General features: G+C 58.2%; 222 protein-coding genes, 2 tRNA genes and 2 pseudogenes (2 of these 226 running past the window's edge). 162 read left to right on the top strand and 64 right to left on the bottom strand.

The window, feature by feature from the left end; genetic code table 11:
- From JQR87_RS14185 to JQR87_RS14120, 14 genes are all read left to right on the top strand, one after another.
- A protein-coding gene (locus tag JQR87_RS14185; protein ID WP_407295987.1) for a glucose/quinate/shikimate family membrane-bound PQQ-dependent dehydrogenase crosses the window boundary here: on the top strand, positions 1-1942 show its 3' portion. 401 nt of this gene lie to the left of the window's left edge; 1942 of the gene's 2343 nt are visible here — the last part of the coding sequence; its start codon lies beyond the left edge, outside the window; it ends in the stop codon at positions 1940-1942.
- A gap of 92 nt (positions 1943-2034) precedes the next feature.
- Positions 2035-2871: a CvfB family protein gene (locus tag JQR87_RS14180; protein ID WP_407295989.1), complete on the top strand. Its 837-nt coding sequence runs from the start codon at positions 2035-2037 to the stop codon at positions 2869-2871.
- Between the two features lie 715 nt (positions 2872-3586).
- Positions 3587-4744 (top strand): outer membrane beta-barrel protein, encoded by a 1158-nt coding sequence (locus JQR87_RS14175; protein ID WP_407295991.1) that lies wholly within the window; start codon positions 3587-3589, stop codon positions 4742-4744.
- A gap of 42 nt (positions 4745-4786) precedes the next feature.
- Entirely contained in the window at positions 4787-5320 is a 534-nt protein-coding gene (locus tag JQR87_RS14170; RefSeq protein ID WP_407295994.1) for a polysaccharide biosynthesis/export family protein, read from the top strand.
- A complete protein-coding gene (locus JQR87_RS14165; protein ID WP_407295997.1) occupies positions 5320-7524 on the top strand; it encodes a GumC family protein in 2205 nt (734 codons plus the stop codon). Before JQR87_RS14170 ends, JQR87_RS14165 begins: the two co-directional genes overlap by 1 nt.
- A 154-nt stretch (positions 7525-7678) precedes the next feature.
- Positions 7679-9025, top strand: coding sequence for a UDP-glucose dehydrogenase family protein (locus JQR87_RS14160; RefSeq protein ID WP_407295999.1), 1347 nt, complete (start codon positions 7679-7681; stop codon positions 9023-9025).
- A 14-nt stretch (positions 9026-9039) separates the two neighbouring features.
- Positions 9040-10428 carry a lipopolysaccharide biosynthesis protein gene (locus tag JQR87_RS14155; RefSeq protein ID WP_407296001.1) on the top strand — a complete coding sequence of 463 codons (1389 nt, stop codon included), beginning with the start codon at positions 9040-9042 and terminating at the stop codon, positions 10426-10428.
- Positions 10428-11657: a glycosyltransferase family 4 protein gene (locus JQR87_RS14150; protein ID WP_407296004.1), complete on the top strand. Its 1230-nt coding sequence runs from the start codon at positions 10428-10430 to the stop codon at positions 11655-11657. The genes JQR87_RS14155 and JQR87_RS14150 overlap by 1 nt, the downstream gene beginning before the upstream one ends.
- Positions 11654-11827, top strand: a complete 174-nt coding sequence (locus JQR87_RS14145; RefSeq protein WP_407296007.1) for a hypothetical protein — start codon at positions 11654-11656, stop codon at positions 11825-11827. Before JQR87_RS14150 ends, JQR87_RS14145 begins: the two co-directional genes overlap by 4 nt.
- Position 11828: 1 nt before the next feature.
- Positions 11829-12953, top strand: coding sequence for a GDP-mannose 4,6-dehydratase (gene gmd, locus JQR87_RS14140; RefSeq protein WP_407296010.1), 1125 nt, complete (start codon positions 11829-11831; stop codon positions 12951-12953).
- 1 nt (position 12954) lies between these two features.
- Entirely contained in the window at positions 12955-13923 is a 969-nt protein-coding gene (gene fcl / locus JQR87_RS14135) for a GDP-L-fucose synthase (protein ID WP_407296013.1), read from the top strand.
- 186 nt (positions 13924-14109) lie between these two features.
- Positions 14110-15393 carry a hypothetical protein gene (locus JQR87_RS14130; RefSeq protein WP_407296015.1) on the top strand — a complete coding sequence of 428 codons (1284 nt, stop codon included), beginning with the start codon at positions 14110-14112 and terminating at the stop codon, positions 15391-15393.
- Positions 15356-16120: a glycosyltransferase gene (locus JQR87_RS14125; RefSeq protein ID WP_407296018.1), complete on the top strand. Its 765-nt coding sequence runs from the start codon at positions 15356-15358 to the stop codon at positions 16118-16120. The genes JQR87_RS14130 and JQR87_RS14125 overlap by 38 nt, the downstream gene beginning before the upstream one ends.
- A 61-nt stretch (positions 16121-16181) precedes the next feature.
- A complete protein-coding gene (locus tag JQR87_RS14120; RefSeq protein ID WP_407296020.1) occupies positions 16182-17162 on the top strand; it encodes a phosphoribosyltransferase family protein in 981 nt (326 codons plus the stop codon).
- Between the two features lie 53 nt (positions 17163-17215).
- On the opposite strand, the gene JQR87_RS14115 is transcribed toward JQR87_RS14120, so the two are convergent.
- Entirely contained in the window at positions 17216-18265 is a 1050-nt protein-coding gene (locus JQR87_RS14115; protein WP_407296023.1) for a glycoside hydrolase family 5 protein, read from the bottom strand.
- Positions 18266-18338: 73 nt separating this feature from the next.
- On the opposite strand from JQR87_RS14115, the gene JQR87_RS14110 reads away from it, so the two are divergent.
- Positions 18339-19238, top strand: a complete 900-nt coding sequence (locus JQR87_RS14110; RefSeq protein WP_407296026.1) for a WecB/TagA/CpsF family glycosyltransferase — start codon at positions 18339-18341, stop codon at positions 19236-19238.
- A 48-nt stretch (positions 19239-19286) separates the two neighbouring features.
- On the opposite strand, the gene JQR87_RS14105 is transcribed toward JQR87_RS14110, so the two are convergent.
- The 3 genes from JQR87_RS14105 to JQR87_RS14095 all read right to left on the bottom strand — a co-directional run bounded on the left by JQR87_RS14105 (position 19287) and on the right by JQR87_RS14095 (position 21551).
- Positions 19287-20591, bottom strand: coding sequence for an oligosaccharide flippase family protein (locus tag JQR87_RS14105; RefSeq protein ID WP_407296029.1), 1305 nt, complete (start codon positions 20589-20591; stop codon positions 19287-19289).
- A 175-nt stretch (positions 20592-20766) separates the two neighbouring features.
- Positions 20767-21339, bottom strand: coding sequence for a DUF488 domain-containing protein (locus JQR87_RS14100; protein ID WP_407296031.1), 573 nt, complete (start codon positions 21337-21339; stop codon positions 20767-20769).
- Complete coding sequence (locus tag JQR87_RS14095) at positions 21336-21551, bottom strand: DUF2945 domain-containing protein (RefSeq protein WP_407296034.1); 216 nt, start codon at positions 21549-21551, stop codon at positions 21336-21338. Before JQR87_RS14095 ends, JQR87_RS14100 begins: the two co-directional genes overlap by 4 nt.
- A 512-nt stretch (positions 21552-22063) precedes the next feature.
- Between JQR87_RS14095 and JQR87_RS14090 the strand changes: the two genes are divergently transcribed.
- The 6 genes from JQR87_RS14090 to JQR87_RS14065 all read left to right on the top strand — a co-directional run bounded on the left by JQR87_RS14090 (position 22064) and on the right by JQR87_RS14065 (position 29067).
- Positions 22064-23887 (top strand): glycoside hydrolase family 5 protein, encoded by a 1824-nt coding sequence (locus tag JQR87_RS14090; protein ID WP_407296036.1) that lies wholly within the window; start codon positions 22064-22066, stop codon positions 23885-23887.
- Positions 23888-24565: 678 nt separating this feature from the next.
- Entirely contained in the window at positions 24566-25240 is a 675-nt protein-coding gene (locus JQR87_RS14085; RefSeq protein ID WP_407296039.1) for a hypothetical protein, read from the top strand.
- Positions 25237-25689 carry a phage holin family protein gene (locus JQR87_RS14080; protein ID WP_407296041.1) on the top strand — a complete coding sequence of 151 codons (453 nt, stop codon included), beginning with the start codon at positions 25237-25239 and terminating at the stop codon, positions 25687-25689. The genes JQR87_RS14085 and JQR87_RS14080 overlap by 4 nt, the downstream gene beginning before the upstream one ends.
- Positions 25686-26504, top strand: a complete 819-nt coding sequence (locus tag JQR87_RS14075) for a DUF3618 domain-containing protein (RefSeq protein WP_407296043.1) — start codon at positions 25686-25688, stop codon at positions 26502-26504. The genes JQR87_RS14080 and JQR87_RS14075 overlap by 4 nt, the downstream gene beginning before the upstream one ends.
- Positions 26505-26603: 99 nt before the next feature.
- A tRNA-Thr gene (locus JQR87_RS14070) sits at positions 26604-26679 on the top strand.
- A 183-nt stretch (positions 26680-26862) separates the two neighbouring features.
- Positions 26863-29067 (top strand): OsmC domain/YcaO domain-containing protein, encoded by a 2205-nt coding sequence (locus JQR87_RS14065; RefSeq protein WP_407296046.1) that lies wholly within the window; start codon positions 26863-26865, stop codon positions 29065-29067.
- A gap of 75 nt (positions 29068-29142) precedes the next feature.
- Here JQR87_RS14065 and JQR87_RS14060 read toward each other — a convergent pair whose 3' ends face one another.
- On the bottom strand, positions 29143-30384 hold the full coding sequence (locus JQR87_RS14060; protein ID WP_407296049.1) for a polysaccharide pyruvyl transferase family protein: 1242 nt from the start codon (positions 30382-30384) through the stop codon (positions 29143-29145).
- On the bottom strand, positions 30381-31652 hold the full coding sequence (locus tag JQR87_RS14055; RefSeq protein ID WP_407296051.1) for an oligosaccharide flippase family protein: 1272 nt from the start codon (positions 31650-31652) through the stop codon (positions 30381-30383). Before JQR87_RS14055 ends, JQR87_RS14060 begins: the two co-directional genes overlap by 4 nt.
- Positions 31653-31981: 329 nt before the next feature.
- On the opposite strand from JQR87_RS14055, the gene JQR87_RS14050 reads away from it, so the two are divergent.
- From JQR87_RS14050 to JQR87_RS14030, 5 genes are all read left to right on the top strand, one after another.
- The gene (locus JQR87_RS14050) at positions 31982-32857 is read left to right on the top strand and encodes a YihY/virulence factor BrkB family protein (protein WP_407296054.1); all 876 of its coding nucleotides are present in this window, start codon (positions 31982-31984) and stop codon (positions 32855-32857) included.
- A 177-nt stretch (positions 32858-33034) separates the two neighbouring features.
- A complete protein-coding gene (locus JQR87_RS14045; protein WP_407296057.1) occupies positions 33035-34150 on the top strand; it encodes a glycosyltransferase family 4 protein in 1116 nt (371 codons plus the stop codon).
- Positions 34143-34907, top strand: coding sequence for a DUF2334 domain-containing protein (locus JQR87_RS14040; protein WP_407296059.1), 765 nt, complete (start codon positions 34143-34145; stop codon positions 34905-34907). The genes JQR87_RS14045 and JQR87_RS14040 overlap by 8 nt, the downstream gene beginning before the upstream one ends.
- On the top strand, positions 34904-35896 hold the full coding sequence (locus JQR87_RS14035) for a lysylphosphatidylglycerol synthase transmembrane domain-containing protein (protein ID WP_407296060.1): 993 nt from the start codon (positions 34904-34906) through the stop codon (positions 35894-35896). The genes JQR87_RS14040 and JQR87_RS14035 overlap by 4 nt, the downstream gene beginning before the upstream one ends.
- A gap of 94 nt (positions 35897-35990) precedes the next feature.
- Entirely contained in the window at positions 35991-36182 is a 192-nt protein-coding gene (locus tag JQR87_RS14030) for a CsbD family protein (protein WP_046162061.1), read from the top strand.
- Between the two features lie 59 nt (positions 36183-36241).
- On the opposite strand, the gene JQR87_RS14025 is transcribed toward JQR87_RS14030, so the two are convergent.
- The 3 genes from JQR87_RS14025 to mutS all read right to left on the bottom strand — a co-directional run bounded on the left by JQR87_RS14025 (position 36242) and on the right by mutS (position 40589).
- Positions 36242-37461, bottom strand: a protein-coding gene (locus tag JQR87_RS14025; RefSeq protein ID WP_407296061.1) for an IS3 family transposase whose coding sequence is annotated in 2 segments (ribosomal slippage) — positions 36242-37113 and positions 37113-37461 — 1221 coding nt in all. Because the reading frame shifts where the segments join, the coding sequence is not laid out codon by codon here.
- 101 nt (positions 37462-37562) lie between these two features.
- Positions 37563-37886, bottom strand: a complete 324-nt coding sequence (gene fdxA, locus JQR87_RS14020) for a ferredoxin FdxA (RefSeq protein WP_407296063.1) — start codon at positions 37884-37886, stop codon at positions 37563-37565.
- Positions 37887-38018: 132 nt separating this feature from the next.
- Positions 38019-40589 (bottom strand): DNA mismatch repair protein MutS, encoded by a 2571-nt coding sequence (gene mutS, locus JQR87_RS14015; RefSeq protein ID WP_407296066.1) that lies wholly within the window; start codon positions 40587-40589, stop codon positions 38019-38021.
- Positions 40590-40824: 235 nt separating this feature from the next.
- Here mutS and JQR87_RS14010 point away from each other — a divergent pair, with 235 nt between their 5' ends.
- From JQR87_RS14010 to recX, 4 genes are all read left to right on the top strand, one after another.
- Positions 40825-41250: a potassium channel family protein gene (locus JQR87_RS14010; protein WP_407297686.1), complete on the top strand. Its 426-nt coding sequence runs from the start codon at positions 40825-40827 to the stop codon at positions 41248-41250.
- 90 nt (positions 41251-41340) lie between these two features.
- Positions 41341-41841 (top strand): CinA family protein, encoded by a 501-nt coding sequence (locus tag JQR87_RS14005; RefSeq protein ID WP_407296069.1) that lies wholly within the window; start codon positions 41341-41343, stop codon positions 41839-41841.
- Between the two features lie 84 nt (positions 41842-41925).
- On the top strand, positions 41926-42969 hold the full coding sequence (gene recA / locus JQR87_RS14000; protein ID WP_407296072.1) for a recombinase RecA: 1044 nt from the start codon (positions 41926-41928) through the stop codon (positions 42967-42969).
- A gap of 5 nt (positions 42970-42974) precedes the next feature.
- Positions 42975-43436 carry a recombination regulator RecX gene (gene recX, locus JQR87_RS13995; RefSeq protein ID WP_407296074.1) on the top strand — a complete coding sequence of 154 codons (462 nt, stop codon included), beginning with the start codon at positions 42975-42977 and terminating at the stop codon, positions 43434-43436.
- A 50-nt stretch (positions 43437-43486) separates the two neighbouring features.
- Here recX and JQR87_RS13990 read toward each other — a convergent pair whose 3' ends face one another.
- Entirely contained in the window at positions 43487-44578 is a 1092-nt protein-coding gene (locus JQR87_RS13990; RefSeq protein WP_407296077.1) for a TIGR00730 family Rossman fold protein, read from the bottom strand.
- A 365-nt stretch (positions 44579-44943) separates the two neighbouring features.
- Positions 44944-45336, bottom strand: a complete 393-nt coding sequence (locus JQR87_RS13985) for a PA3611 family quorum-sensing-regulated virulence factor (protein WP_407296080.1) — start codon at positions 45334-45336, stop codon at positions 44944-44946.
- Between the two features lie 117 nt (positions 45337-45453).
- Between JQR87_RS13985 and JQR87_RS13980 the strand changes: the two genes are divergently transcribed.
- On the top strand, positions 45454-46170 hold the full coding sequence (locus JQR87_RS13980) for a tRNA-uridine aminocarboxypropyltransferase (RefSeq protein WP_407296083.1): 717 nt from the start codon (positions 45454-45456) through the stop codon (positions 46168-46170).
- 8 nt (positions 46171-46178) lie between these two features.
- On the opposite strand, the gene JQR87_RS13975 is transcribed toward JQR87_RS13980, so the two are convergent.
- Positions 46179-47102 carry a DMT family transporter gene (locus JQR87_RS13975; RefSeq protein ID WP_407296085.1) on the bottom strand — a complete coding sequence of 308 codons (924 nt, stop codon included), beginning with the start codon at positions 47100-47102 and terminating at the stop codon, positions 46179-46181.
- A gap of 234 nt (positions 47103-47336) precedes the next feature.
- Here JQR87_RS13975 and erdR point away from each other — a divergent pair, with 234 nt between their 5' ends.
- A complete protein-coding gene (gene erdR / locus JQR87_RS13970; protein ID WP_407296088.1) occupies positions 47337-47987 on the top strand; it encodes a response regulator transcription factor ErdR in 651 nt (216 codons plus the stop codon).
- A 47-nt stretch (positions 47988-48034) separates the two neighbouring features.
- Here erdR and JQR87_RS13965 read toward each other — a convergent pair whose 3' ends face one another.
- Positions 48035-48961 carry a LysR family transcriptional regulator gene (locus tag JQR87_RS13965; protein ID WP_407296090.1) on the bottom strand — a complete coding sequence of 309 codons (927 nt, stop codon included), beginning with the start codon at positions 48959-48961 and terminating at the stop codon, positions 48035-48037.
- A gap of 114 nt (positions 48962-49075) precedes the next feature.
- Here JQR87_RS13965 and fpr point away from each other — a divergent pair, with 114 nt between their 5' ends.
- The gene (gene fpr / locus JQR87_RS13960) at positions 49076-49852 is read left to right on the top strand and encodes a ferredoxin-NADP reductase (RefSeq protein ID WP_407296092.1); all 777 of its coding nucleotides are present in this window, start codon (positions 49076-49078) and stop codon (positions 49850-49852) included.
- A 64-nt stretch (positions 49853-49916) separates the two neighbouring features.
- On the opposite strand, the gene JQR87_RS13955 is transcribed toward fpr, so the two are convergent.
- Together JQR87_RS13955 and JQR87_RS13950 are read right to left on the bottom strand one after the other, a co-directional pair.
- Complete coding sequence (locus JQR87_RS13955) at positions 49917-50402, bottom strand: YchJ family protein (protein ID WP_407296095.1); 486 nt, start codon at positions 50400-50402, stop codon at positions 49917-49919.
- Positions 50403-50409: 7 nt separating this feature from the next.
- Positions 50410-50907, bottom strand: a complete 498-nt coding sequence (locus tag JQR87_RS13950; RefSeq protein WP_407296098.1) for a DUF6231 family protein — start codon at positions 50905-50907, stop codon at positions 50410-50412.
- A 210-nt stretch (positions 50908-51117) separates the two neighbouring features.
- On the opposite strand from JQR87_RS13950, the gene JQR87_RS13945 reads away from it, so the two are divergent.
- On the top strand, positions 51118-51726 hold the full coding sequence (locus JQR87_RS13945) for an OmpA family protein (protein ID WP_407297688.1): 609 nt from the start codon (positions 51118-51120) through the stop codon (positions 51724-51726).
- A gap of 52 nt (positions 51727-51778) precedes the next feature.
- Here the strand turns inward: JQR87_RS13945 and JQR87_RS13940 are convergent, their stop codons facing one another.
- Positions 51779-52243 carry a CopD family protein gene (locus tag JQR87_RS13940; protein WP_407296101.1) on the bottom strand — a complete coding sequence of 155 codons (465 nt, stop codon included), beginning with the start codon at positions 52241-52243 and terminating at the stop codon, positions 51779-51781.
- Positions 52244-52330: 87 nt separating this feature from the next.
- Between JQR87_RS13940 and dinG the strand changes: the two genes are divergently transcribed.
- The 4 genes from dinG (at position 52331) to pdxH (ending at position 57261) form a co-directional block, all read left to right on the top strand.
- A complete protein-coding gene (gene dinG, locus JQR87_RS13935; protein WP_407296103.1) occupies positions 52331-54475 on the top strand; it encodes an ATP-dependent DNA helicase DinG in 2145 nt (714 codons plus the stop codon).
- Between the two features lie 128 nt (positions 54476-54603).
- Positions 54604-55752, top strand: a complete 1149-nt coding sequence (locus JQR87_RS13930) for a serine hydrolase domain-containing protein (RefSeq protein ID WP_407297690.1) — start codon at positions 54604-54606, stop codon at positions 55750-55752.
- A gap of 140 nt (positions 55753-55892) precedes the next feature.
- Positions 55893-56522 (top strand): OmpA family protein, encoded by a 630-nt coding sequence (locus JQR87_RS13925; RefSeq protein ID WP_407296106.1) that lies wholly within the window; start codon positions 55893-55895, stop codon positions 56520-56522.
- Between the two features lie 91 nt (positions 56523-56613).
- Positions 56614-57261, top strand: coding sequence for a pyridoxamine 5'-phosphate oxidase (gene pdxH, locus JQR87_RS13920; RefSeq protein ID WP_407296108.1), 648 nt, complete (start codon positions 56614-56616; stop codon positions 57259-57261).
- Between the two features lie 53 nt (positions 57262-57314).
- Here the strand turns inward: pdxH and JQR87_RS13915 are convergent, their stop codons facing one another.
- Positions 57315-57554: a hypothetical protein gene (locus tag JQR87_RS13915; RefSeq protein ID WP_407296112.1), complete on the bottom strand. Its 240-nt coding sequence runs from the start codon at positions 57552-57554 to the stop codon at positions 57315-57317.
- A gap of 179 nt (positions 57555-57733) precedes the next feature.
- On the opposite strand from JQR87_RS13915, the gene JQR87_RS13910 reads away from it, so the two are divergent.
- From JQR87_RS13910 to JQR87_RS13880, 7 genes are all read left to right on the top strand, one after another.
- Positions 57734-58195, top strand: a complete 462-nt coding sequence (locus JQR87_RS13910; protein ID WP_407296114.1) for a glycine zipper 2TM domain-containing protein — start codon at positions 57734-57736, stop codon at positions 58193-58195.
- Positions 58196-58505: 310 nt separating this feature from the next.
- Positions 58506-61298 carry a monovalent cation/H+ antiporter subunit A gene (locus JQR87_RS13905; protein WP_407296117.1) on the top strand — a complete coding sequence of 931 codons (2793 nt, stop codon included), beginning with the start codon at positions 58506-58508 and terminating at the stop codon, positions 61296-61298.
- Positions 61298-61627: a Na+/H+ antiporter subunit C gene (locus tag JQR87_RS13900; protein WP_407296120.1), complete on the top strand. Its 330-nt coding sequence runs from the start codon at positions 61298-61300 to the stop codon at positions 61625-61627. Before JQR87_RS13905 ends, JQR87_RS13900 begins: the two co-directional genes overlap by 1 nt.
- Complete coding sequence (locus JQR87_RS13895) at positions 61624-63126, top strand: monovalent cation/H+ antiporter subunit D (protein ID WP_407296121.1); 1503 nt, start codon at positions 61624-61626, stop codon at positions 63124-63126. The genes JQR87_RS13900 and JQR87_RS13895 overlap by 4 nt, the downstream gene beginning before the upstream one ends.
- A complete protein-coding gene (locus JQR87_RS13890; RefSeq protein ID WP_407296123.1) occupies positions 63123-63623 on the top strand; it encodes a Na+/H+ antiporter subunit E in 501 nt (166 codons plus the stop codon). Before JQR87_RS13895 ends, JQR87_RS13890 begins: the two co-directional genes overlap by 4 nt.
- On the top strand, positions 63608-63877 hold the full coding sequence (locus JQR87_RS13885) for a K+/H+ antiporter subunit F (protein ID WP_407296126.1): 270 nt from the start codon (positions 63608-63610) through the stop codon (positions 63875-63877). Before JQR87_RS13890 ends, JQR87_RS13885 begins: the two co-directional genes overlap by 16 nt.
- Before the next feature lie 9 nt (positions 63878-63886).
- Entirely contained in the window at positions 63887-64216 is a 330-nt protein-coding gene (locus tag JQR87_RS13880; RefSeq protein ID WP_407296127.1) for a Na+/H+ antiporter subunit G, read from the top strand.
- 37 nt (positions 64217-64253) lie between these two features.
- Here the strand turns inward: JQR87_RS13880 and JQR87_RS13875 are convergent, their stop codons facing one another.
- Both JQR87_RS13875 and map read right to left on the bottom strand, forming a co-directional pair.
- Positions 64254-66956, bottom strand: coding sequence for a [protein-PII] uridylyltransferase (locus tag JQR87_RS13875; RefSeq protein WP_407296128.1), 2703 nt, complete (start codon positions 66954-66956; stop codon positions 64254-64256).
- 29 nt (positions 66957-66985) lie between these two features.
- Positions 66986-67768, bottom strand: coding sequence for a type I methionyl aminopeptidase (map, locus tag JQR87_RS13870; RefSeq protein ID WP_407296129.1), 783 nt, complete (start codon positions 67766-67768; stop codon positions 66986-66988).
- 303 nt (positions 67769-68071) lie between these two features.
- Between map and rpsB the strand changes: the two genes are divergently transcribed.
- The 23 genes from rpsB (at position 68072) to ispD (ending at position 94144) form a co-directional block, all read left to right on the top strand.
- Entirely contained in the window at positions 68072-68812 is a 741-nt protein-coding gene (rpsB, locus tag JQR87_RS13865; protein WP_407296132.1) for a 30S ribosomal protein S2, read from the top strand.
- A 127-nt stretch (positions 68813-68939) separates the two neighbouring features.
- On the top strand, positions 68940-69809 hold the full coding sequence (gene tsf / locus JQR87_RS13860; protein WP_407296135.1) for a translation elongation factor Ts: 870 nt from the start codon (positions 68940-68942) through the stop codon (positions 69807-69809).
- 191 nt (positions 69810-70000) lie between these two features.
- Complete coding sequence (gene pyrH / locus JQR87_RS13855; RefSeq protein WP_045429014.1) at positions 70001-70744, top strand: UMP kinase; 744 nt, start codon at positions 70001-70003, stop codon at positions 70742-70744.
- The gene (frr, locus tag JQR87_RS13850; protein WP_407296139.1) at positions 70741-71298 is read left to right on the top strand and encodes a ribosome recycling factor; all 558 of its coding nucleotides are present in this window, start codon (positions 70741-70743) and stop codon (positions 71296-71298) included. Before pyrH ends, frr begins: the two co-directional genes overlap by 4 nt.
- A gap of 159 nt (positions 71299-71457) precedes the next feature.
- Positions 71458-72219: a polyprenyl diphosphate synthase gene (uppS, locus tag JQR87_RS13845; protein WP_407296140.1), complete on the top strand. Its 762-nt coding sequence runs from the start codon at positions 71458-71460 to the stop codon at positions 72217-72219.
- Positions 72213-73028, top strand: a complete 816-nt coding sequence (locus JQR87_RS13840) for a phosphatidate cytidylyltransferase (RefSeq protein ID WP_407296141.1) — start codon at positions 72213-72215, stop codon at positions 73026-73028. Before uppS ends, JQR87_RS13840 begins: the two co-directional genes overlap by 7 nt.
- Complete coding sequence (gene ispC / locus JQR87_RS13835; protein ID WP_407296143.1) at positions 73022-74215, top strand: 1-deoxy-D-xylulose-5-phosphate reductoisomerase; 1194 nt, start codon at positions 73022-73024, stop codon at positions 74213-74215. Before JQR87_RS13840 ends, ispC begins: the two co-directional genes overlap by 7 nt.
- 88 nt (positions 74216-74303) lie before the next feature.
- On the top strand, positions 74304-75656 hold the full coding sequence (gene rseP / locus JQR87_RS13830; protein WP_407296146.1) for an RIP metalloprotease RseP: 1353 nt from the start codon (positions 74304-74306) through the stop codon (positions 75654-75656).
- A 69-nt stretch (positions 75657-75725) separates the two neighbouring features.
- Positions 75726-78077 carry an outer membrane protein assembly factor BamA gene (gene bamA, locus JQR87_RS13825; RefSeq protein WP_407296149.1) on the top strand — a complete coding sequence of 784 codons (2352 nt, stop codon included), beginning with the start codon at positions 75726-75728 and terminating at the stop codon, positions 78075-78077.
- A gap of 49 nt (positions 78078-78126) precedes the next feature.
- Positions 78127-78630 carry an OmpH family outer membrane protein gene (locus JQR87_RS13820; protein ID WP_407296150.1) on the top strand — a complete coding sequence of 168 codons (504 nt, stop codon included), beginning with the start codon at positions 78127-78129 and terminating at the stop codon, positions 78628-78630.
- Positions 78630-79688, top strand: a complete 1059-nt coding sequence (lpxD, locus tag JQR87_RS13815; RefSeq protein WP_407296152.1) for a UDP-3-O-(3-hydroxymyristoyl)glucosamine N-acyltransferase — start codon at positions 78630-78632, stop codon at positions 79686-79688. Before JQR87_RS13820 ends, lpxD begins: the two co-directional genes overlap by 1 nt.
- Before the next feature lie 97 nt (positions 79689-79785).
- A complete protein-coding gene (gene fabZ / locus JQR87_RS13810; RefSeq protein ID WP_407296155.1) occupies positions 79786-80226 on the top strand; it encodes a 3-hydroxyacyl-ACP dehydratase FabZ in 441 nt (146 codons plus the stop codon).
- Positions 80223-80999, top strand: a complete 777-nt coding sequence (gene lpxA / locus JQR87_RS13805) for an acyl-ACP--UDP-N-acetylglucosamine O-acyltransferase (protein WP_407296156.1) — start codon at positions 80223-80225, stop codon at positions 80997-80999. Before fabZ ends, lpxA begins: the two co-directional genes overlap by 4 nt.
- Position 81000: 1 nt before the next feature.
- Positions 81001-82134, top strand: coding sequence for a lipid-A-disaccharide synthase (lpxB, locus tag JQR87_RS13800; protein ID WP_407296159.1), 1134 nt, complete (start codon positions 81001-81003; stop codon positions 82132-82134).
- Positions 82134-82769: a ribonuclease HII gene (gene rnhB, locus JQR87_RS13795; RefSeq protein WP_407296162.1), complete on the top strand. Its 636-nt coding sequence runs from the start codon at positions 82134-82136 to the stop codon at positions 82767-82769. The genes lpxB and rnhB overlap by 1 nt, the downstream gene beginning before the upstream one ends.
- Positions 82770-82879: 110 nt before the next feature.
- Positions 82880-86401, top strand: coding sequence for a DNA polymerase III subunit alpha (dnaE, locus tag JQR87_RS13790; RefSeq protein ID WP_407296164.1), 3522 nt, complete (start codon positions 82880-82882; stop codon positions 86399-86401).
- A gap of 192 nt (positions 86402-86593) precedes the next feature.
- On the top strand, positions 86594-87544 hold the full coding sequence (locus JQR87_RS13785) for an acetyl-CoA carboxylase carboxyltransferase subunit alpha (RefSeq protein WP_407296167.1): 951 nt from the start codon (positions 86594-86596) through the stop codon (positions 87542-87544).
- 169 nt (positions 87545-87713) lie between these two features.
- The gene (tilS, locus tag JQR87_RS13780; RefSeq protein WP_407296170.1) at positions 87714-89033 is read left to right on the top strand and encodes a tRNA lysidine(34) synthetase TilS; all 1320 of its coding nucleotides are present in this window, start codon (positions 87714-87716) and stop codon (positions 89031-89033) included.
- A 140-nt stretch (positions 89034-89173) separates the two neighbouring features.
- A complete protein-coding gene (locus tag JQR87_RS13775; protein ID WP_407296172.1) occupies positions 89174-90805 on the top strand; it encodes a CTP synthase in 1632 nt (543 codons plus the stop codon).
- Positions 90802-91647 carry a 3-deoxy-8-phosphooctulonate synthase gene (gene kdsA / locus JQR87_RS13770; protein WP_407296175.1) on the top strand — a complete coding sequence of 282 codons (846 nt, stop codon included), beginning with the start codon at positions 90802-90804 and terminating at the stop codon, positions 91645-91647. The genes JQR87_RS13775 and kdsA overlap by 4 nt, the downstream gene beginning before the upstream one ends.
- 33 nt (positions 91648-91680) lie before the next feature.
- Entirely contained in the window at positions 91681-92970 is a 1290-nt protein-coding gene (gene eno / locus JQR87_RS13765) for a phosphopyruvate hydratase (protein WP_407296177.1), read from the top strand.
- A gap of 194 nt (positions 92971-93164) precedes the next feature.
- Entirely contained in the window at positions 93165-93443 is a 279-nt protein-coding gene (gene ftsB / locus JQR87_RS13760; RefSeq protein ID WP_407297692.1) for a cell division protein FtsB, read from the top strand.
- Positions 93440-94144: a 2-C-methyl-D-erythritol 4-phosphate cytidylyltransferase gene (ispD, locus tag JQR87_RS13755; RefSeq protein WP_407296179.1), complete on the top strand. Its 705-nt coding sequence runs from the start codon at positions 93440-93442 to the stop codon at positions 94142-94144. The genes ftsB and ispD overlap by 4 nt, the downstream gene beginning before the upstream one ends.
- A 68-nt stretch (positions 94145-94212) precedes the next feature.
- Here ispD and JQR87_RS13750 read toward each other — a convergent pair whose 3' ends face one another.
- From JQR87_RS13750 to JQR87_RS13740, 3 genes and pseudogenes are all read right to left on the bottom strand, one after another.
- Entirely contained in the window at positions 94213-95379 is a 1167-nt protein-coding gene (locus tag JQR87_RS13750; RefSeq protein WP_407296182.1) for a hypothetical protein, read from the bottom strand.
- Positions 95380-95479: 100 nt separating this feature from the next.
- Positions 95480-95779 (bottom strand): annotated as a pseudogene (hpf, locus tag JQR87_RS13745) (ribosome hibernation-promoting factor, HPF/YfiA family); the annotation flags it as partial.
- 132 nt (positions 95780-95911) lie between these two features.
- Positions 95912-96811: a LysR substrate-binding domain-containing protein gene (locus JQR87_RS13740; protein ID WP_407296184.1), complete on the bottom strand. Its 900-nt coding sequence runs from the start codon at positions 96809-96811 to the stop codon at positions 95912-95914.
- A 139-nt stretch (positions 96812-96950) separates the two neighbouring features.
- On the opposite strand from JQR87_RS13740, the gene JQR87_RS13735 reads away from it, so the two are divergent.
- Positions 96951-98066, top strand: coding sequence for an S-(hydroxymethyl)glutathione dehydrogenase/class III alcohol dehydrogenase (locus JQR87_RS13735; RefSeq protein WP_407296186.1), 1116 nt, complete (start codon positions 96951-96953; stop codon positions 98064-98066).
- 70 nt (positions 98067-98136) lie between these two features.
- Complete coding sequence (gene fghA, locus JQR87_RS13730; protein WP_407296189.1) at positions 98137-98982, top strand: S-formylglutathione hydrolase; 846 nt, start codon at positions 98137-98139, stop codon at positions 98980-98982.
- Positions 98983-99169: 187 nt separating this feature from the next.
- Here fghA and JQR87_RS13725 read toward each other — a convergent pair whose 3' ends face one another.
- Both JQR87_RS13725 and JQR87_RS13720 read right to left on the bottom strand, forming a co-directional pair.
- Positions 99170-100219 carry an alkene reductase gene (locus tag JQR87_RS13725; protein WP_407296191.1) on the bottom strand — a complete coding sequence of 350 codons (1050 nt, stop codon included), beginning with the start codon at positions 100217-100219 and terminating at the stop codon, positions 99170-99172.
- 39 nt (positions 100220-100258) lie between these two features.
- The gene (locus JQR87_RS13720) at positions 100259-100561 is read right to left on the bottom strand and encodes an ArsR/SmtB family transcription factor (protein ID WP_407296192.1); all 303 of its coding nucleotides are present in this window, start codon (positions 100559-100561) and stop codon (positions 100259-100261) included.
- A 182-nt stretch (positions 100562-100743) separates the two neighbouring features.
- Here JQR87_RS13720 and ispF point away from each other — a divergent pair, with 182 nt between their 5' ends.
- The 8 genes from ispF to JQR87_RS13680 all read left to right on the top strand — a co-directional run bounded on the left by ispF (position 100744) and on the right by JQR87_RS13680 (position 107290).
- On the top strand, positions 100744-101217 hold the full coding sequence (gene ispF, locus JQR87_RS13715) for a 2-C-methyl-D-erythritol 2,4-cyclodiphosphate synthase (protein WP_407297694.1): 474 nt from the start codon (positions 100744-100746) through the stop codon (positions 101215-101217).
- Positions 101214-102254 (top strand): tRNA pseudouridine(13) synthase TruD, encoded by a 1041-nt coding sequence (gene truD / locus JQR87_RS13710; RefSeq protein ID WP_407296194.1) that lies wholly within the window; start codon positions 101214-101216, stop codon positions 102252-102254. Before ispF ends, truD begins: the two co-directional genes overlap by 4 nt.
- Positions 102254-103003: a 5'/3'-nucleotidase SurE gene (gene surE, locus JQR87_RS13705; RefSeq protein ID WP_407296196.1), complete on the top strand. Its 750-nt coding sequence runs from the start codon at positions 102254-102256 to the stop codon at positions 103001-103003. Before truD ends, surE begins: the two co-directional genes overlap by 1 nt.
- Before the next feature lie 38 nt (positions 103004-103041).
- On the top strand, positions 103042-103677 hold the full coding sequence (locus JQR87_RS13700) for a protein-L-isoaspartate(D-aspartate) O-methyltransferase (protein ID WP_029404859.1): 636 nt from the start codon (positions 103042-103044) through the stop codon (positions 103675-103677).
- 16 nt (positions 103678-103693) lie between these two features.
- Positions 103694-104629, top strand: a complete 936-nt coding sequence (locus tag JQR87_RS13695) for a DUF368 domain-containing protein (RefSeq protein WP_407296198.1) — start codon at positions 103694-103696, stop codon at positions 104627-104629.
- 29 nt (positions 104630-104658) lie between these two features.
- Positions 104659-105501 carry a peptidoglycan DD-metalloendopeptidase family protein gene (locus JQR87_RS13690; RefSeq protein WP_407296201.1) on the top strand — a complete coding sequence of 281 codons (843 nt, stop codon included), beginning with the start codon at positions 104659-104661 and terminating at the stop codon, positions 105499-105501.
- Between the two features lie 98 nt (positions 105502-105599).
- Positions 105600-106598: an RNA polymerase sigma factor RpoS gene (rpoS, locus tag JQR87_RS13685; RefSeq protein WP_407296203.1), complete on the top strand. Its 999-nt coding sequence runs from the start codon at positions 105600-105602 to the stop codon at positions 106596-106598.
- Positions 106599-107146: 548 nt separating this feature from the next.
- Positions 107147-107290, top strand: a complete 144-nt coding sequence (locus JQR87_RS13680) for a hypothetical protein (protein ID WP_407296205.1) — start codon at positions 107147-107149, stop codon at positions 107288-107290.
- A 25-nt stretch (positions 107291-107315) separates the two neighbouring features.
- On the opposite strand, the gene JQR87_RS13675 is transcribed toward JQR87_RS13680, so the two are convergent.
- Entirely contained in the window at positions 107316-107720 is a 405-nt protein-coding gene (locus JQR87_RS13675) for an NUDIX hydrolase (RefSeq protein WP_407296207.1), read from the bottom strand.
- Positions 107705-108058: a GNAT family N-acetyltransferase gene (locus JQR87_RS13670; protein ID WP_434157911.1), complete on the bottom strand. Its 354-nt coding sequence runs from the start codon at positions 108056-108058 to the stop codon at positions 107705-107707. Before JQR87_RS13670 ends, JQR87_RS13675 begins: the two co-directional genes overlap by 16 nt.
- Positions 108059-108299: 241 nt before the next feature.
- Here JQR87_RS13670 and JQR87_RS13665 point away from each other — a divergent pair, with 241 nt between their 5' ends.
- Together JQR87_RS13665 and JQR87_RS13660 are read left to right on the top strand one after the other, a co-directional pair.
- Entirely contained in the window at positions 108300-110243 is a 1944-nt protein-coding gene (locus JQR87_RS13665) for a sodium:solute symporter family protein (RefSeq protein WP_407296209.1), read from the top strand.
- 267 nt (positions 110244-110510) lie between these two features.
- Positions 110511-111026: a hypothetical protein gene (locus tag JQR87_RS13660; protein WP_407296211.1), complete on the top strand. Its 516-nt coding sequence runs from the start codon at positions 110511-110513 to the stop codon at positions 111024-111026.
- A gap of 277 nt (positions 111027-111303) precedes the next feature.
- Here the strand turns inward: JQR87_RS13660 and JQR87_RS13655 are convergent, their stop codons facing one another.
- The gene (locus JQR87_RS13655; RefSeq protein WP_407296213.1) at positions 111304-111747 is read right to left on the bottom strand and encodes a group II truncated hemoglobin; all 444 of its coding nucleotides are present in this window, start codon (positions 111745-111747) and stop codon (positions 111304-111306) included.
- Positions 111748-111865: 118 nt separating this feature from the next.
- Here JQR87_RS13655 and JQR87_RS13650 point away from each other — a divergent pair, with 118 nt between their 5' ends.
- Complete coding sequence (locus tag JQR87_RS13650) at positions 111866-112297, top strand: universal stress protein (protein ID WP_407296215.1); 432 nt, start codon at positions 111866-111868, stop codon at positions 112295-112297.
- A gap of 18 nt (positions 112298-112315) precedes the next feature.
- Here the strand turns inward: JQR87_RS13650 and JQR87_RS13645 are convergent, their stop codons facing one another.
- Together JQR87_RS13645 and JQR87_RS13640 are read right to left on the bottom strand one after the other, a co-directional pair.
- Positions 112316-112660, bottom strand: a complete 345-nt coding sequence (locus JQR87_RS13645; RefSeq protein ID WP_407296217.1) for a YajD family HNH nuclease — start codon at positions 112658-112660, stop codon at positions 112316-112318.
- A 35-nt stretch (positions 112661-112695) separates the two neighbouring features.
- Positions 112696-113400 (bottom strand): YebC/PmpR family DNA-binding transcriptional regulator, encoded by a 705-nt coding sequence (locus JQR87_RS13640; protein WP_407296219.1) that lies wholly within the window; start codon positions 113398-113400, stop codon positions 112696-112698.
- Positions 113401-113613: 213 nt separating this feature from the next.
- Here JQR87_RS13640 and JQR87_RS13635 point away from each other — a divergent pair, with 213 nt between their 5' ends.
- The gene (locus JQR87_RS13635) at positions 113614-114510 is read left to right on the top strand and encodes an EamA family transporter (RefSeq protein ID WP_407296221.1); all 897 of its coding nucleotides are present in this window, start codon (positions 113614-113616) and stop codon (positions 114508-114510) included.
- Between the two features lie 205 nt (positions 114511-114715).
- Here JQR87_RS13635 and JQR87_RS13630 read toward each other — a convergent pair whose 3' ends face one another.
- A complete protein-coding gene (locus tag JQR87_RS13630) occupies positions 114716-115393 on the bottom strand; it encodes an MOSC domain-containing protein (RefSeq protein WP_407296224.1) in 678 nt (225 codons plus the stop codon).
- A gap of 39 nt (positions 115394-115432) precedes the next feature.
- Positions 115433-115620: pseudogene (locus JQR87_RS13625) on the bottom strand (hypothetical protein).
- Positions 115621-115739: 119 nt separating this feature from the next.
- On the opposite strand from JQR87_RS13625, the gene dgt reads away from it, so the two are divergent.
- Together dgt and JQR87_RS13615 are read left to right on the top strand one after the other, a co-directional pair.
- On the top strand, positions 115740-117236 hold the full coding sequence (gene dgt / locus JQR87_RS13620; protein WP_407296227.1) for a dGTPase: 1497 nt from the start codon (positions 115740-115742) through the stop codon (positions 117234-117236).
- A 341-nt stretch (positions 117237-117577) separates the two neighbouring features.
- A complete protein-coding gene (locus JQR87_RS13615) occupies positions 117578-118786 on the top strand; it encodes an ammonium transporter (protein WP_407296229.1) in 1209 nt (402 codons plus the stop codon).
- A 72-nt stretch (positions 118787-118858) separates the two neighbouring features.
- On the opposite strand, the gene JQR87_RS13610 is transcribed toward JQR87_RS13615, so the two are convergent.
- On the bottom strand, positions 118859-119494 hold the full coding sequence (locus JQR87_RS13610; RefSeq protein ID WP_407296231.1) for a TetR/AcrR family transcriptional regulator: 636 nt from the start codon (positions 119492-119494) through the stop codon (positions 118859-118861).
- 95 nt (positions 119495-119589) lie between these two features.
- Between JQR87_RS13610 and JQR87_RS13605 the strand changes: the two genes are divergently transcribed.
- From JQR87_RS13605 to wrbA (JQR87_RS13565), 9 genes are all read left to right on the top strand, one after another.
- The gene (locus JQR87_RS13605) at positions 119590-120687 is read left to right on the top strand and encodes an efflux RND transporter periplasmic adaptor subunit (protein WP_407296233.1); all 1098 of its coding nucleotides are present in this window, start codon (positions 119590-119592) and stop codon (positions 120685-120687) included.
- A gap of 5 nt (positions 120688-120692) precedes the next feature.
- Positions 120693-123767 carry an efflux RND transporter permease subunit gene (locus JQR87_RS13600; protein ID WP_407296235.1) on the top strand — a complete coding sequence of 1025 codons (3075 nt, stop codon included), beginning with the start codon at positions 120693-120695 and terminating at the stop codon, positions 123765-123767.
- A gap of 471 nt (positions 123768-124238) precedes the next feature.
- Positions 124239-127364 carry a transglycosylase domain-containing protein gene (locus JQR87_RS13595; RefSeq protein WP_407296237.1) on the top strand — a complete coding sequence of 1042 codons (3126 nt, stop codon included), beginning with the start codon at positions 124239-124241 and terminating at the stop codon, positions 127362-127364.
- 150 nt (positions 127365-127514) lie between these two features.
- Positions 127515-128294 (top strand): PhzF family phenazine biosynthesis protein, encoded by a 780-nt coding sequence (locus JQR87_RS13590; RefSeq protein WP_407297698.1) that lies wholly within the window; start codon positions 127515-127517, stop codon positions 128292-128294.
- Positions 128295-128483: 189 nt separating this feature from the next.
- Positions 128484-128849: a CidA/LrgA family protein gene (locus JQR87_RS13585; RefSeq protein ID WP_407296239.1), complete on the top strand. Its 366-nt coding sequence runs from the start codon at positions 128484-128486 to the stop codon at positions 128847-128849.
- Positions 128846-129556 carry an LrgB family protein gene (locus tag JQR87_RS13580; RefSeq protein WP_407296242.1) on the top strand — a complete coding sequence of 237 codons (711 nt, stop codon included), beginning with the start codon at positions 128846-128848 and terminating at the stop codon, positions 129554-129556. The genes JQR87_RS13585 and JQR87_RS13580 overlap by 4 nt, the downstream gene beginning before the upstream one ends.
- A gap of 78 nt (positions 129557-129634) precedes the next feature.
- Positions 129635-130510 carry an alpha/beta fold hydrolase gene (locus JQR87_RS13575; RefSeq protein WP_407296244.1) on the top strand — a complete coding sequence of 292 codons (876 nt, stop codon included), beginning with the start codon at positions 129635-129637 and terminating at the stop codon, positions 130508-130510.
- Positions 130511-130649: 139 nt separating this feature from the next.
- Positions 130650-131348 (top strand): pirin family protein, encoded by a 699-nt coding sequence (locus tag JQR87_RS13570; RefSeq protein WP_407296247.1) that lies wholly within the window; start codon positions 130650-130652, stop codon positions 131346-131348.
- 54 nt (positions 131349-131402) lie between these two features.
- Positions 131403-132002 (top strand): NAD(P)H:quinone oxidoreductase, encoded by a 600-nt coding sequence (gene wrbA, locus JQR87_RS13565; RefSeq protein ID WP_407296250.1) that lies wholly within the window; start codon positions 131403-131405, stop codon positions 132000-132002.
- A gap of 58 nt (positions 132003-132060) precedes the next feature.
- Here wrbA (JQR87_RS13565) and JQR87_RS13560 read toward each other — a convergent pair whose 3' ends face one another.
- Genes JQR87_RS13560 through mfd form a run of 3 tightly spaced genes read right to left on the bottom strand, consistent with a single transcriptional unit; the run spans position 132061 to position 139314 of the window.
- On the bottom strand, positions 132061-132546 hold the full coding sequence (locus JQR87_RS13560; RefSeq protein WP_407296253.1) for a GNAT family N-acetyltransferase: 486 nt from the start codon (positions 132544-132546) through the stop codon (positions 132061-132063).
- A 9-nt stretch (positions 132547-132555) separates the two neighbouring features.
- A complete protein-coding gene (locus JQR87_RS13555; RefSeq protein WP_407297700.1) occupies positions 132556-135828 on the bottom strand; it encodes an SNF2-related protein in 3273 nt (1090 codons plus the stop codon).
- A gap of 39 nt (positions 135829-135867) precedes the next feature.
- On the bottom strand, positions 135868-139314 hold the full coding sequence (mfd, locus tag JQR87_RS13550; protein WP_407296256.1) for a transcription-repair coupling factor: 3447 nt from the start codon (positions 139312-139314) through the stop codon (positions 135868-135870).
- A 160-nt stretch (positions 139315-139474) separates the two neighbouring features.
- Between mfd and JQR87_RS13545 the strand changes: the two genes are divergently transcribed.
- The 10 genes from JQR87_RS13545 to sthA all read left to right on the top strand — a co-directional run bounded on the left by JQR87_RS13545 (position 139475) and on the right by sthA (position 149917).
- The gene (locus tag JQR87_RS13545) at positions 139475-140926 is read left to right on the top strand and encodes a glyceraldehyde-3-phosphate dehydrogenase (RefSeq protein WP_407296258.1); all 1452 of its coding nucleotides are present in this window, start codon (positions 139475-139477) and stop codon (positions 140924-140926) included.
- A gap of 323 nt (positions 140927-141249) precedes the next feature.
- A complete protein-coding gene (locus JQR87_RS13540; protein ID WP_407296261.1) occupies positions 141250-142587 on the top strand; it encodes a Na(+)-translocating NADH-quinone reductase subunit A in 1338 nt (445 codons plus the stop codon).
- A gap of 3 nt (positions 142588-142590) precedes the next feature.
- The gene (locus tag JQR87_RS13535) at positions 142591-143802 is read left to right on the top strand and encodes an NADH:ubiquinone reductase (Na(+)-transporting) subunit B (RefSeq protein ID WP_407296263.1); all 1212 of its coding nucleotides are present in this window, start codon (positions 142591-142593) and stop codon (positions 143800-143802) included.
- Positions 143795-144583, top strand: coding sequence for a Na(+)-translocating NADH-quinone reductase subunit C (locus tag JQR87_RS13530; RefSeq protein ID WP_407296265.1), 789 nt, complete (start codon positions 143795-143797; stop codon positions 144581-144583). Before JQR87_RS13535 ends, JQR87_RS13530 begins: the two co-directional genes overlap by 8 nt.
- Entirely contained in the window at positions 144580-145254 is a 675-nt protein-coding gene (locus tag JQR87_RS13525; RefSeq protein ID WP_407296267.1) for an NADH:ubiquinone reductase (Na(+)-transporting) subunit D, read from the top strand. The genes JQR87_RS13530 and JQR87_RS13525 overlap by 4 nt, the downstream gene beginning before the upstream one ends.
- Positions 145254-145862, top strand: coding sequence for an NADH:ubiquinone reductase (Na(+)-transporting) subunit E (gene nqrE / locus JQR87_RS13520; RefSeq protein WP_407296269.1), 609 nt, complete (start codon positions 145254-145256; stop codon positions 145860-145862). Before JQR87_RS13525 ends, nqrE begins: the two co-directional genes overlap by 1 nt.
- Before the next feature lie 12 nt (positions 145863-145874).
- Complete coding sequence (gene nqrF / locus JQR87_RS13515) at positions 145875-147101, top strand: NADH:ubiquinone reductase (Na(+)-transporting) subunit F (RefSeq protein WP_407297702.1); 1227 nt, start codon at positions 145875-145877, stop codon at positions 147099-147101.
- A gap of 1 nt (position 147102) precedes the next feature.
- Positions 147103-148125 (top strand): FAD:protein FMN transferase, encoded by a 1023-nt coding sequence (locus JQR87_RS13510; RefSeq protein WP_407296272.1) that lies wholly within the window; start codon positions 147103-147105, stop codon positions 148123-148125.
- Entirely contained in the window at positions 148122-148352 is a 231-nt protein-coding gene (gene nqrM / locus JQR87_RS13505) for a (Na+)-NQR maturation NqrM (protein WP_407296274.1), read from the top strand. The genes JQR87_RS13510 and nqrM overlap by 4 nt, the downstream gene beginning before the upstream one ends.
- Before the next feature lie 170 nt (positions 148353-148522).
- Complete coding sequence (gene sthA, locus JQR87_RS13500) at positions 148523-149917, top strand: Si-specific NAD(P)(+) transhydrogenase (RefSeq protein ID WP_407296277.1); 1395 nt, start codon at positions 148523-148525, stop codon at positions 149915-149917.
- A 109-nt stretch (positions 149918-150026) separates the two neighbouring features.
- Here sthA and JQR87_RS13495 read toward each other — a convergent pair whose 3' ends face one another.
- Genes JQR87_RS13495 through JQR87_RS13485 form a run of 3 tightly spaced genes read right to left on the bottom strand, consistent with a single transcriptional unit; the run spans position 150027 to position 151612 of the window.
- Positions 150027-150752, bottom strand: coding sequence for a glycerophosphodiester phosphodiesterase (locus tag JQR87_RS13495; RefSeq protein WP_407296279.1), 726 nt, complete (start codon positions 150750-150752; stop codon positions 150027-150029).
- On the bottom strand, positions 150749-151036 hold the full coding sequence (locus tag JQR87_RS13490) for a phosphodiesterase (protein WP_407296281.1): 288 nt from the start codon (positions 151034-151036) through the stop codon (positions 150749-150751). The genes JQR87_RS13495 and JQR87_RS13490 overlap by 4 nt, the downstream gene beginning before the upstream one ends.
- 3 nt (positions 151037-151039) lie before the next feature.
- Positions 151040-151612 (bottom strand): PilZ domain-containing protein, encoded by a 573-nt coding sequence (locus JQR87_RS13485; RefSeq protein WP_407296283.1) that lies wholly within the window; start codon positions 151610-151612, stop codon positions 151040-151042.
- A 97-nt stretch (positions 151613-151709) separates the two neighbouring features.
- Between JQR87_RS13485 and JQR87_RS13480 the strand changes: the two genes are divergently transcribed.
- Genes JQR87_RS13480 through JQR87_RS13470 form a run of 3 tightly spaced genes read left to right on the top strand, consistent with a single transcriptional unit; the run spans position 151710 to position 154910 of the window.
- Positions 151710-152957: a lipoprotein-releasing ABC transporter permease subunit gene (locus JQR87_RS13480; RefSeq protein ID WP_407296286.1), complete on the top strand. Its 1248-nt coding sequence runs from the start codon at positions 151710-151712 to the stop codon at positions 152955-152957.
- 7 nt (positions 152958-152964) lie between these two features.
- Positions 152965-153663 carry a lipoprotein-releasing ABC transporter ATP-binding protein LolD gene (lolD, locus tag JQR87_RS13475; protein WP_407297704.1) on the top strand — a complete coding sequence of 233 codons (699 nt, stop codon included), beginning with the start codon at positions 152965-152967 and terminating at the stop codon, positions 153661-153663.
- A complete protein-coding gene (locus JQR87_RS13470; protein WP_407296288.1) occupies positions 153663-154910 on the top strand; it encodes a lipoprotein-releasing ABC transporter permease subunit in 1248 nt (415 codons plus the stop codon). The genes lolD and JQR87_RS13470 overlap by 1 nt, the downstream gene beginning before the upstream one ends.
- 8 nt (positions 154911-154918) lie before the next feature.
- Here the strand turns inward: JQR87_RS13470 and JQR87_RS13465 are convergent, their stop codons facing one another.
- Positions 154919-155434 (bottom strand): DUF2062 domain-containing protein, encoded by a 516-nt coding sequence (locus JQR87_RS13465; RefSeq protein WP_407296290.1) that lies wholly within the window; start codon positions 155432-155434, stop codon positions 154919-154921.
- Positions 155435-155615: 181 nt separating this feature from the next.
- Here JQR87_RS13465 and JQR87_RS13460 point away from each other — a divergent pair, with 181 nt between their 5' ends.
- From JQR87_RS13460 to murB, 8 genes are all read left to right on the top strand, one after another.
- Complete coding sequence (locus tag JQR87_RS13460) at positions 155616-157841, top strand: DNA internalization-related competence protein ComEC/Rec2 (protein WP_407296292.1); 2226 nt, start codon at positions 155616-155618, stop codon at positions 157839-157841.
- Positions 157842-157912: 71 nt separating this feature from the next.
- On the top strand, positions 157913-158545 hold the full coding sequence (locus tag JQR87_RS13455) for a MotA/TolQ/ExbB proton channel family protein (RefSeq protein WP_407296293.1): 633 nt from the start codon (positions 157913-157915) through the stop codon (positions 158543-158545).
- Complete coding sequence (locus JQR87_RS13450) at positions 158542-158970, top strand: ExbD/TolR family protein (RefSeq protein WP_407296296.1); 429 nt, start codon at positions 158542-158544, stop codon at positions 158968-158970. Before JQR87_RS13455 ends, JQR87_RS13450 begins: the two co-directional genes overlap by 4 nt.
- On the top strand, positions 158970-159965 hold the full coding sequence (gene lpxK, locus JQR87_RS13445; RefSeq protein WP_407296298.1) for a tetraacyldisaccharide 4'-kinase: 996 nt from the start codon (positions 158970-158972) through the stop codon (positions 159963-159965). Before JQR87_RS13450 ends, lpxK begins: the two co-directional genes overlap by 1 nt.
- A gap of 49 nt (positions 159966-160014) precedes the next feature.
- The gene (locus JQR87_RS13440) at positions 160015-160200 is read left to right on the top strand and encodes a Trm112 family protein (protein WP_407296300.1); all 186 of its coding nucleotides are present in this window, start codon (positions 160015-160017) and stop codon (positions 160198-160200) included.
- Complete coding sequence (kdsB, locus tag JQR87_RS13435; RefSeq protein WP_407296302.1) at positions 160197-160961, top strand: 3-deoxy-manno-octulosonate cytidylyltransferase; 765 nt, start codon at positions 160197-160199, stop codon at positions 160959-160961. Before JQR87_RS13440 ends, kdsB begins: the two co-directional genes overlap by 4 nt.
- A gap of 2 nt (positions 160962-160963) precedes the next feature.
- The gene (locus JQR87_RS13430) at positions 160964-161428 is read left to right on the top strand and encodes a low molecular weight protein-tyrosine-phosphatase (RefSeq protein ID WP_407296304.1); all 465 of its coding nucleotides are present in this window, start codon (positions 160964-160966) and stop codon (positions 161426-161428) included.
- The gene (murB, locus tag JQR87_RS13425; protein WP_407296306.1) at positions 161425-162444 is read left to right on the top strand and encodes a UDP-N-acetylmuramate dehydrogenase; all 1020 of its coding nucleotides are present in this window, start codon (positions 161425-161427) and stop codon (positions 162442-162444) included. The genes JQR87_RS13430 and murB overlap by 4 nt, the downstream gene beginning before the upstream one ends.
- A gap of 190 nt (positions 162445-162634) precedes the next feature.
- Here murB and rne read toward each other — a convergent pair whose 3' ends face one another.
- Positions 162635-165745: a ribonuclease E gene (rne, locus tag JQR87_RS13420; RefSeq protein WP_407296309.1), complete on the bottom strand. Its 3111-nt coding sequence runs from the start codon at positions 165743-165745 to the stop codon at positions 162635-162637.
- 550 nt (positions 165746-166295) lie between these two features.
- On the opposite strand from rne, the gene rluC reads away from it, so the two are divergent.
- From rluC to JQR87_RS13405, 3 genes are read left to right on the top strand one after another with little or no spacing between them, the layout of a single operon-like run.
- On the top strand, positions 166296-167249 hold the full coding sequence (gene rluC / locus JQR87_RS13415; RefSeq protein WP_407296312.1) for a 23S rRNA pseudouridine(955/2504/2580) synthase RluC: 954 nt from the start codon (positions 166296-166298) through the stop codon (positions 167247-167249).
- Positions 167242-167931, top strand: a complete 690-nt coding sequence (locus JQR87_RS13410; RefSeq protein ID WP_407296315.1) for an HAD-IA family hydrolase — start codon at positions 167242-167244, stop codon at positions 167929-167931. The genes rluC and JQR87_RS13410 overlap by 8 nt, the downstream gene beginning before the upstream one ends.
- A complete protein-coding gene (locus JQR87_RS13405; protein WP_407296318.1) occupies positions 167921-168904 on the top strand; it encodes a S49 family peptidase in 984 nt (327 codons plus the stop codon). The genes JQR87_RS13410 and JQR87_RS13405 overlap by 11 nt, the downstream gene beginning before the upstream one ends.
- A 7-nt stretch (positions 168905-168911) precedes the next feature.
- Here JQR87_RS13405 and JQR87_RS13400 read toward each other — a convergent pair whose 3' ends face one another.
- The gene (locus tag JQR87_RS13400; protein ID WP_407296320.1) at positions 168912-169490 is read right to left on the bottom strand and encodes a Maf family protein; all 579 of its coding nucleotides are present in this window, start codon (positions 169488-169490) and stop codon (positions 168912-168914) included.
- Between the two features lie 104 nt (positions 169491-169594).
- On the opposite strand from JQR87_RS13400, the gene JQR87_RS13395 reads away from it, so the two are divergent.
- The 14 genes from JQR87_RS13395 (at position 169595) to JQR87_RS13330 (ending at position 181373) form a co-directional block, all read left to right on the top strand.
- The gene (locus JQR87_RS13395; RefSeq protein WP_407296322.1) at positions 169595-170122 is read left to right on the top strand and encodes a YceD family protein; all 528 of its coding nucleotides are present in this window, start codon (positions 169595-169597) and stop codon (positions 170120-170122) included.
- 12 nt (positions 170123-170134) lie between these two features.
- A complete protein-coding gene (rpmF, locus tag JQR87_RS13390) occupies positions 170135-170317 on the top strand; it encodes a 50S ribosomal protein L32 (protein ID WP_407296324.1) in 183 nt (60 codons plus the stop codon).
- A 3-nt stretch (positions 170318-170320) separates the two neighbouring features.
- Positions 170321-171328: a phosphate acyltransferase PlsX gene (plsX, locus tag JQR87_RS13385; RefSeq protein WP_407296327.1), complete on the top strand. Its 1008-nt coding sequence runs from the start codon at positions 170321-170323 to the stop codon at positions 171326-171328.
- Positions 171329-171449: 121 nt separating this feature from the next.
- Positions 171450-172388: an ACP S-malonyltransferase gene (gene fabD / locus JQR87_RS13380; protein WP_407296329.1), complete on the top strand. Its 939-nt coding sequence runs from the start codon at positions 171450-171452 to the stop codon at positions 172386-172388.
- Between the two features lie 14 nt (positions 172389-172402).
- The gene (fabG, locus tag JQR87_RS13375) at positions 172403-173146 is read left to right on the top strand and encodes a 3-oxoacyl-ACP reductase FabG (protein ID WP_407296332.1); all 744 of its coding nucleotides are present in this window, start codon (positions 172403-172405) and stop codon (positions 173144-173146) included.
- A gap of 191 nt (positions 173147-173337) precedes the next feature.
- Positions 173338-173574: an acyl carrier protein gene (acpP, locus tag JQR87_RS13370; protein WP_003283670.1), complete on the top strand. Its 237-nt coding sequence runs from the start codon at positions 173338-173340 to the stop codon at positions 173572-173574.
- 176 nt (positions 173575-173750) lie between these two features.
- Entirely contained in the window at positions 173751-174995 is a 1245-nt protein-coding gene (fabF, locus tag JQR87_RS13365; protein WP_407296341.1) for a beta-ketoacyl-ACP synthase II, read from the top strand.
- A gap of 2 nt (positions 174996-174997) precedes the next feature.
- Entirely contained in the window at positions 174998-175813 is an 816-nt protein-coding gene (pabC, locus tag JQR87_RS13360) for an aminodeoxychorismate lyase (RefSeq protein WP_407296343.1), read from the top strand.
- Positions 175810-176889: an endolytic transglycosylase MltG gene (gene mltG / locus JQR87_RS13355; RefSeq protein WP_407296346.1), complete on the top strand. Its 1080-nt coding sequence runs from the start codon at positions 175810-175812 to the stop codon at positions 176887-176889. The genes pabC and mltG overlap by 4 nt, the downstream gene beginning before the upstream one ends.
- Positions 176886-177518, top strand: a complete 633-nt coding sequence (gene tmk, locus JQR87_RS13350; RefSeq protein WP_407296349.1) for a dTMP kinase — start codon at positions 176886-176888, stop codon at positions 177516-177518. Before mltG ends, tmk begins: the two co-directional genes overlap by 4 nt.
- The gene (locus JQR87_RS13345; protein WP_407296352.1) at positions 177511-178503 is read left to right on the top strand and encodes a DNA polymerase III subunit delta'; all 993 of its coding nucleotides are present in this window, start codon (positions 177511-177513) and stop codon (positions 178501-178503) included. Before tmk ends, JQR87_RS13345 begins: the two co-directional genes overlap by 8 nt.
- A 31-nt stretch (positions 178504-178534) precedes the next feature.
- On the top strand, positions 178535-178891 hold the full coding sequence (locus tag JQR87_RS13340) for a PilZ domain-containing protein (RefSeq protein ID WP_019342489.1): 357 nt from the start codon (positions 178535-178537) through the stop codon (positions 178889-178891).
- Between the two features lie 118 nt (positions 178892-179009).
- Positions 179010-179795 carry a TatD family hydrolase gene (locus tag JQR87_RS13335; protein ID WP_407296357.1) on the top strand — a complete coding sequence of 262 codons (786 nt, stop codon included), beginning with the start codon at positions 179010-179012 and terminating at the stop codon, positions 179793-179795.
- A 174-nt stretch (positions 179796-179969) separates the two neighbouring features.
- The gene (locus JQR87_RS13330) at positions 179970-181373 is read left to right on the top strand and encodes an amino acid permease (protein ID WP_407296359.1); all 1404 of its coding nucleotides are present in this window, start codon (positions 179970-179972) and stop codon (positions 181371-181373) included.
- Positions 181374-181589: 216 nt separating this feature from the next.
- Here JQR87_RS13330 and JQR87_RS13325 read toward each other — a convergent pair whose 3' ends face one another.
- Positions 181590-182723 (bottom strand): aminotransferase class V-fold PLP-dependent enzyme, encoded by a 1134-nt coding sequence (locus JQR87_RS13325; protein WP_407296362.1) that lies wholly within the window; start codon positions 182721-182723, stop codon positions 181590-181592.
- Between the two features lie 72 nt (positions 182724-182795).
- On the opposite strand from JQR87_RS13325, the gene JQR87_RS13320 reads away from it, so the two are divergent.
- From JQR87_RS13320 to JQR87_RS13310, 3 genes are all read left to right on the top strand, one after another.
- A complete protein-coding gene (locus JQR87_RS13320) occupies positions 182796-183416 on the top strand; it encodes a TetR/AcrR family transcriptional regulator (RefSeq protein WP_045428807.1) in 621 nt (206 codons plus the stop codon).
- Positions 183417-183592: 176 nt separating this feature from the next.
- The gene (locus JQR87_RS13315) at positions 183593-184195 is read left to right on the top strand and encodes a DUF4823 domain-containing protein (protein ID WP_407296365.1); all 603 of its coding nucleotides are present in this window, start codon (positions 183593-183595) and stop codon (positions 184193-184195) included.
- A gap of 9 nt (positions 184196-184204) precedes the next feature.
- On the top strand, positions 184205-184771 hold the full coding sequence (locus tag JQR87_RS13310) for a DUF1285 domain-containing protein (protein WP_407296369.1): 567 nt from the start codon (positions 184205-184207) through the stop codon (positions 184769-184771).
- Positions 184772-184881: 110 nt separating this feature from the next.
- On the opposite strand, the gene JQR87_RS13305 is transcribed toward JQR87_RS13310, so the two are convergent.
- From JQR87_RS13305 to dapE, 3 genes are all read right to left on the bottom strand, one after another.
- On the bottom strand, positions 184882-185253 hold the full coding sequence (locus JQR87_RS13305; protein ID WP_407296372.1) for a hypothetical protein: 372 nt from the start codon (positions 185251-185253) through the stop codon (positions 184882-184884).
- Positions 185254-185375: 122 nt separating this feature from the next.
- Positions 185376-186179 (bottom strand): putative RNA methyltransferase, encoded by an 804-nt coding sequence (locus tag JQR87_RS13300; RefSeq protein ID WP_407296375.1) that lies wholly within the window; start codon positions 186177-186179, stop codon positions 185376-185378.
- A complete protein-coding gene (dapE, locus tag JQR87_RS13295) occupies positions 186173-187321 on the bottom strand; it encodes a succinyl-diaminopimelate desuccinylase (RefSeq protein WP_407296378.1) in 1149 nt (382 codons plus the stop codon). Before dapE ends, JQR87_RS13300 begins: the two co-directional genes overlap by 7 nt.
- 160 nt (positions 187322-187481) lie before the next feature.
- Here dapE and tcdA point away from each other — a divergent pair, with 160 nt between their 5' ends.
- Complete coding sequence (gene tcdA, locus JQR87_RS13290; protein ID WP_407296381.1) at positions 187482-188288, top strand: tRNA cyclic N6-threonylcarbamoyladenosine(37) synthase TcdA; 807 nt, start codon at positions 187482-187484, stop codon at positions 188286-188288.
- A 35-nt stretch (positions 188289-188323) separates the two neighbouring features.
- On the opposite strand, the gene JQR87_RS13285 is transcribed toward tcdA, so the two are convergent.
- The 4 genes from JQR87_RS13285 to JQR87_RS13270 all read right to left on the bottom strand — a co-directional run bounded on the left by JQR87_RS13285 (position 188324) and on the right by JQR87_RS13270 (position 191486).
- The gene (locus tag JQR87_RS13285; protein ID WP_407296384.1) at positions 188324-188737 is read right to left on the bottom strand and encodes a SufE family protein; all 414 of its coding nucleotides are present in this window, start codon (positions 188735-188737) and stop codon (positions 188324-188326) included.
- Complete coding sequence (locus tag JQR87_RS13280) at positions 188734-189939, bottom strand: aminotransferase class V-fold PLP-dependent enzyme (RefSeq protein ID WP_407296386.1); 1206 nt, start codon at positions 189937-189939, stop codon at positions 188734-188736. The genes JQR87_RS13285 and JQR87_RS13280 overlap by 4 nt, the downstream gene beginning before the upstream one ends.
- 91 nt (positions 189940-190030) lie before the next feature.
- On the bottom strand, positions 190031-191065 hold the full coding sequence (gene dapD / locus JQR87_RS13275; RefSeq protein ID WP_407296389.1) for a 2,3,4,5-tetrahydropyridine-2,6-dicarboxylate N-succinyltransferase: 1035 nt from the start codon (positions 191063-191065) through the stop codon (positions 190031-190033).
- Positions 191066-191108: 43 nt separating this feature from the next.
- On the bottom strand, positions 191109-191486 hold the full coding sequence (locus JQR87_RS13270; RefSeq protein ID WP_407296391.1) for an ArsC family reductase: 378 nt from the start codon (positions 191484-191486) through the stop codon (positions 191109-191111).
- Between the two features lie 193 nt (positions 191487-191679).
- Here JQR87_RS13270 and JQR87_RS13265 point away from each other — a divergent pair, with 193 nt between their 5' ends.
- Together JQR87_RS13265 and JQR87_RS13260 are read left to right on the top strand one after the other, a co-directional pair.
- Entirely contained in the window at positions 191680-191925 is a 246-nt protein-coding gene (locus JQR87_RS13265; RefSeq protein ID WP_407296392.1) for a hypothetical protein, read from the top strand.
- Positions 191926-191936: 11 nt separating this feature from the next.
- The gene (locus tag JQR87_RS13260; RefSeq protein ID WP_407296395.1) at positions 191937-192083 is read left to right on the top strand and encodes a hypothetical protein; all 147 of its coding nucleotides are present in this window, start codon (positions 191937-191939) and stop codon (positions 192081-192083) included.
- 36 nt (positions 192084-192119) lie between these two features.
- Here JQR87_RS13260 and dapC read toward each other — a convergent pair whose 3' ends face one another.
- From dapC to purM, 5 genes are read right to left on the bottom strand one after another with little or no spacing between them, the layout of a single operon-like run.
- Positions 192120-193316 carry a succinyldiaminopimelate transaminase gene (dapC, locus tag JQR87_RS13255; protein ID WP_407296397.1) on the bottom strand — a complete coding sequence of 399 codons (1197 nt, stop codon included), beginning with the start codon at positions 193314-193316 and terminating at the stop codon, positions 192120-192122.
- 49 nt (positions 193317-193365) lie between these two features.
- Positions 193366-194031 carry a COG3650 family protein gene (locus JQR87_RS13250; protein WP_407296399.1) on the bottom strand — a complete coding sequence of 222 codons (666 nt, stop codon included), beginning with the start codon at positions 194029-194031 and terminating at the stop codon, positions 193366-193368.
- A gap of 56 nt (positions 194032-194087) precedes the next feature.
- Positions 194088-194798 (bottom strand): DUF3108 domain-containing protein, encoded by a 711-nt coding sequence (locus JQR87_RS13245; protein ID WP_407296403.1) that lies wholly within the window; start codon positions 194796-194798, stop codon positions 194088-194090.
- A gap of 8 nt (positions 194799-194806) precedes the next feature.
- Entirely contained in the window at positions 194807-195454 is a 648-nt protein-coding gene (purN, locus tag JQR87_RS13240) for a phosphoribosylglycinamide formyltransferase (protein ID WP_407296404.1), read from the bottom strand.
- Positions 195454-196512: a phosphoribosylformylglycinamidine cyclo-ligase gene (purM, locus tag JQR87_RS13235; RefSeq protein ID WP_407296406.1), complete on the bottom strand. Its 1059-nt coding sequence runs from the start codon at positions 196510-196512 to the stop codon at positions 195454-195456. The genes purN and purM overlap by 1 nt, the downstream gene beginning before the upstream one ends.
- 329 nt (positions 196513-196841) lie before the next feature.
- On the opposite strand from purM, the gene JQR87_RS13230 reads away from it, so the two are divergent.
- The 3 genes from JQR87_RS13230 to hda all read left to right on the top strand — a co-directional run bounded on the left by JQR87_RS13230 (position 196842) and on the right by hda (position 199889).
- Positions 196842-197975 carry a DUF2066 domain-containing protein gene (locus JQR87_RS13230; RefSeq protein WP_407296410.1) on the top strand — a complete coding sequence of 378 codons (1134 nt, stop codon included), beginning with the start codon at positions 196842-196844 and terminating at the stop codon, positions 197973-197975.
- A gap of 124 nt (positions 197976-198099) precedes the next feature.
- Complete coding sequence (locus tag JQR87_RS13225) at positions 198100-199188, top strand: AI-2E family transporter (protein ID WP_407296411.1); 1089 nt, start codon at positions 198100-198102, stop codon at positions 199186-199188.
- The gene (hda, locus tag JQR87_RS13220) at positions 199185-199889 is read left to right on the top strand and encodes a DnaA regulatory inactivator Hda (RefSeq protein ID WP_407296414.1); all 705 of its coding nucleotides are present in this window, start codon (positions 199185-199187) and stop codon (positions 199887-199889) included. Before JQR87_RS13225 ends, hda begins: the two co-directional genes overlap by 4 nt.
- A 27-nt stretch (positions 199890-199916) precedes the next feature.
- Here hda and JQR87_RS13215 read toward each other — a convergent pair whose 3' ends face one another.
- The 3 genes from JQR87_RS13215 to arsC are packed head-to-tail and all read right to left on the bottom strand — an operon-like array spanning position 199917 to position 201275.
- Entirely contained in the window at positions 199917-200327 is a 411-nt protein-coding gene (locus JQR87_RS13215) for a DUF2069 domain-containing protein (RefSeq protein WP_407296416.1), read from the bottom strand.
- Complete coding sequence (gene wrbA, locus JQR87_RS13210) at positions 200320-200925, bottom strand: NAD(P)H:quinone oxidoreductase (protein WP_407296418.1); 606 nt, start codon at positions 200923-200925, stop codon at positions 200320-200322. Before wrbA (JQR87_RS13210) ends, JQR87_RS13215 begins: the two co-directional genes overlap by 8 nt.
- Positions 200922-201275: an arsenate reductase (glutaredoxin) gene (gene arsC / locus JQR87_RS13205; RefSeq protein WP_407296420.1), complete on the bottom strand. Its 354-nt coding sequence runs from the start codon at positions 201273-201275 to the stop codon at positions 200922-200924. Before arsC ends, wrbA (JQR87_RS13210) begins: the two co-directional genes overlap by 4 nt.
- 162 nt (positions 201276-201437) lie before the next feature.
- Here arsC and JQR87_RS13200 point away from each other — a divergent pair, with 162 nt between their 5' ends.
- Together JQR87_RS13200 and JQR87_RS13195 are read left to right on the top strand one after the other, a co-directional pair.
- On the top strand, positions 201438-202658 hold the full coding sequence (locus JQR87_RS13200; RefSeq protein ID WP_407296422.1) for a virulence factor BrkB family protein: 1221 nt from the start codon (positions 201438-201440) through the stop codon (positions 202656-202658).
- A gap of 35 nt (positions 202659-202693) precedes the next feature.
- Positions 202694-203155 carry a TlpA family protein disulfide reductase gene (locus JQR87_RS13195; RefSeq protein ID WP_407296425.1) on the top strand — a complete coding sequence of 154 codons (462 nt, stop codon included), beginning with the start codon at positions 202694-202696 and terminating at the stop codon, positions 203153-203155.
- Between the two features lie 22 nt (positions 203156-203177).
- Here the strand turns inward: JQR87_RS13195 and JQR87_RS13190 are convergent, their stop codons facing one another.
- The 4 genes from JQR87_RS13190 to JQR87_RS13175 form a co-directional block, all read right to left on the bottom strand.
- Entirely contained in the window at positions 203178-203750 is a 573-nt protein-coding gene (locus JQR87_RS13190) for a transglycosylase SLT domain-containing protein (RefSeq protein ID WP_407296426.1), read from the bottom strand.
- Between the two features lie 8 nt (positions 203751-203758).
- Positions 203759-204706 (bottom strand): hypothetical protein, encoded by a 948-nt coding sequence (locus JQR87_RS13185; protein WP_407296428.1) that lies wholly within the window; start codon positions 204704-204706, stop codon positions 203759-203761.
- 8 nt (positions 204707-204714) lie between these two features.
- Complete coding sequence (locus JQR87_RS13180) at positions 204715-206430, bottom strand: proline--tRNA ligase (RefSeq protein WP_407296429.1); 1716 nt, start codon at positions 206428-206430, stop codon at positions 204715-204717.
- A gap of 164 nt (positions 206431-206594) precedes the next feature.
- Positions 206595-207884 carry an OprD family porin gene (locus JQR87_RS13175; RefSeq protein WP_407296432.1) on the bottom strand — a complete coding sequence of 430 codons (1290 nt, stop codon included), beginning with the start codon at positions 207882-207884 and terminating at the stop codon, positions 206595-206597.
- A 454-nt stretch (positions 207885-208338) separates the two neighbouring features.
- Here JQR87_RS13175 and JQR87_RS13170 point away from each other — a divergent pair, with 454 nt between their 5' ends.
- Positions 208339-208767, top strand: coding sequence for an HIT family protein (locus JQR87_RS13170; protein WP_407296435.1), 429 nt, complete (start codon positions 208339-208341; stop codon positions 208765-208767).
- A complete protein-coding gene (locus JQR87_RS13165; protein ID WP_407296437.1) occupies positions 208767-208973 on the top strand; it encodes a SlyX family protein in 207 nt (68 codons plus the stop codon). Before JQR87_RS13170 ends, JQR87_RS13165 begins: the two co-directional genes overlap by 1 nt.
- A 57-nt stretch (positions 208974-209030) precedes the next feature.
- On the opposite strand, the gene JQR87_RS13160 is transcribed toward JQR87_RS13165, so the two are convergent.
- Both JQR87_RS13160 and JQR87_RS13155 read right to left on the bottom strand, forming a co-directional pair.
- Complete coding sequence (locus JQR87_RS13160) at positions 209031-209663, bottom strand: cold shock domain-containing protein membrane protein (RefSeq protein WP_407296441.1); 633 nt, start codon at positions 209661-209663, stop codon at positions 209031-209033.
- Positions 209664-209950: 287 nt separating this feature from the next.
- Positions 209951-210421 (bottom strand): Dps family protein, encoded by a 471-nt coding sequence (locus JQR87_RS13155; RefSeq protein WP_407296442.1) that lies wholly within the window; start codon positions 210419-210421, stop codon positions 209951-209953.
- Positions 210422-210789: 368 nt separating this feature from the next.
- Here JQR87_RS13155 and aspS point away from each other — a divergent pair, with 368 nt between their 5' ends.
- From aspS to nadA, 16 genes are all read left to right on the top strand, one after another.
- Positions 210790-212565 carry an aspartate--tRNA ligase gene (gene aspS, locus JQR87_RS13150; RefSeq protein ID WP_407297705.1) on the top strand — a complete coding sequence of 592 codons (1776 nt, stop codon included), beginning with the start codon at positions 210790-210792 and terminating at the stop codon, positions 212563-212565.
- A gap of 77 nt (positions 212566-212642) precedes the next feature.
- A complete protein-coding gene (locus JQR87_RS13145) occupies positions 212643-213389 on the top strand; it encodes a YebC/PmpR family DNA-binding transcriptional regulator (RefSeq protein WP_407296444.1) in 747 nt (248 codons plus the stop codon).
- A 147-nt stretch (positions 213390-213536) separates the two neighbouring features.
- Positions 213537-214061, top strand: a complete 525-nt coding sequence (ruvC, locus tag JQR87_RS13140) for a crossover junction endodeoxyribonuclease RuvC (protein ID WP_407296447.1) — start codon at positions 213537-213539, stop codon at positions 214059-214061.
- Between the two features lie 81 nt (positions 214062-214142).
- The gene (ruvA, locus tag JQR87_RS13135) at positions 214143-214748 is read left to right on the top strand and encodes a Holliday junction branch migration protein RuvA (protein WP_407296449.1); all 606 of its coding nucleotides are present in this window, start codon (positions 214143-214145) and stop codon (positions 214746-214748) included.
- Positions 214749-214901: 153 nt separating this feature from the next.
- Complete coding sequence (gene ruvB, locus JQR87_RS13130) at positions 214902-215954, top strand: Holliday junction branch migration DNA helicase RuvB (RefSeq protein ID WP_407296452.1); 1053 nt, start codon at positions 214902-214904, stop codon at positions 215952-215954.
- 51 nt (positions 215955-216005) lie between these two features.
- Entirely contained in the window at positions 216006-216449 is a 444-nt protein-coding gene (gene ybgC / locus JQR87_RS13125) for a tol-pal system-associated acyl-CoA thioesterase (RefSeq protein WP_407296454.1), read from the top strand.
- 2 nt (positions 216450-216451) lie between these two features.
- On the top strand, positions 216452-217144 hold the full coding sequence (gene tolQ / locus JQR87_RS13120; protein WP_407296457.1) for a protein TolQ: 693 nt from the start codon (positions 216452-216454) through the stop codon (positions 217142-217144).
- Between the two features lie 12 nt (positions 217145-217156).
- Positions 217157-217609: a protein TolR gene (gene tolR, locus JQR87_RS13115; protein WP_407296458.1), complete on the top strand. Its 453-nt coding sequence runs from the start codon at positions 217157-217159 to the stop codon at positions 217607-217609.
- The gene (gene tolA, locus JQR87_RS13110) at positions 217609-218613 is read left to right on the top strand and encodes a cell envelope integrity protein TolA (RefSeq protein WP_407296461.1); all 1005 of its coding nucleotides are present in this window, start codon (positions 217609-217611) and stop codon (positions 218611-218613) included. Before tolR ends, tolA begins: the two co-directional genes overlap by 1 nt.
- Positions 218610-219911, top strand: coding sequence for a Tol-Pal system beta propeller repeat protein TolB (gene tolB, locus JQR87_RS13105; protein ID WP_407296464.1), 1302 nt, complete (start codon positions 218610-218612; stop codon positions 219909-219911). Before tolA ends, tolB begins: the two co-directional genes overlap by 4 nt.
- 51 nt (positions 219912-219962) lie before the next feature.
- The gene (gene pal, locus JQR87_RS13100; RefSeq protein WP_407296467.1) at positions 219963-220466 is read left to right on the top strand and encodes a peptidoglycan-associated lipoprotein Pal; all 504 of its coding nucleotides are present in this window, start codon (positions 219963-219965) and stop codon (positions 220464-220466) included.
- Positions 220467-220472: 6 nt separating this feature from the next.
- Positions 220473-221294, top strand: coding sequence for a tol-pal system protein YbgF (gene ybgF, locus JQR87_RS13095; protein ID WP_407296468.1), 822 nt, complete (start codon positions 220473-220475; stop codon positions 221292-221294).
- Between the two features lie 341 nt (positions 221295-221635).
- Positions 221636-222310, top strand: a complete 675-nt coding sequence (gene queC, locus JQR87_RS13090; protein WP_407296471.1) for a 7-cyano-7-deazaguanine synthase QueC — start codon at positions 221636-221638, stop codon at positions 222308-222310.
- 49 nt (positions 222311-222359) lie between these two features.
- Positions 222360-222435 (top strand) — tRNA-Lys (locus tag JQR87_RS13085).
- A 194-nt stretch (positions 222436-222629) separates the two neighbouring features.
- Entirely contained in the window at positions 222630-224126 is a 1497-nt protein-coding gene (locus tag JQR87_RS13080; protein WP_407296473.1) for an acetyl-CoA hydrolase/transferase family protein, read from the top strand.
- Between the two features lie 239 nt (positions 224127-224365).
- Positions 224366-225424 (top strand): quinolinate synthase NadA, encoded by a 1059-nt coding sequence (gene nadA, locus JQR87_RS13075; RefSeq protein WP_407296475.1) that lies wholly within the window; start codon positions 224366-224368, stop codon positions 225422-225424.
- A 57-nt stretch (positions 225425-225481) separates the two neighbouring features.
- Here the strand turns inward: nadA and JQR87_RS13070 are convergent, their stop codons facing one another.
- Positions 225482-226912, bottom strand: coding sequence for a M48 family metalloprotease (locus tag JQR87_RS13070; RefSeq protein WP_407296477.1), 1431 nt, complete (start codon positions 226910-226912; stop codon positions 225482-225484).
- A gap of 106 nt (positions 226913-227018) precedes the next feature.
- Between JQR87_RS13070 and JQR87_RS13065 the strand changes: the two genes are divergently transcribed.
- Complete coding sequence (locus JQR87_RS13065) at positions 227019-227270, top strand: sulfurtransferase TusA family protein (protein ID WP_407296478.1); 252 nt, start codon at positions 227019-227021, stop codon at positions 227268-227270.
- 19 nt (positions 227271-227289) lie between these two features.
- Positions 227290-227640: the beginning of an AI-2E family transporter gene (locus JQR87_RS13060; RefSeq protein ID WP_407296480.1), read on the top strand. 729 nt of this gene lie beyond the right edge of the window; only the first 351 of its 1080 coding nucleotides appear in the window; its start codon is at positions 227290-227292; its stop codon lies off the right edge, out of view.

Below are 227640 nucleotides of genomic sequence, written 5' to 3'. Positions count from 1 at the left end.
GCTTAGCACGGACAGCACTGATATCAAAGGTATGCTGCCGCAACCCCTGGCTGCAGCACCGGCGGCCGAGGTGAACACGGCCGACAACGTGCCGGAAAGCGATTGGCATGCGTATGGGCGGACTCAACATGGCACACGCTATTCACCGCTCGCGCAGATTACGCCAAACAATGTCGACCGGCTGGAGAAGGTCTGGCACTACCACACCGGTGATGTGCGGCGTCCAGGCGATCCCAACGAAACCACCTACGAAGTCACTCCGCTCAAGATCGACGACAGCCTTTACATCTGCACGCCGCACAATTTCGTGATCGCCTTGGATGCGGAGACGGGGGAAGAGCGCTGGCGCTTCGACCCTGAGGTTCCGGACTCGACCAACCGGCAGCATCTGACGTGTCGCGGCTTGTCCTATCACACCAGCGAGACCCCGGTGGAGGGTCAGGCCTGTCAGCAGCGCCTGTTCATGCCTACCGCGGATGCACGGCTGATCGCGCTGAACCCGAAAACCGGAAAGGTGTGCGAATCCTTCGGCGAAGACGGCGCGGTGAATTTGTGGAAGAACATGCCGAACGTTACTGACGGCTTCTACTACTCCACTTCGCCGCCGGTCGTCGCCAATGATCTGGTGATCGTGGGGGGCGCCGTCAACGACAACGTCTCGACCACCGAGCCATCCGGTGTGATCCGCGCGTATGACGCCATTACTGGCGAGCTCGAGTGGAACTGGGATCCGGGCAATCCGGAACAGACCGCGCCCATCGCGCCGGGCGAAACCTACAGCGAGAGCACGCCGAACAGCTGGAGCATTTCCAGCGCTGATGAAGAGCTTGGACTGGTGTTCGTGCCGCTGGGCAATCAGGTTCCGGATCAGTGGGGCGGCAACCGCAGCGAGAACAGCGAGCGTTTCTCGTCGTCGGTCGTCGCGCTGGACCTGGAAACGGGGCAGCTGCGCTGGGTGTTTCAGACCGTGCACCACGATCTGTGGGACATGGATGTGCCGGCACAGCCAAGTCTTGTCGACATTCAGACCGAGTCGGGCATGGTCCCGGCGCTCGTACAGCCCACCAAGCAAGGCGACATCTATGTGCTGGATCGCCGTACCGGCGAGCCGGTGCTCCCGGTGCGGGAGGTCCCGGCGCCGCAGGGCGCAGCGAAGGGTGATTATGCAGCCGAGACTCAGCCTGTTTCGGCGCTGTCGTACGAGCCGCCAAAACTGCAGGATTCCGACCTCTGGGGTGCGACGTTCATCGACCAGATGATGTGCCACATCCAGTTCAATTCGTTACGTTACGAGGGGCGCTACACGCCGCCGTCAACGCAGGGCTCGCTGATCTATCCCGGTAACTTCGGGGTGTTCAACTGGGGTGGTGTAGCGGTCGATCCGGTTCGGCAGATGGTCTTCAGCGCACCGTCGTACCTGGCATTCACCTCTAAGCTGATTCCGCGTGAAAACGACGAAAAGTTCTACGTTTCAGACAGCGAACCGCACCTGAACGAAAACTTCGGTGCGCCGTTTGCGGTGGAGCTGAAGCCCTTCGTGTCGCCGATTGGCCTGCCTTGCACCGCACCGCCATGGGGCTACGTGGCGGGCGCCGACCTGCGCACGGGCAAAACCCATTGGCTGCGCAAGAACGGTACGGTCCGTGATCGGGCCCCGGTGCCGTTGCCATTCGAAATGGGGGTGCCGAGCCTGGGCGGCCCGGTGATCACTGCCGGTGGTGTGGCGTTCCTCTCCAGCACGCTTGATTACTACGTGCGTGCCTATGACGTGACCACCGGCAAGCAGCTCTGGCGCGCACGGTTGCCGGCCGGTGGCCAGGCGACGCCGATGACCTATCAGAGCCGTTCGGGCCGGCAGATGGTTGTGGTCGTTGCCGGTGGTCACGGGTCGCTCGGCACCAAGGCGGGAGACTCGGTGATCGCCTACGCACTGCCGCGATAATGCCGTTGTCGCGTGCGCGCTTCAGCAGCGCGCACGCGGCAAAGCGGGTGGCCTGCTAGAATCCCCGACCTTCGACCCAGAGGAATCGTTACATGGCCGCAATCGGGCGCTTCAACAGCCTGCAAATCGTCAAGCACACCGGTTTCGGGCTTTATCTGGATGGCGGTCCGGATGGTGAGATTCTTCTGCCCAATCGGTACATTCCAAAAAACACACCAACCGACATCGACGATTGGTTGAACGTGTTCATCTATCTGGACAGCGAAGACAAGCTCATCGCAACCACCGAAAAGCCCAAGGTGCAGGTCGGTGAGTTCGCCAGTTTGAAAGTCGTCGAGATCAACCGGATCGGACTGTTTCTTGACTGGGGGTTGCCCAAGGATCTGCTGCTTCCTCACTCAGAAGAGAAGCGGCCGCTCAACGAAGGCGACTATTGCGTCGTTCATGTCTATCTCGACAAGCACACCCGCCGCATCACAGCCACCGCGCGGCTGGACCGATACCTGGACAAGACCCCTGCGCGCTACAAGGTGGGTGAAGCCGTGGATCTGCTGATTGTCGAGGCGACCGACCTCGGCCATAAGGCAATCATCAACGGTAAGCACTGGGGCCTGATTCACAAGAACGAAGCGTTCAAATTTCTTCGCGGCGGCCTGCGTGAGAAAGGCTATATCAAGGAAATGCGGGCCGATGGCAAGATCAGCCTGAGTCTGCAGCAGGTGGGTAGCGAGGCGGCTGACGCGTTGCAGGCGCTGATCCTGCAGAAGCTTGAAGAAAGCCAGGGCACCCTTCCGGTCAGCGACAAGACCGCAGCGGACGAGATTGCGCGACTATTCGGTGTCAGCAAGGGTAACTTCAAAAAGGCTATCGGCGGTCTCTACAAGCAAGGCCAGATCGTCATCCACCCAGACCGAATCGAACGCGTCTGACCTGCCTGGCGTTTTCGTACAGGCTTCGGCTGAACTTCAATGCAGCTGCACGGCAACCTGCCGTGCGCCTGCAGCACGCTACCGTCATCGTACTGAAACCTTGACGCCTCGTTGTAAGCGCGTTCCCGCAAGGCGTGTCCGCTTTCTGCATTTTCCTCACCGCTCGTCTTTGGCTTCGCGTCAGATGTCAATGACGCGGAACTCGTCGCCACCTCCTTAGGTCGAGTAGATGCACGCGATGTACGCCGCAACGCGCTGTCGTTCCGGTGTAGATGCGTGTCTATTTTGGGATGGTTAAGCCCGTGCTGTCGCTGCTTGATGGGGCGAGTCCAGGCACCCGTGTTTGAGAAAGCGGTAAGCACATTGCACCGATGCGGTTCACGAACCGCCCCCTTCTAACAATAAGACCTAACCCGAAGTCTCGTTCGCCAGCGCTCGGCCCATGGCCGCTGCTCCGGTGGTCGTCTGTGGGTGGCTGATGGATTGGAAAACAGGCGCAGAGCACCGGTCGCAGGGGCGGTAGCTTGGCTGGAATCACCGTTGGACGGCGGGATAGGGGATTAGTCATTGACGCTCAGAATCAGTGCCGCTCAGAGAAAGTGCAACTGTCGGGGATATTTGCGGTCTGTTGCGTGTCTATGCCTCCTCACTACAACCAGGCGTCGCGGCCAGAGGTAGGCATGTACAACAATTTATCTCCGAGAAGGGATTCCAAATGAGGAAGATCACGCTTCCGTGCTTATCGATACTGTGTGTTGCAGCTACCGAAAGCTGGGCAGACAGCGATCCCCGATATATTCAGATTGGTGGGTTCGAGTTCACTCCGACGCTGGTCGTTCGAGAGAGCTATGACGACAACTACCGAGGTCTGTCCGAGAATGAACAGGCCTCCTGGGTGACCGGTATTAACCCAACGTTCGTACTGGGAACGGGTAACCGCAACAGCGAATACGAACTCGAATACTCCCTGAATAACGACACCTTTCATTCGGATTCCGAAGCCAGCAACACTGACCACCACTTGCGGCTCAGAAGCGCCATGGAGTTCACCTCCCGCCACCGTCTGACCTGGGGGCTTGCCTACCATCGGGTCGAGGAAACGGCCGATACGGAAACCAATACCGAAAACGACAAGTACAGCACCGCCATCGCTCAGGCCAATTATCGTTTCGGTGCACGGACAGCTCGTAACCAGCTCGAATTTGGTACGCACTACGAGCGGCGCCGTTACCACAACAGCGGCAATATCAATGCTGCCGAAGAGCGCGACAGCCTGATGTTCAACTCGATCTGGTTTCATCGGCTGGGCTCCAAGACCCGTTCCCTGATCGAAGTTCGCCATACCGATCACGACTACAAGCTCTCCAGCGCGCTGCGTGACAGCACCAACGTGGCGTTGCTGGGTGGCGCGACCTGGGACGCCACCGCCAAGACCTCCGGCAGCTTCAAGCTGGGCGCCGAGCGCAAGGACTTCGATAGTAATCAGCGGGAAGACTTCACAAGCCCCATGTGGGAGGTCGGAGTCACCTACAAGCCGCGTAGCTATTCGGTTTTCAAAATTAATTCTCGCCGCGCCTTCGACGAAGGTGATGACGGTGCCAGCACCATCAATGACTGGACCACGATCGCGACCTGGAATCACGAATGGACGTCGCGGATATCGAGCGAATTGCTCTACCGATTCTCGGATCGCGAGTACGAGGGCATCAACCGGGACGATGAGCGCACCGGTTATGGCGCTGGTGTGACCTGGTCGCCGGATCGCTGGATCGACGTGACCCTTTCCTATCTCAGAACCGAAAACGACTCCAGTCTGAGCTGGGAAACCTACGATCGTAACGTTTACCTGCTGAGTTTCGACCTGAGCCTTTGAGGCCGGGTAGGACGTAAACCAGTGCCTAAGGAGGAGCCACTCATGCGCATCCCGAACATCATGAAATTCTTTTCAGTGCTGCTGTTGCTGGCGTTGAGCGCCGGTGCCACCGCTGCTCAATACCAGTTGGGGTCGGGCGACGTCATTCGCATCAATGTGCATGGCGAACCGGACCTGACCTTCGAGGAGATTCGCCTGACAGACGCCGGCACCTTTACCTTTCCCTTCATCGGGGAGGTGGATGCCAATGGCAAGACACCGGGTGAAGTGCGCAACATCCTGGTCGAGAAGCTGAAGGATGGCTATCTGATCGATCCGAGGGTGTCGGTATCGGTTGCGAACTATCGCGAGTTTTACATTTCAGGCGAAGTGAAGTTGCCAGGCGGTTATCCGTTCCAGCCCGGCCTGACGCTCGATCGCGCCATTGCGCTGGCGGGCGGCCTGACCGAGCGTGCCTCGACCAAGCGCATGACCATTGTGCGCGGCTCGCAAGGAAGCCGTGAGGAAGAAAAAGCCACCATGAATACCTTGGTTCGCCCTGGCGACACGATCAACATCGATGAAGGATTCTTTTGATGAATAGCCCAGTTCGCCCGGATCGGCCATGGCAGCGCCCCGTTGGGGGGCCGGCGCCTGATAGCGACTTCATTGATCTGAAAAAGATCTGGCATGCCATCTGGTCGCGCAAGTGGGGAATCATCCTGCTGGTGGCGATCGTCGCCGTGCTCACGCTGTTCCTGTTGTCGCGCATGACGCCCATCTATAAAGCGGTTGCCTCGGTACTGATCGAGACCAAGGGCACGCCTGTTCTGTCGTTTCAACCGGCTGCCGATACGCCTGTCGAACTTAGCGAGTATCTGCAGACACAGCTCAGCCTGATGCAGAGCCGTGGCGTTGCAGAGCGTGTTGTTCGTGACCTGAATCTGACGGAACACCCGGAGTTCGACCTGCGGCAGCAGCCGGGCCCGCTGGTCGATATCAGCGGGTTGATCGATACGCTGGCCGGTGAAGAGCCGGAGCCGCTCACCGAAGCCGAGGTGATGGATTACGCCACCCAGAAATTCATGGAGCGCACCTCGGTTTGGGTCGAGGGCAAGAGCCAACTGGTTTATCTGGCGGTATCCATGGCGGATAACATCACCGCTGCACAAGCCACCAACCGACTGGCGCAGGCCTATATCGAAGCGCAGCTGGAAGCCAAGGTCGATATGTCGATGACGGCCGCAAGCTGGATGAATGATCGACTGGTTTCCCTGCGTGAGAATCTGCAGGCCTCGGAAGATCGTCTCCAGGCTTATCTCGATGCGGAAGGTCTGGTCGACCTCAACGGTGTGGGCACGATCAGTGCCAACGAGCTTTCGCTTACGGGTGATCGCATGATCGACGCCCGCCGTCAGCGTGCCGAGGCCGAAAGCCAGTATCGCCAGGTCGAGTCCATGCGCAACCAGGGCTGGGAACGTCTGGCTAGCGTGCCGGCGGTGTTGGGTCATCCCTTGATTCAGCAGTTCAAGGCAGACCAGGCACATGCCCGGTCGCGCGTCGAAGACCTCTCACGTCGCTATGGCAACCGTCACCCTGCGATGGTTTCCGCACGATCCGACCTGAATGCCGCCACCGCCAGTCTGAAACAGCAGGTCGAGCAGGTCGTGGCCAGCATCGAGCGCAACTACCAGCTGGCCGTGGCCAACGAGAACTCGCTCAAGGCGTCGTTCGACGATAACAAGGATCGCATCCAGGACATCTCCCGTAAGGAGTTCAAGGTACGCGACCTGCAGCGTCAGGTTGAAAGCGACCGAGCGCTGTACGACACCTTCATGACCCGCTTGCAGGAAACCACTGCTACGTCGGATCTGAGCTCTACCAATGCTCGGGTAGTCGATGCCGCCATCCCGCCGACCGAGCCAAGCGCGCCGAACAAGAAGCTCATTCTTGTGGTGGCGTTGTTCCTGGCGCTGGTGCTGGGTATCGCCCAGGCGATCATCCGCGAAATCCTCGACAACACTTTCAAGAGTTCCGAAGAGGTCGAGAACAAGCTGGGTCTGCCAGTCATGGGCATCGTGCCGCAGGTGCCACGCAAGTTGCGCAAGGAAGTCAGCCATCTGTTCGAGCGCAGCGGGGACAAGCGTTTCTGCGAAGCTGTACGGACCATCCGTACCAACCTGCTGTTGACCGAGGCCAGCCAGCCTCGTCAGGTCCTGGTCATCACCTCGACCGCACCGGGTGAAGGCAAGAGTTCGGTCTCTGCCAATCTCGCGTTTGCCATGGGCCAGTTGCATCGTGTTCTGCTGATCGATGCCGACCTGCGACGGGCGACGCTGGACAAGGCGTTCGACTTCAAGCCGGGCACACCCGGCCTGGTGAATTTGATTGGTGGTAACGCCAAGCTCGAAGACTGCATCCATACCGTCGGCAACGTGGACATGATCGCTGCCGGTGCAGTGCCTTCCAATCCGCTGGAGCTGCTGTCGTCGCCGCGCTTCGCCAAACTGCTCGAAGTGGTCAAAGGCCGTTACGACCGCGTCATCATCGATTCGCCGCCGAGCCAGGCGGTCAGCGATGCCGCAGTTCTTTCAACGCTGGCCGACGCGGTGATCTACGTCGTCAAATCCGACAGCACGCTGATCCCCCACGTACAGAAAGGCGTGAGCCAGCTGCAGAACAGCAATGCGCCGGTAACGGGTGTGGTGCTCAATAACGTCGATATCGAAAAAGCCAAGAAGAACGGTCAGTTCCGTGGCTACTACGACCATTACGGGTACAGCGAGCCACAAACGGTCTGAACCGGCTCGTTCGATCCTTTACCGAGGCGTGTCCAGCCATGCAACGGGCCCGCCTCGGATTGACCTGCCCAAGCAAGAGAATTGCGCCAACGGCCGCCAGAATTGGGTCGCGCCGAGGCACGCCTGTATCAATGTATGAATCGAGGATCCTGCTATGAATATCACCGTCGTTGGAAGCGGCTACGTCGGGCTGGTTACCGGTGCCTGTATCGCGGAGATGGGTAATACGGTCTATTGCGTCGATGTCGACAAGGCCAAGATCGATAACCTGAAGCAGGGCATTCTGCCTATCTATGAGCCGGGCCTCGAAGAGATCGTCACTGAGAACCATCAGTCCGGTCGCTTGCACTTCACCACCTCCTTGTCCGAGGCGGCCGAGCAGTCTGAGGTGTTCTTCATCGCGGTCGGCACGCCGCCGGGAGAAGATGGCTCCGCCGACCTGCGCTACGTGTTGGAGGTCGCCAGGCAGATCGGCGACATGTTGACCGCCCCGGCAATCGTCGTGAACAAGTCGACTGTACCGGTGGGTACTGCGGACCTCGTGCGCGCAGCGGTTACCGAGCGCTTGCAGGCGCGCGGCGTGGACATTGAATTTTCGGTCGTCTCCAATCCCGAGTTTCTGAAGGAAGGTGCAGCGGTCAATGACTTCATGCATCCGGACCGGATCGTCATCGGCGCTGACAACGAGCACGCCCGCCAGGTGATGAGCGCACTCTACGCACCCTTCATTCGTAATCGCCCGCGCACCATGTTCATGGGGATCCGCGACGCGGAAATGACCAAGTACGCCGCCAACGCGATGTTGGCGACCAAGATTTCCTTCATGAACGAGATCGCCAGCCTTTGCGAGCGCCTCGACGTGGATGTCGAGAATGTGCGTCTGGGCATTGGCTCGGACGAGCGAATTGGCTATCACTTTATTTACGCCGGCTGTGGCTATGGCGGCTCTTGCTTCCCCAAAGACGTCAAGGCGTTGATCAACATCGCTCATCAGAACGATTTCGAGCCCAAGCTGCTGCAGGCTGTTGAGTCACGCAACGATCAGCAGAAGCATTCGCTGTTCAACAAGCTGTCCGCTCACTTCAATGGTGACCTCAGCGGTCGTACCTTCGCGGTATGGGGATTGGCGTTCAAGCCGGGCACCGATGACATGCGTGAAGCGCCAAGCGTGGTGCTGATCAAGAGCCTGATCGAGGCAGGTGCCAAGGTTCAAGCCTTTGATCCGGTTGCGCGCGAGACGGCCCGTCGTGAGTTCCCCGAAAGCTGGTTCAACGAGGGCCGCCTGCAGATCGTCGAGGGCCAGTACGAAGCCGCTATCGACGCCGATGCGCTGTGCCTGGTTACCGAATGGAAGCCGTTCCGCCGTCCTGACTTCCGCGCACTCAAGAAACTGCTGAAGACACCGCTGATCGTCGACGGACGCAACCAGTACGACCGTGAGCAGGTCAAGCGTGAAGGCTTCAGCTACTACGGCATCGGTCGCCAGCCGGTTCAGGCCTGAGCGAGGGGCAGCGAGTGAGCGCCATCGATCAGTCCGGCATGCAGCGTGGTGCTTCCCCGGTGAGAGAAAAGCTGGCCGCATTGCTGCATGGAAGCATGCGCAGCAAACTGCTGCGCAACATCCTTACAGTGGTGAGCGGGACCGCCGGAGCGCAGGCGATCACGCTGGCGTTCATGCCAGTGATCACGCGTATCTACGGTCCGGAAGCCTACGGCGTCCTGGGCACGTTCCTCAGTGTGACCATGATGCTGATCCCGGTCGCTGCGCTGACTTATCCCATCGCTATCGTACTGCCCAAGCGCGATAACGATGCGCGTGGGTTGGTGCGCCTGGCGTTGGTAACAGCGCTGGCGCTGGCGACGGTCGTCGGGCTGACGCTGCTGTTCTTCGGCGATCGGCTGGCGGCGGCGCTGGAGATCGAGATCATCCAGCCGTACCTGATGCTCATTCCGTTCGTGATGTTCTGTGGCGCGGCGCTGGAGATCAGTCAGCAATGGCTGTTCCGTACTCAGCGTTTCCGTATTACGGCGAGCGTGGCGGTGGGGCATTCGTTGCTCTTCAATTCGATGAGAACGGTGGCCGGTCTCGTCCAGTCCTCGGCCTTGGTACTGGTCTGCACGACCGCACTGCAACAAGCCCTGCATGCGGCAATGCTAGGGGTGGCGATGCTGCGAGCCAAGCCTCATGCGGACAATCGTGGGGAAGAAACCGAGCAGGGCAGCCCCGGCATGCTCGAATTGGCTCGCAGGCACAGCGATTTCCCCAAGTTTCGCGCGCCGGTGATGCTCATCAACGCGGTGTCGCAGCATCTGCCGACGCTGGTGCTTGCCGCTTATTTCGGCCCGGCTGCTGCTGGCTTCTTCGCCCTCTGCAAGCAGGCGCTGACCATGCCGACCAACCTGATCGGCAAGTCGGTAGCCGATGTCTATTACCCGCGCATCAGCCGCGCCATCCATGACCGCGAGCCGGTTGCGACGATGCTGCTCAAGGCGACGGCCGCGCTGGGGCTGGTCGGTCTGGTGCCGTTTTCCATCGTGGTGGTGTTCGGCCCCTGGCTGTTCGCGCTGGTGTTCGGCGAGCAGTGGCAGGTCGCCGGGGAATATGCCCGTTGGTTGGCGCTGGCCGAGTACGTGATTTTCGTCTCGCGCCCTTGCGTGGTCGCGGTCCCGGCGTTGTCGCTGCAGGCCCGCTTCCTGCTGTTCGAGATATTCAGCACCAGCCTGCGCGTGCTTTCACTGTTTGGCGGTGCGTTGTTGATCGGCAATGCGTTGGCCACCGTTCAAGCATTCGCCGTTGCCAGCATCGTTATCTATTCATCGTTGATCGTGATTGTGCTGATCGCATCGCGTCGGTGGTACGCAGCTCAGCGAAACGCCAAGCATTCAGAAGAGAGTGTCGATTGATGAAGGTTTTACATTTGGTCGCTGGCGAACTGACCGGGGGCGCGGCACGAGGCGCGTACTGGTTGCACCAGGGGCTGCGCTCGCTGGGCGTCGATTCCCTCGTCTATACCAACAGCCAGGTCACCCATGGCGACACCTCGGTGGTGTCTGTCAGCCGTAGTAAGAAAGACAAGATCATCAGCATCGCCAGAAGTCAGGCCGACCAGGCGTTCGCCAGCGTGTACCGTAAGCGCAAGTCGGGCATGTTCAGCGCTGGTGTGATGGGCGCCGATTTCACGGATAGCGCAGAGTGTCGCGAGGCGGACGTGGTGCACCTGCACTGGGTCAATGGCGGCTTCGTCGACATGAAACACCTCGCCAAGCTGCGCAAGCCGATTGTCTGGACCATGCGTGACATGTGGCCGATGACTGGCGGCTGCCATTACGCCATGGGCTGCGAAAAGTTCACCACTGGCTGTGGCAGTTGCGATCAGCTTGGCAGCGGCTCGGACAAAGACCTGTCGCGCTTCGTGCTCAACCGCAAGCGCAAATATCTGCCTGAGTCGATGAAGATGATCGGCATCAGCGACTGGGTGTCCGAACAGGCGAGGCAGAGCCTTCTGTTCCGGGACTTCGATGTGCGCACCATCCACAACAACGTGGATGCCAGTGAATTTTTTCCGCTGGACAAATCCCTGGCGCGGCAACTGCTGGGTCTGAATACAGAGAAGAAGATCATCCTGACCGGATGCACCAGCGCGAAAGATACCTACAAGGGCTTCGGCAAATATCTTGAGATGCTCACGCACCTCGACCCGGCCAAGTACCACCTGTGCTTTTTCGGCAAGTTGGACCAGTCCGTCGCTGATGCCTTGGGTTTTGATTACACCTCGTTTGGCTACCTGCACGACAGCATCTCGCTGCGCCTGCTCTATTCGGCTGCGGATGTGTTCATTGCACCGAGCCTGATGGAAGCGTTCGGCAAGACCTTGGCCGAAGCCATGGGCTGCGGAACTCCAGTGGTGTGCTTCGATGCAACCGGGCCGAAAGACATCGTGACGCATAAGCACGACGGCTATAAGGCTGCGCCATTCGAGGCTCGGGAGTTGGCCGAAGGCGTCGAGTGGGTCACTGGCGAAGCCGACTACTCGCAACTCGCGCTCAACGCCCGGGAAAAGATCGTGACCCGTTTCGATAGCCCCGTCATTGCTCGCCAGTACCAGGCGCTGTACGAGGAGATGCTCGCATGAGCGGACCGTTTGTCCGCACCGGGCAGGGCGGTAACGCCCCGTTAACGTCGTCGGCCAACTATCGACTCAATCATCTGCAAGGCGGGGCAGGCCGCATGGGCGGTTCTTCGCTGTCTGTTCAGCATCAACTCAACACCCCTCTCGTCATCTGGAACCTACAGGTACTCTGAAATGGAAAAGAAACGCGCGCTGATAACTGGAATTACTGGCCAGGACGGTTCCTACCTCGCTGAGTTTCTGCTGGAAAAAGGCTACGAGGTGCATGGCATCAAACGCCGTGCCTCGTTGTTCAACACGCAGCGGGTCGACCACATCTATCAGGACCGCCACGTTGAAGATCAGAACTTCGTTCTGCACTACGGCGACCTGACGGATTCTTCGAACCTGACTCGTATCATCCAGGAAGTACAGCCTGACGAGGTCTACAACCTCGGCGCGCAATCCCACGTCGCGGTCAGCTTCGAGTCGCCGGAGTACACGGCCGACGTCGATGGTATGGGTGCCCTGCGCATCCTCGAGGCCATTCGCCTGCTGGGCCTGGAGAAGAAGACACGCTTCTACCAGGCATCGACGTCCGAACTTTATGGTCTGGTACAGGAGATCCCGCAGAAGGAAACCACGCCGTTCTACCCGCGCTCGCCTTATGCGGTGGCCAAGCTCTACGCCTACTGGATTACCGTGAATTACCGCGAAGCCTACGGCATGTACGCCTGCAATGGGATTCTCTTCAACCACGAGTCGCCACGCCGTGGCGAAACCTTCGTGACCCGCAAGATCACACGTGGTTTGGCCAACATTGCCCAGGGGCTGGAAAAGTGCCTGCACATGGGCAACCTCGATGCGCTGCGCGACTGGGGTCATGCCAAAGACTATGTGCGCATGCAATGGATGATGCTGCAGCAGGAGCAGGCCGAAGACTTCGTCATCGCCACGGGTGTGCAGTACTCGGTACGGGAGTTCATCAAGTGGTCGGCAGCCGAGCTGGGCATCGAGCTGCGCTTCGAAGGTAGCGGGGTGGATGAACGCGCCATCGTTGCGGGCGTCGAAGGGGACAAGGCGCCGGCGCTCAAGGTCGGCGACGTCGTGGTTCGCATCGACCCGCGCTACTTCCGTCCGGCGGAAGTGGAAACACTGCTCGGCGACCCGAGCAATGCAAAGAACAAGCTGGGCTGGACGCCTGAGATCAGCGTGCAGGAAATGTGCGCCGAAATGGTTCGCGAGGACCTGAAGGTCGCCCAGCGCCACGCCCTGCTCAAAGAGCACGGTTTCGAAATTCCGGTGAGTGTGGAGAATTGATATGAATCGTGACGCACGTGTTTTCGTTGCGGGACATCGCGGCATGGTGGGTTCTGCGATCGTCCGCCGCTTGCAAGCGTTGGGATACACCAACCTCATCACGCGCGGCCGTGAAGAGCTGGACCTGGTTGACCAGGCGGCGGTGAATGCCTTCTTTGCGGAAAACAAGATCGATCAGGTGTACATGGCGTCCGCCAAGGTCGGCGGCATCCATGCCAACAATACCTACCCGGCCGAGTTCATCTACCAGAACCTGATGGTGGAAGCGAACATCATTCACGCGGCTCACTGCAACGACGTCAACAAGCTGCTGTTCCTGGGGTCGTCTTGCATCTATCCGAAGTTCGCCGAACAGCCGATGAAGGAAGAGGCGCTGGTGACCGGCGTGCTCGAGCCAACCAATGAGCCGTACGCGGTTGCGAAAATCGCTGGCATCAAACTCTGTGAAAGCTATAACCGCCAGTACGGCCGTGACTACCGCAGCGTGATGCCGACCAACCTCTACGGTCCGAACGATAACTTCCATCCGGAAAACAGCCACGTCGTACCGGCGCTGCTCAAGCGCTTTCATGAAGCGACCCAACGCGGCGACGACGAAGTCGTGATCTGGGGAAGCGGCAAGCCCCAGCGCGAATTCCTGCACGTTGACGACATGGCGGCGGCGAGCGTGCATGTGATGGAACTGGATGACGAAGTCTATCAAGCGCATACCCAACCGATGCTTTCCCACATCAACGTCGGTACCGGCGTCGACTGCAGCATCCGTGAGCTGGCGGAAACCATCGCACGGGTCACCGAATACCAGGGTGAGCTGAAGTTCGACAGCAGCAAGCCGGATGGAACGCCGCGCAAGCTGATGGATGTGTCACGTCTCAAGGCGCTGGGCTGGCAGTCGAGCATCAGCCTTGAAGATGGCTTGCGCGATGCCTATCGCTGGTTCGTCGAGAATCAGCATCAGGCGCGGCACTGACTGGCGCGTAGCTGCGACTCGACCAGGAAACGCCCTTTCATGGATTTACAGCAGGGACCTTTTGACCCCTGCTGTTGTCCATCCATGGCACATGTTTCCGGGTCGCGATGAGTCACCCTATTGAGGACTCAGGCAGACCGTGCGGTTCTCTGTTTCGCCGCTTCAACTGGATATTGGGGATAGCGCTTGTTAAGGAAAGTTCTGGCGTACAAGAATCTGCTGTTCATCCTGCTGCTACTGAATTCCACATGCTTCTTCCTTACGGATGACAAGCGCGCTGGGATTCCGTATTTCCAGGAGTTGTTTCTGCTGCTCGTAGTGGCGGCTACTGCTTGCCTGTTCGTAACCTGGAAATGGGTCTATCAGTCAAAAACCAGCCTGTGGATCATCTTCATGGGCTGCTTGTTGCCAGTCGTCTCGGCGGTGCTGGCTAATCTCAACTTCGGTCAGCCACTGCCGTATGGCTTGTTGGAAGAGCGTCGCTTCTTCCAGTATCTCGTGTTCTTCCCGACACTCTTTCTGCTGATCAAAGCGTCCCCGACCCAGGAAGAGTTGGCTAAGTATTTCCTCTACATCGCTCTGTTCTGTGCGACGCTGGGCTTTGCCTATTACCTGGGCATCATCCCTCAGAACAAAATTGCGTCGTTCACGGTGGATGACTGGACCCAGTATGAAGACCTGCTGCGCCCCAATCGCTTCCGGATAGGCTCACCATTCGTGACTATCGCGGTGTTCATGGTGATGTACAGCATGAAAGATCGCGTGACCCTCGGCAGGCTTGCGATCCTTCTTTATTTCGTCGCCTATCTATGGCTGGTCATGCAGACACGTCAAACGATGCTGGTCTGGGCGCTGGCGGGCGCTTGGATCTTCCGTAAGCGTTTCGACTCGCTGATGAAGTTAGCCGTGCTCGGTATAACGGTTCTGGTGGTGTCATATCTTCTGGTTCCGGAATTTTATCAAGAGCAGTACGCGCGATTCGATGCGTTGCTGTTCGATGCCACCTCGGGACCTGGAGTCCGTGACACAACCGTCTCGGTCATCCTGAATGCCATCAGTGCTAACAATTATTTCGGTATGGGTGCGCTGTCCTTGCAATGGAACGGCGGCTTCTCGACCGTCTATAACTCGCACTTCTACCTGGCTGACGTCGGAATATTTGGTGTCTATCACCGCTACGGTTTCCTGACGCCGATAGTCGTCCTGATTTTCTACGGCGGCTTTATCTGGGTCATGCGTCAGTGTCCGAATAAAGGGAATCTACTCGCCGCGCTACAACTGGCATTCGTTGTGAGTATGTTGAATATAACGCTCTCCAATGCGCTTACATTCTCGGGTGACGTCTATGGAATGGCCGCCGCGTTCTTCCTGTATTACGCCAGGTTGCAGACGGCCAACACTCCTCTTAACGCAAATCTAGAACAGGTGAATTATGGTCAGTTTCAGTATCGTAACTATAAACTGGAATAATTTCGAAGGCCTGAAGGAAACCTATCGGAGCCTGGCTAGCCAGTCTTACCGGAACTTTCGCTGGATCGTCATTGATGGCGCCTCTAAAGACGGCAGCGGTGAGTGGCTGAAAGATTTGCAGGAAAGCAAAGCTGAAATAACCATAGAGCCGGACAAAGGCATCTATGACGCGATGGAAAAGGGACGCCAACGAGCTGTTGAAACGCCGGGCTATACGTTGTTTCTTAACAGTGGCGATTCGTTTGCAGACCCGACGGTACTTGAGCGGATCAATGAAGCGCTAACGAATGCCACCGTCAAACCGAAGTTCGTATATGGCGACTTCTATCGCAAAGAAGCCAGTGGGGAACTGAAACGCACTTCCGCCCGGCCCATCGAGCGCGCACCGCTTGGTTTGCCGGCCAGTCATCAAACGATGTATTTCGAAAACGAGCGCCTGAAGCAGTACAAGTTCCGGTTGGATTACAAGCTGTCCGCCGATTACTGCCTCTTGCTCGAATTTCTCCAGGGACTGGATTTGCAAGCCGAAGTTTTGCAGCTGTCGTTTCCGCTATGCATTTTCGACACCACGGGTGTATCGCATAAGCGCCGTTTCGAGGCGATTCGCGAAGACATGGATATCAGAAAGCGCTTTCTGAAGTTTTCCAAACCCAATGCGTTCGCGCTTTATATGTTGCATTACGTGCACACGCATACCAAGCAATTGCGTTCTTCGTTAGGGCGTTAAAAAGGTAACCGACCAGCAAGTAAATGGACTGTCACGAGACCGGGGCGCAGGAGAGTGTTCGATGAATTACCGAAGCCTGAATGATCTATCGCGGCTGAGTACTGAATGTGCCAGCAAAATTCCTAACGACGTCGATCTTGTGGTTGGCATCCCAAGAAGTGGCATGCTTGTCGCCAGCATAGTCGCGCTGAAACAGAATCTGCCGCTGACAGATCTCTATTCGTTTCTGCGCAACGACGACCTGAAGAAAGGCAATACCCGGACTTACAAACATGCTGAACTGATCAAGCCCAGGGACGCGAAGAAAATTTTGCTCGTCGATGACAGTATCTCTTCGGCCAAGTCCATGCGCGTTGCGGATGAGCAGGTTCGGGCCATCTACGATGGTCAGGTAGTGACCATGGCGGCGTTCGCTGAAAAGCACAATCGGCACCATGTCGACGTGTACCTTGAGCTGGTCGAGCAGCCTCGTGTGTTCGAATGGAACATCATGCACCACCCGTTCCTGGCGCAGGCGTGTCTGGATATCGACGGCGTACTTTGTGTCGACCCGACCACCGAGGAGAACGACGACGGGCCGAACTATCGGGACTTCCTAAGCTGTACGCGTCCGTTGTTCATTCCGTCGGTCAAGGTCGCACACTTGGTAACCAGCCGGCTGGAAAGGTATCGGGCCGAAACGGAGGAATGGCTGGAGCGCAATGGCGTGCAGTATGGAACGTTGCACATGCTCGACCTGCCTACTGCGGAAGAGCGCCGCCGGTTGAACATCCATCACAAGTTCAAGGCAGAGGTTTATGCGAAGCAACCGCTGACGAGGTTGTTCGTTGAGAGTGAGGCCAGGCAGGCGGTTGAGATCATGAAGTTAAGCCGTAAGCCTGTGTACTGCATCGAGACAAACGAAATGTATGTGCCTGGCCAAGTCTATAACCTCAAGGCCAATACGCTTCGCAAGGGCCATAGTTTAAAAGCCAAGTTGGTCGGTAAGGCCAAGTCAATGTTGGCTAAATGGGCTCCGGTGGCACCTTCGTCAGAGGGCTGAAGCAAGGTTGGCTGTATCTGCGCTACAGCCAACCTCAAGCGAGCGCGATGGCGTCAGGGGTTCGGTCCGATGCGACTGCAGTCGCCCTGGCCGACGTACTTGCTAAGCACATCCCACTGTGGACGGTCTCGGCCATCCTTGGTGGGTTCAATGGATAGTTTGTATTTACCCCAGGAAGCGCCTGCTGCCCAGTATGTGATCGGGATGCAATGTTCCTGCAGGTAAGCCAGGAGATGGTCCATGGCTTCCAGATAACGAGGATCGTCGGCAGGAATACCGAACTCACCGATATGACCTTGTTTGCCGTGCTTGATAAGCCATTCAACGAAAGGCTTTACGCGGTTAACGCCGAGCATGGTGTCGAAGTTGTCTTCCAACGGCTCCTTGTAGTGCCCGCTCCCGTGTTTATCGATGTACAGGTGAGCAGAAAAAATCAATTTGTCGGAGGGGTCTTTCAGTTGCAGCAACGGATCATTGTATTTCGGCCACCGATAGCTGCTAGACCAGAAGTTGCCTTCGATGAGCAGCGGGCGATCCTTGTCATGTTTTCTGATGGCATCGATACCGGCCTGTGCGGCAGCCGGCCAATACTCATCTGCGCCATGTGGCTCGTTCATGATGTCGTAGGCATAAAGCCCTTTCTCATCCTTCCAGCGCAATGCGACTCGCTCAAGCAGATCGGCATAGGCGGATATTGGTACATCTTCGGTGCCAATGATTTTCTTGTGGTAGCGGGCGTAATTATGGATGTCGAGGATGACGCCCATGTCGTACTTGGCCGCCTGTTTCAACGTCTGATCGATCAGGGATGCATAATCCTCGTCGAGCTCTGCATTCAATTTTGGCTGCAACCGTTCCCACATGATAGGGAAGCGAATGGTCTCGATACCCTTGGCTTTCCAGTCGGCCAAGTAGTCAGGCGCGGGGAAGAAATAATTTGTTTTATATTTTCCCGGGATGACATTGCCGGAAAACGCGGCTCCGCCAATGTTCAACCCGACCAGATCGATTTTTTCAGCACCACTAGCGGCACTCCCGAGCACAAGTGCGAGTCCGAGGAGTATTCCTTTTGATCGTTTTGCAGCACTACGTGTCCTTAACATCTGGCTACCTCTATCTGCTCTTGGGGTCGATACCGCTTCTGCGGCTGCTTCGTTTGTCCGACGAAGGCAGGCATTGTTCAGTTTCGCCAGACGAATCTTTCCATCCGGCGGTTCAGGCCGACCGGGGATGCTGCTTAGCCTCAACAACTTTCACAAGTTACAGACAGAGTATCTATTTATGAAAAAGCCCCTCACCAAAAGGATGGATCCTTTGATAGGGAAGCTAAAACTACTGGAAGACGCTGAAACTGGCCCTTTTATTTCAGAGCTGAAGAAACGCGAATCTCCGACGATTCTCGGTTTCTTGAATCAACACGGCTATAACATCGCGCAGCGTCAGCCCGTCGTACTGGATAGCTTCCTGCAGGTGAACTACCTGCTGCGCGATGGGATCGGCATCAAGATCGCTTGTTCGTTCAACGGCCGCGATCCAAAGGCTAACCTCAACGGGTCGGACTTCATCCCAGAGCTGATCGAAGCGCTAGTTGGAGACTCGGAGGACCGCTACGAGCTGTTTGCCATGGGTACCCGGGAGCCCTGGCTCAGCGACGGTGCGCGCAAACTCTTCGGCGACAGGCATTTCTTCGCCATTGATGGCTTCAAGTCGCCAGAGGATTACCTAGCGTTTTATCAGCAGCATCACGTTGCTGGGCGCTACCCGATCGTTGTGCTGGCCATGGGGATGCCCAAGCAAGAGCGCGTGGCTTTGCACCTGCAAAAAGCGATGGATACCCGCGCGTTGTTGATATGCGGCGGTGCCATTCTGGATTTCTCAGCACAGCGCTTTCCGCGTGCCCCATTGGTCTTCCGCCGGCTAGGCCTTGAATGGGCGTTTCGCATGCTTATCGAGCCCCGCAGGCTCTTCAAGCGATACGCCGTTGGGATACCGTTGTTCTTCTTCTATCTAGGTCGCAATGCATTATCCAGTGCACGCCGTGAGGGCAGCTGGAACGTACTCAAGCGCGAACCCTGAGGAGCCCGCTGCCGCAAGGCCACGCAAGACTGCGGCAGAGGCGACCGCCTATCGCGGTATGACACGCAACGTCATCACCAGGCTGAACAGGTAATGAGCCGCGAGCGTCAGGGCATAGATCGAGACGACTGGAGTGATCTGCAGCCCGAGCAGTTCGCCGCTGGCGAAACATGCCACAGTGATCAGAGCCCGCTGGATGTTGAGCATCAGCAGTAGGCGCTGACCCTGAAACACCGACAGGAGATGAGACGCCGGGGCGTGCATGAACTGGAACATCAGATAAATTGCCAACAGCGAGGCCATAACACCTGCTAATGCCCATTCAGCTCCAAACGCCAGTGCAAAAATTCGCTCGCCGAACAGTAGTAGCAACAGCGTGGGTGCAAGGGCGAGCACCAGCAGTCTTCTAATCACCGCATAGGTCAGCACGCGGATCTCCGCCGGGCGCTTGCGCCCAATGGTGGCAATTTCGGCGTAATAGGCCTTACTGGTCGAATGCCCGAGCAGATTCATTGGCAAAGCCAGCGTCATCATCGCTAACCCTAATTGACCTGTGGTGTCCGGGCCATAGAAGGCAGCGGTCAACAGGAGTGGCGCCTGGCTGGAAAATATCTGCAACAGCTGCGAGGGCAAACGATAGGTTGGAAAGCTTCGATAGTGCCGGAGCAAGATCCAGGCTCTGACAAGCGTGACCTGGTGCCAATGACGCTTGAGGTCCGTTAGCAGCAGTCGAGCCAGATGAATTGTGCCCGCACCAGCGCCCAGCACCTGCCCCGCGAGTAGACCGAGCGGCTGGATACCTAGCAGTCCCAGCGAAATCTTGGCAATCGAGCCTGCAGCGCTCTGGCGTAGCTGCGTGCCCGCAACGGAAGCGTAGGCGCGCCGCCGCACTGCCCAGATCAGAAATACCTCGTAGAGCCCCGCACTTGTCAGCCCGACCATCAGTATCCAGCGATACGGAATCAGCGCGTCCATCGAAATCATCGTCAACAGCGGCGGCCCTGCAAACCACAACAGGACGCTTAATAGGGCGGTCGCTACAACTATGAAAGCCGCAGCTACGGTCATCAACGTTATGGCACTGCCGTCCCGGCTGGGCAGCGGAACGGCGAGCTCATAGCGCAGCGTCATGAGCGGAGTGAGCATCAGCAGAAGGGCGGTGAATACCGACAAAACGCCGAAGTGCTCCGGGCTATAGATTCGGGTCAGGACCGGGATTGCCGCAAGGCCTACGATCCTGGCCAGCCCGTTGCCAACCGCCAGGGTGGCCATGCCCTTGAATACTTTAGCCGAGGCATCCCCAGCGAGGCGTTGTCGGGCTGCCTGTAGCTTGCAGGTCAGAAGGCTATGCATTCATGACACCTCTCCTTGTGCGCGAGCTGCCCGAGCGAGCCTGGGTCTTTGCGCGGATTCTCATCCTGCGAACGGCTTGTAGGCATGCAGTTGATGCCAGCGGTTATCAGAAATCGCTAAGAGAAATTAGTTTCTGAGGCGTCCCCAACTGTATGCAGATTCAACGACCAGGCGCTCAGCCGCTGCCGGGGGCGGAGGTTTTCAGCAGGTGTTCGACGTTCTGGTCATAGCTGAGCTCGTCGCCCAGCAAACCTGCCGGTGACGTGTAGGGATGCGGCGTTACACGTGTTTCGTCTTGTATATGTAGGACCTCTATCCCGCGTAGCTTCAGTACATCCGATACCATCGAGCGATGACACCGCCACCAGAGCACCTCGGCGCACATCATCGCTGTCGGCCGTTCGCTCGCAAGGTTCAAGAGTTGCCGCAGCCCGACGGCGAATTCATCGGTTTTCAGGTGCTCGGCATAACCTCGAAAGGACGTGTTGCGCCACGCGCTGGTATTGGGCTCTGGCGGGGCGCGGCGCCTACCACCAAGCGCCTCTATCCACGTATAGGCGATTCGGTGTCTGGCCAGTGAGGCTTCGAGGCTCGCCGACATGAACTGTGGCAGTCGTCGTGATCCGGGAAAGCGCCTCACATCAGCAATGGCCTGGATGCCGTAATGCTCCAGCAAGGCGATAAAAGACTCCGCTGTGCGGGTTGAGTGACCGATTGTCCAGATCTGTCGAGGTTGGGGTGTGCTCATCTCGCCCGGCTCAATGCGCTGCCCTTGTGCATCGCCACGTGATCGGTCCTGTCGCTCTTGATTTCGTACTGAGGGTCTTCAGCGCTCGCATGCCGTGGATGCCCTTTATAGTCGGTGTCTCGGGTATGCACCTTAACGATACGCCCGGTGACATGCCCGGCTTCCGAATTCCAGCGCACATGGTCACCCACCTCGAACCGGTCTCCGGCCATTGCTCGCCTCCTCATTTTTTCTGGCTGGCTAAGTCGTTCACGGAAGGAAGCGCTGCTTCCCACCCTATCAGCGACCGGAATCAGGCCTTCCTTACGCCTACCGTTCGTCGGCTCACTTAATAGCTGTTTTCAGCGTCATCGGGAGCGAGTTCCAAAAAAATGACGCTGTTCTTGTCTTGAGCCAAACGAAATAAAGCGGATTAAACCCTATTAGCGATACTGGCACTAAGCCATACGATAATAGCGGATTAATGGCCGGTCAAAATTGTGACGTAGAGTTGGCGATCTAAAACCGTCAAATAAATTTTGAATCGCTTCTGAAACCTATTATAAAGACGCCACGCAACGGATTGCCGGGTTCTACCACTGGTGATCCGGCTGTCGTTGCAACGCGGTTCGTTCGGTTGCGCGAGTGATGCATCTGCCCCAAGCGCCTGTACGACTTAATTACAACTCCCGCCACTTTTTTAAAGGCTTCGGCCTTTTGAAGTATTAAGTTCCGGAGAGACTGAATGTCTACTAATGTATTTATGGGCGCCCCCAAGGCACTCGTTCGTTCTATCGCACTCGCAGCAGTTTTCAGCGCTGTTACTTTCACTGGTGAAGTGACTGCCGCTGCTGCAACTACTGCCGCTTCTACCGCTGTCTTTACCTCCAATATCAACAAGTTCAACAGCACCGATTTCCTTAATGGTGTCTGGCGTCGTACCGCTGCGTTGTCCGTCCCGGCGACCTCGGGCTCCATCGCCGCATTCAAGCCGGGCGTTCAGATCAAATTCGCTGACGGCCAGGTACGCAAGATTTCCCGGGTCTACAAGGTTGGAACCAACCTCAGCATCTATGTAGATGGCGGCCTGTTGGATGGCAGCAAAGTCGGTGCGCCACGCACTGTCAGCACTGTTGCTGCATCAGCCGCGGCGCCGAGCGCTCCAGCGCCTGCAGCTCCGGTCACAACCGCCCCGGCAGCCCCGGCGCCTAGTGCGCCGAGCAACACCTACACCGCGTCGATGAACAGTTTCTCCAACGCTGATTGGGAAAATGGCATCTACCGCAAGGCGGCCGGTTTCTCGATCCCTGACACCGGTGCCAACAAAGCTGCGTTCGCTGTCGGCGCGTCGGTTCAGTTGGCCGATGGCCAGGTACGTAAAGTTGCGGCTGTCTATGACGTAGGCGCGCATCTTTCCGTCATGCTCAGTGGTTCGAAGCTTTCCGCTGCCAGCGTTGGCTATCCGAAGACCATTAGTGTTGTGTCCAGCAACGCTGGTACAACTACGCCGCCAGCGGCCATTGCTCCCGCTCCGACTCTGGCTCCGAGCCCAGCGCCAGCTCCGACTCCGGCACCTACCACTCCGGTAGTGAGTGACGGCAGCGGTATCGACCTGGTTGGCGTGAACTTCGGTTCGGGTGTATTCGATCCGGGTACTGTTCCGGGTGTGTATAACAAGGGCTATACCTACGCTGACGAGTCCTACTACAAGCGTCACTCAGAGCTGGGCTTCAAGCTGGTTCGCCTTGGCTTCCTCTGGGAGCGTATTCAGCCTAAGTTGGGTACTGAGCTGGACACAGCCGAGCTCGGCCGCATCAAGCAGTCGCTTGATTACGCACAGAAGCATGGCATCAAGATCATTCTCGATATGCACAACTACTATCGCTACTACGGGAAGGTGATTAACTCGCCGGAAGTACCGCGTGCTCAGTTTGCCGAGACATGGCGCAAGATCGCAGTAGCGGTGTCCAAGCATCCGGCGTTGTATGGCTACGGCCTGATGAACGAGCCCTACAATACGGGTAACAACCTCTGGCCGCAGACGGCTCAGGCCGCCGGACAGGCGATCCGGAAAGTCGATCCGTCCAAGTGGATCATGATCGCGGGTGACCGGTATTCCAGTGCCTTCCATTGGCAGAAGTACAACACCTCGCTGATCAACGATCCGTGGATGCGCGATCCGAAGAACAACCTGGTGTACGAAGCACACCAGTACCTGGACTTCGATTACTCGGGTACCTACACCAAGCGTGCTGAAACCTTCGCGCCAATGCTAGGTGTCGAGCGGGTCAAGCCTTGGGTCGAGTGGCTGAAAGCGAACAAGCTGCGCGGCTTCCTTGGCGAGCATGGCATTCCAGACTTCTCTCCGTCTGCCGTGGTCGCTACCGACAATCTGCTGGCTTACCTGAACGCGAACTGCATCCCGAGCACCTACTGGGCTGCCGGTCCTCGCTGGGGTGAGAACATCATGGCGCTGGACGTGTCGAGCGGTAAGCATCGTCCCCAGCTGGCTCCGCTGCAAAAGCATGCCGCTGCGAAGAAGACATGCTCCACCATCGGTCCGCTGTAACGGCGACTGCAACAAAAAAAACGGGCCCTAGGGCCCGTTTTTTATTGCCTGACGATTCTTGCCCGGCGCAACAGCGATGCAGCTCGTCGGCTGCGGTTCCGCTCTGGATATAACGTGAGATGAGTTTGGAAGTCAGGGATACATACAGCGATTGCCGATATCGCCGTTTCGCTTGCTACTTGCCGTTTCGCTTTAAAGCAGTAGTGATGCGGCATAGCGTGAAATGTTTAGCAAAGTGCCATCGGCGAAACTAACAGGGGATGAATGCGCGCTGAGCTTTTATTAGCTTGCAAAGGGCACTTGCCACGGTTTCAAAAGAATGGAACTCAAAAATTTACCCCCGGTCACCATATATGTGCGCACCGAAAATACACAGTTCGCGGATCACCGCTCCTGCTGTGTCCCTACGGACCGTGGTCTTCCGGCCAAGCCATATAAAAGGTGAATCAAATGACTACACCCGACGATGAAATTACTGGTTACGGTGGCCAACCAAAGACCGGCCCCAATTCTGCAACCAGCTCTACAAGCTCCAACTCCACCGGTTCGACAAGTTCGGGCATGGGTTCGAGTGGAGGCAATACATCTAATGGGTCTCAAAGCTCGAGCACGGGCTCCAATACAGCGAGTCATGCCGCTGATGACGCGAAGGCGAAAGCCCGTCAAGCGGCTGATCAGGTGAAGACGCAGGGTAGAACTCAGTTGGAAGGCTATCGGGAAACCGCTGCCGATGAAATTGAGAAAGTTGCCCAAAGCGCTAAAGCCGCAGCTCAAGAGCTCGAAGGGCAAGACCGTCTCGGGCTGTCCAGCTATGTGTCCGACATGGCGCAAAACATGGTGCAGTTCTCCGACAGCCTGCGTGGCAAGAGCGTTGATGAACTGTTCCAGGACGTGAATCGCATGGCGAGAAACAATCCTGCGTTGTTCATTACCGGCAGCATTGCATTGGGCTTTGGTCTGACTCGCTTTGTGCGTGCTTCAAGCAGACGCGCTTCGCAAAGTGATTATGGCCATCAGCGCGGCTCCAACGCCGTCACCGGCTCCAGCGGCCATCAAAGCTCCGACCAGCATGAGCTGAATGATCGTCTCAGCACTGGCGAGCCGGGCTCCATCGGTAGCGTCAGCAATGCGGGCGTTTCGTCTGCAACCGGCACCCGGTCTGCCGGCGGAACCTCTACCGGCGTCGGAACGGGTGCTGGAACTGGCGTTGGTGCAGGCCTCGGCGCTAGCTCCAGCGGGACTGGCGCCAATACCAGCAACGGGTTGGGCATTGGTTCAAGTGCAACCACCAGCAGCACGGGTTCCACGACCAGCCGCGACGGCAAAGGTACCGACGGAGGACTTTTCCCATGAGTGAAGCACGTAAGACAACGACCACGACATCTACTGCCAATACCACAGTGGAGCCCGGGCACCGCGCTGAAAACGATACTTCGGTAGGTGGTCTGCTGCGCCAGCTGACCCATGAAGTGCCATCCTTGATCACCAAGGAGCTGGCTCTCGCGAAGGCGGAAATGAGCGAATCGATCCGCGCGACCAAAGCGGGTGCGGGCAGTGTCGCCACTGGTGGTGCGGTGCTTCTCGGCGGGTTCATCGTTCTGTTGATGTCCGCCGTATACGGGCTGAGCAACGTGGTTGAGCCCTGGCTTGCCGCGCTGATCGTCGGTGCTGTCGTGGTAGTCATCGGGATGATCATGGTGTCGTCCGGCAAGAAGAAGTTCCAGGCTTCTTCGTTCAAGCCAGAACGCACGATTCATTCGGTCAACAAGGATAAAGAAGCTGTGAAGGGGCACACATCATGAGCACACGTATTCAGATTGATGCCGAAGCGCAGAAGGATCCAGACGAGCTCGAGCGTGAGATCGACCAGACGCGTACCGAGATCGGTAACATTGTTCACGCGCTTGAAAACAAGCTGTCTCCCGGTGAGCTGATTGACACGGCATTGGGCTACGTCAAAGGTGGCAGTGGAGAGTTCTTCAGCAACCTGAGCAACACGGTAAAAGCCAATCCGGTTCCGACGCTACTGACTTCTGTCGGGCTGATCTGGATGATGGCAGGGCAGAATCGCCAGCCTCACTCGAATGTCACTACCACGGGTTACAGCACTGGTTCCACCGGCTCTAGCGGCCCGTCGATGGGCGACAAGCTGTCAGCCAAGGCGTCTGGTATCAAGCAACAAGGTGCCAGCATGAAGGACAAGGCCAGCCAGATGGGGCAAAGCGTATCCGAGTCTTTGGGCAGTGCGCGCAGCCGTGCAAGCGACTCGGGCCGTCAGGCATCTGCTCGGCTTCGTGACGGTGCGGACCGTGCGCGTGGCGGGTTCAGCCAACTGCTGCAGGAGCAACCTCTTGCCATCGGTGCGATTGGTATTGCACTGGGCGCTCTGATTGCTGCATCGGTGCCGCCATCCCGTCGCGAAGACGAGATGCTTGGTGCGGCCAGCGACCGCATGACCGACCAGCTTCGTCACAAGGCAGAGGAGGGCTATCAGAAGGCCTCTGCCAAGGGCGAGGAAGTGGCGAGCCGCGTCAAGCAGGACGTCAGTAACAGCGATGGCAACCGTTCGAACGCTGGTGCGACGGGTACCACCGGGACGACCTCGGCGGGAATGTAACGCAGCGTCACGCCTAATCGTTTTCACAGACGATAGCGTTCGTTTCGCCGGTGCGGGCTTGAGTCCGCACCGGCGAAATTCGATAATGCGCGGCACGGCGCCGGTGTAGCTCAGTAGGTAGAGCAGCGCATTCGTAATGCGAAGGTCGGGGGTTCGACTCCTCTCACCGGCACCAATGAAATCAAGGCCTGCAGCTATGCGGGCCTTTTTATTTGTCCGAAGCTAACCACCGGCTGGGTAGCTCGTGCCTACACCCCAGGAATCTGAATTACTGGCGAACAATGGTTGGAAAAGAATAAGACATCCTGCCCGGAAGCCGGATAATAGCGATTAAATGTATCGCTCTGGTAAATCCCGCATGGAAATCAAGGTTAATTTTCTCGACAACCTCAGGCTTGAAGCCAAGTTTGATGATTTCACGGTGGTCGCCGATCAGCCTATTCGTTACAAGGGCGACGGTTCGGCACCGGGCCCTTTCGATTACTTCTTGGCTTCGTCGGCGCTATGCGCAGCGTACTTCGTGAAGTTGTATTGCCAGACCCGCGATATACCTACCGATAACATTCGGCTGTCGCAGAACAATATTGTCGATCCAGATAATCGCTACAACCAGATTTTCAAGATCCAGGTCGAATTGCCCGCTGATATTTCCGACAAGGACCGACAGGGCATCTTGCGTTCAATCGATCGTTGCACTGTGAAGAAGGTGGTTCAGACTGGCCCCGAGTTCGTCATCGAAGAGGTCGAGAATCTGGACGCTGACGCCCAGGCGCTGCTGCTACCTGTCACCGGCTCCGAAGCGAGCACCTACATTGCAGGTAAGGATCTGCCGCTTGAGCAGACGATTGCCAATATGTCGGGAATCCTGGCCGATCTTGGAATGAAGATCGAGATTGCCTCGTGGCGAAATATCGTGCCTAACGTCTGGTCATTGCATATCCGTGACGCGCATTCACCGATGTGTTTCACCAATGGTAAAGGCGCTACCAAAGAGAGCGCTCTGGCGTCGGCGCTAGGCGAGTTCATCGAGCGACTCAATTGTAATTTCTTCTACAACGATCAGTTCTGGGGTGAGGACATCGCCAATGCCGAGTTCGTCCATTACCCGAACGAGCGCTGGTTCAAGCCTGGCCGTAAGGACGCGCTGCCGGCAGAGATACTTGATCAGTACTGTCTTGAAATTTACAACGCCGATGGCGATTTACGCGGCTCGCACCTGTACGACACCAACTCAGGCAATGTCGAGCGAGGCATCTGCGCCTTGCCTTACGTGCGGCAGTCGGATGGCGAGGTGGTGTATTTCCCGTCCAACCTGATCGAAAACCTGTTCCTCAGCAATGGCATGAGCGCCGGCAACACGCTGGCTGAAGCTCAGGTGCAATGCCTGTCGGAAATCTTCGAGCGCGCGGTGAAGCGGGAGATACTTGAAGGGGAGATCGCGCTGCCGGATGTCCCCCAAGACGTGCTAGCGAAATTTCCTGGTATCGTGGCGGGTATCCAGGGTCTGGAAGAACAAGGTTTCCCGGTGCTGGTCAAGGATGCATCGCTGGGTGGGCAGTTTCCGGTGATGTGCGTGACCCTGATGAACCCGCGTACTGGCGGCGTATTCGCCTCGTTCGGCGCCCACCCCAGCTTCGAAGTTGCGTTGGAGCGCAGCCTTACGGAGTTGTTGCAGGGTCGCAGTTTCGAAGGGCTCAACGATTTGCCTCAGCCGACCTTCGAAAGTAACGCAGTGACCGAACCGAACAACTTCGTTGAACACTTCATCGATTCGAGCGGTGTGGTGTCGTGGCGCTTCTTCAGCGCCAAGGCGGACTATGAGTTCGTCGAATGGGATTTCACCGCTGAAGGCGAAGACGCCAACGCTCAAGAGGCGGCGACCTTGTTCGGCATCCTCGAAGAAATGGGCAAAGAGGTCTACATGGCGATCTACGAGGATTTGGGCGCTACGGCGTGCAGAATTCTCGTGCCCGGCTATTCCGAAATCTACCCGGTGGAGGATCTGATCTGGGATAACACCAACAAGGCGTTGCTGTTCCGTGCCGATATCCTGAATGTGCACAGTCTCGACGATGCACGTTTGCAAGCCCTGGTCGAGCGTCTGGAAGAAAGCGAGCTGGACGACTACACCGACATTACCACCTTGATCGGGATCGAGTTCGACGACAACACAGCCTGGGGTCAGCTGACGATTCTCGAGTTGAAGCTGCTGATCTATGTCGCTCTGCAGCGATTCGAGGAAGCCAAAGAGCTGGTTGAAGCCTTTCTGCAATTCAACGACAACACCGTCGAGCGCGGTTTGTTTTACCAGGCGTTGAATGTCGTATTGGAAGTGGAGCTGGACGAAGAGCTGCAGCTTGACGACTACGAGGCCAATTTCCGCAGGATGTTTGGCGATGCTCGGATGGACGCTGTGAACGGCTCGTTGGACGGTAGCGTGCGCTTCTTTGGCTTGACGCCGACCAGCATGAAACTCGAAGGGCTCGATCGCCACCAGAGGCTGGTCGACAGCTACAAGAAGCTCCACACGGCTCGAGCCAAGGCGATGACTACGGCCCGCTAGTTGATCGACTGATCGAGGGGATGGCAATAGAGCCCGCATCGCAGCGGGCTCAATTGTTGTTGTCGCGCGGCTGTTTCAGTTCGCTGCTACGGGTTCCGGCTTGTGCTGTTCGTTGCTGGTCGCCTCACCGCGCACGGGTGCCGCGTCGTAGAGTTCGATCATGTGGTCGAGGTTAGCCCGCACCCGGGCTTTCATGGCTTCGACTACAGTGCGTAGTTCGGCTCGTTGGGTATCGCCAAACGCATTGATCAGGTTGGTTCCGATCTGGCTGATCTGAGGGACTTCTGCAAAACCGCACGACTGCTTCGGAACCCAGGTTTCAAGAAAGCTCGAGAGCTTGATAACCCGCTGTGGCAGCAACGCGATTTGCGGAACGGCATAGGCTAGCGCGGTTATCGCACCGTGCAGGCTGGTGCCGCAATACAGCTTGCTAGTGGCGATGCAGCGGATGATGTCATCGATATTTCCACTGTCGACACGGTAGGCGCGCTCGTCCCCTAGCAGGCTGTGCAGCTTGTCGAGCGGTTCGTCATCGGAGTGCCCGGGCGCCTTGCCGATGGTCAGCAAGGCGATCCTCAGACCAGTGTTGACGTTGAGTTCGGTCAGTTGCTGAGCGATCGCCTCGATGCGCCGCTTGGCGTGGTGATCGGAGATATGGAAAACGATATGGCCGGGCTCGGCGGGCTCGGCGGGCTGCGCAAAGATATCGGATATCAGAATGGCGCTGTCGGGTACCAGGTTGTGTTCGACGCCGAGTTTGTCCAGCTCCGCCGATGTTTCCCGGTCACGCACCGACACATAGGTGCAATCTTTGAGGTTTCGCTTGATGGCATCGTGGATCAGCGGCTTCTTTCGGCTGATCTCGTTTCCGCCCACGCTGTTGTACATCACCTTGTAGCCCGGCAGGTCGCGCTCGCCCAGGACCAGCGGAATATCGGAAGGAATCGAGGTAAACATACGGCTCAAGCGAATGAAGGCCTTGTGGCCAATGAGATAAGGGCTGGCCTTGATCGGGTAGTAGATTGCTTGCGGTGCGAGGTAGCCAATGATGCTTTCCCATTGCGCCGTGAGGCATTCGCCACCTGCCACGATTAGCATCGTTTTCGGCTGCTCACGGGTGGCGCTCAGGGCTTTCTTCAGCGGAATGGTGGGTAGCGCTCCGTAACTGGAAAGGTTGGATTTCTTGGTCGCCGCGATCAGCACGGAAAAGCGACCGTTCGCTTCCAGGTAACGCTTGAGGACGATTGCAAAGAGCAGATCGCCATAGTTGTGCCGGTCATAGGCTCCGTAAGCAATTACGTTTACCCGGTCAGTCATAGCGTCGGACTCCTTTCGATGTTCTTGAACTGCACGTAAAGCAGGATGTTTTTAATTGCGAGCGCTACGGCGGTTGCGAAGCAGGCGCCGTTGACGCCGAAGCGCGGAATGAGGATCAGGTTGAGCACAACATTGATAACGCAGGCCGCAATGTTGTTATGCAGGTAACGCCGATGATTGCCGGTCATGGTCATGAAGATGCCCAGCGGACCTGCAGCAAGCACGAAAAAATAACCGATAGCGAGCACCAGCAACGGATAAACGCCTTGCTCACGGTATTCGGGGCCGAACACGGCGAGGATGTATTCGCGTAGCAGTCCGATGGCCAGCAGGATCATCAACGCCAGCGCGAGCATGAAGCGCGAGTACTTGCGGACGATGGCAAATGCGCCGGCATGATCATTTCGCGCCCAGCGTTTGGAAATGTCCGGCGCGATGGTGCCGTTGATGATGAATAGCAGAGTGGTCGAGAGCGCGGCGATCTTGGCCGCAATGTAGTAGATACTGACTTCACTGGCCGAGCGCAGCACACCGAGCAGCAGCGTGTCGGACAGCTCGATGACGCTGTTCATCACCGCAATCAGCATTAGCGGTACACAGAGGATGAGCATGTCTCGCCAGCCTGGCGCGGCTTCAGATCTTGAGCGGGGCAGGTTGCTGCGAGCGCGCCAGATTGAACCTGCGATGGCGAGCGCGAAACTGAACACAAAACAGGCCACGACGTTGGTCAGATCGCTCCCGGTTACAGCTACCAGCAAAAGCGTCAGTGCTGGCTGAAAGGCCGTTTGCCAGAACAGGCCTTCGCTGGTTTTGTGCTTGGCCTTCAAGGTTTCGCTGGCGATGCTCAGCAGCGACAGGCCAAGGGCAGTAATAGCGAACAGAGCGGCCGCGTGAATGAAATGGGCTTGTGTGGTCTTGGAAAAATACACCACCGTCAGGCCGATCAAGAACGCGGGGATGTTCATCAGGGCCGCGAGTAACAAGGCGCGGTCGAAGTAAGCGCGCTGCTGGCCTTCTTGCAAAGAAGAGATGTTCTTCAGGCAGGCAATATCGAGGCCCAGCCGTGCGAGCAGTGACAGAAAGATGCCCAGGGCCACGCAGAAAAACACGGTACCAGCGAGCTCTGGCACCAACAGGCGCGCCAAGAGGATATTCAGGCCAAGCGTAGCGCCGGCTCCGCTGCCTTTGGTCACGATGAGTCGAGCGTATTTGACGAGGTCGGCTTTCATCCCAGGCGGGGGTGCATCCGTGGCGTAGGCCGATTTCATTCAGTGCTCCTGCGGCCGCTAATCGCGACAAAAGCCAAGGCTGGCGTCCGGGTTGCTACTGCCGCGCAAGCTGAACACGCAAATAAGCGGTTCGCATTTGGCAGCCATGCATACGCCGTCAGTCAGTGGCGGACTGAATTGACGACTCCATCAAGAGCGTAGACAGGGCAGAAAGTTCCTCCGGTCAGATGCTTGTGTGGGTTAAGCCGGTCGGCCTATGCGGGCCAGAGCGGATTGAGTCGCCTCGCTCGTCACGCGGGACGAACTCTCATCATCAAGGGCCGTCCCACCATTAACGGCTTCGGCTTTAATCAGAGCGAATAGAGGAAATGGCAATGCTGAACACGCGTGGCATCGGCAGCTTTGAGCTGTTGAAACGCACCTTCAAGGAATTCAGCAACGACGACATGACCACTTACGCGTCGGCGTTGGCATACCGTGCCATTTTTTCGTTGTTTCCCTTTCTGCTGTTTCTGATTTCGCTGCTTGGTCTGCTCGACCTGCAGGAGTTTTTCACCTGGCTTCGTGAGCAGGTATCACTGGTGTTGCCTCCCGATGCCCTGAATTTGGTTAACCCTGTAATCGACGAGCTGCAGGAAAAGAAAGGGGGGTTCCTGTCGGTCGGTATCCTCGTGGCGTTGTGGTCGGCCTCGATCGGGGTTCGCTCGTTGATGAATGCGATGAACAAGGCCTACGACGTTGATGAGGGTCGGCCGACCTGGAAGCTAATTCTCCTATCGGTTGTATACACGATAGGCCTTGCGCTGATCCTGCTGGCAACGGCGGCGCTGATGAGTATCGGCCCACAAGTCATCGAGTGGCTGGCCGATCAGGTTGGCCTGAAAGATATTGTCGTCACGCTCTGGACTTGGCTGCGGTGGCCGGTCGTGGTGGTATTGATGATGCTGATGTTGGCGGTGATCTACTACGTTACGCCCGATGTGGAACAGGAGTTCCGCTTCATTACGCCAGGCTCGGTATTGGCTGTAATCGTCTGGATTGCCGCATCCGTCGCCTTCGGCCTGTATGTGCAGAACTTCGGCAACTATGACGCCACTTACGGCAGCATCGGTGCGGTCATTGTTCTCCTGCTCTATTTCTACATTTCAGCGGCGGTTCTGCTTTTCGGTGCCGAGATGAACGCGGTCATCGAACACGCTTCGGCAGAAGGTAAGAATGAGGGTGACAAGCGTGTCGACGGGTAGCACACTCAAATAGTGCAGATGCCGCTGCGAACAACCGTCGGGGTCGGTGGTCCATTGATTTCATTGCAGAATCTTTCGGATATCGACCCGCTGTGGCACTTCCAGATGCTAGCTGAAACGGCTGGCTGAAGTCGGCTCCGGAGGTTCTGTATCGAGGCCTAACGGAGACGCTCCACTTTGCACATTGCTGACATGACCATGTTCTACGCACCCGCCAGTGGTGGGGTGCGTACCTATCTCGAGGCCAAACACCGGCGGCTGCAGCTGTATGCGGGCGTTCGCCACAGCATTCTCGTACCGGGTGAAACCCACAGCAGCAATGCCGGCATCTATCAGATACCGGCACCTGCGCTACCGTTTGGCAAGGGTTATCGGTTCCCTGTCCGGCGTGCCCCCTGGCGCAACCAGCTGCGCACCTTGCGTCCGGACGTCATCGAGGTGGGCGATCCTTACATAACCGCCTGGGCAGCGTTGGATGCCGGCCGGCGACTCGACGTGCCGGTGATCGGTTTCTATCACTCAGACCTGCCGTTGCTGGTCAGCAACCGCATCGGCCGGTGGTTAGGCACCAACATGAATGGCTATGTGTCGAAGTTATATAGCAGCTTCGATCGTGTCTTGGCGCCAAGCCGCGTAATGGCGGACAAGTTGGCGTCGCTGGGGGTCGACAATGTTTTCGTGCAGCCGTTGGGCGTCGATCTGGAGACCTTTCGGCCGAGCCTGCGTGACCCGCAGATCCGTAGTGAGTTGGGGCTCGCCGACGATGCCAGATTGATGATCTTCGCCGGACGAGGCTCCCGCGAAAAGAACCTTGACGTACTGCTGGAAACGGCGCGGCAGCTGGGCGAGCCCTACCACCTGCTGCTGGTAGGATCGAGCATGCCTCATCGCGTACCGTCCAACGTGTCGGTGATTGATCGCTTTTGCCCGGCCTCGGAGGTGGCGCGCTACATGGCCAGCAGCGATGTATTGCTGCATGCAGGAAATCAGGAGACGTTCGGCTTGGTGGCGCTCGAAGCCATGGCCAGCGGCATACCTGTCATTGCGGCACGTGCCGGTGCGTTGCCTGAACTGGTGCCGTTCCATACCGGTCGCCTCTGTCGACCGTTGGATGCATCTGCCATGGCGCAAACCGTCCGTGAGCTGTTCGAGGATGATCCGAGGCTGCTCGGTACGCAAGCCCGCCAGCATGTCGAGGCGCATCATGCCTGGGATGCGGTCGTGGCGGGCTTGCTGGCCCACTATCACGCCGTGCTGGGCACCGTTGAACTGCCAGTTGCCGTAAATGGCTGAGCGCAGCCTGATGCTGGTGCTACATGACGTGGCACCGGAAACCTGGCCAGACTACCGCTCATTCGTCGAGGCTGTGGATGCGCTTGGCAACATCCCCATCTCCTGGCTCGTTGTGCCGGATTTTCACCGCCGCAACCGGCTTGAGGATCATGAAGCATTTCGACGTATGCTGGAGGGGCGGCTCGCTCGCGGCGATGAATTGATCCTGCATGGCTGTTATCACGCCGACGAGGCGCCTTCGCCACGTACGCCGCGCGACTGGTTCATGCGCCGCGTCTTTACCCACGAAGGAGAGTTCTATCCGCTGAGCCGAGAGGAATCGGCCAGGCGTCTACGACGTGGCATCGAGCTGTTCGAGCGCAACCAGTGGCCGTTGCACGGTTTCGTGGCGCCTGCCTGGCTGTTGGGGCCGGGAGCCAGGCAAGCACTGGCTGCGACTGGGCTGACGTACACCAGTGACCCGGGCCACTTGTTCTTGCTGCCTGACTACACAGCCATCGACGCGCCCGGGCTGGTCTGGAGTGCTCGCACTGCCTGGCGTCGCGGCATGTCTCGGTTGGTCAGCGAGCGGATGCTCAGCCGACATTGGCAAGCGCCGGTATTGCGGCTCGGGTTGCATCCGGTGGATATGCGCCATGAGTACTCGCGTCAGTACTGGCTGGGCCTGTTGACTCGGCTGCTCACCGACGGGCGCGAGCCGGTGACCAAAATAGGCTGGCTTGATCGCCACATATTGGCTTCGAGCGCCGCGGCATGAATCGCCGTTGGTGGTTGCTGGCCGGCGCTTTGCTGGTGGCGGCGCTGGTGCCGGTCCTGCTGGGCGGCAGCGGACTGTTCGAACGGTTAAAAGGTTTTTCCCCTGTCTTGCTGCTGACGATGCTGGGCATGATCGTCGTTGGCTGGTACTTGAATGCGCTAAGGCTGCGGTTGCTCATTGGTCGCCGTCGGCTGGGGCAGCACCGCGCGGTGGGCATCGTTATCGCCACCGAATTCGCCATCTGTGCTACGCCCGGTGGGGCGGGTGGGCCGTTGACCATGATGGCCTTGCTGCTGCGCCACGGGGTCGCCCCCGCCAAGGGCACCGCGACCTATGCCGTCGAGCAGCTTACCGACCTGCTGTTTTTCGCCTGCGCGTTGGTCGGCGTGTTGATCTATGCGGTCACCCACTCGCTCAACAGCTATATCGCCAGCCTGCTTGGCTTCAGTGCGGCGTTACTGATCGGCTTGATGGTGGTGCTGGCGTTACTTGGACGCTTCCATCGACAGGTGTTTCTACTCAACGGCTGGTTGATTGGCCGGTTGGGCGTGAAGGGCTCTCGTCAGCGTAGCTGGGCCAGAAAGGTGTTGGGTTTTCGCAACGCCTTGCTCGAGTGTTTCCGGCTGCCACGGTCGATCCTGCTAGGGGTGTTCTTGCTCACAACGCTGCATTGGCTGCTGCGCTATAGCGTGCTGTACCTGACGCTGCTAGGCCTGGGCAGCTCGCTTGCCTGGGCCTGGACCTTTATCGTGCAGCTGCTGGCGCTGACGGCCGGACAGCTCAGCCTGCTGCCTGGCGGTGCGGGCAGCGCCGAGCTGGCTTCGGCCGCCTTGCTGGCACCATTGGTAGGGAAATCCACCGCGGCGGCGGCCATTCTGATCTGGCGCTTCGTGACGTACCACTTCTATCTCATCGCCGGCGCGCCGCTGTTCCTGCATCTTGCCGGCAGGCCCTTTATCAATCGTCTGACGAAAGCGCGGGGCAATTGAGCGAGCCCGTCGTACCTTTCCTCGGATAAGGGAAACTATTGCCGAAGCGGCCGGGTCAACAAGACGTAACCCATGAAGCAGAGAGGAACATGCCATGAGCAGTACTGAAGACAAGATGAAAGGCAACCTCAACGAAGCCGCCGGCAAGGCCAAACAGGGTCTGGGCGAGGCAACCGATAACGAGCGCATGAAAGGCGAAGGCCAGCGCCAGGAAGTCAAAGGCGACGCTCAGCAGGTCAAAGGCGAAGCCAAGGATACAGTGAAGAAGGGCGTGGATCGCGCCTGACCACTTGTGTGTCTAGTCCTGAAATAGGTTTACACCTGTTTCGCCTAGATTTGCGTTATCTAGAACGCTCGATGCACTGCATCGGGCGTTTTGTATTTCAGGGCCAAATGCGGTCGCTCTGTGTTGTAGATCCTGATGGCCTCGCTGACCATCGATCGGGCCTGTATCAGGTCATCGGGACTCGCTAACAGTAATTCGTTCTTCAGAACTCCATTCACCCGCTCCGCAAGCGCGTTCTGATAGCAGTCGTATCCATCTGTCATCGAACACTGGACACCATGGCGCTTGTGCAGCGCCTGGTAGAGAGCCGAGCAATACTGTATTCCTCGGTCGGAGTGATGGACGAGTGCATGATTACCCTGCCGCTCTTTCAATGCCTGCCGGAACGCGACCGCCACTGATTCTGCTTGCAAGCCCTCATGGACATGATAGCCGACGATTTTTCGTGAGTAGGCATCAGTGACCAAGCTCAGATACAGAGGGCCGTTTCGACCTGGCAGGTATGTGATATCCGCTACCCACACGTGGTTGGGCGCTTTCGCCTTGACCTGATCAGGCCCTGATTTGAGCAGGTTTGGGTGCCGATAAAAGCGATGAAAACTCTGGGTGGTCTTGTGATAGGCACGCTTGGGCTGGATCAATAACCGGCGCTCTGCCAAGATCCTGAACAGCCGATCACGCCCCACTTTCAAGCGGTCATTGGCCTGGCTGCGCAGAAGATAATGCAGCTTGCGCGTACCGATCCGTGCTTGGCGTAGCCTTACGCGCTGAACATATTGCGCGACCTGCTCATCCTGTCTATGACGCTCATCAGCAACACGGTTGCGCTTGTAGTAAGCCTGACGACTGATGGATAGAAACTGGCAAGCCCTGACGATGGTCAGCCCTTGGATTTGTTCTTGCGAGAGGACTTGCCGGGTCGCTTTTTTACGATCGAGACGCCGTAATCCTTCTCCAGCACATCGACCACGGCTTCGAAAAACTGGGCCTTCTGACTCGTGAACTGAAGTTGTTGCTCCAGCTCCTTGATACGTTGCTCAGGCGTAAGGTCTTTGGGATCGGTCACGGCTTGGCTCCTGTCGGCTCGAATGGATGCCCCCTGGCTCCAATCCTGCCGACCATGCTTACGCAACCATACCAAAACGGTGGATCGGCCCTGAATGCCGTAGCGCTGCTGAGCCTGTTTGTAGGTCAGCTCGCCTTTTTCGACCTGATCAACCACCGCCAATTTAAAGGTCAGCGAATAATCACGCTGTGTACGCTTAACACCTTGCTCCATCGAACTCTCCAAATTCGCAGGCAGAAGGTGTAAACCTTATTTAGGACGGGACAGTGCCATGAAAAAAGCCCGCATCGCGCGGGCTTTTTTTTGTCTGGCGCTTAACGCTCCAGATACTGCAGCTTGTCCTTCACGCCGTCCCATTCTTCGGCGTCCGGCAGCGAGTCTTTCTTCTCGGTAATATTCGGCCAGACTTCCGCCAGGTCGGCGTTCAGCTGGATGTACTCCTGCTGCTCATCGGGCACTTCATCTTCGGAGAAGATAGCCTGCGCAGGGCATTCCGGTTCGCACAGCGCGCAGTCGATGCACTCGTCCGGATGAATGACCAGGAAGTTCGGGCCTTCATAGAAGCAGTCCACCGGACAGACTTCAACACAGTCGGTGTATTTGCACTTGATGCAGTTGTCGGTGACGACGAAGGTCATTTCTAGCTATCTCCTCGGGCGTGTCAGGTGGCGTTGCAATGACGCCCCCGTTCGGCAGGACTATGGCGGCACCGGGCAAATGCCGCTCATATCCAAAAAATGCGCGCGATTCTAGCAGCTTTTTCGCAGCCGTCAGACACGCGCTTTCAGGTTGTATAGCAGGTCCAGTGCCTGGCGCGGACTCATATCATCGGGATTGATTCGCGCCAATTCTTCGACCACGGGGTGAGGCAGGCTTGCGAACAGGTCGTTTTGCATAGGTGGGGCAGGCTGGCCGGGCGAACTCTTAGGCGTCTCGTGGGGCAGGCTGGTGGTTTCCAATCGCGACAGATGGTCACGTGCGCGCTGGATGACATCAGCGGGCACGCCGGCCAATTGCGCCACGGCCAAGCCGTAGCTCTGGCTTGCAGGCCCAGGCAGCACGTGATGAAGAAACACGATCCGCTCATTGTGCTCGGTGGCCGACAAATGCACATTGGCCACCACCGGCTGACTTTCTGGCAGCACGGTGAGTTCGAAATAGTGGGTCGCGAACAACGTATAGGCGCGTAGTTTTGCCAGATGCTCAGCCGCTGCCCAGGCCAGCGACAAACCATCGAAGGTGCTGGTGCCGCGACCGACTTCGTCCATCAGAACCAGGCTGCGGTCGCTGGCGTTATGCAGAATATTGGCCGTCTCGCTCATCTCCACCATGAAGGTCGAGCGGCCGCCTGCCAGATCGTCCGAAGAGCCTATACGGGTGAAAATGCGGTCAACCAATGACAGCTCGCAGCCCTTGGCTGGTACGAAACTGCCGATCTGGGCCAGCAGAACGATTAGCGCGGTCTGGCGCATGTAGGTCGACTTACCGCCCATGTTCGGCCCGGTGATCACCAGCATGCGGGTGTCGTCATCAAGCTTGAGATCGTTCGCTACGAAGGGCGTTTGCAGAACCTGTTCAACAACCGGATGGCGACCTTGCTCGATCAGCAGGCACGGATGCTCGACGAAGCGCGGACGATTGAGGTCCAGCGTCAGGGCGCGTTCGGCCAGGTTGCTGAGCACGTCGAGTTCGGCCAGCGCCGCGGCGCTATCCTGCAGCGGCGCGAGATGACCGATCAGGCGTTCCAGCAGTTCTTCGTAGAGCTGCTTTTCGCGCGCCAATGCGCGGCTCTTGGCAGACAGGGCCTTGTCTTCAAACGCCTTCAGCTCGGGTGTAATGAAGCGTTCGGCGCCCTTGAGCGTTTGCCTGCGGATGTAGTCGGCTGGTGCAGATTCAGCCTGCTTGCTTGGCAACTCGATGAAATAGCCATGTACGCGGTTGTAGCCGACCTTCAGGTTAGCCAATCCGGTGCGTGCCTTCTCGCGGGTTTCCAGATCCATCAGGTATTGGCCGGCGTTCTCGGACAACGATTGTAGTTCGTCCAGTTCGGCGTCGTAGCCGCTCTTCAGTACGCCGCCTTCGCGGATCACCGCCGGTGGGTTGTCGATGATGGCCTTTGCCAGCAACTCAGCAAGCTCAGGGTAGGTCTGGATGGTGGTGGCCAGCTCGGTCAGATGAGGCGCAACCAGCTCTTTCATGCCTTCCTGAAGCTGAGGCAGGGCAGCGAGTGCATCGCGCAGGCGCGCCAGGTCTCTCGGCCGAGCGTTTCGCAGGCCGATGCGTGCGAGGATGCGCTCGAGGTCGCCGATTTCCTTCAGCTGTGGCTGAATCTGCTCGAAGCGGTAATGTTCGAGCAGACAGGTGATAGAGTCCTGGCGGGCTTCGAGCACGCTTCGATCACGCAGCGGGCGATTCAGCCAGCGGCTCAGCAGGCGGCTGCCCATGGCCGTCTGGCAGCGATCGACAACCGATTGCAACGTGTTTTCGCGACCGCCGCCGAGATTGATGTCCAGTTCCAGATTACGCCGGGTCGCGCCGTCAAGGATGACCGTCTCGTCGAGACGTTCATGACGAAGGTTACGCAAATGGTGCAGTGCGGTACGTTGGGTCTCCTTGGCGTACGTCAGCAAACAACCCGCAGCACCAATGGCCAGCGTTAGCTGCTCGCAGCCGAAGCCCTTGAGATCCTGGGTGCCGAACTGCTGGCAGAGGCCTTTGAAGCCGCTGTCGCGGTCGAAATCCCAGGGGGCGCGTCGCCGCACACCGCGACGTTTCTCGACCGGCAGGCTCGCTGGCCAATCATCAGGGATCATCAGCTCAGCCGGGTTCAGCCGCTCTACCTCAGCCAGCAGGGTTTCCCAGCCGCTGAACTCCTGCACGCTGAATCGCCCACTGGTGATGTCCAGGACCGACAAGCCAAAAAGCTTTTCATCGCCGACTACCGCTGCCAGCAGATTGTCGCGGTGCTCGTCGAGAAGCGCTTCGTCACTCACCGTGCCCGGGGTGATGATCCGCACCACCTGTCGCTCGACGGGCCCCTTGCTCGTAGCTGGGTCACCGATCTGCTCGCAGATCACCACGGACTCGCCAAGCTTGACCAGGCGGCTGAGGTAACCCTCGGCTGAGTGAAACGGGATGCCCGCCATCGGGATTGCGTTGCCCCCGGACTGGCCACGCGCGGTCAGGGTGATGTCGAGCAGCTTGGCCGCTCTCTTGGCATCGTCGTAGAACAGCTCGTAAAAGTCGCCCATGCGGTAAAACATCAGCTGATCAGGATGCTCGCGCTTGAGCTTCCAGTATTGCTGCATCATGGGTGTGTGATGGGACAGGTCTTGTGACATATGACTCGACTTGGGGCAATGTGCTGGTATAGCGCGGACGCGCCTCGACTCCGTTCTAACGGAGGCGTTTGCTGGCACTGTGCGCAGGGTGAAATAAACCGCGAAGGTTATCATGGGACGTGACGGGTACGATGAGGCAAACCTGCCGAGCCTTCAATCGGCACCCCACGCAGCAGTTTGAATGATCGGTATTGCTATGTCTGGTCTGGAACAGGCGTCGAGCGCATCTACGAATCTGCTGCTGGTCGCGCTGGTTAACGTGATCGTCGTTGCGGTGGTTGTGGCGATTCACTACGAGTTTCTGTCGCGTCTTTCTGCAAGCAGGCCGAGCCCGCGTTTCCACCATCGCGCCTGGATCCTGTTTGGTGTGTTCGGCGCCCTGACCGCCCACGCCATGGAGGTCTGGGTGTTTGCCTTTGCCTATTACTTCATGCACCACGCGCCCGGTTGGGGATCGCTGGCCGGCGAGTTCAGTGGCAGCCTGTTGGATTGTGCCTATTTTTCGTTCACAACATTTACGACGGTCGGCTTCGGCGACATCCACCCCGTCGGCCCCATTCGCTTTCTGACCGGCATCGAGGCGTTGACGGGGCTGGTGTTGATCACCTGGACCGCCTCGTTTCTATTTCTTGAAATGCAGCGCTACTGGACTGTGCGGTGACGGCGAGCAATGAGGGGCCTCGGCCATGTGTGGCTGACCGGTGGCACTCGCGCTGCTAAGGTAGCGTTCTACATTGCATCAGGAGCTTTTATGTCCACCTTGACCGAGCTTGCCGCTCAGCTGGGCCGTGCGCTCCACCATCGCGCTGCACAAGTGACAACAGCCGAGTCCTGCACCGGGGGAGGCATTGCCGAAGCCATTACCCGTATTTCTGGCAGTTCGGCATGGTTCGAAGCTGGTTTCATCACCTATTCCAATCTACAGAAAACCCGTCAGCTGCAAGTGCCGGAACACTTGTTTTCCGAGGTGGGTGCAGTGAGCTGCGAAGTGGTCGAAGCGATGGTGCGCGGGGCGCAAGCCGCTAGCGGGGCGCGGTATGCCGTTGCGGTTAGCGGCGTAGCGGGGCCGGGCGGTGGCTCGCCGGAAAAGCCCGTCGGTACGGTGTGGTTGGCCTGGGCTCGCGACGATGAGCGGTTCTCAAGGCGCTTCCAGTTCGACGGCGACCGGCAGGCCGTTCGTGAACGGAGTGTCGAGGCGGCGCTCGTCGGATTGATCCGCCTTGTGTCCGGAGAAAATCCGAGTCAGGGCTAGGCGCTTGTTTTAGCCTATGCTCTAATACTGTCTACTTATACAGTTGTCGTGGCCTCTGGCCCTCTTGATCAAGTGAGGATTGTAATGGACGAGAACAAGAAGCGCGCCTTGGCTGCCGCCTTGGGCCAGATCGAAAAGCAGTTCGGTAAAGGCGCGGTCATGCGCATGGGCGATCATGATCGCCAGGCGATACCTTCGATTTCCACCGGCTCGCTGGGCCTGGATATTGCCCTTGGCATAGGCGGCCTGCCTAAAGGCCGGATCGTCGAGATCTACGGTCCGGAGTCGTCGGGTAAGACCACCATGACGCTGTCCGTTATCGCCGAAGCCCAGAAGGCCGGCGCCACTTGCGCTTTCGTCGACGCCGAGCATGCGCTTGATCCCGATTACGCTGGCAAGCTAGGCGTCAATGTCGACGACCTGCTGGTCTCGCAGCCTGATACGGGCGAGCAGGCGTTGGAAATCACCGATATGCTGGTGCGCTCCAATGCGGTTGACGTGATCATCGTCGACTCCGTAGCGGCTCTGGTTCCCAAGGCGGAAATCGAAGGCGAGATGGGTGATACCCACGTCGGCCTCCAGGCGCGGCTGATGTCTCAGGCGCTGCGTAAAATCACCGGTAACATCAAGAACGCCAACTGCCTGGTTATCTTTATCAACCAGATCCGCATGAAGATCGGCGTGATGTTCGGTAGCCCGGAAACCACTACTGGCGGTAACGCACTGAAGTTTTATGCATCGGTTCGTCTCGACATTCGCCGTACCGGCGCGGTGAAGGAAGGCGATGAGGTGGTCGGCAGCGAAACCCGCGTCAAAGTCGTCAAGAACAAGGTAGCGCCACCGTTCCGTCAGGCCGAGTTCCAGATCCTTTACGGCAAGGGCATCTACCGTAATGGCGAGGTTATTGATCTCGGCGTTCAGCAGGGGCTGGTCGAGAAATCGGGAGCCTGGTACGCCTACAAAGGCAACAAGATCGGGCAGGGCAAGGCTAACGCTGCCAAGTATCTGGAAGAGAACCCGGAGATCGGTCGTGAAATCGAACAGCAGATTCGCGATAAGCTGCTGGTGGTTTCGCAGAACAACAAGGCCAATCCGGTCGTAGAAGATCTGGCCGAAGCTGACTTCTAAGCAGCATGCCGGTCGTGCTCGACACCCCCGCCGCGGTGCGGCGGGCTGCAATGGACCTACTGGCCCGGCGCGAACACGGGCGAATGGAGCTAAGCCGTAAGCTGCGCTCGCGCGGTGCTCCGGCTGATCTCATCGAGCCAGCGCTGGAGCGGCTGGCTGATGAGGGGCTGCTCAGTGAGGCCCGTTACCTCGAAAGCTTTGTGCGGATGCGCGCCAATGCGGGCTATGGCCCATTGCGCATACGCGAGGAGCTGACCCAGCGAGGTCTGCCACGAGAGGATGTCGAGCAGGCGTTGCGAGACAGCGGCTTTGACTGGGGTGAGCAGCTGCGCGACGTCTGGTTGCGAAAGTTTGGTGAATTGCCAGGCGATCAACGCGAAAGGGCCCGCCAGGGGCGCTTCCTGAGCTATCGGGGTTATCCGCTGGATTTGATCGGGCGCCTCCTACGGGGCGCTTCGTTGGACTGATCTGGGTTCGATAGCTGTGTCAGCGTTGTCCGTTTGTAACCGCGTCATTTTCAGTCGTCCGTACCCAGCGACGATGCCCAGTGTTCCTTGGTATTGATGAAGTCGGTCAGCTCTCGCAGCCGGCCATGGTCCCGCCCGTTGAAAACGAAACACAGCCTGGGTAACGGCTGCAGTTCCGGCTCGTCCAGCTCCATGTCGCCGCACGCTTGCTGCTCGAAGCCGCCTTTGAGACAGAGGTCGGCGAACTGTTCGTTCATATGAGACATTGCCGCATCGCTCAGTACATGGTTGATACGCATGACGAAGCGATCCTTCAGCCATCGGCTTGAATGGAAGTTGCTATAGAAGTGATCGATCTCGGCGGCAGCGTCCTCGGCAGTGTCCACAAGGCGCATCAATCGCATGTCGGTCGGCAGAATGTAGCGATTCCCTTCCAGCTGGTGGCGCATAAAGCTCAGCGCGTCTTTCCAGAACGTGCCTCCTGGCTCGTCCAGCAGAATGATGGGGACGAGCGGGCTTTTGCCCGTTTGGACCAGGGTAAGAACTTCGAGGGTTTCGTCCAGCGTGCCGAAACCACCGGGACAAAGCACCAAGGCATCCGCCTCCTTGATGAAAAACAGCTTACGTACAAAGAAGAAGTGAAAGGACAGCAGGCGGTCGGTGCCGTCCACCACAGGATTGGCGTGCTGCTCGAAGGGCAGGGTGATGTTCAGCCCAAGGCTATTATCCATGCCGGCGCCTTCATGGGCCGCCGCCATGATGCCGCCTCCAGCACCCGTGACCACCATCAGGTCATGGCGGGCCAGGGTTTTGCCGAGTTCACGTGCAAGTGCATAAAGGGGATGCTCGATAGGCGTGCGTGCCGAGCCAAAAACAGTCACCTTTCGGCGTCGCTTGAACTGATCGAGCCGGCTAAAAGCATGCTCCATTTCGCGCATGGTCTGTAACAGGATCTTGGCATCCCAACGGCTTCGGTCGGCTTGTGCCATTCGAATTACAGTCACCAGCATTTCCCGATATAGAGGCCGGTTTTGGCTGCTTTCGGGTACAACGAGCGCCACCAGTTCATCGATTTTCTTCGACAGCTCCGCACCGCTGGTCTTGAAGTGTCGCGACAGATAGTCGTCCGGCTCGAAAGGCATAACGTCTCCCTTGTATTGAATTGCGCGCAGCTGCTGCCAATGTCAATAGTGGTAGATGGGTAGCGACTTGGACGCATGGTTACCGCTAACGATAGCGTAGCGCTTGGGCCCTGGGTGACAGGCCGCGCTGCGGGGCCCCCTTCGTGGGCGCATGGACGGGGACTGTGTGCTCTGGGCTCGAGCCTGTGCGTCCCGAGTTAGCACGCACTCCCGTCGGGCCGGTATGGGCGTTTTCTTATTACGTGCTGCGACCGGCCTCGCTATTGCCGCTTCAAACTGCTTCGGACAACAGGGCGAGGGAGGCCGAGCATAGTGCGCTAACGTCGTCGAGTCGCTCCAAGGCGGCTCGAGGTGTGTTCAACATATCAGCAATCGTTGGCGCGGTAGCGCTCGGTAGTGATTGGCTTTTTGCTTTGGTATTCACTGAACTCGAAGCGCAACACTGCACCCTGATTCATCAGCTGCCGCAACCCTTCATTGTTGCAAACGCTGGCAGCGAGCTGGGTGCGGACCTGCTTGGGGTTGTCACGCATTTCTGCGGCGTGGCGTGGCTGGACACTGAGGTGGTTAACCAGTTCGTTGCCGTCGACGCTATAACCCTCGTCGAGGATGTCGGAGTTGATCGCACGAGGGGTGCCTACACTGCTTTCGCGGGCAACTTCGTCGAGCAATTGACCGAGCGGTTGATCCTGCGCCGAAGCGGTGTGAGCGAATGGCAAAGCGAGGCATAGCGTGAGGAGCGAGGTTAGACGGTACATGGTGTTCTCCTGATGACTGCCGTCGTTCGACCGGTGCCAGTCGGGACGGTTCATCGGCTGCCAAGCTTTGCCGGCGGGCTGGTAAACTGCCGTCCCTTTTAGGCCGATCGTATATCCATGTCTCATGCTGTGATTCGTCTTCGCGAGGCGCGTCTGGCGCGTAGCGCCAAGCCTTTTATCGCGCGCGGCTCGCGTACGCCCCGCTGCACTCGCTGTCGGATCGCTGTCAGTCATTGTTTATGCGCCTGGCAGCCAACGGTGGCGACCAAAAGTGCAGTCTGCCTGATCATGCACGATATCGAGCCGTTGAAGCCAAGCAATACCGGATGGCTGATTGCCGATATCGTCGCGGATACCTACGCCTTTACGTGGCAGCGGACGGGTGTCGAGCCTGCTCTGCTGGAGCTGCTATCCGACCCGAGATATCAGCCGGTCGTTGTTTTTCCAGGCGAGTACGCCGAGCCTGGCCGAGTGGTATCAGACATCAATGTTGCGCAAGGAAAGCGTCCGTTGTTCATTCTGCTTGATGCGACCTGGACCGAAGCGCGCAAGATGTTTCGTAAAAGCCCATACCTGAACCAGTTGCCAGTGCTGAGCCTGCAGGCCGACGTACTGTCGCGTTACCGTCTGCGCCGCTCGACGCGTAGCGAGCATCTGTGTACTGCGCAAGTCGCTGCGTTGTGCCTTGGATTGGTGGGAGACCAGCAGGGCGCAGAAGCGCTGGATACCTGGCTAGATGCCTTTACTGACCATTACCTGGGCGCGAAGCATCATCGTCAGCCTGACTTCGATGATGAGACTCATCGCGCTCTTGTTGCTCTGGGCGGGCAATAATACTCGGATCAGTGCCGGGCCACCGGCGGTATCTCGTTATCTACAACCACAGGGACGTCTTTCCGTGGCCAGAGTTGTGCAGCGAGCATGCCAATGAACATCAGTGCGCAGCCGAGATAACCACGCGGGTTGAGGCTTTCGTCTAGCAGTAACGCCCCGGCAATTGCGGCGAACACGGCTTCGAGTGAGAGAATGATCGCGGCATGTGAGGCGATTGCATGCTTCTGCGCCACGACCTGCAAGGTGTAGCCCACCCCAACAGCGAACATGCCGCCGTAGATCAATGCAGGCGCGGCTAGCCAGATGCTGTTCAGACTGGCCTGTTCGAAGAACGCCGCCAGCACCAGGCTGACAACCGCACAGGTGACGAACTGCAAGAAGGCTAGGCGGATGGCGTCATGGCGACCAACGAAAAAACTCACCAGCAGCACATGAACGCCCCACACGAAGGCTCCTGCAAGCTGTATCCAGTCGCCAGATGCAACTTGAAAATTCTCGTCGATGCTAAGCAATGCCATGCCGACCACCGCGAGGATCGCGCCCACCCAAGTCCCCATTCCGGTCCTGTGACCAATGGCCAGGCCCAGCAATGGCACGACGATGACATACAGCCCGGTGATAAAGCCTGAGTTGGTCACGCTGGTGAACAGCAAGCCGACCTGCTGCAGGTTGATGCCGACAGTGAGCGCGAGGCCCATGCAGATACCGCCGATCAGCAGCCCACGCTCAAGGAACGGTTTCTGTCCTGCGGCGCCTCGGCCCTGATGCACCAGCAATGGCAGCAGCACGAGCGCGCCCAAGGCGAAGCGCAACCCAGTGAACAGAAACGGGCCGATGTTCTCCATACCGATCCGCTGTGCGACGAATGCGCTACCCCAGATCATGGCCGTAATGAGCATCATAAAGTCAGCGCGAAGGGCTTGTTTACGCATCTTTCAACTCGCGTGCAGAAAGCCGGTAACTCTGCATCAAAGCGGTGTAATTGGCCACAATTGCCGTCATTCGCCTCTCGCTCAAGTGATTTAATGCGCAACGGTGATCGAATTTCCCGTGGTGGCGCGATATCATCATCGCGGTTATCCGAGCATATTGCGGGTTCTTACCGTCCTGATTGTCAGCATCCGGCTCAGGCTGGTGAAAGCGCCAATAAAAACTACAGGTCCGCCATGGCTGCTTACGAAATCCTTATCGCTGATGATCATCCCCTGTTTCGCAGTGCGCTACAGCAAGCATTGACGCTTGGTCTGGGCGATGGGGTGCGGCTGTCCGAGGCGGCTAGCATCGCCGAGCTCGAAGCCCAGCTGACTCGAACCTCCGATTGGGATCTGGTTCTGCTGGACCTGAACATGCCCGGCGCCTATGGATTTTCTGGGCTGGTGTTGCTCCGGGGGCAATACCCTCAACTGCCAGTCGTGATGATTTCTGCTCAGGAAGATGCTGCGGTGGTGGCGCGTTCGCGCGAGTTTGGCGCCAGTGGTTTCATTCCCAAGTCCAGCTCGTTGGAGACGATTCAGCAGGCGGTTCGCGTCGTGCTTGAAGGCGACGTCTGGTGGCCAAGCAATATCGATGAGGTTGCGCATGTAAGCGCAGAAGCCAAGGCTGCCAGCGAAGGTCTTGCGAGCCTCACGCCTCAACAGTTCCGCGTGCTGACGATGGTGTGTGACGGTTTGCTGAACAAGCAGATCGCCTACGAGCTCAGCGTGTCCGAAGCGACCATCAAGGCGCACGTTACGGCGATCTTCCGAAAGCTGGGCGTCCGTACGCGTACCCAGGCTGCGCTTCTGCTGCAGCAGATGGGCTCGATTCCTGGCACCTGATCCCAGCATAGGGCGCCGGTTCATGCAGCTGCGATTGGAGGCGTCGGTCAGGCAATCGTGGGCAACACGATCTCATCACTTCGTCGCACGCCGGCTGTTAGTGCTCGGCATTGCTCGACGAATTCCCGCATCGCGGCAGTTTGAAACTTCAATGAGTGCCAGATGAAGTAGAACTGTCGAGACAGATCAAGTTCGGGCGTTTCGAGAGCAACCAGGCTGCCGCGGCGGAACGCGTCGCGCAGAGCCAGCCGAGAGATACAGCCTATCCCGAGGCCGGATTCGACGGCCCGCTTGATCGCCTCGGTATGCTCGAGCTCAAGGCGAATGTTCAGTTTGGCGGGATGGTGGCGCATGGCGTGATCAAACGTCAGGCGTGTACCGGAGCCCTGTTCTCGGAGTATCCATGCTTCACGAGACAGCTGTTCCACGCTCACCTCGGTGTGTCCCGCCAGTGCATGCTGTGGGGCACAGAACACCACCAGTTCGTCCTCGACCCATGGCAGTACCTCAATCTCCGGGTGCTGGCAGTCGCCTTCAATCAGACCGAGATCAAGTTCGTGTTGCGCAACCTGTTGGACAATATGTGCAGTGTTATGTACATGCAGTTTTACTCTGCATTCAGGGTGCCGTTGCATGAAGCCCCCAATCAACAGGGTGGCGAGGTAGTTGCCGACCGTAAGCGTGGCCCCAACGCTGAATGAGCCGAAACCGGTTTTGCCGGCCAGCAGGTCCTCGATGGCTTTGGCTTGGTCGAGCAGGCCCACCGCCTGCGGAAGGAGCTGGTGGCCCAGCGCATTCAGCCACAACCGCTTGCCTGCGCGGTCGAAGAGTTGGCAGCCTGACTGACGCTCCAGCTCGGCCAGTGACGTACTGGTTGCCGATTGTGATAGGGAAAGGCTCTCTGCTGCGCGTGAAACGCTTTCGTATCGCGCAAAAGCAACGAAAACCTGAAGCTGACGGAGCGTGAAATGCATATCTATATAACCGATAACATATATCGTTAATATTCGTTTAGCGGATATTAATCAGGTCGGTAAACTAGTAGCAATTATTGACGCGCCTGAGCGCGCTAGAAGGGGAAGACTTACATGAGCAACCTGAACGTCGAGCGAGTCCTCAGTGTGCATCACTGGAACGACACGCTGTTCAGTTTCAAAACCACCCGCAACCCGGGTCTGCGCTTTGAAAACGGCCAGTTCGTGATGATTGGCCTGGAAGTCGAAGGGCGGCCCCTGATGCGCGCGTACAGCATCGCCAGCCCTAATTACGAAGAGCATCTGGAGTTCTTCAGCATCAAGGTTCCGGATGGTCCGTTGACGTCTCGGCTGCAGCATCTCAAAGAGGGTGACTCGCTGATGGTCAGCCGTAAGCCGACGGGGACGTTGGTGCTGGACGATCTTCTTCCCGCCAAGCATCTGTATCTGCTCAGCACTGGCACCGGCCTGGCGCCGTTCATGAGCGTGATCCAGGATCCGGAAACCTATGAGCGCTTCGAGAAGGTAATCCTGGTTCATGGTGTTCGCTACGTGAACGAGGTGGCGTATCGCGAGTTCATCACCGAGCACCTTCCGCAGAATGAATTCTTTGGCGAAGCGCTCAAGGAAAAGCTGATCTACTATCCGACTGTCACGCGTGAGCCTTTCGAAAATCAGGGCCGTCTGACTGATTTGATGCGCAGCGGCAAGCTGTTCACCGATATCGGTCTGCCGCCAATCAACCCCGAAGATGATCGCGCGATGATATGCGGCAGCCCAAGCATGCTGGCTGAGACCAGCGAGGTGCTGGATAGCTTCGGGCTCAAGGCTTCACCTCGTATGGGTGACCCGGGTCATTATCTGATCGAGCGGGCCTTCGTCGAGAAGTAGCGTTCAGGGAGCAGAGAAGCCGGCTAGCGCGGTGCGCTTGCCGGTTTTTTTTATGGCCGGTTTTTTATAAATAGGCGCTACAACACTTCTTGAATTTTTGATCGCTGCCGCATGGGCAGGGATCGTTGCGACCGGCTTTCAGCGGGACCGTCGGATCGATGAAATACCAGCGCCCTTCATTCTGTACAAAGGCTGAACGCTCGTGCTGCGCATGCTCGCCTGCCACGTCATGCCAGCGCGCTGTAAAGCTCACCAGTGCGTGTTCAGGCTTGCCACCGAGCAGCTGACTGTCTTCCACCTCGAGCCCTAACCAGGTACTGGTCGCGCTCCATTCCTTCATCGCCTGTAGATCCAGAGATTGCTGCTGAGCAGGTAGCGTGGTGTTGCGCAGATAGTCGACAAGCCCAAGCACATAGGCGCTGTAGCGCGACCGCATGAGCTGCTCTGCACTGGGTGCAGGCAAGCCTGCGTGATAGCGGCCGCAGCACTCGGAAAGCCAATTGCCGCTGCCGCATGGGCAGGTTCTCGCTTGAACGGGATCGCTGGTCATCGTCAGTTCACCACCAGTATTTGCCGAACATTTGCGGATTTGCCCAGTACTTTGCATTAAGCCAGTCTGGAACCTGCTTGTAATCAAGGAGGTCGTAGGTGAAGAGAGTCAAGGTCTGTTCGTCGCGTTCGAACCGAGCACTGACCTGCAGCGCTAGGGCGTAGAAATCCGTGGCTTGCCAATCGCAAGCCTGCAGATCAACCAGCACCGCGATGCGGCTGGCATTGAGGTTGCGGATACCCCCAAGCAGTCGCAGGCCTTCTTGCTTTGGCAGATGCTCAAGACAGTCTGCGATAAGCGCCAGATCGTAGCGGCGATTGGCGAGGTCGTCCGGCAGAGGCCCAGTTTCTGCTCGGTTGATTTCGCTGCTTGGGTGGCTACGGCTGAATGCGTCAATCGCAGGAAGGTCACTGCGGCCGATGTGCAGCAAGCGTGCTGGAGAATATTGCTCCAGCAGCGCGGCCAATGTCTGTTGTGGGCTTTGTGATGAGCGAGTGGCGATCACACCGGGATCCTCGTTGTCAGGCGTCAATTACTGCGGATACGCAGCGCTAAGTGGCCTGGCCAAAGCGTAAAGACTAGCGCGGCAGCGCGTGCCGGCCTAGTCTCGTTATAACTGGAGTCGCTCATGCTCGTCCGCATGGCGCTCTGGCCGATCCCACATTAGGAGGCTTCAACGATGAGTAGCTTACGGACAGCAGTACCCGTGATTGCGATGACCACCATTCTGGCCGGCTGCGCCGGCGTGCAGAAAGAAGATTGGCCCAGCTGTGCGGCTGTCGGCGGTGTAACCGGCGCGGCGTTGGGTGCAATCGAAAGCAGCACCTATACCGGCTACGGCGCATTGATCGGTGGCGGCATGGCCGCCGCTTACTGCTGGGCTAACGGCACCGAGCAAGAAACCGTCGCGGTAGCCGAAACGGTCGAGCCTGAACCGATGGCCGAGCCGGAGCCAGAACCGGAACCAGTGCTGGAGGCGGTACGGGTAGAGCTGGACGTGAAATTCGACTTTGACAAGGCTACCGTGCGCCAGGACGCTTACGACGACATCGAAGTGCTTGCTGACTTCATGAAGCAGTACGACCAGACCTCCACCACCGTCGAAGGCCATACTGACTCCATCGGCACCGATGCGTATAACCAGCGTCTGTCGTCGCGTCGTGCTGAGGCTGTGCGTGATGTGCTGGTCGACCGTTACGGTATCGATGCCAATCGTCTCGAAGCCATTGGCTACGGCGAATCGCGTCCGGTCGCTGACAACTCGACCGAGCTGGGGCGCGCCATCAACCGTCGGGTTGAGGCTTCGGTCGAAGCCCGTCCTTAACGGTTAGCTCACAAAAAAACCGGGCATCAGCCCGGTTTTTTTTGCGCGCCTGTCAGAGCATGGGGCGTGCGCTTGCGAGGGCGACTATCCCCAAGCCGAGTAGCAGGTTAACGCCGACCAGCCTGCGAATCTGCCCAAGGGCAGCCCCGCCGTCCGGCCAGTTCTGCGCCGCAACGGCACGTTTGAGCGGCGGCAAATGCAAGAGCTGAATCCGCAGAAAAAGCGCCAGCATCACCACGAACAAGCCAGCCATGATGTGAACGTAGCGCGGTGCAGCGTCCATGTTGCCGAATTTGATATGCCACATGCCGATACCGCTTATCGGCAGAACCAGAAGCGTTATCCAGACCCACAGGAAGAATCGGCGAAACACTTCAACCCAGAGCTTCAGACGCTCGGGTGCCTGAAGTTCCGATACAGCGGCGGGGCGCAACACCATCCAGGCGAAAAACATTCCACCTACCCAAATCACCGCGGCCAGCACATGAAGCGAGTAAAGCACAGCGAAAGGGGTCATCTCTAAATCTCCGGTGGCGGATGGCTGAGTGCGCGTTATCATAGCGACCCTCTCGAAATACTGAAAATATATACAGCCCTAGCGCCCATGCTCAGCACCGAACTCAAGTCCCAGATCCAGGGCGCCTATTCCCGATTTCTTGAAGCCAAGGGCCTCAAGCCCCGCTATGGGCAGCGCCTGATGATTGCCGAAGTCGCGAAGGTTCTGGGCGCGATAGAGGCTGACGAGGAGGGGCGACGTGAGGGCGAGCCTGCAGTAGTGGCGGTGGAGGCGGGGACTGGTACTGGCAAGACCGTGGCCTACAGTCTCGCAGCGATTCCCACCGCCAAAGCGGCCGGCAAACGGCTGGTGATAGCGACCGCGACCGTAGCCCTGCAAGAGCAAATCGTGCACAAGGACCTGCCAGACCTGATGCGCAACAGCGGGCTGAATTTCTCGTTCGCACTTGCCAAGGGCCGCGGCCGTTATCTGTGCTTATCCAAGCTCGACGTGCTGTTGCAGGAGGGGCATGCGCAGAGCGCAACGGCTCAGCTATTCGAGGAGGAAGGGTTTCATCTAGACGTAGACGAGCGTAGCCAGAAGTTGTTTGGCAGCATGATCGAAAAATTGGCCGGGAACCGCTGGGACGGTGATCGCGACAGCTGGCCCGAAGAGCTCGCTGATCCGGACTGGGCACGTTTGACCACCGATCACAGTCAATGCACGGGGCGCCATTGCCCGAATTTCCAGCAGTGCGCTTTCTACAAGGCGCGTGAAGGCATGACCAAGGTAGATGTGATCGTCACCAATCACGACATGGTGCTTGCCGACCTCGCGCTTGGCGGCGGCGCTGTCCTGCCGGATCCGCGCGATACGTTCTATGTCTTTGACGAGGGGCATCATTTGCCCGACAAGGCGATTGGTCATTTCGCTCACTTCACGCGCCTGCGCTCGACTGCAGATTGGCTGGCTCAGGTCGAGAAGAACTTGACCAAGCTCCTGGCACAGCATCCTCTGCCAGGTGATCTGGGGCGCCTCATCGAGGCGGTTCCCGAAATCGCGCGAGACTTGCGTAGCCAGCAGCAATTCATGTTCAGCGCTTGCGAGCAGCTCGCCGACTTCAAGGCGGGCGAGGATATGGAGGGTCGTGAGCGACCAAGGCATCGTTTCGTAGGCGGGATCGTCCCGGAACACTTGATCGAGCTTGGCATCGAGCTGAAAAAGGGCTTCGCCAAACTCACGGACTTGTTGACACGGTTGGCAGAGCTGCTTAAAGAAGCCATGGATGGCGAGGCGGGTGTCGGTATTGCCAGCCATCAGGCGGAAGAATGGTACCCATTGTTCGGTAGCCTGCTGACGCGTGCTCAAGGCAACTGGGAGTTATGGACTGCGTTTACCGTCGACGATCCGGAAGACAGCCCGCCGATGGCGCGCTGGCTGACTCTGGCTGAGGGCGGTGCATTGTTCGATATCGAGGTCAACGCCAGTCCGATTCTTGCGGCCGAAACGTTGCGGCGCAATCTCTGGAACGTCTGCTACGGCGCGCTCGTAACCTCAGCGACGCTAACCGCGCTCAATAGCTTCGATCGCTATCGCATGCGTGCAGGGCTGCCTCGCTGCGCAGTGACGGCAGTCGTACCGAGCCCATTCCACCATGCCGACGCCGGTGTGTTGCGCGTGCCCAATCTCAATGCCGACCCACGTGACGCAACGGCACACACCGCGGCCATCGTTCGCGACTTGCCAACGTTGGTCGAAGGGTCTCGCGGCACCTTGGTCTTGTTCTCGTCGCGCAAGCAGATGCAAGACGTCTTCGATGGGCTGGAGCGAGACTGGCGGCGGCGAGTGCTGATCCAGGGCAACCTGTCCAAGCAGGAGACGCTGAACAAGCACAAGGCGCGGGTCGCCGATGGTGAAGACAGCGTCCTGTTCGGGCTGGCCAGCTTTGCAGAGGGCGTCGACCTGCCTGGCGCCTATTGCGAACACGTGGTGATTGCCAAGATTCCCTTTGCGGTACCGGACGATCCTGTCGAGGCGGCGCTTGCCGAGTGGATCGAAGCGCGTGGCGGTAATCCGTTCATGGAAATCGCCGTGCCGGACGCATCGCTGCGGCTGGTCCAGGCGTGCGGTCGGTTGTTGCGCACCGAAGAGGACCGTGGATTGATCACCCTGCTGGACAGGCGAGTCGTTACTCAGCGCTACGGCAAGGCGATACTCAACGCGCTTCCGCCGTTTCGGCGTGAAATAGGTTAGCGGTCTGGCGCCACGATATGCGTCATCATTCGACACGTTGATAATTCGTTAGCCCAGCATTTCCTCTGTTCCATCGGTGTTGCGCGACGACCACAATGATTCAAACAATGATCGAGAGGGGTATCAACGTGCAGATCCAGGGTTACTTCGATCTACGTTTCGAGGCGGTCAGAGACCAATTCAGCGAGCTGTTCGAGCAGACTCAGCAGCGTGGCGCGGCGCTTTGCGTGAAGATTGCTGGCGAAACGGTCCTGGATCTTTGGGCAGGTGTTGCGGACAACGCAGGTGAGCAACCTTGGGAAACCGATACGCTGGTCAACCTGTTCTCCTGCACCAAGACCTTTGCGGCGGTTGCGGCGTTGCAGTTGGTTGAAGAAGGCAAGCTGCAGCTGGATGAACCTATCGCGCGCATCTGGCCAGAGTTTGCAGCCAACGGAAAGCACGCCATAACTCTGCGGCATGTGCTGAGCCATCAGGCGGGTCTGCCGGCTATTCGCCAGTCGCTGCCGGCAGAAGCCCTGTATGACTGGGATGCGATGACAGCTGCGCTGGCTGCTGAGAGCCCCTGGTGGACGCCTGGTGAAGGCCACGGCTACGCAGCGATTACGTACGGGTGGTTGCTGGGAGAGGTGATTCGGCGTGCCGATGGGCGCGAGCCGGGAGCGGCTATCGTAGCCCGTGTCGCCAGCCCGCTAGGTCTGGATTTCCACCTAGGGTTGGCGGAATCAGAATTTAATCGTGTGGGCTATCTGACCCGGCAGAAAAACAACTTTGGCGACGCGGCCGCCCAGCGATTGTTTCGTGCCATGACCGGTGATCCCGAGTCACTCAGCGCCCGTGCCTTCACCAACCCGCCGTCAGTCATGAACAGTGCCAACAAGCCGGAGTGGCGGCGGATGTCGCAGCCGGCCGCCAACGGACATGGCAACGCTCGAGCCCTTGCCGGTTTCTATGACGGGCTTCTGCAAGGTGACCTGCTTGACCCGGCGCTGCTGACAGAGATGACGCGTGAGCATTGTCTGGGTGAAGACCGTACGCTTCTTACCCGCACACGTTTCGCTCTAGGCTGCTGGCTCGACCAGCCGGACGTCGAGAACGCGACCTTTGGGATGGGGCCGGGCAGCTTTGGCCATCCGGGCGCCGGTGGTTGCATCGGGTTTGCCGATCCGCAACGTGACCTGGCGTTTGGCTTCGTTACCAATACGCTCGGCCCTTATGTGTTGATGGATCCGCGGGCTCAAGCTCTGGCGCGTTCAGTCAGGGCTTGTCTGGACTGAACCGCTCGTCTACTTACGTTGCCAGAACTTTTCATAACAATGACCTGCGTCCACAATTTGATGCAGATCCTTGCTTTAAGCTCTGGACTGCCAGTCAGTGCTCACATTTTCCACACACCTTCTTCGACGAGATCTGCTACATGAACCTGCTGAAAAGCGCCTCTCTGATAGTCTGCATGGCCGTCGCCGGCTGTAGTTCTAAAAGCGAAAAGCCGATCGAAGCGGTCGTGGCGCCTCAGCCGATAATTGACCATGCGTGGCTCGACGATTATGAGCCGCAGTTGCGTGAGGCAGTGAAGAACAGCAGTTTCGAGCTTGAGCGCCGTGATGGATTGTTGGTGGTCACCGCGCCGGTAGATGCTTCATTCAACCCGGATCGTCCGGGCATGCTGCTTCCGAAAACACTGGGCCCGATCAGTCGGGTAGCGAAACTCCTGGAACATGACGAGAAGACGGCAGTGATCATACTCGGGCATGCAGACAGCACTGGCTCGCTCGAACTCAACCGAGACATCAGTCGCAAGCGTGCCGGAGCTGTAGCCGCGATCTTCCGGCTTAGTGGGCTAAAACACGATCGGATGCGTATTCGTGGTTTGGGCCCGGATATGCCGCGTGCGTCCAACGAGCATGAGGAAGGGCGGGCACTGAATCGCCGGGTTGAGATGGTTTTGGCTCCCCAGGCGACACTGCTTTCATTGGTTGCCCAGTACAACAAGGCTCCGGAAGCCTCTGCCCAGGTCGCAGCTGCTGGCGTCACCAAGGCTGAGTGACGCTCGCTTTGCCCCGTGTTGCGCTGAGTCAAGTGGAGATGCAAGGCAGAACGGCTAAGATCTGGTTTCGACTTGTTCAGGAATCCTTGCGATGACTCAGACCCTGGCCGATATGCGCCGCGACTACACACGTGAAGGACTCAGCGAGGCGAATGCACCGGACGAGCCCTTCGGTCTTTTCCGTCGTTGGTTCGATGAGGCTGTTCAGACCGAGCAGCCGCCCGTAGAACCGAACGCCATGACGCTTGCCACTGTTGATGCCGAAGGTCGCCCGCATTGCCGCGTACTTTTGCTCAAGGCGCTGGATGACAGAGGCTTCACCTTCTTCAGTAACTACGACAGTGCAAAAGCCGAGCAGCTTGAGGCCTGTCCATTCGGCGCGATGACGTTTTTCTGGCCGACGCTCGAGCGACAAGTGCGGATCGAGGGGCGGGTCGAGAAGGTCAGTGCTGCCGAATCGAATGCCTATTATCAGGTGCGCCCATTGGGTAGTCGTCTGGGTGCATGGGCGTCACCGCAGAGCCGGGTGATACGCGATCGCGCCGAACTCGAACGGCTGCTCGCGGAAACGGAGCAACGGTTCCTCGACGAGGCCCCACAATGCCCACCGCACTGGGGCGGCTACCGCTTGCTGCCTGAGCGCATAGAATTCTGGCAGGGGCGGCCGAGCCGACTTCACGATCGTCTCAACTTCCGCCGCGTCGCCAGTACGTGGCAGCGTGAGCGTCTCGCTCCCTAGCGATGCGGACTTTCCCATCTTTGCCTACGAGACCGGTAGCTTCCGGTCACTCTCTATGGGCCAGCGTCATAGCGCTGTAGTTCACCTTCCAGCCAGCCTTGTAGTTCCCTTCGCTTCACGTTCAAGGTTTGGGCTGCCGCTAGGCGCTGCAAGATCCATTCGCGCTTGGCGTTGTCGCTTCCGGCCAGCGACAGCGCCAGGTCGCGATCAGCCCAACGCCTGAACTGAAGGAACAACCAGCCATGGAATACGAGTCCGGCAAGGGTGGTTACTGCAACGATGACATAATCCATGTACGGTCTCAGAAACGGCTTGAACAGGCTTCATACATGCGGCAGGGGATCGCCTCGGGTAAAGTACGGTCCTAGTTGGAAGAATGCTGAGTTACGCCGAGGTAATTGCCAAGCGAATCATCGCCGCACCCGGCAGGCCAGCGAATCGGGATAAGCACTCGTTTCCCAGGAGAGTACCTATGCGCAACTCTATCCTTGTTGCTTCGTTTACCGCTGTAGCGCTTGCTGTTGGCGGTTGCACCTCAAACCTTACCGGCGATACTTATTCCCGCGATGAGGCTAGGACCGTTCAAACGGTGCGTTATGGCACCATCGAGTCATTGCGTCCTGTCAAACTGGAGGGGACCAAGACGCCCATTGGCACTGGGGCAGGGGCTGTAGTAGGCGGTATCGCCGGAAGTGGCGTGGGTGGAGGACGCGGCAGTGCGGTTGCGGCAGTCATCGGTGCGCTTGCAGGCGGCATGCTGGGGTCAGCTGCGGAAGAGGGCATCACTCGTGCACAGGGCGTCGAAATCACGGTGCGCGAAGATGACGGCAATATGCGAGCGTACGTCCAAGAGGTTGAGCCTAACCAAGTGTTTAAGGTTGGCCAGCGTGTACGGATCATGACGGTGAACGGCACCAGCCGTGTTGCTCCCTGACCCCATTGGTATTTCCGGCCTTCTAGCGAGGCTGCTTGGTGCCTGATAGGGCGCCGTTCGAGCATAGTTGCAGGGCTGTGTCGTATCGATCGGGTGAATTTGACTAGGCGCTTGGCTTAATGCAGAGGCGTGGCGAGACTGCGGCAGGTGGCAGTCTCGCTACGCCTTTCGTTTTTAGAAATACATCCAACCATGACGGTAGAGCGGCTGGTATGGATAATCCACTGACCTGCCATGCCATTTGGGCCGAAATCTGGCCTATCAAGGAATTTGCTGCCGTGCGCTTTCACGGCTATAGGGGTTTTTGCTCATGGCGCTTGCGCTGATAATCGCTCTGCCATTCCTGGGTATCTGCCTGCCACTGTTGCTTGAGCGTTTTGGGCGGTCTGCCTGTGCCTTTGGTGCGGCGCTGGCGCCACTGATTGCCCTGGTGCTGCTGCTGTCCAAACGCGCTGCGGTTTTTGGTGGCGAAACGGAAATATTTTTCGTGCCCTGGCTCCCTGCTTTGGGTCTGAATCTGAGCCTCCGGCTAGACGGCCTCGGATTCCTTTTCGCCTTGCTGATTCTGGGCATTGGCCTGCTCGTCATTCTCTACGCCCGTTATTACCTGGCTAAAAGCGAGCCCATGGGGCGATTCTTCGGCTTTTTTTTGCTGTTCATGGGCGCCATGCTTGGCGTCGTGCTGGCCGAAAACCTCTTGTTGATGCTGATGTTCTGGGAGCTCACCAGCCTATCCTCATTCTTGCTGATCGGCTTCTGGAGCCATCGTTCTGATGCACGGCAGGGCGCGCGCATGGCGCTCGCGATCACTGGAGGCGGCGGTTTGGCCCTGCTGGCGGGCATTCTGTTGATTGGTCATATCGTTGGTAGCTTCGAGCTCAGCGCCGTGCTCGCATCCGGAGATCTGATTCGCGGGAACGCGCTGTATCCGATCACGTTGATTCTGGTGCTGCTGGGTGTTTTTACCAAGTCGGCGCAATTTCCATTTCATTTCTGGCTGCCACAGGCCATGGCTGCACCTACGCCGGTTTCTGCCTTTTTGCATTCGGCTACCATGGTCAAGGCTGGTGTATTTCTGCTGGCGCGCCTGTACCCGGCGCTGTCGGATTCGGAATGGTGGTTCTACCTGGTCAGCCTGACGGGGCTCTCAACGCTGTTGCTGGGCGCCGTAATGGCACTGTTCCAGCACGACCTCAAAGGTTTGCTGGCCTACTCGACCATCAGCCACCTGGGTCTGATCACACTGTTGTTCGGCCTTGATTCGCGAATGGGCGCAGTGGCCGCCATCTTCCACATCATCAACCATGCGACGTTTAAAGCCTCGTTGTTCATGGCTGCCGGCATCATTGACCATGAAACCGGTACGCGCGATATGCGCCGTGTCAATGGAATGCTCAAGTACATGCCGCATACCGCAGCGCTGGCGATGGTGGCGTCGTTGGCGATGGCGGGCGTCCCTCTGCTCAATGGCTTCTTGAGCAAGGAGATGTTCTTCGCCGAAACGCTCGATCAGCATCTGCTTGGCAGTTTCTACTGGACCATACCCGCTCTGGCGACGTTGGCGAGTGCGTTCTCCGTCGCCTATTCGCTGCGTTTCGTGCATGACGTGTTCTTCAACGGCGAGCCGATCGACCTTCCGAAGTACCCGCCGCATGAGCCGGCGCGTTACATGAAGATTCCGGTCGAAATTCTGGTGCTGCTTTGCCTGCTGGTGGGTACCTTGCCGGCCTATACGGTGGCGCCGTTGCTTGCCGCGGCAGTTGCGGGGAGCCTCCACGGCGATGTGCCTGAATACAGTCTCGCCATATGGCATGGGTTCAACCTGCCGCTCGCGATGAGTTTTGTCGCGCTGGGTGGCGGTCTGCTGATCTATTCGATGCGCAAATGGGCGTTTCGCTGGTACGAAGGGCTGCCGCGAGTCGATTCGCTGGAGGTTTTCTCCAGAGTGGTAAGCGACATCGCCGGTGCGGCATGCTGGATCACCATGCGGCTCGAGACTGGTTCACTGCAGCGCTATCTGGCGCTTATGCTGGCCAGCTCGCTGGTGTTGGTGGTGTATGCGCTGACACCGTTGGAAGCATTGCGTGGCCCGGTTGAACTGACGCCGCTGGATGGCATCACGGTGTTTGGCTTGTTCCTTCTGGGCCTGAGTTCCGTTCTGACGGTCATCTTCCACCGCCGCCGGTTGACGGCGCTGATTGTGCTCAGCGTGGTGGGGCTGATGGTGTCCCTTGCATTCGCACGTTTCTCTGCTCCAGACCTGGCCTTGACTCAGCTGTCAGTCGAGGTAGTGACGATCATCCTGCTGATCCTTGCGCTGTTCTTCATGCCCGACCGCACGCCTGTCGAGTCGAGCAGTTTGCGCAGTTTCCGAGATCTGGTCCTTTCAGCGACGTTCGGCACCATGGTAGCTCTGCTGGCTTATGCTGTGCTGACGCGCCCTTACGACAGTATCGCTTCGTTCTTTCTCGAGAACAGCGTGTCGGGCGGCGGCGGAACCAACGTGGTCAACGTGATTCTGGTCGACTTCCGCGGCTTCGATACCCTGGGCGAGATCGCCGTCCTGGCGATTGCGGCTGTAGGTATCTACGGCTTGCTGCATGGGTTACGCCTACCGCATCCGGTACGTGATTACGGAGGTCGTTTGTGGTCGACGGATCGCCACCCACTGGTACTGGATACTCTCTCACGCGCATTGCTGCCGATGGCTTTGCTGGTCTCGGCGTTCATTTTCCTACGGGGTCACAATCTACCCGGTGGTGGCTTCATTGCGGGTCTGATCACAGCTGTCGCGTTGATCCTTCAATACATCTCGCACGGCGTGGTTTGGGCTCAGAAGCGCCAACCGTTCAGCTACCACGGTATGGCGGGGCTGGGTGTGATGATCGCGGGACTGACAGGTTTGGGTAGCTGGCTATTCGGACGACCGTTCCTGACATCGGCCTTCGATCATTTCCATTTCCCCCTGATCGGGGAGTTCGAACTGGCCACCGCGATGATTTTCGACCTGGGCGTCTACATGACGGTCGTGGGCGCGACCTTGCTCATACTGTCCAACATCGCCCATGTGAGCCAGGACGAGTCGTGCAAGGAGGTCCTCTGATGGAAGCGGTTTTTGCAATAACACTCGGGGTCATGATGACCAGTGGCGTATATCTGTTGCTGCGGGCGCGTATCTTTCCTGTCGTCATGGGGCTGACCCTGATCTCCTATGCGGTCAACCTGTTTATCTTTGCCATGGGTCGTCTGAGCACTGGCGCGCCGGCGGTCATCGGGCGGAGCGCCCAGTATGGCGATCCGCTGCCGCAAGCCTTGGTACTGACGGCAATCGTGATCGGTTTCGCCATGACCGCGTTCGTGGTGATCCTGTCGCTGCGCGGGCTTGGCGAACTACGAACTGATCATGTGGATGGGCGGGAGCCGCGCGAATGAACCATGCGTTGATCCTTCCGATCCTGCTGCCGCTGTTCGCAGGCTGCTTATTACTGGTCGGCCATCGTCGAGAGAGTTCTTTCAAGCGTGTCGTATCGGTTGCCTCGACCTGGCTACTGATGCCGCTCGCGCTTTGGTTGCTCTATCAGGCTGACAGTGGCGTACTGTTGGTCTATCAGCTGGGCGACTGGCCGGCGCCGTTCGGCATCATGTTGCTGCTGGATCGTTTGAGCGCGTTGATGCTACTGGTGACAGCCATCCTCGCCGCGTTTTCCGTGCTCTATGCCATACGCGGCGACGATGAACGCGGCCCCAATTTCCACGCCTTGTTTCAGTTCCAACTCGTAGGCATCAACGGCGCGTTCCTCACTGGTGACCTGTTCAACCTATTCGTGTTTTTCGAAATCCTGCTGATTTCCTCATACGCCTTGCTTGTTCATGGGCACGGATCGAGGCGCGTCAAAGCTGGGATTCACTACGTCGTGTTGAACCTGCTGGGCTCATCGCTGTTCCTGATAGGCGTGAGTATGCTCTATGGCTTGACCGGCACGCTGAACATGGCAGACCTGGCTATTCGGGTGAGTGCTGCCGCTCCCAATGAGGCGCCGCTGTTAGCTGCTGCCGGCTACCTGCTGTTGGTGGTGTTCGCGCTCAAGGCCGCCATTCTACCGCTGTATTTCTGGCTGCCCCGTGCCTACGCCTCTGCTACTGCCCCGGTCGCCGCTCTATTTGCGATCATGACCAAGCTTGGTCTCTACGCAATCGTACGGGTCTTCACGTTGGTATACGGTGCCGAGGCAGGCGTGCTGAACGGCATGGTGCTCGACTGGCTGTGGCCGTTGTCCATGCTTACCCTCGCCGGCGGCGTGCTCGGTGCCTTGGCAGCGCGAAACCTGCAGATCCTGCTGTCCTATCTGGTTGTGGTTTCAGTAGGCACGTTGCTGGCAGGGATCGCACTGGGCACTGTGGAAGGGTTGTCTGCTGCCTTGTATTACCTCATCCACAGTACCCTGGTTGCGGGCGGCCTGTTCCTTTTAGCTGATGTGATTGCAAGGCAGCGGGGCGATACCGCTGCGGAACTGATCACCGCTCCAGCGTTGCGGCAGCCGCTAATGCTTGGCGCATTGTTCTTTGCTGCCGCCATATCAGTGGCCGGCTTGCCGCCGTTTTCCGGTTTTTTAGGGAAAGTGATGCTGCTTCGTGCCGTTCCCCCCGGCATCGATGCGATAGCGCTCTGGCCAGTGGTGTTGATTGGCGGGTTGGGCATGGTCCTGACTCTAGGCCGTGCGGGTAGCATGATCTTCTGGCGTTCGAGCGATGCGGCGAGTGTCGGCAGGCCTGCCGACACCATTCGAGTCGCAGCATGCGTTGGTTTGCTGTTCGGTAGCGTCGTACTGGTTTTAGCCGGTGCGCCGATCCAATCTTATGTGGATGCCGCGGCCAACCAGCTGTTCGACCTCAAGCCTTATTTGCAGATCATTCAGGGGGGTGCCGCTTGAAATCTCGTTTTCTGCCCAACCTGCCATTGACCCTTTTGCTCACGGCATTGTGGCTCTTGCTCAATAACACGATCAGTTTCGGGCACCTTTTGCTCGGGCTTTTTCTCGGCTGGGGCATCCCGCTGCTGGTCAGTGGATTTCTCATCGACATCCCCGCGGTACGCCGGCCGCTCAAGCTCTGTACGTTCATGTTGAAGGTGTTTTACGACATCACAGTCGCCAATCTACATGTGGCGAAGCTGGTGCTGGGCCCGCGTAGCCATTTGCAGCCGGCGTTCATCGAGGTGCCGATGGCAATTGAGCATCCTTTCGTCCTGGCGGTGCTCACCAGCATCATTTCGCTGACGCCCGGGACGGTGTCAGCCTCGTTGCGAGCCGATCACAAGGTGCTGCTTGTTCATGCGCTCGATGCGCCCGATATTGAAGCCATGGTGGCTGAAGTGAAGAACCGTTACGAAGCGCCGCTGTTGGAGATATTCGAATGCTCACATACGTGATCCCCTTGTGTATGGCAATCGTCGGGCTCGCGGCGGCGCTGAATGTGATTCGTCTGATCATGGGGCCGGATATGCCGGATCGGGTTCTGGCCCTCGATACGCTCTATATCAATGCGTTGGCGATGATCGTCCTGTTTGGCATCTGGCTGGCGTCAGACCTGTTTTTCGAAGCTGCTCTACTGATTGCGGTGATGGGCTTCGTCAGTACCGTTGCAGTGGCCAAGCACCTATTGCACGGCGACATTATTGACTAAGGAACACCTATGCCATTCTGGGTCGAGTTGTTAGTGAGTGTTTTTTTGGTAATCGGCAGCCTGTTTGCTTTGGTTGGAGCGTTTGGTCTGTACCGTTTGCCGGATTTCTTCACCCGTCTGCACGGGCCGACCAAGGCCACTACGCTGGGGGTTGGGGGAATCGTAATCGCGTCGATGATCTTCTTTAGCAATCAGGGCGATGGCCTCAGCTTGCACGAGTTGTTGATCACGATGTTCCTGTTCCTGACCGCTCCGGTCAGCGCGCATGTACTCGCCAAGGCCGCGATGCAGCAAAAGCTGCCTCATACGGCCAGGACGCGTGGTAAGCCCTGGGACTGAAAGGGCTTGAGGGCGTAGTCAGCGCTGGCTCGCCCAGTTAGATGACCAGGCTGCTGGGTGAGGGTTGATGCTCATTGTCCTGGGACAACTGCTTGACCAGCGCCTGTTGAAGCTGGATGCAGAGCTGTGGATCCGAGAGCGGCTCATTATCAGCATTGGTTACGAAGAACACGTCTTCGACCCGCTCGCCTAGAGTCGCGATCTTGGCGTTCTGTACCGAAAGATCGAAGTCTAGAAACAGCTGCCCAATGCGCGCCAGCAAGCCCGGTCGGTCGGGCGCAACGACCTCGATGATGGTCTGGGGTCGCTGTGTATCGTTGTGGATGGTGACCTGCGGTGGAAAAGCGAAATGCTTGAGCTGTCGTGGCACCCGCTTCTGGATGATCGTCAGATAATCATCCGGATTGCGGAGTGCAGCGATCAAGCCTTTGCGGATTTCTTCGGTGCGTTCCGCGTCGTTGCCGATCGGGGTGCCGTCGGCATCGAGCACGATATAGGTGTCTAGCGTGAACTGACTGCTCGACGTGATGATGCGAGCGTCATGAATGTTCAGGTTCAACTGATCCATTGCCGCCACTGTAACTGCGAAGAAGTCGTGCTGGTCTGGGGCGTAAATGAAGATCTGCGTGCCGCCCTCGAACTCGCGCTGGGTCGTTTCCTTGATCAGGACCAGAGGGCCGCCATCGCTCGGGTGTTCGATGATGGCTTCCGTGTGCCAGGCAACATCGACGGACGAGTGACGCATGAAATAGTCGTCTCCGAGCTGCGACCAGAGCTGCTCGGCGTCGTCCGGATCGGTTCCGTTGCGCACCAGATTATCCAGTGCGGCGCGCTGGGTCTGTCTGATCTGCTCTTCGCGATCCAGTGGGTTCTCCAGGCCGCGTTTAAGTGCGCGCTTGGTCTCGGTGTAGAGCTGCCGCAACAGGCTTGCTCGCCAGGAGTTCCAGAGAGTGGGGTTGGTTGCATTGATGTCTGCAACGGTCAGGACGTAAAGGTAATCAAGGTGGGTTTCGTCGCCGACCTGTTGAGCGAAGTCATTGATCACCTGCGGGTCTGACAGGTCCTTGCGCTGGGCCGTTGTCGACATTATCAGATGATTCTCGACCAGCCAGACCACCAGTCGTGTATCCCACGCGGGAAGCTTATGGCGTGCACAAAATTCTTGCGCATCCACCGCGCCCAACTCTGAATGATCTCCGCCGCGACCTTTGGCGATGTCATGGTAAAGCCCGGCTATGTAAATGAGCTCGGGTTTCGGTAGCCGCTCCACCAGTTTGCTGGCCAGCGGATATTTCTCGGCTACGCCGGGCTTGCTCAACTTGCGCAGGTACTTGATGACGTTGAGCGTGTGGGCATCGACCGTGTAGATATGAAAAAGGTCATGCTGCATCTGCCCGACGATATGGCCGAACTCCGGAAGGTAGCGACCCAGGATCCCATAGCGGTTCATGCGCCGCAGATTGCGGTGAATGCCTTCCTTGCATTTAAACAATTCGATAAAGAGGCTGGTATTGCGAATGTCGCTGCGGAATTCATCATCAATGAGGTGTCGATGATCGCGCAGAAGGCGAATGGTCTCGGCTCTAACCCCTTGGATATCGGGGTGCTGGGCCAGCAGAACGAAGATTTCCAGGATCGCGAAAGGCCTGCGTTTGAACACGGAATTGTCGGCAACTTCCAGATAGCCGTCACGCAACATAAAACGGCTATTGAGCGATACCGCCGGGCCGCTTTCTCCTTCCCAAAGGATGACTTCCGCGAAGTGCTGGCCTACCAAATCGCTGAGCTCGGAAATACTCATGACAACCCGGTAGTACTTCTGCATGAAGCGCTCGATGGCGAGCTTTGCATCGCTGTCCTCGTAGCCGAGGAGGGCGGCGAGGCTGCGCTGGTGGTCAAACAAAAGCCGGTCTTCTGCGCGCCCTGCAAGCATGTGCAGTCCATAACGGACTCGCCAGATGAATTCTTGCCCGGAGACCAGCAACGAGTATTCGCCTTCGGTCAGAAACCCCTCATCCACGATAGCGCTGAGATTCAGGCTGCCGAACTGACGGCGGGCAATCCATAGGATCGTCTGGATGTCACGAAGGCCGCCGGGTGACCCTTTGACATTGGGTTCCAGGTTGTACTCAGTATTGTTGTACTTGGCGTGGCGGGCAGCTTGCTCGTTACGCTTGGCGAGGAAGAATTCTTTGCTTGGCCACATTTCTGAAGGGCTGGTTACCTTCAGCATGTCTTGGCGCAGGCGCTCGGGGCCGGCTATCGTGCGGCTTTCCATCAGGTTGGTAATGACTGTCAGATCTGCCCGCGCTTCTTCGGCGCATTCCTGCACGGAGCGCACGCTCTGTCCAACCTCAAGGCCGATGTCCCACAACAGCGTAAGAAAGCGCTCGATGGCGTCGCGGAAGATTTCCTGATCGTTGTCATCAAGCAGAATCAGGAGGTCGATATCTGAGTACGGGTGGAGCTCGCCTCGACCATAGCCACCTACCGCAATGAGGGCGATTTCTGCGTCTGCGGTCCAATCGAATCGCTCCCAGGCTGCGCCAAGAATCTGGTCCACGAACCAGGCGCGATCTTCAATCAGCCTGCGAATGTCCTGTCCCGCAAGGAAGCGCGCATCGAGCGCTTCTCTGGCCTTCCGGATCACTTTTTTGAAGGCGGCAATCGGACTGGACTTGAGTGCCAATTCGGCTTGGAATTGGCTACGGTCGAACAGTTCGGGATCAACCTTGGACATATATCGCCCTCCTTCAGTGTGTTGTGATATCAGGGCGATGTGCGGGCTATGGTGTCATCGCTGCGCAACGTCAGAATTTCGTAGCCTTCAGCGGTGACCACGAGTGTATGTTCCCATTGGGCCGATAACTTGCGATCCTTGGTGATCGCTGTCCAGCCATCGCCAAGCAGTCGTGTTTCTGGTCGGCCTTGGTTGATCATCGGCTCAATTGTGAAGGTCATTCCCTCCTTGAGCTCCAGTCCGGTTCCGGCGCGGCCGTAATGAAGCACCTGAGGCTCTTCATGGAAGACCTTGCCGATTCCATGTCCGCAGTACTCACGAACGACTGAAAAGCCATTCTTTTCAGCGTGCTTTTGAATGACCTCGCCTATATCACCGAGCCGAGCGCCAGGACGAACCACTTCGATACCTTTATAGAGACACTCCTGAGTGACCCTGCACAGGCGCTCTGCCCATTCCGCCGCTTTGCCTGCAATGAACATCCTGCTGGTGTCGCCGTGGTAACCATCCTTGATGACCGTGATGTCGATATTGAGGATGTCACCATCTTTCAGCGGCTTGTCGTTGGGGATGCCATGGCAGACGACGTGGTTGATCGATGTGCAGATAGATTTCGGAAAACCCTTGTAGTCAAGCGGCGCGGGTATGGCCTTTTGTGTATTTACAATGTAGTCGTGGCAAATGCGGTCTAGCTCATCGGTGGTTACGCCCGGCTTGACGTGCTCGCTGATCATTTCCAGCACTTCGGCGGCCAGTCGGCCAGCGATGCGCATTTTTTCGATGTCTTCAGGCGTCTTGATTGAAACGGTCATGCAAGTCCTCTTGGCGCCAAGAGGCGCGGGCGAATGATTTCGAGACCTGAATCATAAACCAAAGCGCTGTTGGCCTGCAGTCGGCCCTGCTGCTCGGACGCACGGAGGAGTACGCTTCGAGGTTGTTGTAAAACCAGCCGCGCGCTAGCTTATGACGCTTCTTTGTGCTATAAAACGCGCCGCTTTGCGGGACTACCTGCCGAGCCTTACCCCACACACGTGTCGACACGGTATCCTGGGTGCTCGAAAGAGTTGGATATCGGGACGCGTGGAGGCCTAACCCGACTTATCTGAGGAAGTCTAATGTCTCAAGTCACTATGCGCGATATGCTGAAGGCCGGTGTGCACTTCGGCCACCAGACCCGTTACTGGAACCCGAAGATGGATAAATACATCTTTGGCGCGCGCAACAAGATTCATATCATCAACTTGGAAAAGACCCTGCCGATGTTCAACGACGCCCTGCGTTTCGTTGAAAAACTGGCAGCGGGCAAGAACAAGATTCTGTTCGTCGGTACCAAGCGTTCCGCTGGCAAAATCGTTCGCGAAGAGGCTGCTCGTTGTGGCTCGCCGTACGTCGATCATCGCTGGTTGGGCGGCATGCTGACCAACTACAAGACCATCCGCGCCTCGATCAAGCGTCTGCGTGAGCTGGAAACCCAGTCTCAGGACGGCACCTTCGAGAAGCTGACCAAGAAAGAAGCGCTGATGCGCAGTCGTGATCTGGAAAAGCTGGATCGCAGTCTGGGTGGTATCAAGGATATGGGCGGTCTGCCGGATGCGATGTTCGTGGTAGACGTCGATCACGAGCGCATTGCCATCTCTGAAGCCAACAAGCTGGGCATTCCGGTTATCGGTATTGTCGATACCAACAGCAGCCCGGAAGGCGTCGACTACATCATCCCCGGTAATGATGATGCCATCCGCGCCGTGCAACTCTATCTGAGCTCTATGGCTGACGCTGTACTGCGTGGTCGTCAGAACACCGCTGGCGGTGCTGATGAGTTTGTTGAAGAAGCAGCTGCCGAGGCCGCTCAAGGCTGAGTGCTTCTGTCGCCTAGCTGATACCCGTTGAACAGAAAGGGGGCTATGCCCCCTTTTTGCCAATTCCGAATTGATCGGCCGCTTCATGCGGTGATGATCGACAATCGAATCGAGAGGACTTGCGAACATGGCAGAGATTACTGCAGCCCTGGTTAAAGAACTGCGCGAGCGCACTGGCCAAGGCATGATGGATTGCAAAAAGGCACTCACCGCTGCAGGCGGCGACATCGAAAAAGCCATTGACGACATGCGCGCCGCCGGTGCGATCAAGGCAGCCAAGAAAGCAGGCAATATTGCTGCGGAAGGCTCCATTGCAGTCAAGGTTGCCGATGACAACAAGCGCGCCGTGATCATCGAAGTCAACTCGCAGACCGACTTCCTGGCTCTGCAGGACGACTTCAAGAGTTTCGTCAGCAGCAGCGTCGAAAAAGCGTTCGCTGAAAACATGACTGACGCCGCTCCGCTGATCGCTGCTCAGGAAAGTGATCGTGAAGCACTGGTAGCCAAGTGCGGCGAGAACGTAAACATCCGCCGTCTTACCGCGGTAGAAGGCGACCTGATCGGTTCCTATCTGCACGGCCATCGCATTGGTGTTCTGGTTGCGCTGAAAGGCGGCAACGTGGATCTGGCGAAAGAAATCGCTATGCATGTCGCGGCCAGCAACCCGCAATTCCTGGACCCGTCGCAAGTGTCCGAGGAAGCCGTTGCCAAGGAAAAGGAAATCTTCCTTGCCCTGAACGAAGACAAGATCAAAGGAAAGCCGGCTGAGATCGTCGAGAAGATGGTTGCTGGTCGCATCAGCAAGTTCTTGGCTGAGGCCAGCCTGGTCGAGCAGCCGTTCGTCAAGGATCCAGACGTCAAAGTCGGTGAGCTGGCGAAGAAGGCCGGTGCTGAAATCGTATCCTTTGTACGGTACGAAGTAGGCGAAGGTATCGAGCGCGCCGAGGTCGACTTTGCTGCTGAAGTTGCCGCTCAGGTAGCTGCTACCAAGCAATAAGACGGTACCGCCGTCCTCAAAGAGGCTGCCCGCTCACGCGCGCGGCCTCTTTGTCGGATTAGAGGATGGAAAATGTTTTGCCATGCGCAGCTGCTGCTTGGCACCAATGCAATACTGCGCTGTCACAGCGCAGATATTTTCTGGCTACACGCCGGCTTAGTCATACAAATGCCGCAGGAGAAACAACGCCAATGGCTCAGCAAATGAGTGCACGCAATCCTCGCTATAAACGCATTCTGCTCAAGTTAAGCGGTGAGGCCCTGATGGGGTCGGAGGACTTTGGTATTGATCCCAAGGTGCTCGATCGCATGGCCTTGGAAGTCGGGCAGCTAGTTGGGATAGGCGTAGAGGTTGGCTTGGTCATCGGCGGAGGCAACTTGTTCCGTGGTGCAGCCTTATCAGCCGCAGGCATGGATCGTGTGACCGGCGATCATATGGGTATGCTCGCTACCGTGATGAACTCGCTGGCCATGCGCGACGCTTTGGAGCGATCGAACATCCCGGCACTCGTCATGTCGGCTATTTCGATGGTTGGAGTTACCGATCACTATGATCGGCGCAAGGCCATGCGTCACTTGAAGAGCGGCGAGGTGGTGATCTTCTCGGCGGGTACTGGTAATCCGTTCTTTACTACCGACTCGGCTGCCTGTTTGCGGGCGATTGAGATCCATGCTGACGTGGTGCTCAAGGCCACCAAAGTAGATGGCGTTTATACGGCCGATCCGTTCAAGGATCCAAATGCCGAAAAGTTCGAGCAGCTGACTTATGATGATGTGCTTGATCGCAAGCTGGGCGTTATGGACCTGACAGCCATTTGCCTGTGCCGCGATCACAACATGCCGCTACGGGTTTTTAACATGAATAAGCCCGGTGCTTTGCTCAATATTGTGCTCGGCGGCGCCGAAGGAACCCTGATCGAGGAGCAGTATCAATGATCAACGAGATCAAGCAAGACGCCCAGGAACGCATGAAAAAGACCCTGGATTCGCTAGGGCATGCATTCGCCAAAATCCGGACCGGCCGAGCTCACCCGAGCATACTCGATGGCGTCATGGTTTCTTATTACGGCAGCGATACTCCGCTGCGCCAGATCGCCAACGTGACCGCGGAAGACTCGCGCACCCTGGCTCTCACGGTGTTCGACAGAGGCATGATCCAGGCTGTCGAAAAGGCAATCCTGACATCTGATCTGGGCCTGAACCCGGCTACCGCAGGGACCACGATTCGAGTGCCGATGCCGGCGCTCACCGAAGAGACACGTAAGGGCTATACCAAGCAGGCCCGCTCGGAGGCCGAGAACGCCCGGGTTGCGGTTCGCAACATCCGTCGTGATGCTATCGCCCAGCTCAAGGACCTTGTGAAAGAAAAGGAAATCAGTGAGGACGAGGAACGCCGCGCTCAAGATGACGTTCAAAAGCTGACCGACAAGTACGTTGCGGAAATCGACAAGGCACTAGAGGGCAAAGAAAACGACCTCATGGCCGTTTGATGTTGCTGTACCGGATTTCATCCGTACTGCTCGCGTCGGAGTGTGCCGAGCCAAGCAGGCTCAAGGCGCAAGGGGCTAACCAGTCGTATCCCTAGAAAGTTGCCGTTGGCATTTTCTCCCATTGTTCGCAGCGTGATTGAGCGCAGGTAGAGTCGTTTCATGGATAAGGTCAGGCAGATTGCCGGGCGGCATGTACCCCGTCATGTCGCGGTCATCATGGATGGTAACAATCGCTGGGCTAAGCGGCGTCTACTGCCGGGTGTGGCCGGGCACAAGGCCGGTGTAGATGCCGTGCGGGCGGTCATAGAGGTTTGCGCTGAGGCGGGGGTCGAGGTGCTGACGCTGTTCGCCTTTTCCAGTGAAAACTGGCAAAGGCCGGCCGAAGAAGTTGGTGCTCTGATGGAGCTGTTCCTGACCGCTTTGCGCCGAGAAGCTCGCAAGCTCAACGAGAACGGCATCAGCCTTCGGATCATAGGTGACCGCTCACGCTTTCATCCGGAGCTGCAGACTGCAATGCTTGAGGCTGAGGCGATGACGGCGGGTTGTGGCCGCTTCGTACTTCAAGTTGCCGCCAATTACGGAGGGCAGTGGGATATCCTTCAGGCGGCCCAGAGCCTGGCGCGTGAAGCGCAGGAGGGTCGTCTCAATCCTGATGAGGTGACGCCGGCCCTTTTCCAGCGTTACCTCTCAACCGGGGACATGCCTTTGCCGGATCTGTGCATCCGCACCGGTGGCGAGCGGCGCATCAGCAATTTTCTGTTATGGCAGCTGGCCTATGCTGAGCTGTATTTCTCGGACCTGTTTTGGCCGGATTTCAAACACGACGCAATGCGTACGGCGTTGGCCGACTTCGCCAAACGTCAGCGACGGTTCGGTAAAACCGGTGAGCAAGTAGAGCTGGAGGTTCGAGCGGAATGTTGAAGCAGCGCATTATCACGGCAGCCATTCTTCTTCCGATCGCACTGATTGGATTTTTCGTTCTCGAAGGTCTTGCCTTCGCATTGTTTATAGGCACCGTCGTGGTGCTGGGCAGCTGGGAGTGGGCGCGCCTGGCGGGCTACGAGGCTCAGCCGGTCCGGGTCCTTTACGCAATAGCCGTTGCCCTGTTGCTTTGGGGGCTTCACCTGGTTCCATCCCTGGCGTCTTGGTTGCTCTCGATTAGCGTGATCTGGTGGTTGGCTGCGACGGCGCTTGTGGTTACCTATCCCAGCAGCCAGCGGCACTGGGGTGGGCCGGCTGGAAGCCTGCTGATCGGGCTATTGATTCTATTGCCTGCCTGGCAGGGCCTGGTCCTGCTCAAACAGTGGTCACAAGGTAACTGGTTGATTGTCGCAGTGATGGTGCTGGTTTGGGCTGCTGACATCGGTGCTTATGCAGCTGGTAAGACCTTCGGTCGCCGCAAGCTCGCGCCCTTGGTAAGTCCCGGCAAGAGTTGGGAGGGAATGATCGGTGGCTTGTTCACGAGTTTGTTGATCACGTTGTTGGTTGGGCTTTATCAGTCTTGGACTACACGTGAACTGGTGCTGGCTTTGCTGGGGGCGGCGCTGGTTGTCGTCATTTCCGTTGTTGGTGATCTGACCGAAAGCATGTTCAAACGCAGTTCAGGCATCAAGGACAGTAGTCAGTTGCTTCCGGGGCACGGTGGCGTGATGGATCGCATCGATAGTTTGACCGCTGCGGTGCCGGTGTTCACAGTGCTGTTGTGGCTTGCTGGCTGGGGTGCATGGTGAGTGGCCCTCTGCAGGTAACGGTTCTTGGCGCAACCGGTTCGATCGGTCTAAGTACTTTGGATGTAGTTGCGCGTCATCCAGAGCGTTATCAAGCCTTTGCCCTGACTGCCTTCAGCCGCATCGCTGAGCTCCGTGATTTATGCCGTGTCCATCGGCCCCGCTATGCAGTGGTCGCCGATAGCGATCAAGCTCGCAGCTTGCAGGACCAGCTTGACTGCGATGGCGTAAAGACGCGCGTACTGGTGGGCGAGGGTGGCCTGAGCGAAGTTGCAGCGCATCCTGAAGTCGATGTTGTCATGGCTGCAATCGTAGGTGCAGCAGGTTTGCGTCCCACATTGTCGGCAGTCCAGGCCAGCAAGCGAGTCCTCTTAGCCAACAAGGAAGCGCTGGTCATGTCCGGCGCCCTGTTCATGCAAGCGCTTCGCGACAGTGAGGCGGTGCTCCTGCCAATCGACAGCGAGCATAATGCGATCTTCCAATGCTTACCCGGCAATTACGCTCTGGGACTGAGTCGCGTCGGAGTCAGGCGAATTTTGCTGACCGCATCGGGAGGGCCTTTCCGCCAACTGTCGGTAGAGCAGCTTTCATCGGTGACTGCAGATCAGGCCTGTGCGCATCCGAACTGGTCCATGGGGCGCAAGATTTCGGTCGACTCTGCCAGCATGATGAACAAGGGGCTTGAACTGATCGAGGCGTGCTGGTTGTTCAATGCACGCCCGGAACAAGTCGAGATCGTAATCCACCCGCAAAGCGTCATCCATTCAATGGTGGACTATGTTGATGGCTCGGTTTTGGCCCAGTTGGGCAATCCGGACATGCGCACCCCGATTGCGCACGCGCTGGCGTGGCCGGAGCGAATTGACTCGGGGGTGTCGGCGCTGGATTTGCTGCGTATAGGGTGTCTGGATTTCGAGGCCCCTGATGAGCAGCGATTCCCCTGCCTTCGTATTGCGCGTGAGGCTGCCAAAAGCGGTGGAACATCACCCGCCATGCTTAATGCTGCCAATGAAGTGGCCGTGGACGCATTTCTGAACGGTCGAATTCGCTTCACGGAAATCGCGAGTATTATCGAGGACGTTCTCAATCAAGAGGCGTCCGGCCCCGCTCGTTGTCTGGGCGATGTGCTTGCAGCTGATGCGCGGTCTCGCAGTATCGCGTCTGCATGGTTGCACCGCCGCGACCGTTGATAGCTTGGTCTTTCCATCTGGTCCGTCGTGCCAAACGCGCTGACCAGAACCGCACTTTTCCAAAAGGCCTTTAGAGGCAGAGAGAGATATGGGCGCGCTGTACATGATCATCGGCACCCTGGTAGCGCTGGGTCTGCTAGTAACTTTCCACGAGTTCGGACATTTCTGGGTGGCCCGCCGTTGTGGCGTCAAGGTGCTCAGGTTTTCGGTGGGCTTTGGAAGCCCATTGTTGCGCTGGCACGACCGCCAGGGTACGGAATTTGTTCTTGCCGCTATTCCGCTCGGTGGTTACGTCAAGATGCTCGATGAGCGCGAGGGTGATGTTCCGCACGCGCTGCTCGATCAGGCCTTCAACCGCAAGACCGTTGGGCAGCGCTTTGCCATTGTATCGGCGGGCCCTTTGGCGAATTTTCTGCTCGCGCTGGTGTTCTTTTGGGCACTGGCCATGCTTGGCTCCGAGCAGGTGCGGCCTGTGGTTGGCGCTGTTGCAGCGGGCAGTCTCGCAGAGCGTGCAGGTCTGGTCGCTGGGCAGGAGATTGTCGAAGTAAATGGCAAACCCACTGCCGGATGGGCCGAAGTCAATTTGCAACTGATCAGGCGCCTCGGGGAGAGTGGCTCGCTCGAATTGTTGGTGCGTGAGTTCGATGGCGATCAGTCCCAGCGCTTGCAACTGGAATTGAACGACTGGTTGAAGGGCGCCGAGGAGCCAGATCCGATAGGCTCTCTCGGTATCCGGCCCTGGCGTCCAGAAATCGCTCCGGTTGTCGCGCAGCTGGACCCCGATGGGCCTGCCCAGGCCGCAGGTGTGCGTATCGGTGATCGTCTCGTAAGCATTGACGGTACGATCTTGAACGAGTGGCAGGAGGTCATTGATCGCGTCAGGCCTTTGGGTGGCCAGTCTGTCGTGCTTCAGGTTGAGCGTGGTGGACAGGTTGTCGAACTGCCCCTGACGCTCGCTGAGCGTGGCGAAGGCGATAGTCGTCGGGGCTATTTAGGCGCTGGCGTAGCCGGCGGAGAATGGCCACCGGAAATGTTGCGAAACGTCAGTCACGGGCCCATCGAAGCGGTCACGGAAGGGCTGCGCCGCACATGGACAATGAGCGTGTTGACGCTTGATTCCATGAAAAAAATGCTCTTCGGGGAGCTCTCGGTAAAAAACTTGAGCGGCCCGATAACCATTGCTAAAGTGGCGGGCGCTTCTGCACAGTCCGGCGTGGGCGACTTCTTGAACTTCCTCGCCTACCTGAGCATTAGTCTTGGTGTACTTAATCTATTGCCTATCCCGGTCCTGGATGGAGGCCATCTGCTCTTCTATATGGTCGAGTGGGTGCGCGGGCGTCCCTTGTCGGACAGGGTGCAGGGCTGGGGAGTACAGATCGGTATCAGCCTGGTTGTTGGGGTGATGCTGCTAGCGTTGGTCAACGATCTTGGCCGCCTTTAATCGCCATATACCTTGATGTCGCCGCGCAACGCGCAGGTTCAATTGTCAGGTTTGAAAAGAAAGGACTTCATGAAACGTCTGCTGCTACCTGCGGTAATTTCCGCACTGATGATTGCCGAAGTTCACGCCGAGTCCTTCACCATCTCCGATATACGCGTCAACGGTCTACAGCGTGTCTCTGCTGGCAGCGTCTTTGGCGCGCTGCCGTTGAACGTCGGCCAAGCAGCCGATGACAATCGATTGGTCGAAGCGACCCGTGCGCTTTTTCGCACTGGATTTTTTGAAGACATCCAGCTGGGTCGTGAAGGTGACGTGCTGGTCATCAATGTGGTTGAGCGCCCGTCAATTTCGGGGATAGAGATTGAAGGCAACAAGGCAATCAAAACCGAAGACCTGCTTTCCGGGCTGCAGCAGTCGGGCCTTGCAGAGGGTGAGATTTTCCAGCGTGCCACCCTCGAAGGCGTACGCAACGAGCTACAACGTCAATATGTAGCCCAGGGCCGCTATTCCGCTACGATCGAGACCGAAGTTGTTCCGCAGCCGCGTAACCGCGTCGCGCTCAAGATCAACATCAACGAAGGCTCCGTCGCTTCAATCAAGCACATCAACGTAGTTGGTAATTCGGTTTTTCCAGAAGAAGACCTGACCGACCTGTTCGAGCTGAAGACCAGCAACTGGCTGTCGTTTTTCCGCAACGACGATAAGTATGCTCGCGAAAAGCTTTCTGGTGACCTTGAGCGCCTGCGCTCTTACTACCTGGATCGCGGCTACATCAATATGGACATCACCTCAACGCAGGTGTCCATAACGCCAGACAAGAAAGACGTCTACATCACCGTGAATATCGCTGAAGGTGATCGGTATACCGTCAGCGATGTCAAGTTGAGCGGTGATCTGAAAGTGCCCCAGGAAGAGCTGCAATCATTGTTGCTTGCCAAAGAGGGGCAGGTTTTCTCACGCAAAGTGATGACCACGACATCGGAACTGATTACTCGTCGACTGGGTAATGAGGGTTACACCTTTGCCAACGTCAATGGCGTGCCGGAAACCAACGACGAAAACAATACCGTCTCGATCACCTTCGTTGTCGATCCTGGCAAGCGTGCCTACGTCAACCGCATCAACTTCCGCGGCAATACCAAGACCGAAGACGAAGTGCTACGGCGTGAGATGCGCCAGATGGAAGGTGGCTGGGCATCGACGTACCTCATCGATCAATCCAAAACGCGTCTCGAGCGTCTGGGTTTCTTCAAGGAAGTGAACGTCGAGACCCCGCAGGTTCCTGGGACGGACGATCAGATCGACGTCAACTATAGCGTCGAAGAGCAGCCTTCCGGCTCGATCATGGCAAGTATCGGCTTTGCGCAGAATGCTGGCCTGATATTGGGTGGCTCCATTAGCCAGAATAATTTTCTGGGTACGGGTAATCGTGTCAGCGTCGGCCTGACGCGCAGCGAATATCAGTCTCGCTATAACTTCGGTTTTGTGAATCCCTACTGGACCGAAGATGGCGTCAGCCTTGGATACAACGCCTTCTACCGCACCACCGACTACGACGAGCTGGACTATGACGTCTCAAGCTACTCGGTCGACAGTCTCGGTGGCGGAATCAATATCGGTTACCCCATCAGTGAGACATCACGGTTGTCGTTTGGCCTGTCTGCGCAACAGGATACGATCGACAGTGGCCGCTACACTGTGGACGAGATTTTCAATTTCATCGAAGCAGAGGGCGACAGCTACCTGAACTTCAAGGCATCGGTTGGCTGGTCGGAGTCGACGTTGAACCGGGGTGTACTGGCTACGCGCGGACATTCCCAAGGCCTCTCTCTGGAGACTACGATTCCAGGTAGCGACCTGTCGTTCTACAAGCTCGACTACAACGCTCAGCTTTTCGTGCCGCTGACGAACACTTACACCATGCGTCTGCATACTCAATTGGGGTATGGCGATGCCTATGGTTCGACGTCGCGTCTCCCGTTTTATGAGCATTACTACGCGGGTGGCTTCAACTCTGTACGCGGTTTTAGAGACAGCAGTCTTGGGCCTCGTAGTACCCCAAGCGATGGTTCTAACCCCGGGACGCTTCCCGATCCAGATCGAGATCCGTTGCCCTTTGGTGGTAACGTTTTGATTCAGGGCGGGATGGAAGTATTGTTCCCAATGCCTTTCGTCAAGGATCAGCGGTCGCTGCGAACCTCCGTTTTCTGGGATGTTGGTAACGTTTACGATACCAACTGCCCGTCTGGGTCAAGCGACTGCAGTGATATCGATTTCGGCAACATGGCGAGCTCCGTGGGAGTTGGCTTGACGTGGATCACGGCAATGGGGCCATTGAGCTTCAGTCTGGCCATGCCGGTAATGAAGCCCGATGATGCAGATACACAGGTCTTCCAGTTCTCGCTTGGACAAACCTTTTAACGACTGGGGCGTGTGGCCCCAGCGCTATCATTTCAGAGTGGTATATATCGTGCGTAAGCTAACTAAATTGCTTTTCGTTGCTGCTGTTATGGTTGCGACGCCTGCGTTTGCGGAAATGAAGATTGCGGTGATGAATTACCAAATGGCGCTGCTGGAGTCCGATGCAGCCAAGCGTTATTCGGTTGATGCCGAGAAAAAATTCGGCCCGCAGCTGACCAAGCTAAAGGGGCTCGAGAGTGAGGCAAAGCGTATCCAGGACCGCCTGAACAAGGATGGTGACAAGATGCAGCAGGCCGAGCGCGAGCGTCTTGAGCTTGAGTTCAAGCAGAAGGCTCGTGACTTCCAGTTCCTTTCCAAGGAGTTGAATGAGTCCAAGGCGTCTGCCGACCGGGACATGCTCAAGCAGCTGAAGCCAAAACTGGACCAGGCTGTAGAGGAAGTGATCAAGAAGGGTGATTATGACCTGGTGCTCGAGCGCGGAGCAGTGGTGGATGTGAAGCCACAGTACGACATCACGCGCCAAGTCATTGAGCGCATGAATCAGCTGCGCTAATGAGCGGGATAACGTTCACCCTTGGCGAACTGGCCGAGCGGCTTGGGGCTGAACTTCGCGGGGATGGCTCCCAAGTGGTGTCTGGTCTGGCAACGCTGCACGATGCTGGACCCCAGCACTTGAGCTTTCTTGCCAATGCGCAATACCGAAAGTATCTGTCATCGACCAAGGCGGGTGGCGTCCTGCTGACGGCCAAGGATGCTGAAGGCTACGGTGGTTGCGCTCTGGTTGTTCCTAACCCCTATCTGACCTATGCGCGTCTGTCTCATTTATTTGAGCGTCGACCCGTCACGTCCGCTGGCATACATCCAAGTGCAGTTGTTGATCCTAGCGCCTCGGTCGATCCTTCTGCGCGCATCGGCCCTCACGTAGTGATCGAAGCGGATGCCTGGATCGGTCCCGATGTAGAAGTCGGCGCCCAGACGGTAATTGGCGCACGAAGCCGCGTTGGCGCAGGCGGGCGTCTGTCAGCCCGCGTCACGCTGTGTCACGACGTGATCATTGGAGACCGAGTGGTCATCCAGCCGGGTGCGGTGATCGGTGGGGAAGGGTTCGGCTTCGCCAACGAGCAGGGCTCCTGGGAGAAGATTGCCCAACTGGGCGGCGTGCGAATCGGTGATGACGTCGAGATTGGCGCCAATACGACCATCGACCGTGGTGCGATTTCGGATACGGTGATTGGAAATGGCGTCAAGCTGGACAATCAAATCATGATCGCGCACAACGTACAGATTGGTGACAACACTGCCATGGCTGGCTGTACGGGCGTTTCTGGCAGCACGAAAATCGGGCGCAATTGTATGATTGCCGGTGGCGTCGGGCTCGTTGGGCATATTGAAGTCTGCGATAACGTATTCATCACCGGTATGACCATGGTTACCCGATCAATCACCGAACCTGGAAGCTATTCTTCCGGAACGGCGATGCAACCGGCTTCGGAGTGGCGTAAGAGTGCTGCCCGGATTCGCCATCTCGACGACATGGCCCGTCGTCTGCAGCAAGTGGAAAAACGCCTCGCTTCCGTGACCCCGCACAAGGATGGGGCTTCTGATGGCTGACACTAGCGCCTGATAGTTTTTTCAGAGGCTTCGCCAGCGGGTTGCACGATTACACAGTCGTGCAAACTCTCACACTCCTTACGGGCTTTTTCTTCACATGATGGATATCAACGAGATTCGCGAATACCTTCCCCACCGATACCCGTTTTTGCTGGTTGATCGGGTGGTGGAGTTGGATACGGAAGCCAAGCGTATTCGCGCCTATAAGAACGTTACGATCAACGAGCCCTTTTTCAACGGCCACTTCCCACAACATCCAATCATGCCGGGTGTGCTGATTATTGAAGCCATGGCCCAGGCGGCCGGCTTGCTTGGTTTCAAAATGATGGGTGCGAAGCCGGCCGATGGCACGCTTTACTATTTCGTGGGTTCCGACAAGTTGCGGTTTCGGCAACCGGTCGTGCCGGGAGATCAGTTGACTCTCGAGGCGTCCTTCATCAGTGCCAAACGAGGGATCTGGAAGTTCGATTGCCGAGCCACTGTTGATGGTAAACCGGTCTGCTCGGCTGAAATCATCTGCGCGGAACAGAAGATATGAGCTTGATCGACCCTCGCGCGATCGTCGATCCGGCCGCTCGGCTGGCGGAAGACGTTCAGGTCGGCCCCTGGTCGATCATCGGCCCGGATGTCGAAATAGGCGAGGGTACGGTGATTGCATCGCATGTGGTCATCAAGGGGCCAACCCGCATTGGCCGGCACAACCGCATCTTTCAGTTTTCGTCCGTAGGGGAAGACACGCCCGATCTCAAGTACAAAGGCGAGCCTACGCGTTTGGTGATCGGCGACCACAACGTGATCCGTGAGGGCGTAACTATTCATCGCGGGACCGTGCAGGACCGAAGCGAGACCACGATCGGCGACCACAACCTAATCATGGCCTATGCGCATATTGGCCACGACAGCGTAATTGCCAACCACTGTATTCTGGTAAACAACACCGCGCTGGCTGGGCATGTGCACGTGGGAGACTGGGCGATTCTTTCCGGATATACGCTGGTGCACCAATATTGTCATATCGGTGCGTACAGCTTTTCCGGTATGGGGACCACCATTGGGAAGGACGTGCCAGCATTCGTCACGGTGTTTGGCAACCCGGCAGAGGCGCGCAGCATGAACTTCGAAGGCATGCGTCGCCGTGGTTTTAGTGATGAGGCCATCTTAGCTCTGCGCAACGCCTATAAAGTCGTCTATCGCAAGGGGCTGACAGTCGAAGCTGCGCTGGCTGCGCTGGCTGCCGACGCCGTTGTATACCCGGAAGTAGCTCTGTTCCGCGATTCGGTACAGGCTTCGAATCGCGGCATCACACGCTGATATGTCCAAGCCGCTGACTATAGCGCTTGTCGCCGGAGAAGCCTCTGGCGACATTCTCGGTTCTGGCCTCATGCAGGCGCTCAAGGTGCAGCATCCGGATGTCCACTTTGTCGGCGTTGGCGGGCCGCGAATGGAGGCGCAAGGGCTCACGTCTTATTTTCCGCAAGAACGGCTAGCGGTGATGGGGCTGGTGGAAGTGCTGGGGCGGCTGCCGGAGCTCTTGGCGCGTCGCAAGCGCTTGCTCGAAACCTTGTTGGATATGCGTCCAGACGTATTCATTGGCATCGACGCGCCTGACTTCAATCTGGACCTCGCCCTGAAGCTGCGGCGGGCTGGTATTCGAACCGTACATTACGTCAGTCCTTCGGTCTGGGCGTGGAGACAGAAACGCGTTTTCAAGATCCGCGACGCCTGTGACCTGATGCTCACGCTGTTTCCCTTCGAGGCGGAGTTCTATGACGCTCACCAGGTGACGGTGCGTTTCGTAGGTCACCCCCTTGCCGACACCATTCCCCTGAAAGCAGACCGCGCCTCGGCTCGTGTATTGCTGAATCTGCCGCAGGACGGGCTGGTCGTCGCGCTGATGCCTGGCAGCCGGGGCGGTGAGGTCGGGCGTCTGGGCGAACTCTTTCTGGCCGCCGCCGAGCGACTGCTATCGATGCGGCCCGGCATTCGTTTTGTGGTTCCCTGTGCCAGCCCTGAGCGTCGTGCTCAGCTGGAGCAGATGCTGGAAGGGCGAAACCTGCCCCTGACCCTGTTGGATGGTCAATCCCATGATGCGCTGGCTGCCTGCAATGCCGTGCTGATTGCCTCGGGCACAGCTACTCTCGAAGCTTTGCTATACAAGCGACCGATGGTCGTGGCCTATTGCGTCGCGCCGCTGACCTTCCAAATCCTCAAGCGGATGGTGAAGAGTCCGTACGTGGCTCTGCCAAACCTGCTGGCGCAGCGGCTTTTGGTGCCTGAGCTTTTGCAGGAGGCAGCTACTCCTGAGGCTATGGCGCAGCTGTTGTCGCCGTTGCTGGACAACGGGGACGCGCAGACTGAGGGCTTCGATGCCATTCACCGGACGCTGCGCTGTGATGCGTCGAGTCAGGCCGCTAGCGCCATCCTCGAACTGATCGGGACGCGCTGATGCAGATGGGTCTGGATTTCAAACTCGTCGAAGAGCTGGTCGCCGGTGTGGATGAGGTAGGGCGTGGTCCGCTTTGCGGACCCGTGGTGACGGCGGCGGTCATTCTGGACCCGCTGCGCCCCATCGACGGTTTAAACGACTCGAAGAAGCTGACCGAGGCGCGGCGAGAGGCGCTGTTCGAGGAAATCTGCGAGAAGGCATTGGCTTGGTGCATTGCACGCGCTGAGGTTCATGAAATCGATCAGCTGAACATCCTTCATGCGACCATGCTGGCGATGCAGCGCGCAGTCGAAGGCTTGAGCGTAACGCCGAGGTTGGCGCTGATTGACGGAAATCGATGCCCGCAACTTGCGGTGCCAAGCGCTCCCGTGATTCAGGGGGACGGGCAGGTTCCAGCCATTGCTGCTGCTTCGATTCTCGCCAAGGTCAGCCGTGATCGGGAGATGTGTGCGCTAGATCTTTGCTATCCAGGCTATGGGCTGGCTGCACACAAGGGCTATCCGACTCCGAACCACCTTGAGGCCTTGCAGCGGCTGGGGCCGACAATCATTCACCGTCGCTCGTTTGCCCCAGTCCGCAATCTGCTAGAGCAGGCCACTCTGACGGGCGCTGGCGAAGTCGCTTTGCAAGTCTGAAGCTGGTTTCAGTCGGCTCGGTTAGCTAGCAACCCATAAGCGGTCAACTTCATCGCCGGGGCTTCCGGTACAATTCACGGCTAGTCGTTTCGCCAGTCCAAGGTTCGTTCATGCCCGTCTCCTTCGTCCATCTTCGCCTGCATACTGAATACTCCCTGGTTGACGGACTGGTGCGCGTCAAGCCTCTGGTTAAGGCGGTAACGGGCGCAGGCATGCCGGCGGTGGCCGTTACGGACCAGAGCAATATGTGCTCGCTGGTCAAATTCTACAAAGCCGCACAAGGCGCTGGTATCAAACCCATCTGCGGCGCTGATATCTGGTTAGCCAGTCGCGATGAGGATGGACCGCTCAGCCGTTTGACGCTGCTGGCAATGAATAGCCAGGGTTATCGAAACCTCACTGAGTTGGTGTCGCGTGGCTGGACCGAGGGGCAGCGTAACGATCAGATCATTATCGAGCGCGAATGGGTCAAGCATGCTGCGGATGGCTTGATTGCGCTGTCTGGCGCCAAGGAAGGTGAGATCGGTCATGCGCTGCTAGAAGGCGATGATGTCGCAGCCGAGGCGCTGCTGGATGAATGGACAGCCGTCTTTCCGCAGCGTTTCTACCTGGAGGTACAGCGCACCAGCCGCGTCAACGATGAAGAGCATGTGCATGCCGCAGTGGCGTTGGCGCAGCGGTGCGGTGCTCCGCTAGTAGCAACCAATGACGTTCGCTTTCTGAAACAGGAAGATTTCGAAGCTCACGAAACTCGAGTTTGCATCGGTGAAAGCCGTACCCTCGACGATTCGCGACGGCCACGTAATTATTCCGATCAGCAATACCTCAAAACGCCTGAAGAGATGTGGGAGCTCTTCAGCGACCTACCTGAAGCGCTGGAAAACTCCGTCGAGATTGCTCGGCGCTGCAACATCGAAGTGCAGCTGGGCACCTACTTTTTGCCTGACTTCCCCGTGCCGGACGGCATGACCATGGACGAGTATTTCCGCAAGGTCTCGTTCGATGGGCTGGAGGAGCGTCTCGAAGTGCTGCTGCCCAAGGAAACCCCGGACTACGAGGCGAAGAAGCAGGTCTATGTCGACCGTCTGAATTTCGAACTCGAAATCATCATTCAGATGGGGTTTCCGGGCTACTTCCTGATCGTTATGGACTTCATCCAATGGGCTAAGAACAACGGCGTGCCGGTGGGGCCCGGACGTGGGTCGGGTGCGGGGTCGCTCGTTGCATACGTACAAAAGATCACCGATCTCGACCCTTTGGCGTATGACCTGCTGTTCGAACGTTTCCTTAATCCCGAACGGGTTTCGATGCCTGACTTCGACGTCGACTTCTGCATGGACGGTCGTGACCGCGTCATCGATTACGTTGCTGAAAAGTATGGCCGCAACGCCGTAAGCCAGATCATCACATTCGGCACCATGGCCGCCAAGGCGGTGGTGCGCGACGTGGCGCGGGTGCAAGGCAAGTCATACGGGCTGGCTGATCGACTTTCGAAAATGATTCCGTTCGAAGTCGGCATGACGCTCGAAAAAGCCTACGAAATGGAAGAGCCGCTGCGCGACTTCCTGGCTGTCGATGAAGATGCCAGAGAAATCTGGGAGATGGCACTGAAGCTGGAGGGCATCACCCGCGGTACCGGAAAGCACGCCGGCGGTGTGGTTATCGCGCCAACCAAGCTGACCGACTTTGCACCCATAGCCTGCGATGACGAAGGCGGTAGCCTCGTGACACAGTTCGATAAGGACGATGTCGAGCAGGCCGGCCTGGTCAAGTTCGACTTCCTCGGCCTGCGTACTCTGACCATCATCAAATGGGCGCTGGAAACCATCAACCGTGACCAGGCGCGTAAAGGGCTCGAGCCGGTCAATATCGATTTTATCCCTCTGGACGACAAGCCGACCTACTCATTGCTGCAAAAGGCCGAAACCACGGCCGTGTTCCAGCTTGAATCGCGCGGCATGAAGGAGCTCATCAAGAAACTGAAGCCGGACTGCCTTGAAGACCTGATCGCCCTGGTCGCGCTGTTCCGCCCCGGTCCACTGCAGTCAGGCATGGTTGATGACTTCATCAACCGTAAGCATGGGCGCGCGGAAATCTCCTATCCGCATTCGGATTATCAGTACGAAGGCCTCAAGCCAGTGCTGGCGCCGACCTACGGCATCATTCTGTATCAAGAACAGGTGATGCAGATTGCTCAGGTCATGGGGGGCTATACCCTCGGCCAGGCGGACATGCTGCGCCGCGCCATGGGCAAGAAGAAACCCGAGGAGATGGCGAAGCAGCGCGGCGGCTTCATTGAAGGGTGTGCCAAGAACGGTATTGATGCCGATCTCGCGGGGAACATTTTCGACCTGGTTGAGAAATTCGCTGGCTACGGTTTCAACAAATCCCACTCAGCCGCGTATGGCTTGGTCTCGTACCAGACGGCCTGGCTCAAGGCTCATCATCCGTCGCCGTTCATGGCGGCGGTGCTGTCGGCGGATATGCACAATACCGACAAGGTGGTCACGCTGATCGAAGAGTGCCGCAGCATGAAGCTGCGCATCGACGCGCCGGACGTGAACAATTCCGAGTTCAAGTTCACGGTCAGCGAGGATGGGCGGATCATCTACGGGCTGGGCGCGATCAAGGGCGTCGGCGAAGGGCCGGTCGAGGCGATATGCGAGTGCCGCAACGAGGGCGGGCCCTTCAAGGATTTGTTCGACTTTTGTAGTCGTGTCGACCTCAAGCGTATCAATAAGCGCACCCTTGAAGCGCTTATTCGTGGAGGGGCGCTGGATCGCCTCGGGCCCTGCTTCTCTGACGAGCCGAAGGCTTACCAGGCCAGCATTGATCGCAATCGGGCTGTTCTGCTGTCAGCAATGGAGGAGGCCATTCAGGCCGCAGAACAAACCGCACGCAGTCTGGACAGCGGCCATATGGACCTCTTTGGCGGTCTGTTCGCCGAGCCCGAAGCGGATGTCTACGTCAATCATCGCAAAGCCCGCGAGCTGTCCTTGAAAGAGCGACTGAAGGGCGAAAAAGATACGTTGGGCCTGTACCTTACCGGTCATCCGATAGACGAGTATGAAGGTGAGGTCCGCCGCTTTGCCCGTCAACGCATCATTGATCTGCGTCCGGCACGGGGTGAGCAGACCATTGCCGGCTTGATCGTCAACTTGCGGGTCATGAAAAACAAGAAAGGCGACAAGATGGGCTTCATCACCCTTGATGACCGTTCAGGGCGCATTGAGGCGTCGCTTTTCGCCGATGCCTTCAACAGTGCGCAGGCACTGTTGCAAACCGACGCCCTGGTTGTGGTGGAGGGTGAGGTCAGCAATGATGATTTTTCCGGAGGGCTACGCCTGCGCGCCAAGCGTGTCATGAGTCTGGAGGAAGCCCGGACCGGGCTCGCCGAGAGCCTGCGAGTGAAAGTGGCTGGCGAAGCGCTAAAGGGTGATCGGGTGCGGTGGCTTGCAGACGTCTGTGGTCGCCATCGTGGGGCCTGTCCTATCACGCTGGAATATACCGGTGCCGATGCCCGAGCACTGCTCCAGTTCGGCGAACACTGGCGAATCGATCCTGCCGATAACTTGATTCAGGCATTGCGTGACCAGTTCGGACGAGACAACGTCTTCCTCCAATACCGATAGCGGGGCTAACCGATTGGTGCACCAGTGTCGGTGCGAGACCGGATGGACGCCGTGAATAGGCCCGATCCCGGATCGAGCCATGTTTGAAAGCACATTTTTTGTTCGACCTAAATGCGTCCGTCCCGTAAGGTAGGGCGCAAAAAAACGGAACAGCTTCCCGGCCGACTGGCCGTCGACGCATGACGGATGCCTATGAACCCGAATTTTCTCGATTTCGAACAGCCAATTGCCGACCTGCAAGCCAAGATCGAAGAATTGCGCTTGGTTGGCAATGACAACTCGTTAAATATCGGCGATGAAATTGCCCGCCTGCAGGACAAGAGCGAATCGCTCACCGAGAGCATTTTTGGCAATCTCACCAGCTGGCAGATCGCCCGTCTGGCTCGCCACCCGCAGCGCCCCTACACGCTCGACTACATCAGCCACCTGTTCACTGAATTCGAAGAGTTGCATGGCGATCGCCATTTCTCGGACGACGCTGCGATCGTTGGCGGTACGGCTCGCCTGAATGGTGAACCGGTGATGGTCATTGGGCATCAGAAAGGGCGTGAGGTACGTGAAAAGGTTCGCCGTAACTTCGGCATGCCTCGCCCGGAAGGCTATCGCAAAGCGTGCCGTCTGATGGAGATGGCTGAGCGTTTCAAGATGCCGATTCTGACGTTCATTGATACGCCGGGTGCCTATCCGGGTATCGACGCCGAGGAACGCAACCAGAGCGAAGCGATCGCCTGGAACCTGCGGGTCATGGCGCGGCTGAAAACGCCAATCATCGCTACCGTGATCGGTGAGGGCGGTTCCGGCGGTGCGCTGGCCATCGGTGTCTGCGATCAGCTGAACATGCTGCAGTATTCGACTTACGCGGTCATCTCGCCAGAAGGTTGCGCTTCTATCCTTTGGCGTACCGCTGACAAAGCGCCGGAAGCCGCGGAAGCCATGGGGGTCACCGCCGAACGCTTGAAGGATCTGGGCATCGTTGACAAGGTCGTTCCTGAGCCGCTCGGTGGGGCTCATCGCAATCCGGCTGTGACCGCCGCATCGCTGAGAAATGAGCTCACCGCTCAGCTCGACATGCTCAAAGGGCTAGGTACTGAAGCGCTATTGAGCCGGCGTTACGACCGTCTGATGAGCTACGGCATCGCCTGATTGTCGCGGTAAGGTGCACTCTAAACGGCGGATTACCCGCCGTTTTTTTTGCGTTCCAGAAAGCTTTTGCCGCCAGTACGTGAGTTTTTTCAGGTGACTCACGCCGAGTGGCTGACAGCTGAGCGTTCCGGTTTATCCTGTATTCCCGTATTGGCTGGGCTGCTATCCGATGTCCCTCGAGTCACGTCTGCTTGAAGTCCTCCATCCCTGGCGTTCGGCGCCGCGTTGGTGCGTGGCGTTTTCCGGCGGGCTCGACTCAACCGTGTTACTGCATCTTTTGGCGCGCTTGGCCGCTCGTGAACAGTTGCCAGCCATTAGCGCGATCCACATACACCACGGGCTGCAGGCCGTAGCCGATGGTTGGCCAGCGCACTGTCAATCCGTCTGTGAAATGCTGGGCGTTGAGTTGCAGGTTGTACGCGTTCGGGTCGAGCCAGGCCCAAGCGTGGAGCGGGAAGCCCGGGAAGCGCGCTATGCCGCGTTCAGTGAGCAGTTGGGTGCTTCTGCGGTGCTGCTTACCGCCCAGCATCGAGACGATCAGGCTGAGACCGTGCTTTTTCGTCTGCTGCGCGGTGCCGGAGTGCGCGGCCTCGTCGGCATGCCTGCAACGCGAGCGCTGGGCAGTGGTTGGCTGGTCCGGCCTTTTCTGAATGCCAGCCGTGCAGAGCTCATGGACTATGCGCAAGCGCACGGGCTGGTCTGGATCGATGATCCGAGCAACCTGTGCACCGAGCACGCTAGAAATTATCTCCGTAAGGAGGTCATGCCGCTGCTGCAGCAGCGCTGGCCGAGCGCGACGAGCAGCATGGCCCGCGCGGCGGCGCACCTGGCTGAGGCGCAGCAGTTGCTCGACGAGCTGGCCGAGAATGATCTCAAGGAAGCCCGCAGAGAGGGGGATCATCCATCGCTGGCGATACCGAACCTTTCCCTGTCTGCACTCACACGGCTCAGTCCCGCACGCCAGCGTAATGCGCTGCGGCACTGGCTGGCGGCCCGGACACCTCTCCCTGACAGCGACCATTGGGTCGGCTGGGATTCGTTACGTGACGCCGCCGCAGATGCCACGCCGATCTGGCGACTGGCCTCTGGCGAACTCCATCGGGGTAATGGACGTATCTGGTGGCTGTCAGGACCCTGGCTGGTTAGGCCGAGCGGGTCGGTCGACTGGTTGCGGCCTGAGATACCTCTGCAGCTGCCAGGTAACGGCACCCTGCGTTTGGCAGGCGACTACGTGAAGGGCCCGCTACAGGTGCGGTATCGGAGGGGGGGGGAGTCGCTGATCCTGCCTGTCCGCGGAAAGCGCGACCTCAAGCGATTACTCAACGAAATCGCAATGCCGGGTTTCGTTCGCTCACGCCTGCCATTGCTTTATCGCGGCGACGAACTCATCGCGGTGGCCAATCTACCTCAGCTAAGCATTCAGTCGGTGTCGCTGATATGGGTGCCGCCGGCTGACGCCAGGTTTGAGCTGATGGGGTCTTTCGAGTAGACTACGCTCCCGTCCCAATACAGCTTCTGCGGCTTTCATCGAAAACCGTGGCAGCTCAGCTATTGCCGCCCTTGGCGCAGTGGCTCCTTCGCTTTCCCCCGGCGGCGCTGACCGCTTAACGCAGACTTCTAGGGTTTTTCATGACGCGCTACATCTTCGTCACGGGTGGTGTTGTTTCTTCATTGGGGAAAGGCATTGCCTCGGCTTCATTGGCGGCCATCCTGGAGGCGCGGGGCCTGAAGGTCACGATGCTCAAGTTGGACCCTTATATCAACGTCGATCCGGGCACCATGAGCCCGTTCCAGCACGGTGAGGTGTTCGTCACCCATGACGGCGCCGAGACTGACCTCGATTTGGGTCACTACGAGCGGTTCATCCGCACGACCATGACCAAAAGCAATAACTTCACCACCGGTCGCGTTTACGAGGACGTGCTGCGCCGCGAGCGTCGAGGTGACTACCTGGGCGCTACCATCCAGGTCATTCCTCACATCACTGACGAAATCAAGCGTCGTGTGATCAAAGGGGCGGGAGATGCCGACGTTGCGCTGGTGGAAGTCGGGGGAACCGTTGGCGATATCGAGTCGCAGCCATTCCTCGAGGCGATTCGCCAGCTACGTGTGGAAGTCGGTGCCAAGCGCGCGATGCTGATGCACCTTACGCTCGTCCCCTACATTGCGACGGCAGGCGAAACCAAGACCAAGCCGACTCAGCATTCGGTCAAGGAGCTACGTTCCATTGGCCTGCAGCCAGACGTCCTGGTTTGCCGCTCCGATCACCCTATTGACGTCTCCTCGCGTCGGAAGATTGCGCTGTTTACCAACGTCGAGGAACGTGCTGTCATCAGCCTGGAAGATGTCGACACGATCTACAAAATCCCGGGTGTGTTGCACGCTCAGGGACTGGACGATTTCGTTGTCGAGCGTTTCGGTCTGGAATGCGGCGGCGCCGATTTGTCCGAATGGGATCGGGTGGTTGATGCCAAACTGAACCCTGAGAAAGAAGTCACCATTGCCATGGTTGGCAAGTACATGGAACTTCTGGATGCATATAAATCTCTGATCGAGGCAATGAGCCACGCTGGCATCCAGAGCCGTACCAAAGTGAACCTTCGCTATATCGATTCCGAAGACATCGAGAACCAGGGCACAAGCTTGCTTGAAGGCATGGATGCGATTCTGGTTCCCGGTGGCTTCGGCTTGCGCGGCGTCGAAGGTAAAATCGCCACTGTCAAATACGCTCGCGAAAACAAGATTCCATATCTCGGTATCTGTCTAGGGATGCAGGTTGCGGTGATCGAGTTTGCCCGTAACGTGCTGGGTTGGACTGACGCCAACTCTACCGAATTCAATAAGAACAGTGACCATCCTGTAGTGGGCCTGATCACTGAGTGGGCAGACGCTACGGGTGCTGTGGAAACACGCAGCGATGCCTCCGATTTGGGCGGCACCATGCGCCTCGGTGCGCAGGAGTGCGGCCTGGAGGCTGACTCCAACGTTCACGCTTGCTATGGCAAGGAGCGCATCGTCGAGCGTCATCGTCATCGTTACGAAGTGAACAATAATCTGTTGCCTCAGCTGCAGGCGGCTGGCCTGAAGATTACCGGCCGTTCCGGTGACGGTGCGTTGGTCGAAGTGGTCGAAGCGCCGGATCACCCGTGGTTCGTGGCTTGCCAGTTCCATCCTGAATTCACCTCCACCCCGCGCGATGGCCATCCGCTTTTCAGTGGCTTCGTCGAGGCGGCGCTAAGTTACAAGGCGGGCAAGGCATGAACCAAAAGACCATTCGCGTTGGCGAAATCGAGATTTCCAACGACAAGCCGTTCGTCCTGTTTGGCGGAATGAACGTCCTGGAGTCTCGCGATCTTGCCCTGCAGATCTGCGAAACCTATGTGAAGGTCACCGAGAAGCTTGGCATTCCGTATATCTTCAAGGCCAGCTTCGATAAGGCTAATCGCTCCTCAATCAATTCCTTCCGTGGTCCTGGCCTGGAAGAGGGGATGCGTATCTTCGAAGAAGTAAAGAAGACCTTCAAAGTCCCGGTGATCACTGATGTGCATGAGCCGCACCAGGCCCAGCCGGTGGCTGAAGTATGCGACATCATCCAGCTCCCGGCTTTCCTGTCGCGCCAGACCGATCTGGTGGTTGCGATGGCCAAGACCGGTGCGGTGATCAACATCAAGAAGGCGCAGTTTCTCGCTCCCCAGGAAATGAAGCATATCCTGACCAAGTGTGAAGAAGCTGGTAATGATCAGTTGATTCTCTGCGAGCGCGGTTCGTCGTTCGGCTACAACAATCTGGTCGTAGACATGCTCGGCTTCGACATCATGAAGCGGATGCAATATCCGGTGATCTTCGATGTCACACATGCGCTGCAGATGCCGGGCGGCCGGGCCGACTCGGCCGGTGGTCGCCGAGCTCAGGTCACGGATCTGGCCAAAGCCGGTCTCAGCCAAGGGCTTGCCGGGTTGTTCCTTGAAGCACACCCGGATCCGGAAAACGCCAAGTGCGATGGACCCTGCGCGTTGCGTCTGGACAAGCTAGAACCCTTCCTCACTCAGCTCAAGCAGCTGGATGAGCTGATCAAGAATTTTGCGCCAATCGAAACTGCTTGAAGCTTTGAAGCTATCTACGGAGTGTTAATAAAAATGGCAAAGATCGTCGACATCAAAGGGCGTGAGGTTCTGGACTCCCGTGGCAACCCCACTGTGGAAGCGGACGTTATCCTGGATAACGGTATCACTGGCAGCGCCTGTGCGCCGTCTGGTGCTTCTACGGGTTCCCGCGAGGCGTTGGAGCTGCGCGATGGCGACAAAAGCCGTTATATGGGCAAAGGTGTGCTGAAGGCTGTCAGCAACATCAATGGCCCGATCCGTGATCTGCTCTTGGGCAAGGATCCGCTGGACCAGAAGGCGCTTGACCGCGCCATGATCGAGCTGGACGGTACCGAAAACAAGGCTTCGCTGGGTGCTAACGCTATCCTCGCTGTGTCGTTGGCTGCAGCCAAAGCCGCTGCTCAGGACCAGGATCTGCCCCTCTACGCACACATCGCCAACCTCAACGGCACCCCTGGTCAGTATTCGATGCCGGTCCCGATGATGAACATCATCAACGGCGGCGAGCACGCCGACAACAACGTCGACATCCAGGAATTCATGGTGCAGCCGGTTGGCGCCAAGACCTTTGCGGATGCCCTGCGCATGGGCGCCGAGATTTTCCATCACCTCAAGGCAGTGCTGAAGGCCCGTGGCCTGAGCACCTCGGTTGGTGATGAAGGCGGCTTCGCACCCAATCTGGCATCTAATGAAGATGCTCTGGCAGCTATCGCAGAAGCAGTGTCCAACGCCGGCTACACGTTGGGCGACGACGTTACCTTGGCACTCGATTGCGCTTCTAGCGAATTCTTCGAGAACGGTAAGTACGACCTGGCAGGTGAAGGCAAAGTCTTCGACGCTGCTGGTTTCGCCGACTACCTTGCCGGCCTGTCCGAGCGTTACCCGATCATTTCCATCGAAGATGGTATGGACGAGTCCGACTGGGACGGCTGGAAGATTCTGACAGACAAGATCGGCAGCAAAGTTCAGCTGGTTGGCGACGACCTGTTCGTGACCAACACTAAAATCCTCAAGGAAGGTATTGAGAAGGGTATCGGTAACTCGATCCTGATCAAGTTCAACCAGATTGGGTCATTGACTGAAACGCTAGAAGCCATTCAGATGGCCAAGGCTGCCGGTTACACCGCGGTGATCTCTCACCGGTCAGGTGAAACCGAAGACAGCACCATCGCCGATTTGGCAGTTGGCACTGCTGCTGGCCAGATCAAGACTGGCTCGCTGTGCCGGTCGGACCGTGTTTCGAAGTACAACCAGCTGCTTCGTATCGAAGAGCAACTTGGCGGAAAAGCAGCTTACAAGGGGCGCGCCGAGTTTCGCGGCTAACCAGCCTATCGCTCGAAGAGCTTGGGCATGCTAGAAGAGGGCGGCGTTAGTCGCCCTTTTTTTGTGGATAACGGTCAGCGCTGTTAAGGTCGCGAACAGCGATGCGCTCGCCAGCAAAGGAAAGCCGAGCCATGTTGCTGACCGCCGCTTATACAACGTCACTGGAAACCAACCGAATTCAATCCATGCCTTCCATGCGCAGTCCCTACTGGTTGTTCGTTGTGCTTATTCTGCTGCTGGGTGGCCTGCAGTATCGTCTGTGGGTGGGTGAGGGCAGCCTCGCTCAGGTCAGCGGGTTGAACAAACAGATCGCCGAGCAAAAGGGTGAAAACCAACGACTGCTCGAGCGAAACCGGATTCTCGAAGCCGAGGTGAGGGAGCTCAAGCAGGGAATGGAAACCGTGGAAGAGCGCGCGCGCCATGAGTTAGGCATGGTGAAAGAGGGCGAAACCCTCTTTCAGCTGACCGAATGAATAAAAGCAATCTTCCGCCGTACTGGGTCGTAATCCCTGCCGCCGGCGTTGGCAGTCGCATGAAAGCCGACCGTCCCAAGCAGTATCTGCAGCTGGCCGGACGGACCATTCTTGAGCACACCCTTGAATGTTTCCTGGACCATCCTCAGCTCAAGGGGCTGGTCGTGTGTGTCGCGAGCGATGATGCATATTGGCCTGATCTCGTTTGCTCGACTGATCCGCGAGTCTACCGTGCCGATGGTGGGTGCGAGCGGGCCGACTCTGTCCTGTGTGGCCTGCACAGGCTGTCCGGGCTCGGTGCCTCAGACGGCGACTGGGTGCTGGTGCACGATGCTGCCAGACCCAACCTGGCGGCCTCAGATCTGGATCAACTGCTTCAAACCCTTGCATATGATCCTGTCGGCGGGCTGCTTGCTGTTCCGGCTCGCGATACGCTCAAGCGTGCCGATGCCGACGGGCGAGTCCAGGAGACGGTCGATCGTGCTGTGGTCTGGCAGGCGTTCACGCCTCAGATGTTCAGGCTTGGATCGTTACGCGAAGCATTGGCAGATGCGCTAGCCAGCGGAATTGCCGTGACAGACGAAGCATCCGCGCTAGAGTGGGTGGGGCTTCGGCCGCGTTTGGTCGAAGGGCGTGCCGACAATCTCAAGATCACGCGGCCGGAAGACCTGCAATGGCTGGAACAGCGCTGGAAAGCCTGAGTCCAGCGCTGCCCTGTACGCTAGGCAGGGATCGATGCGCCCTGCATAGCGGTGGCGAAGACATGCGATCAGTAGCGGTAAATCGCAGCGGCACCACTTTCTGTCGGCATGCGTTCAGTAGGTACTGAAATCACCTCGCCGCCTTGTTCCAGCGTCCATATGGTCAGTTCATCGAGCAAATCGGGCGTCGTGGCCGAGTCGTCTTCCACCGCGACAGCCTTGCCCTGCTGCTTATCCACTACCCCCGGAATTTGTCGGTCCGCCTCCACCAGCAGGGTCGCGACGCGTCCTTCGAGTGTTGCCTGGCCAATCTGCTCAAGCTGATCGGTAGCCAGCCCCTGTCCGTGGGATTCGCCGTATTGGTCGATGAAACCTTCCAGACGTTTGATGTAGCGCGGCTGCATGACCATCCAGCTCTTTTGGCGAAGCTCGTCGTGGCTCAGCAAGGACGCGTCGTTTTCGATTCCCTCCGGCAGTAGAAATTCGTTGTGACTGAGCTTACGGAAATGGAACTGGTGCTCCGGAAGTGCAGCGAGAATCAACGGCAGTCGTGACTTGCGGCTGTGGTGTTCGAGAATGGCACGATCCACCTCCCGGAAGAACCGCTCCCGGTCCCGATCAATTTCATCTTGGCGCCCGGCGCCACCGCTTTCTACCTGCATTGGGTCGCCCCGTTCGCTGGCCCGGCTGTAGCCCTGCGGGAAGCCGGTCTGACCCTTTTCGGTCAGCTCGCGGCCAAGCGCCTCTTCAACGGTTTTCGGAACGCCCTCACCCAAGCGGACCTCATCGATGCCGTCGCGGTTGCCTTCGAACAGACGAACCGAGTCCAGTGTGATTGCCAGTATTTGATAGCGGTCGGCGGACTGTGCGATCCGCAACAGCGGCTTGAGGTGCATGCGGTCGTTAGCAACAGCGAGTTCTGGAACGCTGCGCTGCAGGCGGAACACCTCGAAGTAATCTTCGGCACGGAAGACTGCAAGCCCATCACGGTTGGAGTTCCAGAAATCGGTGTCCTCGATCAGGTCGTGGAATGGCTTCAACAACGCTTTGGCTTGGTCTCCACGGCCTTGTTGCTTGAGCGAGTCTTCAAGCTCTCGGACAAGGTGCTTGAAGCGAATCGGATCCTGCTGACGCTCGGGAAAGCTGCGGTGGGTAGGCTGGTAAAGCGAGAGGCAAGGTGCTTCGCGCTTTGCCAGCAGTTTGGACATGGTTTCACGATCGAGCAATCTGTTCATATACGGCCTCTCTCGTTGTTAAATGGTTCGGTTCCTCATGGATGTCCATCAGCCCGCTTCGGCGGGTCGTAGCAGGTGGCGTTCAGTGATGGTTAAGTTTTTTGTCTAGCGCATGGGCAAGCGCATGGCTGAGCTTTTCGGCACAACCGTCTATCGCCAGATTCAGCGAGTCGGCTTTGTGGCTGGTCGAAATGGGCTCGTGTCCTTTGATGCGCGCTTCCATCTGGCAACGCTTATCCTGCGGGCCACTTTTGCCACTGTTCTCGTCGTTGAGATGAACTTCGACTCGGGTCAGCTGATCGTCGAAGCGTTCCAGTTCGCTTTCGACCGTCGCTTTCACGTGCTCCTCAAGATTGCTGGTCACGTCGACGCTATGATTGCTGTTCACCAGAATCTGCATGATGTCCTCCTGATTGAATGGCCGGCTCGCTCAAGCAGAGGGCCGGAGGCACCGGCTTCAGAATTTCGACGTGGTGGGTTAAGTCGGGTTCCGCCTGAAGTTCAGCGGTCGGACACGCGGCGCAGTCGCTACTCAGTCGTATTGGTTGCAGTATTCCGGGCGGGTTGCGAGCCCGTCCTTCAGAGCTTGAATTAACAGCCGAACCTTCGGCAGGGGATAACGCCGCTGTGGGTAGACAGCCCACACGGCTGTATTCGGGGGTTGATAGGTTTCCAGCAACGACACCAGCTCACCACGGTGCAGCGGCCCCTGAACGTAATAGTCCGGAAGCTGACAGAGGCCAAAGCCACGCAGCGCGGCGTCCAAGACCGCCTGTCCACTGTTGCAGCGCCAGTTGCCAGATGGTTTGAACAGCTGCTCTCGACCATCCACCTGCAATATCCAGGTATCCCCAGTCCCTACCAGGCAATTGTGTCGGGCAAGCTCGGATAGGGTATGTGGTCGGCCGTATCGTTCGAGATAGCGTGGAGCTGCGCACAGATACATGGCCCGCGGTGCTATGCGGGTGGCGACCAGCCTCGACTCGCTCAGGCGACCCAGGCGTATGGCCAGGTCGTAGCCCTCCTGAACCAGGTCGAGCGTGCGATTGGAGAGTTCGATGTCGACCCGCAGCTGGGGATGCTGCGCCATGAATTCGTTTACCAGCGGCACGATAAAGCGTTCGCCGTACGCAACCGCTGCCGTCATGCGCAGCAAACCGGTGGGTGCGGCATGCAGGTCCGTGACGGCGTGAAAGGCTTCGTCGCGCTCTTCTATCAACCGCTGGCAGCGGGAGAGAAAGGTATGGCCGGCTTCAGTCAACGATACTCGACGTGTAGTGCGGTAGAACAAGCGCGCTTGCAGGCGTTCCTCAAGGCGTGCGACCTGGCGGCTGACGTGGGAGGACGACACGCGCAGTTGATCGGCGGCGCGCATGAAACTGCCGGATTCGGCAACTGCCACAAACTCATCCAGTCCTTCCCACCGATTCATAAGCGAACCCGTCGTTGATTACGTTGAGTAAGGAGCGATTATCCCTGTGTGGCAATAATGTTTCTACGGCTAGCTTATTAACCCCGTATGCCTAGGAAACTACACTGCCTGTCACTATCCACAGTGAGTACAGTCAGACATGACCATCAAATCCCGTGCCGCAGTCGCGTTCGCCCCGAATCAACCACTGCAAATTGTCGAAGTGGACGTGCAGCCGCCCAAGGCAGGCGAAGTGCTGGTGCGCATCGTCGCGACAGGCGTCTGCCATACCGATGCCTACACGCTTTCTGGCGAAGATTCGGAAGGCGTCTTCCCGTGCATCCTTGGTCATGAAGGTGGCGGGGTTGTCGAGGCAGTCGGCGAGGGCGTTACCTCGGTTGCGGTGGGCGATCACGTGATACCGCTGTACACCGCCGAATGCCGTCAATGCAAATTCTGCAAATCCGGCAAGACAAACCTCTGTAGTTCGGTGCGCGCTACGCAGGGTAAAGGCCTGATGCCGGACGGAACCTCGCGGTTTTCTTATAACGGCGAGCCGATTTACCACTATATGGGTACATCGACCTTTTCCGAGTACACCGTGTTGCCCGAAGTCTCGGTGGCGAAGATCCCCAAGGAAGCGCCGCTGGACAAGGTTTGCCTACTCGGTTGCGGCGTCACCACCGGTATTGGCGCTGTAATCAACACCGCAAAAGTCGAAGAGGGCGCCACTGTGGCGATCTTCGGCCTGGGCGGTATCGGCCTGGCAGCGGTCATCGGAGCGAAGATGGCGAAGGCCAGCCGAATCATTGCAATCGACATCAATCCGTCAAAGTTCGCTATTGCGCAAGAGTTGGGCGCGACCGACTTTGTTAATCCCAAGGATCACGACAAGCCGATCCAAGAGGTGATCGTCGAGATGACCGACGGTGGCGTGGACTATTCCTTCGAGTGCGTAGGCAACGTCCAATTGATGCGCGCCGCCCTGGAGTGTGCCCACAAGGGTTGGGGCGAATCGGTCATTATCGGCGTGGCCGGAGCCGGTCAGGAAATCAGCACTCGACCTTTCCAGCTGGTGACTGGACGCGTCTGGCGTGGCAGCGCCTTTGGTGGCGTCAAGGGGCGCACCGAGTTGCCGAGTTACGTTGAGAAATCCCAGACCGGCGAGATCCCGCTGGACACCTTCATCACCCACAACATGGGGCTGGATGAAATCAACCACGCGTTCGACTTGATGCATGAAGGCAAGAGCATTCGGACCGTCATCCACTATTGATCCAGCGTGTCGGGTTGCGGTGCTCCGCTTGTGACTGGGGGAGCACCGCTGCCCGCTTCAGGAGGGCCCCATGAGCCTTGAGAACATTTCATGCCAGAAGAGCTTCGGTGGCTGGCACAAACGCTATCGTCACCGTTCTGCCAGCTTGAATTGCGACATGGTGTTTGCCGTGTATCTGCCGCCTCAGGCGGAGCAGGGCGACAAGCTGCCGGTACTCTATTGGCTGTCCGGTCTGACCTGTACCGATGAAAACTTCATGCAGAAAGCGGGGGCGCATCGGCTCGCTGCTGAACTCGGTCTGATAATCGTCGCGCCAGATACCAGCCCGCGGGGGCCTGGTGTTCCTGATGACCCGGAAGCCGCTTATGACCTTGGTCTTGGTGCAGGCTTCTACCTGAACGCGACTCAAGAGCCCTGGGCTCAGCACTACCGAATGCATGATTATGTGGTCGATGAGCTGCCGAATCTGATCGAGGCAAACTTCCCGGTGTCTGACAAGCGCGGCATCAGCGGGCATTCGATGGGAGGGCATGGTGCCCTGGTGTGCGCTTTGAAAAATCCTGGCCGGTACCAGTCGCTGTCGGCTTTCGCGCCGATCACGAATCCAGCCAACTGCCCCTGGGGCGAGAAGGCTTTTTCTCATTATCTTGGGGAAGATCGTGCACGCTGGCGTGAGTGGGATGCCTGTGCCCTGTTATCCAGCGCGCAGGAGAAACTGCCGATACTGGTAGATCAGGGTGATCGCGATGACTTCAAGGCTAATCAATTGAAGCCGGAAGCGTTGGAGTCTGCAGCCGCCGCCGCGAACCATCCCCTGACGCTGCGTATCCAGCCGGGCTACGACCATAGTTACTACTTCATAGCCAGTTTCATCGATGAGCACCTGCGTCATCATGCGAAAGCGCTGAGCGCATGAATTCGTACCGTGCTCATTGTGAGCGAAGGTGCTCGCGATCCGAGACGTGGTGTGAGTGAGCTGACGGGGCCCTGGTACTGCTCTAACCTGGGTTGCGTTGAAGTTCGCGAGCCACGTTTTGGACTCACCACAGCCAGAAAGAAAAAAGGCCCGACCGGTACCCGGCCGAGCCTTCCATCGCAAGGAGCTAGAGCGATGGATAATCGGTGTAGCCTTCGGCGCCTTGGGCGTAGAACAGCTCAGGCCGTGGCTCGTTGAGCGGAGCGTTTTGGCGTAGACGTTCGACCAGGTCAGGATTGGCGATGTACGGAATGCCGAATGCGACTGCGTCGGCTTTGCCGTCTGCCAGCCAGGCGTTGGCCTGTTCCTTCGTGAAGCGCTCGTTGGCGATGTAAACCCCGCCGAAGATTTCTTTCAGTTGCGGGCCCAGGCTGTCCGCGCCGGCTTTCTCACGCGTGCAGATAAAGGCGATGCCGCGCTTGCCGAGTTGGCGGGCCACATAGCCGAATGTCTCGGCCCTGTTCGAATCGCCCATATCGTGTGAATCGGCCCTTGGAGCGAGGTGTACGCCAACCCGGCCCGAGCCCCAGACACCAATTGCCGCGTCGGTTACTTCGAGCAGCAGCCGGGCACGGTTTTCCAGCGAGCCACCGTAGGCGTCGGTGCGCTTGTTAGTACTGTCTTGCAGAAACTGGTCGAGCAAATAGCCGTTGGCGCCGTGAATCTCGACACCATCGAAACCGGCCTCACGTGCGTTTTCCGCGCCCTTGCGGTACGCCTCGATGACGCCAGCGATTTCTTCGGTTTCAAGTGCGCGCGGTGTTTCGTAGTCCTTCATTGGGCGCACCAGACTGACGTGGCCGGCGGGCTTGATGGCACTCGGCGCGACTGGAAGCTGGCCCTCAAGGTAAATCGGATCGGAAATCCGGCCTACGTGCCAGAGCTGCAACACAATCTTTCCGCCCTTTGCGTGGACTGCATCGGTTACCTTTTTCCAGCCCTGTACTTGCTCGGCGGACCAGATACCGGGGGTATCCGGGTAGCCGACGCCCATCGGCGTGACCGAAGTCGCTTCGCTGATGATCAGGCCAGCATCGGCCCGCTGGGCGTAGTACTCGGCAATAAGGTCACCTGGTACTCGGCCCGGCTCTGCACGGCAACGGGTCAAAGGGGCCATGATGATGCGGTTGGCCAGTTCCAGGTCGCCAATCTTGATCGGGTCGAAAAGTGTAGGCATAGCGATGCTGCTCCTATTACACGGTGAGGGCTGCGAAGTTCAGAGTTCGCGTCCTAGACGGGTTACGAATGCTTCGATGGCCGGTTCATTGCGTTTGAAAAAGTGCCACTGACCAACTTTGCGGTTGGTGATCAGTCCCGCTCGTTGCAGTGTTGCCAGGTGCGCCGATACCGTTGATTGCGATAGTCCGGCTCGCCGGTCGATCTGCCCGGCGCACACGCCGTTCTCGAGCGAATGGTGCTGCTCGGAGAAGTAGCGTTGAGGTTCTTTCAGCCAACTCAGTATTTCCCGACGTAGAGGGTGGGCTATCGCCTTGAGGATGTCGTCCAGCTCGTCAGGCATGCTGTTGTCCGGTTGGTATATCGTGGTGGGGCGAACTATATATCGGTGAAAGACGATATGAGATCGATTCGGTTGATGGTGTTTATTGTCGGTATCGATGCGCAGGGTTCTCACCACTGCGACTCCAACCGCCGCTGCGGTCCTGTAGAATCGCGGGCTGATCTTTTCGAGGTGCAATGACTATGCGTATCGGCCACGGCTATGACGTGCATCGGTTCGGTGAGGGCGATTTCGTCACCCTCGGCGGGGTGCGAATTCCTCACAGGTCCGGCCTGCTCGCGCATTCGGATGGCGACGTGCTGTTGCATGCGTTGAGCGATGCTTTGCTTGGCGCGGCGGCGCTTGGTGATATCGGTAAGCACTTTCCGGACACCGATCGAGCGTACAAAGGAGCCGATAGCCGTGTTCTGCTGCGCCACGTGGTCAAGCAAATACAGGCCAAAGGCTGGAAGGTGGGTAACGTGGACGCCACCATCGTCGCGCAGGCGCCGAAGATGGCGCCGCATATCGAACGGATGCGCAGCCTGATCGCCGAGGACCTCCAAGTTGACTTGGATCAGGTCAATGTCAAAGCCACCACTACCGAGAAGCTTGGCTTCACCGGGCGCGAAGAAGGCATTGCGGTTCACGCCGTCGCACTGCTGGTCGGCGCATGACCGAAGATCAGTTGCTTGGTCCACGGGCGCACGGTGGCGCTTGTGGGTCTGCCGTGCTCAAGGCTGTCCCGGAGGACTTTCAGGTCGATGAAGTGCTCGACATTCCTTTGTCTGGCGCCGGAGAACACCTTTGGCTATGGGTGGAAAAGCGAAACCTCAATACCGAAGAAGCTGCGCGACGTCTCGCTCGAGCGGCCGGGGTTCCGGTACGCGCCATCAGTTATGCCGGGTTGAAGGACCGCCAGGCGCTGACCCGTCAATGGTTCAGCCTGCATTTGCCAGGAAAGGTTGATCCCGCGTTGTCATCGGCTGAGGACGATACGCTGAGGATTCTTCAGAGCGGCAGACATCAGCGAAAACTGCAACGCGGCGCGCACTCTGCTAACGGTTTCACCCTTCGGCTAACGGAGCTGCAGGCAGCACCCACAGAGCTGGACGACCGCCTGGAACGCATCAAGACGCACGGTGTACCGAATTACTTCGGCTTGCAACGTTTTGGCTTCGAAGGGGGCAACCTGCAGGGCACCCGAGTGTACGCCGAGCGACAGGAACTGCCAGCGCAGCGCAATCTTCGCTCTCGCCTGTTATCCGCCGGGCGCAGCTATCTGTTCAACCGCTTGCTGGCCGAGCGGGTCGAAGCAGGCAGCTGGAACCAGGCGCAGGTGGGTGATTTGCTGGCCTTTACAGACAGTCGCAGCTTTTTTTTGGCTGGCGAAGCCGAATGCGCTGACCCCAGGCTGGCGGTGCTGGATCTGCATCCCACTGGCCCGTTATGGGGCGCTGGAGATTCGCCGTCCTGTGCCGATATAAAGGCGCTGGAGTCGGCAGTGGCGGCAACGGAGCCGTCAATCGCCAAGTGGCTCGCAGAAGCCGGAATGAAGCATGAACGGCGTATTCTTCGCCTCCCCATTAATGGCTTGTCGTGGCATTATCCCGAGCCTGACATTCTGCAACTTGAATTCGTCCTGCCGACCGGATGCTTCGCCACAGCTGTGGTACGTGAATTGGTCAGCCTGGCAGGGCAGACGGACATCTGATGCGTATTTTGATCGCCAACGACGACGGGGTGTATGCACCTGGGCTCGCCGCGCTTTATGACGCGCTGGCGGACCTCGCGGAGTGCAGGGTGGTAGCCCCCATTCAGGACATGAGCGGCGCCAGTAGTGCGCTGACCCTGGATCGCCCGCTGCACCCTACAATCATGCCGAACGGCTTCATCGGCGTGAACGGAACGCCAACGGACTGCGTCCATCTGGGAATCAACGGACTGCTTGAAGAGGTGCCCGACATGGTCGTGTCAGGTATCAACCTGGGCGCCAATCTGGGCGATGACGTGCTGTACTCCGGGACCGTCGCAGCAGCCATTGAAGGCCGCTTCACCGGCAAACCCGCCTTCGCTTTCTCCCTGGTGTCACGACTAACCGATAACCTGCCAACCGCTGCCTATATCGCGCGCAAGCTGGTCGAGCAGCATGCCTCGCTGGAGCTTCCGCCGCGTACGGTATTAAGCGTCAATGTTCCCAACTTGCCGCTTGACCATATTCGCGGGATCCAACTGACTCGGCTGGGCCATCGAAGCAGGGCAAAGCCGCCGGTCAAACAGGCGAACCCGCGGGGTAAGGAAGGCTATTGGATTTCCGTTGCCGGCGATGTGGAAGACGGAGGGCCAGGCACCGATTTTCATGCCGTCATGCAAGGCTATGTCTCAATCACACCGCTGCAGCTGGACCGGACGTTCCGTGAGGCATTCGATGGCCTCGACAGTTGGCTGGAGGGGGTGTTGTGAACCGCGGATCTGATGACCTGTTGCGTCACGGCACCGGGATGACCTCGCAGCGCACCCGTGATCGTCTGATTCAGCGGCTGTACGAAGAGGGGCTTTCCGACCCGCGCGTGCTTGAAGTGATTCGCCGCACACCGCGCCATCTGTTCGTAGATGAGGCCCTGTCTCACCGCGCTTACGAAGACACCGCACTGCCCATCGGGCACAACCAGACCATTTCGCAACCCTTCATGGTGGCCCGTATGAGCGAGCTTCTGCTTGCCGACGGTCCGCTGGATAAGGTGTTGGAGATCGGCACTGGGTCCGGATATCAGACGGCTGTACTGGCGCAGTTGGTGGAGCGCGTATTTTCGGTGGAGCGGATCCAGGCGCTGCAGGATAGAGCAAAAGAGCGGCTGGTCGAACTCAAACTGCGCAACGTGGTCTTTCGCTGGGGTGATGGCTGGGAAGGGTGGCCTGCATTGGCACCTTACAATGGCATCATAGTTACCGCGGCGGCAGCCGACGTGCCCCAGGCTCTGCTCGATCAACTGGCGCCCGGCGGGCGGCTGGTGATCCCGGTCGGTGTTGGCGAAGTCCAGCAACTGATGTTGATCATTCGAGAGGAAGACGGATTTTCCCGCCATTTGCTGGATACCGTTCGCTTCGTGCCGCTGCTCAATGGACCTGTAGTTTGATCAAGCGGAAGGAAGCATGAAAGACGCGTTGTTGTTGTACGTCAAAGGTATGGCCATGGGGGCCGCGGATGTCGTGCCTGGCGTCTCCGGTGGAACCGTTGCGTTCATTACCGGCATCTATGACGAGCTTCTGCGTTCGATCGGTGCGGTGCCGAACGCTATACCGCCGCTGTTGAAGGGTCGTATCGGCGAGGCATGGCGCACCGCCAACGCAACATTTCTGATGATTCTGTTCGCTGGCATTCTCACCAGCGTGCTGAGTCTTGCGAAATTGATTACTTACCTGCTAGAACAGCATCCAATCCCTGTCTGGTCGTTCTTCTTTGGCCTGATTCTGGTTTCCGTTCATCTTGTAGGTAAGGAAATTCAGCGCCGCAACCTGCCGAGGTTGGTCAGCCTGTGCCTGGGTATCGGTTTCGCCTACTGGATTACGGTCGCCTCGCCCATGCAATGGAGCACTGGCGGCATCAGCCTGTTCTTCGCTGGTGCCATCGCGATCTGCGCGATGATCCTGCCGGGCATATCCGGCAGCTTCATCCTGGTCCTTCTGGGCCTTTACCCCGTCGTTCTGGGCGCTGTCAAAGCCCTGGATCTCGGCATCATGCTTACGTTTGCGGCGGGTTGCCTGGTCGGCTTGTTAAGCTTTGCACGCGTTTTGAGCTGGGTGCTAAGGCGGTGGCGCGACCTCACCCTGGCGTTCCTGACCGGATTGATGCTCGGCTCGCTGAACAAGGTCTGGCCTTGGAAAGAAACGCTTACCTGGCGCACCAACTCTCATGGCGAGCGCGTTCCGCTGTTGGAGCAGAATTTGCTGCCCGGTGCCTATGGCGATCTGACCGGGCAAGATCCGCAGCTTTTATTGGCGATCCTGCTTGCGGTGGCGGGCGTCGCCCTTGTGCTGGGTCTCGAATGGGTCGCCGGGCGTCACCAGTCAGTCGCACAAAGCGTCTGAACCGACATGTCGATCATAGGGAGCGGGCATTGAAGTTCACAGCCAGCATGCGGTGGATAGGCAGTTCATCAGTCCGTTGTGCGCTTGCCGCCATGCTGGCGGGTGTTCTGTTGGCAGGCTGCGCCAGTCCACCGTCGGGCGGTGTGAGTGTTGTTGATCGTAATAACCGCGACCGAGTGACCAGCGGCCAGTACGTCGTTCAGCGAGGCGATACGCTGTGGTCGATCGCTTTCCGCTTTGGCTGGGATTGGCGCGACCTGGCCAGGGTCAATAACATCCGTCCGCCACACGTGATCTATCCGGGCCAGACGATTCGCTTCAGTGGTCAGGGTTCCCGTGCCGTTGCCGCTCGTCCGGTTACTCCCGCACCCGCTCCCGCGCCCAGGACACCGGCGATCGTCACGAATCCGGTGCCAACGCCGCCTCCTTTGACCCGGCCGACCGTACCGGCGACCAAGCCCCCTGCGCCAGTTACGCCTGTCAAGCCAGTGACACGTTCCGCGAGCGGTTGGGCCTGGCCTGCCGGGGGTACGGTTATTGGACGATTTTCCTCAAACGGCAGTTTGAATAAAGGAATTGATATCGCCGGGGAATTAGGACAGCCTGTTTTAGCTGCTTCTGATGGGGCTGTTGTGTACGCCGGCAGTGGATTGCGGGGTTACGGCGAACTTGTGATCATCAAGCACAGCGATACCTATGTAAGTGCCTACGGCCACAACCGTAGGTTGCTGGTTCAGGAGGGTCAGCAAGTCAAAGCTGGTCAGACTATTGCCGAGATGGGATCGACTGGAACCGACCGGGTGAAACTGCACTTTGAGATTCGCCGCCAAGGCAAGCCGGTAGATCCGCTGCAATACCTTCCGAAGCGTTGATTTGCTACAACCTGTTCCGGCCCTAGGAGGGGCTTGAGCGATGCCAGGGAATGGGTGCCGCCCAAGCCTGTTGTCGAACTCAGAACAGGAAAACAATAATGGCTCTCAACCAAGAAGTGCCGGAGTTTGACGTAGACGATGCCGTTCTACTCATGGAACCGTCCCCGGACGCAGCTCCGATTGCCGAGCTCTCCCGAGCCGGTTCAGGTGGCACCAGGTCCAAGACCGCAACGGTCAAGCAACATAAATTCGTCGATTACACACGCGCACTCGACGCCACTCAGCTTTACCTCAACGAAATTGGCTTTTCTCCTCTGCTGACCCCCGAACAAGAGGTGCATTTTGCACGTCTTGCCCAGAAGGGCGATCCCGCTGGGCGCAAGCGCATGATCGAAAGCAACCTGCGGTTGGTTGTGAAGATCGCTCGGCGTTACGTTAATCGAGGATTGTCCCTGCTCGATCTAGTCGAAGAGGGAAATCTCGGTTTGATTCGTGCCGTAGAGAAATTCGACCCCGAGCGTGGTTTTCGCTTCTCGACATATGCCACTTGGTGGATCAGGCAAACCATTGAGCGGGCGATCATGAATCAGACGCGCACCATTCGTTTGCCGATTCATGTAGTCAAAGAGCTGAATGTCTATCTGCGTGCTGCGCGCGAGCTAACCCAGAAGCTTGATCATGAGCCAAGCCCGGAAGAAATCGCCAACCTGCTTGAAAAGCCGGTTGCTGAGGTCAAACGAATGCTTGGATTGAATGAGCGAGTGACATCTGTTGACGTCTCCCTCGGCCCGGACACTGACAAGACGTTGCTTGATACCCTCACCGATGACCGCCCAAGCGACCCGTGTGAGCTGCTCCTTGATGATGATTTGTCCGAAAGCATCGATCAGTGGCTATCCGATCTGACTGAAAAGCAGCGTGAAGTAGTGATTCGTCGCTTCGGTTTGCGCGGCCATGAAAGCTGCACGCTGGAAGAAGTCGGGCAGGAGATAGGGCTGACTCGCGAGCGGGTTCGACAGATTCAGGTAGAAGCGCTGAAGCGTCTACGCGAAATCCTCGAGCGCAACGGTTTGTCGAGCGAGTCGCTGTTCCGCTAAATGAAGCGCCCCCTCTCCTGGCGGGAGGGGGCAACTGGGTTGCGCCTATTTTAAAGAAACATCTGCTCCCGGCAGCGTTATGTTCCGGATTAATTCCTGTCGGCCAGTTTTTCTCAATCGGCTATTTGATTTGTAAGTCATTACTTACAGAACGTGTAAGCAAAGCCGCCGGTGGTAACCGAGCTGATCGCCAGCCCGATGTTTGACACCTGATAAGCCTTTGATTTAATTGGCTTTTTAAAAAGAGCTGGATAGTGGCTCAGTTGCCATCATGCATTTTCCGGAGTTGTTGTTGTCTCCGGAAGCTTTAATATCGATCCCGTGCTCAAGGACAAGCACAGCCGGCAAGGATGCTGGTCAGGATCAGCCGCTGGACGCGGTTACATCAGGATGATGAGCAGGAAATACAGGGAAGCAAGGACGGAAGCGGGCGGGGCTTAAGCCCCGCCCCTTTTTTTTTGTCCCGGAAAAACGAATACATGGCTAATCGAACCACTGCTGCGCGGAATTGCCCTATTCGTTATGCCTAACGTTGAAAGGAGCGCAGCATGAACGGCGATACGCAAAAACCCGCCCATCCCGAGTCGCAGACAGAGGATGAAATCAAGCGCAGCCCGGATGAGGCCGACGAGGATCAGCTGGACGAAGCGTTAGAAGAAACCTTCCCGGCCAGCGATCCTATATCGCCTTGACCGTCGCCAGTGTTCCTGGCGCAGCTCAGATCGAAAGACGCCGGCGCAACGCCGGCAGTACTTCTTCACGCAATAGCGGGGCGAGTCGTTCGGAATCACCATCGATCGCTATCCAGCCTGACTCTTCGATTTCTGCCTGGATTTTGACCGGTGTAGACAAGCGGGCTACGAACACCTCTGCTTTTACCCAATGGTCGGGCTCGTTCGCTGCTCGTGACTCGAAATGCCCAAGGTACTGAAGCTGGGATTCGTCAGTTTCCAGTGCAAGCTCTTCGTCCAGCTCTCGAATAAGCGTGCCGGCAGCTGTTTCCCCTGGCTCGGCCTTGCCACCGGGCAGCATGAAGTAGTGGGCGCCGCGTTTTCGGACGACCAAAAGCCGACCAGCGTCGTTCAGTAGGCAGGCCGTGGCTATATTCAGGATATGGGGCATGTCGCTCTCACATTGTCGTGGCATAGCGGGATGAGTCTCTTGTTCCGGTTGTATCGTTGCAGTCGATCTGCGAGCGAGTCGGGTAGCGACACCGGTTCGCTAAAGCCTAAATTCAAGTAAAAGCAGGCAAGTACGGGGTCGCAGAACAACCAGACCGGCCCGTCGCGGCGGGCACGAGCATACCCGATCAGGCGACTTGCAAGTCCCCTGTTGCGCATTGCCGGGGCGACCAGCAGCCCGGTTAACCAATGTCCATTTTCCACCGGCACCAGGCATAGCGCTGCCTCGATTTCGCTACAGCCGGCGACCCAACAGCTGGCGCCCGCCGGGACCCGCATATGCGTGCGATGGGCTTGGTAGAACTTCCTGACCAGAGGCCGGCGCTCCGGCGTCAGCTCGCGTAGACAGTCTTTCGACACGCGCATCACGGGACGTACAGCCCAATGTCTGGCGTGGTCAGCGAGGGCGACCCAGAGATCGGTGGACAGGCGCAAGCGGTCCGTTCATCCGAACCCTGCAATTTTTCGTTACTTGAGCGGTTCTCAAGCAAACCAGCCCTCCAACAAAGGACATAACAATATGTTGGATTTACTGATAGTGGTGGCATTTATCCTCTACGGTCTCAGTTCTGGTCTGCGCGCACGTAGTAAAGCCTCGCAGAGCCTCGATGAGTACTTCCTGGCCGGCAAGACGATCAAGGGTTGGAAGGCTGGGTTTTCCATGGGCGCTACCCAGTTTGCTGCTGACACGCCGTTGCTGGTAACCGGCCTGGTGGCGACCGCCGGTATTTTCGCGCTCTGGCGGCTTTGGATCTACGGCCTTGCCTTTCTACTGATGGCATTTGTCTTTGCGGTAGGTTGGCGTCGCGCCGGTGTGCTGACCGATGCCGAATTGACTCGCGTGCGCTACAGCGGCAAGGGCGTCACGCCGCTTCGTCTGCTCAAGGCTATCTATTACGGTACCGTTATCAACTGCGTCGTGCTGGCGATGGTCCTGGTCGCGGCCATTCGCATCGCCGAAGTATTCCTGCCATGGCACCTCTGGTTGCCGTCAGGCATCTACGAGCCGATTGTTGGGTTCGTTGCCGGTACAGGCTTGCAGCTTGGTGAGAGCATTACGGGGCTTTCGCCCGAAATGATGAGCGCCAATAACCTCATCTCGATTCTGTTGATCCTGGCTTTCACGGCGATGTACTCCATCACTGGCGGATTGCGGGCGGTGGTTCAGACCGACGTGGTGCAGTTCATTCTCGCGATGGTCGGCACCTTGCTCTATGCGTGGTTTGTCGTTGACGCTGCAGGTGGGCTCGGCGGCCTGACGGACCGTGTCGTCGAGCTCTACGGCGCTGAACAGGCCAGCAAAATGTTGTCGTTTGCACCGCCTTCCAATGCGGGTGAGGCCCTGATGCCGTTTCTAGTGATCATTGGGTTGCAGTGGTTCTTCCAGATGAACTCAGACGGGACTGGTTATCTGGCCCAGCGCAGCATGGCGTGCCCAACCGATCGTGATGCCCGCATGGCGGGGCTGGTTTTCACCTGGTTACAGATTTTCCTGCGCAGCCTGTTCTGGATGGCCATCGCGGTGGGTTTGCTGGTGCTGTACCCGTTCACGCCTACTGAGATGGGCGCCGATGGTTTTACCGCGGGGCGCGAGGCGTTGTTCGTGCAGGGCATCGAAGATCTGTTGCCGCCGGGCGTGCGCGGCTTGATGTTGGTGGGCCTGCTCGCTGCATTGGCTTCAACCGTCGATACGCACCTCAACTGGGGGGCATCGTACTGGAGCAACGACGTCTATGGCGGCGTGGTTGCTCCTCATCTCCTCAAGAGAAAACCGAAGGATCGGGAGCTGGTGGTAGTGGCGCGACTGTCCAACGTCCTGATTTTGGCAATCGCGATGATCATCATGGCGAATCTAGGCTCCATCCAGACAGCGTGGTTCATTTCGCTGTTGTTCGGCGCTGGAATGGGTTCAGTGCTGGTGCTGCGCTGGTTGTGGGAGCGCATCAACCTGTATTCCGAGCTGACCGCGATGGGTGTGTCGCTGATCACTGCGCCGTTGTTGCTGTACTACCTGGGCACCGATCCGGAGCGGGAGTGGATCCGTCTCGGCATCATGGCGCTGACGACGACGTCTGCGGCGATTCTGGTGACTTTCATCACCCCGCCGACTGATGACTCAACACTCAAACGTTTCTACCGTCGAGTGCGGCCCTTCGGCTTCTGGGGGCATTCCGCTGCGCTCAATGGCGTTGCTGCGAGTGCATCGATCCGTGCGCTTGGCACTCGGCTTTTCGCAGTAGCGATCACGGCAGTTTCCCTCTTTTCGCTTCTGGTGGGAGTCGGGCGGTTGATGTTTCCGCCGCCGGATGGAGGCCCGGTTGTCGGTTGGGTCTGCCTGGCGCTGGGGCTGTTACTGATACCGATATGGTTGCGCATCGCCATGGGCCGTGAGTTCGATACTGATCCGGCAGATGAGGCGCAAGTTGATCATGATGCGACTGTTAGAAACAGCGGAGCGGTTTGATACCGATATGACGTACAAGCCCTGCCAGATAATCAAGGTGGGGCTTTCATTGCGTATTTCCCGCCGTTTCGTTTGTTGTCGCGGCTTTCCATTTGATGATTACATGAACTAGCGGAACGGTAAAAAATAAAAAAGGCATTATTTTTTAGTAAGTTGGCGCATATACCTAAAATTAATTGAACAGTTCCCGCGCTGTTGGGTCATTACCTTACGCATTACGTTAGGTTAATTGCGTATTCCGCCACAGCAGAGCAAAGAGGTATTGTCATGAACCAGCTTTTCAAAACATCCCTGTTGGTTGCCGCCATGCTTCCCGCGGTAGCAATTGCTGCCCCAGTAGCGGGTGACCGTGAAGTTACATTGAGCGGTGCGGGTAGTAGCGATAAGGACTTCAACGATACGATACTGTCCGTTCAAGGTAGCTGGGGTACATATCTGGATGAGTCCTCCATGTGGGGCGTACGCCAGACCGTGAACGCTCGTGACACTGAAGGCGAGAGCGTTAAGTTCGACGGTTCTACTCGCGTCTTTTACGACTACCATTTCGGCAGCGGCAATACTCGTCCTTTCGTAGGTCTGAGCCTTGGTGGTCTCTATGGTGAACAAGTCGACGAGACCTTTATGGGTGGTCCGGAACTCGGTATCAAGTACTGGGTGCAAGACAAAACGTTCATCACTGCTATGGCGGAATATCAGTTCCTCTTCAAAAGCGGAAGTGATGCCCGTGACCGTTACGATGATGGCGCATTCTTTTATAGCGTCGGTCTTGGTTACAACTTCTGATTGCCGAGACAGGTGCGGTGCCGTGGGGCATCGCACCACTCTTAATTGTTCATAGGCTGGCCAAACGACCATTCTTCAATCAGCGCTCCAGAACGATGAGAAAGACCAGCAACAACTGGCCATCTTTCGAAGCGATTATTGCTGTGTCCCATTGACCGTAAAATCTATCCGAACGGCAGTTGGGTTTATGGAGGCCAGTATGCTTGTAACAGCTATATTTTGTTATTCAACTGCGAGCCAATCATCTCTTCTAGCCGCTTGCTCATAGCTTTTAATGTTATCGAGACGATGAACGTGCGGGGCACGCATGCTGGCCAGCTTGGAGGATGCGCTCGGCTGGGATGCGTAGCTGAGCCAACAGGTAATCGGCAAACTCCTCGGAATAGTCTTGCTTGGCGATGGCCAGCGCCATGCATTCGAGCCAGACATCACGCTCCGCTTCTCCCACCGCCCAGCGCGTGTGAAATTGCGGGATGCTGATGCTGCCGTAATGTTCAGCATAACGACGCGGGCCACCCAGCCAGCCACAGAGAAAGGCTGCCAGGCGATTGCGTGGCTCGTCTAGGTCGCGCGGATACAGACGACGTACGCAGCTCGCTGCCTCGCGTTCATCCATGATGCCGTAGAAATCAGTAACCAGGCGGGCCAGGCCGGGCTCGCCCCCGGCTGCTTGAAACGATGCGTCACCGACACCGAAAAGAGCGCTGGAAGGTTCGTTCATGTGAGGTCTCGCCTGGGAGATAGATTATTGATCCAAAGCAACGCTTGTGAACTTCGCGCTCATCGTGATTGGGTGATGGGCTATGCTTCCGTGGCTTCAGGTCTGGAGGCTAATCACTATGCGTAACATTCTTCTCGCTTATGACGGGTCGGACAACGCCAAACGGGCGCTGCAATACATCATCGATTTCGCCACCGATGCGCCTAAGCCGCCAACGGTGCATGTGCTGAATGTACAGCAGGAGCCGGTCCTCTATGGCGAGTTCGTGACGGCGGATACGGTGGATGAGCTGAACAGGAGTTTCATCGAAAAGTCGAACCGTACCCTTGCAGAAGCCGCGACGGCGCTGCAGGAGGCCGGAATACCGCATCAGATCCACGCGGTTCTGGGTAATGTAGCGGAGCAGGTGAACGATGCGGTGCAGCAATTGGGTTGCGACACCGTAGTGATGGGCACCCGCGGCCTGGGTGGCTTTGCCGGCCTGCTGATGGGCTCGGTCGCTAACCGGGTGGTGCATGAAGTATCGGTGCCGGTCCTTCTGGTGAAGTGACCGACACCTCAGCCAGCCTTAGCTCTGCTTGCCCTTGAGCAGGTCGCCAAGGTTGGCGAAAGCCTTGAACGTCTCCTTCGGACCCAAGTCGCTGCCCGGCCTGGCTTCGGCCTGATACTGGTTATCGGTATAGCGCGAGTGCTCGTTGTCATGGCAATAGAGGCAAAGCAGCTCCCAGTTCGAGCCATCCTCCGGGTTGTTATCGTGGTTGTGGTCCTTGTGATGGACCGTCAACTCGCTCAGCCGCTTGCCTGAAAATTCCCGGGCGCAACGTCCGCACACCCACGGATACATCTTCAGGGCTTTTTCACGATAGCCTTGCTCACGCTGGGCATAGGGTGTGTTGGGTTTATTCGTACTCATCGCCGTGCCTCTAGCTCAACGCTTGTAATGTGCTGTTAGCCCGCCAATCCTACATAGACATTCTGTACGTCGTCATGTGCATCGATGGCGCTCAGGAAGGCCTCGACCTCCTCGAGCTCGGCTTCGGTCAACGTCGTTACGGGATTCTTCGGACGGTAGCCAAGCTGCGCGGACTGGACGGTAAAGCCATGTTCCGGTAGCGCACGGCAAACCACGTCCATGTCCGTTGGGTCACTGATGAACAGCGTGGCACCCTCCTCAGCGGCTTCGAAATCCTGCGCGCCCGCTTCGATGGCGGCCAGTTCGGCGTCCGCATCAGCGGTTGCCGGTGCGGCCTCGATCATGCCGCAGTGATCGAAGTCCCAGGCGACCGAACCGGAGGCGCCGAGCTGACCCTTTCGAAACAGAACGCGGATTTCAGCCACGGTGCGGTTAACGTTGTCGGTCAGGCATTCGACGATCACAGGGACCTGATGCGGCGCGAAGCCTTCGTACGTGGTGCGCTCATAGTTAACGCTCTCACCGAGCAAGCCTGCTCCTTTCTTGATGGCACGTTCCAAGGTTTCTCGTGGCATCGAGGCCTTTTTGGCCTGTTCCACCACCAGGCGAAGGCGGGGATTCATGTCTGGGTCGGCGCCGCTACGGGCTGCGATCATGATCTCTTTCGACAGCTTGCCGAAAGTGCGGCCCTTCGCATTGGCTGCCGCTTCCTTATGTTTCGCTTTCCACTGTGCGCCCATGGTTACTCTCGTGACGTTTGCAAATTAAGGGGGACGATCGAATGGAGGCGATTCTAGCCCCTGGCGTCCTGGTAGGCACCAGCCAAGCATATTTGTCTGCTTGCGAAGGGACGTACGGCTTTACTGTGACTGTAACGCCCAATTGCCTGTTCGCTGTACGAGGACAAAGCCGCAGCGGGCGGCTTTACTGCTGTTTTGCCTGGGGAACCGTCAATGTCGCCGAAAGACCTGTTGCTGGCCCTGGTTGTTATTGTCGTATGGGGCATGAATTTCGTGGTGATCAAAGTTGGTCTGGATGAGATTCCGCCAATGCTGTTGGGATCGCTGCGTTTCATGCTCGCTGCGTTTCCGGCGATTCTGTTCATCAAGCGGCCCCAGATGCCGCTGCGCTGGTTATTGGCCTACGGCGGAACCATATCGCTCGGTCAGTTCGCTTTTCTCTTCTCCGCGATGAAAGTTGGGATGCCGGCAGGTCTGGCCTCTTTGGTGCTGCAGTCGCAGGCGTTTTTCACGTTGTTCTTCGCCGTCCTGTTTCTTGGCGAACGTCTCCGCGCGAGCAATCTCGTCGGGCTGGTGATCGCCGCAGCTGGGTTGTTGCTGATCGGTATGCAAGGTGATCGCAGCATGACGTTGGCAGGATTTCTGCTGACCATTTGCGCCGCATCGATGTGGGCGTTGGGCAACATCGTTACGCGCAAGGTGGGCAAGGTTAATCTAGTTGGGCTGGTGGTATGGGGCAGCCTGATACCACCGATTCCGTTCTTTGCGCTTTCATGGCTGCTGGAAGGGCCGGAAGCGATCGAGGGTGCGTTGCGTGGATTCGGGATGGACTCTGGGCTGGTTCTGATTTATTTGGCCTTCGGCGCGACGATTCTTGGATACGGGCTTTGGAGCAGGCTGTTGTCGCGCTACCCGGCGAACACCGTTGCGCCTTTCTCTCTGCTGGTGCCGGTTGTCGGCCTGACGTCCGCTGCCGTTCTGCTGGACGAGCATCTGGCCGTGCTCCAGGCGGTTGGCGCCATACTGGTGCTGCTGGGCTTGCTAATCAACGTGGGAGGGGGCTGGGTAGCTGGCCGTCTGCGCACGGCCTTCGGCAGTCCATCGGCCTGACAACGAAACGCCTACGTTGCTATCCGGGCGGGGCGCTCCGATCTGCCGGGCTTGGCTGATCTCTTTATGGCGCTAGTGTGCTCGGACCTTGGATTCAGGTCAGCCGTTCAACGCTGTTGGCGACCGTCTTCAACGGTGTTTCGATGGGGTCGCATCGTCGCGCTCAGCATTGCGCCAGAACAGCGGCACAACGTTAGTGCCATCCTCAGAACAACGCACCCTGGTGCTGTTGCCGATGTCGACTGTCCAGGCGTTGACGAAACCGCGTGCGGTATTCGCTTGCCAGCGGCACCAGACCCGCCAGCCAGTCGAGTTCGGTATCGCTGACGTCTTCGTTCATGAAGCTGCGCCAGATGCGCAGCACGCGGGCGTCGGGGAAGGGCCGTTCGATCAATCGCAGCTCTGCTCCAAGCTGAATGGCGCCGGGCTCAAGGGTTCGGTACAGCCATCCGGTTCTACCGCTTTTGGCCAATTGCCGGGCGAGGCCTCGGGCGTCGTGACGCCGGTCGAGGTTGCTGCAGGGCGAGCGGGGTTGAGTGACTTCGATCAGAGCGTCCCCCCAACGGAAGCGATCACCGATGGATACCGCTCTTTCATCCAGGCCGAAGGTCGATAGGTTTTCGCCAAACGCGGCGGGGCCGATGGTCGAGAGATGCGGGTACAGTCGGCGCCAGCGTAAGTAATGTTCGGCTGGGTAGTGGCAGAGGCTGCGATCCGGCCCCCCATGAAAGCGGTGATCGGCGACCCGGTCGCCCTGAAGCCCATTGAAATCCAGCCAGACCTCGCCCGTCGCCAGCTGTTTGTCGATGGCCGATGGCTTGTCTGTTCCCGGCAGCCGCAGCAGGTGGTCGCGTAGGAATGGGCCTTCAACAGGCCATTGCATGACGGCGCTCATATGGGGTGATTGGCAAACGCTCTGGCTTCAGGCTTCGTTGAGCCGAGCCAGTTCTCTGCGCACCATGGCGGTGAATTCTGGCGGTTGCAACTGGTACAGCTCTGTCGCGACCCAGTCCAGCCAGCGCGCGCCCATGCTTGCCGTTGTTCGAGTAGTCGTCGTGCTTCGGCGGTTGCACGCTCGGCATGTCGCTGATGAAATTCCGATCGGCTCATGTCTGTTCCTTTAACTGATGCGGCGATTCTAAACGACCCGCGATGTTGGCGCCTGATCGCTTGGTAAAGCCGCTGTGCCGCGCTAGGCTCGCGATTCTGTTGTTTATCGAGTTCGAAACATGCCGAGGTCCGTAAACTTCAAAGAAAAGATTTCCCGTCAGCGACCCTATGGGCGTGTCGAATCGGGGCTCAAGGCTTCTGAGGGTGAGCTTTCACTGGTGATCGATCAGCTTGAAAGCGACCGCGGCCGTATCATCAACTCAGCTGCTGTGCGACGTTTGCAGCAAAAGACCCAAGTCTTCCCGTTGGAGCGAAACGCAGCGGTACGCAGCCGTTTGACGCACTCATTGGAAGTGCAGCAGACGGGTCGCTTCATCGTCCGCACCCTTTACAAACAGCTCGGCCCGCTTGCTGCGCGATACGGCCTGGATGGGCTGGAAGGTGCGCTGGAAAGCCTGGTGGAAATGACGTGCCTGATGCACGACATCGGTAACCCGCCGTTCGGGCACTTCGGTGAGTTCGCCATCGGTGAATGGTTCAAGAAGCACCTAAACAGGCTGTTCGACGCCGCAGTTCCTGACGGCCAGGGCGACCCTGCATTGCGCAGGCGTATGCTGATCGACCTCGAACACTTCGAAGGCAACGCCCAGGCGATTCGGTTGGTGGTCAGTCTGTTGCGGCTCAACTTGACCTACACGCAGACGGCGGGCCTGCTCAAGTATGTGCGTGCCGCTTATGCGCCCAAGCCGGCAAAGCAGGCCCCCGGCGGTTATCTCCTGAAAAAGCCTGGCTTCTACCTTTCTGAGGAATCCTTCGTCGCAGCGCTGCAGGCTGCGCTGGGGCTGCAACCAGGCACGCGTCACCCCGTCGCCTACATCATGGAAGCGGCTGATGACATCGCCTATTGCCTTGCAGATATTGAAGACTCGGTGGAGAAGGGCATATTCACCATTGAGCAGCTGTCACAGCTGCTGATCGCCAAGTTCGCCGAGCACGGTTCGCCAGATGAACCGATTGCGGATACCGGCCGCAGCTTTCGCAGCATGGTCGAGTACGCCCAGGCGCGTGCTGCCAAAGAGCCGATCAACAAGGTGGGTGAGTTCTTCATCTGGCTGCGTGTGAACATGGTCCACCCGCTGGTGCAGCACGCAGCGCAACAATTCATCGAGCATATCGAGACGGTCTACGACGGCACGCTGGACCGCGCACTGCTAGAGGACGCAAGTCTGCCCAACGCCATCGTACAGACCTTTAAGGATGTCGCGATGGATCGCGTGTTCTGCCACCGCGAGGTTGAAACCTTGCAGCTGCAGGGCTATCGGATTCTGCAAGGGCTGCTGGAGGCCTACGCCCCGCTGTTGGCCGTGGCGCCGGAGACTTTCCAGCTATTGACCGAAGGCAGTTGCCGCAGCGAGCCGCACCTGCAGATGCTCGCTCGGCGCCTGCCCAGTCAACTTATCAAGGCCTATCACGAGTCGCTAAAAACGCAGCCTGAGGGCGGTGAGGACTGGCCGTTGTGGGAGTTCTACTACCGCTGCCGCATGTTGCAGGACTTCGTCAGCGGCATGACCGATCAGCTGGCTCAGGACGAGTACCGCAGTCTCTCCGCGCTTTGATCCCGAGGCTCCGTTCTGGCAGGCCTCTTCATCTGCTCTGCGTGCGCCCAGGTTGAGCGTGCGCCAAAAATGCACGCGGTGCCGCTTGTTTGGTACACCGCTTGCATTTGTCTGGTGCGTGCGGATCGAGCACAGCCCCTAAATGGCGCAACGATCGACCGCAAAGTCAGGCGGTATCGGCCGTAAGTCTCTGGAAACTAAGGCTTCAATTGATCAGAGAATGATTTCTCGAAAGCCCGCCCCAACCGCTCATGGCAAGCCTTCGCCCAGTCGTGATTCAACTTGGTGCGTTAGATTCGCGCGGCTTGCTGTTTTGGTGCGCTTACCAAAGGACGTAGTAGATGGATAACCCAAGCAGTGCGGTAGAAGTCCTGATTCACGGGGCCAACACCCTGTTCATTCTGATGGGCGCGGTGATGGTCCTGGCAATGCATGCCGGTTTTGCCTTCCTGGAGGTCGGTACCGTACGCCTGAAAAATCAAGTCAACGCGTTGTCGAAAATCATCGCCGACTTTGCGGTCTCGACACTGGCCTATTTCTTCATCGGCTATTGGGTTGCGTATGGCGTGACCTTCCTGCAGCCGGCGGACCAGCTGATTGCCGAGAATGGCTATTCATTGGTCAAGTTCTTCTTCCTGCTGACATTCGCGGCTGCGATACCGGCGATCATTTCCGGCGGCATTGCCGAACGCGCCAAGTTCGGGCCACAGCTGTGCGCCACCTTGTTGATCGTTGCGTTCATCTATCCGTTCTTCGAAGGCATGATGTGGAACGGTAATTTTGGCGTTCAGGCTTGGCTGGAAGCGCAGTTTGGAGCCCCGTTTCACGATTTCGCCGGCTCGGTGGTGGTGCATGGTATGGGAGGCTGGCTGGCGTTCGGCGCGGTGATGCTACTGGGGCAGCGTAACGGCCGATACCGCGACGGCCGCCTGGTGGCCTTCGCGCCGTCGAACATTCCGTTTCTCGCGCTAGGATCTTGGATTCTTATCGTTGGTTGGTTCGGCTTCAACGTCATGAGCGCCCAGACGCTTGAAGCCGTCAGCGGTCTGGTGGCCATCAACTCGCTGATGGCCATGGTTGGCGGCACAGTAGCGGCCTGGGCGGTTGGCCGAAACGATCCCGGCTTCCTGCATAACGGGCCATTGGCGGGGCTGGTCGCGGTCTGCGCAGGTTCGGATCTCATGCACCCCATCGGTGCGCTGGCAACCGGTGTGGTAGCGGGTGCCTCGTTTGTTTGGGCGTTCACTGCGGCTCAGGCCAAATGGAAGATCGACGATGTGCTCGGCGTCTGGCCTTTGCACGGGCTCTGCGGCGTCTGGGGCGGGCTGGCTTGTGGAATCTTTGGTCAGCAAGCGCTGGGCGGGCTGGGAGGTATCAGTCTGATCAGCCAATTGATCGGTACGGGCCTCGGCGTGCTGGTTGCGCTCCTTGGGGGCTTTCTCGTCTACGGTGTGCTGAAGTCCGCGATCGGTATCCGCCTGAGTCAGGAGGAAGAGTTCAACGGTGCGGACCTGTCCATCCATCGGATCGGTGCGCTGAGCCACGATTGATCGGGAGCGCCGCTGTGATTGGTCAGGCGGCGCTCATTTGCTTCGGGCACTACCAGCAGGATCGCTGTCCGGTTACCTGGCGTAGGCGCGCATGATCAGCTCGACGCAATTGTCGACGTGTTGTCTGGCGGCGTCTGTATCGATTTTATCCACGTAGCCGATCAGCAAGCGGAAATGGGCGATGCCTTTGATCAATGCGCAAAAATGTTCGGCGGCCCGCATCGGCTCGGGCACCGTCAACAGACCTTGGTCATCAGCCTGGGCAAACATCTGCTCCAGATCGGCAAGCAGCGCCTGGGGTCCTGCATCGAAAAACATGCGGGACAGCGCCGGGTTCTGCGTCGCCATGGCCACCATCACACGGTGCAAACCTATGGATTCGGGGCTGTTCACCAGTTCCTGGAAGGCACGGGCGATACCCAGCAGCACCTGCCGGATCGACGCGTCTTCGCTCACTACGAACAGCTTGCGCGGTAACTGCGTCTCGCAGATGGCTTTGACTGCCGCTGCGAACAGTGCCTCCTTGTCCTTGAAGTGGCTGTAAAGGGTGAGCTTTGAAACGCCTGCTTCTGCGGCGATCGCGTCCATGCTGCTGCCTTCGTAGCCGTTGCTGAGGAAGAGGTTACGGGCGGCGTCCAGGATCGCCTGTCGTTTGGCGGGATCTTTCGGACGCCCCGGGCCAGAGGGCGTAGAGGAGCTTTCGGTCATGTGTGTTTTTAATACTAGACTGGTGAGTTCGGTATTTTTACTATACCGGCCAGTATAAATATTAGAACCCGCTTTGCGACAGAGAGAGCCCCAACGTGTTCCGACATGCCTTTCACTTCCTCGGTGTCTTTGGTTTCGCCTTGCTGGCCGGTTGCGGTAACGGCGAGCCTGAACAGCTTTCGACGCGACCTGTGATGGTGGTGCAGCCGCAACCGGCAGGTGACACGTTCGAAAGTTATCCGGGCGAGGTGCACGCACGCTACGAGCCTGAGTTGGCGTTCCGTATAGGGGGTACAGTCACCGAGCGTCTTGTGGAAGCCGGAGAGCGCGTAAGCAAGGATCAACCACTGGCGAGCCTTGATCCACAGGATGTGAAGCTCCAGCTGGAAGGCATCCGCGCCCAGGTTGCGGCCGCTGAAGCCAACCTGCGTGTAGCGCGTGCCGAGCACGAGCGCTACAGAACGCTCATGGATCGCCAGCTGGTCAGCCGTTCACAGTTCGACTCGTCTGAGAATGCCTTTCGTGCTGCGCAGGCCCGCCTGCAACAAACCCGAGCGGAGTTCGATGTGGCGCGTAACCAGGTCGGTTACGCCGTATTGCGAGCGACCCGTGATGGTGTGATCGCCCAGCGCCGGGTCGAAGTCGGCCAAGTGGTTGCGGCAGGGCAGACCGCGTTCGTGCTTGCGGCCGATGGTGAGCGCGAGGTAGCAATCAATCTGCCGGAGCAGGCACTGGATCGCTATGCGGTGGGGCAAAAGGTCTCGGTGGAAATCTGGTCGCATCCCGGTAAGCAGTATCCGGGACATATACGCGAGCTGTCGCCGGCCGCCGACCAGCAGTCGCGTACCTATTCGGCGCGTGTCGCGTTCGATGATGCCGATGTACCTGCCGAGCTGGGGCAGAGCGCACTGGTCTCTATCCGCAACAGCGGCGACGTACCGCTTGCCGTGCCGCTGTCCGCCGTTACGGCCGAGCAGGGCAAGGCCTTTGTCTGGCGAGTGAAGGCCGACGGGACACTAGAACGTGTGTCCGTGCGCACCGGTGCTTATGGAGAGTCCCTGGTTCCAGTGCTCGATGGGCTCAGCCCGGACGACTGGATCGTGCTGGCGGGCGTCCAGTTGCTTCACGAGAATCAGTCGGTGAAGGCAGTCGACCGCGACAACCGTCCGGTCGTGCTGACAGCGCAGGAGTAAAAATCATGCGCTTCAACCTTTCTGCCTGGGCGCTCAGTAACCGCCAGATCGTAGTTTATTTGATGCTGTTATTGGCTGTCGTCGGGGCGCTGTCTTACAGCAAGCTCGGCCAGAGCGAAGACCCACCTTTTACCTTCAAGGCCATGGTGATCCAGACGCAATGGCCTGGTGCTACGGCTGAAGAGGTTTCACGCCAGGTCACCGAGCGTATTGAAAAGAAGCTGATGGAGACGGGCGAGTACGAGCGCATCGTCTCTTTCTCGCGGCCGGGCGAGTCGAATGTGACATTCATGGCGCGCGATTCGTTGCACTCCGATCAGATCCCAGACCTCTGGTATCAGATACGCAAAAAGATCGGCGACATCCGCCACACGCTGCCTGCTGGCGTGCAGGGGCCATTTTTCAACGATGAGTTCGGCACCACGTTCGGCAACATCTATGCGCTGACTGGCAAAGGTTTCGATTATGCCGTGCTCAAGGATTATGCCGACCGCATCCAGTTGCAGCTGCAGCGTGTTGCCAACGTGGGCAAGGTCGAACTGATCGGTCTGCAGGACGAGAAAATCTGGATCGAGCTATCGAACGTCAAGCTGGCCAACCTGGGCGTGCCTTTGGAGGTCGTGAAGCAAGCGCTCGAAGCGCAGAACACGGTGATGTCGGCGGGGTTCGTCGAAACGCTCAGTGACCGCGTGCAACTGCGCGTGACCGGTAGTTTCGATACGGTAAAAGAGATTCGCGACTTCCCGATCAGGGTGGCCGGCAGCACCTTCCGCATCGGTGATGTAGCGGAAGTCTATCGCGGCTTCAACGACCCGCCAGCGCCGCGCATGCGCTTCATGGGCGAGCCCGCCATCGGGCTCGCCGTGTCCATGAAGGAGGGCGGTGACATCCTGGTGCTGGGCGAAGCGCTGCAAACTGAATTTGCCCGCTTGCAACAGGAGCTGCCGGCTGGCATGGAATTACGCAAGGTGTCCGACCAGCCGGCGGCAGTGAAAACGGGCGTTGGCGAATTCGTGCAAGTGCTGATCGAGGCGCTGGTAATCGTGCTGCTGGTGAGTTTCTTCTCGCTGGGCGTGCGTACGGGGCTCGTGGTGGCACTGTCGATCCCGCTGGTGCTGGCAATGACCTTTGCTGCCATGAATTATCTGGACATCGGCCTGCATAAGATTTCTCTGGGCGCGCTGGTGCTGGCCCTGGGGCTGATGGTAGACGACGCGATCATTGCTGTTGAGATGATGGCGATCAAGATGGAGCAGGGCTTCGACCGGCTAAAGGCTGCGAGTTACGCCTGGACCAGCACGGCGTTTCCCATGCTCACCGGTACACTGATCACCGCGGCGGGTTTCCTGCCAATCGCTACCGCGCAGTCCAGTACGGGTGAGTACACTCGTTCGATCTTCCAGGTGGTGACCATTGCCTTGATCGCGTCCTGGATCGCTGCCGTCATGTTCGTGCCGCTGCTGGGAGAGAAGCTGCTGCCCGATCTTGCCAAGCGTCATGCGCAGAAACACGGCGGAGGCGAGCAGGGCCATGATCCGTATTCGACGCCGTTCTACCAGCGCGTGCGTCGGGTCATCCACTTCTGTGTACACCGCCGCAAGACGGTCATCGTGCTGACACTGCTATTGTTCGTTGGCGCAATCGGGCTGTTCCGGATCGTTCCGCAGCAGTTCTTCCCGGCCTCGAGTCGACTGGAGCTGATGGTCGATCTGAAGCTGGCCGAGGGCGCATCCCTCAAGGCCACCGAAGCCGAGGTCCACCGCCTCGAGGAAATGCTCAAGGATCGCGCCGGCATCGACAATTACGTCGCCTATGTGGGCAACGGCTCACCGCGCTTTTACTTGCCGCTGGATCAACAATTGCCGGCGACCAGCTTTGCACAGATCGTCGTGTTGGCGGAGAGCATCGAGCAGCGCGAAGCCTTGCGCAAGTGGCTGATCGAGCGACTGCGAGACGACTTCCCGACCCTTCGCGGCCGCGTGAGCCGATTGGAGAATGGCCCTCCCGTGGGTTACCCGGTGCAGTTCCGGGTCACTGGGGAGCACATTGACGTCGTGCGCAATCTGGCCCGTCAGGCGGCAGCCAAGGTGCGTGAGAACCCCTACGTCGCCAACGTTCACCTCGACTGGCAGGAGCCGAGCAAGGTGGTCTGGCTGAACGTGGATCAGGATCGTGCTCGCGCCCTGGGCGTAAGCACGGTCGAGCTATCGAATTTCCTCAAACGCACCTTCACCGGCACCACGGTGAGCCAGTTCCGCGAAGACAATGAGCTGATCGAGATCCTGATTCGCGGCACAGCTCGCGAGCGTGAATCATTGTCCATGCTCCCCAGCCTTGCCATACCGACGGCCAGCGGTCGCAGCGTGCCCCTGTCGCAGGTCGCAACGCTGGAATACGGCTTCGAAGAAGGTGTGATCTGGCATCGCGATCGCTTGCCGACCGTGACGGTTCGCGCCGACATCTATGGGGATCAGCAGCCGGCTTCGCTGGTGCAGCAGATTGAACCCACTCTGAGTGAGGTACGCGCAGCGCTCCCCAGCGGTTATCTGCTGGAGGTCGGCGGGACGGTGGAAGACTCCAGCCGCGGCCAGGCTTCGGTGAACGCTGGTATGCCGCTGTTTGTGATCGTCGTGGTGAGTTTGCTGATGCTTCAGCTCAAGAGCTTTTCGCGCTCGGCCATGGTGTTCCTCACCGCGCCGCTCGGGTTGATAGGTGTTGCGCTGTTTTTGCTGCTGTTTGGCAAACCGTTCGGCTTCGTGGCAATGCTTGGCACCATCGCGCTGTCCGGCATGATCATGCGCAACTCGGTGATTCTTGTGGATCAGATCGAGCAGGATATTGGTGCGGGGCAGGACCGCTTCAACGCAATCATCGATGCCACGGTTCGGCGATTCCGGCCCATCGTGCTTACTGCGCTGGCCTCCGTACTGGCAATGATTCCGCTGTCCCGTAGCGTGTTCTTCGGGCCGATGGCAGTCGCCATCATGGGCGGATTAATCGTTGCGACGGCGCTGACATTGCTGTTCCTGCCAGCGCTTTATGCAGCCTGGTTCCGGGTGAAGGAAACCCCTCAGCGCTGATTAGAACTGGCGAACCGGTTGCCCGCAGCAGTGCTTCCGTCGAAGCCTTGGCCAGCTGCGCCATGTTGAGCCTTGAATGCGCCATGGTGCTTTCGCTTCAAGCCGCAGGCACCGGCGTTGACAGCGGCTGAGACTGCTCGGCGACGAACGGTTAGCCGCGGTCGAGCAGCCAGGATGAGGCGCGCCTTGGGTGATTCTGACGCTGGACGAGAGGCGTCGCTTCGATTCAGGCCATGGAAAAGCTGACTAAGGCGACGAGCTGACGCTAGCGGCCGACGTGCGGCCTTTAGGCGACGCTATCCCAGCCGAGCCTGGCTGCGGTCGGGGTGATGGTGTTGCACGAAAAGGCGCTCCGTTATCGTTTCCCGATGAGGCTGCTGGCCGTCTCCGTTCGTCTACTTGGTCTCTCTGATCGATGCGCTCCAAGCTAAGCTTAAGCCTGTAATTCTCTAGGAAGCCAGGCCGGAAAAAATGGGCGCAGTATGGCGGTCCGACTCATCCCGGACGGGTAAAGGCAAACGCATGCCAGCACCCAAGAAACCCGTGAAACAACACAGTGACGGCCGTCGTTTGGCGCGCCGCATGAGCTTTTTGCTGGGCGTTTCGCTCTTGGCCGGTGGCGGCTATGCCGCCTGGCACGAGATGCAGACGTCCAAGCTGCAAGCGCTTTGGTTAAGCCGCTACGCCGACAAGCTTGACTACCAGCTGGAGGCCGGCGCCAGCTCGGCCATTCAATTTCCCGCTGCTGGTCCATTCGACCGTCGACTGGGCTATGCAGAAATGCCGACCTTTCTCGAGCGGTTGACCCAGCGAGGCTTCGACATTCAGCAGCAGGTGCGGTTTTCGCCTGCGCTGCAACGTTACGCCGACAACGGTTTCTTCGTGCCCTATCCGGAAAAGTCGCAGGCTGGGCTGACGATCGACGACTGCCGAGGCGAGCCGCTCTACGCCAATAGCTATCCGCACCAGTATTACGAAACCTTCGAGGATGTGCCGCCATTGGTGGCCATGAGCCTGCTGTTCATCGAAGACCGCGGGCTGCTCAATCCTGAACGCCCGCGCGCAAACCCTGCCGTGGACTGGCCGCGCTTCACTATGGCAGCGGTCAGTCAGGTGGAGAAGAAGCTGGGGCTTCCGGTTCAAGCCGCGGGCGGCAGTACCCTGGCCACGCAGGTCGAAAAGTACCGCCATTCGCCTGAAGGCCGCACCGGTGATGCCGAAGAGAAAATTCGGCAAATGATATCGGCCAGTGTGCGGACCTATCGTGAAGGCCAGCAGACCATGGCCACCCGGCAACGCATTGTGCGTGACTACCTGAACAGTGTCCCGCTCTCCGCCGCGTACGGGCACGGCGAAGTGCACGGCATCGCTGATGGTTTGCGCCTCTGGTTCGGCGCTCATTTTGCCGAGGTGAACAGGTTGCTTGACTCGCGCCGCAATGCGGACGCCAGCTATGAGGAGAAGGGGCTGGCGTTGCGTCAGGTGCTGTCATTACTGATTGCCCAACGCCGTCCTTCTTACTATCTGGGCGCAGGACGGGACGACATGGCGGAGCTCACCGACAGCCATATCCGCCTGCTGGCCAACGGCGGCGTAATCGACACACGGCTGCGTAATGCCGCGTTGCAGCAGAAGGTCGTGTTCCGCGACCTGCGCCTTGAGTCGGGCATTCGTGAAGTGCCGTCGAGCAAGGGCATCACGGCCGCGCGGATGCGCTTGAGCAATCTGCTGGGTGTTTCGCTGTACGAACTGGATCGTTTGGATCTCGCCGCGACCACGCCGCTGCATGGTGAACTCCAGAGACAGATCAACGAGTACCTGCACCGTTTGGCCGATCCGTCGTTTGCGGGTGAGGTTGGCCTGTTTGGCGAGCGTATGCTGTCTCCTGAGCGTACCGGTGACGTGCGTTACAGCTTCACGCTGTTCGAGCGCGGCGAGCAGGGCTTCCGTGTGCGGGTGCAGACCGACAACACCAACCAGCCGTTCGATATAAACGAGGGCAGCAAGCTGGAGCTGGGCTCGACAGCGAAGCTGCGAGTGCTGGCAACCTACCTGGAGGTCATCGCCGAGCTGCACGAGCGTTACGCGAAGAGCGATGTCGCCAGCTTGCGCAAGGCTGAGGCGGTGGACCCGCTGACCCGCTGGGCTCTGGCTTATCTTATCCAGCATGAGGATCGCAACCTGCCGGCGATGCTTGATGCGGCGCTGGAGCGGCGCTACTCAGCCAGCCCGACCGAGCGCTTTTTCACCGGTGCCGGCATGCACCGGTTCGGCAACTTCCGTCACGAGGATGATGGCCGTCTGCCGACGATGCGTGAAGCGCTCCAGGAGTCCATCAACCTTCCGTTTGTTCGGCTCATGCGCGATCTGGTGAGTTACAGCACTTACCAGACATCCAATGGCGCCGAGCTGCTCAAAAGCGATGACAACCCAGAGCGCCGAACGTATCTGCAGCGTTTTGCCGATCGCGAGGGCTCGGTGTTCCTGCAGCGCTTCTGGCGCAAGTACCGCGACAAGAGCGCAGACCAACGCATCGAAGCACTGCTAGATGGTATGCGCGCCACGCCCTCGAGACTGGCTGCAGTACACCGCTACCTCATGCCCGAGGCGGACCGCGCGACGTTCGAACGGTTTCTCAAGGCGCGCCTGCCAGCTGCGGAGCTCACCGAAAAGGCAGTCGACTCGCTATACGAACGCTATGCGCCGGGGGCCTATAGCTTGCCGGATCAGGGCTACATTGCCCGTGTACACCCGCTGGATCTCTGGCTGCTGGGCTATTTGATCAAGCATCCGGAAGCTGGCATTACCGAGGTAATCGCGGCCAGTACTGCCGAGCGCCAGGAGGTGTACGGCTGGTTGTTCCGCAGTCGTCACAAGAGCGCGCGTGACAGCCGTATCCGCATCATGCTGGAGGTGGAGGCGTTCACGGATATCCACCGTCGTTGGCAGCGATTGGGCTACCCGTTCGACCATTTGGTGCCCTCGCTGGCAACGGCTCTGGGTAGCTCCGGCGACCGCCCGGCAGCCTTGGCCGAGTTGATGGGCATCATCGTCAATGATGGTGTGCGGCTGCCCAGTGTACGCATCGACAGCCTGCATTTCGCCAGCGACACACCGTATGAAACCCACCTCGGCATCAAGCCGGATGTCGGGGTGCGGGTGCTGCCCAGCGAGGTCGCGACGGCCCTGCGCGAAGCGCTCGCCAGTGTGGTCGAAGGCGGCACTGCGCGGCGCCTGCGCGGCAGCTTCATGCAGGCAGACGGTGAAGCACTGCGTGTCGGTGGAAAGACCGGGACGGGGGACAACCGGATCCAGACCGTAGGTTCCGGCGGGCGCCTGATCAGCTCGCTGGCGCTGAACCGTACCGCGACCTTCGTGTTTTATCTCGGGCCGAATCACTTCGGCACGCTGACTGCCTACGTACCGGGCCGCGGTGCGGACAGCTTCCGCTTTACCTCCGCACTACCGGTACAGGTGCTCAAGGGAATGGCGCCGATACTGCATCCGTACCTGCAGCCCGGCGCGCAGACGCAATGCCAGCCGGTCGGCGAACCCCTGAAGCCAACGCTGACGGCGAGCACCGAGAAAAAGGCCTGAAGATGGCGGGTCGAGCGGTTGGGATCACCTGACCGCTTTGGCTTCTCATCACAGATGACCTTTGCCGATCGGCCTACAGTCGGCGACACTCTTCCCTTTCGCAAGCCAACGACGGCTGCATAAGAGGCGGGGGAGATGATGAAACTGCCGATCTATCAGGTCGATGCCTTTACCACTGAACTGTTCAAAGGCAACTCGGCTGCGGTCGTGCCGCTGGAGCAATGGCTGAGCGACGCACAAATGCAGGCTATTGCGTTTGAAAACAACCTATCGGAAACGGCGTTTCTCGTGCGTGACCCTGACGGTGCGTTTCTCATTCGCTGGTTTTCGCCGCTCACCGAAATCGACTTCTGCGGGCACGCCACGCTGGCGAGTGCTTTTGTACTGTTGGGACAGAACCTGGCGACGGCTCCGCTGACCTTTCGTGCGGCTGCGGTAGGCGATATCAGCGTCGCCCAGATGGACGATGGCTTGCTGGAGATGAGCTTCCCCAATCGTGCTCCGGAAGTCGTTGAGAATCCGCCGGTTGAGCTTTTCAATGGTCTGCGAACGCTGCCCCAAACGGTGCTGCGAAACCGTCAAGCCTGGTTTGCCGTGTATGAAGATGAAGATCAGGTCCGGCGATTGTCGCCTGACCTCGCCCTGCTCAAAGCGCTGGCGCCATTGGATATCGTGGCCACAGCGCCGGGGCGAGAGCAGGATTTCGTCTCGCGCTATTTCTGGCCGGCCAATGGCGGGGACGAAGATCCGGTGACCGGCTCCATCCACGCCGGGCTGGCCCCGTACTGGGGTGAGCGGCTGGGAAAATCGCAGCTAGTGGCGCTGCAGGCTTCGCGCCGCAGCGGCTTGTTGTATTGCCGGGTCGAAGGCGAACGGGTGTTTGTGGCCGGACATGCAGTTCTGTATCTCCAGGGCACGATCGAGGTTTAGTTGCGCTTGTCGGGCGGCCATTCGCGCCGGTTGAGAACTTCGAACGACTAACGCAGCGATCCAAAGCCGGTCTCTCCAGTCTCGCTGCGGTGAGGCAGGTCATTGAGTTCGTTTCGGCTAGAAGGCGTGCCGTTCGCCACCGATATCGGCATCATCCCCGTTCCGCTCTGGCGTTTTTAAAGGACCGTTATGATTCTCAAAGGGCTGACTTGGCTCGTCGTGCTGCAATTGCTGGGCAGCATCATTCACCTCTCGCTTCTGCCCGCGCTGCCGGGCCCGATCATCGGCATGGTAGTGCTGTTTGCTTTGCTACTGCTGCGTCGAAGCATTCCTGAACCCCTTGAGAAAACATCAGCACTTCTGTTGCAGTACCTGCCGTTGCTGCTCATCGTACCGGCGGCGGGGATCATGACAAGCAGTGACGCCTTGCTCGCCGACCTGCCTGCCATCGCGGCAGGGCTGGTGCTGTCGCTGGTCGTAACCGTGCCGTTTTGCGGTTGGTTGATGCAGAAGCTGATCAGAAGAATGGAACGGCAGCAGGAGGATCAGGCATGAGCGGCATCGACTGGCGCAGCGTGTGGTCCATGACCCTGGATCATCCGCTGTTTTCCGTAGGGCTGACCTTGATTGCGTTTCAGCTGGCGTTGGGGCTTTATCGGCGCAGCGGCTGGCTAGTGCTACAACCGGTCATGGTCGGCATGCTGCTGGTTGTCGGCACGCTTTACTTGTGCGGTATCGACTATGCGAGCTACCGCGCCGATGCATCGATGATCGCTGTCCTGGTCGGCCCTGCGACGGTCGCGTTGGCAGTGCCGTTGTATCGCCATATCCGCCGCATTCAGCAGCTGTTCTGGCCGATCCTCATTACGCTGGTAAGCGGTGGCGTGTTGGGCATCGTTTTGACCCTGACCATCGCCGGTGCATTGGGCGCGGATCTTTCCGTATTGATGAGCTTGTCACCAAAGGCTGCAACCATGCCAATTGCCATGCTGGTGGCCGAGCAAATAGGCGGAATCGCGTCGCTGGCGGCAGTCTTCGTCATGCTCACGGGCGTAATCGGCACAGCGCTGGGCCCATTGTTGCTGGGCTGGGCCGGTGTTGATCACCCGGCCGCACGAGGCTTGAGCTACGGCATCAATGCACATGCCATCGGCACGGCGCGGGCGCTGGAGGAGGGCGGCGAGTGCGGTGCTTTTTCAGCGCTGGGCATGAGTCTGCTGGGCATCCTGATCGCGCTGTTTCTGCCGCTGGCACTGGGGTAACGCTACCTTGCTGTCTCGAATCTGTTGCGATTGTTCCGGGTACGCCTAGGCTTAGGGGGCCATCTCAGGAGCGATTCCATGTTCGAGCAGTTTCAGCGTAACGAGTGCGACGTCAACGGCGTTCGGATCAACTATCGGAAGGGCGGCTCCGGCCCGCCTTTGCTCCTGCTGCACGGCTACCCGCAAACTCATGTGATCTGGCACAAAATTGCCGATCAACTGGCCGAACGCTTCACCGTTGTGGCAGCCGACCTGCGCGGTTACGGCGATAGCAGCAAGCCTGACGGTGGCGCGGACCACATCGCCTACAGCAAACGCGAGATGGCGCGGGACCAGGTCGAACTGATGCGCTCGCTGGGCTTCGGTCACTTTGACATTCTTGCCCACGACCGTGGCGCGCGAGTCAGCCATCGGCTGGCGATGGATCATCCTGAGGCGGTACGAAGGATCATTCTGCTGGACATCGCGCCGACCCTGGCCATGTACAGCCAGACCGACGAAACCTTCGCCCGAGCCTATTGGCACTGGTTCTTTCTGATCCGCCCGGCGCCGCTTCCGGAAACCCTGCTCGAGGCGAACCCTGAACTGTTCCTGCGAAGCGCCGTGGCGACCCGTGCCGATCACGTGCATCCGTTCACTGATGCGGCCTACGCTGAGTACCTGCGTTGCATGAAGCTGCCGGGAACCATCCGCGCGTTCTGCGAGGACTATCGGGCAAGCGCTGGTATCGACCTTGAACACGACCGCGCCGATCGCGATGCTGGTCGAATGATACAGGCGCCATTGCTGGTTCTCTGGGGAGTCCATGGGATTATCGAGCGATGCTTTGACCCGATGATGGAGTGGCGTGCGGTTGCGCAGGATGTGCGGGGCAAGGCGCTACCGGCTGGGCATTATCTGCCTGAAGAGGTGCCCGAGTTGGTTTTGGAAGAGGTGTTGGCTTTCCTTGGCTAACCTGTCTCGTCGACGTATCGATTTTTACGATTGGTTTGTGCGGAAAAATCCAACCATGCGCTCGCTCATCCGATAGAGGATGACGCTATCGTGCCGCTCACGCTGCTCGTCGAGCCGGCCAGACTTTGAGGCTTCTGTAATGATCGATATTCGCCCTCGCGCGGACCTTGGCGGTGCTCATCACGGATGGCTGGATACGCGCCATCATTTCTCGTTCGCCGACTACCATGACCCGGCACGCATGCACTGGGGCCATTTACGGGTCTGGAATGACGACCGCATCGCACCGCATACCGGCTTCCCGACCCATCCGCACCGCGACATGGAAATCATCACCTATGTCCGCAAGGGTGCGATCACTCACGAGGACAGCCTCGGCAACCGCGGCCGGACCGTGGCCGGTGACATTCAGGTCATGAGCGCAGGTACCGGTATCGCCCACAGTGAATTCAACCAGGAAGACGAGACCACTGAGATCTTCCAGATCTGGATCTACCCGGACCAGTCCGGCTTGCCGCCTGCCTGGGGCACTCGGCCTTTTCCGGTAGGCGAACGCGCCGGCAAGTTCGTCACCTTGGCCAGTGGTATGGCCGACGACCGCGACGCCTTGCCCATACGAGCCGATGCCCGCCTGGTTGCCGCGACACTTCCTGCCGGCCAGGTTGCCGAATACGAGATTGGCCCGGACCGGAAGATCTACATGGTGCCTGCCACCGGGCGCATTGAAATCGGTGAGCGAATCGTTGCGGCGGGTGATGGTGTCGCTGTGCGTGACGAGACGCGGCTGAGTATCAAGGCTTTGGAAGACAGCGAAATCGTGCTGGTCGATGCGCGCTAAGCGTATCGACGACAGCGCCCAAACCGGAACACAACCCAGGAAGAGGAACAGAAAATGGCGAAGATTCTCGTGCTGTACCACTCAATGTATGGCCACATCGAAACCATGGCCAACGCTGTGGCTGAAGGTGCGCGTCGTGTCGAAGGTGCTGAAGTCACCGTCAAGCGCGTGCCGGAAACCATGCCGGAAGAGGCCTTCAAGAATGCTGGCGGCAAGGTCGATCAGCAGGCGCCAGTAGCCAGCCCATCCGAGCTGGCTGATTACGACGCAATCATCGTTGGCACGCCGACTCGCTTCGGGAACATGTCCGGGCAAATGCGTACCTTCCTCGATCAGACCGGCGGGCTCTGGGCCAAGGGCGCTCTGCATGGCAAGGTCGCCAGCGTGTTCACTTCCACCGGTACTGGCGGCGGGCAGGAAATGACCATTACCTCAACCTGGACCACCCTGGCGCACCACGGGATGATTATCGTGCCGACCGGCTATGGCATCGGCGAGTTCTTCGATATTTCGCAAGTGAACGGCGGTACGCCATACGGCGCCTCGACCATCGCTGGCGGTGATGGCTCGCGCCAGCCATCCAACAAGGAACTGGCCATCGCACGCTATCAGGGCGAGCTGGTCGCTCAGACCACGATCAAGCTGAAAGGCTGATCGGCTGCCATGGTGCCGGGCGGCTTGTTTCGCCCGGCACCCGGGTAACCCAGCGCAGTCAGTCGTTTCGCAGCAATCCGTACATCAGTTCGTCGACATAGACGCTATCGCTGGCGCGTTTGTAAGCCGCTCGCTGCGTACCTTCGTGGACAAAGCCCAGGCGTTCGTAAAATGCGATTGCGCGGTGATTGTCCGCTTCAACCGTCAGTTCGACACGGGTGATGCCCGCTCGCCACAGCCGTGAAATCGCATCCCGCATCATGTCCACGGCGATGCCTCGGCCCTGAGCTTCTGGCGCCACGGCCAACGTTCCCATGTAGACCACATGGGCAGCGCGACCAAGATGCCGCTGTGCCTTGTAAAAGCCCACCACCACGCCATCGACTTCGTATACGTAGAAGCAGCCGCTCTCGAACAGAGGGTCGAATACCTTGCTGAAACGCTCGCGCGGCATCGGATCGAAGCCGAGAAAAGGGACCACCGTCTCGTGCATATAGATGTCGTAGACGCGATCGAAGTCCTCAGGGGTAACCAGTCGGCGCATTCCAACCTCCTAGGGCAACGGCGCGAACAGCGCCTCGATATCAGTCTGTTCCAGTTGCCAACTGCCTTGCTCACCGGCATCCAGCACGCCAGAAGCCAGCTCGGCTTTGCGCTGCTGCAGCTGTTGGATCTTTTCTTCGACGGTGGCCCGGGCAATCAATTTATAGACGAAAACTGGCTTGTCCTGCCCGATACGGTGCGCGCGGTCAGTGGCCTGATTTTCCGCCGCCGGATTCCACCAGGGGTCGTAGTGGATCACGGTGTCGGCCGCGGTCAGGTTCAGTCCGGTGCCTCCTGCCTTCAGGCTGATCAGAAACAGCGGGACGTCCCCGTTCTGGAATCGCTTGACAGGTGTGCGCCGATCCTTGGTGTCGCCAGTGATCTGAACGTAATCGATGGTCCGGCTCTGCAGCTCTTCTTCAATCAACGAGAGCATGGAGGTGAACTGAGAAAACAGCAGGATTCGCCGGCCTTCGGCGATCAGTTCAGTAAGCATCTCCATCAGGCTGTCGAGTTTACCGGACGTACCGCCACGGACTGGCCTGGGGCCGTTGCCCTTGACCAGGCGGAGATCGCAGCACACCTGACGCAGTTTGAGCAGCGCATCGAGGATGACGATCTGGCTGCTCGCTAGGCCTTTGCGGTGGATCTCTTCGCGGACCTTGCTATCCATGGCCAGTCGCACGGTTTCGTACAGGTCGCGCTGGGCCGGGCTGAGTTCGACCCAGTGCAGTATCTCGTTCTTTGGCGGCAGGTCCTGGGCAACCTGTTCCTTGCGGCGCCTGAGCAGAAAGGGTCTTGTCCGTTTGGTAAGGTGCTCCAGCCTGTCAGCGTCACCGTGCTTCTCGATTGGGGTGCGGTAGTTCCGGTTGAATTGCTTGATATCGCCCAGCCAGCCCGGCATCAGAAATTGAAACAGGGACCAGAGTTCGCCCAGATGATTTTCCAACGGCGTGCCTGTAAGGCAGAGGCGCTGGCGCGCATCCAGGCGTCCAGCCGCTTGCGCCGCCTTGCTACTGGCATTCTTGATGTTCTGGGCTTCGTCGAGCACCAGCACATGCAGCGGGACTTCTGCTAGCAGGTCGATATCTCTGGGCAGCAGTGCATAGGTAGTAAGCAGGAGGTCGTAGTCGGTCAGGTGCTGATAAAGCTGTCGACGCGTCGTCCCGTGCAGGGTCGCCACTTTCAGCGATGGCGCAAAGCGGGCTGCTTCGTCCTGCCAATTGGGAATGAGCGTGGTGGGCATCACGACAAGGGAAGGGCGGTCGAGCTTACCTGCTTGCTTCTCCAGTAACAGGTGAGCAAGAGTCTGCAGCGTTTTGCCCAGGCCCATGTCGTCGCCAAGGATGCCGCCAACCTCAAGCGTCCGTAGCGTTTGCATCCAGCGCAGGCCGTCCAGCTGATAGGGGCGCAATGTTGCGTTCAGATCCTGCGGCGGGCTGATGTCTGCTTTGTGGAAATCCCGCAGTCGCCGGGCGAAATTTCGCACGTGCTCACCGCCGTTCCAATGCAAAGGGAGCGCATCCAGTCCTGCCAGTCGGGCCGCATCGGACCGCTCCAGCCGCAAGTTTTCACCCTGCGGCTGCTCTTGCAGATAAAGCTCCGAAAGGGTTGCGAGAATGGGCTTCAAACGACCGAATGGCAGCAGCACTTGCAAAGGCTGCTCATCACCTTCACGACGTCGGTCAAGTTGCACCCGAAGATTTTCGTCGTCGCCGCGTTGCGCCAACGCATGCGCTGAAAGCAACGCCGGGTTGCGTCTGATCAGCCCGAGCAGGACCGGCAACAGGCTGATCTGCTCACCTTCGACGACAATGCCAAGTTCAAGGTCGAACCAGCTGTGCTCGGGCGGTTCGTCGACCTCGACGTACCAGGCATCGATCGGTGTCACGTCATAGGCAAAGCCGGGCTGCATGACGACCTGCCAGCCTTGCTCACGCAGCGGGGAGAGCTGGGTTTGAGTGAAATTCAGCCAGGCCGCCTCGCTCTGCAGCTCGAACATCTCTGCCGAATCCTTGGGGAGTGCCTGACTCTGGCGCAGCGCTGGGCGGAAACCCAGCCGCTGTAGCTGCTGACGCAGCGTCTGTTCCACGTCTGGCTGGCGGGCGATGCTCAGCACCCGGGCGCCCTCGGTCTGCCGAACACGCTGGCCGGGCTTGGCTTTGCCGTGAACCTTGGTTTTGCCGTAGAGGAAACTCAGCCCCGCACGATGCTGGTGCTCGCTGACCATGCGGCCGCTGCTGGCTTGATAGTTGACCGACTGGTGGCTCCCAAGGCTCAGGTAGGGCAGCGGAGGCATGTCATCGATCTGATGTTCTTCGGGTTTGCCAGGTGCTGGCAACTGCGGGGCGATTTCGTGCAGCGTCAGGCTGAAAAGGGCTGCCTGGGCGGACGGAACCGAGGGCGCGTCGAGCAAATGCCGGGCCAGTGACATAGGCAGACCGTGATCGACGATGCCTACTTCATTACGGGTTCTGTCGATGTAATACAGCGGGTCCACAGCGGTGATCAGCTCGCCCTGGGCTTCAGTCATGTCCAAGTCAGGCTGGAAATCGCCATCGGGTTTCTCGTTCCAGTTGAAACGCGCCTGTCGTGATCGGCCGGGTTGCAGGGCCGGTTGATCCCAGCCGAGAAAGGTGCGGCCGGTCTCGACAACCAGGCGCAGGATTTCACCGCCGTTCTCGCCATGAAGGCTAAAACCGTTGCCTGCCGTACGGCCCAGCGTTGCCAGTGCAGCAATACGCAGATCCAGCGGTTGCATGAAAGTCGGCTGGCGGAAGCCGGCTTCACGCAGACCGTAATAGGGCTGCCGATCGCCCCAGGCGCCGTCCTTATGTTGACGCACCTTGTAGACCTCAATAGAGAAGTCGGGACGCAGAAGATAATGCAGGCACCAGCCTTTGCCCGATTGCAGGCCGTCACCCAACGCTTGCGGGAGCTGCGATAGCCATTGCTCCAGCCGATCAGGGAAGCGTTCTCCGACGTGTTCGCTCTGCCTGGCGGGCTGCGTTTCAAGCGTTGCAATCAGGGCAACGCAATGTTTGCAGTTCCGACCGACCGGACAGCTGCAGATGCAGCTGAGTCTGCCATCACGGGACAGCTCAAGTGACTGATGATAGACGCTGCCGGCTGAACCACGACACGTCGCTTCGACGTACCGCGAGTCCTCCCGCACAATCCTGACGCGGTTTTCCGTTGCGTACTGCTGGCCCCTGGCGATTGCGTTATCTGAAAACGGCAATCGCCAGGCGTCAGGCAGATTGGGTAGGAAGTCACCCTGCATCGGCGGGTCGAGTGGCAAGCACGTGCGTCATCGCCATCGTTACGGTTTGTCCGCAGACAAACGTTCGAGTAGCGCTTCAAGGGTGTTGAAGCGCTCTTCGGCACGCTCCATAGGCACCTGAAACTTGAAAATGGTGGCGCCTTCGAACTTGTAGCGGTTGGGCTGGCTCTGGATCATCTTGATCAGCACCATCGGGTCGACGCTGGTGTCGGCAGCAAACTCGATACGCCCGCCTTGAGGCCCGGCGTCGATCTTGGTGATACCGAGGCTGGCAGCCTGCAACTTGAGCAAGGTGAGCCGGACCAGATGCTTGGCCGGCTCGGGCAGTAGTCCGAACCTATCGATCATCTCCACCTGCAGTTCCCGCAGGCCATTTTCATCGGCAGCATTGGCGATGCGCTTGTAAAGGATCAGACGTGCATGCACATCCGGTAGGTAATCTTCCGGTATCAGCGCAGGCACGCGCAAATTGATTTCGGGACCGCCGCCCAGCGGTTGGTCGAGGTTCGGCTGTTCCCCTTTTTGAATGGACTTGACTGCCCGTTCGAGCATTTCCATGTAGAGGGTGAAGCCGACGGCCTGAATCTGTCCGCTCTGGCCGTCGCCGAGCAGCTCGCCCGCGCCGCGAATCTCCAAATCATGAGTAGCCAATACGAAACCAGCACCGAGATCCTGTGCGTTGGCGATGGCCTCAAGCCGCTTTTCGGCATCGGGCGTCATGGCCTTACGCGGCGGCGTCAGCAGGTAGGCATACGCCTGGTGATGACTGCGACCGACCCGGCCCCGTAACTGATGCAGCTGGGCCAGACCGAACTTGTCGGCTCGCTCGATGATGATGGTATTGGCGCTCGGCACGTCGATGCCCGTCTCGATGATCGTCGAGGCGATCAGCACGTTGAAACGTTTGTGGTAGAAGTCGCCCATCACCTGTTCGAGCTCACGCTCGCGCATCTGGCCATGGCCTACCCCGATGCGCGCTTCCGGCACCAGTTCGGCGAGATCAGCGGCGCATTTCTCGATCGTCTTCACGTCGTTGTGCAGGTAATAGACCTGACCGCCACGCAGCAGCTCGCGCAGCAGCGCCTCCTTGATGACCGAGTTCTGCTGCTCCATCACGAATGTGCGCACAGAGAGTCGACGCGCAGGTGGCGTGGCGATGATGGACAGATCGCGCATGCCCGCGACAGCCATGTTGAGTGTCCGCGGGATCGGCGTGGCGGTTAGGGTCAGGATGTCCACTTCGCTGCGCAGCGCCTTGAGCTGTTCCTTCTGGCGTACCCCGAAGCGGTGTTCTTCGTCGATGATCACAAGCCCGAGATTGGTGAACTTCACATCGTCCTGCAGCAACTTGTGCGTGCCGATTAGGATGTCCACCTTGCCTTCGGCCAGCTGATCCACAGCCGCCTGAATCTCCTTGGAAGATTTGAAGCGGCTCATTACCTCGACGCGTACCGGCCAATCAGCGAAACGGTCTCGAAAGCTGTTGTAATGCTGTTGGGCGAGCAGGGTGGTGGGCACCAACACGGCAACCTGGCGGCCACTATGTACCGCGATGAAGGCGGCTCGCATGGCCACCTCGGTCTTGCCGAAGCCCACGTCGCCACAGATCAAACGGTCCATTGGCCTAGGTGCCAACATGTCGTTGCGCACGGCTTCGATGGCGGCCTGCTGGTCCGGCGTTTCCTCGAACGGGAAGCCGGCGCTGAAGGTTTCGTAATCAAGCTGCGGATCTTCGAAGGCGTAGCCTTCTCGCGCAGCGCGGCGGGCGTAGATATCGAGCAGTTCGGCTGCAACGTCGCGGACCTGTTCAGCTGCCTTTCGCTTGGCTTTTTGCCAGGTTTCCGAGCCCAGCCGATGCAGTGGAGCCAGTGCGTCATCGCTGCCGGTGTAGCGGGCGATCAGGTGCAGGCTGGAAACCGGTACGTAGAGTTTGGCGTCCTCTGCGTACTGCAGCATGAGGAACTCGGCGGCCTGGCCTTCGATTTCCAGCGTGACCAAGCCGTGATAACGACCGACACCGTGATCGATGTGAACCACTGGCGCGCCTTCACGCAGCTCGGTAAGGTTTTTGATGACGTTTTCGCCGGCGTCGCGACCTTTTTCCCGACGGCGGCGCTGCATAATGCGTTGGCCAAACAGCGGGCTTTCGGCAATGAGTGCGATAGCCGGATCTTGCAGCAGCAAACCGTCGTCCAGCGGTGCAATCGAGATTGCCAGGCGCTCGCCGCTCTCGACGAACTGAGGCCAGCCCGATACCTCCACCGGGCGCAGCTTCAAGCGAGCCAATAGTTCCAGCAGGACCTCCCGGCGTCCGGCTGACTCGGCAGTGAAGAGCACGCGACCGGGAAATCCGTCGAGGAACCGGCGAAGCGCGCCGAGTGGTTCGCTGGCCTTGGCGTCAATCGCAAGTTCCGGGAAGCGACTGGCGGCGAAGCGTTCACGGCCGATGCCGCTCTCCACATCATCCTTGCTGGCCACAACACGTGGCCAGAGCTTCAGATGAGCGAAGCAATCCTCGACGGCCATGAACAATTCTGCTGGTGGCAGAAGTGGCCGCTCCGGATCGACGCGACGTTCTTCGTAGCGAGTACGGACGTCTTTCCAGAAGTGCTCCGCAGCCTGTTCGATACCCGGCAGCGAGAAGACTTGGGTGTCCTTCGGCAGATAATCGAACAGTGTGGACGTCTCGTCGAAGAACAGCGGCAGGTAGTATTCGATCCCGGCGGGCGTGATCCCGGTGGAGAGGTCCTGATAGACCGGGCAGCGGCGGAAATCCACATCGAAGCGTTCGCGGAAGCGCGCACGAAACCCGGTGACTGACTCCTTTTTCAGCGGGAATTCGCGAGCCGGTAGCAGGCGGATCGATTCAACCTTATCGATTGACCGCTGGTTTTCAGGATCGAAGGTGCGCAGCGTTTCGATCTCGTCGTCGAACAAGTCGATGCGGTAGGGCAGAGGGCTGCCCATCGGAAACAGGTCGATCAACGCGCCACGAACGGCGAACTCGCCGTGTTCGTAGACCGTATCGACGCAGCGGTAGCCGGCGGCCTCGAGGCGCGCACGCATCTGCTCGACGTCAAGCGTCTGGCCGACATCCAGCACCAGGCTGGAACCAAGCAAAAACCGCTTCGGGGCCAGTTTGTGTAGCGCTGTTGTGATGGGAACTACCAGGACGCCGTGGGTCAGTTCCGGCAGCTGATAAAGCGCTGCGATTCGCTGGGAGATGATGTCCTGATGGGGTGAAAACACGTCATAGGGCAGCGTTTCCCAGTCTGGAAAGTGCAGAACAGGCAAGTCAGGCGCAAAGAAGGCAAGCTCTTCCTGCAAGCGCTCGGCGCTCTGGCTGTCAGCAGTAAGAAGAAGCGTGAATCGATCTGCGTTGCTGGCTGCTTCGGCAATGGCCAGACTCAACGCGGCTCCAGGAAGGTTGCCCCAGGTTTGCTTGCCGCTGGCGGCAGGCATGGGCGGAAGGCGCAATACGGACACGAGTGGGCGTGGCTCCGGTCTGAAAAAATGGACCGCCAGGATTGTAACTATCCGCGCGGGACGCTGTCAGTGTTTCGGCTGCACAGATTGCCGGCGCTAGGGTGCGCCGGCATAATGTAGCCCTTTTTCTCAGCCCCTACATGTTGGAAGGAACTGCCCCGTGACTCAGAAGCCCGACCAGTGTCTTGGTGAATGGATTGATCGAGAAGCCCTCGCCGAAGCGATGATTCCGCTGATTGGTCAGCTGTATCGTAACAACAACGTGGTGACTTCCATCTATGGCCGTGGGTTGATCAACCGTTCGGTCATTGCACTGCTCAAGGCGCATCGTTTCGCTCGCCACCGTCAGGCAGACGAAGCCGAGCTATGCGTCAATGAAACCCATCAGATCCTAACCACCATGAGCCAGATGGACCTGGGCGCCGCTTCGGTCGACCTGGGGAAGGTCGTGGCGAAGTTCAAGGCCGAGGGTAACGGCCGCAGCCTTGATCAGTTCGTGCGTGACGAGTTGGCTGAGGTCGCTGGCAAGCGCAACACCACAGGCGTTCACAAGGGCACCGACGTGGTGCTGTATGGTTTCGGTCGCATCGGTCGCTTGCTGGCCCGCATCCTGATCGAGAAGACAGGTGGCGGCGATGGTCTGCGTTTGCGTGCCATCGTTGTGCGCAAGGGTGCTGAAAACGACTTGATCAAGCGTGCCAGCCTGCTGCGTCGCGATTCGGTACATGGTCCGTTCGAAGGCACCATCCATATCGATGCCGAAAACAACACCATCACTGCCAACGGCAATCTGATCCAGGTTATCTATTCCAACGATCCTGCCTCGGTTGATTACACGCAATACGGAATAGAAAACGCCCTGCTGGTCGACAACACCGGCAAATGGCGCGATGCCGAAGGTCTGAGCCAGCACCTCAAGTGCCCAGGCGTGGACCGAGTGGTGCTGACTGCGCCTGGAAAAGGCGAGCTGAAGAACATCGTTCATGGCATCAATCATGGCGAGATCACGGCTGATGACAAAATCGTTTCAGCCGCGTCCTGCACCACCAACGCAATCGTGCCGGTCCTCAAGGCAGTCAACGATCAGTACGGCATCGTCAACGGTCATGTCGAGACCGTGCATTCCTATACCAACGACCAGAACTTGATCGACAACTTCCACAAAGGAAGTCGCCGTGGACGTAGCGCCGCGCTGAACATGGTCATCACCGAAACGGGTGCTGCAACCGCTGCTGCAAAAGCGCTGCCGGTACTCAAGGGCAAGCTGACGGGTAATGCCATTCGCGTCCCGACGCCGAACGTCTCCATGGCGATTCTCAACCTGAACCTGGAAAAGGCGACATGCCGCGAAGAGATCAACGAGTACCTGCGCCAGATGGCCATGCACTCGGATCTTCAGAAGCAGATTGACTTCGTCAATTCGCAAGAGGTTGTTTCAAGTGATTTCGTCGGTTCGCGGCATGCAGGCGTGGTCGATGCCGAGGCGACGATCTGCAGCGACAACCGTGTCGTACTGTATGTCTGGTATGACAACGAGTTCGGGTACAGCTGCCAGGTAGTACGTGTAATGGAAGATATGGCGGGCGTTAACCCGCCTGCGTTCCCACGCTAAGACAGCGTACAGCGTTGAAAAATACGGGAGCTTCGGCTCCCGTTTTTCGTATTTACGGCACCTTCAGAATGTCCCGGCCGATGCGCTTGCGGTCGGAGCGTCAATAGTCGGTTGCGGATGACCGCTTGTCTTTAGTCAAAAATTTGGAAGACCTTGGGTGGTCAGTCACGGGTTGCGGCCTCTATAATCGGGCGGATTTCTACCTGGGCCCGTGGCAAAGCGCCGCGCTGATGACTTTTCAGCGCGCGTCGTGTAATCCGACCTTCAGCTAAATCGCTGGGCCCGTAAAAAAAGTCTTTTAAAATCAGTGGTTAGGCGAGCCGATGATCAATATAAAACGTGGGCTAGATTTGCCCATTGCAGGTGCGCCGGCGCAGCGTATCGAGGCTGGAAAGCCCGTGCGAAGCGTCGCCGTAGTAGGGTTTGATTACCCGGGCATGAAACCGACCATGGAAGTGCAGGTCGGCGATCGGGTGAAGTTGGGCCAGGTGTTGTTTTCGGATAAGAAGACACCGGGCGTTCATTTCACCGCCCCTGGCGCAGGTGTAGTCGCCGCGGTTCATCGTGGCGAAAAGCGCGTCCTGCAATCGGTCGTCATCGATCTGGAAGGCACTGAAGAGCTGACTTTCAACCAGTACGGCAGTGCTGAGCTGGAAGGGCTGGGTGACCAAAAGGTGCGTGAAAATCTGCAGCAGGCTGGTCTATGGGCTGCGTTGCGCACACGTCCTTATAGCAAAGTGCCTTCGATCGATGCCGTTCCCAGTTCGGTCTTCGTAACGGCCATTGACACTCATCCGCTGGCTGCCGATCCGGCATTGATCATCCATGAGCGTGCATCAGATTTCGAAGCGGGACTCAAGGTTCTCGGCAATCTGGGCAAGGTTTTTCTGTGCAAAGCCGAAGGTGCTTCGCTGCCTGGCGAACAGATAGCGAATGTTCAGACTGAAAGCTTCGCCGGTCCGCACCCTGCCGGTCTGGCCGGTACACACATTCACTTTCTTGACCCGGTTAGCACCACCAAAAGCGTGTGGACGATCGGCTACCAGGACGTGATCGCGATCGGTGCGCTGTTTCTCACCGGTAAGCTATCGGTCGAGCGTGTGGTTTCGTTGGCCGGCCCGGTCGTCGAAACGCCTCGCCTTGTGCGTACTCGTCTGGGCGCCAATCTCGATGAGCTGACCGCTGGCGAGCTGCAGCCTGGCGCAAACCGTGTCGTGTCCGGGTCTGTCTTGGGTGGCCGTACGGCACATGGCGCTTTTGCCTTCCTCGGTCGTTATCACCAGCAAGTGTCCTGCCTGCGTGAAGGCAGGGAGCGGGAAATGTTGCATTACCTGCGTGCCGGTAGCGACAAGCACTCGATCCTCAATATCTATATCTCCAAGCTGATGGGTGGTAAGAAGTTCGCTTTTTCCACCTCAACCAACGGCAGCCCTCGCGCCATGGTGCCGGTTGGCAACTATGAAGAAGTCATGCCGCTGGACATTCTGCCGACTCAACTGCTGCGGTCGTTGATCGTTGGTGATACCGAGGTTGCCCAGAAGCTTGGTTGCCTTGAGCTCGATGAGGAAGACCTGGCGTTGTGTACTTACGTCTGTGCCGGCAAGTACGAGTACGGCCCGATCCTGCGAGACAATTTGACCCGTATTGAGAAGGAGGGTTAAGGCATGGGCATTCGCGCATTCCTCGACAAGATCGAGCACAACTTCGAGAAGGGCGGCAAGTACGAGAAGTGGTACGCGCTTTACGAAGCGGCGGACACGTTCCTTTACCGTCCCGGCAGCGTCACCAAGACCACGGCTCACGTACGCGATGGTATCGACCTGAAGCGGATGATGATTACCGTTTGGCTCTGCACCTTTCCGGCGATGTTCTTCGGTATGTGGAATACCGGCTACCAGGCCAACCTGATCTATGCGCAAAGTCCGGATCTGCTTGCTGCGCAGCAGGGCTGGCAGTTCGCGTTGGTCAGCGCGCTTGCAGGCTTCGACCCGACCAGCGCCTGGGATAATTTTATCCAAGGAGCGGCCTATTTCCTGCCTGTCTACGCGGTGACTTTCATCGTTGGCGGGTTCTGGGAAGTACTGTTTGCGTCGATTCGCAAACACGAGGTCAACGAAGGTTTCTTCGTCACTTCCGTGCTGTTTGCGCTGACCTTGCCGCCAAGCATCCCGCTTTGGCAAGTCGCGCTGGGAATCAGCTTCGGTATCGTGATTGGCAAGGAAATCTTCGGCGGTACGGGTAAGAACTTCCTCAATCCAGCTTTGACCGGTCGTGCCTTCCTCTTCTTTGCCTACCCGGCACAGATGTCTGGCGACGCTGTTTGGACAGCAGTTGACGGCTATGCCAGCGCTACCGCGCTGAGTCTGGGCTTTGCAGGTGGCATCGAAAATGTCGTAGAGAGCGGCATTACCTGGATGGACGCGTTTGTCGGCACTATCCATGGTTCGATGGGTGAAACCAGTACTCTGGCCATTTTCATCGGCGGTGCGGTGCTGCTTCTGACGAAGATCGCTTCGATGCGTATCGTTGCAGGCACCATGATCGGCATGATCGCCCTGAGCTCGCTGTTCAACTTCATCGGCTCGGATAGCAATCCATTGTTCGCGATGCCTTGGTACTGGCATATGGTTGTGGGTGGTTTCGCCTTTGGCCTGATCTACATGACCACCGACCCCGTGTCGGCAGCGATGACCAATACCGGTAAATGGGTCTATGGCATCTTCATCGGCGTTATGGTGGTGCTGATCCGTGTAGTCAACCCGGCCTTCCCCGAGGGCATGATGCTGGCGATTTTGTTCGCCAACCTTTGTGCACCCTTGATTGACCACTTTGTCATTCAGGCCAATATCAAGCGGAGGCTGGCACGTAATGTCTAGTCAAAAAGAATCCACTGTCCGCACGTTGACAGTGGCCCTGTTGGTTTGCCTGGTGTGCTCGGTATTCGTAGCAGGCGCTGCTGTCGCGCTACGCCCGACACAGCTTGAAAACCGTCAGCTCGATAAGCAGCGCAGTATCCTGGCGATTGCCGGGCTTGGTGAGGCAGGGATGTCTGGCGCCGAGGTCAAAGCGCTGTATAAAGAACGCATCGTTGCCAAGCTGGTCAATCTCGAAACTGGCAAGTTCAGTGACGAGTTCGATCCGAATAACTTCGATCCGCTGGTCGCTGCAAAGGATCCACAACTGTCCGACGCACTGCCTCCAGAACAGGACATCGCCTCGATCAAGCGCCGTGAGAAGTACAGCGTGGTCTACATCGTCGAAACCGATGGCGAGTTGGACACCTTGGTGCTTCCCGTGCGTGGCTACGGCCTTTGGTCGACGCTCTATGGTTTCCTGGCCCTTCAGGAAGACCTGAACACCGTAGCCGGTCTGGGCTTCTACCAGCACGGTGAGACGCCGGGTCTGGGCGGAGAGGTGGACAATCCCAAGTGGCGCAGCCTCTGGGAAGGGAAGAAGTTGTTCAACGAGGACGGTGAGCTGGCGATTGAGGTCGTCAAAGGTGGAGTCGATCCGCAGAGCCCGAAAGCTGATTATAGGGTCGACGCGCTTGCTGGTGCGACGTTGACCAGCAACGGGGTCAACAACCTGTTGCATTTCTGGCTCGGTGAAAACGGCTTCGGTCCTTTTATCGCTAACCTGCGCGCTGGGGAGGCTTGAGTATGTCGCAACCTACTATTAAGGAAGTCCTGTTCAATCCGGTCTTCAATAACAACCCCATCGGCCTGCAGATCCTCGGTATCTGTTCGGCGTTGGCAGTTACCTCCAATCTGAAGACGGCGTTGGTGATGTCCATCGCGCTGACACTGGTTGTGGCGTTTTCCAACCTGTTCATCTCGATGATCCGCAGCCAGATTCCTGGCTCCATCCGGATGATCGTGCAGATGGTGATCATTGCGTCACTGGTTATCCTGGTTGATCAGGTCCTGAAGGCCTATGCGTTCTCGCTGTCAAAGCAGCTTTCGGTGTTCGTTGGACTGATCATCACCAACTGTATCGTCATGGGACGTGCTGAAGCGTTCGCGATGCAGAACCCACCGATGCTGTCATTTTTTGACGGTCTGGGTAACGGCTTGGGTTACAGCGCGATGCTGATTGCGCTTGGGATCCTTCGGGAGCTTTTTGGCGCTGGTAAGCTGATGGGCTACACCATTCTTCCGATCGTAAACGACGGAGGCTGGTATGTGCCGAACGGCATGATGCTGTTGCCGCCGTCAGCCTTCTTCCTGATTGGTCTGTTCATTTGGGGCATTCGTAGCTGGAAACGGGATCAGGTCGAGAAGCCGTCGTTCAAGATGGCGCCTCAGGTCTCCAATAAGGAGGCTTACTAATGGAGCATTACATCAGCCTGTTCGTCCGCGCCGTGTTCATCGAGAACATGGCCCTGGCGTTCTTCCTCGGCATGTGTACGTTCATTGCCATTTCCAAGAAGGTCGAAACAGCTATCGGCCTGGGTATTGCGGTCATCGTGGTGCAGGCCATCACGGTTCCGGCCAACAACCTGATCTACACATACCTGCTGAAGGCCGGTGCGCTGTCATGGGCTGGTTTGCCTGAAGTCGACCTGAGCTTCCTCGGTCTGCTGAGCTACATCGGTGTGATCGCGGCGATCGTGCAGATTCTGGAGATGACCCTCGACAAATACGTGCCCAGTCTCTACAACGCGTTGGGCGTGTTCCTTCCGTTGATCACCGTGAACTGCGCCATCATGGGTGGCACGCTGTTCATGGTCGAGCGCGATTACGACCTGGCAGAAAGTGTGGTCTATGGCATGGGTTCGGGACTCTCCTGGGCGCTCGCCATCGCCTTGCTTGCAGGCATTCGCGAGAAGCTAAAGTACAGCGATGTGCCAGACGGTCTGCAAGGCCTCGGGATTACTTTCATCACCATCGGACTGATGTCGCTGGGCTTCATGTCTTTCTCTGGCGTACAGCTGTAAGGACGGGATGAACTGATGAGTTACGAAATTTTCCTTGCCATCGGCATGTTCACCGCCATCGTACTCGCGCTGGTGATGATTATTCTGGCGGCGCGCGCCAAGCTGGTCTCCAGCGGCGACGTGAGCATCGAAATAAACGGCGAACGCACCATCACGGTACCTGCTGGCGGTAAGCTTCTGCAGACGCTGGCGGCCAACAACATCTTCCTTTCCTCTGCGTGCGGCGGTGGCGGCACCTGTGCCCAGTGCAAGTGCATCGTCGAGAGCGGTGGCGGCGAGATGCTGCCGACCGAGGAGTCACACTTTACCCGTCGCGAGGCGGGTGAAGGCTGGCGCCTGTCTTGCCAGACTCCGGTCAAGGCGAACATGCAGATCGAAGTGCCGGAAGAGGTCTTCGGCGTCAAGAAATGGGAATGCACTGTACTGTCCAACCCCAACGTGGCGACCTTCATCAAGGAACTGACCTTGAAGCTGCCCGAGGGTGAGAACGTCGATTTCCGCGCAGGGGGTTATGTACAGCTGGAATGCCCGCCTCATGAGGTCCATTACAAAGACTTCGATATCCAGGAGGAGTATCGCGGCGACTGGGACAAGTTCAACCAGTGGAAGTATGTATCGAAGGTCCAAGAGACAGTGATTCGTGCCTACTCCATGGCCAACTATCCAGAGGAAGTTGGGCTGGTGAAGTTCAATATTCGTATCGCTTCGCCACCACCCGGCCGGGATGATTTGCCGCCCGGCCAGATGTCTTCCTGGGTCTTCAGTTTGAAGCCTGGTGACAAGGTGACAGTGTATGGACCCTTCGGCGAATTCTTCGCCAAGGACACCGATGCAGAAATGGTGTTCATAGGTGGGGGCGCTGGCATGGCGCCGATGCGTTCGCACATTTTCGACCAGCTGAAGCGGTTGAAGTCTAAGCGCAAGATGAGCTTCTGGTATGGCGCACGCTCGATGCGTGAGGCTTTCTACGTTGAAGAGTACGACCAGTTGCAGGCCGAGAATGACAACTTCGAGTGGCATCTGGCATTGTCCGACCCGCAACCGGAAGACAACTGGGAAGGGCCGACTGGGTTTATCCACAACGTCCTCTACGAGAACTACCTGAAGGACCATCCTGCACCTGAAGACTGCGAGTTCTACATGTGCGGACCGCCGATGATGAACGCTTCGGTGATCAAGATGCTGACCGATCTAGGCGTGGAACCGGAGAACATCCTGCTCGACGACTTCGGCGGCTAGTATGCATAAAGCATTACTACAGCCCGTCTTCGTTGTCGCTCTAGCGACAGCCCTGACGGGCTGTCTGTTTGAGGATAAGCTTCAAAGCTTCAGTGGGCCGACTCAGGGCAGCACCTATACGGTCAAGTACGTGGCCCGAGATGGGGTTTCGCTAGAACAGCTGCAGAAAGGGACGGAAGAAATCCTTGAGGAGGTCGACCGGCAAATGTCGACCTACCGTGCCGATTCGGTCATCGAGACGTTCAATGACCTTCCTGCGGGTGCTTGCATGGTCGTGCCAGAGGGCGTGCGCGAGCTGATTCAGGCAGGCGAGAGACTATCGCAAGAAAGCGATGGCGCATTCGATTTGACTATAGAGCCGCTGCTCAATTTGTGGGGTTTCGGACCAAAAGGAGACGGTAAGCAGGTACCGACAGAAGAGCAGATTGCCGAAACAAAACGGAATGTCGGATACAGACATCTACGGATCGAAGGCGAACAGCTTTGTAAAGATGCCGCTGTCGAAGTCGATTTCAACGGTATTGCGGCCGGGTATTCGGTTGATGCTGTGGCAGCTCACTTGAAGAAATCCGGCATCGAGAGTTATCTGGTTGAGATTACTGGAGAACTCACCGCTGCGGGTCGCAAGCCCGATGGCTCGCCGTGGCGTATCGCAATCGAAGCCCCGCATGACAACGAGCGTGTCGCTCAGCGAGTGGTCGAGTTAGACGGCTACGGAGTGTCTACCTCGGGCGACTATCGCAACTATTTTGAACGGGACGGCAAGCGTTACTCGCATACACTGGACCCACAAAAAGGTGCTCCCATTGATCACCGGTTGGCAGCTGTTACGGTCTTCGACCGCTCCACGTTGCGTGCTGACGGGCTGTCGACGGTATTGATGGTCATGGGGCAAGATCGCGGTCTTGCATATGCGCAGGCGCATGATATTGCAGCGTTCTTCGTCATTCGCGAAGGGCAGGGGTTCGTCAGCAAAAGCACTGAGGCGTTCGATGAACTCTTTGGTGAGGAGGCAGAAAAATGACCTGGTTAATTGTTTTCGTCGTCATGTTGTTGGTGGTACTCGGCATGTCCATTGGGGTCATCATGGGCCGCAAACCAATCGCTGGGTCCTGTGGCGGCATCGCCAATCTCGGGATCGAAAAGGAGTGCTCGATCTGTGGCGGTAGCCGAGAAAAGTGTGAGGAGGTGAATGATCAAGCAGGCCAAGGCGCACGGACAGAACTCGCTTACGACGCAACCAAGCACTGATACCTAGCGGTAGCCCGCGCTATCAACGCTAGGGTAAATAGCGTTGCAACCCGCCTACAGGTGCAGGCTTTATTGCCAAGATCCTGGGTCACGCTGGCGTGTTGCACCACGTTTCGGATTGAATTCGTTAACAGTAGCAGGCGATGCCTGCTGCGTGTTTTGGGGTGATTATGGCTGTCTACAATTACGATGTGGTGGTGTTGGGCTCGGGCCCTGCCGGCGAAGGTGCGGCAATGAATGCCGTCAAAGCTGGTCGCAAAGTAGCCGTGGTTGACAGCAGACCGCATGTTGGGGGCAACTCGACTCACCTCGGTACCATCCCTTCGAAAGCGCTGCGCCACTCGGTTCGGCAGATCATGCAATACAATACCAACCCCTTGTTTCGCCAGATTGGCGAGCCTCGTTGGTTTTCGTTTCCGGACGTTCTGAAGAGTGCTGAGCGTGTAATTGCCAAGCAGGTGACATCTCGTACCGGCTACTACGCCCGCAACCGCATCGATATCTTTTTTGGAACTGCCAGTTTCGCAGACGAGCAGACAGTTGAAGTGGTAAGCGCCAACGGTATGGTCGAAAAGCTGGTGGCCAACCAGTTCATCATCGCGACTGGCTCACGCCCTTACCGTCCCGCTGATGTCGATTTTTCGCATCCGCGTGTCTATGACAGCGACACCATTCTGACCTTGAGCCATACACCGCGCCGTTTGATCATCTATGGTGCAGGCGTAATTGGGTCCGAATACGCGTCCATCTTCAGCGGGCTCGGCGTGTTGGTCGATCTGATTGACAACCGCGATCAGCTACTCAGCTTCCTTGATGATGAGATTTCCGATGCGCTTAGCTACCACTTGCGCAACAACAACGTACTGATCCGTCATAACGAGGAGTACGAGCGAGTGGAGGGCGTGGACAATGGGGTCATTCTGCATCTCAAGTCCGGCAAGAAGATCAAGGCGGATGCTTTTCTCTGGTGTAACGGGAGAACCGGCAATACCGACAAGCTTGCCTTGGAAAACATCGGGCTCAAGGTCAATAGCCGCGGTCAGATTAAGGTTGATGAGCATTACCGCACCGAAGTCGGCAACATTTACGCAGCCGGCGACGTGATTGGATGGCCATCTCTGGCAAGTGCTGCTTACGATCAGGGGCGGTCGGCAGCGGGTAGCATCGTGGACAACGACAGCTGGCGTTTTGTCGACGACGTGCCCACAGGTATCTACACCATTCCGGAAATCAGCTCGATCGGCAAGAACGAGCGTGAGCTGACCGAGGCGAAAGTGCCATACGAAGTAGGTAAGGCCTTCTTCAAGAGCATGGCTCGGGCACAGATCTCAGTCGAACCGGTAGGTATGTTGAAAATTCTGTTCCATCGCGAGACGTTGGCTGTGCTCGGCGTGCACTGCTTTGGGTATCAGGCGTCGGAAATCGTACATATCGGCCAGGCGATCATGAACCAGCCTGGCGAGGCCAACACGATCAAGTATTTCATCAATACGACCTTCAACTACCCGACCATGGCTGAAGCGTACCGTGTCGCAGCTTTTGATGGGCTCAACCGCCTTTTTTGAGCGGCTCCGACCGGTGGCCTGAGCCGGTCGGAGAGGATACCCGAAACTGGCGTTGGCCAAATCGGGAAAGCTTTTGAGGGCAGCAAATAGGCCGTCGTCTGTGGCGGCCTTACCTTGGGGTGCGCAGCGTCGTAACGGCCAGGCCGGGATAGTCAGTGATCAGACTGTCGACCCCGAAGTCTGCCAGCCGACGCATCAGCGCTGGTTCGTTTACCGTCCATACCGATACATGAAGGCCTGCCTGCTGGGCTTTCGCGATCCGTTCGGGTGTGCACAACGTCCACTTCAATGCCAGCAGCTCGCAATCGTACTGTTTGGCTACCTTCAATGGGTCAAGCCAGGCGTACTCTGCGACGAGCCCGCGTGATAGCTCAGGCGTCAGCCGCTTCAGCGCGCGCAGTACTTCCCTCGAGCTTGAGGTGACGGTGACTTTGTCAAGCAGGCCATAACGTTCAGCCAGCGCTTTGATTGCCAGCACAGAACGTGCTGCGCGAACCCGCGAAGCGCTTTTCACTTCCAGCTGCCAATGCTCGAAGTCGCATTGTTCAAACAGCTCCGACAAACGCGGGATAGGGCAAGGTTGTTTCCAGGAGGGGCCGCCATAACGCGCGTCGTACCGAGTCAGCTCCTGTGCGTCATGCTCTACCACCTTGCCGCGCCGCCCTGTGGTGCGTTTGAGAGTCGGGTCATGGATAACCATCAACTCACTATCTTTTGATAGGTGTAAATCCAATTCGCAGCGGTGGACGCCATGATCGAGGCACTGCTTGAATCCAGCGAGTGTGTTTTCGGGCGCTTCGCCCTTAGCCCCGCGATGACCGTAGATTAGCGTCACGGTTGACTCCGTTGCTGAAGATGAACAACGCTGTTGATTACCTGGTTACCCTCGAAGTAAACGGAAAACTCACGGTAATCCCAGCGAGTGATTTGTGGTTGACCCACTGGAGCATGCTCCTGATCGGCGAGGCCAAAACGATCCAGCACATCGAGCTTCGCATCGCCACGGTTCGGTAGAGCGACATCGGTCAGGCCTTGCTGACCGACTGGAATTCTTATTACTTCGGCCTGTGCCGAAGCGTTTACGCTGAGGGTCAAAAGCAACAACAAAAACGGGCGCATCGATTAGGTTCCTTGCAGACTTTCACGGGCCAGGCGTCGTTCTAGAGCCTGTTTCTGCAGGATATGCCGAGCGAGCAATTGCCGTTGTGCATCAGTCAGCGCTTCGAAGGATGTGCCGATTGAAAATTGCCCATCATCAAGCGCTTGGCAACTCGATATGCGCGCGGTCAGCAACATGCCAAGACCTTGAGGCAAGAGCGCAAGCTTGAGCCTCCAGGTTGAGCCCTCGTCAAACGGAGCTTCATTGACGAAGCTGATACCTCCTTCCGACAAGATCACTTTGCGTACTGGCCCGATATCGCTCAACAAGCCCTGCGTAAGCGCTTGGCCAATCAAATCGATACGCTTGTTTTGCACCTTCAGATAGCTGGCCAGTGTGCGGTTGCTTTCGGCTATCTGACGCAGCAGATGTTGCGCTTCGAAATCCAGCTGGTGCAGCTCGCCAAGAAGCTGGAACAGCTGCACTGAACCGCTAGCTGATAATGTTTCGGCAGGTTCCGCCGGCAGGATTTCCAGTGCGATCATGTCTTCGATACGATAGTATTCGCGTCGATTGTCGGTGTCATCTGTGGCCATATCGGTCCCTGGGCTGCAGTAATGGCTTGAGTGTATCAGGCCGCCTGGCATCGTTATTCTTGTTATTCCCCGCCAGCGAAAGCGAACCCAACGATTTATGTTCAGACCGCTGTCCGTGTTTATCGGGGCGCGCTACACACGCGCCAGACGTCGCAGTCTCTTCGTCTCCTTCATTTCCTTCACATCCATGATCGGACTGGCACTCGGTGTGCTCGTAATGATCGTCGTCCTGTCCGTCATGAATGGTTTCGACCATGAAATGCGTAGCCGTGTGCTGGGCATGGTGCCGCACGCAACTATCGAAAGCCCGACGCCAATCGACGACTGGCAAGATCTGGGCAATCGTCTTGCTAAACATCCTGAAGTGGCTGCAGTCGCGCCTTTCATCCAAATGCAGGGCCTGCTCACCCATCGCGGACAGGTCACCAAGATGCTGATCAACGCCGTTGATCCAGCTATCGAGCCGCAAGTGTCCATCGTGGGGCAATTCTTTCGTGAAGGCGAATTGAGCGTGCTGGCGCCCGGCGAGTTCGGCATCGTTATTGGCGACAAGGCGGCCAAAACGTTAGGTGTAGGGGTCGGCGACAAGGTCACGTTCGTAGCCCCTGAGGTGACTGTCACGCCAGCCGGCGTGTTTCCCCGTATGAAGCGTTTCACGGTACGCGGGATCTTCCATGTGGGCGCTGGCGAGATTGATGGCTACGTGGCAATGGCCAACATTTCGGATATCGCTCGTTTACATCGCTGGACGCCGGACCAGGTCCAAGGACTACGTTTGCGCTTCGGCGACCTCTTCCAGGCACCGCGTACGGCCTGGGAGCTGGCCGGCCAGCTGGGCGACGATTTTTATTCCCGCGATTGGACCCGCACCCACGGCAACCTTTACCAAGCGATCCGCATGGAAAAGGCCATGATCGGTCTATTGCTATTGCTCATCGTCGCGGTGGCGGCTTTCAACATCATTTCAACGCTCGTCATGGTTGTAACTGACAAGCGAGGGGACATAGCGATCTTGCGAACGCTTGGTGCAACGCCGCGTCAGATCATGGCGATCTTCATGGTCCAGGGCACCGTGATCGGCGTGGTCGGAACGTTGGTGGGTGCATTACTTGGCATCTTTGCGGCGCTCAACATCAGTAGCTGGATCGCAGCGCTGGAGCGTCTTGTCGGACACAAGTTTCTAAGCGCGGATGTCTATTTCATCGACTACCTGCCGTCTCGGTTGATGACGGCTGATGTGGTTCAGGTCTGCGCCGCGGCGCTCGTTCTGAGCTTTCTCGCCACCCTGTACCCTGCATGGCGTGCGGCCAGGACTCAACCGGCCGAGGCGTTACGATATGAGTGAACTGGTTATGAATGAACGGTCTGCGAATGACAGCGCGGTACTGAGCTGCCGCAACCTGGGCAAGCGCTACGAACAGGGCCCCGAGTCGGTCAGTGTGTTGTCCGGGCTCGAGCTGGAGTTGTTTCCAGGTCAGCGGGTCGCCATCGTGGGCACGTCAGGCTCGGGCAAAAGCACGTTGCTCAATCTGCTTGGCGGGCTCGATACACCCAGCGAGGGAAGCGTATGGCTGGCTGGGGAAGAACTGTCGGCGCTCAGCGAAAAGGACCGCGGCCTGCTGCGCAATCGCGCGCTCGGTTTCGTCTATCAATTCCACCATCTTCTGCCTGAATTCAGCGCACTAGAGAATGTTTGCATGCCGTTGCTGATCGGCAAGACGCCGATACCCGAAGCGCGAGAGCGTGCAAGTGAGCTCCTGAAGCGGGTAGGGCTTGGTCATCGGCTCGCCCATAAACCTTCCGAGCTGTCCGGTGGCGAGCGCCAGCGCGTGGCGATCGCCCGAGCACTGGCTAACCGACCAGCGCTGGTATTGCTCGATGAGCCTACCGGCAACCTCGACCACCATACGGCCCAAGGCATCCAGGACTTGATGCTGGAATTGAGTGGTTCGTTGCGCACAGCCTTCCTCGTTGTTACTCACGATCCGCAACTGGCGCGACAGATGGATCACATCCTGCGGCTCGAAGATGGCCAGTTGGTGGCAGGTTGATGTTCAGGCCGCTCAGCATTTTCATCGGTGCCCGGTATACGCGGGCCAAACGGCGCAATCATTTCATTTCATTTATCTCGCTGACCTCCATGATCGGACTGGCCCTGGGCGTCCTGGCGATGATCATCGTGCTTTCGGTGATGAATGGTTTCCAGCGTGAGATGAGTGACCGGATTCTCGGGATGGTGCCGCATGCGGTGGTCGCCGGTGAGGGTCGTCCCTTGGATGATTGGCGGTCGGTTTCTGCGCGGCTGGACAAGCAGCCCGATGTACTGGGCGCTGCGCCGATCACGCAGCTCGAGGGCATGCTTTCCCATAGGGGTTTGATGCAGCCGATCGAAATCAACGGTATTGATCCAGATCTGGAAGGGCGGGTATCCATCCTTGGCTCAAAGATGGTTGCCGGCAGCCTCGATGACCTCAAGCCCGGCGAGTCCGGCGTCATCATTGGCCTGATGACTGCACGCCGTTTCGGTTTAAGGCTCGGCGATAAACTGACATTGATTGTGCCGGAACTCAGTGATGCGCCAGGCGGCATCACGCCGCGGATGCAGCGCTTGAATGTAGTCGGCGTTTTCAAGGTCGGTGCGGAGCTGGATGGCAGTCTGGCAATGATTCACCGAGCCGATGCCGCTCGGATTTTGCGTTGGGAACCAGAACAGGTCGAAGGCGTGAGGTTGAAGCTGGCGGACCTCTACCGTGCGCCTGAAGTGGCGAGTCAGCTGGTGACGACTTTGGGTGACGGCTACCGTGGCGAGGATTGGTCCTTGACGCAGGGCAGCCTGTTCAGCGCCATGAAGATGGAAAAGACCATGATCGGTCTTTTACTGTTGCTGATCGTGGCGGTCGCTGCGTTCAATATCATCGCTACGCTCATCATGGTCGTGGCTGACAAGCGTGCTGACATTGCGATCTTGCGAACCCTTGGGGCGACGCCTCGTCAGATCATGTCGATCTTTATGGTCCAGGGAAGCATCATTGGACTGACCGGTACGCTGATCGGCACCGTGCTGGGTGTGCTCGGTGCGATCAATGTCAGCGCGCTTGTGGGTTGGCTGGAAAGAGTATCCGGCCAGCACATCTTCAGTTCGGACGTCTATTTCATCAACACCCTGCCATCTGAGTTGCGTCTGGAAGACGTTGTGCTGGTCATTCTTGCGGCACTGGTCCTCAGTTTTCTGGCAACGATTTATCCGGCTTGGCGCGCTGCGCAAACTCAGCCAGCTGAAGCGCTACGCTACGAATAGGGGGCGGGTCAGCGACGGCTCAACTGCCGCTTGCGCCAACTCCGGCCTACCCACCAGCGCCAGTAGCTCTGTGTAGCGATATAGCCAAGTATCGCTACCACGATGCCTACAACGAATGAGCCGAGAAACAGCGGTTGCCAGTGGCTGTTCAACATCTGTCGCACCCAGGCAAGGCTTAGCTCCATAGGCATAGGCGAGACCGGGGTGTCCATCAGCCAGGCACCCACCTTGTAGTTGCAGTAGAAAACCGGCGGCATCGTCAGTGGATTGGTCAGCCATACGAGGCCAACCGCAATCGGCAAGTTTGCCCTGGCCGGGATGGCGCATACGGCAGCCGCCAGCATCTGCAGAGGCATAGGAATCATCGCCCAAAACAAGCCGATCGCCATCGCTCTGGATACAGAGTGCCGATTGAGATGGAGCAGGTTGGGGTCGTGAATCAGCGTGCCGAGAAACCGCAGGGACTTATGTGTCTTTATGCGGTCGGGGTGCGGCATGTAGCGTTTGAAAAAGCGACGCGGCATGAAGATTCTCTGGCGGGATGGAGCGCGTCAGATTATGCCTGAAACGAGACTCGTCGCTGAGATGACTTTGTGACATAAATTCTACACTGTGAAGGCCGACAGGACGTCGGCTAGATCACGGTGACTCAGCGTTCGATGCGTCGAAGTGTCGAGCCGCTGGAATGGATTCCAGGAGATACGCATGCGTGCAGCGATGCTAGCGCTGGCAGCAGGCCTGTTACTGCTGCGCTTTCTACCGCAACTGCCACCCGTTTGGGTGCTGCCGTTCATGTTTGCCGCGGGACTGGCATCGATACTGTTGCGATGGCGAGTGGCTGGGTGTTTTCTCGTTGGCTTTGGATGGGCCTGTTTGTGTGCCCATGGCGCGCTAGACGATCGCCTTCCTGCCGAGTTCGATGGCCGGACGTTTTGGCTTGAAGGGACGGTCGCTGGCCTCCCAGACGTCCAGGTTGGTGTAGTGCGTTTCGAGCTCGTGGATATATCGTCTCGGCACGACGGGCTTCCCTCCAGGATACGTTTGAGTTGGTATCGCGGGCCGGCGCTACAGGCCGGAGAACGCTGGCGACTCGCGGCCAAACTCAAAATGCCACGGGGCTTGGTCAATCCGAACTCATTCGACTACGAGGCCTGGCTTCTGGCTCGCCGGATTGGCGCCACCGGCACAGTCAAGGCCGGAGAGCGTATCTCGGTGGCGGACGGCAGGCCGGCGTGGCGCGATCAGTTGCGACAACGCTTGCTGACGGTGGACGCCTATGGCCGCTCTGGTGCGATTGCTGCGCTGGTGGTTGGTGATGATAGCGGCCTGTCCACCTCCGATTGGCGTCTTCTTCAAGACACTGGAACCGTGCATCTGATGGTGATATCCGGTCAGCACGTGGGCATGCTTGCCGGCTTGCTTTATGGCCTCGTTGCCCTGATGGCGCGCTGGGGGCTGTGGCCGCCTCGCCTGGCCTGGTTGCCTTCTGCCTGTGTTCTAGCGCTCACTGGCGCGTTTGCCTACGGTTGGCTGGCGGGTTTCGAAGTGCCTGTCCAAAGGGCACTGGTAATGGTCGCTCTGGTGCTCTTGTGGCGCTTGCGGTTTCGCCACCTCGGTGTGTGGCTACCATTGCTGATCGCGATGAACGGCGTCCTGCTGCTCGACCCGCTGGTAGGGCTTCAGTCGGGGTTCTGGTTGTCGTTTGCTGCTGTGGCGTTACTTGCACTGATTTTTCGGGGCAGGCTCGGAGCGTGGGGCTGGTGGCATACTCTGGGCCGCGCCCAGTGGACCATGGCCCTTGGGCTCTTGCCCGTCATGCTTGCGCTGGGGTTGCCGGTAAGTCTGAGTGGGCCGATCGCCAACCTGTTTGCAGTGCCCTTGGTGAGCTTGCTGATCGTCCCACTGTCGTTACTGGGCACCGTCCTGTTATCAGTCCCTAGCGTAGGCGAACCGCTGTTAACGGCGGCAGGCTGGTTGCTGATGGTGCTGTTCGATGCGCTTCGATGGCTTGCTGACTGGCAACCGGCATGGATTCCGTTCTCACTTCCTCCATGGGCCTGGCTGCTGGTTGCAGTGGGTGTGTTGCTGGTTTTGCTGCCGTCCGGGGTCCCGTTTCGGGCGCTGGGACTGGTCCTTCTGCTGCCTTTGCTGTTCCCACCTGTAAGCAGGCCTGCAACGGGTCAAGCGGAAGTATGGGTGTTCGATGTGGGGCAGGGGTTATCCGTGTTGGTGCGCACGCGTGAGCACGCGCTCCTCTACGACGCGGGGCCGCGCTATGGTGACGTCGACATCGGCGAACGGGTCGTGTCGCCGTCTCTGCGGGCGCTGGGCTTGGCAGACCTGGATTTGATGATTCTTAGCCATGCCGATAACGACCATGCCGGTGGCGCTTTGGCGATTGCGCGAAGCATGCCTGTTACACGAACGCTCAGCGGTGAGCCGCAAGCCGTTGCTGCATCGTTGAATGCTGAGGCCTGCCGCTCCGGAGACAGCTGGGATTGGGATGGCGTCAGGTTTACGCTTTGGCAATGGGCTAAAGCCCGAGGCGGAAATCCATCCTCCTGCGTGCTTCTGGTTGAGGCGAACGGCGAACGACTGCTGCTCACCGGTGATATCGACACAGCCGCAGAAGAAGCATTAGTGGCAAGCGGCATACCGCTCAAAGTCCAGTGGCTGCTCGTACCGCATCACGGCAGCCGTAGCTCGTCTTCAACCGCCTTTATCGAGGCTACAACGGCTGGCGGTGCGCTTGTTTCTCGAGGCTTGCATAACGCTTACGGACATCCCCATCCGGACGTGGTACGACGTCTGGAAGCGTCTGGCGCAGCGATTCATGACACTGCGGAACAGGGGGCGCTGCAGATCCATCTCGGCCGTTTCGAGTCCTTGCGAGGATTACGCGAAGAACGCCGGTTCTGGCGGGAAAAATGAGAACAGGGGCCGTCGGCGGTCTGGCGGCCCTATGCTAGAGTGGCGCGACTTTTTCGAGGGGGATTCATCTCGTGTGGGAGCTGGTTAAAGCAGGCGGCTGGATAATGCTGCCAATCATTCTGTGTTCCATCGCGGCCGCCGGCATCATCGCAGAAAGGCTATGGACGCTGCGGCCTAGCCGCGTGACCCCGTCCCACCTTCTCGGCCAGGTATGGAAGTGGATCAAAGAGAAAAAGCTCAGCAACCAGAAGCTCAAGGAGCTACGCGCCGATTCTCCCTTGGGTGAAATCCTCGCGGCGGGGCTGGCTAATTCCAAACATGGCAGGGAGATCATGAAGGAATGTATTGAGGAGGCAGCCGCGCGTGTCGTCCACGATCTTGAGCGCTACCTCAATGCGCTAGGTACCATCGCAGGCATTGCCCCGTTGCTCGGGCTGCTGGGTACGGTACTTGGAATGATTGAGATTTTCAGTGCATTCATGGGGTCCGGCATGGCAAACGCGCCCTTGCTCGCGGGCGGCATCTCGAAGGCGTTGATTACAACGGCCGCTGGCCTGATGGTCGGCATCCCTGCTCTTTTCTTCCATCGCTTCCTGTTGCGCCGTGTCGAAGAATTGGTAGTTGGCATGGAGCAAGAAGCCATCAAGCTGGTCGAGGTGGTGCAGGGTGACCGTGAAGTCGATCTGGGTGAGGGCAAGGCGTGAAGTTTCGTCGCAAGGCGCGGGAAAATGTCGATATCGGTTTGGCTCCGCTGATCGATGTGGTGTTCATCCTGTTGCTGTTCTTCGTGGTTACCACGACGTTTACTCGCGAAACCCAGCTTCAAGTCGATCTGCCGGAGGCGGCCAGCGGGGTTCCGCCTCAGAACGTTGAGCAGAAGCGGCTAGAGGTGATCATTGATGTCGATGGCAGCTTCAGTCTCAACGGTAAAACGTTGGTCAAGCATGATCTGAACACCTTGATGGCGGCGCTCACCAAGGAGTCCGGTGGAGATACAACCTTGCCGATGATCATCAGCGCTGATGGCAAGACTCCTCATCAGGCGGTCATTATCGCTATGGACGCAGCTGGGAAATTGGGCTTTGCGCATCTTCGTATTACCACCGTAGAGGCCCAGCCGGAGCCCTGATGTCGTTTGCCGAACATCTGCAGCGTGCTTGGTACAAGGGGCATCGTGCCCTTGCGCTGCTCACGCCTCTGGAAGCGATCTACCGGCGTGTGGTGATAGCCAAGCGTAATAGGTTTGTGACTGGCAGGATGGAGTGCTACCAGGCTCCGGTGCCAGTGGTAGTGGTCGGGAATATCACGGTTGGTGGCACTGGTAAGACCCCTCTGATCTTGTGGCTCATCGAACACTGTTACCGGCGCGGCTTGAAGGTCGGAGTGGTCAGTAGGGGTTATGGTGCCACGCCACCTTCGTATCCTTGGCGGGTTACGACCGACAATTCTGCCGTCGAGGCAGGAGACGAGCCACTATTGATCGTGCAGCGGACAGGCGTGCCGGTTGTCATCGATCCCGATCGTTCTCGTGCGGTACGAAAGCTGCTCGAATTCGGGCCCCTCGACCTCATCCTTTCCGACGATGGTCTGCAACATTACCAGTTGGGTCGCGATCTCGAGCTGGTACTGATTGATGCCGCTCGCGGATTGGGCAACCAGCGTTGCCTACCGGCTGGGCCTTTGCGTGAGCCTAAAGAGCGACTCGAGTCGGTAGATGCAGTACTGATCAATGGCGCGCAGTCTGACAGCCCCTCCGGTTTTGCCTTCGCTTTGAAGCCATCGCAGCTGATAGAGCTTCGCAGCGGTCAGGCTTGGTCGCTTGACCATTTCTCGCCCGGCCAGCAGGTGCATGCGGTCGCCGGCATCGGCAATCCTCAGCGTTTCTTCGCTACGCTCGAGGCGCTACACTGGCGGCCGATTCCGCACCCCTTCGCCGATCACGCCCGCTATAGCTTGGAACAGCTGAGTTTCAGCCCCGAGTTACCATTAGTGATGACGGAGAAGGATGCGGTGAAGTGCCGGGCATTCGCGCTGCCGGGCTGGTGCTATCTGCAGGTGCAGGCCGAGCCATCCGCGGCGTTTGTCATCTGGTTTGATTCCCAGCTGGACCGATTGCTGCCTTAAACATCCCTAAGCCGCTCGATCTGCTGCCGGCTACATCGAAGGACTGCGCATGGACACCAAACTGCTCGACATTCTCGCCTGCCCGCTCTGCAAGGGTCCGCTGAAACTGACCGACGACAAGACCGAGTTGATCTGCAAAGCAGACGGGATGGCGTTTCCGATTCGGGACGGTATCCCGGTCATGCTCGAGAGCGAAGCACGCACCCTTGAAGTGGACGAGCGCCTGGACAAATGACTAGCGCTTATACCGTCGTGATCCCTGCCCGGTACGCGTCCACCCGCCTTCCGGGCAAACCGCTGCAGGACATCGTCGGTAAACCGATGATTCGTCATGTATGGGAACAAGCGAGCAGAAGCGGGGCGCAGCGGGTAGTAATCGCTACGGACCATCAGCGCATTTTGCTGGCCTGCCAGAGCTTTGGTGCCGAAGCGTTGCTGACCCGTGCAGATCATAATTCCGGGACGGATCGGCTTGCGGAGGTGGCGGATAAGCTGGGCTTGGCGGGCGACGCCATAGTCGTCAACGTACAAGGCGATGAGCCGTTGATCCCGCCAGCGGTCATTGACCAGGTCGCGCTCAATCTTGCTCAGCATCCGGAGGCCGCAATCGCCACGCTCGCCGAGCCGATCAGCGATCCGCAGGCGCTCTTCAATCCGAACGTTGTAAAGGTGATCAGTGACATCGACGGTCTGGCACTGACCTTTAGTCGGGCGCCTTTGCCGTGGGCGCGTGAGGAGTTCGCCAGTGTTCCCGATACGCTACCCACCGGTGTTCCGTACCGCCGGCATATCGGAATCTACGCTTATAGAGCCGGGTTCTTGGCCGACTTCGTGGCCTGGGGGCCCTGTTGGCTGGAGGACACCGAGTGCCTGGAGCAATTACGTGCGCTCTGGCACGGTAGGCGCATCCATGTAGCGGACGCGGTGGAGGCTCCACCCGCCGGGGTCGACACTGCAGAAGACCTCGAGCGAGTCCGCAAGCTGCTTGGAGCTTGAGTGTGAAGGTCCTGTTCGTGTGCATGGGCAACATCTGCCGCTCGCCTACTGCTGAAGCGGTGTTTCGCAAGCTTGTAGAGGATGCGCAGCTCGGCAGTCGTATCGCCATCGATTCGGCTGGAACAGGTGACTGGCATGCTGGCAAGGCGCCGGATGAGCGAGCTTGCATAGCGGCTGCCAGGCGAGGCTACGACCTTGGCGTCCTCAGGGCGCGCCAGGTGACAGTGAAGGACTTCTGCAATTTTGATCTGATTCTGGCCATGGATCATGACAACCTTGAACGGCTACAGGCTCTGCGCCCGTTAGACGTCCGTTGTGAGCTGGACCTGTTTCTACGTCGCTACGATCTGGACGAGGACGCTGTGCCGGATCCCTACTACGGCGGCGATGAGGGATTCGAGCGAGTACTCGACCTCCTGGAAATAGGCGCCTCGGCACTTCTCGAAGAGATCAGAGAGCGTCTATGAATCTTACAATCGAGAAAAACTGCTCGCTTCGAGCATTCAATACCTTTGCGCTTGAAGCCTGTGCTGCATATTTTGCCGAGGCGCGGGACGACCAGGCGGTGATCGAAGCGATCAACGAGTCGCAGCGTTTGGGCGTTCCGTTGCGGGTACTCGGCGGAGGCAGCAACGTGGTGCTTACCCGAGATGTAAACGCCTTGGTGCTGCGCATGGCCAGTCGGGGCATAAGAATTCTCGAAGATGACGAGCGGCGGGTTGTGATCGAAGCCGAGGCCGGCGAGCCCTGGCATCCGTTCGTGTTACATAGCCTAGAGCTTGGGCTGTCCGGACTCGAAAACCTTAGCCTCATTCCTGGCACTGTCGGCGCTGCGCCTATTCAGAACGTTGGTGCTTACGGCGTTGAGATCAAGGACATCTTTGCAGGGCTGACGGCGCTGGATCGCCATACGGGTGAGCTTGTTGAATTCGATATGGCGGCGTGCGAATTCGCCTATCGAGACAGTCTGTTCAAGCGCCAAGCCGACCGCTACGTTATTCTTCGTGTGCGCTTCGTTCTGGCACGGACCGCGGACCTTAAGCTCGAATACGGTCCCCTACGTCAGTGGTTGCAGCGACATGATGTTCAGTCACCTACGGCAATGGATGTCAGTCGTGCTGTCTGTTCGATTCGAAGCGAGAAGCTGCCTGACCCCAAGGTGCTGGGCAATGCGGGTAGCTTCTTCAAAAATCCTTTGGTCCCCCAAGCGACCGCTGATGCTTTGTTGATGCAGTATCCCGATCTGGTGGCCTTCGCTCAGGACGACGGGCAGGCCAAGCTTGCCGCAGGCTGGCTTATCGAGCGGGCAGGTTGGAAGGGTTACCGCAAGGGTGACGTAGGCGTGCACCGGTTGCAGGCCCTGGTGCTCGTTAACTACGGCCAAGCGACGGGCCGGCAGGTATTGCAGCTCGCCGAAGAGATCACAGCGGACGTCCTGGAGCGCTTTGGCGTGCGATTGGAAATCGAACCGAACGTCATCTAGTTTCAGCAGGTGTCGGTCGATGTGTTATCCGATCAGCCAAGTTTTCCTGGAGGCCAATTGCTGCTTTAACTTTGGCCTAGGTGGCATGCGTTGGATGTCAGGCGGCGCCTGTTGCTCGTGATGCCGCCGCTTATCTAAAGCTCATAGAAAAAAGGGATGCCGAAGCATCCCTTTTTCATTGCCGCTCAGGTCAGCTCTGACGCTTTTCTGCATCTTGTTGCTGGATTGGCTCTTCAGAAGCCTTCGACTCAGTTTCGCTGACAGGCTTGGGCGCGTCTACGTCCCGCTCAAGCGCGTTATCGACGGCTGGCTCGGCTTCCTTTTCGGGCATTGGGCGCTCCGGCTGAGCGCTGACAACGGGTTCCAGGCTTTCGTCGGCTTCGCCAGTGGAATGCTCGGTGGCCGCGGTGCTTGTTGGCTCGCTGACAACGATCTCAGGACTAGTCAGTTCCGTTGGGCCTTCTTCGGCCTCGGTCGGAGCCTGCGCCTGCGCTTCGGCTGCTTCCCTGGCTAGGCGCTCTTGCTCGAGGCGGCGGCGGCGAACTTCGCGAGGATCGTTGGGTGCTCGGCCGCTCGCCGGCTTGGCTGGCGCTGCAGGTTCGGCTGGCGCCGGAGCTTGAGCTTCCTCGGCAGGCACCGCTGCTGCCTGTGCGACCTGCGGTTCAGCTATCGCTGCTTCAGGCTCGGCGGCTTGCGCTGGAATAGGCGCAGGCTCTGCTTCTTTATGAGCCTCGGCAGTTTCGACTGTCGGTGTCGCGACATCATTAGCCGGTTTGATGACCTCGGTTGCGTCTGTCGAGTCGGTCGCTTCGTTGAAGGCCTCGACCGGAGCTGAAGGCTCCTGAGTCGCATTCGCTTCGTCGCTGGCTGTGGCTGACGCTGTGTCGGTGTCTGCAGTATTAGCTGCGAGAGCGGCTGCAGTTGCGGCAATCGCGACCTGCTCGGACTTTACCGGCGCATTGCTTTCGTTGACGTCAGCATGGGTGTTTTCTGCTTCGTCCTCGATCTCATTGCCATTGACGTCACGCTGACGATCACGGCGGTTGCTACGACGGCGCTGACCGCGCGAGCGGCGGCGTGGACGATCGCTGCTTTCGGGAGTCTCCTGATCATCCTGCCCAGCTTCCGCCTTTTCGACTTGCTGCTCCTGCGTGTTTTCGGCTTGCTCTATACGAGGCTTGCGCTCCTCGCGAGGCGGGCGTGGCTTACGCTCAGCTGTTTCTTCGCTAACCGCGGCTGTCTGTGGGGTGTCCTCAAGCGGTGCGCGCAGCTCGCGTTTGCGTTCCTCGCGCGGCTGACGGTCCTCACGTGGGGTGCGTTCACGACGCGGTTGCGGTTGCGAAGCGCTATCGTTGGATTCCACGGTCTCGCGCGGTTCACGTGGTTTGCGCTCCTCGCGTGGCGGGCGTGGCTGACGCTCTTCGCGTGGCTGACGCTCTTCACGCGGAGCGCGTTCTTCGCGTGGCTTGCGTTCTTCGTCGCGATTGCTGCGAGAGTCACGACGACGGTTCTGCTGGCGGCCGCTACGGCGTTCATCGCGCTGTGGACGGCTGCTTGCCGCCGCTTTCTTTTGTACTTCGGGAGCTGGAGCTTCCTGCTTACCAGCAAACAGGCCAATCAGCGACTTGACCAGTCCTTTGAACAGACTTGGTTCCTGAGCAGTTTGAGCCGGTAGTTCCGCTGGCGCGGATACCGGGGCGGGTGCAGTCCGCTGCGGTGCGGTCTTAACAGCCGCTTCCTGGCGAACCAAGGTACGGGTCGAGCTGACCGGCTGAGCTTCTTCGACTTCCGTCGGGCTCATTTCATAGCTGGCTTGTCCGGCGATGATGTCGGGGCTGTCGTCGCGAAGACGCTGCACTTCGAAATGCGGCGTCTCCAAATGATCATCGGGCAGGATGAAGATACGTGCACGGCTGCGTAGCTCGATCTTGGTAATCGCGTTGCGTTTCTCGTTGAGAAGGAATGCGGCGACCTGGAAAGGCACTCGGGCGCGAACTTCTGCAGTGCGATCCTTAAGGGCTTCTTCTTCGATCAGGCGCAGAATGGCCAGCGACAGCGATTCAACATCGCGGATGATGCCTTGGCCATTACAGCGTGGGCACACGATGCCGCTGGTTTCACCAAGCGAAGGGCGCAGGCGTTGACGGGACATCTCCAGCAGGCCGAAGCGCGAAATGCGGCCAACCTGGATGCGCGCGCGGTCGGCTTCCAGCGCCTCGCGAACCTTCTCTTCAACGGCGCGCTGATTCTTGGCAGGCGTCATGTCGATGAAATCGATAACGATCAGTCCACCAATGTCGCGCAAGCGCAATTGGCGAGCAATTTCCTCAGCGGCTTCAAGGTTGGTCTGCAGTGCAGTTTCCTCGATGTCGCCGCCTTTGGTGGCCCGAGCCGAGTTAATGTCGATCGAAACCAGGGCTTCGGTCGGGTCGATAACGATGGAACCGCCCGATGGGAGTTTCACTTCCCGCTGGAAGGCTGTTTCGATCTGGCTCTCGATCTGGAACCGGTTGAACAGCGGCACGCTGTCCTCGTACAGCTTGATCTTGCTGGCGTACTGCGGCATGACCTGCTGGATGAATGAGAGGGCTTCGTTCTGGGCTTCGACGCTGTCGATCAGTACTTCGCCGATGTCCTGGCGCAGATAATCACGAATGGCCCGGATGATCACATTGGATTCCTGATAGATCAGGAAGGGGGCTGCGCGCTCCTGGGAGGCGTCTTTGACGGCGCTCCACAGCTGCAACAGATAATCGAGGTCCCATTGCATTTCTTCGCTGGAGCGACCGAGGCCGGCCGTCCGCACGATCAGGCCCATGTCAGCTGGGACGTTGAGGCCGTTCAAGGCTTCGCGCAATTCGTTACGCTCTTCGCCCTCGATCCGGCGGGATATGCCGCCCGCACGCGGGTTATTGGGCATCAGTACAAGGTAACGTCCGGCGAGGCTGATGAACGTGGTAAGGGCTGCGCCCTTGTTGCCACGCTCCTCTTTCTCAACCTGGACAATAACTTCCTGGCCTTCGCTTAATACATCCTTGATGTTGACGCGGCCTTCCGGCGCCTTCTTGAAATATTCGCGGGAGATTTCTTTGAGGGGGAGGAAGCCGTGACGGTCGGCACCGAAGTCTACGAAGGCCGCTTCAAGGCTGGGCTCGACGCGGGTGATCTTGCCTTTGTAGATGTTGGCTTTTTTCTGTTCGCGGGCCCCGGACTCGATGTCGAGATCGAACAGGCGCTGGCCGTCAACCAGTGCGACTCGCAACTCTTCGGGTTGAGTTGCGTTTATTAGCATTCTTTTCATGTAGTACCGTCGGTTTCCATGGCGGCGGAAACGGCGTTCGGCACACACGACTCTCGCGGTCGGTGTCAGGTGAGTCAGGAATGGTTGTAAGGCACTCCAGTGTCCAGCGATGTGAGGCCAGTTGGGCCAGCGTCGCGACGACGTCTCCTGCTTTCTGTCGGAACAGAAGCAATGGTTCGGGAGGAGGAATCAGCCAGCGGTAGCGGACGGAATGACGCGTCTATGAAAGCCTTTGCTACGCAATCCGATGGCTGTACATCTCCACCCAACACTCATACTTTGAAAATCGGGTGCCGCTCGCAGAATCCAGGAGCGGGTTATCGATTATCGCGATTCCCCATCGGGGGCACGCATCATGTCTTCAAGGCTTGTTTCGGTGCTTCTGCTACTTGAGAAAAACACCGTTGGACGGCCTCACGTCCTCGAACATTGCTGGGTCAGGAATGGCGGCTTCGCTGGCATTCCTCAACCTGTCCGCTTTTGGCGGCGTCTGGACTATAACAGCAATGTTTAAGTGCTTCAAATAAGCGAAAATTGATATTATCCGCGCATGACTAATACCCCATCTCAGACCTCCAGCGTGCAGATGCTCGAGGTCTCGCCGGAGCTTGCCGGCCAGCGCATCGACAACTTTTTGCGTACTCAGCTCAAAGGTGTGCCCAAGACCCTGGTATATCGCATCCTTCGTAAAGGCGAGGTGCGTGTGAACAAGGGGCGAATCAAGCCTGAGTACAAGCTGCAGGCGGGCGACATTGTTCGTGTTCCTCCGCTTCGGTTGCCCGAGCGGGACGAGCCGGTTCCGCTGGCTCAAGGGCTCCTTGAACGGTTGGAGTCGGCCATCGTCTACGAGGATAAGGCGTTGATCGTGTTGAACAAGCCTGCAGGAATCGCTGTGCACGGTGGAAGCGGGCTTAGTTTTGGTGTTATTGAAGCGTTGCGACAATTGCGGCCGGATGCAAAGGAATTGGAATTAGTGCATCGCTTGGATCGGGACACTTCAGGTCTGCTGATGGTTGCCAAGAAGCGCAGTATGTTGCGCCATTTGCATCTTCAGCTTCGCGGCGACGGGGTTGATAAGCGCTACATGGCGCTTGTGCGAGGACGCTGGGAAGCGGGCAAGCGACAGGTGAGTGCGCCGTTGCTAAAGAATACACTGCGTTCAGGGGAACGCATGGTCGAGGTCAACGAGGACGGCAAAGAGGCGCTTACGCTGTTTCGTGTGCTGCGACGGTTCGGTGACTTCGCCACCTTGGTTGAGGCTAAGCCGGTTACGGGGCGCACCCATCAGATTCGAGTCCATACCCGTCATGCCGGCCATAGCATCGCCGGAGATAATAAGTATGGAGACGAGGAATTTTCTGAAGTCATCCGCGATCTAGGCGGCAAGCGCCTGTTTCTCCACGCGTATGCGCTGAAAGTGCCTTTGCCTGATGGCGGCGAGTTGACTCTAGAGGCGCCGGTCGACGATGTTTGGACTCGAACACTGGAGCGGCTTTGTGAATAAGTACGATCTGCTGATTTTCGATTGGGACGGGACGCTCGCGGATTCGATTGCTCGGATCGTCGAGTCAATCTCTGTTGCGGCGGCTCGCTGCGACCTGCCTGCCCTGGATGGCGATCGCATCAAAGGGATCATAGGGCTTGGTCTGCCCGAGGCGATTGCTGTGCTTTATCCCCATCTGTCGGATCTCAAGGTTGTAGAGGCTTTTCGCCGCGCCTATGCCGACCACTATCTCTCATTGGAAGCTGTTCCTTCGCCGCTCTTTCCGGGTGTGGTGCAGGCGCTCGAACGCTTCCGTGATCAGGGTCACTTGCTTGCAGTGGCTACCGGTAAGGGACGGCGCGGTCTGGACAGGGTGCTTGCGGGACATGGCTGGGCTGATTTCTTCGATGTGACCCGTTGTGCTGACGAGACCGCGAGCAAGCCTGATCCGATGATGATTCATGAAATTCTGGCGTACTGCGGAGTCTGCCCTGAGCGGGCTGTGATGATCGGGGACTCGGTGTTCGATCTGGAAATGGCTCGGCGAGCTGGCGTAGACAGCGTAGCGGTTTCCTATGGTGCGCAACCTCTTGAGGTGCTGATGTCGTGCTCGCCATGCAGGACGGTTGATCATTTTTCGGAGCTCGGTGACTGGCTGTGCTCTGCTGGTACAGCGCCTGAGGTGATTGCTAATGTCGGATGAATGGAGAGCGCCTGTGAATGAGTCCAAGGAAGATCGCAACAGCTGGAGGCTGCTGGAGAAAACGCTGCTTGCAGGTGTTCAGGAGCAGCGGCGAGCTCGGCGGTGGGGAATATTCTTCAAGCTGCTTACCTTCATTTATCTTTTAGGCGCGCTGCTCGTGTTCTCACCCCTGTTGCGCATGGGTGAAAATAAGGCTGCCGGGGAAAGTCATACGGCGATCATCAATGTCCGCGGAATGATTGCGGACGAGGAGGCGGCTAGTGCGGACAACATTGTCGGGGCGCTAAGGGCTGCGTTCGAAGATGCTGGTACCAAGGGGGTGGTGTTGCGAATCAATAGCCCGGGTGGCAGTCCTGTGCAGTCGGGTTATATATATGACGAGATCCGGCGATTGCGCGGCGAGTATCCGGCGATCAAGGTATATGCGGTGATAGCTGATCTGGGTGCTTCCGGGGCTTATTACATAGCCAGTGCTGCGGATGAGATTTACGCCGATAAGTCCAGTCTTGTCGGCTCAATCGGAGTAACCGCCGCGACTTTCGGCTTTGTTGAAACCATGGACAAGCTTGGGGTGGAGCGCCGGGTCTACACCTCGGGGGAGCACAAGGCTTTTCTAGATCCGTTTCAGCCGGAGAATCCGGAGGAGACCGAATTCTGGCGAAGCGTGCTGGCCACCACCCACCGGCAGTTCATCGACAGTGTGAAAAAGGGGCGCGGGGATCGGCTGCAGGTCGCCGGGCATCCGGAGCTGTTTTCGGGGCTCATCTGGTCTGGTGAACAGGCGCTAGAGCTCGGCTTGATCGATGGACTCGGCAGCGCTAGCTACGTCGCGCGAGACCTGATTGGAGAAGACGAGATGGTCGATTTCACCGTCAAGGCTTCGCCTTTGGAGCGGTTTACCAAGCAGCTCGGGGTCAGTATCGGTTCGCAGCTTGCCATGTGGATGGGTTTCCAGGGGCCGCAGTTGCGTTAGTCGGGGATCATGGCACTTCAATCCCGGCGTTATTGAGCATGTCGACCAGCCGGATCAGTGGCAGTCCGATCAGGCTGGTTGCGTCAGGCCCCTCGGTGCTGATGAACAAACTGACTCCCAGCCCTTCTGCCTTGAAGCTGCCAGCGCAGTCATAGGGTTGTTCGGCCTGAAGATAGCGCTCGATCTGTTGATCGCTGAGGGGGCGGAAGTGGACGGTAAATGTTACGCAGTCGCTCTGCGTGGTCCCGGTTTGGCTGTCAAGCAGCGTCAGTCCGGTAAGGAAATTGACGCTTCTTCCGCTGCAATCCTTCAGCTGCTGCCTGGCTCGGCTGAATGTGTAGGGTTTGCCTAAAATTCTCCCCTCAAGTACGGCTACTTGATCCGAGCCGATGATAAGGTGCTGCTGGTGGGTCAGAGCCAATGCCTGAGCTTTTTCGAGGGCCAGTCGGCGCACGAGCTGTTCCGGTTGTTCTCCGGCGCGTGCGGTTTCGTCTATATCCGGCGCTTTACAATCGAACTCCAACTGCAGACGTGATAGCAGCTCTCGTCGGTACGGAGAACTTGAGGCGAGGAGCAAGCGGCGCATTTTTCTTCCTTTTATATGAGTGTCCGATTGATGGTCGGATTAGCAAGATTGTGCGGCTGAATTCCTTTGACAGTCGAGGGGCGCATCCCTAGAATGCCGCGCTTATGTTGAAAGGACCGATACCTCCGCACGTAGATCCGCGCAAGCTCGCCGACCGAGCGGCTACCCTGAGGGGTGAGCTGCAATTGTCTGAGCTGAAGCGGCTCGTCGATCCTCTTGAGGACGATAAAGGTGTGGTGCGCGCCAGTTTTGAATTCGGGCGTGACGAGCAGCGAACTGTGGTCATTCACAGTGAGCTGGATGTTGAGGTTACGATGATTTGCCAGCGCTGTCTGGAGCCGGTTGTTCTGCCAATTCACAGCGAATGCGACTATGCCGTAGTGAACGAAGGGTCGAGCAGCCAGCACCTGCCCAAGGGCTACGATGTGCTGGAAGTGGGAGAGGATCCTTTGGATCTGCTGGCGCTGGTTGAAGAGGAGCTTTTGCTTGCTCTTCCGATTGTTCCACTCCATGACAAAGAAGTTTGCCAGCCGCCGGCTGGGCCTGATGAGCCCGAGCCGAATGAGGACGAGGTATCGCGGTCCAACCCGTTCAGCGTACTGGCTCAGTTAAAGCGTGACCCAAACGTTTAGGAGTTGATCCCAATGGCTGTTCAGCAGAACAAAAAATCCCGTTCCGCCCGTGATATGCGTCGCTCGCATGACGCGCTCGAGCCGAACGCCCTGTCCGTGGACAAGAGCACCGGTGAAGTTCACCTGCGTCACCATGTATCCCCGGAAGGTTTTTACCGTGGTCGTAAAGTGATCGATAAGGGCGCTGACGAGTAACTCTTGTCTCCTCCGATCATCGCGATCGATGCAATGGGTGGGGACTTCGGTCCCCACTGCATTGTTCCGGCCAGCCTCCAGTGTCTGGCTGAAGTCCCCTCGCTGCATCTGGCCCTAGTCGGCCAATCTTCCCTTATTGAAGACATAATTGGCGGGCACTCCGTTGTGGATCGCTCCCGTCTAGCAATCGTCAACGCCGATGAGGTAATCGGCATGGATGATCGTCCGGCGCAAGCATTGCGCGCCAAGCCGCGGTCTTCGATGCGCGTGGCTTTGGAAATGGTGCGTGACGGTCAAGCTCAGGCTTGCGTAAGTGCGGGCAATACAGGAGCGCTAATGGCGCTCGCTCGTCAAGTGCTCAAGACGTTGCCTGGCATCGATAGGCCGGCAATGGCGACAGCCATTCCGACGCTTGAGGGGTCATGCCTGCTGCTTGACCTGGGCGCAAATGTGGATTGCACAGCCGAGCAACTTTATCAGTTTGCGACGATGGGATCGGTTGCAGCTCAAAGCCTCGGTATCGAGCGGCCGCGCGTGTCATTGCTCAACATCGGGACCGAAGACATCAAGGGGAACCAGCAGGTTAAAGCTGCCGCCGTACTTTTACAGCAAGCTCGGGGTCTGAATTATCAGGGCTACATCGAAGGTGATGGGCTGTATCGCGGCGAAACCGACGTCGCGGTATGTGATGGCTTCGTCGGCAACATCCTGCTTAAGTCCAGCGAAGGCTTGGCGCAAATGGTTGCTTTGCGCGTAGAAATGCTTTTTGGTCGGTCGATGTTTTCACGCCTGGTGGGCGCCCTGGCTTTACCCCTGTTGCGTCAGCTCCGAGCGGATCTGCGTCCAGCGCAGTACAACGGTGCCAGTTTCCTCGGACTGCAGGGGATCGTCGTCAAAAGTCATGGCAGTGCAGGTGCAGAGGGCTTCCGGTCGGCTATTCATCGGGCAGCGCTGGACGTGGAGCTGAATCTGCCAGCGCAACTGCGCAGTCGGCTCGAGTGTCTTCTGTGACTGAACGGTCGACAAGTGGTGATAGTGATGTGACTACAGCCGACAGCTCGCCATCCAACTGACAATTCGTTGCGCTCGCGCGCTTATCATCATCGACGAACAACCATAAGAGAGACGTTTCATGTCCGCATCACTTGCATTTGTCTTTCCAGGCCAGGGCTCCCAGGCTCTGGGCATGCTCGCCGAGCATGGCGCACAACAGTCACAGGTTATCGATACCTTTTCCGAGGCTTCGTCTGTGCTGGGCTACGATCTTTGGGCGCTCTGTCAGCAAGGCCCAGAAGAGCAACTGAATCAGACCGATAAGACTCAGCCGGCCATTCTTACCGCTTCGATTGCACTATGGCGTCTATGGGTAGCTGATGGAGGGGTCAAGCCAGCCTTTGTTGCTGGGCACAGCCTGGGTGAATACTCGGCCCTCGTGGCGGCGGGTAGCCTTCCGTTTGCCGATGCGGTGAAGCTGGTGGAATTGCGTGGCCAGTTGATGCAGCAAGCTGTTCCTGCCGGTACGGGCGGCATGGCGGCAATCCTGGGTTTGGAAGATGCTGATGTGCTTGCTGCATGTGACGAAGCTGCCCAGGGTGAGGTAGTCAGCGCAGTCAACTTCAATGCGCCTGGCCAGGTTGTGATTGCAGGTAACGCAGCGGCTGTCGAGCGGGCTATAGAGGCCTGCAAGGCCAGGGGGGCGAAGCGCGCCATGCCGCTGCCGGTGAGTGTCCCTTCGCATTGTGATTTGATGCGGCCAGCTGCTGAACGTTTTGCACATGCTATTACCGATGCAGCTTGGCAGGCGCCCGAGATTCCGTTGGTGCAGAACGTCAGCGCCGGGATCGTTTCGGATCTCGACACGCTCAAGCGCGATCTTCTGGCCCAACTGTATAGCCCTGTTCGCTGGGTCGAGACTATCGTCGCGCTGAGCGAGCGTGGCGTGACGGAGCTGGTCGAGTGTGGGCCGGGCAAGGTTCTCTCTGGTCTGAACAAGCGCTGCGTCAAAGGCATTACCACCTACAATCTGGACACCCCTGAAGGTTTCGCTGCCACTCGTGGCGCAGTGGTCTGAACAAGGAGATATTTATGAGTCTGCAAGGTAAGGTCGCGCTGGTGACAGGCGCCAGTCGAGGTATCGGTCAGGCCATTGCGCTTGAGCTTGGTCGACAAGGCGCCATAGTGATCGGCACGGCGACGTCTTCGTCCGGCGCTGAAAGGATCGCCGAGACCCTCAAAAGCAACGATATAGAAGGTACTGGCCTCGTGTTGGACGTAAGCAGTGACGATTCTGTCGCTGCGACGCTCGAGTCGCTTCAGCAGCAATTCGGTCAGCCTGCAATACTGGTGAACAACGCCGGTATCACTCGCGACAACCTGATGCTTCGCATGAAGGATGAAGAATGGCACGACGTCATCGACACCAACCTTAGCAGCCTATACCGCCTGACCAAAGGTGTGTTGCGCGGCATGACCAAGGCACGTTGGGGACGGATTATCAACATTGGCTCGGTGGTGGGTGCCATGGGCAACGCGGGACAGGTAAACTACGCTGCAGCTAAAGCCGGCCTCGAGGGATTCAGCCGAGCGCTGGCGCGTGAAGTCGGTTCGCGTGGCATCACGGTCAACGCTGTGGCGCCAGGCTTCATCGACACAGATATGACGCGTGAGCTTCCAGAGGCTCAACGTGACGCATTGCTGGGGCAGATCCCGCTGGGACGCCTCGGGCAGGCGGAAGAGATTGCCAAGGTCGTCGCTTTCCTAGCTTCTGACGGCGCCGCGTATGTTACGGGGGCTACGGTCCCGGTGAACGGCGGCATGTACATGAGCTAATGTGACGCCCAACGCATGTAAAGCAGTCATAACGGCTGGTAGGTTCGTTATAAAACTGCGGTTTGTTTATAGACAGATGGTTGAAAGCAGGTTCATGCTTGCCTGCTTTCAGCTTGAAATGCGGAAAACGCTTTCTATACACTACCGCGCAGACCAGCTGCCTGATTTTTCCATAGGAGTGAAAACAAGGTATGAGCACCATCGAAGAACGCGTCAAGAAAATCGTTGCCGAGCAACTTGGCGTCAAAGAAGAGGAAGTCACCAACAGCGCTTCCTTCGTCGAAGACCTGGGTGCCGACTCCCTTGACACCGTTGAGCTGGTGATGGCTCTGGAAGAGGAATTCGAGACCGAAATCCCGGATGAGCAGGCCGAGAAGATCACCACTGTTCAAGAAGCTATCGATTACATCAACGCGCACGCGCAATAAGTTGTAATCCTGCTTCGAGCCAGTAAGCCGCACTGCCTGCAGAAGGCAGTGCGGCTTTTGTTTGAGTTATTGAACGCAGCTGGTCGTGCCCGTTGCCGACGTCTGTGATGCCGACTCGCTGAGCTGTTGAACCATATGGCGAGCTGAGAGAGTCGATCAAATTCAAGGAGAATGCTGTGTCGCGTAGACGCGTCGTAATTACCGGTATGGGCATGCTCTCGCCGCTGGGTAACGATGTGCCAAGCAGCTGGCAGGGGATTCTCGCCGGCCGCAGTGGTATCGGCCTGATAGAGCACATGGACCTTTCCGCTTATTCCACTCGTTTTGGCGGATCCATCAAAAATTTCGATGTCGAGCAGTACCTGCCAGCAAAAGAGGCTCGCAAGCTCGACCTTTTTATCCAGTACGGACTTGCTGCCAGTTTTCAGGCGGTACGTGATTCCGGGCTGGAGATCACCGATGCCAACCGTGAGCGCGTTGGCGTTGCCATGGGGTCAGGTATCGGTGGGCTCACCAATATTGAAAACAGTTGCAAAGCGCTGTTTGAGCAAGGGCCGCGACGCATATCGCCGTTTTTTGTGCCGGGCTCCATCATCAATATGGTCTCGGGCTTTCTCTCGATCCATCTAGGCCTGCAGGGCCCCAACTATGCCATCGCTACCGCCTGCACCACGGGTAGTCATTGTATTGGCATGGCGGCTCGCAATATCGCCTATGGCGAAGCTGACGTGATGATTGCAGGCGGTTCGGAAATGGCCGCTAGCGGGCTGGGGATCGGTGGATTCGCGGCGGCTCGTGCGTTGTCTACCCGTAATGACGATCCGGCTTCAGCCAGTCGCCCTTGGGACAAGGACCGGGATGGGTTTGTGTTGTCCGACGGTGCAGGCGCGCTGGTACTTGAAGAGCTGGACCATGCGAAAGCTCGCGGAGCGAACATATACGCCGAGCTGATTGGCTTTGGCATGAGTGCAGATGCCTTCCACATGACCTCGCCGCCTGACGATGGCGCTGGCGCTGCTCGCTGCATCCGTAATGCGATGTTGGATGCTCAGATTGATGCCACCCAAGTGGACTATATCAATGCGCATGGCACGTCGACGCCTGCCGGCGACAAGGCTGAGGCCGCAGCGATCCGAACAGTGTTCGGTAGTCACGCTTATGATCTTTCGGTGAGCTCAACAAAATCGATGGTTGGCCATTTGCTCGGGGCTGCAGGTGCCGTTGAAGCGATCTTCAGTGTGCTTGCCATCCGTGATCAGGTTGCGCCGCCCACAATCAATCTTGACGAGCCAGGCGAAGGCTGCGACCTCGACTTCGTTGCTCACCAGGCGAAACCGCGTGTGATCGATGTGGCCATTTCCAACTCCTTTGGTTTCGGCGGCACGAACGGTTCGCTGGTTTTTCGCCGGTTCACCGAGTGACCTTGAGCTGGGTGAACGGGCAACCCTCAGTAGAGTTGTCCGTTCATGATCGCGGGTTGGCGTATGGCGATGGTCTGTTTGAAACCATCAAAGTCATAGAGGGCCAGCCCGAACTGCTGGACCGGCATTTGCGTCGTCTGATGCTTGGCTGCCAACGCCTTGCGATTCCTTGTGATCTCGAAGCCATACGTGATCAGCTGCATAATTTCAGTGCTGAGCTTGGAGAAGGTGTAGCCAAGCTTATCGTCAGTCGTGGCGACGGAAAGAGAGGCTATGCTCTGCCTGACCCATGCCAGCCTCGCATCCTCCTCACGGGGTCGCCGCTGCCGGGCTATCCCGAAACGCATGCTGAACAGGGCATTCGTCTCTATCCATGCACTACGCGTCTAGCCGAGCAACCGATTCTGGCCGGGATAAAGCATCTCAATCGGCTGGAACAAGTGCTTGCGCGTGCAGAATGGCAGGACCCAGCCTTTGCTGAAGGCTTGATGCTCGACACCTCTGGGCGGGTGATCGAGGGCGTATTCAGCAATCTCTTCATCGTTGAGTCAAACAAGCTGATCACTCCGTGCCTCGAGCGATGCGGGGTTGCAGGTGTGATGCGCGAGGAGCTGCTTGAACGTGCGCGGCAGGCAGGTGTATCGACCCAGGTAGCAGATATCTCGCTCGACCAGCTGCATGATGCTGACGAAGTGTTCGTTTGCAACAGCATTTACGGAGTCTGGCCTGTGCGGCAATTGGAAACCAGTGTATGGCCCGTAGGGGCGCTCACACGTAAACTCCAGTGTCTGGTGGCTGATCTGTCGAGCAACATGTGATTCGAAAACTGTCTTTTGCATTCTTTGGCGTGGTGTTGGCCGCCGCGCTGGCGCTTGGTGTGGTCTCGTGGAAACTTCATTCGGCATTGGAGCAGCCGTTGCAGCTCGATGAGGCGCAAACGCTTGAAGTGCAGCCCGGGGACACGCCCAGCGGCCTGTTTCAACGACTGGAGCGGGATGGGACGCTCAGTGACTCGTTGTGGTTGCGGCTGCACTGGCGAATGAAACTTGCCGGGCAAACGTTGCATAGCGGCGAATATCAACTAAGGCCAGAGATGACGGCGCGCGACCTGATTGGGCTCTGGCAGCGCGGCGAAGTCGTTCAACATACCCTGACAATCGTCGAAGGCTGGAACTTCCGGCAGGTACGTGCCGCGCTGGAAGCACTCGCGACGGTCCAACAAACGCTCGTTGGGCTGACTGACGAGCAGATCATGCAGCGTCTCGGTCAGGCGGGTTTGCATCCCGAGGGACGCTTCTTTCCCGACACCTACAGCTTTACCCGAGGCGTCACTGACCTCGAATTGCTTCGGCGCGCCTACGAGCGGCTGGAGACTGTGCTGGCGGAGGAATGGCAACAGCGCAGCGAGGGCTTACCCTATCGAGACCCGTATGAGGCCCTCATCATGGCTTCCATCATCGAAAAGGAAACCGGTGTGCCTTCCGAACGCGGGGAGATCGCAGGCGTATTCGTACGTCGTCTAGAGCGAGGCATGCTCCTGCAGACGGACCCGACTGTCATTTACGGCATGGGTGAGCAATATAGGGGGCGAATCACCCGTGGCGATTTGCGCAGACCGACCCCCTACAACACCTACACGAACAGTGGCTTGCCACCGACTCCGATCGCCATGGTGGGTCGGGAGGCCATCCATGCTGCCCTCCATCCGGTTGAAGGCAAAAGCCTCTACTTCGTTGCGCGGGGTGACGGTAGTCATCAGTTCAGTGACTCGTTGAGCGAGCACAACCGCGCGGTGCGTGAATATCAACTCAAGCGCCGCGCCGACTATCGTTCCAGTCCGCCGCCTTCGCCTCGGCCAGCGCCGGCGCCGGCGCCAATCGAGAATGCCCAATGACCGGAGTTTTCATCACCCTGGAAGGGCCGGAAGGAGCTGGCAAAAGCACCAACCGCGAGTACCTTGCGCAGCGTCTCCGCGACCATGGACTAGACGTCGTACTGACGCGAGAACCCGGTGGGACGCCATTGGCTGAGCATATTCGTGAGCTGCTGCTGGCACCGGCAGACGAGCCGATGAGCAGCGATACGGAGCTGCTGCTGGTGTTTGCGGCGCGCGCGCAGCATCTTGCTCAAGTTATCCGGCCCGCACTAGGGCGTGGCGCGGTGGTGCTTTGTGACCGCTTCACCGATGCCACCTATGCGTATCAGGGTGGTGGGCGCGGCCTCTCTACTGAGCGCATCGAACAGCTGGAAAGCTTTGTGCAGGGCGAGATGCGGCCGGATCTAACCCTGATTTTCGACTTGCCCGTAGAGGTCGGTCTGAGCCGCGCTGCTGCGCGTGGGCGCCTTGATCGGTTCGAGCAGGAGGGACTCGGGTTCTTCCAAGCGGTTCGCACTGCCTATCTCGATCGTGCCCGGCAAGATCCGCAGCGATATCGTGTCGTCGACGCAGCTCAGGCGCTTACGGCGGTGCAGCGCGAACTGGACGGTCTTTTGCCAGAGTTGTTGGAGCGTGCTCTTGGCTGAAGGTGGCGTTCTCCCGTGGCAGGCAGATCTCTGGCAGATCTTGGCTGGGCGGCAGCAGCATGCCCACGCATACCTGTTGCACGGCCCCGTCGGTATCGGCAAGCGGGCCTTAGCTGAACAGCTCATGGCGTTTCTCCTGTGTCAGCGGCCAGTGGCGCTGAATGCATGTGGAACCTGCAAAGGGTGCCAGTTACTGGCAGCTCATACCCATCCAGACCATTACATTCTGGAGCCGGAGGAGGCCGACAAAGCCATCAAGGTGGATCAGGTTCGCCAGCTGGTAGGCTTTGTTACTCAGACCGCGCAGCTAGGAGGGCGTAAGGTCGTTCTGCTCGAGCCGGCCGAGGCCATGAACCTTAACGCTGCCAATGCGTTGCTCAAAAGCCTTGAAGAGCCGGCGGGCGATACCGTTTTGTTACTCATTAGCCACCAACCGAGCCGGTTGCTGCCGACGATCAAGAGTCGCTGTGTGCAGCAACGCTGTCCCTTGCCAGGGCGCCAGCAGAGCCTCGAGTGGCTGGCCGCAAAGCTTCCTGATATATCGGCTGAACACCGAGAGGAACTCCTCGCACTGGCAGCGAACTCGCCGCTCGCAGCACTCAAACTGCACGGCGCTGGTGTGCTGGATATGCGAGCGCAGGTGGTCGATGGGGTCAAGAAGCTGCTCAAACGACAGCAATCCCCTAGCCAACTTGCTGAGGCTTGGAATCCGCTTTCACTGATTCTTCTGTTCGACTGGTTTTCTGAGTGGGCCCATCTGATATTGCGCTTTCAGATGACCGGTGATGAAAGAGGGCTTGGCGCTGCCGATATGCAGAAGGTCATCCAGTACCTTGCAGAGAAGTCCTCGCCCGAGCGGTTGTTGTCGGTGCAGGACTGGTTGCTCGCCCACCGCCAGAAAGTACTGGGCAAAGCCAACCTTAACCGTGTCTTGCTTCTCGAAGCGCTTCTGGTGCAGTGGGCAAGCTTACCCGGGCCAGGCTAGAATCCATCGGAACAGTTGTTAGGAATACCGCATGAGCCTACCTGCAAACCTCGGTCCGCGTAACGGCATCTTGTCTTTGACGATCAAGGACAAGTCGGTGCTTTACGCGGCGTTCATGCCTTTTATCAAACATGGCGGTTTGTTCATTCCAACCAACAAGAGCTATAAGCTCGGCGACGAAGTGTTCATGCTGCTCAGCCTGATGGACGAGCCGGAAAAGATCCCGGTCGCTGGTAAGGTGGTCTGGATTACGCCAAAAGGCGCTCAAGGCAATCGGGCAGCTGGTGTCGGCGTGCAGTTCAACGAAGGCGATTCCACTGCTCGTAACAAGATCGAGACCTACTTGGCTGGCGCGATGAAATCCGACCGGCCGACGCACACCATGTAAACCTATCCAACTAATTGTTGTTGGTTTAGCTTCCCTTAATTCACTTCCAGTTTCGGCCAGACCTGACGGCCATTGGTAGCTGTTCTACAATGGCGCGTTTTCGGTTCGGATACTTTTCATGCTGGTCGACTCGCATTGCCATCTCGATCGTCTCGATCTCGCTATGCACGAGGGATCCCTCGATGCAGCGCTGGATGCCGCTCGTCAGCGCGGCGTAGGGCATTTTCTCTGCATAGGCGTCAGCGCCGACAATACCGCAGCCGTGAAGGCCATTGCGCAACGCTACGACGACGTCGATTGTTCGGTAGGGGTGCACCCGCTGGATCTGGAGCCTGGCGCGGAACCCGCGTTGGACTGGTTGCTCAAGGAGCTGGACGGGCCCGGTGTAGTGGCTATCGGCGAAACTGGGCTGGATTATCACTATGAACCTGAAGCTGCGGATGTGCAGCAACGGTCCTTTCGCCTGCATCTCGAAGCCGCCCGGATATGCGGCAAGCCCGTGATCGTTCATACCCGAGCGGCTCGTGCCGACACGTTGGAATTGCTTCGTGAGGCTTCATTGCCACAGGCCGGTGTCCTGCACTGCTTTACCGAAGACTGGGAAATGGCGAAAGCAGCGCTGGATCTCGGCTTTTATATCTCGCTGTCCGGAATCGTCACCTTTCGCAACGCCGATGCGCTTCGGGATGTCGCACGACGTGTGCCTGCGGATCGCTTGCTTGTCGAGACCGACTCGCCCTACCTGGCTCCCATTCCCCACCGCGGGAAACCGAACCTGCCGCAATACGTGCGCGAAGTTGCTGAGTACCTCGCCGAGTTGCGGGGCGTCGATTTCGAGATTCTGGCGGAACAGACTACCGCCAACTTCAAGCGCCTTTTCCCCTTGGCGCGCATAAAAAACTGAAGCGCTTGGTGCCGCCGTATCGTGCGTATGCCAGGCAATACGCTCGATACGTGTACAATCCGCGCCGATTTATGTTCATGCCAGATCAATGGCATACCTGTACAAGCGTTCGTCGGATGCCATGGCGCAGTCGGGTGAACCCTTCTTTCATCGTCAGCCCAGTAAGGTGACGCCATGTCCAGCGATACGCTGCATACCGGGCCGCTTCAGCGCGGCCTGAAGAACCGCCACATCCAGTTGATCGCCCTCGGCGGGGCGATTGGGACGGGGCTATTTCTTGGATCCGCCGGCGTGCTTCGCAGCGCGGGTCCGTCGATGATTCTCGGCTATGCCATTGGCGGGCTGATCGCGTTTCTGATCATGCGGCAGCTTGGCGAGATGATCGTCGAGGAGCCCGTTGCCGGATCTTTCAGCCATTTCGCTCACAAATATTGGGCACCCTATGCAGGCTTCCTTTCAGGCTGGAACTACTGGGTACTTTACGTGTTGGTGGGCATGGCCGAACTCACCGCCGTCGGCAAATACGTCCAGTTCTGGTGGCCTGAGGTTCCGACCTGGGCTACCGCAGCGATATTTTTCGTGTTGATTAACCTGATCAATCTGGTCAACGTCAGGGCGTTTGGAGAGACGGAGTTCTGGTTTGCCATCGTCAAGGTGGGTGCCATTGTCGGCATGATCGCGCTGGGTCTCTACCTGCTCCTGAGCGGCGAGGGAGGCGAGCAAGCCAGTATCGGTAATCTCTGGAGTCACGGCGGGTTTTTCCCTAACGGGATCAGCGGGATGGTCATGGCGTTGGCGATCATCATGTTTTCGTTTGGCGGCTTGGAGTTGGTAGGGATTACCGCTGCCGAAGCATCTGATCCGAAAACCGTCATCCCCCAAGCGATCAACCAAGTTGTCTACCGTATCTTGATCTTCTATATCGGCGCGTTAAGTGTGCTGCTGGCGCTTTATCCATGGGACAGTCTGCTGGAAACGTTAGGTTCGGCTGGTGACCCTTACAGCAGCAGCCCGTTCGTGCAAATCTTCTCTCTGATCGGCAGCGACACCGCGGCGCATATCCTTAATTTCGTTGTTCTGACTGCAGCCCTTTCGGTGTACAACAGCGGTGTCTATTGCAACAGTCGAATGCTCTACGGGCTGGCCGAGCAGGGCGATGCGCCCAGAATCTTGATGACGGTGAACCGTCGTGGTGTGCCAGTACTTGCCATCGCCCTGTCTGCACTGGTGACCATGCTTTGCGTGGTGGTTAACTACCTGCTCCCCCAATCAGCCCTAGAGCTGCTCATGTCGTTGGTAGTCGCAGCCCTACTCATCAACTGGGCGATGATCAGTCTCGCTCATCTGAAATTTCGCAAGGCGATGAAAGAGCAGGGCGTTGAGCCTTCCTTCAAGGCTTTCTGGTATCCCTTCAGCAACTATTTGTGCCTGGCGTTCGTAGCGATGATTGCGCTCATCATGCTGTCAATGCCGGGGCTGCGGACCTCGATCATTGCGATGCCGTTCTGGATATTGTTCATCTGGGGCTGCTTCTATCTCCGGCGTTCCGGTCGGCGATTCGGAGCGGTAGCCAGGTAAGTCGTATGAATTGTTGGCAAAAAAAACCCGGCGTCACGGGGAGCCGGGTTAAGACCATTAGGAGTAATGAGGTCACGTTCCTCGCTTCCTCAGCTGGCCGAGCAGTGGGGGGATTGCGCGGCCAGTGTCAGAAGTATTGGTCCTGATTTCGGACCGTGCTGGGCGATTTCAGCCATTTTTAAACAGATTTGGAATAGTTACCTTTGAGTTGATCGCTCACTTCTTAAGGTATCCGCGAATCACCGCCAAGCTTTGCTCGATCACCTCAGCGCGCGTATAAAAATGTGGCGAGAGGCGGATGCCACCCCCGCGAAGCGCACAGACGACTTGTTCCGACTTGAGGTGTTGAAACAAGGAGGAGTTGTCGGTTCCCCTGATCCGGAATGTGACGATGCCTGCTCGTCGGACGGGATCGGTCGGGCTTAACAGCTCGACATTCGGCATTGCCTCCAGCTCACGATGGAAATGGTCGATACGTTCGGTCAGCGCTTTGCCGACGGCGGCCATACTTACCTCTTCCAGGAGCGACAGGCTCGCATTCAGGGCCATGGCGCCAAGCAGATTTGGGCTCCCGCACTCGAATCGTTTCGCATCAGAGGCGGGTTGCCAGTCATCGCGATCGTAGTCGCCCGCATGCTCGAGCATGTGCCAGCCGTATTCATGAAGCTTCAATTGGCCACGTAAGTCACTGCGGCAATAGAACACTCCCAGTCCTTCGGGACCCAGTAGCCATTTGTGCCCGTCTGCCATGGCAAATGCACAGCGGTATTGCTGTACATCGAATGGCAGTGCGCCCAGTTGTTGAATCGCATCGATGCACAGCAGAACATCTCGTTGCTCGCAGCCTTCACCGAGCCGAGCCAGATCGAGCCTCAGGCCGCTCGCGTATTGCACGGCACTGATGGACATCAAGCGTACCTTGGGACCGCACGCGGCCAGCAAGGCGCCCTCAGGGTCGTCCCCTTTTAGGCTGACTTGTATGACCTGAACGCCGGCGGGCCGCAGTGCCTCCCATACGACGCGGTTGGATGGAAACTCCTCGTCACTGATCACAACCTGATCACCCGGCTTCCAGTCCAGCCCGAATGCGACGAACGAAAGGGCCTCCGAGGTGTTCTTGACTAAGGCTATGTCTGCCACTGTCGGCGCGTTCAGCAGTCTGGCCAGCCGGCTACGCAGTTGCGTTTCGACAGTAAGCCACTTCGGGTAATCCCGGGCTCCGATCGTCATGTTCTGCTGAGCAAACGTCGCCACCGCATCGCTTGCTCGGCGTGGCCAGGGCGCGACAGCCGCATGATTGAGGTATCGCAATCCTTCGATTTGAGGAAATTCGTCATTCAATGAACTCATGGACAATCTTCCGTGCATTTTTTGACTAAATGGGCATAATCTGCTGCTTCGAATTGTCGACCGCAGCCTCTTATGCAGAATGAATCCCGTAAGGTCCGTGAATTTCGCCGCCGCGAACAGGAAATTCTCGATACGGCGCTCCAGCTATTCCTTGAGCAAGGGGAAGACAGCGTTACCGTCGAGATGATCGCTGACAGGGTGGGCATCGGCAAAGGCACAATCTACAAGCACTTCAAATCCAAAGCTGAGATCTATTTGCGGCTCATGCTCGACTACGAGCGAGACCTGAATGAGCTGCTCCACTCGCCAAGCCTCGATCAGGACAAGGAAGCGCTTTCGCGTGCCTACTTCGAGTTTCGCATGGGCGACCCTCAGCGTTACCGCCTGTTCGACCGCCTCGAGGAGAAGGTCGTCAAGGGAAATCAGGTGCCGGAAATGGTTGAGGAGCTTCACCGTATCCGTGCCTCCAATTTCGAGCATTTGACCCAGCTGATCAAAGGACGCATCGCCGAAGGCAAGCTGGAAGACGTACCTCCTTACTTTCATTACTGCGCTGCCTGGGCGCTGGTCCACGGTGCTGTCGCCCTGTACCACTCTCCCTTCTGGAGCAATGTGCTGGAAGACCAAGAGGGCTTCTTTCAGTTTCTGATGGACATTGGTGTGCGTATGGGTAACAAGCGCAAGCGCGACTAGCCCGCCCGAACGCGATAGCGTTCGGCAACTCATCGACTTAGCGTTCGCCCTGTGGCTGCTCTTGAGCCCTACTTGCGACTGAGTAGTAGCGCTGCCTATGAATGCTCTGCACCGACCTGGCGTGTATGCTGCATTGCTTTGCTGATCGTCGGTTTTCCGTCAAGCAGGAGCAAGTGATGAAAATGTTCAGCCTTATCGCGGCCATGTTGGTGTTGAGCGGCTGCATGAAGGTAAGCGACATGGCTGAGGGCACCCGCTATCAGCTTCGAGACGCCGGCATCCTTGACCACAGTGAGACGGTCAGGTCCGCGTCTTGGCGGCTCCAGCCCGATTCGTTCATCTACATAGCCCAAGGGCATTTCGTTCCCCCGGGTGGCGCTTATCCGCGCCCCAATGTGGTTGCTGAAGAGGCCTTCGAGAGCTTCGTCCAATACTTTCCGCTGGTCCGGCGCGCTCCGCAACCTGTTGGGCTGGACGAAGCATTGAACCAGGCGGCAGTCGCTGGTGCCCATTACTTGCTGTACACGCGATTCGCCGCCGCGGACGACCGTATTGGCAGCTTCGATGAGTTCAATGACCAGCGCGCGCTTGATCGACTAGGTGTCGATACCAGCGTGGTCCAGTTGATGCTGATCGAGACCGGCAATCGGTATCTGGCCGATACGGCAAGTATTCGCAGCCGCGGCGGATTGCTAAACATCTATGACGCGACGCCGCAGGTTTTGTTGGGGCCGCCCTTGCGAGAATACGCACGGCGCTTGATAGGCCTGGGCCGCTAAGGAGCCACTATGAGCGATTCGGGAAAAGCTGAGAATCTGTTGAGTCAGATTCCCAAAACCGAGGCAAAAGGTTTGCCACCGGTACACCTGTGGAACCCGCCGTTCTGTGGCGATCTGGATATGCGAATTGCGCGCGACGGCAAATGGTTCTATCAGGGAACGCCCATCGGACGGCCTGCGATGGTGCGACTGTTTTCTACGGTGATCCGCAAGGACGGCGATGACTACTTTCTGGTGACTCCCGTCGAGAAGGTCGGCATCAAGGTAGATGATGCGCCTTTCGTAGCGGTTGAGCTATTGGCAGAAGGAAGCGGCGAGGCTCAGGTGCTCCGCTTTATGACCAATGTCGGCGACGAAACTGAAGCCGGAGTCGAGCATCCCATAAGGGTCGAGCTAGACCCGGATACTCAGGAACCGGCACCCTATATTCATGTGCGAGCCAACCTCGAAGCGCTGATCCATCGCAACGTGTTCTATCAGTTGGTGGAATTGGCAGTGCCGCGCGAGATCGAGGGGGTCGACTGGCTGGGGGTCTGGAGCCGAGGCCAGTTTTACCCAATAGGCCGTGCCGAGTAGTTCGATATTGGGGCGGTAAGCTGCTCAACTCTGCCTTCGGTCGTACCCCGTAAGGGTTGGCGTCCTACTGCCAAACGAACCCCTATCGCGTGCGCTGCGCCAAACGATAGTTAATCGGTGCGCCAGACAATTTCAGCTTCGCCGCGCTCGCTGATGCTGATCCAGCGGTCGGCTTCTTCTAACGATTCTTCTTCCTGCCAACCGCCCGGCGCGCAACGAATCTCCACGCCAAGTGCTTGATAGGCGTCACGGGCGCAAGCAGTGTCGTCCGCCCAAGGCGTCGAGTCGCTTTCAAGGAGCAGACTGTGCCACTTCCCAACCGCTTTTGGGAGCCAGGTCACTGGAATGTCGCCGGCCTTGCACTTGAAGGTATTACCCTTGGCTTGCCAGGGGGAGCAGGGCCCGACCGCCTGGTTCAGCCATTCAGTGACGGCGTCCTGGCTGGCGTCCCTGAGGTAAATTTCGATATCCGGTTGACGCATGGGATGGCCTTGTTTGGTTGAGGTTGCAGCCGGTTGAATGTTGACTGTTGTAGCTTCATTGGCTACATCAGACGCATTGAATCGATGCGAAGCCGATATCGTATTCGCGTTGAATGTTCCGATCAGTCTCGCTGAATCCAGTCATAGCGTATCGCAACCCGCACTTGCAAAGGGGCCTGAACAACCGCTGCGCGGCGTTCTGCACTCGCACGCCAGCCGTGCGGGGTCATCGCCAGCAAATCGGCACGGGCCTGTGCGTTATCGAGTTGAAGCTCGAAGGACAGTGTCTCGCTGTGGGCGAGGTGCATGCCTTCGGGGATAAGCGACAGATGTTTTTGATCGTCGTAGTCACGAATTTCGTCGTACAGAAGCCCCCGGAGTTCCCACAAATGCTCGCGAGTAGGGCCCATGCGCAGTAGACCGCCGCCGGGCGCGAGTAGGCGCCGTGCTTCGCTCCAGTCCAGCGGGCTGAACACGCTGGCCAATAGATCGCAGCTGGCATCGGCCATCGGTACCCTGGCCATGCTTGCTACCAGCCAGTCCACCTGTGGCTCGCGTTTGCAGGCGCGCTTGACGGCTTCGCGGGAAATATCCAGCGCGTAGCCGTCTGCATCGGGCAGTGCTTGAGCAAGTTGCGCAGTGTAATAACCCTCGCCGCATCCGATATCCAGCCAGCGTTTCGGCATGCGCGCTGCTGCCAGCTGGGCCAGACGCGCCGCCAGCGGGGCGTAGTGGCCCCCATCGAGAAAGCGGCGCCGCGCCTCGACCATGGCTTGATTGTCGCCCGGGTCGCGGCTGTTCTTGTGCTGCACCGGCAGCAGGTTGATATAGCCCTGCCGAGCACGATCGAAACGGTGATTGGCGGGGCAGACGACGCCGTTATCCACTGCGCTGAGCTCGTCTTGGCAGATTGGACAGATCAGCATGCGAGCAGGTTGACCAGGGTCTGGTAGTAAATCTCGGTGAGTACGTCGAGGTCGCTGGCAAGGATGTGCTCATCCACTTGGTGAATCGTCGCGTTTACCGGACCCAGCTCGACCACCTGGGTGCCCAGCGTCGCGATGAAACGTCCATCCGAGGTGCCACCGCTCGTAGAGGGTTTGGTCTCCCTGCCGGTGACGCTGCGGATTGCCGCCGCCACACCGTTGAGCAAATCTCCCGGTTCTGTCAGGAAGGGCAGGCCGGACAGTGCCCAGTCGACCGTCCAGTCGAGGCCATGCTTGTCGAGAACCGCTGCGGTGCGTTGCTTCAGACCTTCGACTGTGGATTCGGTAGAGAAACGGAAGTTGAACACCGCTTCCAGCGTACCGGGAATGACATTGGTCGCGCCCGTACCGGCGTTCAGGTTAGAAATCTGGAAGCTTGTTGGCGGGAAGAAGACATTGCCATCGTCCCAGTGTTCAGCGGCCAGTTCGGCCAGTGCCGGCGCTGCCAGATGTATCGGGTTTTTCGCGAGATGAGGGTAAGCCACATGGCCTTGTTGGCCGCGAATTGTAAGCGTGCCGCCGAGCGAGCCACGGCGGCCATTCTTGACCACGTCACCGACAAGCGAGGTACTCGACGGCTCACCGACTATGCACCAGTCCAGCCGTTGTCCCCGCTCCCGTAAACGTTCTACCACAGCTTTTGTGCCGTAGTGCGCAGGTCCTTCCTCGTCGCTGGTTATGAGAAAAGCGATCTGGCCCTTGTGGTCTGGATAATCAGCGGTAAAACGTTCCACGGCCACGACCATCGACGCCAGGCTGCCCTTCATATCGGCGGCGCCGCGGCCATGAAGCATGCCTTTATCATCGATCCGGGCCGTGAACGGAGGATTTTGCCATGCCTGCAGCGGGCCGGTAGGGACCACATCGGTGTGACCGGCGAAGCACAAAACCGGACCGTCGGTGCCACGAAGTGCCCAGAAGTTCTCAACGTCCTCGATGTGCATTGGCTCGATGACAAAGCCGCAGGCGGCAAGACGCTCGCTCATCAGCTGCTGGCAGCCCTCATCCAACGGAGTGACCGATGGCCGATTGATCAGCTCACAGGCGAGTTCAAGTGTCGGGGAGAGGGCAGCGGCAGTCATCACAGCTCCGAGCATGGCGTGGAAAGGGCGCCATATTAAATTAAAAAGCAGGGCAGCAGCGGGTCAGAAAAGAGCCTCGTATCAAACTGCCTAGGCATGCCTGGCTGGGACGACGAGAGACTCGGGCTATAATCGGCAGACATTTCGTAAGAGGTATGCCATGTCTATCGACGGCCAACGTTTCGGCGGTATTGCTCGCCTATACGGTTCCGAGGGACTGCAGCGATTGGCGGCGGCGCATGTTGCGGTGGTCGGTATCGGCGGAGTCGGGTCCTGGGCAGCCGAAGCGCTGGCTCGCAGTGGCGTCGGTGAAATCAGCCTGTTCGATCTGGACGACATTTGCATCACCAACACCAATCGACAGGTGCATGCGCTAGAAGGCGCGGTGGGTAAGCCAAAGGTGGACGAGATGGCGGCGAGGATCAGAGCAATCAACCCGGCGTGTGCGGTCCACGCCGTGGCCGACTTCGTGACCCGCGAAACCATGGCCGATCACATCACCGAGCAGCTCGATTGCGTCGTTGATTGCATCGACAGCGTGCCGGCCAAGGCGGCGCTCATCGCCTGGTGCAAACGCCGAAAGATCCAGATCATCGCCACTGGGGGCGCGGGCGGACAGGTGGACCCTACGCAAATTCAGGTCACCGACCTGAACAAGACCTTCAACGACCCGCTCGCGGCGAAAGTGCGCTCATTGCTACGGCGCGAATACAACTTCTCCCGCACTGCTGGGCGCAGCTACAGCGTACCTTGTGTGTTTTCCACCGAACAGCTGCGCTATCCCAAGCCGGATGGCGGGGTATGCCAGAGCAAAAGCTTTGTCGGCGAAGGGGTAAAGCTCGATTGTGCCGGTGGGTTCGGCGCGTCAATGATGGTGACTGCCAGTTTCGGTCTGGTCGCGGCGGCTAAGGCTGTAGACAAGCTGGTCGCTGGAGCTCGTCGGCCTGCGGAACGCTCCCAGCAATGAAGCCTTTCCTGATCGGCCTCAACCTATCGCCCCAGCTAGTCAGCCTTTGCCAGCTCGCGCATCCTGCCTATAACCGCGTTCATCCCATTGGCTCGCGATGGCGATAATTGTCGACTGAGACCGAGCTGGCTGAACCATTGCGCCACGTCGAGCCGTTGCAGCTCGCCGGCCTCAAGCCCATTGACACGGGTCAGCAGCACGGCAAGCAGCCCGCGCAGCAGGCGCGCCTCGCTGGTACCGCGAAAGTACCAATGGGTGCCTCGCTGCTCACCGACTAGCCAGAGCTTGCTTTCGCAGCCGGCGACCAGATTGAGGTCGTTGCGCTCACTGTCGCTCAGGGTCGCAAGCCGATCGCCCCATTGCATCAACAGTCTAGCGCGTTGCTCCCAGCCCGGAGCCAGTTGAAAGGCCTGCAGCGTTTCGGCAGCGGTTTCGGGAAGCTCATTCATCGCAACATTTCCAGCGCGTGATCCAGCGCTTTGAAGAATCGCTCCAAATCGACACCGTCGTTATACAGCCCGAGCGATACGCGAATCGCACCTTCGACACCCAGCGTCTTCATCAGAGGCTGCGCGCAGTGGGTGCCGCTACGTATGGCCATGCCTTGCTCGGTCAGTAGATGCGCCAGATCACCATGATGGACGTCATCGATGGTAAAGCTTGCAAGGGCCACCTGCGGATCGCCCAACAGCCGCAGGCCAGCGCGCTCGGCCAGGCCCGTACGCAACGCCGCGTGCAGGGCAAACTCATGACGGGCGACCGAGTCGGCATCGAGTTTCGAGAGATAGTCCAAGGTTGCCCCCAGGCCAATCACGCCGCCGATAGGCGGCGTGCCTGCTTCGAAGCCCAGCGGTGCGGCATGAAAGTCGGCTTGCTGGAAGCCCGCGACACGGACCATCTCGCCACCGAATTGCCAATGCTTGAGTTCAAGCAGCGATTCGCCCCGACCATAGAGCGCGCCGACACCTTCCGGACCGTACAGTTTGTGACTGGACAGCACATAAAAGTCGCAATTCAGCGATTGCATGTCATGTCGGCCGTGAACCACGCCCTGTGCACCGTCGACCACGGTAAGCGCGCCCTGCGCTTTGGCCAGTGGCAGCAGTTCGGCAAGTGGTTGCCACGCACCAAGCACATTGGATAACTGGCTGACGGCAAGCAGGCGGGTATGCGGGCCGATCAGGTTGGATGCGGCTTGAATGTCGATGATGCCGTGCTCGTCGAGCGGCAACACGACCAGCTTTGCACCTTGACGCTTGGCCAGTTGTTGCCAAGGCAGCAGGTTGGCGTGATGCTCCAGAGCGCTGACGACTATTTCATCGCCCGCTGTGATCAAGTGTTCCAGCCCGTAAGCCAACAGATTCAGCGCTTCCGTCGCGCCGCGTGTGAAGACGATTTCAGTCGGGCATGCGGCGTTGAGCCAACGCGCTACCTTTACGCGTGAATCCTCGAATGCGCGAGTTGCCCGCTCTGCCGCCTGATGCTGAGCGCGATGAACGTTGGCGGTGCCAGAGGTGTAATAGCCGGTAAGGGCGTCGATCAATGCCTGCGGTTTCTGCGAAGTGGCAGCGCTGTCCAGGTAGGTCTGACCTTGGGCCTCAAGAATAGCCAGGGCGGGAAAGTCGGCGCGCCAGGGGGATATCAGCGGCATGGATACTCCTGAAAGCAGGACGGGACGCCTAATGGAGGCACTGCGTAGACAGGCTGGAGGGCTACAGCCTGTCTACCCATTGACGCTGCGCTTAGTTGTGCGCGTGCAGCGCCTCGTTCAGCTCGACTGCGGACTTATGTGTCTTGCATTCGACCGCGCCGCTCTGCGAATTACGGCGGAATAGCAGGTCGGTCTGGCCGGCCAGTTCGCGCGCTTTGACCACCTTGACCAGCTCGCCTTGCTCATCGAGCAGGTTCACCTTGGTGCCGGCCGTGATGTACAGACCGGATTCCACGGTGTTGCGGTCGCCAAGAGGAATGCCGATGCCCGCGTTTGCGCCGATCAGGCAGCCCTCGCCAACCGAAATGACGATATTGCCGCCACCGGACAGGGTACCCATGGTCGAGCAACCACCGCCCAGGTCCGAGCCTTTTCCAACGAACACGCCGGCCGAGACGCGGCCTTCGATCATGCCGGGGCCTTCGGTACCTGCATTGAAGTTGATAAAGCCCTCGTGCATCACGGTTGTGCCTTCACCGACGTATGCACCGAGACGGATACGTGCGCTGTCGGCGATGCGGACGCCGGCCGGGACCACGTAGTCGGTCATCTTGGGGAATTTGTCGACCGAAACGACTTCCAGCAGATAGCCCTTCAGGCGCGCTTCGAGTTGACGTTCAGCCAGCTCCGCCAGGTCGACTGCTCCCTGATTGGTCCAGGCTACATTTGGCAGCAGCGGGAAGATGCCGGTCAGATTCAGGCCGTGCGGCTTGACCAGGCGATGGGAAAGCAGATGCAGCTTGAGATAGGCCTCGGGGGTGGAGGTCAGCGCGGCGTCTTCTGCAAGCAGAGTCGCGACAAGCGGGCGCTGGCTTTCGGCGAGGCGGGTAAGCAGCGCGTGCTGAACGGCGTCGAGCGGCTTGATGGTATCGGCCAGTTGAGCCGCCAGGGTTGTGCTAATGGCTATGGCCTGATTGCCACCTTCGTAATTGAGCAGGGGGGCAATCGCGGCGACCAGCTCACCGCTCGGGTGCAGCAGTGGCTGCGCATAAAAAATTTCCAACCAGTTACCCTGACGGTTCTGGGTGCCGACGCCAAACGCCAGGCTGAAGAGCGAGTTACTCATAGCGGAATCCTTTATTCAGTCGCGCTCGTCATGGCGAGCGGTATCAGTTCTTGGCTGCCAGCTCGGCAGCGTAAATGTCTGGTTTGAAGCCAACGAGTGTCTTGTCCCCCAGGTCGAGCACCGGACGCTTGATCATCGACGGCTGAGCCAGCATCAGTTCGATGGCTCTGGCCTGGTCAAGATCGGCCTTCTTCTCGTCGTCCAGCTTCCGAAAGGTGGTACCAGCACGGTTGAGTACGGTCTGCCAACCATGTTCATTGCACCAGGCTTCCAGGTGGGCGCGGTCGATCCCTGCGCTCTTGTAGTCATGGAACTCATAGTTCAGCCCATGCTCGTCGAGCCAGTTTCGGGCTTTTTTCATGGTGTCGCACGCCTTGATGCCGTAAAGGCGTAAGGCGTTGAATGTACCAGGCGTTTCCATGCTCTCTGAACCCTTGCCAAACATCTTCCCGAGTGTGGTCGCGAATTATGCCACGTCGAGACGAAGCCTGCCGTCTGGGGGCGAAGGTGGCCTGACTTCACAGGCGCACTTACGCCCTGAGCTTTGAGTACAGGTCGATCTTTTCCTTCCTCCGTGTTGTCCATTGATCACAATCGTATCAATGAGGTCATGTATGGCACGCAAGCATTTCGAAAACCACGAGGCCATTTCGTCCGCCGTTCCTGCTGAGGACGGATTCGAGGCGGTCATCGCCGTTAAGCGTCGCGGCACTGATGAAAATGCGCATGTTTTCAAAGTCGCCAACGGTCGCCGTTACGACCTTGCGTCCGAGGCTGATGTGGCCGCTGAAGCGGCGCTGACCAAGGTCAGGGAGGTCAGCGACGAAGATGAGCTGATCTGGGAAGAAAACGCGATTTGACGGAGGTTGTCATGAGCGAGTCGGAAAAGCCGAACACGGAAGAGCAGCACACACAGGACGAAAGCACAACGGCAGAAGTGCCCGAACATATGAAACCCGAGAATCTGGAGAAACTACGCGACTATGGCAAGGACATGATTCCGCCCGGCGTTGCGTGAGCCGCTAAGCCGGACGCCATGGCGTCCGGCTCTGGATCAGAGCGCAGCAATGAACGAGCGGATTCGCTCCGCAGCCTCGACGCAATCCGCCAGCGGCGCCACGAGCGCCATGCGGACTCGGCCTGCGCCCGGGCTGATGCCATCGACTTCGCGTGATAGATAAGACCCAGGCACAACGGTGACGTGCTGGCGCGAAAACAACTCGCGGGTGAAGCGCTGATCGTCGATGGGCGTCTTCGGCCAGAGGTAGAACCCCCCATCCGGGCGCTGCACATCCATGACGGGCGAGAGGGTACCCAGCACGGCGTCGAATTTTTCTCGATACAGCTGGCGATTGGCTTGAACGTGAGCTTCATCGTTCCAGGCAGCAATGCTGGCCAGTTGCGTTTGCACCGGCATGGCACAGCCGTGGTAGGTGCGGTACAGCAGAAACGCCTTGAGAATGTCGGCATCGCCTGCGACGAACCCGGAGCGCAGCCCCGGCAGATTCGAGCGTTTGGAGAGGCTGTGAAATACCACGCAACGCTTGAAGTCGTTGCGCCCGAGCGCTGCGCACGCAGTCAGTAACCCGGCCGGCGGGTGGTCTTCGTCGAAATACAGTTCGCTATAGCATTCGTCCGCTGCGATGACGAAGTCGTATTCGTCTGCCAGGGCGATCAGTTTCTTCAGCGTTTGAAGCGGTACCAGTGCGCCCGTGGGGTTTCCTGGGGAGCAAAGAAAAAGGATCTGCGTACGCTGCCAAGTCTCTGCCGAGACTGCATCGAAGTCCGGGTTGAAGCCGTTCTCGGCGGTGCAGGGCAGGTAATGCGGGGTGGCGCCAGCCAGCAGTGTTGCGCCTTCGTAGATCTGATAGAAGGGGTTGGGGCTGATGACCAGTGCGGCCTGTTCACGCTTGACCACGGCTTGGGTGAAGGCGAATAGCGCTTCACGGGTGCCATTGACCGGCAATACGTGCTGTGCCGGATCAACTGTGCCCGTTGACATGCCAAAGCGGCGCTCGCACCAGTGCGCAATTGACTCGCGCAATGCCGAAATGCCCTGTGTGGTGGGGTATACGGCAAGCTGGTCGAGATTGTCGGCCAATACCTGAGCGACAAAATCCGGCGAGCGGTGCTTTGGCTCACCGATCGATAGCGCGATTGGGCGTTTGTCCGCTGGCGGCTGGGCATCGGCAAGCAGGCCGCGCAATTTCTCAAAGGGATAAGGCTGTAGCAGGTTCAGGGCGTCATTCATGGTCAGGTCTTTACAACGTCGGGAGGCGCTGAGCGGCGCCACGATAGATTCAGTTTTGGTGGGCGCCGCCATAGTAGGCGCAGCCGCGTAGGGTCTGGCCGTTCACACGGAGTTCTGCTGTGAGATGGCTGACCGCGCCGGTCGCGCTATCGAGGCATCGTTGTGGAGCCACCCACAGATCGAGGCGTTGATTGTTTGCTTCGGTGCTGAAACTGGTCTGCCCACTCGGCAATTGTTCTTGCAGATAGGGCAGCGCTACGGCTGGCTGTCCGGAGCGTTCTAGCAGAAGACCACTGCCGGTGATCGTTACGCTCCAGCCTGGCTCATGACCGCTAGCGAGCAGGAGTAATTGGCTAAAAGCATCGTCGTTGCAGCCTCGTCCCTGTGCCTGCAGGCGGTAGACCTGCGTCAGGTGTAACTGGCCGCTATCGCCAGTCTGGCTTTTAAGCCTGCCACGTATGTCGGCGAACAAAGGCTGGTTGCTTCCAGCGATCAGCGCTCGCGCATCATCGGGCAGGCCTGTCGCACCGCTGTCGAGCAACACGAGGTTGCGTCGACCCTGGCAGGCGCTGAAATGCAGCGCGCCGTCCCGCTGAGTGATGGTGCCCTGCAGGCGCTCGGTCGGTTGCGGGGGAGGCTCGTTGTCCAATCGCAGCGATTGGCACCCAGCAAACACCGGAAGAAGACTGAGCAGCAGAACGCGGGGTGCAATCATGAGCGGACTCGGTTCAGGCGGGGTAATACTGCGCCAGCGGGGCTGGCGCAGGTGGGTCAGTTGCCTTTGACGGCTCGGCCGTCGACAGTGCCTTCTTCGAGCATGATCTGGTATTCCTTCCCATCCTTTTCCACCTGATGCAGGCGGACCAGCATGTAGTCCCAGTTCTTGGCGAACCAGAGGATGGTCTGCCGCTTGCTCTGCGTCGGGTCGCGAACGCGCTCGACCTTGATCGCATCCACCTGACCGGCCTTCGTGCTGACCCTCTCCTCACCTAGCACGCGAAAGTCATAAGTTTCGATCTCGTCGCCATCGACGACCTGATAGCTCATGCTTTTCTCGCCTGCTGCGACCGCGTGCTGCAGGGCAATCTGATAGGTCGACTTGTCCAGCAGGCCGCGATCGAGCGGAAGTGTTACCGGGTCTCCACGCTCTTCTCCGACCACCTGTTTGGACTGCCAGTCAAAATTGTGTTTAACGGTTTTTCCTTTGCCCAGCCCGCTCCGCTTCAGGCGGTATTTCTGAGGCAGGAAGGTCTCGCCTTCGACCGTGAAAACGCTGCGCTCATTGAAGCTGGCGACTAACATTGAGGCTTCGAAATCCAGCTCCCACGAATTGTCGTCGCGTTTCTCCAAACTGCGCTGGGCTGTGCCACTGACAGGGACCTGTTTCCAATCCGCGGTGTAGCTGGCGGAGAAGGGCTTGAGCTCAAGAGCCTGGGTTGGCAGGGCCAGCACGGCGAGAGCGAGCAGCAAGGCGCGACGCATAATGTCTCCTAGATTCGTATTAGATGGCCGGCGGCCGGTAACAGGATGTCGTCCAGCATCGCGCCTTGATCGGCAAGGCGCAAGCGGCCTTCGGCGAACCAGCGAACGGCCAGGGGGTAGATGAGGTGCTCGGCTGCGTGTACCCGGTCGGTCAGCTGGTCGATGCTTTCGTTGGGGTCGACGCTGAGACAGGCCTGTAGGGCCACCGGGCCTCCGTCGAGCTCTTCGGTAACAAAATGCACGCTACAACCGTGTTCCTTGTCACCGGCATCAAGTGCGCGACGGTGGGTATCCAATCCCTTGTATTTTGGAAGCAGGGACGGATGCACGTTGAGCAGACGACCCTGGTAATGACGAACGAAGCCTGCGGTAAGGATGCGCATGAAGCCGGCGAGCACTACAAGCTGAGGCTCATAGGCGTCTATGACATCCCTTAGCGCCGCATCGAAGGCTTCGCGGTCGGCAAAGCGCTTATGGTGCACAACGTGCGTGTCGATACCGGCCGCCTGCGCACGTTGCAGACCGAAGGCCTCTGCACGGTTCGAAACGACAGCGCAAATGCGCACCGGATTATGTTCGCCGAGGCTGTCGATCAGGGCCTGTAGATTGCTACCGGACCCAGAGATCAGCACGACGACATTGCAGGGTGCGGGCATCAGTGGCTTTTCAGATTGTTCAGCAGGACGCGCTCGCGGCCATCACCAGCCGAGCCTATTTCGCCGATAACCCAGGGACTTTCGCCGGATGCACGCAGGTTGGCAAGCACGGTGCTGACCTGATCCTGGGCAACACACAGGACCATTCCGACGCCACAGTTCAGAACACGATGCATTTCGTGCTCATCGACGTTGCCCTGTTGCTGCAACCAGTCGAATACGGCCGGTCGCTGCCAGCTGGCAACGTCGATGACCGCCTGGCTGCCTTCGGGTAGCACGCGCGGGATGTTGTCCAGTAGCCCACCTCCGGTGATGTGCGCCATGGCTTTGACCGCACCGGTGTCCTTGATCAGCTTGAGCAGAGGCTTCGCGTAGATCCGCGTTGGCGCCATCAGCAGCTCGGTGAGCGGCTTGCCTTCGAGCTGAATGTTCTCGATATCGGCACCAGCCACTTCGATGATCTTGCGGATCAGCGAGTAGCCGTTGGAGTGAGGGCCCGAGGATGGGAGCGCGATCAGTGCGTCGCCAGCGGCCACTTTGGAGCCGTCAATGATTTCGCTTTTTTCCACAACGCCTACACAGAAACCGGCCAGGTCGTAGTCTTCGCCTTCGTACATGCCGGGCATCTCGGCGGTTTCGCCGCCAACTAGCGAGCAACCGGCCAGTTCACAACCGGCACCGATACCCGTCACCACCGTGGCGGCGATGTCTACGTTGAGCTTACCGGTGGCATAGTAGTCGAGAAAGAACAGCGGCTCGGCACCGCAGACCACCAAGTCATTGACACACATTGCGACCAGATCCTGGCCGATGCTGTCGTGCTGGTTCAGATTCAGCGCCAGGCGCAACTTGGTGCCTACGCCGTCCGTGCCCGAAACCAGAACGGGCTGCTTGTAACCAGCCGGAATTTCACAGAGCGCACCAAAACCGCCCAGGCCGCCCATGACCTCCGGACGAGCGGTGCGCTTGGCCACACCTTTGATGCGTTCAACCAGCGCTTCGCCTGCATCGATGTCGACACCGGCGTCCTTGTAGCTGATGGAGGGTTGCTTGCTCATAGAAAATCCGGACCTGTGAAGGGGAGGGCGGGGCGACCGGGTCAGAATCAGGTTCTGTCGCGACGCGGCGAGGGCGCCGGACCGGTCTGCGGAAAGCGCGCGATTTTATCAGGCTTGCCGCACAGCGACCATCCCGCGAACCGCGATGTCGAACAGGCGGGCCATGCAATGGTTGGAATTCCGCGCTGCAATACGCAGCCTGTGACTGCTGCGGTTGCCCCGAATTAGGCGCCTGTTTAAGGTATAACGCTTGATTACCATCGCCGAGCCCGGTCACCCCCATACGACCGGCAGGCCCTCATGACTGGCCAGCCAGCGAGTTTTCTAATATGCGCGCTATTCCCCGCCTTCTGGCACTGTGCTTCGCAGTCGTGTCCGCCCAAAGTATGGCGGCTCCCCTTAGCGATCTCTATAAAGTGCGTGAGCCTGTTGCCAGTCAACAACCAGCGGAGCGTGAGGAGGCGCTGCGCAAGGCCTTCGATACGTTGGTGATGCGCCTGACGGGTGAGTCCATCTCTGACCAGGCGTCCGTTGCGCAGCTGCGCAATGATCCCCAGCAACTGGTGAGTAGGTATGCTTATGAGGGCGACGCAGTCGTCGTGAGCTTCGACCCCGTGACAACCGAGCGCGCGCTGCGGTCAGCGGGATTGTCGTTGTGGGGATCTGAGCGTCCCAGCATCCTGACCTGGTGGTTGGGGCAGTCGGCTAACGGTTCGCAGCTGATTGGCGATGCGCAGGAGGGGTCCTCCGACCTGCGGGCGGCTGCCCAGCATCGAGGGCTGCCGTTGCGCTTGCCGCTTGCTGATCTGAGCGAACAGCTCGCGGCCACCCCTGAGGCGGTCACGGCGAAGGACCCACAGGCGCTTCGCGATGCTTCAGAGCGTTACGATGCCGATGGGCTGTTAACGGTCACGGCCGAGCAATCAGGTGATACCTGGCAGGCCAACTGGCGTTTATGGCTTGGCGATAAGCAGACTGGAGGCAAGGCGAGCGGTGATACCCGAGCGGCACTGGCCGACGAGGTCATGCTCGCCGTAAGCAGATTCCTCGCGCCGCAATACCGTGTTGAGCCCGGTGACACATCGGACATCACCCTCGAAGTGCTTGGAGCTGACGTCGGACGTTTTGCCGAGCTTGATCGCCTGCTGGAGCCCTTCGGTGCACGCTTGCAGCGCGTTGACAGCGATCGACTGGTGTATCGCCTTAACGCCAGTCCAGAACAGTTGCGCGCTCAGCTGGCCTTGGCGCGGCTGCAGGAAGTGTCTGCCGATGAAGCTGTTCCACAGCCGATACCGGGCGAGCCGGCCAGTGCCAGTGCCAGTGCTGAGAATGGTGAAAATCTCGCTGGCGATGTGGATGCGCAGGCAGTCGACGCCACGGCTCCTCTCGAACAGTCGGGCCCGCCTCTGCTCGACCAACCGCAGGAAACTGATCAGGGCAACGTGCTGCGCTACCGATGGTAAAGGTATCGCTCGCTGAGCAGGCAGAGCGCGCTTTGCCTGCGAGGCGCTCGTAAGTTTCTGTTTTCGCCCTTTCGCTTGCATTGAACATGCAGCTTCAGATCACCCAAGACATGACGTCGTGAAGATGACCTTTTCCCACACCAACCGCTGGCTATGGCTGGCGGCGCTGTTACTGATCGGCTGGTTGATCTATCAGCTGTCGCCGATCCTGTCGCCTTTTCTCGTTGGCATCCTGTTGGCCTATTTGGGCGACCCATTGGTGGACCGGCTGGAGCGCTGGAAACTGTCGCGCACCTGGGGCGTAATCCTGGTTTTCTCGCTGTTCACGCTGCTGTGCTTGATATTGCTGCTGGTACTGGTGCCGATGTTAGGCAAGCAGCTGATGCATCTCTACCAGTTGGCGCCGCTGGGCCTGGACTGGCTCCAGATAACAGCATTGCCGTGGATACAGGCGCAGTTTGGTCTTGACGAAGATTTCTGGCGCCTCGATCAGCTCAAGAGTACGTTTACTGCGAATCTGAGTAGCACAAAAGATGTAGTGGCGATCATCCTCAGTCAGGCTACGGCCTCGAGCATTGCGTTACTTGCCTGGTTGGCGAACCTCTTATTGGTGCCGGTGGTGTGTTTCTACCTGCTGCGGGACTGGGATCTGATCATGGTCAAGCTGCGGGGACTATTGCCGCGGCGGCGTGAAGATGCCGTGATTGAGCTGGTGCGCGAATGTCATGAGGTGATCGGCGCGTTCTTGCGAGGACAGCTGCTCGTCATGTTGGCGCTGGCGGTGGTTTATTCGGTCGGTCTTATGCTGGTTGGCGTCGAGCTGGGTCTGTTGATCGGCGTGCTGGCGGGCCTTGCTAGCATCGTGCCGTACATGGGCTTCGTGGTGGGCATCGGCGCGGCAGTGATCGCCGTTCTGTTCCAGTTTGGTCTGGAGCCCTATCCGTTGCTGGGTGTCGCTGCGGTATTCACGGTCGGGCAGATGCTCGAAGGCATGCTGCTGACACCGTTGTTAGTGGGAGATCGTATCGGGCTGCATCCTGTTGCGGTCATCTTCTCCGTACTGGCGGGCGGGCAACTGTTTGGCTTCACCGGTGTACTGCTGGCGTTGCCGGTCGCTGCAGTGATCATGGTGCTGCTGCGCCATGTGCATGATCTCTATAAACTCTCGGACCTTTACGCAGAGTTGCCGGTCGAGCCACCTCGCCAACCATGAAACCCATTCAGCTTCCGCTTGGCATTCGTCTTCGCGACGATGCCACCTTCGCCAACTTCTACCCGGGCGCCAACGCGGCCGCGCTTGGCTATGTCGAACGTGTCTGTTCGCCTGAGTCTGGCTGGTCTGATGAACTGGTGTATCTGTGGGGCACTACCGGTGTCGGTCGTAGTCACCTGTTGCAGGCCGCCTGCTTGCGCGTCGAGCAGCGCGGTGAGCGGGCGGTTTACCTGCCTCTGGCCGATGTGGCGGGGTACGGCCCGGCGCTTCTGGACAATCTAGAACAGAGCGAACTGGTTTGTCTGGATGATCTCGATGCCATCGCGGGGGATCCGGTTTGGGAAGAAGCGGTGTTCCATTTATTCAACCGCCTTCGGGACAGCGGGCGGCGCCTGTTGCTCGCTGCTGACGCGTCGCCACGGGAAATTGCTGTGGAGCTTCCGGATCTCCGGTCCCGCTTGTCGCTATCGCTGGTGTTCCAGCTGCAGGAACTTTCGGATGAAGACAAGCTGCGGGCGCTGCAGCTACGGGCGTCGCGCCGCGGTCTGAACCTTCCGGACGACGTTGGTCGTTTCATCCTCACACGCGGCGCACGCAGCATGAGCGCTCTGTTCGAGTTGCTCGACCGGCTCGATCAGGCCTCACTCCAGGCGCAGCGCAAGCTGACCATTCCCTTCCTCAAGGAAACACTCGGTTGGTAGTGTGCTTGGCTGCGCTCTCGGCCCGTTTCAGCTCTCTCCTGCTGCTTTGCGACCATACTGATAAGCCCAGCGGGTATAGAGCAGAGCGCTGACAAACAGCGTCAGGCTGATGCTTGCTTCCAACCAGCCGTACACCATCCGGGCCGGGTTGATTGCGGCGAGCACCCCCTGAATGAAGTACAGGTTGACGATAAAGCAGGTCCAGGCATGGGCACGGGGGCTCCCGGAAATCATGCCTGGCGCGACCAGCAGGAGCGGAATCAGCTGAATGCTGACCACCACCCAGGTGCGCGCGCCGTGAAGGTCGGCGAATGCCAGGTTCCAGACGACCAGCAGCACGGCCAGCCCAATGAAGCTAGCCAGACTGATCGCTCGGCTGAGTTTTATCCGAGGCGTCAGCCATTCTAGCGATGGCAGGGGTTTGGGCGTTCTAGCCACGGTCATTCTCCAAACGCTTGGCGGTTTGCGCGAGGCGTTGACCCAAAGCGCGGCAAAGACTGATCTCATCCTCATCAAGCAGGCGCTTACCGTCGGCTCCCGCATGGTGGCTGGGGCCATAAGGCGTACCGCCGCCTCGCGTCTCAATCAGTGCACTTTCGCTGTAGGGCAGGCCCAGTACGAGCATGCCATGGTGAAGCAGGGGCAATAGCATCGACAGCAAGGTGGATTCCTGTCCACCATGCAGGCTGGAGGTCGAGGTGAACACGCCAGCGGGCTTGCCTACCAATTCACCGGTCAGCCATAGGCCGCTGGTGCCGTCCAGGAAGTACTTCAGCGGGGCAGCCATATTGCCGAAGCGGGTTGGACTGCCAAGTGCAAGCCCGGAGCAGTGTTTAAGATCTTCCAGCGTGGCGTAGACGGCGCCTTGATCGGGAATTGTGGGCGCAGTCGCTTCGCATTCGGCGGACACGGCCGGTACAGTGCGCAGTCGCGCCTCGATCCCCGCCTGCTCAACGCCACGGGCAATCTGTCGGGCCATTTCAGCCGTTGCGCCGTTGCGGCTGTAATACAGCACAAGGATGTAGGGCGCTGTCATGGCAGTATCTCCAATATTTTTTCAGGGGGCCGTCCGATCACAGCGACGTCTCCGACCACCAGAATTGGCCGCTCGATGAGTTTAGGATGGGATGCCATGGCGTTGATGATCTGCTCATCGGTGAGTGCTGGATCGCCCAGGTTCAGGGCCTTGTATTCGTCCTCACCGCTACGCAGGAGCTGGCGGGGCGCGATGCCCAGGCGATCAACAATCTGTGTGAGCTCAGCGGCCGACGGTGGCGTTTCGAGATAGCGAACGACAGAAGGAGTGAGGCCCCGTTGTTCGAGCAGTTCCAGTGCGTTTCGTGATTTCGAACAGCGCGGGTTGTGGTAAAGGATCAATTCGTTCATTTAAGTTGCTTCACGCCAAGTTAGCTGGGCATTGTAACCCTCAAAGCAGCTGGGCCTGAAACAGTGGTCGCGGAGCGCTGTCTGCCAAGGTAAGGCTTTTGCTTGCCCAACGCCTGCGGGCAATCTGGTTTCGACGATCGCGACTGGCGCCGAGGAGATTTGATGCAGCAACGGATCAAGGATTTTGTGGAGTTCGGTCGTTTTCTTGTGCAACGCTTCCTTGCGGATCGTGGGCCGCACAGTGCTGCCGCATTGACCTACACAACGCTTTTTGCGGTGGTGCCGATGATGACGGTGACCTTCGCCATGCTTTCCGCCATCCCCGCTTTTCAGGGTGTCGGTGAGCAGATCCAGATGTATATCTTCAGCAACTTCATCCCTTCCACGGGCGCTACCATCCAGGACTACCTGGTCGCTTTCACTGATCAGGCGAGGCAGCTGACCTGGTTCGGTGTGGGGTTTTTGATGGCCACCGCCCTGATGATGCTCCTGACCATCGAAAAAGCGTTCAATGTGATCTGGCGGGTGCGCCAACCGCGCCGTGGAATCTCGAGTTTCCTGCTGTACTGGGCGATCCTCAGTCTTGGACCGCTGCTCCTGGGCGCGGGATTCGCCATGAGCACGTACATCACCTCGTTGTCATTGATCTCCGGCCCACATGCACTGATTGGTGCACGCACCGTCCTCAAGGCGATGCCACTGCTGCTTAGCGTAGCGGCGTTCACGTTGATCTACGCAGCCGTGCCGAACACTCGAGTGCCGCTGCGGCATGCATTGATAGGTGGGACGTTTACCGCTGTTCTGTTCGAAACGGCGAAGCAGTTGTTCGGCTTGTACGTGAGTTATTTTCCCAGCTACCAGCTGATCTATGGGGCTTTTGCAGCCGTGCCGCTGTTCCTACTTTGGGTCTATCTGTCCTGGATGATCGTACTGTTCGGGGCGGAACTGGTCTGTGGATTGTCCTCGTCGCAACAATGGCGGCGTCGCTCGGTGCCACGTCTGCTGGTCATGCTCGGGTTGTTGCGGGTGCTATATGAAAACCAACAGGCTGGGCGCGAGGTGCGTTTGAGTGATGCACACCGAAGCGGTTGGAAGCTGCCCGAGGACGAGTGGGACGAGATACTTGAATTCTTCGAGCAAGAGCAACTCGTCTGCCGAACCGGGTCGTCCGGTTGGGTGCTCTGTCGCGATCTCAACCGCTATAGCTTCGATCAGCTGCTGCAGTCCAATCCATGGCCGCTTTCTGGTAAACAAGCGCTACCGGACCATCTGGACGAGCCATGGTATCCAACACTGCGCCAGTCCATGGAGCTGCTGCAGCGGGAGCAGGCCAACCTCTTTGGTGGTAGCGTCGCTGACTGGTTGCAGGCGCAGCGGGTATAAATGAGCTACTACGCAATACCGCAAGGAAACAGAGCATGAACGTAAAACGTGCGGGTTTGTTCGGGTTGGCAATCAGCCTACTGTTGGCGGGCTGTGGTGATGATTGGGGGACCGACCAGCATGGCGCGACTGTCACGGCGCAGCAGCTCGACGGGCAGTGGTTGCTAATCAATTACTGGGCTGAATGGTGCGGCCCTTGTCGTACCGAAATTCCGGAGCTGAACGAACTGGACCAGGCGCGCACCGATGTCACGGTGCTGGGTGTGAACTTTGACGGGGTTCAGGGAGAAGAGCTGCTCGCTGCGGCTAATCAATTGAATATCAATTTCAAAGTGCTTAGCGTCGATCCGGCGGAGCGCCTGGGGCTGCCGCGCAGCGCGGTGCTGCCTGTGACCTATATCGTGGACGCAACTGGTCAGGTCCGCGATAGTCTGGTTGGTGAGCAGACCGCGGAGGGGTTGCTGGCTCGGTTGGATAAGCTAAGAGGCGAGGGTTAGTGGCACTAGGCTCTACGCGGCGTCACGGCTTTACGTACCAGAAATCCTGCCAGAAACCGATCACTTTGGCCGGGTAGTGAGGTTTGCCGAGACTGCCGTTGTAGCGCGCCAGTGCTCGATTAATGTCCCCGTTTTCCTTTTTCAGGTAGTAGCTGAGAATAGTGCAGCCGTAGCGGAGATTGGTGGCGTTATCGGTCAGATTGTCTTGCGGTCGCCCTAGTTCGGCTTTCCAGAAAGGCATCACCTGCATCATGCCTTGTGCGCCAACGCTCGAGATGGCGAAACGGTCGAAGTGACTCTCCGCATGGATCAGGGCCAGCACCATGTCCGGCTTGAGCCCCGCTTTGCTGGCCTCCTGGTGGACCAGCCGCAGTAACGTCAGCCGTTCCTGCAGGTCGGGAACGTAGCGTTTGAGCCGTGTCGACATATCGAGCAGCCAGACCTCAGCATCGAAGCGATCCTGAAAGCTCCCGGCCTCTTCCACAGTGCGTTGCATCAGGGCGCGCAACTCCGGCTCCGGTGCCTGGCGAACAGTGGCAGAGACTGGCCAGGCGGCCACGATCATCAATAGCCATAGCCAGTAAGGCGTCTTCATACTGCTGCCTAATCCGCTTCGCCAGCGTCATGCGCCTGGCGACCAGCATCCTGCATCAAGGTCTTGAGAAACTCCTGCTGCAAATCCGGATCGTTGCGAGTCAGTTCGATCAGGCTTTGTTCAAGCTCGCTGGCTTCTTCCTCGAGGCCAAGCTCTGAGAGTCGCTTGACGCGATGGACCCATTGATTGACGTCGTCGCCCTCCAGGTCGTTGAAGATCAGATCATGCGCTTCGAGCAGCTTGCCACGTAGCGTGCGGCTGACAAGAAGCGTGGCGTCCGCTCGGGTGCCGTCTTGCGGGTCTTCGACGTGCAGCTGAAGATTGCCGACCTGGCTGATATCCTGCCCTGCGAACGGTCCATCAAGCAGATTCAGGCGAAGTACGCCGTTGCGGTCGGTACGCAGTTCATGAGTATCGTTGGCCGCAACGACCTGGACCGGGCTCTCTGCCCAGGGGAGGCTGGAGTACTCGAGGCGGGTGTCGCGTCGCTGTTCGTTGATGCTGGCAAGGTTCTGCTGCGAACGTCCGTTCGACTCCACATTGACGAACGGATTGAGACCAGCAAAACCGTAGCTGATCCAGTCGCGGGTGGCGCTTTCGGGCACATTACCGAGCAGTACTACATTGAGTACATTGGCGCCGATACCCGCCACCACTGCTACAGCGCCCAGCGGGATCTCATAAAGCTCTCGCCAGGGCTGATAGGGTGTATAGCGGTCATAGAGGCGCGTCACCTCGAAGTCGGTGACTTCGAAGGTCTTCTGATCGAGTACGCGGATGCGCCGCTGGGGAAGCTCGAGCAAAGGTGCGCCCAGTTCAATGCGCAAGCTGTGGTCGAGCAATTTGCGTTCGGTACGGGCTTCCTGTTCGCTGCGTTGAGGCAGCTGATTGGCGCAGCCACTCATAAAAAGCGCCATGCAAAGCATGGCGCAGGTCATAACACTTCGGTTGTGCATGTTTTCCGTCAGCGACTGGCGCGGGAATTGATGAATTCAAGGATGTCGGCAGCAGGGACGGCCTGGCTTTCGGCATCACGGCGATGCTTGTATTCCAGCGTGCCTTCGGTAAGACCGCGGTCGCCCACTACGATGCGATGGGGTATCCCGACCAACTCCATATCGGCAAATTTGACGCCTGGACTGGTCTTTTTGTCACGGTCGTCGAGAAGAACGTCGTACCCGGCAGCAGTAAGCTCCGCGTACAGCTTGTCGGTTGCTTCGCGGACGGCCTCATTCTCGTACTTCATCGGGACCAGCGCTACCTGGAAGGGTGCAAGCGCTTCCGGCCAGAGGATGCCCCGATCATCGTAGTTCTGCTCGATCGCAGCCGCGACGACACGAGACACACCGATGCCATAGCAGCCCATTGTCAGAACGACGGGCTTACCGTTCTCACCCATTACGCTGCAGTTCATCGCCTGGCTGTACTTGGTGCCCAGCTGGAAGATGTGGCCGACTTCTATGCCCCGCTTGATGATTAACGTTCCGTGCCCGTCAGGGCTCGGATCACCGGCGACAACGTTGCGCAGGTCTGCCACTTCCGGTAGCGGTAGGTCGCGCTCCCAGTTGACTCCAAAGTAATGCTTGTCTTCCTGGTTGGCGCCTGCAACGAAATCGGACATCAGCGCAACCGAACGATCTATCACGCAGCTGATAGGCAAATTCATCGGGCCCAGGGAGCCGGGGCCGGCCCCAATAGCTGTACGGATTTCAGCTTCTGTAGCGAATACCAGAGGGCTTTCGACCTGAGCCAGGTTTGCCGCCTTGATTTCATTCAGCTCATGATCGCCTCGTACGACCAGCGCAACCAGCTGACCCTCTTCCGCGCCACGTACGACCAGCGTCTTGATGGTTTTCTCGATCGGTAGCTGGAACTGCTCGACCAGAGCGGCAATCGTCTTGCAGTCCGGAGTATCGACCAGTCGCAGCTCTTCGCTGGCGGCTGCGCGCTCGGTTTCACGCGGAATGGCCTCAGCTTTCTCGATGTTCGCTGCGTAGTCGGAGCTGTCACTGAACGCGATATCGTCCTCACCGGACTCGGCGAGCACATGGAATTCGTGTGAGCCGGTGCCGCCAATGGACCCGGTATCGGCCTGAACTGGACGGAAGTTCAGCCCCAGACGGGTAAAGATGTTGCAGTACGCCTGATGCATACGGTCATACGTCTGCTGAAGAGATTCCTGATCCAGATGAAATGAGTAAGCGTCCTTCATTGTGAACTCGCGACCGCGCATCAGGCCGAAGCGTGGGCGAATTTCATCACGGAACTTGGTCTGGATCTGGTAAAAATTGATTGGCAGTTGCTTGTAGCTGTTCAGCTCATTGCGCGCCAGATCGGTGATGACTTCTTCGTGCGTCGGGCCAACACAGAAATCTCGGTCATGGCGGTCTTTCAGGCGCAGCAGTTCCGGGCCATATTGCTCCCAGCGTCCAGACTCTTGCCACAGCTCGGCAGGTTGAATTGCTGGCATCAATACTTCCAGCGCGCCGGCCTTGTTCATCTCGTCTCGAACAATGGCTTCGGCCTTGCGCAATGCGCGTAACCCCATCGGCATCCAGGTGTACAGTCCGGAAGCCAGTTTGCGAATCATGCCGGCACGCAGCATCAGCTGGTGGCTGATGACAACCGCATCGGAAGGCGTTTCTTTGAGCGTCGAGAGCAGGAACTGACTGGTGCGCATGTGGGCCGTTGTGTCCTTGCAGAGCGGAGAATTTAGCTCGGCATTGTACGGTGGCGGCACTCCGGCGTACAGAATCGTTCCGATAGCACGCGGCTATGGAAATGAAGAAGCCCGGCGCGGGGCCGGGCTTCTTTTTTAGCTCGAGTACAGCTGATAGGCCTGTATTACAGGATGCTCAGCGGGTACTCGATGATCAGGCGCAGGTCGGTCAGGTCAGTGCCGTTGATCGGTGCGTAGTCGGAGTTCGACCAGTACTTGGCGTGACGGACACGGAGCGAAAGATCCTTCGCCGCGCCTTCCTGGACAACATACTTGGCTTCTACGTCCCACTCGCGCTCCTTACCTTCGCCAGTGGGAGTGCTGATATCCCAGCCCTGTACGTAACGAGTCATGAAGCTCAGACCAGGTACGCCATAGGTCGCCATGTCCAGATCGTAACGGGCCTGCCAGGACTTCTCGTCTTCACCATTGAAGTCGGAGTATTGAACCGAGTTGGCCAGCCAGACGGTGCCGCCGCCATCATCACCATAGATGTAGCCTACACCGCCTACACCCCCGTGAGATTGTTGATATGCAAGAGTGAGCTTGTGCGCATCAAAGGCGTAGGTGCCAGCGAGACTCCAAATGGTGTTGTCTTCGTCGCTAGTTGTACCTACGTATTCCGACTCGTACTCACTCTGGTAGATATTGAAATCAAAGGCCAGCGACTGTTCGCCGCCGATGGCCATGTTGTAGTTGGCGTTGCCGTAATACTTCTTGAAGGCGTCCTTCAGGTCGGAGTAGTACAGCGACGTGCTCAGGCTATCGCTGAATGCGTAGGTACCGCCGACAAAGTTGATTTCGTCCAGGCCAGCTGAGTCGTGGTCTGACTGGGACTTTTCGCTCAGCGCGGTGAAGCGACCCGCGTTCAGCTCAAGACCTTCGATTTCGCTGCTAGTGAGCAAGGTGCCACGTGCGGTCTCTGGCAGCAGTCGAGCATCATCTGTAGAGAAGATCGGCAACGCGACGAATTGCGTGCCGTACTTGAGGACCGTGTCCGATGCGCGGAATTTGATGGCGGCTCCGGCGTGGGAATAATCGTCGTGCGGACGGCCCTCGCTGTCGCGTGGGAACACATCGGGCCAGGCGCGATCAGTACCGCTGTCGAGCTTAACGCCTAGCAGGCCGATTGCATCGACACCCACACCTATAGTGCCTTGGGTAAAGCCGGACTCGAAGGTGCCGATGAAGCCATGGCCCCATGCTTCGCGGTAGCTCTGGCCGTTAGCGGCTGGAGTTCCACCGGCGCCGTTATCACGGAAATCGCGGTTCATGTACAGGTTACGGTTCAGGATCGTCAGGCTGCTACCTTCAACAAATCCTTCCGATTCCGACTGGCTGGACGCCATCGCCATTTGCGACGTGCCGGCCGCAACGGCCATAGCGATAACGCTCAACTTCCTCATCACTTTCATGCGTAGTTGCTCCTTTGGTTTAAATTGGTGCTTGCTTTCCTGCGTGCGCCGGAAAGAGGCATCTTTATTTTCGGTTCTCAAGCGCAATTCAATCCATGTCTGCCTAGCTGGTCGTAAACCTGCAGCAAGCCTAGGAAAGTATTTCCGAGAATTACTGTGTAGCTGGGTAAACTAGCGCCGGCAAGCTTAACTCAGCTATTTATGATTTTCCTCCCCCCGTTTGTGCGGCTTTTGGGTCTCAAGCAATAACTGTGCACAAACAACGAATCGACCCTCTTTCCTAGTGATTCTTGCCGTCACGTGAGCTGCCTGTGCGCCAAGGCTGTGCCAGGTCGGTCTCTCCATGTGTGAAGTTGGTGCGCCTGCTGTTGCGGTTGAGGTAGTGGGATATGCTTTCTAAGTGATTGAGTGGCTTCCTGCCGCTTCGAGCTTATGAATGGTATCGGAGGTTGTTATGTTCGCTCTGGATGCACGCTTGGACCAAGATACCTTGGTGCTGGGCGACTTTTCGCTATGTCGGCTGCTCTTGATGAATGATGCGAATTACCCATGGTTCATCCTCGTGCCTCGTCGTGAAGAGGTCAGTGAGCTCTTTCAGCTGGATGCGGCAGACCAGCAACTGTTATGGCGCGAGGTGACGGCGCTAGCCGAAATCGTCAAAGACACCTTTGGTGCAGACAAGATGAACGTCGCCACGCTGGGTAACGTGGTGAGTCAGCTGCATGTCCATGTCATTGGAAGGCGGCGGGACGATGTCGCCTGGCCGGCTCCGGTTTGGGGCTGTAAGCCGGCTGAGCCCTACAGCGAGGTGCAACTGCAAATCCTTCGTCAGAAGTTGAAACTTGTGCTAACCGACGGCTTCAGATTTATGGAGAAAGCCTGATGGAATTGGAGCAACGCATCGCCGAGCTGGAATCGCGCCTGGCGTTTCAGGACGATACCATTCAGACACTTAATGATGTGCTGATCGCCCAGCAGCGCACGGTAGACAAGCTGCAAGCGCAACTGGGGTTACTGGCCAGGCGGCAGGAAGAGATGCAGAGCAGAATCGGCGGGGATGAAGACGAAGCGCCTCCGCCGCATTATTAAATCGTTGCTGCGGAAAGCAGGCAGGCCCGTTCGGGTCCTGCCTGAATAATTGTTGGCCTAGCTCGCTACAACGTCTTCGGCTTGAAGACCCTTATCACGCATCATTATCGTGAACTCGACGCGTTGACCTTCGACAAGTACCCGGTGGCCTTCGCCACGGATTGCCCTGAAATGGACGAACACATCGTCACCACTGTCACGCGAGATAAAGCCAAAGCCTTTTGAAGTGTTGAACCATTTGACCGTGCCCGTTTCGCGACCAGCCCCAGTGGCCGAAGCCTGGCTGGATTGGCTGTTGCGAGTCATGGCGGTGGGGCGAGCGGGTCGGTTGGTTCGACGTGCGCCTTTGGTTTGGATCGTCGCGAGCTGTAGCAATACGGAGATGAAAGCGAGCAGGAGGCTGGCCAAGGTTGCCGGTTGGCCTGCGAGCATGATGATTGGAACCAGCACGATTGCAGCTTGAATCGCAGCTGCGGCAAGCAACAGGACGGATGCGCCCAGCAGAATAGGCCGACGAGCACCGTTAACGTCCAGTGAAGCAGACGCCGCAAATTGCAGGTTCAGCAAGCCGAGAAACATCAGACACAGGGCTGCAGGATGCAATAAAAAAGGCATTGCGCCGGTTAGGCTGGGGATGAAAGACAGGAGCAGGGCAGCGATACCCGTTAATACGTGAAGGATCTTAAGCATTCTTATGACTCACAGTTAAATAGCACGACAGAATGCGGCAGGCCTCAGGGCAAATGAGAAGCTGAACGTGCGCGAACCGATCGCTCATGATTGATGGTGCCCAGCCTGCGGCGCGCGCGAATTTAACAGTAAAGCGCGGCGTCGCTCAAATTACCGCTGCTGAGGCAGAAAGATGGGTGCAGGTTTCGTCAATCGGTCGAATTGCGCGACTGATGGTTTGCTTCGAAAAGTGATTGGATAGCCGCACGCGCGGCTATCCGTTTCAACAGGACGCTGTGGTGCCTTCGTTAGGCCGCCAGCAGGCTGCGCAGCATCCAGGCGGTCTTCTCATGGATTTGCATGCGTTGGGTCAAAAGGTCGGCTGTTGGCTCATCGCTGACTTTTTCAAGCAGTGGGAAGATTCCGCGCGCGGTACGGACCACGGCTTCCTGGCCTTCAACCAAGAGTTTGATCATGTCTTCGGCAGCAGGAATGCCCTCTTGCTCCTTGATCGACGAGAGCTTCGAATACTGGGCGTAAGTGCCTGGTGCCGGGAAGCCCAGTGCGCGAATGCGCTCGGCGATGTCATCCACCGCAACGGCCAGTTCGGTGTACTGAGTCTCGAACATGGTGTGCAGCGTGTTGAACATCGGCCCTGTCACATTCCAGTGGAAGTTATGAGTCTTCAGATACAGGGTGTAGGTGTCGGCCAGCAGGCGGGACAAGCCGTCCGCGATAGCAGCGCGATCCTGTTCGGCAATACCAATGTCGATTTCCATAATGTCTCCCGTTTGATGGTTCAGTTGATAGTTATGCCAGAAATCAGTGCCCACGGTGAAGCGGTTCGCTTTCATCTTCGATATGTTGGTTTGGAGGTAAGGACCCGGCGTCGGTTCAACCGCAGTTGCTATTGCGGAGATTGTGTTGGGCTATCGCCAGCCGGCTGCGTTGAAGTGATTATCCGGATATAATCCCGCGCTTGTGTCGGGCGGCCTGGTTTGGCCGTTAACAACGAGCGCTGCGCTGTTCTTGCTTGCGCTTGATTGTCCTGAGCCGACAAGTGATATTCAGGGCGGGGCGCCACCCGTCTGCACAGTCGCGAGCCGAGCGACCCAACGAATCCAAGATGCGAGAAGCGAACCTCACCATGATGCGCAGCCACTATTGCGGCCAGTTGAACGAAAGCCTGGACGGCCAGGAAATCACTCTTTGCGGCTGGGTTCACCGTCGCCGTGACCATGGCGGGGTCATCTTCCTCGACGTGCGTGACCGCGAAGGGCTGGCTCAGGTCGTGTTCGATCCTGATCGCGCCGAAACCTTTGCCGCTGCAGATAAGGTGCGCAGCGAGTACGTAATCAAGATCACCGGCAAGGTGCGCTTGCGCCCGGCTGGTGCGGTCAATCCGAACATGGCGTCTGGCGCTATCGAAGTGCTGGGTTATGAGCTCGAAGTGCTTAACGAGGCAGAAACCCCGCCTTTCCCCCTCAATGAATACAGCGATGTGGGCGAGGAAACTCGCTTGCGCTATCGCTTCATCGACTTGCGTCGTCCCGAGATGGCCGAGAAGCTCAAGCTGCGCTCGAGAATCACTGCCAGCATCCGCCGCTATCTTGACGAGAATGGCTTCCTTGATGTTGAGACGCCCATTCTGGGGCGCCCGACCCCTGAGGGTGCGCGTGATTATCTGGTGCCGAGTCGTACCCATGCCGGTAACTTCTTCGCGCTGCCCCAGTCGCCTCAGCTCTTCAAGCAGCTGCTGATGGTTGCGGGGTTTGACCGTTACTACCAGATCGCCAAATGCTTCCGCGATGAAGACCTTCGCGCTGATCGTCAGCCGGAATTCACCCAGATCGACATCGAAACCAGCTTCCTTGAAGAGTCCGACATTATCGGAATCACGGAAGGTATGGTGCGTAAGCTGTTCAAGGAAGTGCTGGGCGTCGAGTTCGGTGAGTTTCCCCACATGCCGTTCGAAGAAGCCATGCGCCGGTATGGCTCTGACAAGCCGGACCTGCGTATTCCGCTGGAATTGGTGGACGTTGCCGATCAGTTGCAGCAGGTTGAGTTCAAGGTGTTCAGCGGGCCAGCGAACGACCCTAAGTGCCGCGTCGCCGCACTGCGCGTTCCTGGCGGGGCCAGCATGCCGCGCAAGCAGATCGATGACTACACCAAATTTGTCGGGATCTACGGTGCCAAGGGTCTGGCGTACATCAAGGTTAACGAGCGTGCCAAAGGCGTCGAAGGGCTTCAGTCTCCAATCGTGAAGAACATTCCGGAAGACAAGCTCAACGTGATCCTCGATCGCGTTGGCGCTGTCGACGGAGACATCGTCTTCTTTGGCGCCGACAAGACCAAGATCGTATCGGAGGCGCTGGGTGCATTGCGCATCAAGCTTGGCCACGATCTGAAGCTTCTGACCTGTGAGTGGGCGCCGATGTGGGTCGTCGACTTCCCGATGTTCGAGGAGAACGACGACGGCTCGCTCAGTGCACTGCACCATCCTTTCACTGCGCCGAAATGCACACCGCGGGAGCTTGAAGCCAACCCGGCGGGTGCGCTGTCGCGTGCCTATGACATGGTCCTCAACGGCACTGAGTTGGGTGGCGGCTCGATTCGTATCCATCGTAAGGAGATGCAGCAGACTGTGTTCCGTATCTTGGGTATCGACGAGGCGGAACAAGACGAGAAGTTCGGCTTCCTGCTCGATGCGCTCAAGTTCGGTGCGCCGCCCCACGGCGGGCTGGCGTTCGGTCTCGATCGCCTGGTGATGCTGATGACTGGTGCTCAATCGATACGTGAAGTGATTGCGTTCCCTAAAACCCAGAGTGCTGCGGACGTCATGACCCAGGCACCCGGTGCGGTGGATGGCAAGGCGTTGCGTGAGTTGCATATCCGTCTGCGTGAGCAGCCGAAAGCCGAATGACGGCACTGGAGCCCAGGGAAACCTGGGCTCTTGGTTTCAGCAAGACGAAAAAAGTTGATCGGAAAGGGAGGCAGTTAATGGCTGGTCATTCCAAATGGGCCAACATCAAGCACCGCAAGGGGCGTCAGGACGCCAAGCGTGGCAAGATTTTCACCAAGCTCATTCGCGAGCTGACCGTTGCAGCGAAGAGCGGGCCTATTCCTGCGGACAATCCGCGTCTGCGCCTAGCAGTCGATAAAGCACTGGTTGCGAACATGTCTCGCGACGTAATTGACCGTGCCATTGCCCGCGGCGCCGGCAATAACGAGGCCGACAATGTCGTTGAATTGACCTATGAAGGTTACGCGCCTAGCGGCGTTGCCATCATTGTTGAGGCCATGACGGATAACCGTAACCGTACGGCCGCAGAGGTGCGTCATGCCTTTAGTAAGCATGGCGGCAACCTTGGTACGGATGGCTCGGTCGCCTATATGTTCGATCGCAAGGGGCAGATCAGCTTTGCTGCAGGTGTAGATGAGGACGCATTAATGGAAGCGGCGCTGGAAGCCGGGGCCGACGATGTCGAAATGGGCGAGGATGGCTCGGCTCTGGTGTCTACCAGCTTTACGGATTTTCACGCTGTGAACGAGGCGCTGGGTGCGGCTGGTTTCAAAGGTGATGAGGCGGATATCGCGATGATTCCGTCAATCGCCGCGCCGCTCGATGATCTCGAGACTGCGCAGAAAGTGCTGCGCCTGATCGATGCACTGGAAGATCTCGATGACGTGCAGAACGTCTACCACAACGCCGATATTCCGGATGAAATCATGGAGCGACTGGACTGATCCGTTGTTTTGAACAAAGAGCCGGAAGTCACGAACGTGCTTCCGGTTTTTTATTGGTAGCGCGCTTGACGTCTCGTTATGTCGCTGGTCGGCGTGAAGCGTCGTCTCTATACTAGCGGCTGGATAAATAGACAGTATGGCGGCTGCATGACGCTTATTCTGGGCATAGACCCGGGCTCACGAATCACCGGCTACGGAGTGGTACGGGATAACGGTCGTAACTGCGAATATGTAGCGTCGGGCTGCATTCGCACCGGTAGCGGAGAGCTTTCGGCGCGCTTGCAAGCGGTTTTTTGTGGCGTCAGTGAGGTGATCCGTCTGCATGAACCCGTGACCATGGGCATCGAGCAAGTGTTCATGGCGCGCAACGCCGATTCCGCTTTGAAGCTTGGACAGGCTCGCGGGGCAGCAATCGTGGCCGCCGCCGAACAGGGCCTCGAGATAGCCGAGTACACCGCAACGCAGGTCAAGCAGGCGATCGCTGGAACGGGCGGGGCAGATAAGCAGCAAGTGCAGATGATGGTGATGCACCTGTTGAAGCTGACACAGAAACCGCAAATCGATGCATCGGATGCGCTGGCTATTGCCTTGTGCCATGCACATCACCGTCAGAGTCTGATACCGCACGGCCTTGCTGGCGCTAAGCGAAGAGGTGGACGCCTTCGGCTGTAGTCGATCTTTTCGGCGTCATGCCCGAAGGCAGGTTTGAGCAATCCGATTGGTTGTAGATCGATCGAATGAGGACGTATCAAAGTGATTGGACGCTTGCGCGGCAATCTGGCGGAGAAACAGCCGCCTCATCTGGTTCTTGATGTCAACGGTGTCGGCTATGAGATTGAAGTGCCGATGACCACTCTGTATCGCCTGCCTTCGGTGGGCGAGCCGGTTACCCTTCATACTCATCTGGTGGTGCGTGAAGACGCGCACCTGCTTTATGGGTTTGCTGAAAAGCGCGACCGCGAGTTATTTCGTGAGTTGATCCGCCTGAACGGGGTGGGGCCCAAGCTTGCCCTTGCGCTCATGTCAGGTCTTGAAGTCGATGAGCTGGTGCGCTGTGTCCAGGCCCAGGATACCTCGGTACTGGTAAAGATTCCTGGGGTCGGCAAGAAGACTGCTGAGCGGCTCCTGGTCGAGTTGAAAGATCGCTTCAAAGCCTGGGAAACCATGCCGTCCATCGCTACGCTGGTGGTGGAACCCCGTGGGACTGTGGCAGTCTCAAGCGCCGAGAGTGATGCGGTTAGCGCGCTGATCTCCCTTGGCTTCAAGCCGCAAGAGGCGAGCCGAGCCGTAGCCGCTGTACAGGAAGACGATTTGAGTAGTGAAGATCTGATCCGCCGTGCTCTGAAGGGGATGGTGTAGCGTGGCTTCCAGAATGCTCTCGGCTGCGTTCGCCACGCTGGTATTTCACTGTCCGTTTGTTATCCGCGTCTGCACTGCATTGCCAGGGTTACCCCTAGCGCCGCAGTTCTTTTGTTTCGTATTTGGCGCAACGGTTGGCAAAGGTGAGCGGCGATGATTGAAGCTGATCGTCTGATAACCGCCACCGGCCGTGATCGCGAAGAGCAGTTCGATCGTGCCATCCGTCCGCTGAGTCTCGCAGAGTATATTGGCCAGCCGGTCGTGCGCGAGCAGATGGATCTATTCATCCGTGCGGCACGAGGACGCAAAGAATCGCTGGACCACACGCTGATCTTCGGTCCCCCCGGCCTGGGGAAGACCACGTTGGCGAACATCATCGCTCAGGAAATGAGCGTCTCGATCAAAAGCACCTCCGGCCCGGTGCTTGAGCGACCGGGTGATCTTGCAGCGCTGCTGACCAATCTGGAAGAAGGCGATGTGCTGTTCGTCGATGAGATTCATCGATTGTCACCGATCGTTGAGGAGGTTCTCTATCCGGCGATGGAGGATTTTCAGCTCGATATCATGATCGGAGAGGGCCCTGCTGCGCGTTCGATCAAACTCGATTTGCCACCTTTCACCCTGGTTGGCGCGACGACACGGGCCGGCATGCTGACCAACCCGCTGAGAGACCGCTTCGGCATCGTGCAGCGCCTCGAATTCTATTCCACAGCTGACCTGGCGACGATCGTGACTCGATCCGCTGGAATCCTCGGTTTACCCATAGAAGTGGAGGGGGCTGTGGAAATTGCACGTCGAGCTCGTGGTACGCCGCGTATCGCCAACCGCCTGCTCCGTCGGGTGCGTGATTTTGCCGAGGTGCGAGGCAACGGAGAGATCAGTCGGGGTACAGCGGACCTCGCGTTAAACATGCTCGACGTCGATGAACGAGGCCTGGATCATCAGGATCGCAGGCTGCTTTTGACGCTGATAGAGAAGTTTGACGGCGGTCCGGTTGGAATAGACAGTCTTGCCGCGGCCATCAGCGAAGAACGCCATACCATCGAGGATGTGCTTGAGCCCTATCTGATCCAACAGGGTTACATCATGCGTACCCCAAGGGGGCGTGTAGTTACGCGTCACGCCTACCTGCATTTCGGTTTGAACCTGCCAAAACGTTTGGGCGACACGCCCACTCCCGACCTCTTCAGCGGCGTTACAGAGTGACAAAAATTTCTTTGTTCTACCCAATTGGCAATTGCAAGGCCTAGCACTAGTATGCGCGCGGAATCACAAGCTCAACCGTTCTCCCATCGTTGTCGCGTTTACTACGAAGATACCGATGCTGGTGGCATCGTTTACTACGTCAATTACCTGAAGTTCATGGAGCGGGCCCGTACCGAGCGGCTGCGCCGTCTGGGTTTTGCCCAGTCGCAGCTGACAGGTGAAGACCTGCTTTTTGTCGTGCATTCCAGCGAGGCGCGCTACCACGCTCCGGCGCGTCTGGACGACGAGCTTTTGGTCACGGCAGAGGTGACGGAGGTAAAGAAAGCGAGCCTGCGTTTTAAGCAGCAGGTGCGTCGAGCTGATGATGATGTGCTGCTCTGTGAAGGGCAGTTCGTGGTGGCCTGTGTGCGCACCGAGAGTTTGAAACCCCGTCCCATTCCGGAGCGGCTGCGCGCAGCTTTTACCGGGTCGGGTCTATCCCCAGCAGGAGAGTAAGCGTGGAAGCCAACGTCGATCATATGTCCATGTGGAGCCTGATCAGCAATGCCAGCTTTGTGGTCCAGCTGGTTATGTTGAGCCTGGTAGGCGCCTCGGTGGCTTCATGGATCTTGATTTTTCAGCGCGGCAATATGATCCGGGCCGCCAAGCGTTCATTGGAGGCGTTTGAAGAGCGTTTCTGGTCGGGCATCGATCTATCCAAGCTCTATCGTCAAGCCGGAACCAATCCTGATCCCGACTCTGGTGTTGAGCAGATCTTCCGTGCAGGCTTCAAGGAGTTCTCCCGCCTGCGCCAACAGCAGGGGGTCGATCCGGATGCGGTGATGGACGGCGTGAATCGCGCTATGCGGGTTGCCATCTCTCGCGAGGAAGAGAAGCTTGAGCAGGGGCTGCCGTTCCTGGCGACTGTTGGCTCTACCAGCCCCTACATCGGGCTGTTCGGTACGGTGTGGGGCATCATGAATTCATTCCGAGGACTGGCCCAGGTTCAGCAGGCCACTCTGGCTACCGTTGCGCCAGGTATCGCCGAAGCGCTGATTGCCACAGCGATCGGTCTTTTCGCTGCGATTCCAGCAGTCATCGCCTATAACCGCTTCGCGGCGCGAGGTGAGATGCTCATCGGCCGTTACTACACCTTTGCCGACGAGTTCCAGGCGATTCTCCATCGCAAAGTTCACACCTCCGAAGATTGAGGCCCGCTGGCCATGGCAAGAATTCGCAACAGACGCAAACCCGTCGCCGAGATGAACGTGGTGCCGTACATCGATGTGATGCTGGTGCTGCTGGTCATCTTCATGGTGACAGCGCCGATGCTCAATCAGGGTGTTAAGGTTGACCTGCCGAAGGTGAGCAGTGAAGCGCTGCCTCAAGATAACGATGCCCGCGTGCTGACGATTTCGATCAAGGCCGACAAATCCTACTACTGGAATATTGGCAGTGAGGTCGACACCGATACGGTTCAGGACAAGGCGCTGACGCTCGAAGAAATGACCAGGGCGGTGTCAGCCATCATGAACCAGAACCGCAGCCAGGGTAAGCAGGTCCAAGTGTTTGTGCGTGGCGATAAGGCTGTGGACTATGGTTCGGTAATGGCTGCGATGGGCGGTTTGCAGGAAGCGGGTGTTGGTAACGTCGGCTTGATCACCGAGGCGCCTTGATGCAACAGCCGGATCGTTCGCGCTCTAACAGTCTCTACTGGCCAACCATCCTGGCCGTGGGTCTGCACGTCCTTATATTCGGCATGTTGTTTGTCAGCTTCGCCATGACGCCCGAGCTGCCTCCGTCCAAGCCTATCGTTCAAGCCACGCTGTATCAGCTCAAGTCGCAAAGCCAGGCTAAGGTACAGACCAACCAGAAGATTGCTGGCGAAGCCCAAAAAACCGCTGCGAAGCAGTATGAAGCTGAGCAGCTGGAACAGCGTAAGGTAGAGCAGCAGAAGCAGGCGGCGGCGAAAGCTGCGGAACAAAAAAAGGCGGACGAGGCTCGAAAGGCCGAGGTGGCAAAGGCCGATGCCGCGAAGAAGGCAGCTGAAGCTAAGAAAGCCGAAGAGGCGAAGAAAGCCGAGCAGCAGCGCCAGGCGGAAATTGCCAAAAAGAAAGCGGCTGAGGAAGCGCAGAAGAAAAAAGCGGCCGAGGAAGCAAAGAAGAAAGCAGCGGACGAGGCGGCGAAAAAGAAAGCTGCTGAAGACGCAAAGAAAAAAGCAGCGGCTGAGGCAGCAAAGAAAAAAGCAGCGGAGCAGGCTAAGAAAAAGGCAGCAGCCGAGGCTGCTCGTAAGGCGGCAGAGGATAAGAAAGCCCAGGCACTCGCCGAACTGCTCTCCGACGATACCGAGCGGCAGCAGGCCTTGGCCGACACTGTAGGTGATCAGACTTCGGGCAATTTCGATGACCTTATTCGGATGCGTGCTGCGGAAAACTGGGCTCGTCCGCCATCGGCGCGAAATAACATGTCGGTTACGCTACGAGTGAACATGCTGCCGGACGGCACTGTTACCGCCGCGACTGTTACTCGCTCCAGTGGGGATGCACCGTTCGACAGTTCAGCTGTGGCAGCGGTTAAAAATATTGGGCGGCTGACCGAAATGCAGGGGCTCTCTGCTGCGGAATTTCAGCCGTATCGCTCGTTTACGATGACATTCACGCCTGAGGATCTAGCGTTGTGATCAACTACCTTCGAGGTTTCATCGTCCTTCTCCTGCTTGTGCTGGGCACTGCCGTGGCCCAGGAGAAGAACATCGTCGTTACTAGCGGTGCCGACCGCGCTATCCCTATCGCGGTGGTTCCGTTCGGCTGGCAGGGCGGTACCGTACTGCCAGAAGACATGGCTGAGATTATCGGCAATGACATGCGCAATTCTGGAATCTTTCAGCCTATTCCAAAGCAGAACATGATCAGCCTGCCCACCCGCGGCAGTGAAATCATCTTCCGTGACTGGAAAGCGCTGGGCGCTCAGTACGTCATGGTTGGCAACATCGTGCCGTCGGCCGGCAAGTTGCAGATCAATTACGAGGTGTACAACGTAACTACTGAGCAACAGGTTCTGACTGGCACCGTCGGTGGTTCTCAGGAGCAGCTGCGTGACATGGCGCATTACGCATCCGATCAGGCGTTCGAGAAGCTGACGGGTATCAAGGGTGCGTTTTCGACTCGGCTCTTGTACGTCACGGTAGAGCGTCTTGGTGGAGCGAATACGCGGTATACCCTGCAGCGCTCCGATTACGACGGTGCTCGAGCGGTGACCTTGTTGCAATCGCGTGAGCCTATCCTTTCCCCTCGCTACTCTCCCGACGGCCGCCGTATCGCTTACGTGTCGTTCGAGCAGAAGCGTCCGCGGATCTTCATTCAGCACATCGATACCGGTCGCCGGGAACAGATCACCAACTTCGAAGGGCTCAACGGAGCACCAGCGTTCTCACCGGATGGCAATCGCCTGGCATTCGTACTGTCGAAGGATGGCAATCCCGAAATCTACGTGATGGATCTAGGTTCGCGTCAGCTTCAGCGACTGACGAACCACTATGCCATCGACACGGAGCCATTCTGGGGTGCTGATGGGCGGACCATCTACTTTACTTCAGACCGCGCGGGCAAGCCTCAGATATACAAGCAGACGCTCGGCAGCAACAACGCCGAGCGCGTCACCTTTGTCGGTAACTACAACGCCAATCCGAAACTTTCTGCAGATGAGAAGACGCTCGTCATGATTCATCGGCAAGAGGGTTATACGAATTTCAAGGTGGCGGCTCAGGACCTGGAGCGCGGTAATCTTCGTATTCTTTCCGATACGAGTTTAGATGAGTCGCCCACTGTTGCGCCTAATGGCACCATGCTAATCTACGCGACCCGCCAGCAGGGCCGGGGAGTCTTGATGCTCGTATCAATCAATGGTCGAGTTAGGCTCCCGCTTCCTACTGCTCAAGGCGAAGTCCGTGAGCCATCGTGGTCCCCTTACCTGAACTGATGCGGTATCAACGCTACACACCAACCAAAAACACACCTGGGGTTGTTACACATGGAAATGCTGAAATTCGGTAAGTTCGCTGCGCTAGCTCTGGCTATGGCCGTAGCTGTTGGTTGTTCGTCCAAGGGCGGCGATGACTCTGGCGAAGGCTCGACTGCCGTTGATCCCAACGCTGGTTACGGTGCTGACACTGGCGCCGTTGATGGCAGCATGAGCGAAGAGGCTGCTCTGCGCGCTATTACCACTTTCTACTTCGAATACGACAGCTCGGATCTGAAGCCGGAAGCCATGCGCGCGCTGGACGTTCATGCCAAGGATCTGAAGTCCGCAGGCAACCGTGTTGTTCTGGAAGGCCACACCGACGAGCGTGGTACCCGTGAGTACAACATGGCTCTGGGTGAGCGTCGTTCCAAGGCAGTTCAGCGTTACCTGGTTCTGCAGGGCGTTTCGCCTGCTCAGCTCGAACTGGTCTCCTACGGTGAAGAGCGTCCGGTCGCCATGGGCAACGACGAGCAGTCCTGGGCCCAGAACCGCCGCGTTGAGCTGCGTAAGTAATAAGCTATGTCCAAGCACCGTTATGCTCTGACGCTTCTTACGCTTGGTCTGCCGTTGTTTGCGGCAGCTCAGGTTCCCGTTGTGGAATATGACTCGCAGACCCAAAGTGGTTCGGCTGAGTCAGGTTACGCTACAGGGTCGGATACTGGCGGTGCCTATGTCGGAGGCGGAGCATCAGCTCCGTCTTCGGCGCAGGGCATGCTCTTCGTGCAATTGCAGCAAATGCAGGAAGAGATCGCGCAACTGCGCGGCATGCTTGAGGTACAACAAAATGAGATCCAGCGCCTCAAACAAGAAGGTTTGGAGCGATACCAAGATCTCGATCGTCGCCTGTCGGACGCCTCATCGGCCGGATCGACGAGTCAGAATTCTTCATCCGCTGGCGCCATCGATGCCAGCGGGCCGGTGCAGGCCCCGGCCGGTGCCTCCGCGCCACAACCCAGTCAATCGGCTGATCCTGAAAGGGAAAAGCTCTATTACGATGCTGCTTTTGACCTTATCAAGGCTAAAGACTTCGATAAGGCCAGCCAGGCCTTTGCTGCTTTCCTGCGAAAGTACCCGAGCAGTCCTTATGCGGGTAACGCCCAATACTGGCTTGGCGAAGTCAATCTCGCCAAGGGTGATCTGCAGAGCGCTGGGCAGGCGTTCGCCAAGGTGAGCCAGGCATACCCGCAGCACAACAAGGTGCCCGATTCGCTGTACAAGCTCGCCGATGTCGAGCTGCGCTTGGGTAACCGCGACAAGGCCAACGGGATTCTTCGTCAGGTAATTTCCGACTACCCGAACAGCTCTGCTGCTCAGTTGGCACAGCGTCAACTCAATCGCTAAATCGTTGCTTCGGAACTGTTGAGCCGGCTCTGATCCCTTTCGAATGGCTAGAGTCTGGTTGCGACAGGCTGGCTGCAGCTTGATTGCGCTTTCGCTGTGATCGTCATGCTCGGCTAGTTGTTCTCCGCCTTCTCAAGGCGGTGTGTGCCAGGCCCGCTTCGCTTCAAGCCTGTTGTTGGATTGCAGTGCTATCAACGGGACACCCATTCTGCACCAGCGAGACGCAACGGTTGCTATTTGGCTGGGCGCAAGCCTGCTATGCCAGCCGGCATCTGTTTACGGTCGGTCTACTATCTGATAAGCCGAAAAGGCGCAGCTCATTTCCCTGACAGGTTTCCGTGATGTCTGATAAGAAAGCAGTGATTCTTCTCTCCGGTGGGCTCGATTCGGCCACCGTGGCCGCAATGGCCAAGGCCGAAGGCTACGCCTGTTACACGATGAGTTTCGACTATGGTCAGCGCCACCGCGCTGAGCTGCAGGCAGCCGCGCAAGTGGCTCGACAGCTGGGCGTGGTCCAGCACAAAGTCATCGGAATGAGCCTCGATGGAATCGGCGGCTCTGCTCTGACTGATGCCAGTATTGCGGTGCCGGAAGAGCAGGGCGAGGGGATACCTGTTACATACGTACCGGCGCGCAACACGCTGTTTCTTTCCTTGGCTCTGGGGTGGGCTGAGGTGATTGGTGCGAGGGATATCTTCATTGGCGTCAACGCGGTCGACTACTCGGGCTATCCTGATTGCCGTCCAGCCTTTATCGAGGCCTTCGAACAACTGGCCAATCTAGCCACCAAGGCTGGAGTGGAGGGCAAAGCGTTCTCCATACGCGCGCCACTGCAGAATTTGAGCAAGGCAGAGATAGTCGATGCAGGCGTGCGGCTGGGCGTCGACTACGGATTGACCGTTTCCTGTTATCAGGCGGATGAAGATGGCCGAGCATGTGGCAAGTGCGACAGCTGCCGTCTGCGCTCGGCTGGATTCAAAGAAGCCGGCGTTCCCGATCCTACCCGCTACGCATGACAAAAAAACTTGAATTAATCAATCAAATCAGTATCATGCGCTCCGCATTGGGTCGTTAGCTCAGTTGGTAGAGCAGTTGGCTTTTAACCAATTGGTCGTAGGTTCGAATCCTACACGACCCACCATATCCCCCTAGGGGAACAGAAAGCCGGAGGCCATTGAGTCGTCCGGCTTTTTCATATCCGCAGTTTATAAAGCTATAAGAATGAGGGCGCTGCACAACTGACAGGTCGAATCCTCTACGACCTTGGTATGTGACCCGAGCGTGTTCAAACGTACTAGACTGCTACTTTCCGATTTCCAGTGGTTCGAGGCTCAAATGTATTCTGATCGCATCCGCTTGTCCTCCCTGCATAGCAAGGTCATGAGCGCCGACGAGGCCGCTACTCATGTCCTTGATGGTATGACTGTTGGCATGAGTGGTTTCACCCGCGCTGGTGAAGCCAAGGCTGTTCCCCTGGCGCTGGTCAAGCGCGCCAAGGAAAGTCCGCTGAAAATCAGCCTGATCACCGGCGCTAGCCTCGGCAATGATCTGGACGGGCTGATGGCGGAAGCCGGTCTGCTGGCTCGCCGTATGCCGTTCCAGGCTGATGCATCGTTGCGCAAGGCGATCAACCAGGGCGATGTGATGTTCATCGACCAGCACCTGTCGCATACCGTCGAGCAAATGCGTAACCACCAGATCAAGAAGCCTGATCTGGCGATCATCGAGGCCGTTGCGATCACCGAGCAAGGCCATATCGTGCCGACCACCTCCGTGGGTAACTCCGCCAACCTGGCGCTTTTCGCGGACAAGGTGATCATCGAACTGAACATGGCGCACAATCCCAACCTGGAAGGTCTGCATGACATCTATATTCCAGGTGAGCGTCCGAACCGTCAGCCGATCCCCTTGCTGAAAGTTGACGACCGTATTGGCGTCGGAGCCATTCCGATTGATCCGGCTCGAATTGCCGCAATCGTCATCACCGATCAGCCAGATTCCTATTCTACGGTCACACCGCCGGATGATGAGACCCAGGCCATCGCCAACCACCTGATCCACTTCTTCAAGAAGGAAGTAGATGCAGGCCGCCTGAGCAACAGTCTCGGCCCGCTGCAAGCCGGTATCGGTAACATCGCCAACGCCGTTATGTGCGGCCTGATCGACTCACCATTCGAAAACCTGGTGATGTACTCCGAAGTGCTGCAGGACTCCACGTTCGATCTGATCGACGCCGGCAAGATGGTCTTTGCTTCCGGTTGCTCCATTACCCTGTCCGAGCGCTGCAATAACCGCGTATTCGGTAACCTGGAAAAGTACAAGGACAAGCTGGTTCTTCGTCCGCAGGAAATCTCCAACCATCCGGAGCTGGTGCGCCGTATCGGCATCATCGGCATCAACACTGCGCTGGAGTTCGACATCTATGGCAACGTCAACTCAACGCATGTTGGCGGCACCAAGATGATGAACGGCATTGGCGGCTCGGGTGACTTTGCCCGTAACGCACACATGGCTATCTTTGTCACCAAATCCATTGCCAAGGGTGGCAGCATTTCCAGCGTCGTGCCAATGGTCGCGCATGTCGATCATACCGAGCATGACGTGAGCATCCTGGTCACCGAGCAGGGATTGGCTGACCTCCGCGGTCTGGCGCCACGCGAACGTGCCCGCGCCATCATCGACAACTGCGTGCACCCGTCGTACCGCGATGCGCTGAATGCCTACTTCGACGCAGCCTGCAAAAAAGGTGGTCAGACTCCGCACCTGCTGCACGAAGCAATGGATTGGCACACCAATCTTGAAGAGCGCGGCCACATGCTCAAAGGCAAGTGATCCATGGCCCGCCGACGCAAGTCGGCGGGCTTTTTGTTTGACGCTGGTTTTTTATTGTTCCGTCATCGGCTTTCACTTTTCTGAAAGCTTCGGCTAGTATTCCGCCCCCTTGGAAACGGCAGGGGTGAAATGCTCGGTCCTTCCTCGCTTCACCTCTCCGTTCGCTACGTCCGTAATCCCCGCCTCGATGGCTACAGTCGGCGACCCGTGCTCCGCCGTGCATGCAGGAACAAGCGAACATGACGCAGATACCCGAACGCATCCTTGTACAGGCGCATCTGGCGGCGAAGCAGCCTACGCCGCTTACGCCCGATCAGGAGGCTCAGCTGCGTAGCGACATCGCCGCTGAGTTGAAAAGGCAGAATGCAGTTCTGGTTGCGCATTACTACACCGACCCGGTGATCCAGGCGTTGGCCGAAGAAACCGGCGGTTGTGTCTCGGATTCACTGGAGATGGCCCGCTTCGGCAATGAGCATCCCGCGCAGACCGTAGTCGTTGCCGGCGTCAAGTTCATGGGCGAAACCGCAAAAATCCTGAACCCGGAAAAGCGGGTCCTCATGCCGACGCTCGATGCGACCTGCTCGTTGGATCTGGGTTGCCCTGTGGATGAGTTTTCCGCGTTTTGCGATCAGCATCCAGAGCGCACCGTTGTGGTCTATGCCAATACGTCGGCTGCGGTAAAGGCGCGTGCTGACTGGGTCGTCACGTCCAGTTGTGCGCTGGAAATCGTCGAAAGCCTGATGGATAACGGCGAGAAGATCATCTGGGCTCCGGATAAGCATCTCGGTAGCTATGTGCAGCGCGAGACGGGCGCCGACATGTTGCTGTGGGACGGTGCCTGCATCGTTCATGAGGAGTTCAAGGCGAAACAGCTCGAGGATATGAAGGCGCTGTATCCCGACGCCGCTGTGCTGGTCCATCCAGAATCGCCGGAGTCCGTGATCGAACTGGCCGACGCGGTAGGTTCCACCAGTCAGCTGATCAAGGCTGCGCAGGCGATGCCGAACCCGACGTTTATCGTAGCCACCGACCGCGGCATCTTCTACAAAATGCAGCAGCTATGTCCGGACAAGCAATTGGTCGAAGCGCCAACCGCGGGAAGCGGTGCTGCATGCCGCAGTTGTGCCCATTGCCCCTGGATGGCCATGAACACCCTGGAGCGAACGCTGGAGTGTCTGCGTTTGGGCGGTAACGAGATTCTCGTGGATCCGGCGTTAGTGCCTCGAGCGGTCAAGCCGCTCAAGCGGATGTTGGATTTTACCCAGGCAGCCCGGATCAGGCAGGCAGGAAACGCTTGATCCGCTGATAACGCAGGCGATCCGCCTGCGTTATGGGGTTTCCTTTCTCTGTCAATGTCAGCGCAACATTTCCTCGACCATCCGTTTCTCTTCGATCAGCTGTTTCTGCCTGGCATCGATCCGGGCGGCCGTCTGGAAGTTGTCAGAGCGGCGCTTGGCGAAATCGAGCTGTTCGATCGCCTGATCGTAATCGCCTACCAGCGCAAAATATTCGGCTCGACCTTGATGGAGCCCGATGATATTGCCGGTCAGCCCGCGTATCTCGGAGACCTGATACCAGATGTCTGGGTCCTTTGAGCGTGCCTGGACGAGCTCGTCCAGCTCACGCTCGGCCTCCTGAAGCTTGTTTTCTTTTATCAACAGATCGATGTGAGCCTGTCGTACCGGATAGCTGCCCGGGTAGAGCCGGAGCAGTTGATCAGTGCGCTCGCGTGCTGCAGTGAGTCGATTAGCAGTGATATCCAGTTCGATCTGTGCGAGGTTGTAGATCGCATTGTCGGGATCTTCGGCCAGTAACGGCTTGAGTTCGTTGGCGGCTTCATCGAGCTGGCCGCTCTTGATATGTGCCAGCGCCAGGCCATAGCGCGCCGCGTCCAGTTCTGGATCATCTGAGAGCATTGCGCGGAAGCGCTTGGCGCTGAGCCCTGGAGTACTCTCGAACTTCAGGTCTACGCGGGCACGCATCAGCTGATAGCGCAGGCTGTCTTCAACGCCCGTTTTTGAGTACTGCTCAGCCCGGTTCTTGGTATCAGCTATGCGCGATTCGGTAACCGGGTGGGTGAGAAGAAACTCTGGTGGCTTCTGGTCGTAGCGATACTGACGCATCAGACGGCCAAACATTTCCGGCATGGCGCGGGGATCGTAGCCGGCTCGCTCCAGGTTGACGATGCCGATTCGGTCGGCTTCTTGTTCATTTTGCCGGGAGAACCTGCGCTGAGATTGAATCGCAGCCGCCTGGGTGGAAACAATCGCCGCAATACCGGCATCGCCTGCACCTGCAGCGGCAGCGACTACGCCTGCCAGCATCGCTGCCATGAGCGGCAGCTGCATGCGTTTCTGAGCCTCCAGCCCTCGGGCGAAATGGCGTTGTGACAAATGCGCAAGTTCGTGCGCCAATACAGACGCGTACTCGGCCTCGGTCTGGGCATGCAGAAAAAGCCCGCCGTTGACGCCAATAATGCCGCCAGGAGCGGCAAATGCGTTCAGCTGGGGGCTATCGAGCAGTACGAACTCCAGGCGCCGATCCTGCAGCTGGCTGGTTTCGGCCAGGCGGTAGACGCTGCGCTCCAGGTAATCCTTGAGTAGCGGATCGGAAAGTTGTGGAACCTGTCCGCGTAGGAGGCTCAGCCAGGCCCGGCCCAGCTGGTGCTCCTGCTCAGGGGATACGATACCGGAACTGGAATCGCCTAGTGACGGAAGATCGTTGGCTATCGCCGGCTGCCCTATCAGGCAGGCGAGTGTCAGCAGGGTAGGGCGCAGCAATTTCATCCAGACTGGCTCTTGAATGCAGGAGCGCTACTGTAGCCTTGTGCTTGGGTAGCTGGCCAGAGTTGGGCGCTCCTCGGTATCCTGCAACCCTTTTTAGGAGATGAACATGATTCCACAGGATGCCCCTGGCATGGCCTGCGACGCTGAAGTGGATGCGGTCGGGCTGGCCTGTCCAATGCCGTTGCTCAAGGCCAAATTGGAACTCAATCGCTTGGCCAGCGGCCAGGTGCTTAAAGTGACCGCAACCGACCCGGGCTCGCAACGTGATTTTCGTAGTTTCGCAAACCTGGCCGGCCACGCACTGCTGCATGAAGAATCAGACGCCGGCCTTTATCAGTACTGGCTGCGCAAGGCCTGAGGGCCGCTAAGGAAAGCATATGCTTAACGTGTTGCGGGGCTGGATTCATCGCTATTTCTCAGACGAGGAAGCGCTGGTCCTCGGTGTGCTGTTGGTCGTCGCTTTTGCGACCGTGCTGACGCTGGGCCATATGCTGGCACCGGTGATTGCCGGTATGGTTCTGGCGTTTCTGATGCAGGGGCTTGTCGGTGCGCTTGAGCGGATAAAGCTGCCGCATCTCCTGGCTGTCTGGCTTGTATTTCTGATGTTTGTTGGCTTGCTGACGATCTGCATCCTCTTTCTGGCGCCTTTGATGTGGCAGCAGGTACTAACGCTGTTCAATGAATTACCGAGAATGCTGGTGGAATGGCAGGCATTGCTGCTGCTATTG

The organism is Stutzerimonas stutzeri, assembly GCF_051028275.1.
Classification (GTDB): Bacteria; Pseudomonadota; Gammaproteobacteria; order Pseudomonadales; family Pseudomonadaceae; genus Stutzerimonas; species Stutzerimonas stutzeri_AS.
Note: the sequence above shows the minus strand (reverse complement) of the source record. Positions and strands in the feature narration are given on the sequence as shown.

Coding starts and splice junctions, on each gene's coding strand:
- JQR87_RS14180 (WP_407295989.1), top strand. CDS start 2,035: ATGGCCGCAATCGGGCGCTTCAACAGCCTGCAAATCGTCAAGCACACC.
- JQR87_RS14175 (WP_407295991.1), top strand. CDS start 3,587: ATGAGGAAGATCACGCTTCCGTGCTTATCGATACTGTGTGTTGCAGCT.
- JQR87_RS14170 (WP_407295994.1), top strand. CDS start 4,787: ATGCGCATCCCGAACATCATGAAATTCTTTTCAGTGCTGCTGTTGCTG.
- JQR87_RS14165 (WP_407295997.1), top strand. CDS start 5,320: ATGAATAGCCCAGTTCGCCCGGATCGGCCATGGCAGCGCCCCGTTGGG.
- JQR87_RS14160 (WP_407295999.1), top strand. CDS start 7,679: ATGAATATCACCGTCGTTGGAAGCGGCTACGTCGGGCTGGTTACCGGT.
- JQR87_RS14150 (WP_407296004.1), top strand. CDS start 10,428: ATGAAGGTTTTACATTTGGTCGCTGGCGAACTGACCGGGGGCGCGGCA.
- JQR87_RS14145 (WP_407296007.1), top strand. CDS start 11,654: ATGAGCGGACCGTTTGTCCGCACCGGGCAGGGCGGTAACGCCCCGTTA.
- gmd (WP_407296010.1), top strand. CDS start 11,829: ATGGAAAAGAAACGCGCGCTGATAACTGGAATTACTGGCCAGGACGGT.
- fcl (WP_407296013.1), top strand. CDS start 12,955: ATGAATCGTGACGCACGTGTTTTCGTTGCGGGACATCGCGGCATGGTG.
- JQR87_RS14125 (WP_407296018.1), top strand. CDS start 15,356: ATGGTCAGTTTCAGTATCGTAACTATAAACTGGAATAATTTCGAAGGC.
- JQR87_RS14120 (WP_407296020.1), top strand. CDS start 16,182: ATGAATTACCGAAGCCTGAATGATCTATCGCGGCTGAGTACTGAATGT.
- JQR87_RS14115 (WP_407296023.1), bottom strand. CDS start 18,265: ATGTTAAGGACACGTAGTGCTGCAAAACGATCAAAAGGAATACTCCTC.
- JQR87_RS14105 (WP_407296029.1), bottom strand. CDS start 20,591: ATGCATAGCCTTCTGACCTGCAAGCTACAGGCAGCCCGACAACGCCTC.
- JQR87_RS14100 (WP_407296031.1), bottom strand. CDS start 21,339: ATGAGCACACCCCAACCTCGACAGATCTGGACAATCGGTCACTCAACC.
- JQR87_RS14095 (WP_407296034.1), bottom strand. CDS start 21,551: ATGGCCGGAGACCGGTTCGAGGTGGGTGACCATGTGCGCTGGAATTCG.
- JQR87_RS14090 (WP_407296036.1), top strand. CDS start 22,064: ATGTCTACTAATGTATTTATGGGCGCCCCCAAGGCACTCGTTCGTTCT.
- JQR87_RS14080 (WP_407296041.1), top strand. CDS start 25,237: ATGAGTGAAGCACGTAAGACAACGACCACGACATCTACTGCCAATACC.
- JQR87_RS14075 (WP_407296043.1), top strand. CDS start 25,686: ATGAGCACACGTATTCAGATTGATGCCGAAGCGCAGAAGGATCCAGAC.
- JQR87_RS14065 (WP_407296046.1), top strand. CDS start 26,863: ATGGAAATCAAGGTTAATTTTCTCGACAACCTCAGGCTTGAAGCCAAG.
- JQR87_RS14060 (WP_407296049.1), bottom strand. CDS start 30,384: ATGACTGACCGGGTAAACGTAATTGCTTACGGAGCCTATGACCGGCAC.
- JQR87_RS14055 (WP_407296051.1), bottom strand. CDS start 31,652: ATGAAATCGGCCTACGCCACGGATGCACCCCCGCCTGGGATGAAAGCC.
- JQR87_RS14050 (WP_407296054.1), top strand. CDS start 31,982: ATGGCAATGCTGAACACGCGTGGCATCGGCAGCTTTGAGCTGTTGAAA.
- JQR87_RS14040 (WP_407296059.1), top strand. CDS start 34,143: ATGGCTGAGCGCAGCCTGATGCTGGTGCTACATGACGTGGCACCGGAA.
- JQR87_RS14035 (WP_407296060.1), top strand. CDS start 34,904: ATGAATCGCCGTTGGTGGTTGCTGGCCGGCGCTTTGCTGGTGGCGGCG.
- JQR87_RS14030 (WP_046162061.1), top strand. CDS start 35,991: ATGAGCAGTACTGAAGACAAGATGAAAGGCAACCTCAACGAAGCCGCC.
- fdxA (WP_407296063.1), bottom strand. CDS start 37,886: ATGACCTTCGTCGTCACCGACAACTGCATCAAGTGCAAATACACCGAC.
- mutS (WP_407296066.1), bottom strand. CDS start 40,589: ATGTCACAAGACCTGTCCCATCACACACCCATGATGCAGCAATACTGG.
- JQR87_RS14005 (WP_407296069.1), top strand. CDS start 41,341: ATGTCCACCTTGACCGAGCTTGCCGCTCAGCTGGGCCGTGCGCTCCAC.
- recA (WP_407296072.1), top strand. CDS start 41,926: ATGGACGAGAACAAGAAGCGCGCCTTGGCTGCCGCCTTGGGCCAGATC.
- recX (WP_407296074.1), top strand. CDS start 42,975: ATGCCGGTCGTGCTCGACACCCCCGCCGCGGTGCGGCGGGCTGCAATG.
- JQR87_RS13990 (WP_407296077.1), bottom strand. CDS start 44,578: ATGCCTTTCGAGCCGGACGACTATCTGTCGCGACACTTCAAGACCAGC.
- JQR87_RS13985 (WP_407296080.1), bottom strand. CDS start 45,336: ATGTACCGTCTAACCTCGCTCCTCACGCTATGCCTCGCTTTGCCATTC.
- JQR87_RS13980 (WP_407296083.1), top strand. CDS start 45,454: ATGTCTCATGCTGTGATTCGTCTTCGCGAGGCGCGTCTGGCGCGTAGC.
- JQR87_RS13975 (WP_407296085.1), bottom strand. CDS start 47,102: ATGCGTAAACAAGCCCTTCGCGCTGACTTTATGATGCTCATTACGGCC.
- erdR (WP_407296088.1), top strand. CDS start 47,337: ATGGCTGCTTACGAAATCCTTATCGCTGATGATCATCCCCTGTTTCGC.
- JQR87_RS13965 (WP_407296090.1), bottom strand. CDS start 48,961: ATGCATTTCACGCTCCGTCAGCTTCAGGTTTTCGTTGCTTTTGCGCGA.
- fpr (WP_407296092.1), top strand. CDS start 49,076: ATGAGCAACCTGAACGTCGAGCGAGTCCTCAGTGTGCATCACTGGAAC.
- JQR87_RS13955 (WP_407296095.1), bottom strand. CDS start 50,402: ATGACCAGCGATCCCGTTCAAGCGAGAACCTGCCCATGCGGCAGCGGC.
- JQR87_RS13945 (WP_407297688.1), top strand. CDS start 51,118: ATGACCACCATTCTGGCCGGCTGCGCCGGCGTGCAGAAAGAAGATTGG.
- JQR87_RS13940 (WP_407296101.1), bottom strand. CDS start 52,243: ATGACCCCTTTCGCTGTGCTTTACTCGCTTCATGTGCTGGCCGCGGTG.
- dinG (WP_407296103.1), top strand. CDS start 52,331: ATGCTCAGCACCGAACTCAAGTCCCAGATCCAGGGCGCCTATTCCCGA.
- JQR87_RS13925 (WP_407296106.1), top strand. CDS start 55,893: ATGAACCTGCTGAAAAGCGCCTCTCTGATAGTCTGCATGGCCGTCGCC.
- pdxH (WP_407296108.1), top strand. CDS start 56,614: ATGACTCAGACCCTGGCCGATATGCGCCGCGACTACACACGTGAAGGA.
- JQR87_RS13915 (WP_407296112.1), bottom strand. CDS start 57,554: ATGGATTATGTCATCGTTGCAGTAACCACCCTTGCCGGACTCGTATTC.
- JQR87_RS13910 (WP_407296114.1), top strand. CDS start 57,734: ATGCGCAACTCTATCCTTGTTGCTTCGTTTACCGCTGTAGCGCTTGCT.
- JQR87_RS13905 (WP_407296117.1), top strand. CDS start 58,506: ATGGCGCTTGCGCTGATAATCGCTCTGCCATTCCTGGGTATCTGCCTG.
- JQR87_RS13900 (WP_407296120.1), top strand. CDS start 61,298: ATGGAAGCGGTTTTTGCAATAACACTCGGGGTCATGATGACCAGTGGC.
- JQR87_RS13895 (WP_407296121.1), top strand. CDS start 61,624: ATGAACCATGCGTTGATCCTTCCGATCCTGCTGCCGCTGTTCGCAGGC.
- JQR87_RS13885 (WP_407296126.1), top strand. CDS start 63,608: ATGCTCACATACGTGATCCCCTTGTGTATGGCAATCGTCGGGCTCGCG.
- JQR87_RS13880 (WP_407296127.1), top strand. CDS start 63,887: ATGCCATTCTGGGTCGAGTTGTTAGTGAGTGTTTTTTTGGTAATCGGC.
- JQR87_RS13875 (WP_407296128.1), bottom strand. CDS start 66,956: ATGTCCAAGGTTGATCCCGAACTGTTCGACCGTAGCCAATTCCAAGCC.
- map (WP_407296129.1), bottom strand. CDS start 67,768: ATGACCGTTTCAATCAAGACGCCTGAAGACATCGAAAAAATGCGCATC.
- rpsB (WP_407296132.1), top strand. CDS start 68,072: ATGTCTCAAGTCACTATGCGCGATATGCTGAAGGCCGGTGTGCACTTC.
- tsf (WP_407296135.1), top strand. CDS start 68,940: ATGGCAGAGATTACTGCAGCCCTGGTTAAAGAACTGCGCGAGCGCACT.
- pyrH (WP_045429014.1), top strand. CDS start 70,001: ATGGCTCAGCAAATGAGTGCACGCAATCCTCGCTATAAACGCATTCTG.
- frr (WP_407296139.1), top strand. CDS start 70,741: ATGATCAACGAGATCAAGCAAGACGCCCAGGAACGCATGAAAAAGACC.
- uppS (WP_407296140.1), top strand. CDS start 71,458: ATGGATAAGGTCAGGCAGATTGCCGGGCGGCATGTACCCCGTCATGTC.
- JQR87_RS13840 (WP_407296141.1), top strand. CDS start 72,213: ATGTTGAAGCAGCGCATTATCACGGCAGCCATTCTTCTTCCGATCGCA.
- ispC (WP_407296143.1), top strand. CDS start 73,022: ATGGTGAGTGGCCCTCTGCAGGTAACGGTTCTTGGCGCAACCGGTTCG.
- rseP (WP_407296146.1), top strand. CDS start 74,304: ATGGGCGCGCTGTACATGATCATCGGCACCCTGGTAGCGCTGGGTCTG.
- bamA (WP_407296149.1), top strand. CDS start 75,726: ATGAAACGTCTGCTGCTACCTGCGGTAATTTCCGCACTGATGATTGCC.
- lpxD (WP_407296152.1), top strand. CDS start 78,630: ATGAGCGGGATAACGTTCACCCTTGGCGAACTGGCCGAGCGGCTTGGG.
- fabZ (WP_407296155.1), top strand. CDS start 79,786: ATGATGGATATCAACGAGATTCGCGAATACCTTCCCCACCGATACCCG.
- lpxA (WP_407296156.1), top strand. CDS start 80,223: ATGAGCTTGATCGACCCTCGCGCGATCGTCGATCCGGCCGCTCGGCTG.
- lpxB (WP_407296159.1), top strand. CDS start 81,001: ATGTCCAAGCCGCTGACTATAGCGCTTGTCGCCGGAGAAGCCTCTGGC.
- rnhB (WP_407296162.1), top strand. CDS start 82,134: ATGCAGATGGGTCTGGATTTCAAACTCGTCGAAGAGCTGGTCGCCGGT.
- dnaE (WP_407296164.1), top strand. CDS start 82,880: ATGCCCGTCTCCTTCGTCCATCTTCGCCTGCATACTGAATACTCCCTG.
- JQR87_RS13785 (WP_407296167.1), top strand. CDS start 86,594: ATGAACCCGAATTTTCTCGATTTCGAACAGCCAATTGCCGACCTGCAA.
- tilS (WP_407296170.1), top strand. CDS start 87,714: ATGTCCCTCGAGTCACGTCTGCTTGAAGTCCTCCATCCCTGGCGTTCG.
- JQR87_RS13775 (WP_407296172.1), top strand. CDS start 89,174: ATGACGCGCTACATCTTCGTCACGGGTGGTGTTGTTTCTTCATTGGGG.
- kdsA (WP_407296175.1), top strand. CDS start 90,802: ATGAACCAAAAGACCATTCGCGTTGGCGAAATCGAGATTTCCAACGAC.
- eno (WP_407296177.1), top strand. CDS start 91,681: ATGGCAAAGATCGTCGACATCAAAGGGCGTGAGGTTCTGGACTCCCGT.
- ftsB (WP_407297692.1), top strand. CDS start 93,165: ATGCGCAGTCCCTACTGGTTGTTCGTTGTGCTTATTCTGCTGCTGGGT.
- ispD (WP_407296179.1), top strand. CDS start 93,440: ATGAATAAAAGCAATCTTCCGCCGTACTGGGTCGTAATCCCTGCCGCC.
- JQR87_RS13750 (WP_407296182.1), bottom strand. CDS start 95,379: ATGAACAGATTGCTCGATCGTGAAACCATGTCCAAACTGCTGGCAAAG.
- JQR87_RS13740 (WP_407296184.1), bottom strand. CDS start 96,811: ATGAATCGGTGGGAAGGACTGGATGAGTTTGTGGCAGTTGCCGAATCC.
- JQR87_RS13735 (WP_407296186.1), top strand. CDS start 96,951: ATGACCATCAAATCCCGTGCCGCAGTCGCGTTCGCCCCGAATCAACCA.
- fghA (WP_407296189.1), top strand. CDS start 98,137: ATGAGCCTTGAGAACATTTCATGCCAGAAGAGCTTCGGTGGCTGGCAC.
- JQR87_RS13725 (WP_407296191.1), bottom strand. CDS start 100,219: ATGCCTACACTTTTCGACCCGATCAAGATTGGCGACCTGGAACTGGCC.
- JQR87_RS13720 (WP_407296192.1), bottom strand. CDS start 100,561: ATGCCTGACGAGCTGGACGACATCCTCAAGGCGATAGCCCACCCTCTA.
- ispF (WP_407297694.1), top strand. CDS start 100,744: ATGCGTATCGGCCACGGCTATGACGTGCATCGGTTCGGTGAGGGCGAT.
- truD (WP_407296194.1), top strand. CDS start 101,214: ATGACCGAAGATCAGTTGCTTGGTCCACGGGCGCACGGTGGCGCTTGT.
- surE (WP_407296196.1), top strand. CDS start 102,254: ATGCGTATTTTGATCGCCAACGACGACGGGGTGTATGCACCTGGGCTC.
- JQR87_RS13700 (WP_029404859.1), top strand. CDS start 103,042: ATGACCTCGCAGCGCACCCGTGATCGTCTGATTCAGCGGCTGTACGAA.
- JQR87_RS13695 (WP_407296198.1), top strand. CDS start 103,694: ATGAAAGACGCGTTGTTGTTGTACGTCAAAGGTATGGCCATGGGGGCC.
- rpoS (WP_407296203.1), top strand. CDS start 105,600: ATGGCTCTCAACCAAGAAGTGCCGGAGTTTGACGTAGACGATGCCGTT.
- JQR87_RS13680 (WP_407296205.1), top strand. CDS start 107,147: ATGAACGGCGATACGCAAAAACCCGCCCATCCCGAGTCGCAGACAGAG.
- JQR87_RS13675 (WP_407296207.1), bottom strand. CDS start 107,720: ATGCCCCATATCCTGAATATAGCCACGGCCTGCCTACTGAACGACGCT.
- JQR87_RS13670 (WP_434157911.1), bottom strand. CDS start 108,058: ATGCGGGTCCCGGCGGGCGCCAGCTGTTGGGTCGCCGGCTGTAGCGAA.
- JQR87_RS13665 (WP_407296209.1), top strand. CDS start 108,300: ATGTTGGATTTACTGATAGTGGTGGCATTTATCCTCTACGGTCTCAGT.
- JQR87_RS13660 (WP_407296211.1), top strand. CDS start 110,511: ATGAACCAGCTTTTCAAAACATCCCTGTTGGTTGCCGCCATGCTTCCC.
- JQR87_RS13655 (WP_407296213.1), bottom strand. CDS start 111,747: ATGAACGAACCTTCCAGCGCTCTTTTCGGTGTCGGTGACGCATCGTTT.
- JQR87_RS13650 (WP_407296215.1), top strand. CDS start 111,866: ATGCGTAACATTCTTCTCGCTTATGACGGGTCGGACAACGCCAAACGG.
- JQR87_RS13645 (WP_407296217.1), bottom strand. CDS start 112,660: ATGAGTACGAATAAACCCAACACACCCTATGCCCAGCGTGAGCAAGGC.
- JQR87_RS13640 (WP_407296219.1), bottom strand. CDS start 113,400: ATGGGCGCACAGTGGAAAGCGAAACATAAGGAAGCGGCAGCCAATGCG.
- JQR87_RS13635 (WP_407296221.1), top strand. CDS start 113,614: ATGTCGCCGAAAGACCTGTTGCTGGCCCTGGTTGTTATTGTCGTATGG.
- JQR87_RS13630 (WP_407296224.1), bottom strand. CDS start 115,393: ATGCAATGGCCTGTTGAAGGCCCATTCCTACGCGACCACCTGCTGCGG.
- dgt (WP_407296227.1), top strand. CDS start 115,740: ATGCCGAGGTCCGTAAACTTCAAAGAAAAGATTTCCCGTCAGCGACCC.
- JQR87_RS13615 (WP_407296229.1), top strand. CDS start 117,578: ATGGATAACCCAAGCAGTGCGGTAGAAGTCCTGATTCACGGGGCCAAC.
- JQR87_RS13610 (WP_407296231.1), bottom strand. CDS start 119,494: ATGACCGAAAGCTCCTCTACGCCCTCTGGCCCGGGGCGTCCGAAAGAT.
- JQR87_RS13600 (WP_407296235.1), top strand. CDS start 120,693: ATGCGCTTCAACCTTTCTGCCTGGGCGCTCAGTAACCGCCAGATCGTA.
- JQR87_RS13595 (WP_407296237.1), top strand. CDS start 124,239: ATGGGCGCAGTATGGCGGTCCGACTCATCCCGGACGGGTAAAGGCAAA.
- JQR87_RS13585 (WP_407296239.1), top strand. CDS start 128,484: ATGATTCTCAAAGGGCTGACTTGGCTCGTCGTGCTGCAATTGCTGGGC.
- JQR87_RS13580 (WP_407296242.1), top strand. CDS start 128,846: ATGAGCGGCATCGACTGGCGCAGCGTGTGGTCCATGACCCTGGATCAT.
- JQR87_RS13575 (WP_407296244.1), top strand. CDS start 129,635: ATGTTCGAGCAGTTTCAGCGTAACGAGTGCGACGTCAACGGCGTTCGG.
- JQR87_RS13570 (WP_407296247.1), top strand. CDS start 130,650: ATGATCGATATTCGCCCTCGCGCGGACCTTGGCGGTGCTCATCACGGA.
- wrbA (WP_407296250.1), top strand. CDS start 131,403: ATGGCGAAGATTCTCGTGCTGTACCACTCAATGTATGGCCACATCGAA.
- JQR87_RS13560 (WP_407296253.1), bottom strand. CDS start 132,546: ATGCGCCGACTGGTTACCCCTGAGGACTTCGATCGCGTCTACGACATC.
- JQR87_RS13555 (WP_407297700.1), bottom strand. CDS start 135,828: ATGCAGGGTGACTTCCTACCCAATCTGCCTGACGCCTGGCGATTGCCG.
- JQR87_RS13540 (WP_407296261.1), top strand. CDS start 141,250: ATGATCAATATAAAACGTGGGCTAGATTTGCCCATTGCAGGTGCGCCG.
- JQR87_RS13535 (WP_407296263.1), top strand. CDS start 142,591: ATGGGCATTCGCGCATTCCTCGACAAGATCGAGCACAACTTCGAGAAG.
- JQR87_RS13530 (WP_407296265.1), top strand. CDS start 143,795: ATGTCTAGTCAAAAAGAATCCACTGTCCGCACGTTGACAGTGGCCCTG.
- nqrE (WP_407296269.1), top strand. CDS start 145,254: ATGGAGCATTACATCAGCCTGTTCGTCCGCGCCGTGTTCATCGAGAAC.
- JQR87_RS13510 (WP_407296272.1), top strand. CDS start 147,103: ATGCATAAAGCATTACTACAGCCCGTCTTCGTTGTCGCTCTAGCGACA.
- nqrM (WP_407296274.1), top strand. CDS start 148,122: ATGACCTGGTTAATTGTTTTCGTCGTCATGTTGTTGGTGGTACTCGGC.
- sthA (WP_407296277.1), top strand. CDS start 148,523: ATGGCTGTCTACAATTACGATGTGGTGGTGTTGGGCTCGGGCCCTGCC.
- JQR87_RS13490 (WP_407296281.1), bottom strand. CDS start 151,036: ATGCGCCCGTTTTTGTTGTTGCTTTTGACCCTCAGCGTAAACGCTTCG.
- JQR87_RS13485 (WP_407296283.1), bottom strand. CDS start 151,612: ATGGCCACAGATGACACCGACAATCGACGCGAATACTATCGTATCGAA.
- JQR87_RS13480 (WP_407296286.1), top strand. CDS start 151,710: ATGTTCAGACCGCTGTCCGTGTTTATCGGGGCGCGCTACACACGCGCC.
- lolD (WP_407297704.1), top strand. CDS start 152,965: ATGAATGAACGGTCTGCGAATGACAGCGCGGTACTGAGCTGCCGCAAC.
- JQR87_RS13470 (WP_407296288.1), top strand. CDS start 153,663: ATGTTCAGGCCGCTCAGCATTTTCATCGGTGCCCGGTATACGCGGGCC.
- JQR87_RS13465 (WP_407296290.1), bottom strand. CDS start 155,434: ATGCCGCGTCGCTTTTTCAAACGCTACATGCCGCACCCCGACCGCATA.
- JQR87_RS13460 (WP_407296292.1), top strand. CDS start 155,616: ATGCGTGCAGCGATGCTAGCGCTGGCAGCAGGCCTGTTACTGCTGCGC.
- lpxK (WP_407296298.1), top strand. CDS start 158,970: ATGTCGTTTGCCGAACATCTGCAGCGTGCTTGGTACAAGGGGCATCGT.
- JQR87_RS13440 (WP_407296300.1), top strand. CDS start 160,015: ATGGACACCAAACTGCTCGACATTCTCGCCTGCCCGCTCTGCAAGGGT.
- kdsB (WP_407296302.1), top strand. CDS start 160,197: ATGACTAGCGCTTATACCGTCGTGATCCCTGCCCGGTACGCGTCCACC.
- murB (WP_407296306.1), top strand. CDS start 161,425: ATGAATCTTACAATCGAGAAAAACTGCTCGCTTCGAGCATTCAATACC.
- rne (WP_407296309.1), bottom strand. CDS start 165,745: ATGAAAAGAATGCTAATAAACGCAACTCAACCCGAAGAGTTGCGAGTC.
- rluC (WP_407296312.1), top strand. CDS start 166,296: ATGACTAATACCCCATCTCAGACCTCCAGCGTGCAGATGCTCGAGGTC.
- JQR87_RS13405 (WP_407296318.1), top strand. CDS start 167,921: ATGTCGGATGAATGGAGAGCGCCTGTGAATGAGTCCAAGGAAGATCGC.
- JQR87_RS13400 (WP_407296320.1), bottom strand. CDS start 169,490: ATGCGCCGCTTGCTCCTCGCCTCAAGTTCTCCGTACCGACGAGAGCTG.
- JQR87_RS13395 (WP_407296322.1), top strand. CDS start 169,595: ATGTTGAAAGGACCGATACCTCCGCACGTAGATCCGCGCAAGCTCGCC.
- rpmF (WP_407296324.1), top strand. CDS start 170,135: ATGGCTGTTCAGCAGAACAAAAAATCCCGTTCCGCCCGTGATATGCGT.
- fabD (WP_407296329.1), top strand. CDS start 171,450: ATGTCCGCATCACTTGCATTTGTCTTTCCAGGCCAGGGCTCCCAGGCT.
- fabG (WP_407296332.1), top strand. CDS start 172,403: ATGAGTCTGCAAGGTAAGGTCGCGCTGGTGACAGGCGCCAGTCGAGGT.
- acpP (WP_003283670.1), top strand. CDS start 173,338: ATGAGCACCATCGAAGAACGCGTCAAGAAAATCGTTGCCGAGCAACTT.
- tmk (WP_407296349.1), top strand. CDS start 176,886: ATGACCGGAGTTTTCATCACCCTGGAAGGGCCGGAAGGAGCTGGCAAA.
- JQR87_RS13340 (WP_019342489.1), top strand. CDS start 178,535: ATGAGCCTACCTGCAAACCTCGGTCCGCGTAACGGCATCTTGTCTTTG.
- JQR87_RS13335 (WP_407296357.1), top strand. CDS start 179,010: ATGCTGGTCGACTCGCATTGCCATCTCGATCGTCTCGATCTCGCTATG.
- JQR87_RS13330 (WP_407296359.1), top strand. CDS start 179,970: ATGTCCAGCGATACGCTGCATACCGGGCCGCTTCAGCGCGGCCTGAAG.
- JQR87_RS13325 (WP_407296362.1), bottom strand. CDS start 182,723: ATGAGTTCATTGAATGACGAATTTCCTCAAATCGAAGGATTGCGATAC.
- JQR87_RS13320 (WP_045428807.1), top strand. CDS start 182,796: ATGCAGAATGAATCCCGTAAGGTCCGTGAATTTCGCCGCCGCGAACAG.
- JQR87_RS13315 (WP_407296365.1), top strand. CDS start 183,593: ATGAAAATGTTCAGCCTTATCGCGGCCATGTTGGTGTTGAGCGGCTGC.
- JQR87_RS13310 (WP_407296369.1), top strand. CDS start 184,205: ATGAGCGATTCGGGAAAAGCTGAGAATCTGTTGAGTCAGATTCCCAAA.
- JQR87_RS13305 (WP_407296372.1), bottom strand. CDS start 185,253: ATGCGTCAACCGGATATCGAAATTTACCTCAGGGACGCCAGCCAGGAC.
- JQR87_RS13300 (WP_407296375.1), bottom strand. CDS start 186,179: ATGCTGATCTGTCCAATCTGCCAAGACGAGCTCAGCGCAGTGGATAAC.
- dapE (WP_407296378.1), bottom strand. CDS start 187,321: ATGACTGCCGCTGCCCTCTCCCCGACACTTGAACTCGCCTGTGAGCTG.
- tcdA (WP_407296381.1), top strand. CDS start 187,482: ATGTCTATCGACGGCCAACGTTTCGGCGGTATTGCTCGCCTATACGGT.
- JQR87_RS13285 (WP_407296384.1), bottom strand. CDS start 188,737: ATGAATGAGCTTCCCGAAACCGCTGCCGAAACGCTGCAGGCCTTTCAA.
- JQR87_RS13280 (WP_407296386.1), bottom strand. CDS start 189,939: ATGCCGCTGATATCCCCCTGGCGCGCCGACTTTCCCGCCCTGGCTATT.
- dapD (WP_407296389.1), bottom strand. CDS start 191,065: ATGAGTAACTCGCTCTTCAGCCTGGCGTTTGGCGTCGGCACCCAGAAC.
- JQR87_RS13270 (WP_407296391.1), bottom strand. CDS start 191,486: ATGGAAACGCCTGGTACATTCAACGCCTTACGCCTTTACGGCATCAAG.
- JQR87_RS13265 (WP_407296392.1), top strand. CDS start 191,680: ATGGCACGCAAGCATTTCGAAAACCACGAGGCCATTTCGTCCGCCGTT.
- JQR87_RS13260 (WP_407296395.1), top strand. CDS start 191,937: ATGAGCGAGTCGGAAAAGCCGAACACGGAAGAGCAGCACACACAGGAC.
- dapC (WP_407296397.1), bottom strand. CDS start 193,316: ATGAATGACGCCCTGAACCTGCTACAGCCTTATCCCTTTGAGAAATTG.
- JQR87_RS13250 (WP_407296399.1), bottom strand. CDS start 194,031: ATGATTGCACCCCGCGTTCTGCTGCTCAGTCTTCTTCCGGTGTTTGCT.
- JQR87_RS13245 (WP_407296403.1), bottom strand. CDS start 194,798: ATGCGTCGCGCCTTGCTGCTCGCTCTCGCCGTGCTGGCCCTGCCAACC.
- purN (WP_407296404.1), bottom strand. CDS start 195,454: ATGCCCGCACCCTGCAATGTCGTCGTGCTGATCTCTGGGTCCGGTAGC.
- purM (WP_407296406.1), bottom strand. CDS start 196,512: ATGAGCAAGCAACCCTCCATCAGCTACAAGGACGCCGGTGTCGACATC.
- JQR87_RS13230 (WP_407296410.1), top strand. CDS start 196,842: ATGCGCGCTATTCCCCGCCTTCTGGCACTGTGCTTCGCAGTCGTGTCC.
- JQR87_RS13225 (WP_407296411.1), top strand. CDS start 198,100: ATGACCTTTTCCCACACCAACCGCTGGCTATGGCTGGCGGCGCTGTTA.
- hda (WP_407296414.1), top strand. CDS start 199,185: ATGAAACCCATTCAGCTTCCGCTTGGCATTCGTCTTCGCGACGATGCC.
- wrbA (WP_407296418.1), bottom strand. CDS start 200,925: ATGACAGCGCCCTACATCCTTGTGCTGTATTACAGCCGCAACGGCGCA.
- arsC (WP_407296420.1), bottom strand. CDS start 201,275: ATGAACGAATTGATCCTTTACCACAACCCGCGCTGTTCGAAATCACGA.
- JQR87_RS13200 (WP_407296422.1), top strand. CDS start 201,438: ATGCAGCAACGGATCAAGGATTTTGTGGAGTTCGGTCGTTTTCTTGTG.
- JQR87_RS13195 (WP_407296425.1), top strand. CDS start 202,694: ATGAACGTAAAACGTGCGGGTTTGTTCGGGTTGGCAATCAGCCTACTG.
- JQR87_RS13190 (WP_407296426.1), bottom strand. CDS start 203,750: ATGAAGACGCCTTACTGGCTATGGCTATTGATGATCGTGGCCGCCTGG.
- JQR87_RS13185 (WP_407296428.1), bottom strand. CDS start 204,706: ATGCACAACCGAAGTGTTATGACCTGCGCCATGCTTTGCATGGCGCTT.
- JQR87_RS13180 (WP_407296429.1), bottom strand. CDS start 206,430: ATGCGCACCAGTCAGTTCCTGCTCTCGACGCTCAAAGAAACGCCTTCC.
- JQR87_RS13175 (WP_407296432.1), bottom strand. CDS start 207,884: ATGAAAGTGATGAGGAAGTTGAGCGTTATCGCTATGGCCGTTGCGGCC.
- JQR87_RS13170 (WP_407296435.1), top strand. CDS start 208,339: ATGTTCGCTCTGGATGCACGCTTGGACCAAGATACCTTGGTGCTGGGC.
- JQR87_RS13165 (WP_407296437.1), top strand. CDS start 208,767: ATGGAATTGGAGCAACGCATCGCCGAGCTGGAATCGCGCCTGGCGTTT.
- JQR87_RS13160 (WP_407296441.1), bottom strand. CDS start 209,663: ATGCTTAAGATCCTTCACGTATTAACGGGTATCGCTGCCCTGCTCCTG.
- JQR87_RS13155 (WP_407296442.1), bottom strand. CDS start 210,421: ATGGAAATCGACATTGGTATTGCCGAACAGGATCGCGCTGCTATCGCG.
- aspS (WP_407297705.1), top strand. CDS start 210,790: ATGATGCGCAGCCACTATTGCGGCCAGTTGAACGAAAGCCTGGACGGC.
- JQR87_RS13145 (WP_407296444.1), top strand. CDS start 212,643: ATGGCTGGTCATTCCAAATGGGCCAACATCAAGCACCGCAAGGGGCGT.
- ruvC (WP_407296447.1), top strand. CDS start 213,537: ATGACGCTTATTCTGGGCATAGACCCGGGCTCACGAATCACCGGCTAC.
- ruvB (WP_407296452.1), top strand. CDS start 214,902: ATGATTGAAGCTGATCGTCTGATAACCGCCACCGGCCGTGATCGCGAA.
- ybgC (WP_407296454.1), top strand. CDS start 216,006: ATGCGCGCGGAATCACAAGCTCAACCGTTCTCCCATCGTTGTCGCGTT.
- tolR (WP_407296458.1), top strand. CDS start 217,157: ATGGCAAGAATTCGCAACAGACGCAAACCCGTCGCCGAGATGAACGTG.
- tolA (WP_407296461.1), top strand. CDS start 217,609: ATGCAACAGCCGGATCGTTCGCGCTCTAACAGTCTCTACTGGCCAACC.
- pal (WP_407296467.1), top strand. CDS start 219,963: ATGGAAATGCTGAAATTCGGTAAGTTCGCTGCGCTAGCTCTGGCTATG.
- ybgF (WP_407296468.1), top strand. CDS start 220,473: ATGTCCAAGCACCGTTATGCTCTGACGCTTCTTACGCTTGGTCTGCCG.
- queC (WP_407296471.1), top strand. CDS start 221,636: ATGTCTGATAAGAAAGCAGTGATTCTTCTCTCCGGTGGGCTCGATTCG.
- JQR87_RS13080 (WP_407296473.1), top strand. CDS start 222,630: ATGTATTCTGATCGCATCCGCTTGTCCTCCCTGCATAGCAAGGTCATG.
- nadA (WP_407296475.1), top strand. CDS start 224,366: ATGACGCAGATACCCGAACGCATCCTTGTACAGGCGCATCTGGCGGCG.
- JQR87_RS13070 (WP_407296477.1), bottom strand. CDS start 226,912: ATGAAATTGCTGCGCCCTACCCTGCTGACACTCGCCTGCCTGATAGGG.
- JQR87_RS13065 (WP_407296478.1), top strand. CDS start 227,019: ATGATTCCACAGGATGCCCCTGGCATGGCCTGCGACGCTGAAGTGGAT.